The sequence below is a fragment of the Stieleria bergensis genome, assembly GCA_007745635.1.
Lineage (GTDB): Bacteria > Planctomycetota > Planctomycetia > Pirellulales > Pirellulaceae > Stieleria > Stieleria bergensis.
This window is the reverse complement of sequence record CP036272.1, coordinates 2,252,370-2,454,950: the sequence shown is the minus strand read 5'-3', so window position 1 is coordinate 2,454,950 and position 202,581 is coordinate 2,252,370. Positions and strand designations below refer to the sequence as shown.

The 202,581-nt window shown below is 55.1% G+C and carries 148 protein-coding genes, 1 tRNA gene and 1 pseudogene; 86 read left to right on the top strand and 64 right to left on the bottom strand.

All coding sequences use genetic code 11. The features are described from left to right. Window positions 1–374 precede the first annotated feature (374 nt). Both SV7mr_RS08330 and SV7mr_RS08325 read left to right on the top strand, forming a co-directional pair. Window positions 375–758 (top strand): class I SAM-dependent methyltransferase, encoded by a 384-nt coding sequence (locus SV7mr_RS08330; protein ID WP_419188258.1) that lies wholly within the window; start codon window positions 375–377, stop codon window positions 756–758. A gap of 454 nt (window positions 759–1,212) precedes the next feature. After that, window positions 1,213–2,001: a PhzF family phenazine biosynthesis protein gene (locus SV7mr_RS08325; protein ID WP_145270973.1), complete on the top strand. Its 789-nt coding sequence runs from the start codon at window positions 1,213–1,215 to the stop codon at window positions 1,999–2,001. Window positions 2,002–2,089: 88 nt separating this feature from the next. Here SV7mr_RS08325 and SV7mr_RS08320 read toward each other — a convergent pair whose 3' ends face one another. Then, window positions 2,090–2,512, bottom strand: coding sequence for a carboxypeptidase regulatory-like domain-containing protein (locus SV7mr_RS08320; RefSeq protein ID WP_145270971.1), 423 nt, complete (start codon window positions 2,510–2,512; stop codon window positions 2,090–2,092). Beyond that, entirely contained in the window at window positions 2,509–3,528 is a 1,020-nt protein-coding gene (locus SV7mr_RS08315; RefSeq protein ID WP_145270968.1) for a DUF1559 domain-containing protein, read from the bottom strand. The genes SV7mr_RS08320 and SV7mr_RS08315 overlap by 4 nt, the downstream gene beginning before the upstream one ends. A gap of 438 nt (window positions 3,529–3,966) precedes the next feature. Here SV7mr_RS08315 and SV7mr_RS25190 point away from each other — a divergent pair, with 438 nt between their 5' ends. The 20 genes from SV7mr_RS25190 to SV7mr_RS08215 all read left to right on the top strand — a co-directional run bounded on the left by SV7mr_RS25190 (window position 3,967) and on the right by SV7mr_RS08215 (window position 27,302). Then, window positions 3,967–4,392, top strand: coding sequence for a DUF2946 domain-containing protein (locus SV7mr_RS25190; protein ID WP_419188257.1), 426 nt, complete (start codon window positions 3,967–3,969; stop codon window positions 4,390–4,392). Window positions 4,393–4,848: 456 nt separating this feature from the next. After that, complete coding sequence (locus SV7mr_RS08310) at window positions 4,849–5,214, top strand: class III signal peptide-containing protein (RefSeq protein ID WP_419188256.1); 366 nt, start codon at window positions 4,849–4,851, stop codon at window positions 5,212–5,214. A 167-nt stretch (window positions 5,215–5,381) separates the two neighbouring features. Further along, window positions 5,382–7,280 carry a CpaB family protein gene (locus tag SV7mr_RS08305; RefSeq protein ID WP_145270964.1) on the top strand — a complete coding sequence of 633 codons (1,899 nt, stop codon included), beginning with the start codon at window positions 5,382–5,384 and terminating at the stop codon, window positions 7,278–7,280. Continuing rightward, window positions 7,277–8,530, top strand: coding sequence for a CpaE/TadZ family protein (locus SV7mr_RS08300; RefSeq protein WP_145270962.1), 1,254 nt, complete (start codon window positions 7,277–7,279; stop codon window positions 8,528–8,530). The genes SV7mr_RS08305 and SV7mr_RS08300 overlap by 4 nt, the downstream gene beginning before the upstream one ends. Next, the gene (locus SV7mr_RS08295) at window positions 8,527–9,924 is read left to right on the top strand and encodes a TadA family conjugal transfer-associated ATPase (protein WP_145270960.1); all 1,398 of its coding nucleotides are present in this window, start codon (window positions 8,527–8,529) and stop codon (window positions 9,922–9,924) included. The genes SV7mr_RS08300 and SV7mr_RS08295 overlap by 4 nt, the downstream gene beginning before the upstream one ends. Before the next feature lie 5 nt (window positions 9,925–9,929). Beyond that, a complete protein-coding gene (locus SV7mr_RS08290) occupies window positions 9,930–10,787 on the top strand; it encodes a type II secretion system F family protein (RefSeq protein ID WP_145270958.1) in 858 nt (285 codons plus the stop codon). A gap of 12 nt (window positions 10,788–10,799) precedes the next feature. After that, the gene (locus SV7mr_RS08285) at window positions 10,800–11,738 is read left to right on the top strand and encodes a type II secretion system F family protein (RefSeq protein WP_145270956.1); all 939 of its coding nucleotides are present in this window, start codon (window positions 10,800–10,802) and stop codon (window positions 11,736–11,738) included. Window positions 11,739–11,741: 3 nt separating this feature from the next. Then, complete coding sequence (locus SV7mr_RS08280) at window positions 11,742–12,077, top strand: DUF192 domain-containing protein (protein ID WP_145270954.1); 336 nt, start codon at window positions 11,742–11,744, stop codon at window positions 12,075–12,077. Continuing rightward, window positions 12,074–13,099 carry a TadE/TadG family type IV pilus assembly protein gene (locus SV7mr_RS08275; protein ID WP_419188255.1) on the top strand — a complete coding sequence of 342 codons (1,026 nt, stop codon included), beginning with the start codon at window positions 12,074–12,076 and terminating at the stop codon, window positions 13,097–13,099. The genes SV7mr_RS08280 and SV7mr_RS08275 overlap by 4 nt, the downstream gene beginning before the upstream one ends. 37 nt (window positions 13,100–13,136) lie before the next feature. Continuing rightward, on the top strand, window positions 13,137–14,393 hold the full coding sequence (locus SV7mr_RS08270; protein WP_145270950.1) for a TadE/TadG family type IV pilus assembly protein: 1,257 nt from the start codon (window positions 13,137–13,139) through the stop codon (window positions 14,391–14,393). Between the two features lie 484 nt (window positions 14,394–14,877). Next, the gene (locus tag SV7mr_RS08265; protein WP_419188254.1) at window positions 14,878–16,971 is read left to right on the top strand and encodes a type II and III secretion system protein family protein; all 2,094 of its coding nucleotides are present in this window, start codon (window positions 14,878–14,880) and stop codon (window positions 16,969–16,971) included. After that, window positions 16,964–17,503: a hypothetical protein gene (locus tag SV7mr_RS08260; RefSeq protein ID WP_145270948.1), complete on the top strand. Its 540-nt coding sequence runs from the start codon at window positions 16,964–16,966 to the stop codon at window positions 17,501–17,503. Before SV7mr_RS08265 ends, SV7mr_RS08260 begins: the two co-directional genes overlap by 8 nt. An 8-nt stretch (window positions 17,504–17,511) precedes the next feature. Continuing rightward, window positions 17,512–18,252, top strand: coding sequence for a tetratricopeptide repeat protein (locus SV7mr_RS08255; RefSeq protein WP_419188253.1), 741 nt, complete (start codon window positions 17,512–17,514; stop codon window positions 18,250–18,252). 211 nt (window positions 18,253–18,463) lie between these two features. Next, a complete protein-coding gene (locus SV7mr_RS25185; protein ID WP_419188252.1) occupies window positions 18,464–22,027 on the top strand; it encodes a PSD1 and planctomycete cytochrome C domain-containing protein in 3,564 nt (1,187 codons plus the stop codon). 29 nt (window positions 22,028–22,056) lie between these two features. Beyond that, complete coding sequence (locus SV7mr_RS08240; protein WP_419188251.1) at window positions 22,057–23,478, top strand: DUF1501 domain-containing protein; 1,422 nt, start codon at window positions 22,057–22,059, stop codon at window positions 23,476–23,478. 38 nt (window positions 23,479–23,516) lie between these two features. Then, the gene (locus SV7mr_RS08235; RefSeq protein WP_145278213.1) at window positions 23,517–23,708 is read left to right on the top strand and encodes a hypothetical protein; all 192 of its coding nucleotides are present in this window, start codon (window positions 23,517–23,519) and stop codon (window positions 23,706–23,708) included. Continuing rightward, on the top strand, window positions 23,708–24,646 hold the full coding sequence (locus tag SV7mr_RS08230) for an SMP-30/gluconolactonase/LRE family protein (RefSeq protein WP_145270942.1): 939 nt from the start codon (window positions 23,708–23,710) through the stop codon (window positions 24,644–24,646). The genes SV7mr_RS08235 and SV7mr_RS08230 overlap by 1 nt, the downstream gene beginning before the upstream one ends. Before the next feature lie 303 nt (window positions 24,647–24,949). Beyond that, window positions 24,950–26,284 (top strand): enolase C-terminal domain-like protein, encoded by a 1,335-nt coding sequence (locus tag SV7mr_RS08225; protein WP_419188250.1) that lies wholly within the window; start codon window positions 24,950–24,952, stop codon window positions 26,282–26,284. 161 nt (window positions 26,285–26,445) lie between these two features. Next, window positions 26,446–27,018, top strand: coding sequence for a DNA-3-methyladenine glycosylase family protein (locus tag SV7mr_RS08220; RefSeq protein WP_419188249.1), 573 nt, complete (start codon window positions 26,446–26,448; stop codon window positions 27,016–27,018). Next, on the top strand, window positions 27,015–27,302 hold the full coding sequence (locus SV7mr_RS08215; protein WP_419188248.1) for a DUF1294 domain-containing protein: 288 nt from the start codon (window positions 27,015–27,017) through the stop codon (window positions 27,300–27,302). The genes SV7mr_RS08220 and SV7mr_RS08215 overlap by 4 nt, the downstream gene beginning before the upstream one ends. A 307-nt stretch (window positions 27,303–27,609) precedes the next feature. Here the strand turns inward: SV7mr_RS08215 and SV7mr_RS08210 are convergent, their stop codons facing one another. Further along, entirely contained in the window at window positions 27,610–28,440 is an 831-nt protein-coding gene (locus SV7mr_RS08210; RefSeq protein ID WP_145270935.1) for a hypothetical protein, read from the bottom strand. Between the two features lie 286 nt (window positions 28,441–28,726). Continuing rightward, window positions 28,727–29,905, bottom strand: coding sequence for an acetyltransferase domain-containing protein (locus SV7mr_RS08205; protein ID WP_145270933.1), 1,179 nt, complete (start codon window positions 29,903–29,905; stop codon window positions 28,727–28,729). A gap of 13 nt (window positions 29,906–29,918) precedes the next feature. Here SV7mr_RS08205 and SV7mr_RS08200 point away from each other — a divergent pair, with 13 nt between their 5' ends. From SV7mr_RS08200 to trhA, 13 genes are all read left to right on the top strand, one after another. Beyond that, window positions 29,919–30,443: a hypothetical protein gene (locus tag SV7mr_RS08200; RefSeq protein ID WP_145270931.1), complete on the top strand. Its 525-nt coding sequence runs from the start codon at window positions 29,919–29,921 to the stop codon at window positions 30,441–30,443. A gap of 164 nt (window positions 30,444–30,607) precedes the next feature. Continuing rightward, on the top strand, window positions 30,608–31,129 hold the full coding sequence (locus SV7mr_RS08195; RefSeq protein ID WP_145270929.1) for a flagellar basal body-associated FliL family protein: 522 nt from the start codon (window positions 30,608–30,610) through the stop codon (window positions 31,127–31,129). Further along, a complete protein-coding gene (locus SV7mr_RS08190; protein ID WP_145270927.1) occupies window positions 31,126–31,995 on the top strand; it encodes a FliM/FliN family flagellar motor switch protein in 870 nt (289 codons plus the stop codon). Before SV7mr_RS08195 ends, SV7mr_RS08190 begins: the two co-directional genes overlap by 4 nt. After that, window positions 31,992–32,402, top strand: coding sequence for a FliM/FliN family flagellar motor switch protein (locus SV7mr_RS08185; RefSeq protein WP_145270925.1), 411 nt, complete (start codon window positions 31,992–31,994; stop codon window positions 32,400–32,402). The genes SV7mr_RS08190 and SV7mr_RS08185 overlap by 4 nt, the downstream gene beginning before the upstream one ends. Before the next feature lie 148 nt (window positions 32,403–32,550). Further along, entirely contained in the window at window positions 32,551–33,882 is a 1,332-nt protein-coding gene (locus SV7mr_RS08180) for a hypothetical protein (protein ID WP_419188247.1), read from the top strand. 27 nt (window positions 33,883–33,909) lie between these two features. Then, entirely contained in the window at window positions 33,910–34,671 is a 762-nt protein-coding gene (gene fliP, locus SV7mr_RS08175) for a flagellar type III secretion system pore protein FliP (RefSeq protein ID WP_145270921.1), read from the top strand. Between the two features lie 45 nt (window positions 34,672–34,716). Then, complete coding sequence (locus SV7mr_RS08170; protein ID WP_419188246.1) at window positions 34,717–36,879, top strand: flagellar biosynthesis protein FlhA; 2,163 nt, start codon at window positions 34,717–34,719, stop codon at window positions 36,877–36,879. Continuing rightward, window positions 36,876–37,124, top strand: coding sequence for a hypothetical protein (locus SV7mr_RS08165; RefSeq protein ID WP_145270917.1), 249 nt, complete (start codon window positions 36,876–36,878; stop codon window positions 37,122–37,124). The genes SV7mr_RS08170 and SV7mr_RS08165 overlap by 4 nt, the downstream gene beginning before the upstream one ends. Continuing rightward, window positions 37,121–37,831, top strand: a complete 711-nt coding sequence (locus SV7mr_RS08160) for a sigma-70 family RNA polymerase sigma factor (RefSeq protein WP_145270915.1) — start codon at window positions 37,121–37,123, stop codon at window positions 37,829–37,831. The genes SV7mr_RS08165 and SV7mr_RS08160 overlap by 4 nt, the downstream gene beginning before the upstream one ends. Then, window positions 37,816–38,025 (top strand): hypothetical protein, encoded by a 210-nt coding sequence (locus tag SV7mr_RS08155; RefSeq protein ID WP_145270913.1) that lies wholly within the window; start codon window positions 37,816–37,818, stop codon window positions 38,023–38,025. The genes SV7mr_RS08160 and SV7mr_RS08155 overlap by 16 nt, the downstream gene beginning before the upstream one ends. A 173-nt stretch (window positions 38,026–38,198) precedes the next feature. Beyond that, entirely contained in the window at window positions 38,199–39,428 is a 1,230-nt protein-coding gene (locus tag SV7mr_RS08150) for a hypothetical protein (RefSeq protein ID WP_145270911.1), read from the top strand. Between the two features lie 83 nt (window positions 39,429–39,511). Next, a complete protein-coding gene (locus SV7mr_RS08145; protein ID WP_419188245.1) occupies window positions 39,512–40,261 on the top strand; it encodes a hypothetical protein in 750 nt (249 codons plus the stop codon). A 591-nt stretch (window positions 40,262–40,852) separates the two neighbouring features. Next, window positions 40,853–41,557, top strand: coding sequence for a PAQR family membrane homeostasis protein TrhA (trhA, locus tag SV7mr_RS08140; RefSeq protein ID WP_145270907.1), 705 nt, complete (start codon window positions 40,853–40,855; stop codon window positions 41,555–41,557). Window positions 41,558–41,721: 164 nt separating this feature from the next. Here trhA and SV7mr_RS08135 read toward each other — a convergent pair whose 3' ends face one another. Together SV7mr_RS08135 and SV7mr_RS08130 are read right to left on the bottom strand one after the other, a co-directional pair. Further along, on the bottom strand, window positions 41,722–42,411 hold the full coding sequence (locus tag SV7mr_RS08135; RefSeq protein ID WP_145270905.1) for an RNA polymerase sigma factor: 690 nt from the start codon (window positions 42,409–42,411) through the stop codon (window positions 41,722–41,724). 52 nt (window positions 42,412–42,463) lie between these two features. Then, entirely contained in the window at window positions 42,464–44,299 is a 1,836-nt protein-coding gene (locus SV7mr_RS08130; RefSeq protein WP_145270903.1) for a patatin-like phospholipase family protein, read from the bottom strand. A 266-nt stretch (window positions 44,300–44,565) separates the two neighbouring features. Between SV7mr_RS08130 and SV7mr_RS08125 the strand changes: the two genes are divergently transcribed. Both SV7mr_RS08125 and SV7mr_RS08120 read left to right on the top strand, forming a co-directional pair. Beyond that, a complete protein-coding gene (locus SV7mr_RS08125) occupies window positions 44,566–44,937 on the top strand; it encodes a VOC family protein (RefSeq protein WP_145270901.1) in 372 nt (123 codons plus the stop codon). A 128-nt stretch (window positions 44,938–45,065) separates the two neighbouring features. Then, a complete protein-coding gene (locus SV7mr_RS08120) occupies window positions 45,066–46,046 on the top strand; it encodes an aldo/keto reductase (RefSeq protein ID WP_145270899.1) in 981 nt (326 codons plus the stop codon). Window positions 46,047–46,173: 127 nt separating this feature from the next. On the opposite strand, the gene SV7mr_RS08115 is transcribed toward SV7mr_RS08120, so the two are convergent. From SV7mr_RS08115 to efp, 3 genes are all read right to left on the bottom strand, one after another. Next, window positions 46,174–47,598: a class II fumarate hydratase gene (locus SV7mr_RS08115; RefSeq protein ID WP_145270897.1), complete on the bottom strand. Its 1,425-nt coding sequence runs from the start codon at window positions 47,596–47,598 to the stop codon at window positions 46,174–46,176. A gap of 211 nt (window positions 47,599–47,809) precedes the next feature. Beyond that, window positions 47,810–49,156, bottom strand: a complete 1,347-nt coding sequence (mgtE, locus tag SV7mr_RS08110) for a magnesium transporter (RefSeq protein ID WP_145270895.1) — start codon at window positions 49,154–49,156, stop codon at window positions 47,810–47,812. Between the two features lie 26 nt (window positions 49,157–49,182). Further along, the gene (efp, locus tag SV7mr_RS08105) at window positions 49,183–49,752 is read right to left on the bottom strand and encodes an elongation factor P (protein WP_145270893.1); all 570 of its coding nucleotides are present in this window, start codon (window positions 49,750–49,752) and stop codon (window positions 49,183–49,185) included. 206 nt (window positions 49,753–49,958) lie between these two features. Between efp and epmB the strand changes: the two genes are divergently transcribed. After that, window positions 49,959–51,047, top strand: coding sequence for an EF-P beta-lysylation protein EpmB (gene epmB / locus SV7mr_RS08100; RefSeq protein ID WP_419188244.1), 1,089 nt, complete (start codon window positions 49,959–49,961; stop codon window positions 51,045–51,047). Window positions 51,048–51,085: 38 nt separating this feature from the next. Further along, a complete protein-coding gene (locus SV7mr_RS08095; protein WP_145270891.1) occupies window positions 51,086–52,756 on the top strand; it encodes an ABC transporter permease subunit in 1,671 nt (556 codons plus the stop codon). Between the two features lie 202 nt (window positions 52,757–52,958). On the opposite strand, the gene frr is transcribed toward SV7mr_RS08095, so the two are convergent. The 4 genes from frr to rpsB all read right to left on the bottom strand — a co-directional run bounded on the left by frr (window position 52,959) and on the right by rpsB (window position 56,628). Then, a complete protein-coding gene (gene frr / locus SV7mr_RS08090; RefSeq protein ID WP_145270889.1) occupies window positions 52,959–53,519 on the bottom strand; it encodes a ribosome recycling factor in 561 nt (186 codons plus the stop codon). 232 nt (window positions 53,520–53,751) lie between these two features. Next, the gene (gene pyrH, locus SV7mr_RS08085; RefSeq protein WP_419188243.1) at window positions 53,752–54,486 is read right to left on the bottom strand and encodes a UMP kinase; all 735 of its coding nucleotides are present in this window, start codon (window positions 54,484–54,486) and stop codon (window positions 53,752–53,754) included. Window positions 54,487–54,748: 262 nt separating this feature from the next. Further along, window positions 54,749–55,723 (bottom strand): translation elongation factor Ts, encoded by a 975-nt coding sequence (gene tsf / locus SV7mr_RS08080; protein ID WP_145270885.1) that lies wholly within the window; start codon window positions 55,721–55,723, stop codon window positions 54,749–54,751. A gap of 149 nt (window positions 55,724–55,872) precedes the next feature. After that, on the bottom strand, window positions 55,873–56,628 hold the full coding sequence (rpsB, locus tag SV7mr_RS08075; protein ID WP_145278206.1) for a 30S ribosomal protein S2: 756 nt from the start codon (window positions 56,626–56,628) through the stop codon (window positions 55,873–55,875). A 546-nt stretch (window positions 56,629–57,174) separates the two neighbouring features. Between rpsB and SV7mr_RS08070 the strand changes: the two genes are divergently transcribed. From SV7mr_RS08070 to mog, 6 genes are all read left to right on the top strand, one after another. Beyond that, on the top strand, window positions 57,175–57,969 hold the full coding sequence (locus SV7mr_RS08070) for an apolipoprotein acyltransferase (RefSeq protein ID WP_145270883.1): 795 nt from the start codon (window positions 57,175–57,177) through the stop codon (window positions 57,967–57,969). 229 nt (window positions 57,970–58,198) lie between these two features. Next, the gene (locus SV7mr_RS08065; RefSeq protein WP_145270881.1) at window positions 58,199–60,232 is read left to right on the top strand and encodes a hypothetical protein; all 2,034 of its coding nucleotides are present in this window, start codon (window positions 58,199–58,201) and stop codon (window positions 60,230–60,232) included. Between the two features lie 1,300 nt (window positions 60,233–61,532). Beyond that, window positions 61,533–64,055: a hypothetical protein gene (locus tag SV7mr_RS08060; RefSeq protein ID WP_145270879.1), complete on the top strand. Its 2,523-nt coding sequence runs from the start codon at window positions 61,533–61,535 to the stop codon at window positions 64,053–64,055. Window positions 64,056–64,211: 156 nt separating this feature from the next. Further along, window positions 64,212–65,165, top strand: a complete 954-nt coding sequence (locus tag SV7mr_RS08055) for an SRPBCC family protein (RefSeq protein WP_145270877.1) — start codon at window positions 64,212–64,214, stop codon at window positions 65,163–65,165. A gap of 22 nt (window positions 65,166–65,187) precedes the next feature. Next, entirely contained in the window at window positions 65,188–66,333 is a 1,146-nt protein-coding gene (locus SV7mr_RS08050; protein WP_145270875.1) for a M24 family metallopeptidase, read from the top strand. Beyond that, entirely contained in the window at window positions 66,330–66,896 is a 567-nt protein-coding gene (mog, locus tag SV7mr_RS08045) for a molybdopterin adenylyltransferase (RefSeq protein ID WP_145270873.1), read from the top strand. Before SV7mr_RS08050 ends, mog begins: the two co-directional genes overlap by 4 nt. Before the next feature lie 10 nt (window positions 66,897–66,906). Here mog and SV7mr_RS08040 read toward each other — a convergent pair whose 3' ends face one another. The 10 genes from SV7mr_RS08040 to SV7mr_RS07995 form a co-directional block, all read right to left on the bottom strand. Then, on the bottom strand, window positions 66,907–68,832 hold the full coding sequence (locus tag SV7mr_RS08040) for a heparinase II/III family protein (RefSeq protein ID WP_145270871.1): 1,926 nt from the start codon (window positions 68,830–68,832) through the stop codon (window positions 66,907–66,909). Between the two features lie 57 nt (window positions 68,833–68,889). Beyond that, on the bottom strand, window positions 68,890–70,293 hold the full coding sequence (locus tag SV7mr_RS08035) for a glycosyltransferase family 4 protein (protein ID WP_419188242.1): 1,404 nt from the start codon (window positions 70,291–70,293) through the stop codon (window positions 68,890–68,892). A gap of 54 nt (window positions 70,294–70,347) precedes the next feature. Continuing rightward, window positions 70,348–72,498: a bi-domain-containing oxidoreductase gene (locus SV7mr_RS08030; RefSeq protein ID WP_145270867.1), complete on the bottom strand. Its 2,151-nt coding sequence runs from the start codon at window positions 72,496–72,498 to the stop codon at window positions 70,348–70,350. 43 nt (window positions 72,499–72,541) lie between these two features. After that, window positions 72,542–73,606, bottom strand: coding sequence for a glycosyltransferase (locus SV7mr_RS08025; RefSeq protein WP_145270865.1), 1,065 nt, complete (start codon window positions 73,604–73,606; stop codon window positions 72,542–72,544). Window positions 73,607–73,664: 58 nt separating this feature from the next. Next, on the bottom strand, window positions 73,665–74,891 hold the full coding sequence (locus tag SV7mr_RS08020; protein WP_145270863.1) for an O-antigen ligase family protein: 1,227 nt from the start codon (window positions 74,889–74,891) through the stop codon (window positions 73,665–73,667). Window positions 74,892–74,991: 100 nt separating this feature from the next. After that, complete coding sequence (locus SV7mr_RS08015) at window positions 74,992–76,146, bottom strand: glycosyltransferase (protein ID WP_145270860.1); 1,155 nt, start codon at window positions 76,144–76,146, stop codon at window positions 74,992–74,994. Window positions 76,147–76,149: 3 nt separating this feature from the next. Further along, window positions 76,150–77,397: a glycosyltransferase gene (locus tag SV7mr_RS08010; RefSeq protein WP_419188241.1), complete on the bottom strand. Its 1,248-nt coding sequence runs from the start codon at window positions 77,395–77,397 to the stop codon at window positions 76,150–76,152. Window positions 77,398–77,436: 39 nt separating this feature from the next. Further along, window positions 77,437–78,504 (bottom strand): glycosyltransferase, encoded by a 1,068-nt coding sequence (locus SV7mr_RS08005; protein WP_145270856.1) that lies wholly within the window; start codon window positions 78,502–78,504, stop codon window positions 77,437–77,439. A gap of 76 nt (window positions 78,505–78,580) precedes the next feature. Then, entirely contained in the window at window positions 78,581–79,114 is a 534-nt protein-coding gene (locus SV7mr_RS08000) for an acyltransferase (protein ID WP_419188240.1), read from the bottom strand. Between the two features lie 65 nt (window positions 79,115–79,179). Continuing rightward, window positions 79,180–80,610: a lipid II flippase MurJ gene (locus SV7mr_RS07995; protein WP_419188457.1), complete on the bottom strand. Its 1,431-nt coding sequence runs from the start codon at window positions 80,608–80,610 to the stop codon at window positions 79,180–79,182. On the opposite strand from SV7mr_RS07995, the gene SV7mr_RS25180 reads away from it, so the two are divergent. Continuing rightward, a complete protein-coding gene (locus SV7mr_RS25180; RefSeq protein ID WP_419188520.1) occupies window positions 80,515–80,721 on the top strand; it encodes a hypothetical protein in 207 nt (68 codons plus the stop codon). The two genes, SV7mr_RS07995 and SV7mr_RS25180, sit on opposite strands and share 96 nt — an antisense overlap. 99 nt (window positions 80,722–80,820) lie before the next feature. Here SV7mr_RS25180 and SV7mr_RS07990 read toward each other — a convergent pair whose 3' ends face one another. The 13 genes from SV7mr_RS07990 to SV7mr_RS07930 form a co-directional block, all read right to left on the bottom strand. After that, complete coding sequence (locus SV7mr_RS07990) at window positions 80,821–81,897, bottom strand: polysaccharide pyruvyl transferase family protein (protein ID WP_419188239.1); 1,077 nt, start codon at window positions 81,895–81,897, stop codon at window positions 80,821–80,823. Window positions 81,898–82,045: 148 nt separating this feature from the next. Then, window positions 82,046–83,347: a glycosyltransferase gene (locus tag SV7mr_RS07985; RefSeq protein WP_145270850.1), complete on the bottom strand. Its 1,302-nt coding sequence runs from the start codon at window positions 83,345–83,347 to the stop codon at window positions 82,046–82,048. 77 nt (window positions 83,348–83,424) lie between these two features. Further along, entirely contained in the window at window positions 83,425–84,372 is a 948-nt protein-coding gene (locus SV7mr_RS07980; RefSeq protein ID WP_145270848.1) for an NAD(P)-dependent oxidoreductase, read from the bottom strand. A 14-nt stretch (window positions 84,373–84,386) separates the two neighbouring features. After that, entirely contained in the window at window positions 84,387–85,109 is a 723-nt protein-coding gene (locus tag SV7mr_RS07975) for an acylneuraminate cytidylyltransferase family protein (RefSeq protein WP_145270846.1), read from the bottom strand. Beyond that, complete coding sequence (neuC, locus tag SV7mr_RS07970; RefSeq protein WP_145270843.1) at window positions 85,109–86,266, bottom strand: UDP-N-acetylglucosamine 2-epimerase; 1,158 nt, start codon at window positions 86,264–86,266, stop codon at window positions 85,109–85,111. Before neuC ends, SV7mr_RS07975 begins: the two co-directional genes overlap by 1 nt. Window positions 86,267–86,310: 44 nt before the next feature. Beyond that, window positions 86,311–87,327 carry an N-acetylneuraminate synthase family protein gene (locus tag SV7mr_RS07965; RefSeq protein ID WP_145270841.1) on the bottom strand — a complete coding sequence of 339 codons (1,017 nt, stop codon included), beginning with the start codon at window positions 87,325–87,327 and terminating at the stop codon, window positions 86,311–86,313. A gap of 49 nt (window positions 87,328–87,376) precedes the next feature. Beyond that, a complete protein-coding gene (gene rfbA / locus SV7mr_RS07960; protein ID WP_419188238.1) occupies window positions 87,377–88,258 on the bottom strand; it encodes a glucose-1-phosphate thymidylyltransferase RfbA in 882 nt (293 codons plus the stop codon). A gap of 183 nt (window positions 88,259–88,441) precedes the next feature. Beyond that, the gene (locus tag SV7mr_RS07955; RefSeq protein ID WP_145270839.1) at window positions 88,442–91,075 is read right to left on the bottom strand and encodes an O-antigen ligase family protein; all 2,634 of its coding nucleotides are present in this window, start codon (window positions 91,073–91,075) and stop codon (window positions 88,442–88,444) included. 142 nt (window positions 91,076–91,217) lie between these two features. Further along, window positions 91,218–92,249, bottom strand: a complete 1,032-nt coding sequence (gene gmd / locus SV7mr_RS07950; protein ID WP_145270837.1) for a GDP-mannose 4,6-dehydratase — start codon at window positions 92,247–92,249, stop codon at window positions 91,218–91,220. Window positions 92,250–92,359: 110 nt separating this feature from the next. After that, a complete protein-coding gene (locus tag SV7mr_RS07945; RefSeq protein ID WP_145270835.1) occupies window positions 92,360–93,328 on the bottom strand; it encodes a GDP-L-fucose synthase family protein in 969 nt (322 codons plus the stop codon). A gap of 72 nt (window positions 93,329–93,400) precedes the next feature. After that, window positions 93,401–94,819 (bottom strand): UDP-glucose 6-dehydrogenase, encoded by a 1,419-nt coding sequence (locus SV7mr_RS07940; RefSeq protein ID WP_145270833.1) that lies wholly within the window; start codon window positions 94,817–94,819, stop codon window positions 93,401–93,403. A 121-nt stretch (window positions 94,820–94,940) separates the two neighbouring features. After that, the gene (locus tag SV7mr_RS07935) at window positions 94,941–95,513 is read right to left on the bottom strand and encodes a transcription termination/antitermination NusG family protein (RefSeq protein ID WP_145270831.1); all 573 of its coding nucleotides are present in this window, start codon (window positions 95,511–95,513) and stop codon (window positions 94,941–94,943) included. A 968-nt stretch (window positions 95,514–96,481) separates the two neighbouring features. Next, complete coding sequence (locus SV7mr_RS07930) at window positions 96,482–98,128, bottom strand: glycosyltransferase family 4 protein (RefSeq protein WP_145270829.1); 1,647 nt, start codon at window positions 98,126–98,128, stop codon at window positions 96,482–96,484. A gap of 489 nt (window positions 98,129–98,617) precedes the next feature. Here SV7mr_RS07930 and SV7mr_RS07925 point away from each other — a divergent pair, with 489 nt between their 5' ends. Further along, entirely contained in the window at window positions 98,618–99,694 is a 1,077-nt protein-coding gene (locus SV7mr_RS07925; protein WP_145270827.1) for a hypothetical protein, read from the top strand. Window positions 99,695–99,750: 56 nt separating this feature from the next. Next, window positions 99,751–101,142: a polysaccharide biosynthesis/export family protein gene (locus SV7mr_RS07920; RefSeq protein WP_419188237.1), complete on the top strand. Its 1,392-nt coding sequence runs from the start codon at window positions 99,751–99,753 to the stop codon at window positions 101,140–101,142. A gap of 103 nt (window positions 101,143–101,245) precedes the next feature. On the opposite strand, the gene SV7mr_RS07915 is transcribed toward SV7mr_RS07920, so the two are convergent. The 4 genes from SV7mr_RS07915 to trpS all read right to left on the bottom strand — a co-directional run bounded on the left by SV7mr_RS07915 (window position 101,246) and on the right by trpS (window position 107,682). Next, complete coding sequence (locus SV7mr_RS07915; protein ID WP_145270824.1) at window positions 101,246–104,434, bottom strand: efflux RND transporter permease subunit; 3,189 nt, start codon at window positions 104,432–104,434, stop codon at window positions 101,246–101,248. Then, a complete protein-coding gene (locus SV7mr_RS07910; protein WP_419188236.1) occupies window positions 104,431–105,873 on the bottom strand; it encodes an efflux RND transporter periplasmic adaptor subunit in 1,443 nt (480 codons plus the stop codon). Before SV7mr_RS07910 ends, SV7mr_RS07915 begins: the two co-directional genes overlap by 4 nt. A 438-nt stretch (window positions 105,874–106,311) precedes the next feature. Next, window positions 106,312–106,686, bottom strand: a complete 375-nt coding sequence (gene acpS / locus SV7mr_RS07905) for a holo-ACP synthase (RefSeq protein ID WP_145270822.1) — start codon at window positions 106,684–106,686, stop codon at window positions 106,312–106,314. A 12-nt stretch (window positions 106,687–106,698) separates the two neighbouring features. Continuing rightward, window positions 106,699–107,682, bottom strand: a complete 984-nt coding sequence (gene trpS, locus SV7mr_RS07900) for a tryptophan--tRNA ligase (RefSeq protein ID WP_145270820.1) — start codon at window positions 107,680–107,682, stop codon at window positions 106,699–106,701. 756 nt (window positions 107,683–108,438) lie between these two features. Between trpS and SV7mr_RS07895 the strand changes: the two genes are divergently transcribed. Next, entirely contained in the window at window positions 108,439–108,924 is a 486-nt protein-coding gene (locus SV7mr_RS07895; RefSeq protein WP_145270818.1) for an LURP-one-related/scramblase family protein, read from the top strand. A 105-nt stretch (window positions 108,925–109,029) separates the two neighbouring features. Here SV7mr_RS07895 and SV7mr_RS07890 read toward each other — a convergent pair whose 3' ends face one another. Further along, a complete protein-coding gene (locus SV7mr_RS07890; RefSeq protein ID WP_145270815.1) occupies window positions 109,030–109,455 on the bottom strand; it encodes a superinfection immunity protein in 426 nt (141 codons plus the stop codon). 322 nt (window positions 109,456–109,777) lie between these two features. On the opposite strand from SV7mr_RS07890, the gene SV7mr_RS07885 reads away from it, so the two are divergent. The 5 genes from SV7mr_RS07885 to SV7mr_RS07865 all read left to right on the top strand — a co-directional run bounded on the left by SV7mr_RS07885 (window position 109,778) and on the right by SV7mr_RS07865 (window position 120,229). Further along, entirely contained in the window at window positions 109,778–111,148 is a 1,371-nt protein-coding gene (locus tag SV7mr_RS07885; RefSeq protein ID WP_145270813.1) for a transposase, read from the top strand. A 654-nt stretch (window positions 111,149–111,802) separates the two neighbouring features. Beyond that, a complete protein-coding gene (locus SV7mr_RS07880) occupies window positions 111,803–112,891 on the top strand; it encodes a TIGR03000 domain-containing protein (protein WP_145270811.1) in 1,089 nt (362 codons plus the stop codon). A 207-nt stretch (window positions 112,892–113,098) separates the two neighbouring features. Beyond that, window positions 113,099–116,299, top strand: coding sequence for a CRTAC1 family protein (locus SV7mr_RS07875; protein WP_145270809.1), 3,201 nt, complete (start codon window positions 113,099–113,101; stop codon window positions 116,297–116,299). 418 nt (window positions 116,300–116,717) lie between these two features. Continuing rightward, a complete protein-coding gene (locus SV7mr_RS07870) occupies window positions 116,718–116,873 on the top strand; it encodes a hypothetical protein (protein ID WP_419188235.1) in 156 nt (51 codons plus the stop codon). Window positions 116,874–117,130: 257 nt separating this feature from the next. Then, complete coding sequence (locus SV7mr_RS07865; RefSeq protein ID WP_419188234.1) at window positions 117,131–120,229, top strand: CRTAC1 family protein; 3,099 nt, start codon at window positions 117,131–117,133, stop codon at window positions 120,227–120,229. Window positions 120,230–120,392: 163 nt separating this feature from the next. Here SV7mr_RS07865 and SV7mr_RS07860 read toward each other — a convergent pair whose 3' ends face one another. Beyond that, a complete protein-coding gene (locus tag SV7mr_RS07860) occupies window positions 120,393–123,380 on the bottom strand; it encodes a CRTAC1 family protein (RefSeq protein ID WP_419188233.1) in 2,988 nt (995 codons plus the stop codon). A gap of 290 nt (window positions 123,381–123,670) precedes the next feature. Between SV7mr_RS07860 and SV7mr_RS07855 the strand changes: the two genes are divergently transcribed. The 3 genes from SV7mr_RS07855 to SV7mr_RS07845 all read left to right on the top strand — a co-directional run bounded on the left by SV7mr_RS07855 (window position 123,671) and on the right by SV7mr_RS07845 (window position 126,999). Next, window positions 123,671–124,912, top strand: a complete 1,242-nt coding sequence (locus SV7mr_RS07855; RefSeq protein WP_145270801.1) for a DUF1559 domain-containing protein — start codon at window positions 123,671–123,673, stop codon at window positions 124,910–124,912. A gap of 210 nt (window positions 124,913–125,122) precedes the next feature. Next, window positions 125,123–125,944 (top strand): hypothetical protein, encoded by an 822-nt coding sequence (locus tag SV7mr_RS07850; protein ID WP_145270799.1) that lies wholly within the window; start codon window positions 125,123–125,125, stop codon window positions 125,942–125,944. Continuing rightward, window positions 125,941–126,999 carry an HTTM domain-containing protein gene (locus tag SV7mr_RS07845; protein ID WP_145270797.1) on the top strand — a complete coding sequence of 353 codons (1,059 nt, stop codon included), beginning with the start codon at window positions 125,941–125,943 and terminating at the stop codon, window positions 126,997–126,999. The genes SV7mr_RS07850 and SV7mr_RS07845 overlap by 4 nt, the downstream gene beginning before the upstream one ends. A gap of 20 nt (window positions 127,000–127,019) precedes the next feature. Here the strand turns inward: SV7mr_RS07845 and SV7mr_RS07840 are convergent, their stop codons facing one another. The 4 genes from SV7mr_RS07840 to SV7mr_RS07825 all read right to left on the bottom strand — a co-directional run bounded on the left by SV7mr_RS07840 (window position 127,020) and on the right by SV7mr_RS07825 (window position 130,334). Then, a complete protein-coding gene (locus tag SV7mr_RS07840) occupies window positions 127,020–127,679 on the bottom strand; it encodes a glycine zipper domain-containing protein (RefSeq protein WP_145270795.1) in 660 nt (219 codons plus the stop codon). A 337-nt stretch (window positions 127,680–128,016) separates the two neighbouring features. After that, window positions 128,017–128,367 (bottom strand): P-II family nitrogen regulator, encoded by a 351-nt coding sequence (locus tag SV7mr_RS07835; RefSeq protein WP_145270793.1) that lies wholly within the window; start codon window positions 128,365–128,367, stop codon window positions 128,017–128,019. Window positions 128,368–128,377: 10 nt separating this feature from the next. Then, window positions 128,378–129,367: a Gfo/Idh/MocA family protein gene (locus tag SV7mr_RS07830; RefSeq protein WP_145270791.1), complete on the bottom strand. Its 990-nt coding sequence runs from the start codon at window positions 129,365–129,367 to the stop codon at window positions 128,378–128,380. Between the two features lie 70 nt (window positions 129,368–129,437). Next, a complete protein-coding gene (locus SV7mr_RS07825) occupies window positions 129,438–130,334 on the bottom strand; it encodes an AAA family ATPase (protein WP_145278194.1) in 897 nt (298 codons plus the stop codon). A gap of 387 nt (window positions 130,335–130,721) precedes the next feature. On the opposite strand from SV7mr_RS07825, the gene SV7mr_RS07820 reads away from it, so the two are divergent. Both SV7mr_RS07820 and SV7mr_RS07815 read left to right on the top strand, forming a co-directional pair. Continuing rightward, a complete protein-coding gene (locus SV7mr_RS07820; protein ID WP_419188232.1) occupies window positions 130,722–132,581 on the top strand; it encodes an outer membrane protein assembly factor BamB family protein in 1,860 nt (619 codons plus the stop codon). A gap of 108 nt (window positions 132,582–132,689) precedes the next feature. Beyond that, complete coding sequence (locus SV7mr_RS07815) at window positions 132,690–133,961, top strand: hypothetical protein (RefSeq protein WP_419188231.1); 1,272 nt, start codon at window positions 132,690–132,692, stop codon at window positions 133,959–133,961. Window positions 133,962–134,017: 56 nt separating this feature from the next. Here SV7mr_RS07815 and SV7mr_RS07810 read toward each other — a convergent pair whose 3' ends face one another. Next, a complete protein-coding gene (locus tag SV7mr_RS07810) occupies window positions 134,018–135,988 on the bottom strand; it encodes a hypothetical protein (RefSeq protein WP_419188230.1) in 1,971 nt (656 codons plus the stop codon). Between the two features lie 790 nt (window positions 135,989–136,778). Here SV7mr_RS07810 and SV7mr_RS07805 point away from each other — a divergent pair. Both SV7mr_RS07805 and SV7mr_RS07800 read left to right on the top strand, forming a co-directional pair. Next, the gene (locus SV7mr_RS07805) at window positions 136,779–140,183 is read left to right on the top strand and encodes a dockerin type I domain-containing protein (RefSeq protein ID WP_145270785.1); all 3,405 of its coding nucleotides are present in this window, start codon (window positions 136,779–136,781) and stop codon (window positions 140,181–140,183) included. A gap of 126 nt (window positions 140,184–140,309) precedes the next feature. Beyond that, complete coding sequence (locus tag SV7mr_RS07800) at window positions 140,310–141,959, top strand: TlpA family protein disulfide reductase (RefSeq protein ID WP_145270783.1); 1,650 nt, start codon at window positions 140,310–140,312, stop codon at window positions 141,957–141,959. Window positions 141,960–142,000: 41 nt separating this feature from the next. Here the strand turns inward: SV7mr_RS07800 and SV7mr_RS07795 are convergent, their stop codons facing one another. The 3 genes from SV7mr_RS07795 to SV7mr_RS07785 form a co-directional block, all read right to left on the bottom strand. Then, window positions 142,001–143,671: a hypothetical protein gene (locus SV7mr_RS07795; RefSeq protein ID WP_145270781.1), complete on the bottom strand. Its 1,671-nt coding sequence runs from the start codon at window positions 143,669–143,671 to the stop codon at window positions 142,001–142,003. Window positions 143,672–144,034: 363 nt separating this feature from the next. Next, window positions 144,035–144,121 (bottom strand) — tRNA-Ser (locus SV7mr_RS07790). A gap of 422 nt (window positions 144,122–144,543) precedes the next feature. After that, window positions 144,544–145,188: a hypothetical protein gene (locus SV7mr_RS07785; protein ID WP_145270779.1), complete on the bottom strand. Its 645-nt coding sequence runs from the start codon at window positions 145,186–145,188 to the stop codon at window positions 144,544–144,546. 266 nt (window positions 145,189–145,454) lie between these two features. Between SV7mr_RS07785 and hpt the strand changes: the two genes are divergently transcribed. From hpt to SV7mr_RS07740, 9 genes are all read left to right on the top strand, one after another. Next, window positions 145,455–146,036, top strand: a complete 582-nt coding sequence (gene hpt, locus SV7mr_RS07780; protein ID WP_145270777.1) for a hypoxanthine phosphoribosyltransferase — start codon at window positions 145,455–145,457, stop codon at window positions 146,034–146,036. A 114-nt stretch (window positions 146,037–146,150) separates the two neighbouring features. Then, on the top strand, window positions 146,151–147,431 hold the full coding sequence (locus tag SV7mr_RS07775; RefSeq protein WP_419188229.1) for a glycosyltransferase family protein: 1,281 nt from the start codon (window positions 146,151–146,153) through the stop codon (window positions 147,429–147,431). Further along, the gene (locus SV7mr_RS07770; RefSeq protein WP_145270773.1) at window positions 147,428–148,543 is read left to right on the top strand and encodes a glycosyltransferase; all 1,116 of its coding nucleotides are present in this window, start codon (window positions 147,428–147,430) and stop codon (window positions 148,541–148,543) included. The genes SV7mr_RS07775 and SV7mr_RS07770 overlap by 4 nt, the downstream gene beginning before the upstream one ends. Before the next feature lie 696 nt (window positions 148,544–149,239). Beyond that, entirely contained in the window at window positions 149,240–149,794 is a 555-nt protein-coding gene (locus tag SV7mr_RS07765; RefSeq protein WP_145270771.1) for a hypothetical protein, read from the top strand. A gap of 457 nt (window positions 149,795–150,251) precedes the next feature. Beyond that, entirely contained in the window at window positions 150,252–152,882 is a 2,631-nt protein-coding gene (locus SV7mr_RS07760; protein ID WP_145270769.1) for a DUF1592 domain-containing protein, read from the top strand. A 79-nt stretch (window positions 152,883–152,961) separates the two neighbouring features. Beyond that, complete coding sequence (locus tag SV7mr_RS07755; RefSeq protein WP_145270767.1) at window positions 152,962–154,356, top strand: DUF1552 domain-containing protein; 1,395 nt, start codon at window positions 152,962–152,964, stop codon at window positions 154,354–154,356. A gap of 211 nt (window positions 154,357–154,567) precedes the next feature. Further along, entirely contained in the window at window positions 154,568–154,771 is a 204-nt protein-coding gene (locus tag SV7mr_RS07750) for a hypothetical protein (protein ID WP_145270765.1), read from the top strand. 218 nt (window positions 154,772–154,989) lie between these two features. Further along, window positions 154,990–156,054, top strand: coding sequence for a PLP-dependent cysteine synthase family protein (locus SV7mr_RS07745; protein ID WP_145270763.1), 1,065 nt, complete (start codon window positions 154,990–154,992; stop codon window positions 156,052–156,054). A 621-nt stretch (window positions 156,055–156,675) separates the two neighbouring features. Then, window positions 156,676–157,620, top strand: coding sequence for an IS110 family RNA-guided transposase (locus tag SV7mr_RS07740; RefSeq protein ID WP_145270761.1), 945 nt, complete (start codon window positions 156,676–156,678; stop codon window positions 157,618–157,620). Window positions 157,621–157,708: 88 nt separating this feature from the next. Here the strand turns inward: SV7mr_RS07740 and SV7mr_RS07735 are convergent, their stop codons facing one another. Both SV7mr_RS07735 and acnA read right to left on the bottom strand, forming a co-directional pair. Then, window positions 157,709–158,044: a tetratricopeptide repeat protein gene (locus tag SV7mr_RS07735; protein WP_145270759.1), complete on the bottom strand. Its 336-nt coding sequence runs from the start codon at window positions 158,042–158,044 to the stop codon at window positions 157,709–157,711. A gap of 229 nt (window positions 158,045–158,273) precedes the next feature. Next, the gene (acnA, locus tag SV7mr_RS07730) at window positions 158,274–160,979 is read right to left on the bottom strand and encodes an aconitate hydratase AcnA (RefSeq protein ID WP_145270756.1); all 2,706 of its coding nucleotides are present in this window, start codon (window positions 160,977–160,979) and stop codon (window positions 158,274–158,276) included. A gap of 518 nt (window positions 160,980–161,497) precedes the next feature. On the opposite strand from acnA, the gene SV7mr_RS07725 reads away from it, so the two are divergent. Continuing rightward, window positions 161,498–162,982, top strand: coding sequence for a hypothetical protein (locus SV7mr_RS07725; protein ID WP_145270754.1), 1,485 nt, complete (start codon window positions 161,498–161,500; stop codon window positions 162,980–162,982). Window positions 162,983–162,994: 12 nt separating this feature from the next. Here SV7mr_RS07725 and SV7mr_RS07720 read toward each other — a convergent pair whose 3' ends face one another. The 3 genes from SV7mr_RS07720 to SV7mr_RS07710 all read right to left on the bottom strand — a co-directional run bounded on the left by SV7mr_RS07720 (window position 162,995) and on the right by SV7mr_RS07710 (window position 169,543). After that, window positions 162,995–166,519 (bottom strand): hypothetical protein, encoded by a 3,525-nt coding sequence (locus SV7mr_RS07720; RefSeq protein ID WP_145270752.1) that lies wholly within the window; start codon window positions 166,517–166,519, stop codon window positions 162,995–162,997. Between the two features lie 151 nt (window positions 166,520–166,670). Then, window positions 166,671–168,362 carry a hypothetical protein gene (locus SV7mr_RS07715; protein WP_145270750.1) on the bottom strand — a complete coding sequence of 564 codons (1,692 nt, stop codon included), beginning with the start codon at window positions 168,360–168,362 and terminating at the stop codon, window positions 166,671–166,673. Then, the gene (locus SV7mr_RS07710; RefSeq protein WP_145270748.1) at window positions 168,359–169,543 is read right to left on the bottom strand and encodes a glycosyltransferase family 2 protein; all 1,185 of its coding nucleotides are present in this window, start codon (window positions 169,541–169,543) and stop codon (window positions 168,359–168,361) included. The genes SV7mr_RS07715 and SV7mr_RS07710 overlap by 4 nt, the downstream gene beginning before the upstream one ends. 463 nt (window positions 169,544–170,006) lie before the next feature. On the opposite strand from SV7mr_RS07710, the gene SV7mr_RS07705 reads away from it, so the two are divergent. Then, entirely contained in the window at window positions 170,007–170,456 is a 450-nt protein-coding gene (locus SV7mr_RS07705; protein WP_145270746.1) for an NINE protein, read from the top strand. A 647-nt stretch (window positions 170,457–171,103) separates the two neighbouring features. Here SV7mr_RS07705 and SV7mr_RS07700 read toward each other — a convergent pair. Both SV7mr_RS07700 and SV7mr_RS07695 read right to left on the bottom strand, forming a co-directional pair. Next, complete coding sequence (locus SV7mr_RS07700) at window positions 171,104–172,696, bottom strand: sulfatase family protein (RefSeq protein ID WP_419188228.1); 1,593 nt, start codon at window positions 172,694–172,696, stop codon at window positions 171,104–171,106. A gap of 55 nt (window positions 172,697–172,751) precedes the next feature. Then, window positions 172,752–174,026 (bottom strand): BaiN/RdsA family NAD(P)/FAD-dependent oxidoreductase, encoded by a 1,275-nt coding sequence (locus SV7mr_RS07695; RefSeq protein ID WP_145270744.1) that lies wholly within the window; start codon window positions 174,024–174,026, stop codon window positions 172,752–172,754. A gap of 357 nt (window positions 174,027–174,383) precedes the next feature. Here SV7mr_RS07695 and SV7mr_RS07690 point away from each other — a divergent pair, with 357 nt between their 5' ends. The 3 genes from SV7mr_RS07690 (at window position 174,384) to SV7mr_RS07680 (ending at window position 177,327) form a co-directional block, all read left to right on the top strand. After that, window positions 174,384–175,598, top strand: a complete 1,215-nt coding sequence (locus SV7mr_RS07690) for a fatty acid desaturase family protein (protein WP_145270742.1) — start codon at window positions 174,384–174,386, stop codon at window positions 175,596–175,598. A gap of 190 nt (window positions 175,599–175,788) precedes the next feature. Further along, window positions 175,789–176,931 (top strand): hypothetical protein, encoded by a 1,143-nt coding sequence (locus tag SV7mr_RS07685; RefSeq protein ID WP_145270740.1) that lies wholly within the window; start codon window positions 175,789–175,791, stop codon window positions 176,929–176,931. Window positions 176,932–176,934: 3 nt separating this feature from the next. Further along, complete coding sequence (locus SV7mr_RS07680) at window positions 176,935–177,327, top strand: hypothetical protein (protein WP_145270737.1); 393 nt, start codon at window positions 176,935–176,937, stop codon at window positions 177,325–177,327. Window positions 177,328–177,540: 213 nt separating this feature from the next. Here the strand turns inward: SV7mr_RS07680 and SV7mr_RS07675 are convergent, their stop codons facing one another. Next, on the bottom strand, window positions 177,541–178,446 hold the full coding sequence (locus SV7mr_RS07675) for a bifunctional 5,10-methylenetetrahydrofolate dehydrogenase/5,10-methenyltetrahydrofolate cyclohydrolase (RefSeq protein WP_145270736.1): 906 nt from the start codon (window positions 178,444–178,446) through the stop codon (window positions 177,541–177,543). A 626-nt stretch (window positions 178,447–179,072) separates the two neighbouring features. On the opposite strand from SV7mr_RS07675, the gene SV7mr_RS07670 reads away from it, so the two are divergent. Next, a complete protein-coding gene (locus SV7mr_RS07670) occupies window positions 179,073–180,791 on the top strand; it encodes an NADPH-dependent assimilatory sulfite reductase hemoprotein subunit (RefSeq protein ID WP_145270734.1) in 1,719 nt (572 codons plus the stop codon). 304 nt (window positions 180,792–181,095) lie between these two features. On the opposite strand, the gene SV7mr_RS07665 is transcribed toward SV7mr_RS07670, so the two are convergent. Together SV7mr_RS07665 and mutS are read right to left on the bottom strand one after the other, a co-directional pair. Next, a complete protein-coding gene (locus tag SV7mr_RS07665) occupies window positions 181,096–182,913 on the bottom strand; it encodes a sulfatase family protein (protein ID WP_145270732.1) in 1,818 nt (605 codons plus the stop codon). Between the two features lie 88 nt (window positions 182,914–183,001). Beyond that, window positions 183,002–185,629: a DNA mismatch repair protein MutS gene (mutS, locus tag SV7mr_RS07660; RefSeq protein WP_145270730.1), complete on the bottom strand. Its 2,628-nt coding sequence runs from the start codon at window positions 185,627–185,629 to the stop codon at window positions 183,002–183,004. A 594-nt stretch (window positions 185,630–186,223) separates the two neighbouring features. Here mutS and SV7mr_RS07655 point away from each other — a divergent pair. From SV7mr_RS07655 to SV7mr_RS07640, 4 genes are all read left to right on the top strand, one after another. Next, window positions 186,224–186,646 carry an HU family DNA-binding protein gene (locus SV7mr_RS07655; protein WP_473163680.1) on the top strand — a complete coding sequence of 141 codons (423 nt, stop codon included), beginning with the start codon at window positions 186,224–186,226 and terminating at the stop codon, window positions 186,644–186,646. 54 nt (window positions 186,647–186,700) lie between these two features. Next, the gene (locus SV7mr_RS07650) at window positions 186,701–186,919 is read left to right on the top strand and encodes a hypothetical protein (RefSeq protein WP_145270728.1); all 219 of its coding nucleotides are present in this window, start codon (window positions 186,701–186,703) and stop codon (window positions 186,917–186,919) included. A 441-nt stretch (window positions 186,920–187,360) separates the two neighbouring features. Then, the gene (locus SV7mr_RS07645) at window positions 187,361–188,797 is read left to right on the top strand and encodes a DUF58 domain-containing protein (RefSeq protein ID WP_145270725.1); all 1,437 of its coding nucleotides are present in this window, start codon (window positions 187,361–187,363) and stop codon (window positions 188,795–188,797) included. Window positions 188,798–188,985: 188 nt separating this feature from the next. After that, entirely contained in the window at window positions 188,986–190,143 is a 1,158-nt protein-coding gene (locus SV7mr_RS07640) for a pseudouridine synthase (protein WP_145270723.1), read from the top strand. Between the two features lie 207 nt (window positions 190,144–190,350). On the opposite strand, the gene fba is transcribed toward SV7mr_RS07640, so the two are convergent. After that, the gene (gene fba / locus SV7mr_RS07635) at window positions 190,351–191,361 is read right to left on the bottom strand and encodes a class II fructose-bisphosphate aldolase (protein WP_145270721.1); all 1,011 of its coding nucleotides are present in this window, start codon (window positions 191,359–191,361) and stop codon (window positions 190,351–190,353) included. 93 nt (window positions 191,362–191,454) lie between these two features. Between fba and SV7mr_RS07630 the strand changes: the two genes are divergently transcribed. The 3 genes from SV7mr_RS07630 (at window position 191,455) to SV7mr_RS07620 (ending at window position 193,774) form a co-directional block, all read left to right on the top strand. After that, complete coding sequence (locus SV7mr_RS07630; RefSeq protein ID WP_145270719.1) at window positions 191,455–192,027, top strand: anthranilate synthase component II; 573 nt, start codon at window positions 191,455–191,457, stop codon at window positions 192,025–192,027. A gap of 109 nt (window positions 192,028–192,136) precedes the next feature. Beyond that, the gene (locus SV7mr_RS07625; RefSeq protein WP_145270717.1) at window positions 192,137–192,781 is read left to right on the top strand and encodes a DUF447 domain-containing protein; all 645 of its coding nucleotides are present in this window, start codon (window positions 192,137–192,139) and stop codon (window positions 192,779–192,781) included. 18 nt (window positions 192,782–192,799) lie between these two features. Beyond that, entirely contained in the window at window positions 192,800–193,774 is a 975-nt protein-coding gene (locus tag SV7mr_RS07620; protein ID WP_145270715.1) for a GHMP family kinase ATP-binding protein, read from the top strand. A gap of 105 nt (window positions 193,775–193,879) precedes the next feature. On the opposite strand, the gene SV7mr_RS07615 is transcribed toward SV7mr_RS07620, so the two are convergent. After that, the gene (locus SV7mr_RS07615; protein WP_145270713.1) at window positions 193,880–196,048 is read right to left on the bottom strand and encodes a dienelactone hydrolase family protein; all 2,169 of its coding nucleotides are present in this window, start codon (window positions 196,046–196,048) and stop codon (window positions 193,880–193,882) included. 368 nt (window positions 196,049–196,416) lie between these two features. On the opposite strand from SV7mr_RS07615, the gene SV7mr_RS07610 reads away from it, so the two are divergent. Then, window positions 196,417–197,313, top strand: coding sequence for a dihydroorotate dehydrogenase electron transfer subunit (locus SV7mr_RS07610; RefSeq protein ID WP_145270711.1), 897 nt, complete (start codon window positions 196,417–196,419; stop codon window positions 197,311–197,313). Between the two features lie 465 nt (window positions 197,314–197,778). Here SV7mr_RS07610 and SV7mr_RS07605 read toward each other — a convergent pair whose 3' ends face one another. Next, the gene (locus SV7mr_RS07605; RefSeq protein ID WP_419188456.1) at window positions 197,779–198,978 is read right to left on the bottom strand and encodes a protein-L-isoaspartate(D-aspartate) O-methyltransferase; all 1,200 of its coding nucleotides are present in this window, start codon (window positions 198,976–198,978) and stop codon (window positions 197,779–197,781) included. Between the two features lie 104 nt (window positions 198,979–199,082). Then, window positions 199,083–199,871: a class I SAM-dependent methyltransferase gene (locus SV7mr_RS07600; RefSeq protein WP_145270708.1), complete on the bottom strand. Its 789-nt coding sequence runs from the start codon at window positions 199,869–199,871 to the stop codon at window positions 199,083–199,085. A 183-nt stretch (window positions 199,872–200,054) separates the two neighbouring features. On the opposite strand from SV7mr_RS07600, the gene SV7mr_RS07595 reads away from it, so the two are divergent. Next, entirely contained in the window at window positions 200,055–201,431 is a 1,377-nt protein-coding gene (locus SV7mr_RS07595; RefSeq protein ID WP_145270705.1) for a DUF1501 domain-containing protein, read from the top strand. Window positions 201,432–201,533: 102 nt separating this feature from the next. Beyond that, window positions 201,534–202,581, top strand: a pseudogene (locus SV7mr_RS25175) (S-layer protein); the annotation flags it as partial.

The window sequence follows — 202,581 nt, the reverse complement described above, 5'->3', positions numbered from 1 at the left end:
TCTGAACGAGGGTCACGACACATAAACGCAAGGTTCCTAAGGAAAAGCAGCAGGACCAAGCCACGCGTACCTGCCAGTACCATGCGTTTAATCAAAGGGCGGATCTTCACACCCTGAAAAAGATCATAAAACAATTAGGACAGATGAAGTACCGGGCGTCAAGCAAATGCACACTCTCGACAATAAAATTCCCAAAAACTCGAAGAACCAACTCCTGAACCTCACCAAGACGTTCCCGCCATAACCAAACGGATCAGATCCATTGGCTATCACTCAATCCGGTGAACCCAAAGAGACCAATGGTGTCAGGGAAAACTGCGAGAACTCTTAGAAGACCGTGCTCAAACAGATCATCACTCCACTCAAATTGCATCATGCAACAAACACCGTCATCCGATTTGAACCACGGCGATAACTGGAATCCTGACCTAGATGATCAGAAGCACAGTTTTGTCTGGCGCTTAGCCGAGGATCTGATTGAAGTCCTGCAAGCGAAAAACAAAATGCGAGTACTCGACGTCGGCTGCGGAACAGGGCAATTGACTCATCAGATCGCTCTTCGCGGCGCACAGGTGGTGGGCATGGACTCCTCGGCCACCATGATCGACCAAGCCAAACAACAATACCCAAGTCTAGACTTCCGCAAGCAGGACGCACATCGCTTCTACGATGAGCAACCATTTGACGCCGTCTTCTCCAACGCCGCACTGCACTGGATTCAAAGCCCACGTCACTACCTGCCTCAGCAAGGTCCTTAAACCTGGCGACAAACTAGTCGTTGAGTTCGGAGGCTCTGGCAACATTCGCCGCTTGACACAGGCGATCCACAAAGCGTACGCCGACTTACTGGGCCGCACACGAAATCACCCGTGGAACTTCCCATCGATCCCCGAGTTTACAGCAATCCTGGCAGCACACTGACTGGAGACAATTCAAGCCACCATCACAGATCGCCCAACTGAGCTGATTGGCGATGATGGCCTAAGAGACTGGGTCCGAATGTTCGGCTCTCACTGGCTTGACGATCTCAACACTGAACAAGAAAAATAGTTCCTGGACCGGGTCGAAGACCACGCCAAGCCCAACCTGTACAGCGACCGCTTGTGGCATGCCGATTATCGCAGAATCCGCGTCGTTGCGCATAAGCTTCTGTGACTCTGGCAACGCAATGAAACACACCCTATCAACCCTCAAACGCAAACCCAAAATCAGATGAATCGCCTATTTATCGTAGACGCATTTACCGCAGAACCGTTTCAAGGCAACCCGGCTGCTGTCTGCCTTCTAAAGCCCGATGCAAGCGCGCAATGGATGCAGGCTCTAGCAGAAGAAATGAACCTGTCGGAGACAGCGTTCATCCAAACCAGAACTGATGGCTATCACCTGCGTTGGTTTACTCCCCGATACGAGGTCGAGCTCTGTGGCCACGCAACCCTTGCTACGGCACACGTCCTTTGGCAGAACAACATCGCCGCCGCGAAACAGCCCATCCGTTTCCACACTCGAAGCGGCCTACTCACGGCGTCAAAAGAAAAGGAAACCATCAAGCTAGACTTCCCCGCCACGCCCGTTCAAGCTCAGGCACCAATGCCGAAACTTGCCGCCGCCCTGGGCTGTGAAGTCCTGGAATATGGCCAGACACGTTTTGATCTATTTGCCCGAGTCGATTCAGCAAAAACACTACGAGATCTCACCCCGGACTTCCAAGCCCTGATTGAGATCAAGACCCGCGGCTTGATGGTCACCAGCCCATCCGACTTTCCCGAATACGACTTCCTGTCACGTTTCTTTGCACCCTCAGCAGGAATCAATGAAGATCCTGTCACCGGCTCTGCTCACTGCGCCCTGGCCACTTACTGGAGCACTCGACTCGGCAAAAAACATCTGCGTGGTTTCCAGGCATCGCGAAGAGGCGGATGCGTCGACATGAAACTGCATGATGATCGCGTTGAACTAGGCGGTCGAGCGGTAACCGTGATGGCGGGCGAACTACAAATCTAACACGTGAAAAAAACCAATCCAGAGCAACACCCAGCGTCAACCACAGCACGACCAACGTGTCCGCCTCTATCGAGTCTACTGAACGCGTCTATTCAACGGGGACGATCAACTCCAAGGGCTCAGGCTGATTTTCAGAGATCTGCATTGCCAAATCTGTCGTGTAGTAGTCGTTGAAACGCCTGGGGACGGTCTGCCCGTGCGTGTGAGACTCTTTGGCAAGATCCTCCGTCAAGATCACTTGCACCACGACCACTTCATATGCCCCTGGCGGCAAGCCCAAGCGGCCTTCTTTATCAGCAAGCTGAAACGCACCTTCGCTGGTCAATCGACTCGCATAGAGCTGCCTGCTTTTTCGATTACGAAACTCAATGCTCCCAGATGTCACGGGTGTGCCATCATCAAACCGGACCGATCCATTCGCTGGCCCAGCGGGTCCACTGCAGCCAACCACTCCACAAAGCAGACAGAGCAACATGGCCCCGACCAACCGCCAATCAGAACGACCAGTCATCGAATCATCTCCACCACACGGGCATCGCGACGATTCGACAACGCTCCTAAGACCTTGGTGTCCGTATCGGGTGTCATAAACGTGACACTTCCGTCAACCATCGCAAAATACATTCCGCCAGGATGCCAACTGCCAAAGGAAAACATGTCGGCCAATGGATCTGTCGGCCCATGGGCCAAACGCAAACCAGGACCGGCAAGACGGCAGGATGCAGGCAAATGATCGCCATCGTAAGCCGGTGAATCGATCGGAAACTGTCCCAATCCATCCACAGACACAAACTTCTCGCCAAACAAAAACGTGTTCGAAGTCCCGTCATGCACCGATGCCATGCGAATGCGATCAGCGGCGCCAATCGCCTTGCCCTCGCTGCACTCAGGCCGCACACTGATGATCACCCCTGTCTCGTTTCCACCATAGTAAAAGTCCGTCGGATCACCAGTCGCCCCTGGACTAAGGTCACCATGGTTGCCAGCGTAATCACACAACGCGCCGGAAACGTCTAAACTCACATCAGTCGGCCTTGGCGGAATCGGGCATCCACACGGCAATCTCCCGCCTCCTGACATGACGGTGGTGCGCAGATTTCGCGAGCCGGTCGGATTAGTCCCACTGCGCCGCGAGGGACACAGAAAAACATCTGGCACAACCAGACGAACGTCCTCGTCATGTTCATGCCACGCTTTGGAAAAGTCCCAGCGATCACCCAACGACACTTGCTCGATAAATGGCAGCACCCTTGCCAACCAAGTGGGGGACTCTAATCCGCACTTGCTTTCAGGCGGACCATCTGGACGTGCTTCATACCTTGCAGGAGGGAAATACTTGAAGGTGTCATGATGCATCTGAGTTGCCAAAGCCAATTGACGCACCCGGTTCGAGCAATCCGTGCGCCGAGCCGCTTCGCGTGCGGCCTGAGTCGCCGGAAGCAACAGCCCAACGAGAATTCCAATACAGGCGATCACCACCAACAGCTCAATGAGCGTAAATCCATTCGATGATTTCGAACGGGGCATTTCAAGCAGCTTTAAAAGAGAGCAGAGAAAGGGCATTGTGCTGGGCGGACAGACGCCCCAGCCAGAAATTGCACGGGAGCGAATTTAGTATAGATGGAGCAAGCCTAAAGGACCTAATTTCGCTGGTTTATCAGCCAGAAGCACCGAACGAAAAATCCTAGCGGCCTCAAAGAATCGCCCAGCCAGACGGCAGAGCAATTTAGCAGAGTGGCCAACCATCGCCAAACAGTTCCACGCCTGGACATCGATCAACCCAACCGTGACCACCTCACCATCGAATCTGTTACCGCTCGGGGAATCTGACCATCACGCAAAATTAACATGGAATGATTAAGCTGCTATTGACGAACCTAAAGGTAGTAAGCATCGTATAAGTAGCTGAGTTCACAAAAGGTGCCAAATTTTTGGAATCACTCAACTCCTTTGACAATCATTCACATGACCCCGTCTTTGAAATCAACGCTTGCATCGCTGCTGTGTTGCTTGGCCCTTCTCGGCCACGCTCCAGCCTGGCTGCACGTTGCTCAATGCGGTGACAAATGTGGTCATCCGACGGGCCAGTCTCTGGAACAGGATGAGCCACAATTCTCTGCGTGTGCTCACGGTTGCCTGCACCATCAAGCAACAACCAGTAAGCCGGCAGAACAGAACGGGAACGATCCGGATCCGACTGACGAGCCACATGATTCAGAATCGTGTGTGTTGTGCCAGTCGCTGGAAGCACCATTGGGTGCTGGCTGGGAAAAGTTCCATGCCGTCCTTACTGGCAACTGTCTTGTTGAACCTGCGATTGTCAGCCCTAACTTCTACCGCGCCGGCTTTCTGGCGATCCCACAGCCGCGCGGACCACCTGCCAGCGTTTGATGTTCCAACGCTGACGTCTGGCGTTGTCACGTTGCCTAAAAGGCGACCGACAACTTCGGAAATGAACCAACGCGTCCCGCTGCGTGCGGAGCAGTTGGTCACCGGTCCGACCAAACCAGATTAACTGATTCCGCGCGCCGGGACATCTTTTCCTACTCCTTAGCGAAACGACTCGCTTGGGATGCTAGCGGCTAGCAACTGCAATCTGAATGAGTGCTACTTGCTGTCGCAATTCATGAAACATTCGAAAGCACTCGGTCTGCTTGGCTTACGAGCCTAGCTTGACCGTGGGGGTCTGGGCTGGCTGATGCCCCCAGTCGTTTGCGTTGTCGCGCTCTGCTTTCGACATCACGCGGGCTTCGCTGGCCGCTGTCGCGTGGTGCAATGGTCAGGCGGCTAATTCCACAAATTTCGTCTCACTCCCGAGACAAACCGTTTCCAATAAGGAAAGCTATCATGAAAATGCAATTCGCTGCTCAAAAGAATCGTCGTGGTCAAGGCTTGGTCGAATACATCATCATCGTTGCTGCCGTAGCAATGATCTCCTTGGTTGCCGTTTCCATCTTCGGCCACAAGGTCGCTGACCAATACGCGATCGGTGCAGGCATGCTGCCCGGTGCACACGGCGACGACAACAATGCGATTGAAACAGGCTTTTACGCCGGCATTCAAGACAATGGCGCTGGCGCCAACGTGGGCAATGGTGCCGTCTCCTGGGCCTCCATCACTGGCAACGCTGACGCAGACGGTGATCTAGAGAACAACGTGGTCGCAGCAGGCGATATCGGCGCTGCTACAGGCGAAACATTCGTTGCTGAATGACACACTGTTTACCGCACCTCGTGCTGAAAACGTGTAACAAAATGCAAGTCCAAGTGGCCAGATTTGGTCGCTTGGCTTGCTTTATTTTATTGAACTGCTTCGTGATAGATGATCTATGGCCAGCAGTGGCATTCGAAAACTGACAACGGCGTCGCAGCAGTAAAGCTATGGTTAACCGCAGACGAACAAACTCCAACCTCTTGCCTCGCGTCGTCGTGATCGCTGGCGTCCTCTTGGTAGGCGGAGTGCTGACGTATGCGATTGGAGCTCAAGCCGGCTGGTTCACAGCCGCGCAGACTCAACCCCAAAAGCCTTCCCGTGAAGGCATGGTCCCCGTCGTCCGAACGCTTAAGGACTTACGAGCGTTCGACACCATCTCGGTGCGGGATATCTACGATCTAAAATTGCAGGACGACAGTTTCGCCTGGATGCCCAAAAACTACGTTCAACAACACCCCGAACTGTTCACCAATCTGGACAAGATCGTTGGCCGAGTGATGGCCAGGGATTTAGGATCTGACAACCGGATCACCGAACAAGATCTATTACCAACCGGCAGTCGCAGCGGACTCTCCGGCGGCGTGCCCGAAGGCAAACAGGGCTTCTTTATTGACGCCTCACAAGTTGCCGGACTGCGTTTACTGAAAAACGGGGACCGATTCGACTTGCTGGCTAGCTTGCCGAAAGAGACACAGCAAGTTGGTTCAGAATACGGCCTGCTGATGGGTGGCATCAAAGTCCGTGACGGCAAACCAATTCCGCTCAACGGAGTGCGCGTGCTGGCCCAGAATGCTCAAATGATTGCGGTCACCAATCGCAATGACATGACAACTCGCGGAGGCATGAACCTGGGTGCCACCGACGGGCGCGGCCGATCCAACAACACTGCTGAACAAGTAGCCATTGCAATCGACCCAACCGAAGCCGTTCCGCTGACGCAAGCGTTGGGAGACAAACTAGCCATTCACATGGTCGCTCGCAGCGGCCAAGAGACTCAGCACAGTCGCGACGCTGACCTCCTTAACGGACGCATCGCGATGCCAGCCTCGGCGATCGCGATTGAAGCTTTCCAACCAATCACTGCCAGCGACCTTTCCGAGCCAACCACTGGAATCCTGCGACAGTACTACTTTCAGCCCGACGACATTCAGGACAACTGGATCGCCCGCCCCGAAGACTTGATTGGCCGTGTCGTCGGTGGTCCCATTGAGCCGGGCTACATTTTCAGCGAAAGCGATTTACTGCCCAGCGACAGTCTGGTAAATCCCGTCGATGCCTACCAAACCATCACCGCCAGCGATCTGGTCGACGGAAATCGATCGAACTGGGTTGGCCGAGTGACCGCCGTTGCCCTCCAACAAGGCAGCCAGATCGTTGAGGACAACTTACTACCCAGCGGTAGCTTGATCAGCAACATCCCTGCCTACCAAGCGATCGCAGCCAGCGACCTTGTTGATGGGCATCGATCGAACTGGGTCGGCCGAATCGCAGCTGTCGATCTGGAACAAGGCAGCCAGATCGCAGAGTCACAGTTATTGCCCGCTGGCTCGCCGCCCGGTATCGCGGCTGCCATTCCCGACGACCGCATGGCACTGACTCTGGATACCAAGGACTTGCGAGGCGCTTCGCAACTCTCGCGTGGGAATCATTGCGACTTGCTATCGTCCACCAGCGTCGACCTGACCTCTGCTCTTGGTGCCATCGAAGTTTCGCCACAATTGCTCAGTTCCATCGGTTCAAAGTCCGTCAACAAACTTCTGGCGACGGGCGCCATGGTGATTCACGTCGAAAGTCAGCAAGTTGTCTTGGCCGTCGTGCCAGACGAAATCTCACGGATCACCAAAGCATTGGCCGCGAAGGAAGCCGTGTTCTGCATTGCCCGAGCAAGCGAACCAATGAGACCCAAAGATCAACACGCAGGGGCCACGGTTGAACCACAGCTTGCCAGCCAAAAACAGTTTGCAAACGAACTGGCCTCTGATCCGGATCCACTGAGCCAAATCCAAGTGATGGAAACGATGATTGGCGGACAGCGCAAACTACAAGCGTTTCGAGGTGACAAATGAGCAATCCACAAGTCTTAATTCACTGCCTGGGGACTGGCCTTGAAGACGAGGTTCGGGCGGCGGTGAAGTCGCTTTCCGACATGCGTCCTGTACTGCATGTCCGCGAAGACCTGCGAGGCACGATCGCCGATGCACGCGACTACCAGCCCGGCGTGATCCTGCTGGAGATCGGCAACGACTTCGAACTTTTAAAAACGCTGGTCGACGAATCCATTGCGGCAGCCCCTGACGCGATCATTGTTGGCGTTTACAGTGCCGATCGCCTGCCGGATTCACATAACGAGAGTGCAACCATGATGCGCGCGTTGCGACTGGGAGTCGAAGACTTCATCCGTCGCCCCGTCGCGGTAACTGAGTTGCAACAAATTCTGCAGCGTCATCTCGCCCCTCGTCGCCGTCATCGCGCACAAACCGGCCGGACGATCGCGTTTTGTAGCAACAAAGGTGGCGTCGGCAAAAGCACGGCCGCAGTCAATGTGGCAACGGAACTCGCCAGCCGTCACCCTGGTCGAGTCGCATTGATTGATGCTTCGCTGCAAATGGGCGTCTGCGCTGCCCAGCTGAATTTGCGTCCGGAAATCACGCTAACCGATGCCTGGCAGCAACGCGAACGCCTGGACGAGCGACTGCTAGAGGAATTAATGACGCATCATGAATCGGGGCTGCACGTCTTGGCGGCTCCAACCAACGCGATCGAAGCAACCGAGTTTGACGATGCGTTCCTTTCTCGAGTGCTGCTGCTGGCGCGTCGAGCGTACGACTACGTCATTGTCGACACTTTTCCGTTGCTCGATCGCAGCGTCATGGCGATTCTAGACCTGAGTGATCGTGCCATCGTTGTGGTTGAAAACGTCGTGCCAACGCTTCAAACGGTGCGTGGGTACTTTGACCTGTTAGCCGAAGTCGAATTTCCCGAGGCCCAGCAAAAGGTCTTGCTCAATCGATACACCACTCGGTCCGGTGGTCCTGGGGTCAGTGAAGTCGCCCGATATCTAGACCGCGAAATTGATTACGTGCTCCCATTTGACCGAAGCATCCTACTGGCCGCCAACACAGGCAAGCCGTTTGTCTCCAGCGCCTCCCGCTGGAACCGCTCAGCAAAGGCGATTCGAAACATGGCCGACGAGATTGAAACCCTGGCCACGAGCCCTGAAGAAGCTTCGGCGGGCGAACAAGGCACCAATCATTCGCAACTCCGGTCGTCACCTCGTCTTTCGGTTGCCGGGAACCTGGAGGGAGGCTCAGCATGAACGATCGACGGTCGCTCCGTGAGCGACTTCAAAACAAGTCGATCGAAGTCCCGAAGGATCGGTTGCGAGTCGGTCGCGAAACGTCAGGTCCTGCTGAGCCCAATCGCAGCAGTGAACCCAAACGTATTAATCGCAACGTTGAATACCAAGCGATCAAGGGTGAATTGCACGAACGATTGATTGATGAACTCAATCGTCAAGACGCACTGACTCAAAGTGACAATGAACTCAAACCACTGATCGATGAGTTCGTTGGCGAAGTCCTGGAGCAAGAAGACTGGCCACTGAATGCCGACGAACGCACTCGTTTGGCAACGGACCTGCTCGAAGAAACATTGGGAACCGGCCCGCTGGCTCCCTTAATGGCAGACCCTGCGGTGACCGACATTCTTGTCAATCGCTATGACAATGTCTTTGTCGAACGCTTCGGCGTGCTGGAGGAAACAGACATTCGTTTCCGAGACGACGAGCACCTCGTCAGGATCATCTCTCGCATCGCCTCTCGAGTGGGACGACGGATCGACACCTCTTCGCCGATGGTCGACGCTCGTTTGCCAGATGGCAGCCGTGTCAATGCGACCTTACCACCGGTGACCATCGATGGTCCAACACTTTCCATCCGTCGCTTTGGCAGACGCCGATTGACGCGAGACAACTTGATCCGACTGGAAATGCTCTCGCCAACGATGGGCAAGTTCCTGCAAGTCATTGTGCAGCATCGCAAAAGCATCATTGTCACCGGCGGTACCGGCAGTGGTAAGTCAACCTTGCTGGGGGCGATTGCAGAATCCATTCCCGATCGAGAGCGCGTCATTACGATTGAAGATGCAGCGGAATTGATGCTCAATCAACAGCATGTGATTCGCATGGAAACACGAGCACCCAATTCAGAAGGCAAGGGGAAGATTGACCAACGTGATTTGGTCGTCAACGCCCTGCGAATGCGACCCGATCGAATTCTGATGGGCGAAGTTCGCGCCGGCGAGGCACTGGACATGTTGCAGGCGATGAACACCGGCCACGATGGCAGCTTGACCACCATCCACGCTAACAGTCCGCGTGATGCTTTTGCCCGACTGGAAACCATGGTGATGATGGCGGGCATGGACCTGCCATCCCAAGCGATTCGCGAACATGCCGTATCAGCCATTGATTACATCGTCCATGTTCGCAGGTACGAAGACGGTGTGCGGAGAGTCCAGCGCATCGCCGAGGTAGTGGGCATTGAAGGCAAGACACCACAGTTGCAAGATATCTTTGTCTTCAAGCCAACCGGTCGACAGGAGAACCGCATCGTTGGTCAATACGAGCCAACCGGCGTCGTGCCTCGTGTTGTCGACGAGTTAGTCGCTCGAGGTGTTCAGGAAATCGATCGCAGCTGGTTTGCGAGGTAACCTGAATGAACAATGCGCTGCTTCCCGTGAGCTTCCTGTTGATTGCTGTCACTGGTATCGCTGCCTATTGGTATCGGGCACTCCAACGTGATCAGGTACGAAAACGACTCTTCTCTGTTGGCGCGGAGACCGGATCGGCAGACCAACAGCAGGCAGTCGTCCCGTTTGCCGAACGCAGCTTTTTCTTGCCTTGGCTGATTGTCGTGCCCATCGGCAGCCTCGTGTGTTGGTACTGGCAGATTCCCTTGAACATTTCCGCCGGCTTGATCGTTGTGTTTGGATTCATTGGAGCAGAAATTGATGCTTGGCTTTACCAGTGGCGACTGGCGCGGATGGAGACACAACTTGCCGATACCATCGATGTGCTTGTCGCAAGTGTTGGCGCTGGTGCTTCCCTCCAGGCCTCGCTGCAGCAAGCGTCTGAATACACGCCGATGCCATTAAGAGCAGAACTTGCCGAAATGGTCGCACGTCTTCGTCTGGGCGATTCACCTGCCGACGTCTTTCAACTGCTTGGCCAGCGCGTGCCGACGGAGACCTTTCGTCTGATCTCGACCACCTTGACGGTGAACTGGAGAATGGGTGGCGAGCTTGGACACACCTTATCCGCGATTGGAACCACGATCCGAGATCGTCTGGCAATCGCCCGGCAACTTCGCACCTTAAGCACTCAAGGTGCAATGACAACCATCACCGTGCTGACGGTGATTTGGTTTATGGCGGCGATGATGTGGCAGGCTGACCCGCCACGCTTTGTCTCATTTCTGCTAAGCACCGAAGGGTCATGGTTGATCGCGGCATGCCTGGTCATGCAAGGCTTGGGCATCGCAATGATCTCCCGAATCAGCCGACCCAAGATTTAGGTTTCCCTGATCATGTATCCAGCATTATTCGCTCTCTCGATGATCGTCCTCTCGCTCACCGGCGTGACCCTCTGGCACTATGTGTCCATGCGCTGGTCGGTCAGTGAACGCCTACACGACCATGAAGCAGAAGCTGAAGCCGTGCGTGAAGCGTTGGAGCGACAATCACGACTGGATGCCAAACCGATGTTTGGCATCCAGGCTTGGCTCTTTCGTGCTGGCTATCGCGGACGCTGGGCATCGGTCATCTTTTGGTCCGCGACAGCAGGCATGTTTTTACTTGGTAGCAGTGTTTGGTACCAACTTTATCGCACCGGCACCATTGCCCTGGCTGCCGATACCGTTGGCGGGATTCCTGGCGGCGTTGGCAACGTGATGGTTCCGTTCGTCCTGGGAGCGCCGTGGTTCTTTGTCGTTGTCCTGACCTTGGCTCCCACACTCGTAGTGCGTTCAGTCCGGCGCCGAAGAGTTCAACAGATCGAACAGGACCTGCCGCTGTTGCTCGATTTGCTCAACACGCTTTCACAAGCTGGCGTAGGATTCGATTCGGCGCTTGAGCAGGTGTTGATTGCCGGTTCAAAGGATCGCCCACTGACCATCGAAATGCGCACCTTTCAAGCTGACAACCTAGCCGGTCGCTCACGCATCGAGTCACTCCGCCGTTTGATGCGTCGTGTCGAAGTGACGATGTTCTCGACCTTTATCTCTGCCATTGTTCAAGCCGAACAAGTCGGCGCCGGCGTAGGAGAAACCTTGAAAATCCAAGCGGGTGAGATGCGTTCACGACGCCGCGAAAAAGCCAGTGCGGCAGCCATGGCAGTCCCAACACTCTTGGTCGCCCCCATGGTGATCGGCTTTTTGCCAGGTATTTTTGTCGTGCTGATTGGCCCCATGGTGTACGAAGCATTTGGTGCGATGGGACAAACCTTTCGCGGGGCCACAGGACAATGAAACATGCGCATCATCGACCAAGAAACGGGACAGACCCTAGTCGCCGACGCCAACCTGGCCAGCAATCCATGGCAACGATTTGTGGGGCTGATGCTTCGGAAACAATTCCCGCCAGGTTTTGCTCTCTGGATCAAGCCTTGCACGTCCATTCACACCTTGTGGATGCGAGTGACGATCGACGTCTACTTTATCGCCATCGATGGAACCGTTTTGGAGTCGCGCAAGCGAGTCAAACCATGGCGTGTGGCGATCCCGTCACAACGCACTGCCAGCGTGATCGAAATTGTCGACCCGGCGATCGAACTGCCCATCGGTGCCAAGGTCGAACTGCAGCCATGAACATCCCGACTCAGCGACACAGCGGTCCCAGACGAACCGGCCAAGCGATGCTGGAACTGGCTCTGCTGATTCCGATCATTGTCATCATCATCGGCGGCACGATTAGCCTGGGATTGTTTTTCTTTCAAGCCAACGTGCTGCAGCAGGCTGTCGATGTGGGAGCACAGGAGATCGCCCGCATGCCCTTCCCACCAGACCAAGAACTGGGACTGGGACGATTCGATCTGTGTACGGGCGCTGACTATGTCTGCGACAATGAACGGTTTAAAGAACAGATCTACGACGAGAAATTCCTGGTCATTCCCGATTCGCAGTGGGGCAGTGGCACGCCCTACAATGGAGACTTTCAGTCTTTCTGCGCCAGCGAACTCCCTCTTTTAAACCGTCTCATGGTGCCCGCGATGGTTCGCGACTACCGTTTGGGAGTCACAAAATACCCAGGAGCAATTGTTAACATCAGCACTGGGGCTGATCCTAACTTTCCGTTCACCGTCTTGATCCCGCTGGTCCAGTATGGCGCCGCTTCGACGCAGACAGACGACACCAAATTTCCCAGCTCCGTTCGCAGTGCCTCCGAAACCATTGTGCGCTGGGTCAAACCGGTCGAAGAGATCCTTGCTGACCATGACGGCGACGCGAATACACCGAGCGAAGGCCCCTTCAAGCTCTCCTATGATTCGGCTCCCGCTGACGATGGCAATTTCCAGCCGGGAATGGTTGCGCTCCGCATCAACTACCCCGCTCAGTCCACCGGTTTGCTGAATCGTGTTGATGGTGGCATCGTTGTTGTGACCGGCAGTGTCAATGATGCGTCTGGCCAGAATCTTTCGCAGTGCTATTCCATGGTTGATACGACACAGGACAACCCTCTGGGCCTGGGGGACACCGATGAACAGGACGGCTCCGAACCCAACGGCGGAGAATTTGGCCTCGGGGAACTCGAAGTCCTGACTCGCACCGTGCGTCCCTATCGAACCGTGATGAGTTTCCAAGCAATCTATCGACGTGAAGTGTTTGAGTAAGGCAAGCGTTTCGCCAAGATCAGCCCTGTTAACCATCATGCAATCTTACCTATCACACGACAACCATCGCCTCGCTTTGAGTCCACGCCAGCGTGCTTGCGCGCGTCGGGGGCAAAGTTTGATTGTGTTCTTCTTGATGCTGATCGTGATGATCGGCATCATGGCGTTAACAATGGATTTTGGCTTTGTCCTGCTGTCAAGGCGGCAAATGCAAACGGCGGTGAACTCAGCGGCATTAGAGGGCGCGCGACAAGGAGAACAGGCCGATGATCTCGATCAAGATCCTGATCAAGATCTCGGTCGGCGAAACGCACAGCGACTGATCCAGAATGTCTTTGACGACGATTTGGATCCAACAGAAAACCCGACTCGCTTAGGCGCCGGCCCAGATCAGTCGCTGGTCAGGCTGACAGGCACCTCGGACCTGGGCGTGGACACTTATGAATTGGGTGACGGCAGTGGCACCGCCAATCTACTCAACACTCGCCCGCAATACATTTACCGTCCCAGCCCTGAATTGAACTCAGGCAATGAGCCTCATGGTGATTTGGTGCGGGGCACCTACAAACATGATGATGAGGAAACCGGGTTGCCTATTGATCACGGTGAGACGTCCGATTACAGCAGAGATGACTTCCAGGTTAACAACGGACCGGCGTTTTTGGCACGTCTTCGCAAGACACCCCTGCGGTCTGGAATCGCCAACTCGCTAGATCGACAGACGGACATTAGTTCAAGCGGCGCTGGCAGCCCGTTGCTGATCGGTCATTTGGCATGGTTTAGCAAGAGCCCTCCAGGAACCTATGACATTCGCCAAGATGGAGTCACCGTCAGAGCGACTGCCATCGCCGACATGGAGCCCATTGCCCATGTCGGCTCATCAACGGATGACGCGGTGTATCAATCCATCGATTACGCAGTCATAGACGATGCCCAACTCCCCGGCGATCCACCACAGTGGTACCGCATCACCGAGCCACGATTTTCGATCGGGCAAACTGCCACGATCGTTCCCGAAAATCCCGTGGATGAACAAGACGTTCCAGAGGGATACGTCCCGATCCTCTCGGAGATCAACGGTGAATTCTACGTGATCGGCTTTCGGTTGGTGACTGATCCGACCGATGAACCGCGACAGAAGAACGCATCCCCGCGTCTGCAAGATGCTTGGCATGTGCTTCGTGAGCTTGATGCCGACACACGTGATGCAGTTTTGGACGAGTACCGCGAACAACGTACTCGCGATGATCTCTCCGTTGAACGTGGGCCGGTATTGGTGCGCACGATCCAGTAGTCCTTCAACCCCGCAACCGTTTCGTGTTGCGTCTCTTTGGCAACCTGCAGCCCCAATGAAACGCCCCAGTTAGGCCGCTTGGCGAACGCTCCGCTTCGCGTCTTGCGTTTCGTGGTCGAACGCAACGCGCCCGCAAATTCCACCTGACCGGTCTATCTTACCGAGCCACAACATCAATGAGTGCTTGCTGATCGAGAGATGTATTGGTGGTGCAAGCATGGCACCCTACGAACCCAATTCCGATTCGATGAAATCGCGATAAACCATGCACTTTGAAGAGACCAGCGTCCCAACCTAGCGATTGCAAGGTGTTCAACTAAATCAGCTAGCCCCGATTAAAGAACGGTTCGGATAATGACGATTGTTCGAAGTACACCGGTGGTCGGACTTAGTACATCAGCATGCGCTGATGCAATCCCAACGAACACGCACGCTGCTGGTTATGTTTCAGCAGCGAAAAACCAGGGTTTGAGGCCACAAAGTCGTGAAATTTACGTCAGTTCATTGGCGAGCCATCCTTCTGGCTGCGATCCTCTGCGGGGCGCCCTGGCCCGGGGCAAACGGACAGGAACCGATGGTTCCCATTCATCCCATCAACCACTTTCAGATCGCCCAGGTTCCAGCGTCGGTGCCACTTCAGGCGACAACCGAAGTCAAGAACGCCGTCGCGTTTGGGACTGCCGAGCCCACTGAAACGGTCGCCACAGTCCAGGCGGCGATGCCGGTCCAAGTCCCAGAACTGCCACCTGCCTCCGCAGCGGAAAGCAATCCGACGTTGCTCACACCGCAAGCGGAATCACAGTCTCAACCGAGCGAAGCTGGGAATCAGACGCGTTCCAGGATCCAGGGTGGCTTTCCACCGGAACTGGTGCTTCCGCCGCCATCGACCCAAGCTGTTGATCAAGCCAATCGCTTCATTCAGGGAACAATCGATCCCGAGATTCCGTTGAATCTAGTCCTAGGCCGACCCAAGGTATTGCAACTGACACAGGTTCCCACGCGAGTTTACGTCCCGGACAGCGACGTGTTGCGGACAGAGATCGTTGACCGTGTGAGCGGGAAAGAAATCGCTGTGACCGGTCTGCAACAGGGATCAACCACCTTGATTCTGTGGTTCGATGATCCGACCGCACCCTCAGGACAAACCACGGTTAGCTACCTGGTACGCGTTTACGCCGATCCGATCATGGCTCGTCCCGTCGAATCGCTCGCCCAAGAGATCAATGAAAAATTCCCCGACAGCTACATCGAATTGGATCAGATTGAAGACCGCCTGATTGTCCGCGGACAAACTCCCGACACCGTTGAAATGTCGCAGATCCTGCAAGTGCTGACCGGAGCACGCGGCGTTGCGACGGGACTTCGCCGAGCAAATGACTCCGCCATCAGTTCCAGATCGCTGGCGGTTGCCGAAACCTTCAACTTTCAAAACACGATCGACCCCTTAGTCTCCGAAGAAGCCGCTGCGTTTCGTCGCCGAGCCATCGATCCCATCGCCCTGGCTCAAGCTGGAATCATCAACCAACTGAAAGTCGTTGGTGAACAGCAAGTGATGCTAAAAGTGACCGTGGCAGAAGTCAATCGGTCGGCTGCACGGAGCATTGGACTGAACTTCTCAGTCGATAATGATGCCGGGTTCACAGTGTTTGAAACCTTGGCTCAAGGCACATCACAGAATGCAAACATTTTGGCGTCGCTTGACATGGGGCAAGTCGATTTGGCCATCGAAGCCCTTCGCAACATGAACCTTTCCAGAACGCTTGCCGAGCCCAACCTGGTGGCCATGAATGGCCAGTCTGCAGATTTCCAGGCTGGCGGTAGCTTTCCAATTCCGGTGATCTCATCAGGTGGCAACGGACAAAACTTGCAAGGTGTGTCCTTTGTCCCCTTTGGTGTTCAGCTCCAGTTCACACCCTTTATCCAAGACCGCGACGTGATTCGTTTGCAAATCGATGCAAATGTCAGTGCTCGTGATGAATCCGTTGGCACGAACATCGGCGGCGGAGGTGGTGGTGGCGGCGGGACACAGGTCAGTGGACTGAACAGTCGTAATTTTTCCAGCACCGTTGAACTTCGCAGCGGCCAGACGATTGCGGTGGCCGGGCTGTTGCAATCAAACTTTGGTGCCAGCAGCGAACGCATCCCGCTGTGGGGCGACCTGCCAATCATTGGCACGACCGGCGGAACCCGGCGAACCAGTGGCGGCGAGCAAGAATTGGTGATTCTGGTCACACCACAGTTGGTCGCTCCGGTCGATTCCTGTCAATGGCCAGCCATGCCGGGAACGGACGTTCATGAACCAACCGACATCGAGTTCTACATTGCCAACCGCCTTGAAAGTCGGCGGAACAGAGACTACCGAGCTTCGGTGCGAACCGACTTTGGTCGCCAGGTCCATGCCGAACACAACTGTCCGGAAAGATACATGGTCGGCCAAATTGGCCCCACGGATCGCTGCTGCCCCACGGTCGGACGTCGACCGCACGCAGTCATTCCAGTTGATCCCATGAACCAGTCGTCATTACACGGCTATCAAGGTCGCCTCAGCGATTCACAGGAGGGACCTGAAAATGAATAAGTCACTCGCCCCCGTACTACTGATCGCAATGCTGGCAGCTGCAACGGGTTGCCACCAACGCCACGGAAAAAACTGGCTTGACTGTCACTCGGATTACTGTGCCGGTTCGGTGCCAGAACCAGCGGGTGCAAAGCTCTGCCGCTGGGAAGAGGCGCAGGTTGGAAACGCCGCGATTGATCAAACCGTGCTTTACCGCTGCGACTTCGTCGGTGACAGCTTAGAAATCGGACCGCAAGCAAAGGAACGACTGCTTCGCTTATTGCATTCGGGCAGCCTTTCAAACTCGGTCGTTGTGATTGAAAAAACGACCAACCCCAACCTGGATCAACTTCGTCTCGAACACGTTGTGGAACAGTTCTCAGCAATGGGGGCCGCTCCGCTAAATGCAATGATCGGTATCCCGCCGGCTTTGGGCGTTTCCGCTGCCTGGGCAGAACGAGCAACCGCTGCAACGGGACGCGGTGGTGGTCAAAACCGTTCAGGCTCTCGTGGCGCTGGCCAAGTCTTTAACTCCTACCAGGGAGCTTACTGAGCATGCAAATGTTAACGCCCAAAAACGGCCTCGTACTCGCACTGTGCCTGGTGGTTTCCGGTTGCGGTCTGCTGAATCGCGGCGGCCATCGTGAAGACGAACTCTTCAAACCGCTAACCACCAACTCGCGTCTGCTGCCGCAACGACTGCCAGAGCAGTATGAGATGTGTGTGCAAACTGCCGAGACCGTTGCCGCCAAAGGCCATGCCAACGAAGCGATCAAGCTCTATGAGAAAGCGGAACAACTGAAGCCCAAGCGTCCACCGTTTGACCTGCAACTCGCTCCGCTTTATGCGCAAATCAGTGACACACCTGCCTCCATCGCGCGTTACCGATCGGCGATGCAGCGAGGCCATGACTCCGCCGATGTCTACAACAACCTGGCCTGGACGTTGCTGGAGGCAGGCAGGCTGGCTGATGCTCAACAAACCATCCAACTAGGTTCTCAGGCTCACCCTGGTGACCAACGCCTCGCCGCAACGAACGCGGTTCTGCTCTACCATGCCCAGCAACCTGGAGAAGCGTTTGACGCATTCGAGACCCTCTACGGGACTGCCGCAGCACACCACAACTTGGCAATCCTGGATCTTGAATCAGATGACGTTGAAGGCGCTCTGGAACAGCTGGCTCTGGCCACATCCAGCCCCAACTGTCCTGTCCAGGCCATTGAAATGCAAAACGCATTGACGGCTGAGTTCAACCGGCAGCGCGTGTTAACGGCCCGCCGCCAACCTTCTAAAACGCACTGAACGAGATACAAAAGTCAAAGCTTTTATGGCTCTGCACGATAGGATCTCTCCGTTTTCTCAATCCTGATCGCTACGACGACAACTTGATCGGCAGACGCTCGTCTGTTGAGACCGTTTTGTGCTCGACAACATCGTTAACCCAAAGATAATGTAGTACGCTGTCCCACTAAATGAGTTCCTCAGTGGGCAGAGTTCTTGATTGGGAAACGTGATGTCAGTGAGTCAAATCGCCACAGCAGTTCAGTGGTTTGCGGTCGTTTTAATGACAACTCAAGCGTTCATCGTCCATGCCGATGAACGACAGCCCGTCGAGGGATCTGAGGCCACCGCTGAGCAACTGGAATTCTTTGAAAAGAAAGTTCGACCACTGCTGGTTGAGCATTGCTATCAGTGCCATAGCGTGGACGCAGAACGCGTTGAAGGCGACTTGCTACTGGACAGCCGCCAGGCCCATGTCGACGGTGGCGACTCAGGACCAGCGATCGTTCCCGGCGATGCCGAAAGCAGCTTGCTGATCGAAGCACTTCGCTTTGAATCCTATGAGATGCCTCCAAAAGGCAAGCTGCCAGATGAACAGATCGACATCTTCGTCCAATGGATTAACAGCGGTGCTCGGTGGCCCAACGAAGCCGCTCCCCAAGCAGCTACTGATCGCCCCAACTTTGACCTCCAGCAACGCAAGTCCGAGTTCTGGATTTGGCAACCAATCAAGGACTCCGCCGCACCCCAAGTGAACGATCAGTCGTGGCCCAAGAACGCGATCGATCACTTCGTTCTAGCAAAGCTTGAAGCCGCTGGGCTTTCACCGACCACAGATGCGGATCGCTCTGCACTCCTACGACGTGTCTCTTTCGATCTCATTGGTTTGCCGCCCTCTCCGGAGCAAGTGCAAGCGTTCCTTGCCGATGACTCCCCGCAGGCGTTGGCAACCGTCGTCGATGAACTTCTGCAATCGGCCCACTTTGGCGAACGCTGGGGACGCCATTGGCTAGACTTGGTGCGGTATGCAGAATCTCGCGGTCACGAATTTGATAACGACACGCCAAACGCGTATCAGTATCGCGATTATGTGATCCGCGCATTGAACGCCGACCTCCCCTATGACCAATTCGTTCGTGAGCACATTGCCGGAGATCTGATCGATCAGCCTCGCTTGCATCCTGAAAAGCGTTTCAATGAATCGGTGCTGGGCACAGGGTTTTGGTTCTTAGGTGAGTGGGTGCATTCACCGGTGGACATTCGCCAGGACGAAGCGGATCGATTCGACAACATGCTAGACGTGATGTCAAAAACGTTCCTCGGCGTAACGGTTGCTTGTGCGCGCTGCCATGACCACAAGTTCGATGCGATTTCCACAGCTGACTACTACTCGCTGTCAGGCTTTTTACAAAGCAGCGATTATCGCCAAGTCCGCTTTGAGTCCATGCAAGCAAACGGACGTCTTTCCCAGCAACTGGCGTCTGTGAACAGGAAGTACCAAGAACAACTCATCGGTTTGCTCCAATCCCAGGGGCTACAATCGCCAAATCAAACCAGTTACCTAACTGATCCCTCGATCGTTGTCGACTTTGGAAACTTAGCTCAGCGAGAGTTCCGGCAAGACGGCCACGTGTTTGGAGTCGCCCCCCAGCGTGCCGGCGATCTGTCACTCACCCCGGAAGGCAATGTTCAGGTTGCCACGGCCTCCCTGGCGGTAAATGACCTGATCTGGAACGGTCTGGAGTCGGTCACCAGCGGAACCGTTCGCAGCAGTAGCGCCGTGGCGAGACTTCCCAAGAGCGGCCGAACACTCCGATCCCCAACCTTTCAACTCGAACACGGCGACGTTCACTGCCTGGTCGAAGGAACAGGGCACATCGTGGCCTGCGTTGATTCGCATCGTCTCGTCGCTGGCCCTCTACACAAACAGACCGTGGTTCCAGTGAAAGCGGGCCAACGCTGGGTCCGACTGGATTTAGCGCGCTACCTCGACCATCGATTGCACTTGGAATTCATCCCCGCCAAAGATTCACAGCTCTCCGTGCGTCTGATCACGCAAGGTTTAACGGGGCCGGGACTTCAAGAGATCGACCGCAAGCTAGCCGCCATTGACGGCCCCTATCAAGCCTACGCAGAAACCGCTAGCAAACTGCTGAAAACCCAAACCGAACAGCAAGTCGAAGAACGAATCTTTGCTGACTTTGAAAACGGAACCTACCAGGGCTGGAAAGTCACCGGAGAAGCATTCGGAACGATTCCGCAAACACTGGAAACCATTGCACCTTATCAAGGACGAATCAATGGGATCGGCAAGTTCTTTGTCAACTCACACAACATTCGACCGGGAGGAGATGTCGCAAAAGGCGATCACCTAACGGGCACACTGACCTCAGCTGAGTTTAAGATTGACTTTGACCTGATGGAGTTCCTGGTCGGCGGCGGCAATCACAAAGGCAAGACCTGCGTCAACCTTTTGATCGACGGTCAACCGGTACTCTCCGTCACCGGCAAAGCGAACAACCAAATGTCGCTGAACACTTGGGACCTGCGTGCTTTTGCAGGGAAGACCGCACAGATCCAAGTAGTTGACGATCACCGCACCGGTTGGGGCAATATCGGAATTGATCACATCGTGTTCAAGACCTTTGTCACCGAAAACGAGAGCGTGCCAAGTGAACTGAGCGTTGCCGAAATCGAAGCTCAGCGAATCACGCGTGCTTGGAAAGCCGAACGTGACGCGATCGCAGCGCAGATCGTGCGACGTTCGCAGGTTGCTCCGGCGATGTTGGACGGCAGCGGCGAAGACGATCGCATCCTAATTCGCGGCAATGCCTCCAAGCCCGGCGACAAAGAACCGAGGCATTTCCTGACGGCCATCTCCGGAAATGCGCCGCTATCGATTGCCCAGGGCAGTGGAAGGGTCGAACTCGCCGCGGCCATCAACGATCCTGCCAACCCATTGACTGGACGGGTGATCGCAAATCGTGTTTGGCACCACTTGATGGGCCGCGGAATCGTTCCGACAACCGACGACTTTGGCGTCCTAGGCCAACGTCCGACGCATCCAGAACTGCTCGATCACTTGGCCACTGAATTCCGCCAGCAAGGCCAAAGCATCAAGTCATTGATTCGGTACGTTGTTCTTTCAAGAACCTACCAGCTGTCCAGTCATGCGAGCGACGCCGCACTGCAGGCTGATCCGAAAAACCTGCTCTGGCATCACCAACCTCCGCGGCGTCTGCAAGGCGAAGTGATTCGTGACTCGCTGCTGGCGCTTTCCGGTCGCCTGGATTCCACAGCCTTTGGTCCACCCATCCCCGTTCACCTGACTGCGTTCATGGATGGCCGCGGGCGTCCAGGCAAGAGTGGGCCGTTGGATGGAGCAGGGCGGCGATCCATTTATCTGTCCGTCCGCCGCAACTTCCTGTCTCCGTTCATGTTGACGTTCGACACTCCCGTGCCATTTAGTTCCATGGGGCGACGCAATGTTTCCAACGTTCCAGCACAAGCTTTGATCTTGATGAACGATCCGCTTGTGGCAGAACTTTCCAATCAGTGGGGGCACCGGGCAATCCAGCAGATCGGCGGTGATGATCAGGCTGCCCTGGAACAACGCGTCAACTGGATGTACCTCTCCGGCTTCGGGCGTCCTGCGACCGATCAAGAACAACAAGTCGCGGTGAACTACCTTCTGGCTCAAGCCAAGACACGCGGCGTTCCCACCAATGATGAACAACTCTGGAGCAACTTCGCTCACGTGCTTGTTAACACCAAGGAGTTTATCTTTCTACGATGATCCATCAAGAAACTTACCCTTGTCAACGCATGAGTGCTCGGCCCACAACTCGTCGAGAGATGCTCACCCGTTGCGCGAGCGGGTTTGGCGCTCTAGCGTTAGCTGGCCTGCAATCGAAGCCTTCCTTCGGCCTGGATGCAACCGCCACCGAACCAGGCTTTGCCGGTCATGGCCCCCATCACCAGGTCCGTGCAAAGAATGTTATTTTCCTTTACATGGATGGCGGGCCATCGCAGGTCGACACGTTCGATCCCAAGCCGATGCTGGATCGTTTCAATGGCCAGGACCCCAAAAAACTGTTCAACGTTGAACCCACTCAGTTCAACAATAACGGGACAGTCCTAGCCAGCCCTTGGAAATTCAATCAGTACGGCGAATCTGGCATCCCAGTGAGCGACCTGTTTCCACATGTCGCCCAGTGCGTAGACGAATTGGCGGTGGTTCGCTCGATGACATCGGGATTTCCTGAACACACGTTTGCCAACTATTTCCTGCACACCGGCAGCGCCTTGCAAGGCCGACCCAGCATGGGTGCATGGGTCAACTATGGCTTAGGCAGCGAATGTGACAACTTGCCTGGCTTTGTGGTCTTGAACGGTGGACTGATCCCGCCAGGTGGACTCGATTGCTTTGGCAGTGGTTTTCTACCGGCCAGCTATCAGGGCTCGGTGTTCAAACCCTCTGGTACCGGCGTTGCCAACATCAAACCCAACGAACCGACGGCGAAGCTGCAACGAGAGAAACTGGACTTAATCAACCAGCTCGACAGTTTGGCAATAAAACAGTTCGGGAAGCACGACAGCTTGGAATCTGCGATCAAGAACTACGAACTCGCCTATTCCATGCAGATGGCTGTTCCAGAGGTCATGTCGATTGATGACGAACCAGAATACCTGCAAAAACAGTATGGCTTGGAATCCAAGTTTGCTCCCACACGGATCTACGGCGCCCAGTGCTTGATCGCTCGCCGCATGATTGAACAAGGCGTGCGATTCATCGAATTAACGTGTCCGAAGGTTGGCGGTGATCGCTGGGACCAACACGGCAACCTGAAGTCCGGACATGAAAACAACGCCCGAGCCGTCGATCAACCGATCGCCGCATTGCTCAAGGACCTGCGCCAGCGAGGCTTGCTGGACGAAACGCTTGTGGTCTGGGCCGGTGAGTTCGGACGAACTCCATTCGCTCAAGGTAAGAATGGACGAGACCACAATCAATATGGCTTTACGGTTTGGCTTGCCGGCGGTGGGATCAAACCCGGTACAATCTACGGTGCCACCGATGAATTTGGCTACAAAGCCGTCGAGAATCGCTTAGAAATCCATGACTTGCACGCCACGATGCTGCACCTGATGGGAGTCGATCATACTCGTTCCACCTTCCGGTTCAGCGGTCGCGACATGCGTCTAACCGATGTTCACGGACATGTAATTAAGGACATTGTGGCCTAACCCTACACGATGGGCAAAACCGTGCCCCTCGCCTCGAGATCGCTACGCCGAGAAGCCACTACAACACTGGCCACTACAACACTGGCCACTACAACACTGGCCACTACAACACTGGCCACTACAACACTGGCTACTGCAACTGCGTAAACGAGCTGCGTCCCTTTCCCCACTGTGGCTTGTCGATTAACCTCCCACCACATCTTCCCCGCCCTCACCAAGAATCAAACTGATGAAACCATTACTAACCACCGCAGCTCTGGCTGTTGTTGCATTCACCGTGTCCATCTGTTCTGCACAGGAAACGAAGCACAGTTTCCTTGCCTGCGGAAGCCATACTTACATCATGGGTGAAGATGGTAAACCAAGCTGGACCTATCCAGCGAATACCCGCGACGGCTATGTTCTGGAAGACGGGACGCTGATCCTGACGCTGACCAAGTCAGGCAAACACAAAGGTGGAGCCGTGGTTTCGATCGCACCCGATGGCAGCGAAAGCCTGATCTGGAAAGGAACACAAAGCGAAGTCAACAGTGCCCAACCTACCAAGGAAGGCAACTTCGTGATCACTGAAGCCGGCAACAATCCACGTTTGCTGGAAGTCACCCCAGCAGGCAAAGTGCTGGTTGAGTTCCCGCTGGCCTGCCAACAGGGCAACCATCATATGCAAACACGAATGGCGCGAAAGCTAGATGATGGCACTTTCCTGGCACCACACTTGTTGGACTTTGCCGTGTATCACTACGGCGCCGATGGCAAAGTACTTGGCAAACTGGACACAACGGCGGCCGGCGACCCTGATCACAAGATCCATACCTGGCCCTTCACTGCGATTCGCCATGGTGAAGGCCAGACCCTGGTGTGCTGCACACATAGCAATCGCGTCGTCGACTTCGACAGCGAAGGCAAAATCGTCTGGACGCTAACCAACGACGACCTTCCAGGTGATTGGTTGCAAGACCCCTGCGGTGCTCAATTACTGCCCAACGGCAACCTGGTGATCACCAGTTACGCTGGCGGCCGCAAAGATCGTAACGCCCCCAAATTGTTTGAAGTCACTCGAGATAAAAAAGTGGTTTGGCAGTTTGCTGATGGCCAAGGTCACGGCATTCACCACTTCCAAATCATCACTACCAACGGCAAGAAAGTCGCTGGACCTGCTAACAAATAGCTTCGACCAGCTTCCAATTCCTGTGACGAAATAGGTTACTGAGGCAGCGGGTTTTGCATCCTGTCTGTCCAGCGGCCGCGGTGCTTGAGCACGTCGTCTGGCAGCAGCAGCCATTCCTGCAGCCAAAGACATTCTGTTTTTCACCTGGCAATGCAGGCTCGATTCCAGCGTTTCTGTTTTGCCAAACGTCATTCATTGATGAAGCTCCGGCCCCGTGGCGGCCGGAGACGATTTGCCATACAACTAGCAAGCGCCGGTCCGTCGGCAGGGCGCCATTCCAACTGCATTTATCGACCCATTTTCATGTCTGAAATCGTCATCACTTCCGCCAACGTCATTGATCTGCGAGTCCCCACTTCCGACAACATGTTGGGCTCGGACCCGTTTCATAAGGCTCCGGATTATTCGTCTGCGGTTTTGCATTTGGAAACCAACACCGGTCTGCGCGGCGTTTCGGTGGTCTTCACCGTTGGCGCTGGCACGGATTGGATTTGTCATGGCATCGAAGACCTCTGTCAGTTGATCGTTGGCACGAAACTCAGCGACTTCACTGCGGCCCCGCTGAAGCTTTATCAACGCCTGATCGACCACCACCAATTGCGGTGGCTGCACGATGGAGTCTTTCGGATGGCTGCTGGCGCCGTTCTAAACGCCCTTTGGGATCTTTGGGCCAAGTCGTTGAACAAGCCGCTTTGGAAGTTGCTGGTCGATCTGGAACCCGAATTCGTTGCGGATTGCATCGACTACCGTAACATCGGCGACGCGTTAAGCCGTGACGAAGCCGTCCAGTTGCTCCAGTCTCGGCGGCCTCACGTGGCCACACGCGAATCCGAGATGTCACAACTGGGCCCCAAGGCCTACTGCACCGCGGGCTGGCTGGGACTCTCGGACGACGAGATCCTGGGGACGATTCGCAAGTTACAGTGCGAAGGATTTGATTCCTTCAAACTGAAGGTGGGACAAGACTCCGACCGCGATGTTCAACGCATTCAGTTCATGCGAGATTCAATCGGCGATTCGTCGCAGTTGATGGTTGACGCAAATCAGTTCTGGGGCATTGATGAAGCCAAACGCCATATTGAACGCTATCGCCCGTTTGCGCTGAAGTGGGTTGAAGAGCCCATCGCCCGTGATGATGTCTTGGGCTACTTGGAACTCTCCCAAACGTTTGCCGATGCAAGCTTTGACTTCGCCTGTGGCGAGCAAGCTGCCTCGCCGGTGATCTTTAAACAACTGCTGAAGAGTGGCGCGATCAAGTATTGCCAGATCGACGCCGTCCGCGTCGCCGGCGTCAACGATGTCATGGCGATTATCTTGATGGCAGCCAAGTACAATGTCCCTGTTTGCCCACATGGCGGCGGCATCGCGCTTTGCAACATGATCCAGCACTACGGAATGTGGGACCAAATTGCCGTGTCTGGTCATTCGCAGACTCAGTTAGTCGAATACATTGACTTCCTGCAGGATGCTGTGCTGGAACCCGTTGAAGTCAAACAGGGGTGCTACGTCACTCCCACAGCACTCGGTTGGGGACTGGAGTTCAAACCTGAATTCCTGGCCGACCACAGCTATCCTGAAGGGGCCGTGTGGTCAGAACGCTGCGAAACACGAAAAGGCGTCGCATTCGAGGCCACTTAGGCTCCGCCCCCTTTGCAAAGAAGCACAGGGTGATTTGCAAAACGTTGATAGCCTCTACACTCCCAGGTTGACGAACCGCCAGTCTCTCTAATAACATGCCCAAACCGCTGCATTAAGAAGCGATTGCACACCTGAATGCCGCCGATCCGATGATGCGTCAGATGATTCAGCAAGTTGGTCCCTGCACACTGCGTCCAAAACGTGATCGCTTCCGCATGTTAGCCGAGTCGATCATCTCGCAGCAAATCTCAACCAGCGCTGCTCGATCGATCAAAGCCAGACTCGATGAACTGTTGCAACCCGCAGGGGTGACACCGGAATCGCTGGCCGAATTCACGCCGGAACAACTTCGCGTTGCGGGCGTTTCACCTCAGAAGGCGAAGTACTTGCTGGACTTGTCCGACAAAGTCAATTCCGGCACGGTTCAGCTGGGACAAATCGGACGCTACAGTGACGACAAGGTCACCGAGCAACTGACCTGCGTGAAAGGGATTGGCAAATGGACCGCCAAAATGTTCTTAATGTTTGCCTTGGGCCGTCCAGACGTCTTTCCACATGATGATTTGGGGATCCGTCAAGCGATTCGAATGGGCTATGGATTCGATGACTTGCCCGACGAACAAAGAAGCCTTGAAATTGCTGCGGCCTGGCGTCCTCACGCGACAGTTGCCAGCTGGTACTGCTGGCGATGGCTGGACCAACAGAAAGCCAAACAGATGGCGGAGAAACGATGAAGTCTTTTGTATTGCCTTACTTTGCAACCATGCTGATCATGAGCGTGGTCGCTTTCCTGGCCTATGGATTTGACAAACATCGCGCGAAGACCAAGGGTTGGCGAGTCTCAGAAAAGACGCTGCATCTGATGTCGCTGTTAGGCGGCTGGCCAGGAGCGATGTATGGCCAACACGTGTTTCGACACAAGACCCAAAAGACCAGCTTTCGAATGGTGTTTTGGATCACGGTTGCCGCAAACCTAGCATGCTTCGTCCTTGGCATCGCCAAGCTGATGCAGTCTTAAACTGCGTGTCCAAAAATCAGAGTTGGAATCTCGTTCAGCAGACCAGCCCATTGGCACAGCAGCGAAGCCCGGCAGCGAGGCAAACGTTTCAACGATCTCGCCTCATCCAACGACGCTCGCGTCGTCGGGATCATCGGTCGTGCACATAGAATCTGCCAAACAACGTCAGGGTCGTGGCTCACAGCAACAGAGAACAGTCACCTGCTCGACCCTTCGCCTCCCGCTACAAACAAGACGGCAACATTGATTCCGCAACCGGGCCATTGGAAACCAATGGCTTAGCGTGTCAACGGTCAAGCATGACCAATCAGCGACGCGTATTCTGTTCGATAGTCAGTAACACCTTCAGGCCTTCTGCACCAACAAGGATCAGGATGACCCACAAGTTGAATGAAACGAAACTGACCACCAACCACAACAGGGGAAGCAACATTGCGAAGGATGCGCTGATCGCTGATGAAGGAGCGCTGACCACCCCCCAAATGAAAAGTCCGGATCCAATGAGAAAAACGCATCCGAATAAGATCAGCCCCAACACCCAAATCACAATGGCCAATCGGGAGATCAAGCGGATGTAAGCGCTAATAACAGGAAAGCGGCCGTTGTGGTAACAACGCAGTCGACGATTGAAAAACGACACTGGCCAAAGAAAGCTCAGGAATTCCTTCCCCGCGTCAGGAGCTTGTTCCTCTTCTTCCTCCCCAGGAGAAAGACTAGACGATTGCGGACGCTCTTGAATCGCATAGGGATTAGCAGCTTGCTGCGGCATTCCAGCGGCTGGAGTTTCACTCGCAAACACACTGCCCGGCTGCGGCGCAGGCTGATTTGCGGCTGGTTTTGGTTTCGCCGGCCTGTTTTTAGCGTCAGGCGTTTGAATCTGCACCGCTTTGGCACTCACACCCGGTTGAGTCGCAGCAGGACTGGTCCCTGTTTGAATATTCACCTCAGGCTTCTGCTGCTGTTTTTGCATCGCAGCCAATTCAGCAGCCCCAGGCACCACAAAAATCTGTGTGCAGTCCGGGCACTTATCTTGCTTCCCAGCATCAGCCAAGGGACTATTCAAAATGCATTTACAGCGTGGGCACCGGTATTTGACAAAGCTTTTGCCTTGTGGATTGCTTTCAATTTTATATTGCATCGACAAAACTCAAATCTGATAAATGAAAAGATCTGATGCAATTGTAACTCCGCTGCCCGACGTCCGCCAGCAGATGGGGGGCGTGCCTTGTCCAGATGGAGACCATCACCGGCGATCCCGATCATGTCAGCCAGCGCGATTGGCATTGTCTGTGCCAGTATATTTCCCCTCCGGCCCCGAATGCTGTGCTGCGCCGGTCAAGCATGACCAATCAGCAACCAAAAAGGATTCAAGAAACACGACAATCATGCGTTTATTGTCTTACGCAATGACTGACGCTGATCCGTTAAATGTAGGTGGTCCACCACTGATCGCGATGCTGGGACTTGCAGGTTCGATACCAACGGCAGATTGGATACAGCAGGAACAAACAGCCTGCGGTGATCAGATAAATCAGCCACAGTTGCTCGACACAGCCACGCAGGCCCGCATAGGTCGCCAAACCTTCGAGCGTCACACGATGCAGCAAGTAAAAGAACATGGCAGTCTGCCCAAAGACCAGTAGAGGCCCATTTGGCCGCACACCGGTTTTGCGTTCCACCAGCACCAACGCAGCGATCAACCAAGCGGTCAGTCCCAACTCCAACGACGTATAGGAAAGCGAGGGCGGATACTTACTGACATGCAACCATTGCACCAAGTCATTACTCTCGCGATACAACCACACGTTTCCGTAGCCGTTGAAGTACCGCACCGCCACAAACGTCGCGATTCCCAATGCGCCCCACAGCATCAACAAGACAGTGACGTCTAGCCGAGTCTTGCCGGCATTGAACTGAATGATCCAGCGTCCCAGCACCCATCCCAGAATCATGTAGGCCAACCAGGGGATCAGCGGGTAACGGACAATCAGGTCGGGGCTTTGATAATTCCCCACCAACAATCCCCAAACCAAAGCTTGAGGGCCGGTCTCGCCATCTGGCTGCCACACGAAACCGGTTAAGGCCTCGCCAAATCCAAACCAGCCCAATGCCAGAGCTAACAAAATGGAACTTGGCAATCGCCGTAACACAGCCATGCACATCATCGCCGCTCCGATGGCATACAGAACCTGAATCCGCCAACCGCCAGAAAAGAATGACAACACCGTGGGGTCCAGGATCGCGATAAACAGACCGCGTTTGAGCAACCCGCTGTCGATTGACTTAGCGTCGGCCCCTTTTTCGACGCGGCGTTCAATGCTAAGTGCAAGTGCGGTTCCAGCCAACAGCACAAAGATCGGTGCACACACATGGCTAATCCAACGTGTCAGGAACACGCTGGGGACCAGCGTTGTCCCTGAGTTCCAGGCGGCCGCCGAATCCGCCGAGAAATGATTCGCATCGAAGGCCATCGAAACATGGTCCAACATCATGAAAATCATCGCGATGCCGCGAGCCCAATCAAGCGCAGCGATCCGCTTTGACTTGCTGGCGGCCGGAACCGCCGATGCTGAATCAGAGGGCTGAGTCTGTGACGCTTCCATGAGTGTTGGCTTGATGGGTACAGATAGGACGCAACAGTGGAAAACGATCTCGCTAAGCTCATGCTACACAGCGGCCGTTTTTCAGTACGTCATGATCCGCGAAGAACAGTCTGAAATAACGCATCATGACGGCAACCATCCAGACCGTCAGGCTCTGGCCATCAGTCAGGCTCTGGCCATCAGTCAGGCTCTGGCCATCAGTCAGGCTCTGGCCATCAGAATGTTCTCCGCCACTTCGATCCGCGATTGTTCGCCACGCTGCGAGCTACCGAGAGCTGACGGCCGACTGCTGCCGGCCAGCGACTCGAAACAGTACGCAGGGGGGCGTCTCGACAGCATTCTTGATTCCCGCAACGTGATGGCTGGCCCCAACAGGATGGCGGTCCCTGCGAAAACGTTAGTGGTTCGCAAGCTGGGCGACTTGATTTGCCCCAAGCTCCTCGGCGGAATCCCACAATCGCCCAGTAAATACGCACTGGGGGTTCACCCTCATTTGCGTTTCAATGCCCTCGGCGAGCTAGACACGGGCCATGATTGAAAGCGATAAGGTTTATCAATCACACAAATTGTGTGGTTCACACCTGCAGAATTAACGATCGCGGTGACATTCCCGTCGCCGGCACAAGTTGATGCCGTTTGGCCTCGCTAGCAGAGCGTTTTCAGCGGGCTTGTGAACCCCAACAACCCCATTATTTTTCAGCGATGGCCAAAGACCAAGCAGAAACGAATAGCGCGAACGGTGGCTCACCGACGCAGAAGAACTACCTGGTTTGGGGTGTGGTCTTCCTGCTCGGCGCTACCACCGGGGTCGCGTTCCCACTGTTATTTATGCAGGGCAAGAGCAGCTCAGGATATGAAGCAGGCCCCGCGGTTCCAATGATGGACATACCTGCTCCGGATGACGAACGCGCCTATGTCCCATTTGAAGAGGTCGTGGTGAACCTCAACGACAACCGTTACTCGCGCTATTTGACCGTGACATTCGCATTGCAAGTGGCCGGATCTCAGGAACTAGCGATTACGGAGTTGGTTGAGAAAAACCGCGCGGTCCTAAAGAACTGGCTGATTGCACACCTACGCGACAAGAAGCTTGAGGATGTCGGTGGCAAACTGGGACACAATTTATTGCGACGTGAGATTCACGACCGGTTCAATGAGATCCTGTTCCTCGACGGTGTGGAACGGATCCAAGACGTATTGTTCGAAGACTTTAAGGTGCAATGAATCTACGTCCTTTTGATTTTCATGAAATTGCTGCGTTTGATGGCAATGCCAAATCCTTTCGCGACTGGGTCTCGAAGTCCTCGTCGTACTTTTCGGATTATTGGTTTACCGCCACAGGCTATGCGATCACGCTCCGAGCGGGACAGGTCAAGACCAGCACCTACGACTCAACCCTCCGCAACATTCCACGGACGGACATGAGCAGCATGATCACAACCAGCCAAGGAACGAGGGTGATCTGGTTCGCGCCGCTGACTGAATTCCGAGCACTGCTGAGTGAACTGCTGGGCGTCCCTCAGCCCGAGGAACCCGATGACAACGACCTCACTGAGATCGAAGCGGATTTGGCCGAGATGCTGCTGGAGCAACTGACGATTGCCTTTGGTCGCGGTTGGATTGGCCAAGGCGAAATCACGCTTGAAAGCGGCAAACTTGAGCGTGACCCTCGGAAATTCCGCTTGATCCGTAACAAGGACTTGGTTTCACAAATCGAAGTCAAGTTCGAGGCCAAGGGCTGCACTGCATCGATGTTTTGGCTGATCCCAAAACGAAGTCTCTCCGAACTGATGGATCTCATCGGTGAAGATCGCGCAGAACCCTCACCTCAAACACCGCCGAAAGAAATCGTCGGTCGGATCCCCGTCGAACTGGTTACCCAGCTGGGCGAGAAAGACCTGTCCATGGAGGAACTGGTCAACTTAAAACCCGGACAATTGATTCGTCTTGATCAACGCATTGACGAACCAATGACGGGCTACATCGACGGCTTACCGACTCACCGCTGCTGGGCAGGACGCCTGGGCAGACGCCAAGCGATCCAGATTGCTGACACCCTTGAGCAAAACGAAGGAGCATCCTACCAATGACCGATAATCCAGCAGGGACGCCGGAACAAGACACCGCTGCCACCGACCAGGCAGAGGCCCCCGGTGGCGCTTCGGTAGCAACCGAAGAAGCAACACCGCCGAGCAATGATCCGGTGGAAAGCGTCCCCGATTTTGAACCCCTTCAAGCAAGCTCACCTCGGTCCACGCGCAATCCCGAGTTCTCTCGATTCAGTGGCGTCCACGTCAAACTGATCGCCGAACTGGGACGCACCGAGATGACATTGCAGTCCTTGCTGGAACTCAGCGAGGGCGCCGTCGTGGAACTCAACCGCTCCATCACCGCTCCGGTTGAACTGGTCGCACAAGGCGTACCACTGGGCAACGGCGAAGTCGTGGTCATCGATGACCAATTTGCCGTTCGCATCAAAGAGATCTACCCCAATTAGCCTGACCTCGGTTTCCCGCCCCAACGCATCTGATCGATGCCCTGGGACGGCAGCCAATCATCGGGTTCCATCACAACGGCCGCAATTGGCCGACGGCGAACATGGACGTCGCTGTACTCAGCCCCCCTGAAACACAAAACTTTCGATCATGGATGATCCGCTGAATCCGTCTGAACGCCTCTGCATATTCACGGCGCCGAAGACTGCTCTGATCCCTCTGTTGATCAGCTTCTGTTTTGTCGCAGCGTTTCCAGACAACGCGCTGGCACAGGGCCCCAACGAAGGCCATTACAGCGATCAATACGGCCGGATGGCACAGCCAGAATCGTTGCGTCCCCGCGCGTCGCATTCAGCAATCCCAGCGAATCATTATCGGGATGCTGCTCCGCAGCCTTCCTCTGCACAGCAACCGGGACAGTTGCCCTCCGACCGATCCAACTTTCGCGTCAATCGGTCCAGTGACTACACACCTCCGCAGAACGGTCAACAGGAACTCGCGCGACCAATCCAGCGCCACACCGTACAGGTCATGCCGGTCTCCAATCTGGGCGTCACATCGGCAAATCAAGTCCAACCAGCAAGTGTCTCGGAGCCTGTTTCCCAGCAAACACATTCCCTGCGGCCCGTCACGCCGTCGGCCGCAGTCCAATTCCGTCCCACTTCGGTGCCAGCTGACTTGCAGATCAGCCCCGCAACTGCACCCCAAACACAAACACGGCCAAGGGAGTCGTTGCGCAACTGGAACCGTCCACAAGCTGCCCTGAATGCCGAGTTTGATTCAAACCCACAACGATCATCCGCTCGCCAAACCCCCGACGGTTTTTACCAAACCCTTGGAGCGGAGGCGAAGAACGAATCCTTCCTTGATCGTGAAAAAGCTACAGTCAATGGCGATGCCGACAAGAATTTCCAGCTGATCTCGCGACTTGGTTTGAACCTCGCCATCGTGCTGGGACTCGCATTGGCCGCCATTCTGGCAATCAAGCTGTTCATGAAATCAGGTGGCTCACGCACCAGTCGTGACGCAGCACTCAATGGTCTAAAAATTGACCAGGTCTTACAGGTTGCCAAGGGAGCGAGCTTGTACCTCGTCGATGGCGCAGAGAACAAAATGCTCGTGGCTGTAGACAGCGGCGGCATCAAATCCGTCAATGTTCTGCCCAATCATGACAACGAAAGTCTGGAAGAAGACGAGCACGAACGATTCGAAGAAGACGACCAGCACGAATCGCACACACAGGACTTCCACGCTGCACTTAACCAAGAACAGAACCGACATCAGCAGTACAGCGACTTGCGACAGCTCCAGCAGAATCAAGAACGGACGACACCCAATCGCACCGCTGCTGCTAGCGATCCTGTTCGCGAGCAAACACCGCGTGCGCAGCGACGGGCCCAACAGGTCAATCAACAATCGGATTCGCAAATTGATGAAAACCTGATCCGCATGCTGCTAAGCAAATCACGGCAGACGGCTTGATCGCGTCCCTACAAAAGGAAACACCTCATGGCTTTTGTAAACGCCCCCAGCCTGTTGCTGCTCGCGGACGCTGCAAGCAGCACCGTGCAAGAAACCAGTGAAACGCTGCGTCAAGCCAGTGATGTCTTTGACGACCTTGCTGGCCCAATCCAAGTCGCGTTGTTCTTGGGTGCACTGAGTTTCACAACTGCGATTCTGGTCAGCGCCACTGCGTTCACACGAATCGTGATCGTGATGTCATTTGTTCGTCGGGCGTTGTCAACACAAGAGATCCCCCCCAACCAAGTGATGCTTGGCCTGAGTCTGTTTCTAACCTTTTTCATCATGGCACCAACCTTTGACCGGATTCACGATCGCGCCATCAAGCCGTTCTTGGAAGCCAAGGCGACCGAGAGCGAAGAAGAGCCACTGAAGTTCGAATTTGTCAAAGCCGCTGAGATTGCGACATCTGAATTAAAGACATTCATGTTGTACAACACGCGGCGCGCGGACCTGCAGCTGTTCTACGAACTGGCCGACACGCCACCGCCTTCACAACGCGAAGCAACGCCGCTCAAGATCGCCGTCCCAGCCTTCATCATTAGCGAACTCAAGACAGCCTTCATCATGGGCTTTTGCATTTACATTCCCTTCATGCTCATTGACCTGGTGATCTCAACGATCTTGATGGCGTTGGGAATGATGATGATGCCACCGGTGGTGGTCTCAACGCCCTGTAAGCTACTGCTGTTTGTGATGGTCGATGGCTGGCAGTTGATCTCACGCGCCTTAGTGGCCAGTTTTGCATAACGAACGCATCGGACAACTAGTAAATTCATGGAGAATAACGGGGCAATGAAACAGACGGATTCCAACTTCGGCTTCCTGCAACGCAGCGAACTGTGGCTCAGTGCTACGTTCCTGGTGATGCTAGTCGTGTTGATCATTCCGTTGCCTACGGTCTTACTGGACATCCTGCTAGCGGCCAACATGGCATCCGCCATTTGGTTGTTACTGGTGACACTGGGAGCCAAGAAACCGCTCGACATCGCCTCGTTCCCGTCGCTGTTGTTGCTGTTAACGCTACTGCGTTTGTCCTTGAACGTGGCCACCACGCGTTTGATCCTGCTGAACGGGGACGCAGGAAAGATCGTCACGACCTTTGGTGACTTCGTGGTCGGCGGTAACCTGGTTGTCGGTGTGGTCATCTTCCTGATCTTGGTCACGATCCAATTCATCGTGATCACCAAGGGTGCCACACGGATCTCGGAAGTCAACGCACGTTTCACGTTGGATGCGTTGCCAGGTAAACAGATGGCGATCGATGCTGAATTAAACAGCGGTGCCATTGATGAGAAAGAAGCTCGATCCAAGCGTCGCACTTTGACTCAAGAGGCTGAGTTTTACGGTGCCATGGATGGTGCCAGTAAGTACGTTCGGGGTGATGCCATCGCCGGTTTGATCATCATGGTCGTGAACATCATGGGCGGCGTTGTCCTTGGGATCGGCAGCGGGCAAACGATCAACGAAGCGTTGAAGATGTATTCCATTCTGACCATCGGTGACGGATTGGTGTCGCAGATTCCAGCGCTGATCATTGCCACAAGTGCTGGTATTCTGGTCACCAAGAGTGCCTCCGAGTCCAGCCTCGGCGACGAAATCCACCAACAGGTCAGCGGTGCCTACCGATCCCTGTACTTGGGACCTGCCATCCTGGTTCTGATCTCGCTGACGCCGGGCTTTCCCAAACTGCCCTTCATTGGATTGGCAGCAGCGATGGGTGTGTTTGTGTACTACGCACGCCGCAATCATCAGGACGCCGTCAAGCTGGCCGAAGAGGAGAAGGACGCCGAGATCGCACAGGCTGCTCCAGAAGAACAGGGTTTAGAGAAGTTCGTTCAAGGCGAACGAGTGATCATCGAAATCGGTGCTGGCTTGATCCCCTTGGCTGAACCCAAATCGGGCAAGGGCATAGCCGATCGCATCAGTTCGCTTCGCGAAGAGGTCGCGATGGAACATGGCTTCTGGGTTCCCGCGGCGCGGATAAGGGACAACCTTCAGATCGGCGTCAACGATTACCGGTTCTTGATTTGTGGCCGCGAGATCGCACACGGACAGGTGGTCGTGGGCGACTACCTGGCCATCAACCCGGGCAACATCAATGCCGACTTGGAAGGAGAACCGATCCGCGATCCGGCCTTTGATTTACCGGCAAAATGGATCAGCGAGTCACAATGCCGCCGCGCTGAAGTCTTAGGGTTTACCGTCGTTGACGCCCCGACGGTTTTGATCACACACCTGAGCGAATGCTTACGCAAGCATGCACACGAGCTACTCAGTCGCCAGGACCTTCAGTCGATGTTAGAAAAGTTACGCGAGATTGCTCCAACAACGGTCGAAGAAATAAAAAGCGATACTGTCCGTCCAGCGATCTTACATCAGGTGCTCGTGAACTTGCTGCGTGAACGCATCTCCATCACAGCCTTAGAGAAGATCGTGGAACTGGCCGTTCAGTATGGACCACAGACCAAGGAACCGGTGCAGCTCACCGAGCGCATTCGCGGTGGGATCGGCCATTTGATTTGCGATCGTTTTCGAGATAGCAATGGAAACGTCCGCGTGATCATCTTGGAACCCAAACTGGAACATCGCTTGCGTGAAAACCTTAGTGGCGAAGCAATTGTGCTGCGTCCAGACCAGCTTGAACGCTTGATCGCCGAGATCCAGAGCAAATGGGAAGCCGCTCGCCTGAAGGACAGACAGGCTGCGGTCCTGGTGGATTCATCCATTCGTCATTCGCTGCATCGCACCCTGTATCGATCATTGCCCGATGTCAGTGTGATCGCTTACAGCGAGGTTCCGAATGACTTGCGGATCGACTCCGTCGGCATGATTCGCTACGACGATGTGGTTGCGGATCGCGAAGGTCCATCCGCCGAAGAATACGTTTTGGGGCTGCACGGCGACGACGATGCACCCGCAGACTGGGACCCCAAACAGAAGGATCCTAAATCATGACGCAACGCACTGAAACACGACGCGCGTCGCTGCGAAAGAAACGCAACTTTCCCTTTGGCACCATCACCGCCATGCTGACCGCGATCGCAGTCATCTTCACCGGAGTGATTGCCGGGGCAGACTCTCAGACCATCCTTGGCCGCACCGCCGTCTCGTCACTGTTGATGGGATTGCTGGTTGCATTAGGGGTGAGTGTGATTCGTTTTGTCAATCGAGAGGCGAATCGACGGGACGAGGCGACATGAAATCAACCCTTGAACGAACGTACAAGCCCGCTGCCAAATCGGATTGGGACCGCTTGGTCCTCGACAACTTGGATTATGTGGGACGCATCCTTAGCACCATGGTGATCGCCACTCGGGACGCCGACCAACGCGACAACTTGCATTCCGCGGGTGTGCTGGGATTGGTCCAAGCTGCATCCAGCTATGATCCCTCCCAGGGCGTTGCCTTTCGCACCTTTGCCTATCCACGGATTCGCGGTGCGATCGTGGACGAACTGCGAAAACTCTCGCCGCTGTCACCTCGAGTGATGAAACACGTTTCGGTGGTTCGCGAACTGTACGAATCCATGGAACCTCCCGTGACCCCCGAGGGGCTTTCAAAACATTCGGGACTGTCGCTAGACGAAGTGCATGAAGCTCTCGAAGCCATGCGGTTCATCAAACCCGAAAGCTGGAAAGATCTGTCAGAGATCATTTACGACGCCTGGCATCACGACTATCAGTCTCCAAGAGAACTGGTCGAACAGAAGGAAATCACACTGCTGGTGGCGGAACTGATCGAGGACCTACCAGAGAAAGAAAGGCTGGTTCTGACACTGTATTACAAAGAAGAACTTAACTTGGCTGAGGTTGGTGCCGTACTAGGCTTGTCAGAATCTCGCATTTCACGACTCCTCGCTTCGGCACGCTTTCAACTCGGAGAGGCCATACGATGGAAAACAAGATAAACGTTTCGGTGCCCGCCGTCCCACGCGTTTCGTCCAGCAACCGCGTGCGTATTGGCCCGATGGCATCGAAACCCAAAGAACCCTCAGTGCGTTTGATACGCGATGGCCAACGGATCGAATCCATCGTCGTCAGCTGTGCCTGTGGGCAAGAGATCACCCTTCATTGCGAATACCCCAACGTGGAATCATCGTGACAGGAACGAAATCCCCCAACCGATCTGCGTCTGTTCGCAAGCTTTGCAATTGGACTCTGCGTTTGGACCGTCCAGTCCTTCGTTGGTCCCGGGTGGGTTGCGCCTGCATTGCAGTCTCGACAACGCTGCTGGCGTCCCCGATCGCCAATGCTCAGACAACGACTTCACATGCCTTGCCTTCGCCCTCAGCCGTCTATCGCACCACAGGTCTCGGTACGACGACTGACACTGGGGACACGCACACCGTCAACAAGTCGCCTCTACAACGCATGGGCGCATGGCAGCGCAACGTGAACCAAACCGTCAAAGGAGTCTTCCTTGGTCGGCCCAAAGCGACAGCCCCATCCCAGGCGGCGACGTCCGGTGTGGCCACTCCATCAAGCCCTGCCAACCAGTTTCAGAACGTCCCGGGTGCTGCAGGCACGTTGCGATCAGCAACCGATCAACGCATGCTGCAGTTGCGGCACCAAGTTGCCACCGCCGATGGCAATTTGCCGATCACGACGGTCAATAGAAATGAGATCATGCCGACGGGGCAATTCAGTCCAACGGGGACGACTGTCGGCAACGCCCGTCAACTGCCGAAAGCGGTCTCGATTCCGTTCAATCAATCACAACGACCAAACGTTCGAACGGCAGCACAATCCAGTCGAGACATGGAAATGCTGCGAATCCTACAAGCCCAGTCCAGCGGCGGCATCCAAAATTCTCAGCCGCTCCCCCCGCCGCCGTCGACAAACCAAAATTTGCCCCCCCTGCCAAACGCTTCTGTGACAGCCCCCACGAATCCGGGCCAGGGTAGTTTTGGCCAAGGAAATATGGGACAAGAACGTTTCGGGCAAAGCAATCAGCCGTATCTGAATCAAACACCGCCAGCTGGAACGGCGCAGTCTCAGCTGACTCCACCGCAACGCATCAATCAGCCAGCTCCGATTCCGTCGCCGTATCCCAATCACGCTCCCAGCTACGCGACCAATCAGCCTTATCACCCCAGCCAGAATTCGGGCGTCTACGGCCAACCCTCGCGGACGGTCTATCCGCCAGCCATCCATGGCAGTCAACTGCACGAATCCGCTCGCACGGCAACCGAACGAGCCCTGAAGCTACAAGAAGAGAATGGCGACCTAAAGGCAACCATTGCAACGCTACAACATGAACTGAAGAGCAGGGACGAGAAAAATGTCGCCCTGGAACGGTTGAGCGAAAAGACCAACCGAGCATTAACTGACGCGCAAAGGGAAATCGATGCTCTGCTCACTTCCAACACGCAACTGCGCAAGAAAGTCACCGAATGGGAGACAAAGTACACGCGGCAACAGTTGCAGTTCGATCGGGAGATCAAGTTCATCTCCGAGGAACTCGATGACTTGCTGACGCGAGAGATTATCAGCCCCAGCAATTAGTCCTGTTCAGGCAGCATTTCAGGCCGAAGTGTAAACCACCGCGAAACGAATCATTTTAGGAAACAAGCATGCGCCCGTCGTTCATGACTGCTCTCTCATTGACGTTGCTGATCGCATGGATGGGACCATCTGCGTTCGCACAGAGCCCGTTCTATTGCGCGGGCGGGTCAAACTGCCAGCATGGCGGAATGCACCAACAACCGGTCCAGCCTACCTGCGCTGAATTCCGAACCAGCAACTTGGCGCGGCAATTGGTGCCCAATCGAATCGTCCTGGTCGGAACCGTTGACCAAAAAAGTCGCTTGAAAGAACAGTCATCACTGCTGGACCAACTGGCCAGTGACCTCCGCTGCAAGACAGGATTCGAGGTTGTCATCGCTAAACGACGTGGTTGCAAAGACTGCTTCCCCATCCAAATTGGAAAGTTTAACGAACAGAATCTGCTAGAGATCGCCAAACTCCACAATGCAGATACAGTTGTTTACGCGACGTTGGATCGGATTGATGCCTATGCATCGATGCAGATGGAAACACATTTTCTTATGATCAATGTGGACCAAAGTGTTGCCATCGTCTCTGGCGCTCAGCGAATCAATCTTGGCCACGCTGCCACTCGAGCAAACTTTCTTCGGTTCCATGAATCGAGCAATCTCCACACCGAGAGCTCTCTAACACGATCTCCGCATCAGATGATCAAGTTTGCCTCCGATCGACTGGCCAATGACATTGCCAACGTATGGGCTTACGTTCCACCGACTCCTGTCGCTCAGACCAGTGATGAATCAACTCCGCCCAAGCGAGCCAGTCGCGGGCTGTTTCCTCTGTTCCGCTAGACTTGCCAACCTTGCGGGGACCAAAGCAAATTCACCGACGATCAGGGTTGCCAACGTAAAATCAAATCCTTGTCTACCGTTGAGCGGAAGCCAAAGTGATACGGGCGTTGCAGGCTATTCACACGGGACCAGCCATTGGCCCAGCAAAGCGAGTATGGACAGGACGCCCGGTGCAGCGACCATCGTCCCAATCTTGTCACCTGGGCTCATCGATCGATGGAATGACGTGGGGCTGGGAATGTCGTGAACGCCGCTGCAAATCCCGAGCGGACTCATGCTAGACCGATGCCCAACGGTTCCCACAGAAGCAACCGAGACAGATTTCAGTCCCTGGGGTCACAGCCACACTCAGACGAGCGGCGTGTCACTTTCCCCCAACAGGCGACGAAGGTGGCTTGGTCATCAAAAGCTGAATAATTGACCCGGTGATTCCTGCCAGGCCCGGTCGCATCGCTCTGTTTTGCGGGTAAAATCCCCGCTTGCCTGGAACAATCTTCTAGGCTATCCACGGACGCTTGCTGTGAACGATCGATCGTCTCAATAGTAACGTCGGCCCCCGTTTCAGGCATTGATGCAAGTAAGCTTCCTGCGATGAGCGCTCACGAGAACCTGACCGCCAGCCCCCAGTCGATTGCGGACGATGATTCCGCTCGGCCGCTGACTCCCCTTGCTCCGCCAACCAGATCTGGCGAAGAGTGGGCCAATGCGCTCTCACATGGTGTGGCTGCGTTTTTGGCGTTGCCACTGGCGTATTGGCTGATTGCCATGGGGTTGCAACGTGAGACCACCATGGCCGTTGCCTGTGCGGTCTATATGCTGGCAGTGTTCGGCACGTTCTTGTTTTCCACGCTTTCCCATGTGATCTTTACCCAACCGGGACACAACCGCATGCGTGCCTGCGATCAAGCGATGATCTATGCCATGATCAGTGGCACCTACACGCCGATTGTCGTCAAATACTGTCCAGCAAATTTGATGCTCTGGGTGCTAGCTGCCATGTGGAGCTATACGCTTTGGGCAATGATCAACAAAGTGTTCCTGCACGGCCGCGTCAACAACATTTCTCCCGTCGGCTATTTGATGCTCGGCTGGCTACCGTCGCTTCCGCTGTATTCGAACGTGCCCAGCGGCTTGGGATTGGCAATGCTGATCGGCGGACTCATGTACACGATTGGCGTGGTGATTCTGTTCTGCGACAACCGTGCTCGTTACTTGCACGTTGTCTGGCATCTGATGGTGATCGTGGCCGCATTGACTCACTACATGGCGATCATGCAGTGGGTTGTGCTGGCGTGAGTGTTCAGCATCGCTAATCGAGACCATCCGCCGTTTTTGGCGTTAGCCACGGTTTTGTGACTGCGACTGCCGATCTCAAGAATCGGGCCTAACGGCCAGCGCAAAATGGGGACAGACACTCCGTTTTGACGCTAGCATCAAACGGTACGCCTGGCCGCGGTGCCTCATTCATCGTCTTCGTCAAACAACTCCGGAAACACTGCCGTATCCAAATCAGCTCTTTTGACCATGGCTTTTAGACGAATCAGAAAATCGCTCTTATAGTTAGCGACTTGCTGTTCACTGACATCCAACGTTTCGGCGATTCTCTTGTTGCCCCACCCCAGGACGAATGAAAGCTCGATCGCCTGGAGCTTGATCCAATTATCACCCGACTTCCAACGTTGGATCTGTTCAGCAATCGCCTCCTGCACCGCCATCGCCTCCAGTCGCTTCCGTTCACCGCTGCGAGCGATGGAACTGGCAACTCGCTGACTGCCAGGCAGATCAACCGGCCCGGCGGAGCTACTGCGTCCGAGCAACTGCAGGGCAGGCCGCCGACCTTGACGACGCAAATGATCAGTCAGCTTATAGGCGCAGATCGAAAACAGATAGCTTTCCAGTGGTCGACCACCGTCGTAGTTTGGCAGGCTTACCAAAAAACCAACAAACGCATCCTGGACGATGTCCTGGGCCGCAGCCTGATCGGCAATGCGATGCCGTACATAGGCTAACAAACGCCGTTCGTAGCGATCGATCAATCGTTGCCAAGCGTCTTCATCTCCCTGGCGGATCTGCTGCACGACCAGTGCATCTGGAGACAGTTCGTTTGGAGACTGGGCATCCGCAGAGCCGTGATCGGGAGTGGCATTCATGTGAAAGAATTGCAGGTGGATCCAGTAAGTTGATGTGTCATGTGGAAGCCGCCTAAACGTTCATTTGGAGCACGGGTTCGAAGCGAATCGCATCGCGAGCGGCGACCAAGGCAGCTTCACCCGCTCGGCGTCCCGCTTCGACCAATTCGTCAACCGCGTGGAAGTCTTCAATTTTAAACTGACTGGTCTCTGGCACAATGATCAGGTCGCTTTCTTCGCGATGCAAGGCGCTACAATGCCGCCGACTGATATCCATTGTGCGAAGAAGTGTTCCCAAATAGCCTGGTTTTCCCACCCGACCGTTGGCTTGGATCCCAAACTGTTCATCCAAGGACGATCCAACATCCACTGAGATCACGCGATCGCAGCCTTCACCACGCAGCACGGACGCGGGAACGTTCATCAACACCCCGCCATCGACCAGCATCTGGCCGTCTTTAATCACCGGTGCTCCAAAGACAGGATGATTAATGCTTTGCAAAACGGCTTCAACCAAATCGCCCTCACGGCGAATCTGCTGTTGCCCTGTCACCAAATCAAGCGTCGTAATCGAGAGCGGGAAATCAGCTTGCGCAAATGTCAGCCGGCGCAAATACCGCCGCAGTTTGTTCTCAAATCGCCCCCCTCGAAACTGATGCAATAACCAAATGGCTCGCAGCATCGTGTATTTCGAGACCCAACGTGGTGGCACCATGTCTTGGCGGAAAAACCCATGCACCTCGTCGGGGCTATAACCTGCCGCGATCGCCGCGGCAACGATTGCTCCAGCACTTGTTCCAGCAATTGAGTCGAACACTAACCCATTGCCCAACAAGACTTGCAAGACACCAATGTGCGCGATCCCACGCGCACCGCCGCCACCTAAAGCCAATCCAATTCGCCTTCCATAGAGCGTTCGTTTCAAGCGCACAATGGAGTCGGCTTCAAAGCAAATGCGATTACCGGGACGCTGGTATCGACAGCGCACTGCGGCGGCGTGTTCAAGTTCTGGAGTCGGTGCTCGACGCGCATGACCGATAATCGATTCTTCGCCAATCGCATCGCCGCTGGCGGTTTCGTTTTTCATCATCCACGCCAACACCTTTTGCTGACGAACGGGCCCCTCATCAATCAGCCGCTGCACCATTTCCGGTAGGTCGGCGGAACTATCAAGTGTCACAATGATTCGATGGCACTGCTTGGCCGCTTCCTGCATTGCATCGCGGCCCACTGCGACGGTAATCACGGCACTCTTTTGGGTCGCTTCGGCAATCCGAAACCGCAACTCGGACACGGCTACTTCGGCGGGCGCGAATGCATCCCAGGACTGCCCCAGCGGCAGCGGCTGAGACTGCGTCAACAAGACTGCGAGTTGCTGATGATCGCGTGCCAACTCTTCAATCAAAGCACGCGCCAATTCGAGCCCCGCATCGTCATCAACCAGGATACCAATCGAATGGATCTCGCGCTGCTCGTGCTTGACGCCCTGTGGCGACTGATTCATGCTGCTCAAGCGATCAGTCAAACTGCGTGAGAGGTTCTGCAGCAATTGCGGATGCAACTGAACTAAGCGTTTGTAGTCTGCGGCGGACAGTGCCAAGACCTCGACATAAGTCAGCGCCGTGACGGTGGCATTGCGAGGACTGCCAGAGATCACAGCCGCCTCACCAAAATGTTCTCCGGGGCCCAAAATGGTCAAGGTTCGTCCGCGAACTGCGGCACCTTCGCCGGACCAGACTCGGACTTTACCAGACAAGATCAAGAACAGTTCGTCGCCGGGCTCGCCCGCCTGAACAATGCTTTCTCCAGCATCATGCCAACGAGATTGACACGCCGACAAAAAATCAGACAGACCTTCTTCAGGTAGCCCGGCAAGCATCGACCGGCTTACACTTTCCTGTTCTTGCATGTGTCCCGTTGAAGCCCAATTAGAAAGAAGAATTTTTGGCCGAAAAACCAACCCGCAGATGAGCAAAATTGATCGCAGCGTCGACTGTACCAAACAAGCTCAAAAAATGATACGCCAGGATGATGGTCACTTGGTGCCGGACGGGTATGCAGCAGCGTGATCTGGCCAGACATTGAGCACAACCAAAACCCTGTCCGGTAGCCTTGCGACCTGCATGTTGCACATCGGCAGCACACCTTTTTATGCCCCCTTTTCGGAATCGAACCATGCCGGATCATTCTATCCATCACGCCATCGACTACATCGAATTCACAGTCCAGGACCTGGACCAAGCCAAGCAATTCTTCGCAGCGGCTTTTGGCTGGTCCTTTAATGATTACGGTCCAGAGTATGTTGGCATTCGAAGGATGGATGCAGTCGGTGAGTGCGGCGGGATGTACCAGGCTGATAAAATCGTCGCCGGCGGTCCGCTCGTGATCCTGTACTCTAGCGACCTGGAAGCGTCACAGCGTGCCGTGATTCAGGCGGGTGGCACGATCTCAGTTGACATCATGACATTTCCCGGTGGCCTCAGGTTTCAGTTCAAAGATCCCAGCGGAAACCAGTTCGGCGTTTGGTCTGATCAAGCTGGCAACTGATCCACCATCCGCCTGCCAGTCGACGTTTGGATTCCACACCGCGACCATCTAGTCAATCCTTCTAAAATCTGAAATGATGATGCGGTTGCTTCATCCCTCCCTGACCTTGATTGCATTTGAATCCTCCCATGCCAAACGAATTCACTCTTTCCAGCGGTGACACGATCCCTGCTGTCGGACTTGGAATCTGGAAAATCGCCCCCGAAGACACCGCACAGGCTGTCTACGATGCCATCAAGATCGGTTACCGACACATTGATGCTGCCTGTGATTACGGCAATGAAACGGAAGCAGGGCAGGGGATTGCCAAAGCGATCACAGACGGACTGATCAAGCGTGAAGAGCTTTGGGTCACCAGCAAACTTTGGAACACGTTCCACCGACCGGAACACGTTCGCGCGGCCTGCGAGAAAACGCTCGCGGATCTGCAATTGGACTACGTGGATCTGTACCACGTTCACTTTCCAATCTCACTGGCTTATGTTGCACCTGAGAAACGCTATCCGCCGGGCTGGTTCTTTGACCCTGATGCCGCGGAACCAAAGATGGTTGCCGACGCCGTGCCAATCATTGACACATGGAATGCCATGGTCGAATTACAACAGGCGGGGCTATCGCGAAACATTGGCGTTTGCAATTTTGGCGTTTCGCTATTGCGAGATTTAATGGCGTCGTCAGCGGTTGCCCCAAGTGTCATGCAGATCGAATTGCATCCTTATTTGACGCAGGATAAGCTCTTGCGATTCTGTTCTGAAAGCAAGATTCACGTCACCGGATTCTCGCCGCTCGGTGCCCAGTCTTACTACTCGCTGGGCATGGCAACCGAAGGCGAAGGTGTGATCGATCGCGAAGAGATTCATGCAATCGCAGGAGAAGTCAACCGCACGCCGGCGCAGGTTTTGATGCGTTGGGCCGTACAACGCGGGACATCCATTGTCCCCAAATCGAGCCGCGTGGAACGGATGAAAGAAAACCTAAGCTTGTTTGACTTTGAACTGACTGAACAACACATGGCCACCATTTCGGCAATGGATCAACACAAGCGATTCAACGACCCAGGCGACTTCGGCGAACAGGCGTTCAACACCTTTTTCCCGATCTACGAGTGATCGATTGAAATCGAGATGCCCAGCGGCCGGTGGGGTCACGCTGATGAGCCGCTTCGCCGTGCGTCCCGGTTTCCGGGACGCAGCGCCAGTGCAAGAACCGTGACGAACGCATTTTTCGGTGGATTGCCTAACCTTGTGGCTCGGTCATTTTCCAGGGATCCAAGGCTTCGCTCAGCTGATCCTCCGGAAGGATTTGCTTTTCCAAACACAGTTCACGAATGGTTTGCCCGCTGGCGAAGGCTTCCTTGGCTAGCTTGGCTGCCTGTTCGTATCCGATCAGTGGATTCAAACTGGTGCACATGGATAGCGACTGCTCAACGGCGGCGTTGCAGGCCTCTTCATTTGGCTCCATCTCGGCGACACAGAAGTCGACGAAGGCATTGCTTCCGCCAGCGAGCAACATGATGGAGTCTAAGATGGTCTGAGCCATCACCGGCATCATGATGTTCAACTGGAAATTACCGCCAGCGGCACCACTTAATGTGATCGTGCCATCATTGCCAACCACTCGCGCGGTCAATTGCATCATGGATTCGCACATCACAGGATTGACTTTCCCTGGCATGATGGAACTGCCGGGCTGCCGCGATGGCAATTTGACTTCGTAGTATCCACAGCGAGGTCCACTGCCGAGCCAACGAATGTTATTGGCAAGATTAAACAGCGTCTGGGCAATGCACTTCAGTTCGCCGTGTGCTTGCACCAAGCCATCGCGTTGAGCATTCCCTTCGAAGTGATTGACGGCTTCAATGAACTTGATTCCGGTTCGTTGCTGGAGAGCAGCTGCCACGCGACTGCCGAATTCGGGATGCGTATTGATACCGCTGCCGACGGCGGTACCGCCAACGGGCAATTCCAGAACGCTGTCACGAGCGATTTCAGCGCGCGCGATGCTCAGTTCCACCTGCCGCGCAAAGCCGCCGAACTCTTGGCCCAAACGCAGCGGCGTGGCATCCATCAAGTGAGTCCGACCGATTTTGATGATTTTGTCCCAGGCGGCAGCTTTATCGACCAGCGAAGCGTGCAAGCTCTTGAGCGCTGGCAGCAACGCGTTTTGAATCTGCACCGCAGTGGCTACATGAATGGCCGTCGGAAAGGTGTCATTGGTGCTTTGCCCCATGTTCACGTGATCGTTCGGATGGATGGATTTCTCGATCGCCATCCGATCGCCGCCAGCAATTTCGATCGCTCGATTGCTAATCACTTCGTTGATGTTCATGTTGCTGCTGGTCCCACTGCCGGTTTGAAAAACGTCGACGGGGAACTGATCGGCCAACTTGCCGTCGGCAACTTCGTCTGCGGCAGCCAACATTGCAGCGACTTGGTCATCGGACAGGGGATTCTTGCCGGTTCCGGTTAGTTTTCCCAAGTCACGATTAGCGATCCCACAGGCATGTTTGACCATCCCCATGGCTTGAATCATGGTTTCCGGCAAGCGCCATCCGCTGATCGGAAAGTTATCGACCGCGCGTTGTGTTTGTGCTCCGTAGTAGGCGTCTGCAGGTACTTGCACATCACCCATCGAATCATGTTCGTTTCGGTATTCAGACATAGCAAAATGGTCGATCAACAGAGATATTTTTCGGGTCCCAAGACAGACCACAGGGTAACGCGAAAACGCGATCCTGAGAATCGGTCGCGGGCGGGATTTTCCGTCAACCCGAGACGCCCACAATGGGTTCGCACGGCGACGCAACGCCAGCGCATGACGAGCACCGAAAAGAGCAGCACTGGGAAACGAAAGACAGATTGCCGAACGGCCTTCAGAGCAGGGCGCGGGCGATATTGATGTAAATCACGATGCCCATGATGTCGACAATTCCGGCGACAAAGGGATTGCTCATCATGGCCGGATCGAGCCCCAAACGCTGGAAAATTAAGGGCAGACAAGCCCCACAGCAACACCCCACAAAAATCACGGCCAGCAAGGTCAATGGGATCACCAGGGCCGCCACCGCCGTGGGTGCCATGAAATAAGCGGCCCCATAGCCAATCAAGGCCAAGGCCCCACCCAATAAAATGGACACCAAGGCTTCACGGTACAAGACCTTGGGCCAGTCATGTGTCTCGACTTCACCACTGGTCAGCGCGGTGATCACCAACGTTGCCGACTGGCTACCGGAATTCCCTCCAGCACTGATGATCAGCGGAATGAAAGACACCAACCAGATGTACTTCTGCAGCTCGGCATCGTAATGCTCCAAAGCAAACGCGGTGAGCAAGGCGGCAAAAAAGAGGATCACCAGCCAGATGCCACGCTTGCGAGAAAGATCCAGCAAGCCAATCCGCAGGAACTCTTGTTCCAGCGGCGTGACGGCAGCGATCCGCTGGGCGTCTTCGGTCAGTTCTTCACGAACAACATCCAGCACATCATCGTGCGTGATGATGCCCAAGAGTTGACGCCCAGAATCGACGACAGGGATGGCAAGCAAGTCATAATGCTCAACCTTTTCGGCAACCGATTCTTGATCTTCATCAACATCAGCCACCACAACATCGGTTTCCATCATCTCGCCGAGAGTCTTCTCGGGCGTGCGTAATGAAGAAACCAGCTGACGCGTGGAGACGATGCCCCGCAACAAGCTGTCTTCATCAACGACATAGATGTAATAGATCGTTTCCAGCTCGCTGGCCTGCTGGCCAAGCTCATCGAGCGCTTCGCGAATGTTTAGCGTTTCGCTAAGCATCGCAACATCGGTGGTCATCAACGCACCGGCCGTTCCTTCGGGATAGGAACGTAAGCGTTGAATATCCCGGCGTTCATCGACGGGCAACCGATTCAGGACTTCGCCAACACGTCGTGCTGAAAACTCGCGAATCAAGTCCACCCGGTCATCCGGGGGAATCTCTTCGATTAACGAGGCGACTTCGTCAAGATTTTGCTCTTCAAGCAGTTCAACTTGGCGTTGCTCTTCAAAGTAGCCAAAAATCTCCGCGCGCCGATCTGGCTGTGCGTACTGCAACACACTCCATAGCTCATGGTCCTCAAGCCCCTCCATGAACTCAGCCGTTCGGCCAGCATTGAGCGCAGTGCAGAACTCTTCCAGTTCCGCAACGTTCTGCTCAGCCAGCATCTCGCGCAGCTCCGGAATCAAAAGCGGATTCGCCATTTGATTTCGTGAAGCCATCTGATCAGCTAGCTACTGACTCGTTCGCTATACTCGCCAGTGCGGGTGTCAACTTTGATGATGTTGCCGGTCTTAATGAATCCGGGTACAATGAACTCGGCACCGGTCTCGACGGTCGCTGGCTTGGTCACGTTAGTCGCGGTATCGCCTTTGGCACCCGGCGCACACTCGGTGACTTCCAATTCAACCATGGTTGGTGGATCAACGATGATGGGGTTTGAATTGAAGGTTGTCATGGTGCAAATCATGCCATCCTTGAGATACTTCCAGATTTCGCCGGCGACCTTTTCGGGAACTTCATATTGCTCAAAGGTCTCTTGATGCATGAAGACGTATTCATCACCCTGGCGATACAGGAAGGAAACATCGGTGGTTTCAACATCGGCCGATTCCAATGAATCACCGCCCTTGTAGGTTCGATCCAGCGTGGTGCCTCGGACCAAGTTTTTCATTTTACATTTGTAAAATGCATTTCCTTTACCTGGCTTGACGAACTGCATGTCGGTCATCAGGTACGGTTCGCCATCGATTTGGATCTTCAGACCTTTTCGAAAATCGCTGGTGTTGTAAGTTGCCATAAGTTGGTCGACTCCATGATTCATTCAACGAGAGCGTCGCTGGTGGTGCGAATTCGCTCGGAAAGGAGTTCGAAAGTGTACCGAGCCAATTGGGTTTTGTCCTGCCCAGGTAAGCGTTAGTTTCTGTCGTTTTTCCGGAGTCAATCCCGCATGACCGTTGCCCGCGGTTACGCCTCTGAAGCCCGTCCCCCAGCGAGATCCAAATTGTGAGCGACTCACAGCCTCCCCAGCCCAGTCATCGCACCGGATTATCCGATCGACCGTCATCCACAGAGGCGATCGGGGGTGATCGGGGGCCGAATCGCAAGCTGGCGACGCCCCCCCCCATCCCAAGCTGGCAGCAATCCATGCAATCGGCCATTCGCAGCCAGGCTGAACTGCGTCAGCGCCTGAACCTGCCACCGGCTCCGGACGCGGATGCCGCAGAATCGTTCCCAACACTGGTCCCGCTGGAACTGCTCAGCCGCATCCGTCCGGGCGACCCGAATGACCCAATCCTGCGACAAGTCCTGGCGTCTGAGCAGGAACTGCAGCCTGCCGAGGGTTTTGTGCCCGACCCGGTTGGCGACCTGCAAGCCTTAAACGAGGGCGGCCTGCTGCGCAAGTATCACGGCCGCGCCCTGCTGATCACAAACGGCATGTGCGCCGTCCACTGCCGTTATTGCTTCCGGCGCGAGTTCCCGTATACAGAGACCTCAGGAGTCCGCGATCGCTACGCCGCCGCCATCGAACAAATCGCAGCCGATCCATCCATCGACGAAGTGCTACTTAGCGGCGGCGACCCATTGACGCTGTCGGACAACGTGCTGGCACAACTGATTGACCGCATCGAATCCATCGACCATGTCAAGCGTCTTCGGATTCATACCCGACTGCCCATCGTGATCCCTCAGCGCGTCACCCAAGAACTGATCCAGACGCTGTCCAAATCTCGGCTGGCGTGCTGGTTTGTGATCCATTGCAACTGCGCTCAGGAATTGGATCAGCCTGTGCTGGAATCACTGCGGCGAATAACAGCCCACGGCATTCCAGTCTTGAATCAAGCGGTTCTGCTGGCGGGAGTCAACGATCGTGCCGAGGCCTTGTCCCAACTTTGCCTGAAACTCGTCAACGCCAAGGTTCAGCCCTACTACCTTCACCAACTGGATCAGGTGCGAGGAGCGAGCCACTTTCTGGTGCCACAATCACGCGGGGAAGCGATCATGGAGCAGCTGCGCAGCATACTTCCTGGTTACGCAGTGCCAAAATTTGTCAAAGAGGTTCCCGGAGCCCCCTCAAAGACGCCAATCGCTTAGAATAGCAGTCAGGTCTGATTCGCTCGAACAGCCCCTTGATGAACTGCTTCTGCTGCGAGCTTTGCTTTTACAACATGTATATCTTCGAGAACCCTGTTCTGCAGCGCGAACTGCTGGTCAATCTTCGCACCAATCGTGCCATCTTTCTGCTTGCCGCGTACCAGATTTTGCTGGCCATCATAGTGGTTGCAGCCTGGCCATCAGACGAACGACTTGACCTGAGCACCAGCCCGCCATCGGCGACCAATTTGGTCAACTTGTTTTTCCTGGGGCAGTATGTGATCGCATCACTGATGGCGCCCAGTTTCGCCGCCGGAGCGATTGCCGGTGAAAAGGAACGCAAGACCTACGAGATGCTGCTGGCTAGCCCACTGCGTCCCGGCGCGATCATCGCTGGCAAAATGATCGCCTCGCTGACACATATTGGCATGCTGATCATTGGATCGCTGCCCATCATCGTGCTGTGCTTGCCGCTGGGCGGATTTAGCCTTTACGAAGTGCTGGCGGCTTATGCTGGCTTGATCATTTCGGTGATCCTCTTTGGCGCCATCGCTGTGTTCTGCAGCAGTTACTTTCCCAACACCAGCAACGCGTTGGTGGTCAGTTATGTCGCGATCCTGCCGCTGGTGATTGGCGCCTGCTTGGTCTGGGTGTTCCTGGCCGATGAAGGCAACCTGCGTCTCAACTTGGCCACGATTGTATTCCCCGCGTTTGGACTGACGGGCGTGATCTTAATGTGCGCCTTCTCGGCCCAACGCCTGCTGTACCCGCCAGACATGGGCAGCGAAGGCAAAGAGGTCTTTGATCTAGAAGAGGAGTCCAAGAACGCTGTCGGCTTGGTGATTCAACCGGACCAATTCCCCGACCGCCTGTTTGCGCCACCAAAGAAAGAATCACTGATGGCCGACGGCGCTAACCCGGTGTACGACAAAGAACTCCACAGTGAGATCTTTAGCCAAGGCACCTTGATGCTGCGACTTGTGATCCAGATCAGCATCGTGTTGGCGATCCCGATGATGGCGGTGTTCCTGTTCTTCATGCCTGAGCATGCACCCTGGTTCGGCGTTTATGTGATTGTCTTCAATATGCTTGTTGGCCCAACGTTTTTGGCCAGCAGCATCACTAGCGAACGTGAACGACAGACACTGGACCTCTTGCTGACCACCCCGCTATCACCGGTGCAAATCCTATGGGGCAAGTTTCTAGTCCGCTTTCGAATCTCGCTGGTGCTAACCTGCTTCCTGCTATGGCCGTTGCTGCTGGGTGCAGGATTCAATCCTGATCTGTACAGCAACTGGCTCAGCATGCTGCTCATGCTGTTGATCGTGCTGTCAGTGTGCGTCGTTAACTGCGTCATCGGCTTGGTTTGCTCACTGTTCTCACGCAAAACATCTGTCGCCTTGTTGTTGACGTATTCCACGTTGTTGATCCTTTACGTGGTGCCACCGGCCTTGGCGATTCTGACACGGATGCTGAACTTCACCAATCAAACGTATGCAGTGATTGACCTGTGCGGGATCCTCAGTCCGTTCTCGGCACTGTTTGCCTTGCCACTGGACCAAAGCGTGATTGAAGACAACGTGATGAGAAATGCAGGCAACATGGTCATCGTGACGCTGTACTTCGTGGTCAGCGCATTGATCATCCTGATTGCCAGCGGCGCAATGATCTTGAACCTTCGCTCACGTCGCGGCTTATCAGAAGGCTGATCGGCCCACTGACAGTGGGCGGGAATCAGCATCAGACATGGTTTTGAGAATCACAGGGCGAAGCGACAGAGGGCGCGTCCCCTGGACGCACCAATGCCCGAACAAACCATGCACTTACAGTGCCACCTGGATGCTGCACGTGCAAGCACGGCACCCTACGAACATGACGGGCGCCCTGCGGTGGGCTCGATAAACGAACTGCTTAGCTGTCCATGACTTCCGCTTCGCGAGCTTTGGCCAGTTCGTTGACCTGCTCTTCGAACTTCTTGGTCAAGTCCTGGATGTCACTTTTCAGCTTGTCGCGATCGTCTTCGGTGATCTCTTTGTCCTTTTCCAGCTGATCGGCGGTCTTGTTGCCATCCCGACGAATATTGCGAATGGAAATCTTGGAGTCTTCGGCCAATTCCTTGATGCGAATGCCCATCTTCTTCCGCACGTCCGTTGACAAGGCAGGCACATTCAAGCGAATGAATTTGCCATCGTTCTGAGGGCTCATTCCCAAGTCACTGGCAACGATCGCTTTTTCGATGTCTTTGATCGTGCTCGCATCGTAGGGACGAATCAAAATCTGCTGTGGCTCAGGAACACCGATGGAGGCCAACTGCTTCAGCGGGGTGAGTGATCCGTACGCCTCAACCTTCAGCGAATCGACCAATCCGGGCGTGGCGCGACCGGTCCGAATGCCAGAGAGCTGGTTCCCCAGCACGCTGATGGCTTTTTCCATGCGTTCTTCGGTATCCATCAGGGTTTCATCTGCGGACATATCATGCATCCTTGGGTTGAGGAATTGGAGGACTTTGATTTCACTGCTTAATCATACGCTCTGCTGGAGAAATTGCAGCGCTGTGAGAGCAGTCACCTACGACGATTTTATCGACTTCTAAGCCATTGCGGCTCAGCCGTGTCCGTTTTTTTTCCACGGCAAAGATCATCGACACAGCGGGACGCGGTGTCTTGACATTCACATCAATCGGAACGCGGCTTGATCACAGACGCTATTCAGCGCCGATCCAGGTACCGACGGTCTTGCCGCTGATTGCTTGTACGATGCTACCGGCTTTCTTGAAGTTAAACACCAAGATCGGCTTGCTGTGCTCCTGGCACAACGCAATCGCCGTGGCGTCCATGACCTTCAGCTGTTTTTCATTGACTTCACGATAGGTCAACCGGTCATACAACACCGCGTGTGGATTCTTTTCGGGATCGTCACTGTAAACTCCATCCACGCGTGTGGCTTTCAGAACCACATCGGCATCGATTTCCAGGGCGCGCTGAGCGGCCGCGGTGTCCGTTGTGACAAACGGGTTTCCGATTCCCGCAGCCAGGATGATCACGCGTCCCTTTTCCAAGTGCCGAATCGCTCGCCGGCGAATGAAGGTTTCGGCAATCTTGTCCACCGGGACCGCAGACATCACGCGAGTGTCAAGCCCCAACGCTTCGATCGCGTCTTGCATGGCCAATGAGTTGATGACCGTTGCCAGCATTCCCATGTAGTGAGCAGTCGCTTCTTGGACCAAGGCATTGGTTCCAGAAAACTGAGCGCCACGCAGGATGTTTCCGCCCCCGATCACGATCGCGATCTGACAGCCTGACCGATGAGCCTGCTCAATCTGGCCGGCAATTTCGGACATTTCTTTTCCGCTGATGCCACGGCCGCCGGAACCCGCCAGGCTTTCACCGCTGAGCTTTAAAACGACACGTTTGTACTGAAGAGACTGAGATTCTGACATCCGTTTTGGTCCAGCGAATTGGCATGGCTTGGAAGTAAAGCAGACGCACCGATCCATCGTCGCATACGCTGCTGGAACATACAACGCGCGGACACGACGCGCATCGCAAATGCCCTGCAAAAGCATACGAAAAAACCTCGCCTGTCCAACATGGGCAGGCGAGGTTTATGAATTGATCGGGCAAATTAATTCGCTTGATCTCTTCGGCCGCTAAGCCAGTGAGTCAATCCGAAAACTTGCAACCATGGTTGGGCGAACGCAATCAGCCGCCAACCGAAAGGCGTTTGAACGCAATCACTTTGGCTTCTGGATGATAATCCGCCACAGCCGCTTCAACGGTCTTGCTATCGTCAAGTGCGAAGAACTGGCTTAGCAGACACTTCTCTTGATCCAACAACGTGTTGTCGGCGATGAAGCGTTCCATTTTGCCGGGGACGATTTTGTCCCAAATCTTCTCTGGCTTGCCATCGGCTTTCAACTCAGCTTTGATCGCGTCTTCAGCAGCGGCCAAAACGTCTTCGGTCAATTGCTTGCGGCTAGCGAACTGAGGAACGGTTTTCAAAGCTTTACCAAGACGCTGACGGTCTTCGTTTTCGACCTTGATTTGTCCTTGCAGTGCTTCCAATTCCTTGGCAACAAACGCTTCGTCAAATTCGTCTGGTGTCAGGATTTGTGGGCTCATCGCAGCAATGTGCATGGCGATTTTGCGGAAGAAATCTGCCGCGTCGTCTTTGCCGCCACCGTGGTATGCCAGGACCACACCGATCTTGCTGCCGGCGTGAATGTACGACGAGACTGAATCGCCTTCAACGATTTGGAAGTCCGCGACTTCGATCTTTTCACCGATGGTACCGGTTCGTTCAACCAGCTTTTCAGCAACCGTTGAACCGTCGAATTCCATCGCAGCGACTTCTTCCTTGGTGGTCAAACCAGCAGCCAAAGCAGCATCAGCAATTTGCTGTGCCAAGGCACTGAAGTCTTCGTTACGAGCAACGAAGTCAGTTTCGCAGCTGAGCGCCAACAGGGCAGACTTGCCGGCAACAGAGGCTACAACGACGACGCCTTCGTTGGCTTCGCGGTCAGCTCGCTTTGCAGCAACCTTTTGACCTTTCTTACGCAAGTAGTCCAAGGCAGCTTCCATGTCGCCGCCAGACTCTTCCAAGGCCTTTTTGCAATCCATCATTCCAGCGCCAGTGCTTTTACGCAATTCGCTGACGTCTTTGGCTGAAATCGCCATCGTTTCCTCCAGAGCGTCCCGTGGGGGACATCAAGTATCAGTGGGGAATGGTGTTAATCCAATGTTCTGTTTAAAAGGACCGGCCAAAGCGAGCAGCGGTTCACAGCGCGCTGAGCAAGTTAACCGGTCCTTGATCCTCTGGTCGCCGATCAGCCTTCTGTGGCTGAAGCGGTTTCCGCAGGTGCGGCAGGTGCGGCTTCACCAGCAGCAGCAGCCATTTCAGTTTGACCTTTGCCTTCAATCACGGCATCGGAAAGCTGCTTCAAAATCAATTCGATGCTGCGGATACCATCGTCGTTACCGGGAATGGGCAGATCGATTGCGGTTGGATCGCTGTCGGTATCGATCAGGCCAACGGTGGTGATGCCCAAACGCTTGGCTTCACGGACGGCGTTGCGTTCTTTACCGGGGTCAACGATGAACAAGCACTCTGGCAAACGGTTCATCGTGCGCAGACCATTCAGGTTGCGGTACATTTTTCGGTATTCGCGGTTCAGCGATGACTGCATCTTCTTGCTGTAACCGTTGATCGCGTCGCTACCACGGATGGATTCCAATTCTTCCAAACGTCCCAATCGGCTGCGAATGGTACGGAAGTTTGTCAACGTACCACCCAACCAACGCTCGCTGACGAACGGCATGCCACAGCGCGATGCCTGAGCTTCAATCGCCTCACCAGCTTGTCGCTTGGTTCCGACGAACAAGATCAACGAGCCACCAGCAGCCACTTGACTGAGGTACTTGCGGGCACGCAGCATGCCACGCAGTGTTTCGCGAATATCCAGAATGTGAATCTGGTTCTTGCTACCGAAGATGTATGGCTTCATCTTCGGGTTCCACAAACTGGTGCGGTGACCAAAGTGGACACCAGCTTCAATCATGTCTTGAACAATTTGATTTGCCATCGACTCAATGCTCCATTGCATGGCTGTCTGTGCGGGCATCACGAAACCATTGCCAAACTCCTTGGCGGGTTCCCAGGGCATGATGTTTTGAGGCAGTTCACAACAAGAATGCTCCAGCGCGGCAAAACCGCATCCGAAACACTACTTTGTCTGCTCCAAAACACCCCCGAAATCCGGGGCCCTTCATCCCAGAATGCACGGACGAAAGTGTTTAAAAAACAGGGAAACGACATATTTCCCGTTGGGGCTCGAGAGGGTAGCCCATCACCGCGGCATCGACAAGGTCGCCAAGCCCCAGAATTCCCATCCAAACCCAGCATTTCCGCTCCACCACCAGACACGCTGGCGCCACCGCGTGATTTTGCCAAACCGGACTCCGACAGCCTAGTCGCGTGCCCTACAATTCCCCGTTCAAAGACAGTTCTGCTTGCAAGAGTGTTTGATGCGAATCGCCAGCAAACTGAGGTGCGGCTACGACCACACTGCTGAGACCGCACTGCTGAGCGCATTTGACTTCGTCGCGATCCCATCCTGTCGAGAAAAGCCATGAATCCGTCCGATTTCGCTGACCATTGCCACCAAGTTGCCGCTGAACGTGCCCGTCAATGCGGTGGCACCGCTGCTCAGCCGGGCTGCGATGGAGGAAATATCGGCCCCGATGGCAAACCACTGTCGACCGCAGAGATGCTGATCGGCCTGTTCCAGAGCTTTCGCCCCGACGGTGAAAGACTTGGCGACCTGCTGGAACCGCTGCCGCAGGCCCCTCAACTGCTTGATCGGATTCTGCCACTGTATGAAGTTGCCGGATCAGGCCAGCGGCCCGGCGGCGGCAAAGATGCCTTTTTCGTGGTTCGCGACGCCCCTGAACTGGCTCCTGAACTGGCAAAGCAACTTGGCATGCAATGGCTGCAAGGCTTGCAAACCATCGCCAGCCAAACCGGCCAGCACGCCATCAGCGAGCATCTTGGCACTGACATCGAAATTCGCGTGCTGCAAGGGAAAGCCCCCAAACACCCCAAAGAACCCGTCGACCGCAGCAAGTTGTTGACGATCATCGCCGACCAGTTGCCAGAGATCCTGAACGACCTGCATTCTGGAGCCGGTTCCTTAAACGATGCAGACGAACAAACCGCTGAAACACACGCCTCCCTTCTGGCACCGGCTTACTACTTCATTGCCTGCGATGCGATGCTAAGAGACTACCTGATGTGGCCATTCCTGGCGGAAACCTTGACGGCCGCTGATCCGCTGCAGGCATATTTTGAACTCTGGTCCCACGGTGTCAAAGCCCGCAGTTTCCGCGATCAACAGCTGGACCTCTATCTTCCCATGCCTACCTAGAGACAGCCTGTCGCGCCGGCAGAAGCCGAATCTTGCCGCTCGCGTTTAAAATCAATCTTAACTCCAAGCCCCTTCCAACTCGGCCGCCCACAGGAGAACGAAAGACCGCAGCCTGACAACAGACGCAAAGCCGCTGGCAATTCCATCTTGATCTGCGCCGCGGTTTTCAGCTATTGCACAAGTTGAAACAGCTGTTCATGCACACTACTACCTACCCATTGAACCAGACATGGATGTCACGGTACAAGCCTCGCTCTTTGACCGCTACCGCTGCGTTACGAGCAAACTCGGATCGATGCTACTGACCTGCTTCGCGTTGGCAGCGTTGACAACCGCAACCAGTAACGCTCAGGAATCTGGCCTACAGGAATCCGGCATACAGGCACCTGATTCAGCCACCAATACCGCTGATCGCGAGGTTCCGTACAACGTCTTCGTCAAGCAGAACGACGGATTCGCTCGATGTGGCCCTTCGGAAAAACTCTATCGTACCGATTCACTTCGCCTTGGACAACAACTTGAGGTCTATCTTGAAACGAAAGATGGCTGGCTGGGAATTCGCCCGGTAAAGTCGAGTTTCTGCTGGCTTCCAGCGGACCAAGTCGAGCTCACTGATGACGGAACCATCGGCATGATCATCGAAGATCAAGTGACTTGCTGGATTGGCACCAACCTCGGACAAGCCAAACGCTATCGCTGGCAAGTCCAGCTCGATGCAGGCGAAGAAGTTGCCATCCTAGGAAGCAACGAACAGCAGGCCGACGACTCCAAGGAGCAACGCACCTGGCTGCGCATCGTCCCACCGCCAGGCGAATTTCGCTGGGTGCATCGCGACCAGATCGTGCCAACGGCCGAAGCTTTGGCCAAAATCCTGACCAATCCCAACGCGGCATCGCCCGACGCTGCGATCATGCAGGTCAACAACGAAACCGAAGTCGCGCAGCCAACCAAGCCAAACCAAAGCCCAGTTCCCTCCACTGATGAGACTGGCAACCTATCAAAACTGGACCCAAAGTCAATCCTCAACGCCAGCCCGATCGACAATGGCCAAGCGGTGTTGTCTCCGCTACCACCGCTGCAAAACACACCAGCGGATGGCACTGTCCCCCATTCCACATCCGAGGGCCCTGTCAAGTTCCACCTCGGCAAATCCAATGATCAGTTCCCAGACCAAGGCGCCGTGATCGGCAGCGGCCTGAAAGATGCCTGGCGTTCGCTGAACCCCATCGCTGGCAACTCGAGCCAACAACCGACGCTCGCTGTGACCGACGGACAATCGGTTCTGGAAACCAACGATACGATGGCCCCGGCAACGCAAGCAATTGCCCCGGGAACGGCACAATCAGAACTGGGCAAGCCAGCTTCGACCCTGGACCAAGTCTCCAAGATTGTGGCCAACTTTGTGGGCACACCGCGCTTAGTGGAAATGAATCAAGCCGACCCGTTGGCTGAAAACGCCACCACACTCTCGGACCAACGATGGGCAGTCGGCAACGTGACTCGCAACACGACACCGAACGGAACCTCCGGCAGCACGAGCCGCCTGGCAATGCCCGTCATTCCCCAAAAAGCCATTCGCGCGATTCCTGTCACCGATATCACGCGCGTCCAAGATGCGTTAGTAAACGCCAATGCGGACACACTTGACACGATTCTTGCCAAACTGGTTGCCGAGAGCGCATCGGCAGACGAAACCGATTTGGTCGTGAAGTACACCGAACAACTGCTTCGCTCGGGAAACATCGTTGACACCACTCGACTCCGAGACACGTATCGCCGCGCGGCAGGCTATCGTGACTTGGCCAAGCAACGCGACGGAGCCACTCAAATCACGACCACAATGACTGGCCACACCAAACCGCCCTTAGTTGGCGGAATTCGCATGGCCTCCAACGTCGCGCCAGGGATGGTCAACCAGGCGTCGGCATCCAGCGACACCAACGCCTTGCCAGCCAACCAGTTGAAGATCCTGCCTACTTCGGGCAACCTTTCAACGCTTCCACCGGCACTGGCAACTCCCTCCACCGGCCCAGAGACGCACTCGGCATCGGGATTCCTGGTGCAGGTCTACTCGGCTCGCCAAAACAGCCCTCCCTATGCCCTAACCGATGACGCTGGCTTAACGGTGGCCTATGTGACCCCTTATCCAGGCGTCAATCTGCGCAGCCACTTGAACAACCGAGTGACGATCAGCGGCCTGCAGAAGTTTGTTCAAGGCATGAACACACCGCACTTGCTGGCCGACAAAGTGACCCGCAACTGATCGATTTAGCTTGGTCGCATTCGCTCCCAAAACGCCCGAACGACCAAACCCAAACACGGCCACCGCTGAATCCGATGGCTGATCAGATCCGATGAGTCCTGCGGGCGCCTTTGCCGTCGACCGCAGGATCGTGGAAGCCCTTAGCGCGTTCATTGAGACACGCTGCGAGTGTCGGTTTGCATTCTTATTCGATCGCCCCAGCAACCTGGCGGAACGCCCGCTTCCGGCATCTTCTCCCCAGCGACATGTCCCACTGCGTCATGCCCCTTGCTTTACGCGGTTGATTAACCAACGGTCAGCCAACGTCACCGCTGACGTTCTGCAGTCATTCCTGGCTTGGCAGGCGGGGAGTTCCCTAAATCGATACCGTCTCAGGTTTCAATAGCGGAAAATGTGAAACGCTTGTGCTGGAGGGCGGGGTTCGGCGTGCTGCGATTCTAGCGAGCGATGAGACAGTCACCGCACACTGGTTTGGTAGCGCACGCTACAACAACTTGGCCGCAGAACAACGTCCCCTGCCTTGGTCAACTTGCCGCACAACACCGCAAACACCCGCCTGTTGTGGGACCATCGCCCGGTACCGCGAGGGCTGTTTCCTCGTGCATTCAGGGGGAAACGTCGTTACCAGCAAGGCTTTTTAAGCACTGCTGAAACGGGCTCACAAGATCGGACAACAATTGCACTTCAATCGCCACCCCGTAGTGTTCGCGGCCTGCCTTTAGATTAAACTTTGGTGTGCATGAAGCTTTACGAATGGAAAACTATGCGATCTGCATCCTGTTCGATTTGTCATGAATTAGTGCGACTACCAGTTGCAGAGATTCCCCAGGGAGGATCACTTCGCTGTCCATGGTGTGGGCAAGTGCAGCCGATTCAGCAATGGCGGATGACGGAGCCACCCGCGGCGACCGTTTTGGATTCGACAGGTCTACCAATTGAATGCGAAGCGACAACAGCAACCAACACGAAGGCCGCCACCGATTCGGACAATGAATCATTGCACCAGGCATTGCAATCGGCTTCCGCAACAACCCCCGCATCAACGTTCGAGCCACTACTTCCACCCCCACACGTTCTCGCAAAGGCATCAGAGCCGAAGCAACCTGCCGCAACGCAGGTGCCCCCTCAAGAACACACTACACGCCGATCCATACCGGCCTCGGCGAATCCGTCCCATACCATCCAGGCTGAATTTGATTCTCAACCGCCACCTCTAGAAAACCCGGACCGCTTCCCGGTAGCATCCCCACAACCTTATCAACGTTCAAACAAAAAACAGCGGCCAGTCTCGGGCGTAGCAATGAATCAATCCCGTTGCCAAGCCGGCGACAGCGTCCAGATCTTGGATCAAGATCAAGATGATCCTTCGTTTGCTGACCAACAAAGACTCCGCCAGGATGCCGCTCATCCTGAAAACATCAACCGACCTGCAACCCTTACGACTGCGAAACCGCAACTGGCACGACAAACCGCGACCAACGAACCACCATTAACGGTTCCGTCCACGACCGCAACACACTACACTGTCCCCAATTCCACCTCGACCAGACGTTTCGATCAGGGCGCCACGCCCCCTGTCGCTGACAACGATCCCGGCTCGATTCAAACGGTGCCAAAGCGAGACGGTGGCGTGGGGCCAGCGGGACAACTTGGTCACGTCAGCGATCAACTCGCACCGACGCGACGCACTGCATCAGGCAACGCCAGCCCAAAGGAATTCGGGCCAATGGATTCCCTCACAACGGATTGCGACATTGAGTCCCAAGATAGCGTCATGACCACTCCAACGCCTGATCAACCGCGCAGAGAACAGCCCCTTGCTGAGCAAGTAATGGCTGAGCAAGTAATGGCTGAGCACCAGGCAACATCCAGCCATTCCCAACGACACTCTCGCCGGCCAGTGGAGACACAGCAGTCCACCGTCAATCCAGAAGATTGGCCACAGCCACCAAACTACGCTGCCAAGACGGAACAGAAATCACCGTCCGCACCCGCGCTCGCTGCTGACAGCCTAGACGCCGCACCTCAGCAACATGCACCCAACGACACATGGCCGGTGACTCCTGAATCGTATCTGCAACAGCAACCGGTTCGCCCGTCACATGTCGAACTGACACCCGAGCGTTCGCTCGAAGAGTCTTTGCTGGGAGAATCAGCAGACAGCGTGCGACGGCGAGTGCCATTGGCGATGGAAGCTCCGGCCACCAACACCAGCACCTGGAAGACTCCCAGGGAGCGAAACAGCCGCAACAATCTTTTGCGCTTCGTGAAACCACTGGTCCCGACCGCTATCGCGACTTGCCTGGTCATCGGCATTTTGTTGGCCGCAGGAGTCAATCTGCGGGACCCGCTAGGGATCCCTGACGGCAAATCCCCTGCGATGGCTTCCAATCCTGACGGCATCCAGTCGGGTCTGCTAGGTGAACCGGGCCTGCTAGGTGAACCGGGCCTGCTAGGTGATAGCGAGCCATCCGCTAGCGATGCTGAAGCGGGCGCAGAGAACCAGCCGCCGTCGGGTGATCCAACGAACACCTCATCGGCGAGCCAATTCCCAGCCAATGGCACCGAGCCCAATGCCGAGCAGCCAGCCGACAGCATGCTGGGCAACGTCTACGCGGCCATCCAGGAAGCCAAGAAGACCGTCGATGATGGCCCACGCAATAAAACGGGCCAGGAAACAGGTTCGCAAACAAACCAGCAAGCAGTGCAGGGGACCGCGCGCCAGCGAGCCCAGCAACGGCTGGACAAAATGCGAAACCAGCCCAAGCTGATCGACACCAAGGTTGCCACAACCAACGCGGCCAGCGATGAAGCAGAAGCGACAACCAGCAAGCCTGCCATCCCCAGGAAAGACGTGCTGACTGGCAATGAGCCTGCTGCTGGAAATCCACTGGCTGCTGGAAATCCACTGGCATCCAAGACGGATGACATCTCAACGGCACCACCAAGCGTGGACATCAATGCCACCACCAGCTCGCCGACTGCCGAACTGACACCGGAACCCCCAATGGCTTCCACGCCAGGCCACTCCAGCCCATTGGATCCAGAACCGTCGCCCGTTGATCAAACCGCTTATCAGGTTGCCGACCAAACGACTGACCAAGCTGGCAACCGGGAAACTGTCCCATTATCTCCTGCGCCCGCCGCGGCTCCTCAGGTTGCCGCCGACCTGCTACAGCCAATGCGCCAGGATTCCGCCGTCGCTGCCATTTCTCCGGCCCCGGCGACTGAAACCAACATGCTACGACTTGAGCAGCCAATGCCGGCGATCGAACGCATTGCCAGCGTTGCGAACGAAACGACTGACGCAGCAACCGATGTCGCTCAACCGCTGATTTTGCCTCAGACCTATCGTCCCAACGATGCCTTCCTGAATCAGCTGAAAATCACTCAGGACTCCTTGGAACAACTCGCAACCGGAGCGACTGACGGACAGGACAGCCTGCATCAAAACCTTTCAGTGTTTCGAGAGGTGGCGCGGACCAGCGGATTGGCGTCGCAACAAGACGAACCCGCTCTGCTGCCAGTCCTTGCGACCATCAAAGACGATCCATCCCTGCTGAATGCTTTCCAGCCCCTGTGTTGGCAATGGATCATCTGGCAACGTCGCGACACCGAGGGCGTCCTGCTCACTGGAGCGTTGATTCGCCACCATGATCATCACGCAGTGCTGCTGGCAGATGGACATGCGGTCGAAGTCCAACTGGACCAGGAACAACGCCGACTGGTGGGTCAACAAGTGATTGCGTTTGCTAAACTACAGTCGCATGATGACTCTTCTGCCACCGCCGATCTCATCAGTGTCGTCCAACTGCAGCAGTGAATCCTGGCCTCTCCGTAGCACTTGGGGCGGAATTCACGACTTGGCTCTGGCCTCAACTCTGGGGGCGCCCCGTTCTGCGTTCAGCATTCTTGGCGGCACGCTCAGATCGGGTAAGATGGTGACAACAGACGAGTCATCTTCTTCAGGACGATCGCAATGCCCAAGCTTCATCTGTCGCGCTCGATCGAGATCAAGAGTGATCTGGATACGCTTTATCAAGTGGTCGCCGATTACAACACGTGGCCAACATGGTCGCCTTGGTTGCTCGCCGACCCGAACGCCATTCTGGAGCAGTTTGGCGCCCCCGGGACCCCAGACAGCGGCTATCGTTGGGACAGCAATGTGGTTGGCAAAGGGCAGATGCAGCACCGCCAGCTTCAACCGCCGAGCTCCGGCAATTCAGAGCCCTCCATTGACGCCAAACTCGTTTTCATTAGCCCCTGGAAAAGCGAAGGCGACGTGAGATTTCGTTTTAAACGAGTCGCCGCAGACACCGTTGAAGTCAGCTGGCAGATGGACTCCTCGCTGCCCTGGTTCATGTTTCCCTTTAAAGGCATGATGAAGTCCCTGGTCTCGATGGACTACGACCGCGGCTTGGCGATGTTAAAAGACCTTGTTGAAACCGGCAGCATTCCGTCGTCTTGTCAATTTGTTGGCGAAACCGAACACGGACCGTATCAAGTCGTTGGCCTGTCAGGCACCTGCACGCTGCAGGAAATTGGCGAGCGGATGGCAAACACGATCGAACGTGTCAAGCAACACTTACCGCCTTCACTTGCCCCATCCGATCAGCAGTGGGTCGCGTTGTACCACAAGTTTAAACTTCGCAAGCAAATCTTTGATTACTCCTGCGGCATCATTTTGCCACCCGAGCAAGCCACACCAGCAGGCTTGCAGACTTACTCCATTCCTCACACCAAAGCTTATCAGATCACGCACCATGGCAACTATGCTCATTTGGGCAACGCTTGGTCAGCTGGCATGCAACAAATGCGTAGCAATCAACTGAAAGCGAATTCTAAGATTGCAGCGATGGAAATCTATCGCAACAATCCAGAGGACACCGATCCCAATGAAATGTTGACCGATATCATGATCTCCATGAAGTAGCCACCTTCCAACTTGTACTTAGATGAACGACAACAGCTCACTCCCTTGTGTATTGGCCGGAATTGCCGGCAAGAACCCCAGCCTCTTTCGACGCATCCAAGTCGGCCTGGGTGACCCCGCGGCATGGATCGAAAGTCCCGACCGAAAGGTCGCATTGGTGCGGGATCTAGAAATGGATCGCGTCCGTCAAAACAGTCACGCCGACCTTGTCACCTGCCCGGCTGAACACGCCCCCCAGCAGGGCTTGGATGCTGACCGAGAAACGGCAACGGCTCAAGCTGTTGCTGAATTCTGCCGTCAACAAGGATGGCCTACCGTCCGCGTTGATCGAACACTGCCCTTTGTGTTTGCATGGCACTTGGAACAAGCGGGTGTTGGCCTGCAATATGACGCGAACCTGGGTGTTCTTGACCGACGGCAAAAAAGCGAACAAGAGCTCGATTTCCTGCGGCAAGCTCAAGCGGTCACCGGTGAAGTGATGCAACTGCTCTGTCATCGTATCGCTACCAGCACGGCGAACGCCAATGGAGAATTGGTCCACGACGGCCAAGTGTTAACCAGTCAACGGGTGCGATCGATGGCTGCGTCGGAATTTCTCAAGCGTGACTACTCGATGTCTCACGGTGCCATCGTTGCAACGGCCCCAGAAGTCGCTGACTGTCACCATAGCGGTGACGGCACGCTCCGCACAGGCGTTCCCGTCATCGTTGATCTGTTCCCCATGAACAACCAAACACGGTACTGGGGCGATTGCACTCGGACCGTTGTGCATGGACAACCCAGCGACACGGTCGCCAAAATGCATCAAGCCGTCGCCGCGGCCAAGGTTGCCTCGACAGCTAAATTACGTCTGGGTGAAACGGCTGATGCAGTCCACAAGGCTTCCGACCAAGCCTTACTGGATGCTGGTTTCCCCATGTCGCGAGGAACCATCACCGACGAACCTTCGATTCAGCACGGAACAGGTCACGGCATTGGACTGGACGTGCACGAGCCAATTCTACTGGACCATGGCGGCGGCCCGGTACTGCTGGGCGAAGTCTTTACCATCGAGCCTGGCCTGTATGGCCGCAACGACGGCGGTGTTCGCATTGAAGACATGCTGGCGGTCACCGAGGGTGAGGCCGAAAACCTAAACGTCCTGCACGAAGGATTGGATTGGACATGAGCCAAGCATCGCTATCAAACCCAGACACACCCGGCATCGCTCACATTGGCATTGTCACCGTTTCGGATCGCGCGAGCCGTGGCGAGTACGAGGATCTCGGTGGGCCGGCGATCAAGGACTATTTAGATGAAGTCCTTACATCGCCGTTCCAACCGCATGCACGCGTGATCTCGGATGATCAACCGCTGATTGAACGCACGCTGCAAGAACTTTGCGAACAAGAGAACTGCTGCCTGGTCGTCACCACCGGCGGAACGGGGCCTTCGGCCAGAGACGTCACACCGGAAGCCACCGAAGCCGTTTGCGATCGAATGATGCCCGGTTTTGGCGAACTGATGCGCCAAGTTTCGCTCCAAAAGGTCGCGACGGCGATTCTGTCGCGGCAGACCGCTGGCCTGCTGGGTGACAGTTTGATTGTCAATCTGCCGGGGAAACCAAAAGCGATTGCCGAATGCATGGATGCTGTGTTCCCAGCAATCCCCTACTGCATTGACTTAATGGACGGACCAAGACTAGAGACCAATCCTGATCGATTGGTGGCATTCCGGCCCAAAAAGAAGTGACTCGCTGGCCTTAGTCTAACTGCGTCCCCGTTTTTTCACAGAGTTCCAAGGCAGGCCCCTCCGCGATTTGCAAACAGATGCGTCCCTGGCTGGCTGAAACCGCCGGCGAATGTGATGCATCAGCCGATTGCAAATTCAGATGCACCGCAATCCAATGCTGTGCTGATAGCGGAGTCCGGCCGACCAACGTTTGATTCTGATAAGCCTGACCAAATCCGGGACAGTAGACCGAAGGCATGATCTCGGCTTGCGTCTGAGCTCCCAGCCAATGAATGAAGACATTGCCATGCTGGTGTTCGGCATTGAATCGATTGGGCTCTGTGTTCTGCAACTCCCAGTCAGGATGCCAGTGCAGTCGTGAAGTGGCGAACTTGGCTTCGTCAATCTTGCCACACCAGTCTGCAATCAACCAACCTTGATCGGTCTCCAGCACGCAGCGTCCCACTGGAGCACCAAACCCGTCATGAATCGCACTCACCCAGCGGTAACTGCGACGCTGATCATGACATGTCACGGTTCCCTTGTTGCGTGACAGAACTCGCCCACGTCGCCCCATGCGAAAACTGCCGAAGACATCGGCTTGTTCGCGCTGGTCGATCTGCAACACGTTATGGGCTGCAGTTGATCGACAGTAGCGTCGTTTGGCTGTTGATTCGTATTCAAAATTCCCCGTGTCAACCAGCGCTGTGGCCCCGTGCAGACAGGCAGTCACATTCAATAGGTCTGCATGGCCATGAGCTGGTAAGTGGTCACAGGCCACGGCTCCAAAATCAAACAAGAGCTGGTGATCCGAGCCCCGGCGAAACACACCGTAATCGACTGTGAGGGCCCGATACCGCGTGACAGAATCCTTTGCGTCCTGATCGTCGACTGGCAATACCGCCCTGGCCCAGTTCAGTAGCCGATCCAAATCAGGTAGCTCATCCGTTCCGGAATCTCCCAGCAACGCCAGTTCCCCGTTAGGCTGCTGGACATCCTTTAAAAAGCCAACCATTCTCGCTGCAACTTTGGCAAGCGGAAAAGATGCCGCTCGGCCAGCATCTTTGGCAGCTTGCACACATTGCAATAACGACACCGTCATCAAGGCATGATAGGTTGGCGCCCGTTCAACGTGCTCGCCGGATTCGAGCACTTGCAATTCACATTGCTGCATCAACCAACGTTCGATCTGGGGCAAGTCACTTGGTCTGTCAAACCGCAGATAGACTTCGCCCAGGTAGAGCGCCGTCAGATTTTCTAGCAAATGGTTTCCCCCCAAGTCCCATTCCAAATGACGACGCAGGGAATGTAACTGCCTCGCCAAGGCGACGGAAAACGCACTGGCGATCTGCTGGGGGATACCGTGTTGTGCCGCCAAACCAAGCCAGACAGGCAATCGGCGTGAAAGACAGAATGGATGCCAAGCATCTGGATCCATTCCTGGCTGTCGATGCTTGGGAAAGGACAACCAGCTTTCAATCCAACGGAATGCTGCTGCGGGGTTGGTTTCGTCGGCCAACTGCAACAGGGCTTCCTGACTTTGCAAATGGAACCGCCACAGCCGTGATTCAGTGGGATCCCAGTTGATGCCGCCGCGTTGATCGGAGAGATCCACGCATCGATTCAGAGCGCAAAACACACCTTCGGTCATCTCAGCGACGGCTTGATGTCGGTGCGGCCACAGCTTGCAGCGCTGATCGGCAATCGAGACCAAACCGGAGATGCGATCCGTATTAAGCTGTGCCGAAAGCGTCTCGGGCACGGTGAAGAGGTTCGGCAGGGTGCGCTGCGTGCGTTGCTGAACCAGTCGCATCAACCGCCAAGCAAACTGAGCCGGGCGGTGATAGCGCAGCAGTTGCGTTGTGCGTGCCCAAGAGAGTCCGTTGCGGGACTGATTTGTCATGCGCAGCAGCACTTCCGTCCAGTATGCTTCGTCAGCTTCGATCAAGACACTCACGACGAATCAGAAAGGCAGTGCAGGGAAGCGAAGTGTGCCAAGGAGACCTGCACCCTACTAGGAAACCGACTGGTCCTGACCAACGGACTGGTCGGGCACTTGCACAGCGTCGGCATCAGGCGTCTGCTGGCCGGAAATTGACTCCCGCAAGCTGCCTGCACCACTGGACACGTCCCATGAATCTTGCGGCTCCCAGCGTCGATCCGGATGACAGAACACATCCCCACGACCGACGCGTTCTAGAATCTGCAAGAGATCAGCAGCCAGGAGATCGCGATCAAAGTACTTCATCACAAAGCCTCGTCCCCGTTTCCCCATCTCCACGAGAGTCTCTGGTTGATCGAAGCGTTGATCAAGGAATCTGGCCAGTTCCTCGTCGCTTTCCGGCTCCAGTGGCACGCCAGCCCCGGCCTGCAGCACGATGTCTCGAGCGCGACCTTTGACGCCCATGATAATGGGCTTCTCCATCGCCATCGTCTCGAAGATCTTCGATGGGATCACATGTTCAAACAGATCGACCTTGCTTAGATGGACCAAGCAGACATCCGACGCCGCCAGAACGGCGGGCATCTGGCTCTTGTCCAGTCGGCCGGTCAACACCACTCGATCTTGAACACCAGCGTCTTCAACCGCCTGCCGCAGGTGATCCAGGTTTGCGCCACCACCGACAACCAGAAACGCGATCTGTTCTGATTGTGTCTCCTGCAGTCGCTGGGCCGCACGAATCACAATTTCCAATCCATGCGCTCGTCCGATGGTCCCGATATAGGAACAGACCAAGCGGTCACCCAGGTCATAACGTTTTCTCAGCTGGCCATCATCGGCGACAGGGGTAAACCGAGCGGGATCAACGCCGTTGGTGACCATCGAGAGACGGTCGCGCACGTCGACTTTCTCAAGAATATTGTCGCGATAACCGGGGCCGACGGTGACTAAATGATCGGCGCTACGGTACATCCAACGCTCCAGTTTCTCTAAAGTGCGAATGACCCAACCACGCTTCATTGCACCAACGGTGACAATGGATTCTGGCCAGATGTCACGGACTTCCAAGACTGTGGGGACACGTCGCAACTTACCGGCCAAGACGCCAGCGATTCCACAGAAGAATTGTGGTGTTGTAGCGAGAATCACATCCGGTCGCCGCACGACCAAAAAGAACGTCAGCAGCGCGGTGATCAAATAGGACAGATAGTTCAGCATCAGCGACAGCTTTCCACCGCCGGGACGAATCCAGGTCCAAACGCGAATCACTTCGACGCCGTCGATCATTTCTCGCGTCGGCCGAAAGCGATTTCGATACCCCGGATAGACCTTGCCATCGGGCACATTCGGCGCACAAGTGATCACGGTCACACGGTGCTCATCACACTGAGCCCACCGCTGACAATGCTCCGCCGTCCGCGACGCCGGCGCATTGCCTTCGGGCGCATAGTAATGAGAAAAGAAAACAATCTGCACGTCAGAATCGTGGGTGTGTTGTAGTGCCGGCCTTCGCCAGGCAGTCAATCGTTACTAAGAGTCGGCCTGCGAAGACGCTGGAAAGGACGCCAAGGCACGACGGATCTGCTGATCCGCTTGCAACGTCACTGCGCTGACTTCCAGGATTTCCGACACGGGGATCGGAGAGGCGGCATCAGGCACGCCCAACGCTTCAATCAACGCTGCAAGCTCAGCGCGATGCCCCTTATCCTGGCGACGCGTTGAGTGACTGCCTTTGCCACCGATGAGCTTTGATTTCCTAAAGTTGTCGATCTGCATGACTTTGCCCGCAGCAAAGACCTCGACACGTTCCTTCGGGTACTGTGCACTGCCATTGGCAAAGTAGTGGATGGTCGCGATCGAGCCGTCGGCGAAACCAAGTTGAATAGACGCAGTGTCACCGAGCGACCCTGCGTGACCGGTCATTGGGATCGCGTCAACGGACTGAATTTCACAACCGATCAAAAAGCGAGCGAGATCGATGAAGTGACAGGCCTCTCCAATGATCCGTCCTCCGCCCACCGCCATTTGCTGAGTCCAATGCTCTGCAGGGATGGCTCCCGCGTTGACGGTGACAACCACTGACTTGCTACCGGGAGTCGCAGCAAGCCATTTGACAACCTGCTGAGTGTGAGGTGAAAAACGTCGATTGAACCCCAACATCAAACGTTGATTTGAGTATTGGGAAAGCGCATCGCGAACGGACTGCAACTGGTCTTCGTTTATCGCCAACGGCTTCTCGACAAAGACATGTTTGCCAGCTTGCAAGGCCTGGCAAACCATTGCCGCATGAGTGTGATGTGGCGTGGTGATGCAAACAAGATCGATGGTGGGATCATCGAGCACAGCCTGAAAATCACTCCCGCTTGTTTCAAAGTTGAATTTCTGCGCTGCTTGAGCTGCACTGACACCGGACCCGCTGATGATGGCTTTTCGAGCGATGCCTGCGGGTAAGTTGGGCAAAAGCATCCTTGTTGTGAAGGCTCCGGCACCAACAAAGGCGACACCGACTCGTTCACTGACGTTGATTGGCAGACGGGAAGCCACGGGGAACGACTGACGCATCAGTTCCGCCAATGCTTGCTCTGGATAGTTCAGCAAGATTCCCATCGCGTTAGATTGTTCGATTGCCGCATAGCCATCAAGCGCTTGATCGAACTCAAACCGATGAGTGGTCAACGGTTCCGTTTGCAGTTTCCCTTGCTCAATCAAGCTGAGCACGGCTTCAAAGTTGCGTTGTTCGGTCCAACGCACAAATCCGATCGGGTAGTCCAGTCCGCGTTGTTCATAGTTGCTGTCATAACGTCCCGGCCCATAGGAACAGGAGACTTGAAAGCTCAGTTCCTTTTCGTAAAAGTCCGCACGACTGAGGTTCAGCCCGACGACGCCGACCAAGACGATGCGACCTCGCTTGCGACACATGGTGGCTGCTTGGTGCATCAATTGGTCGCTCTTGGTGGATGCGGTAATCAAGACACCGTCGACGCCCACGCCAGCGGAAAACGCTTCAGCGGCTTGCACTGGATCCTGACCAGCGGATAGATCGACGGTTTTCGCGCCGAAGGATCGAGCCAGCTCAAGCTTCTTGGCATCGTAATCAATGCCCAGCACTTCACAGCCGTTGGCACGTAGCATCTGCACGCAGAGCAATCCAATCAGACCGAGGCCACTGACGACGACGCGTTCACCGAGTGTTGGATTCAGCAAGCGAATCCCTTGCAAACCAATCGCCCCAACGACGGTGTAGGCTGCGGCTTCGTCACTGACTGAATCGGGGATCCGCGCACAGAGGTTTTCAGGGACACAGACCATTTCCGCGTGAGGTCCGTTACTGACCACGCGAGTACCCTGAGCGAAGCGAGAGTGCACGTCGGTATCAACAACGCGTCCAACATTGCAGTAGCCCAGGGGGATGGGCGTATCAAGTTTTGCCTTGACGGCATCCACGGTGCTCCACAGTCCATCGGTTTTGATTTTAGCCAAGACCTGCTTCACTTTTTCGGGTTGTGAGCGAGCCTTTGCAAGCCAGCCACCTTTACCAAAATCGATCAGCATTTTTTCGGTTCCCAAGGAAACCAACGACCGCGTCGACTGGATCCGCACCGCCCCCTGACCACGCACAGGACAAGGCACCTCCACCAGCAACGTCTCCCCATTGCCAAGATGCTGTAAGATTTGTTTCATGAATAATCTGGTGTATGGCAACGGCGAACGCAATAATCCCAGCTCAACTGCACAGTAGTTGGACCATTTCTTGGATCTGATTCGAAACACGCACATCAGAACGAGCCAGTTTTGTGTTCATCGCGTCTCGAACGACGTTTACGATGGCTAAAGGATTCGTTGCATCGAATGTAGCGGATGCCTGAATGACATCATTTACGAAGGTGAAGTCGCTAGCTAAGACATCACAACCTAATGCTGCCCCCTCAATCATCCCCAGGCCCAAAGTCTCCAGCATGGAGGGATACACTACAAATTTGCAAGCCGCTACCAAATCAAGAGTCTTTTGATAACCGAGTTCACCATGGTTAATTACCCTCACTCCAGCACGCGTTGCCCGCTCGATCGATCCAAGAAGAGATCGGTTGTCAGCTTCGACAGTTAAGTGCAATTCGGGATGCAAATCGTATCGTTCCGCGAGAATTCTCCAGGCCTGAATGAGTCGACTATGATTCTTATGGGGTCGTCCATTGCTTACGTAGGTGAACGCTTGTTGTTTCACCACCTGACGGTTCCTCGAACAGGCAGCGTTCAACTCTTTGTCATCGTAAAAAGGAATGACTCGGGTTTGTTTTGGCAGAATGGAGTGTTCAGAAATCGCTGCATTACAGATTGCCTTCGTTTGAAAAACCCAATAATCAGACTGATTTCCACGGCGACGAATCGCCGCCCGTAAAATCTGGTAACGAATCCGATCTTTTAGCGAATAGCTTGTCCCTCGGTCGACGCTTGCAAGCAAGTGTGCATTGTGAAAGTAAGTGATCACCTGCGCGTTTGCAACGCGTTGACGTGGAGGGACATTGCCAAAGCACAATAGGGTTCTAGGCTGGAAACTCCGACATTGCTCTTGAAGTAATCGCTGGCGTTTGGAACCTAGCGGGTTGAGTGATTCAACATGGAGAGATGGGCAAGCGTCAAATTCAGAAGCAGCCTTTTCAGAAATCAGAACGCGGACTGACTCACGGTCGAGATGCTTTAGCAAATACTTCAGCAGAACCGTTCCTCCTCCACGCCCTAGATTCGTAGCGTCAACCAGAATTTGGGTACGCTGCTTCTTTTGATTGCCCATACAGTTCACAACAGCCTTAAAACTCGATACAACCGCGCAACATTTCAGGTCAGAGGGCTCACTCAGCTAAAGTCCGATAACTTGGTTCGGTTACAGTCGACACGTGGACTTCTGCCGTTCGGGTTCGAAAGATCACAACTGCAGAAACTGCAATCCAATTGCCTGGAGTGGAAATTGAGACAATCCCGCTCGACTCCATCATTCCAGCGAGCACAAGGTACGCGAATGAAACGAGCACGAGAAATAGCAAAGGATCATTCGGGCGACTTTGCACCCAACCTAGTGCTTGTATCACGACACCAATGTACAACCCACTCCAGATCAACATCGCTGGAAGCCCACACTGGTAGCCAATTTCCAGGTAAGCATTGTGTGCTCTTAAGTCTCCCCTTTCTGAGAGTGGCTCGCCATATCCAACACCAAGAACGGGGTTATCCAACATCTTCTCATAGGCGTATTTCCACAAACGTTCACGATCGAAAAAATCGCCCTTTACCTTCTGCCTTGTTTTGTCGCTCAATAAAAATTGTGCGATCGGATTTCGGGAGTTTAGATTGTTCTCAGCAACATCACGCAACCCATTCGAAACATCAGTTGCGAACAGTGGAATCGAGATTGAGGCAACAAGCATTAGAACCAAGAATACGCCTCGATCCAGAAGCCCCCTCTTGGACAGCTGATACGTCAATAAGCTCAGCAACAAACCAATGAACGCTGTTCGAGCATGAAAATAAAGTGTCGCCAACGAGCCAAGCGAGAAAGAACAAAATGCAACAGCGTTAGCTTTTGGCGGCGGCAATAAAGCGGAGCATGTCATACCGCAAATTGCAACGAAGACAAAATGGCCACACAGTGCGTTGGGATTCCACTCGTTTCGCGTTACGACCAAGAACACCGTGTTGAGTGCTGCGAAAGTCCCCACCGCAGAAAGCAATTCATTTGATGTGAGCGATGAGGCGCGAGAAGCCACCACGAAGAATAACGCTCCCAACAATCCTGCTTTAATGACCGCGACCGGTTCCCCAGACATTACCGCTGAGGCGACCACCAGCACCAAACCAACGAATGCGAGTGTGATCTCGATGCTCCCACGACAGACCCGAAAATACTGGCCGGCGGGGACAAGCAGAAACAAAGCGGCAATTCCGATCGTTACCACGACGCCAGAATAAACATTGGACCCCGTCATCTTACCGACTTGAACACTAAGGGTCTGCAGAAACAAGAATGCTGCGAATGCGATAACATTCTTGAACGACGTCCTGGGATGAGGCTGGTTTTGCACGTTAGATAATTTGGTTCTGCAACAAATCAGGTTCACTGATCAGACGCAACAATCGCAGCGTTCCCAGGCGAAGATGCACCACTCAAATTCGAACATTTGTTCAGGAAGGATCATTCTGCATCCAAGGCGCGTTAGGCCGATCTGCCCCCATGAACCTGTGTCGCATGACATTAGCAAGGTAGCATCCGACGACCCTGGGGGAGATTGACTGGCGATAGACCATGGCATTACGACGCATGCTAGCGAGGGAACTTGAGTCGGCGAGCAGAATGGCTAACTTAGAGGCTAAGTCGGCCACGCTGCCGGAGCGAAAAACCACACCACATTGCCCAAAGTCAACTAAGTCTTTCGACGTCGTTTTGTCACTGCAAATAACGGGTAGTCCCGCCGAAATCGCTTCGTTCACAACAACACCCCAACCCTCGAATCGACTGGGAACGATGCACAGATCCGATTCCAAGAGGATTTCACCGATGACAGCATGCGGCTGTGCCCCAAGCCAACGAATCTGTTCGCCAATCCCGAGCGATTGGGCCAAGTTTTTCAAAGAGCCCAATTCAGCACCATCGCCAATTACGGTAAGCACGAATGGATGATCTTGGACTCTCCCCAATGCTTTTACCAGCACATCGATCCCCTTGCGACGGCCGAATTTCCCTACATAAACCAACTTGACAGCATCGCCGTTTTCTCGTGATGAAGCGTGATGATCTAGTGGCAACCCCTCGCCGGAACTCCACGTCTCAGGTGCCTGGTACATATAGGGGAAGATCAAAGCAGGATCGAAACCCGCTTTCGAATAGTATGCGACGCCCGTCTTGCCCATTGCTAGAATCAATTGAATCGACGAGAGATAACGTCGGGCTAACCAACGCGAACGAAGAGGGCGAAAGAATCCCTTAATCCCCAAGCGAATGCCAGGCTCAACCATTAGCCCCAACCTTGGCATGGAGAGAGACTTCGCACGTTCAAACGCAGAAGAGATCTTGGGATAGGCTTCCAATCCACTGAAGATGTGAATTGCCTGGCTGTTCTCGTCAATCAGAGTCTGAATCTTTTCAAGTGCGTTCTTGCCATCGAGAAACTGCTGGGTGCAATGAAACAAGTTGGGCGTCTTCCATTGAAGCGCTTGACGATCGGTCGAGATGGAGTCGGCCCAAATACAATTCACGGATCCATCCCAAACTTTGGCGAATTCATCGAGCCCACAGGATTGAATATGAGAGGGCATATTCTGCCAAAAAAACACATCCATGACTTAGTCAACCAATATCGAATCTAAAACCGCTGCCAACTGCCCAGCTTGGAACTGACGTGAAAACCTTTCAACCGGGTAACGCTCTTGCTGAAGGAAACGATAGTGTTCAATGCCTAAGGACTCCACAAATTGGAAAAGCTGCTCCTTCCCAGCATTAACGTTCCCAGGTACAGCTGTCCGTCCCAGATTGAAAGAACGCAAAATACGATCTGCTTCACCATTGGATTGCCCCAGAAAAAAGATCGGTTTCTCCATCGCCAAGTAGTCATAAAGCTTGCCGGGAACCGTGCCACGATACTGAGGCTTGTTAGACTGCCATGCAACACAACCATCCGCCTGCTCAAGAACCGCGCGCATCCGATTGGCGGGAACCGCCTGATGGAGTTTCACTGCCCCGCGCTTCACGAGTGTTGTACAAAGCTCTGTTCGCTTTCCAGCGTCACCAAAGACATGGACGAGGATTCGGTTAAAGCGAGAGAATTTCATGTCCCCTATTGACTCTAACACGCTGAAAAAGCTGTCATCGATTCGCCCTCCTCGCAAACCACCTAGATAAACAAGGTTACAGTCACTCGGAGAAAACTGATCGTCAGCCTTAAGGCCAGTCCCAGCCTCCGCCAGATCATTGCGATCAAAACCATTGTGGATCGTATGTAGCTTTGTGTGGTAGTGAAGCCCAAAACGGCGAATCATCTCACGGCGATTAATCCGCGTATTGCAGATAATAGCCTTCGACGCATCAAGGATACTTCGTTCAAATCGTTGATCGGACTTTCGGTGCAGTGCGGATGATGGCCGGTATTCAGGATTCAGCGTAAAATGATCACGAAAGTCTGCCACCCACGGCAAACGATATTTTTTGCTGATGCGTTGCCCGATCAGGTGCACCGAATGCGGTGGGCCACTGCTCATGATCGCGTCGTAATCACCCTTGAGGAAGTTCGGCAATTCTTGACAGACCTGCCGTGACCAAAAGTAATCGGAGTCGATCGGGGCTAAGCGTCCAACAACCCGCCTAATAAAGCTAGTGTGCCGAACGAATTCTCCGATCCTGATAACAGACTCTTGCGGCAGCAACCCCAATTGGCTGTCATCGTGCCAGCGCATCTTCTCTCCAAAATTCCGCGTAACAACCGTTGTCTCCCATTCGTGTTGGCGGAGATAAGCTGCAAACTTCAGAATCCGTTGGACTCCCCCGCCACCCTTTGGCGGAAAGACAGGCGTGATAAGTAATAGTTTACGTGACAAGAGCGACTCTCTTTGGATGCATCCCGATCAAGCGGCTAACTAACAAAAAGGACTGTCACCCAAAACAGTCTGATACAGATTGAGCGTTCGTTTCCCAATCAATTCCCAAGCGAGGGTTTCCTTTACATATTGACGAGAGTCCGCGCCACTCTGGTCAAGTTGCTTGCGATCCATTGATGCCACTGAAACCAAAGCATCAGTCAATCGCCTCAGGTCATTCACGGGGTACACAGTGTACGTGCCTGACTGCAATGACGCCGTCAAACTGTCTAGATCGGGCAGTACGCTATGCTTACCCAATGAAGCCGCCAGGATGGTAGAACCTGAATTCAAAATACTGCGAAATGGCAGTACCACAGCGTCACAGGCACCAAAGTAAGTCGGCACCGCATGTTCCGGAATTCCATCATCACGCACGTGAATTGAAGGAGGTTGATGACGAAGCGAATCCGTAACACGATCCGTTGGATTACCTCCCGCGACAACCAAGTGAGCACCACATCTCTGATGCACAGCTGGAAACACACGGACCAAATCAGTGATGCCCTTGTTTTCCCGCAATGCACCAAAAAACATGAACAGGAAGACATCCGCAGGAATTCCAAGCTCAGCACGACAGGCAAGCTTGTCTGATCGCATCGTGTAAGAATCGATATAGTTCCCATGCGGTATCGTCGAACAGATTTGATCATTTCGCAGACGATAGTTCTTATGCAGTGCGTCACATGAAACGTCATTAAAAACAGTAAACGCATTGATTCGGCTGATCAGCGTCTGAACCAATCGTGTTTCTAGTGCCCTTGGCAAACTGCTATCATGGCTCACAACATTGTGGAACGTGTGCACAATCTTTGCTTGCCTGCCAATCTGCGATAACGCCCAATTTGCATAAAGAGATTTTGCCAAAGTCGCGACCAACCCACGTCGGGTTTTGTACAGGGCATGGAGCCAATCAAGATGAAGAATATCGAAGTCATCGTTCCATTGCTGGTAAAACTTCGGTGTTAGTCGAAGCGGTGTCACATCGACGCCCGCATTTGCAACACTTGAAAAAAACTGCTCCTGGTATGGATTTGAACTGGGGCTGTCAAAATACGCGACCTTCACCGATTTAACTCCCCTCCGGGACAGAGTCTCAAAACAAAGTCAACACGATCGGTTCCTGGGAACACGACTTCAAATCTCAGCGAAATCGACGTGAATATTGAAGCTTATAAGTCAGTGCATTGTCTCGCTTGCCGATCTCTCTGGCGGGAGTCCCTGCAACAATCGACCGTTCGGCAACATCCTTCGTAACAACGGATCCCGCAGCAACAACCGCACCGCGTCCAATCGAGACTCCGGGCAAAACAGTGACTCGAGAGGCAATCCAAACATGATCGGCGATAAGCACATCCCCACCGACTGGCGCGTGCGTCTCGGAATTGGGATCATGCTGCAGCGTCCAAAGGTGTGTATAGGGTCCGATATCAGTATCCTCGCCAATGATTAGCGAACCACCGCGTCCATCCAAATGACAGTCTGGATTCACAACGACACGATCCCCCAACTGAATCGACCATGGCGCCATGACTTGAGTGCGAATCCCAACAAATGCATCCCGGCCCACCGCTCCAAAAATCGCCTGCCAGCAGAGGCGTCTCGGTAGCTGGAATGGTAGCCTTCCAACCAAGACATTGAACATGCCTGTGACGATTCCTTTACCGCGTTTTAGCATTCAAACTCTCGTCCCATTCCTATTGAAATCGCAAGCAACTCTGAACAGTTCGCGAATCGCCTGTATCACGTAAATCGCCCAGCAATGCCGTTTCTTATCAAACGCCAAACCGCCAAGGGCTCCGCCATTCTCAACCGAACTGACACTACGAAAGCCATGCAAATCGCCCCAACGCCAATTGAACTAGCGATCACAAAATTCATCCACCGTGCTTCTGTATCGGGGATGATCATGAGTATTCCGGCAGCCGGAACGCCAATGCCAACCAAGATCAAGCCACAGTTCAATAAATCATCTCGCTGATACCAGGCGAAATGATTCGAATCACGCCGAAAAGTAATCAGCGCGGCCATCGCAGCGTTTAAACACGGATTGAGAAAAACGATCACAACAGCCGACAACAATCCGAATGCTGGAATCATGAAATACGCGGCAAGCCCGCAAGCCACCTGGACGAACGAAAGTAGATTGTATTGCCCAATAACCTGACCATGTGAGACGTTCATCTTCCGGTAAATCATGCCTGGTCCAGCGAAGAACGTGCCGAAGCTCAACAACATAAGTACTAAGTACGTTTCCCAAACATGAACGACCGAAAACCGCTCACTCAGCCAAAGAAACTTTAGTCCCGGATACCCTGCGGCAAGCCATGCTAACAGCATGAAGCAAGCAGCAACCAGGAAGACTCGGAGAGCTTCTCGAGTTAGTTGCAACGTCCGCTGACTATCCTTGGCTACTGCTGCGGAATAGTGATTGAAGAACACCACTGAAACCGGTCGCGAGATAAGCGAATTCAATCGAGAGAAAATCCGACGTGCGTAAGTGAAAATAGCCAGACTGCCCTGAGGCAATGTAGACAAACCAGACGTCAACGCAATGGAATAGAGCTGGGTTACAATCACATAGCTAGAAATTGACGGCAGTGACCGAAGCAATTGACGGAAACTAATGGTACTGTCCCAAAACACGAAGGAATGCCGATAGCCCGCTTGATGAGCCAAATACACCATCGCGCAAACCATGATGATGCTCCCTGTCCACAGGCCAAGTACCATTGACCAAGCATTTAGCCAGTACGCGCCGGCCACAATTAGCGTTAGGCTCGTCGCAACGCTCGCTAACCGAATCACCTCCTGCCGCACAAATCGTTTTTTTGCCGTCAAGTAGCAAGTCAACAGAGACTGTAAAATCTGCAACGCGGTCAATGGAATGATTGCTCGAAACATTGCGATAGCAAGTTGCTGAGCGGAAGAGTCAAACCCCGGGACCAGCAGTGGAATCAACCAGTCAGCAAACAAAAAACCGACCAAGGAAACGCAGGCTGCCAAGCTGACCATCCAATTCATTAAAACGGTGAATAATCGAGCGCCTACCAACTCTCCTCGATCACGCACTAAGCGATGAAACAACGGCGTCACAACCTCCGTCACCTGCCCCGTTTGCATCAAGAGAACAAGACTCTGATAAAAGGTGGACGCAGCAAAGTAGACCTCAATGCCGATGCTAGTTCCAAACAATCGGCCAACGACAAAAGCCTGGCCAACGCTCAATACAAGCACCAGCGTGTTGACGAGGCCCAACTGGCCGACAGACCGACCGGCAGATGAAATGACTCAGGCTCCCCTAACAAGCATACGGCAAGTCAATCGTCGCAATTCAATCCGCATAACGCGCCAAAGTTCGATCGCAACTTAAAGTGCCCAACATCATGATGACAACCAATCTGATAGCTGCCGACGCAAACGCGTTTCCTGCTCGGCAATCCGTTTCAAATCGATCCGTGACGCTTTACCATTCAGGTCAAAACATGCGTTTGCGATTCGCTCGCCAGAGGAGGATGCAGGAAGTACAGAAGTGTTAGAAAACTCTTCTGCCGCGAACCTAATTTTGGGATGCAATTCAATCCCGATCGTTGGCACTCCCAGCATTCCCCCAATGTACGTGCCATGCATTCGTGCGGTCACCAACGTATTGAAACATGCAAATTTTCGATATACATCGTCAAAATTCATTGTCTCCGGGTCCCAACGCCAAATCTGACTCCCTGCGGGAAGCATTTCAAGTGCGGCATGATCATACTGAGGCTGAAACGACAGCCAATGCACGTCAACTCCTCGATTCTCCAATATCTGAGCAGCATGCCTCATCGCTTCTAAATATCGGTTCCCAACATCACCAAACCTAAAACTGCGAACAAGCATTCCCACAGCATTTGGCTTCCTGTCAATCTCCTTTGCTAACTCACGAAGACGACTTGCTTCTAGTAGCGACAAATCAATCGATAAAGAATTCTGGCCTTTACAAACCTGAGCGGCATGCTTGAACGACTCATGATCTCTGACAGAAAGCCAGTCGTGATATTTCAAGCGATGCAGCGCCACGCGTTTCCCTTCGGTCGTAGCAAACGGTCCAATACCGATACCGATTGATGCGTACCGAGTGCCAATCATTCGTGGAAAACCGAACCGAACGGTATCCGAGATACGTTTTCGCAATCGATACGCGGGGCTCATTGACGTTCGATAATCAAACACAGTCCCCCCTCCCGCAAAAAGGACTTTGTCATAGCGTCCCCAAATCAAGCGATGTGCACTGCGGGTCATCGGTACGATGTTGTCAAAACCAGTAACAAGACGTGGCAAATAGCCTACACCTTGTGCATCACTGGCCAGATCAATCTTACCTTGGTAACCTAAGTCTCGACACAGGCGGCACGCCAGCGAGACCAAGAGGTCATCGCCGAAATTACGATGCCCAAAGTATCCGTAAAGTAGTAGACTCAAAACGCTGGTCTCATCACTGCAGAAACGCAGGCACGATATCGGAACGCAAGAAACACTCTATTGAACATCCAGTCTCAAGGAACATTCTTCCAAACAGGCAGGAATTGATCCCCAGCCTTCCAAAGACACCAGAGACACGACATAAGGACTATCGCTGCGCTCCAACAATGACTTCCTCAATCTCGCAACAGCATTGCTCTTCCCAGTTTTCATGATCTACGCCAGAGATAATCCAATGGTAAAGCATGCTGGAAAAGTCAAACGCACGCTCATCAAAAAGGTTTTGGACGGAAGCCTTCGTAGCAAGACTTTTAAAAGAGTCGACGTTTGTCACCTTTAAGGTCAACTCTGGACGAGCCAGAAAAGTTGATTTCAGGTGATCATAGGAGGAAATCTTAGTAAGGGCTGGAAATTCATCTCTGTATTGCAACTCTAGCTGCAGCACCGGCAAACCGTATGCAGCTGAATCAAGTGCAAATGTCGTCCCCAAATTAATCACACCATCAGCCTGGCGTAGCTCTTGGAGACGCACTTCGTTATAAAGTTCTGTTAGTTGATACGTATTTGAGCAGGGCCGATTGTACGCGCCTATCGATACATTAGAACAATGCATCTTTAGCCTAGAAAGCTCACCTTCAACAGAATTGGGTTTGGGTTTAACGTTCAACTTCAATCCTGCCTGCTGCAGCGAGCGAGCAAGCATTTCAACGAACCGAATTTCCTCCTCGAATTGCCCTCGTCCCGAAGTGGAGCAGAAGGTCATCGGATACAAAAGCTGTTTGATTCCTGGACGATCAGACAAGGAGTTACGGCAAGCTTCCAATGCATAGGCTAGCTTCGTTGGATAACCTATCTGCACATTTTGATCGCCCTGATATTCCTGCCATGCATTTGCCGTTTCAGAATTCCAGGTAATTACCAGATCGGAAGTAAATCCCAGCGGGTCCTTTGAGGGATGATCCCAGCTTTCCATCACTGAAATTACTTTTGTTCGTCGATTGGTGAAAATGAGGCGTTCAGTTGGTCTCGTGACAACGATGACCGCATCTTCGGCGAAACGTTTTGAGACGAAACAGCTGACTAGACGTTCCAACCTTCGGTTATAGAATCGCGGTTCGCATCCTGCAAATAGGAGTCGAAGGAAGCGATTAGACATCCACTTAATTGCTGATGGCTTTCCGGCTCTTGAAACCGCTGTTTCGCTAATCCATGAAGCCGTCGCTGCAGATCGAAGTCGACGCTGGAGCGCGCGTGCAAATCGCTGCCCCTGCAGCACCACAGCACTATCCCTAATGGCAACCTCAGAAGGGAGCAACGCCGCAACAGAGTCGTGAATTTCAAGCGGAAGATAACATGTCACATCATGGCCACGGGCGACGAGTCGGCGAATAAGGTCACTCACCGCATGTAGCTTGACATTTGTATCAACGTAGCAAGCAATTGAAGACATTTATTCAACAACCAGCAATTTTAAGATCTCTCCCAAACCAACGAATCTCCCGATGAGAACTGGAACCTCATCGCTATCTACCGGACCAATGCGATCAATTTTTCGGCGAGAAATACTTCAGTGCGATCCAGTGACTCGTAAGTGTTCCCACCGACATGCGGGGTCATGACAACTTGTTGTGGAGACAGATTTAACAAGCGAGGTTCTATCCCACGCATTTCCTGCTCGTTGGCGATAACGTCTAACGCAGCGCCAGCAATCCAACCGGCTTCCAGTGCATGGCATAGTGCCTGCTGATCAACCAATTCACCTCGAGCCGTGTTTATGAAAAGACAATTCGGTTTTGCAATTCGAAACTGCCTTTCACCGATCATGCCGTGATTTTCGGGAGCACCGTTGACATGCAAGGACACAATATCCGATCGCTCAAACACTTGGTCCAGGGTAACCACAGGAAAACCATCCATAACATCTCCCTCGGACAGACCTGCCGAATGAACGATAACGTTAGCTCCTAGAGCCTGAAAGTAGCTTGCCGTAATCGCGCCTAAACGACCGTATCCAATGATGCCAACGGTGCTTTGATATATCTCATGACCTCGGAATTGATTGCGATCCCAGTGACCATTCATACAATGTCGATGAGCGTCAGGAATACCTCGCAACTGGGCAAGACACAGACCGATGGTGTGCTCTGCTGTCGCTCGAATTTCACGCAAGAAGTCGACTTCGCCGCGCAACGATAACACGGCAATGCCCCGATCAGCGGCGGCGTCCAGATCAAGATGATTCAGGCCCGTCGTATTGGTCGCTACAGCTTTTAGGCGTGTGGCAACCGAAAGAACTTCTGCATCAATCATGTTCCTCAATCGGACCCACAGATAATCATACAGAGCAACGTTTTTCAACAACTCCTTTCGGCACAAGTCTTGAGCATCGACGTCGAACATTGTCTCTAGCAAGGCAAACGCTTTCTCGCTAAACCCCTCGCTTTCGGCAATCAGTAGTTTTGGCTTATCAGACACGGACACTTTCTTATCTACCCCGCTGCTCGACCGGGAAAACGTTGCGGGCCAAGCTTGAGTAACTGCTCGACAAGAAACAGATCAAAAGGCGAATCGACGTTCAACGCACGTTCGATCGGAATCAACCACCCCCGACAGTCGTTTCCTTTAAGCGAATCCTGCTGCATCAACACCTCGCTACGAGTCACGTAAACCGACCCGTCGCGCAAGTAGTAGGGAGGCAAATCCTGACGACGCTGCCCTTCGAAAGCCTCGGCAAATTCAGGATCAACAACCCGCCCCATTGCATCAATCCTTTTCATTCGAGCTGGATGACGCTCACCTACGTCGCTGAATCCGATCACGGAGTCCGCCCCCGTTTCTTGCAACAAACCAATCGCCCCATCAATATCAGATGCCAAGCGAAGTGGGTTGGTTGGCTGCAGAGTAAAGACCGCGTCGTAGCTCTGGCCTTGCTGGGCAAGCGTTTCAACGACATGTTTGAGGACCGGAATCGTTGGCGTGTCGTCTTTTGCGAGATGCGCTGGTCGGACAAATGGAAACTCGAGCCCCAGTTCCTGACCTGCAATGGCAATCTCGTTCGAATCGGTTGACAAGATCGTACGCGTGAGCAATTGACTCGCCGAAACCGCCTCCGCGGTATATCGCAACAATGACTTGCCTGCCACTTCGACGAGGTTTTTGTTGGGGATTCCCTTGGAGCCCCCACGAGCGGTGATGATTCCCAGAACACGCATTAGTAGGTCAATCGCTTGATAACAGAGAGCGAGCAACGAAGTAGTCTGCTGGCAATTTCGATTCCAGCCTGACCCGTCCCATAAATTGGTGCAGATTCATAGTGCCCATGCACCAGCTGACGATCGATCGCATGACTGACTTGCGCACAATCATATCCGCAGTCGATGACGTTGGGGCCGCGTTGGCGTCCGGATTGTCTGGAGCCGATATTGACGACGGGGACTCCTAAGTATGCACACTCGCGAATGCCTACACTTGAGTTCCCAATCAAACACCGACTGTTGATTAGTAGTCGCAAGAAATCATGCGGCGCCATGTTCTTGAAGAAGTGAAATCTGTCAGCATCATTTCGCTCCCGAAAACTGCGAATCCCCGAACTCGTCCCATCGGCACCCGCATCCACATTGGGCCAGAACCAAAGTACGGGTAGATCCAATTTGGCGACAGCCTGAAGCGTTTGTTCTACATGATCGCGCGATGACTGGTATTCCGTGGTCACTGGATGTTGCATGACGACCACGTAACCAGCCGACAAGTCCTGCACGCGCCCGACGCCACCATACTTCTTAAATGGATCAAAGTCTAAGGCAGGAGCAGCAGCGACCTCAGCGGCCAAATCAATCGAAGGGCAGCCCGTGTTGAAGACGGCTTCGGGCCTCTCGCCCAGACGAACGACACGTTCTTTGGCACTTTCACAGGCCACCAAGTGAATATCGGCGAGCTTTGTGATCGCATGACGCACCTTTTCGTCAATCGATCCCGTCACCTCGCCCCCTTGAATATGAGCCAAGGGGATGTTCATGTACGAAGCAGCGATCGCCGTTGCCATGGTCTCGTAACGGTCAGCAATCGTGACCACAACGTCCGGAGCGAGATTCAAAAACGCGGTCGACAACTCGATCACTCCCATCCCCGTCGTCTTGGCCATCGAAGTGGGATTCTCTCCCTCCAACACCATAAAGACGCGTTCAGCAATCTGAAAACCATCGCTCTCAACCTGTTTCACAACGCTTCCATAACGATCAAGTAAAGCGGATGCAGCGATCACTAACTGTAGCGTCAATTCGGGGTGATCATCGATCGCACGAAGAGCAGTCTTGATTCGACTGTAACTTGGTCGCGCAGTGACAACGACGCAGATTTTTCGGGGTTCCATAGTTTTCCGAAGGCTAGTTCCTAAACCGGGCACGCCAGCGAGCGTTACTCGAAATCCTGATCACTGAAGTAATGATCCTGATCAACATCAGTCATCAATCGCTTGCCGATGATCGACTGAAAACGCTCTGCAGGAATTCCATCTCCTGGCTTCTTGTATTCCAAATCCGTCGCCTGCAAGACCTGTCCGGCTTTGAGGCGGCGTGCTGAAACGATGCTCTTGCTAAACAAAACTCGAGTGTCCTTGAACTCATCGGCCAACTGATCTTTATCGATCGACACTTGACTCGCCCGCCAAAGATCATCGGTGGCCTGCACCAGTTGCTTGGTCTGGGGGAATGTCAGACTCGCTTTGGAATCAGGTCCAAACTGTTGCTTGGAGTACACCACATGAAACTCAAGGAACGTGGCTCCCAAAGCCACTGCTGCAATGCTTGCAGTCACCTCGCCACTATGGTCGCTCAGGCCAACAGGACATCCATATCGAGATTGCAATTCACCGATCACATTCAGTCCCCATTTTTCCGGGGGACAGGGGTATGCTGTCGTGCATTGAAACACGACCAACGGATTGCCATGCTTGGTGATGATCTCCACTGCTTGGTCAAGGTCGCGCCAGGAGCTCATTCCGCTGGAAAGGAGAATCGGCTTGCCAGTCTCACACATCATCGTCAGCATGGGAAGATTGGTGATTTCTCCAGAAGCTACTTTCCAGGCAGCAACCTCACTATCTTCCAACCACTCAACGGCGCGGTTGCTAAAAGGCGAACTTAAAAATTGCAAACCAACCTGCTGACAGTGCGAGGCAAGATCACGCCACTGTTCCAACGTGAATGATGTCCGCTGCCAGTAGTCGTAGCGAGTTTCATCTTGAGGAAACACCTTGACACGAAACTGCTCTCGAGCACTGCTTTCCTGGTCTGCTAGGTGTGTCTGAAACTTTACCGCAGTCACTCCGCAATCAGCCGCCGCATCGATATAGGAGTGAGCCATGCCCAAACTTCCCTCGTGCGCCAAGCCAACCTCAGCAATGGTTGTGATCGATTCGAATAGCTTTTGCATAAGTCAGATCCGCCAATGAGTACCAATCAGGCTTGCATCCATGATGCGATCAAGTTCCGCGATCAGCCAGCTGGTGGAGGTAGGTGGCGTAGGGGGTGGCGGCGTAGGGGATGGCGGATTGGAGCAGTTGCTGGTGGGTGATCCAGCGGTTGCGGTAAGCGATCTCTTCTAAGCATGCTACTTTGAAGCCTTGGTTGTGCTCAATCGCTTGCACAAACTGAGTGGCTTCGACCAGTGCATCGGCGGTCCCGGTGTCCATCCATGTGTAGCCACGTCCTAATACTTCGACCGACAACTGATCCCGCTGCAAGTATTGCCGATTGACGGACGTGATTTCTAACTCGCCACGTTGCGACGGTGTGACCGTCTTGGCAATCTCGATCACGTCGTTGTCATAAAAGTACAGTCCAGTGAGCGCTAGGGCGGAGCGGGGGTCCGACGGCTTTTCTTCAATCGAGATCGCCTTCCCATCAGCATCTACCTCCACCACCCCAAACTGCTCTGGAGAGCTAACTTCATAACCAAACACTTTGGCTCCCCGGTGCGTCTGTGCCGCGCTAATCAGTTTCGGTGACAGCCCCTGGCCGTAAAACAGATTGTCACCCAATATCAAGGTCACACTGCAATCATCGAGAAACGGCTCCGCGATCAAAAAGCTCTCGGCAATGCCCCGAGGTGAAGCTTGGGCCGCATACTGCAAGTTGACCCCAAAGCGGCTGCCATCACCAAGTAGCCGCTGAAACGCCGGGAGATCCTGCGGCGTTGAGATCAGCATGATGTCCTGAATCTGTGCCAGCATCAGGACCGAAAGCGGATAATACACCATCGGTTTATCGTAAACAGGTAGCAGATGCTTATTGACTCCCAGCGTCAACGGAAACAGTCGCGACCCAAGACCACCGGCAAGTAAAATCCCTTTGCGTTTCATCATTGCGTTCAAGTCAATACAGGTTGGCGTTCGCACCTTCTTCAGTCTAGCCGCTGCCCACAAAAGGATCCTGCAACAATCCGTATGCACACGTTTTCAGGTGCAGTGTCACACAACGGGGCGTTCCATGACTTTGCAAATTCGCTTGGTTGCTGTGGCCCATCGGATGTGCACCCCAGCGGTGCGTCACCGCTGGGCATCCAAGAGATAAAGTGTCTTGAGCTGTTCCCGTAACCGTTTACTGGCTGGAGCAGACTTCAGAACCAGTTCGGCATGCGCGATCGCCTCTGGAATCCGCTCCGCCTGTTGCATCATCTTCAAAAATGAAACATGTGTGTTCACATCCGCGCCACCTTCTTCAGCCAACTGATTCGCACTGGCAATGGCCAACTCTGGCTCTTCCAAGAAGAAGCCCAGCTGAACCCGGCTCTTCAAGCATTCAATCCTTTCCTCCAGCCCGTCGGCCTGATCGACTTGCAAGGCCTGGAGGCTGGCCGCTAAGAACGATTGATATTGCCCCCGCAGGGTCGGCGTTTTTGCAATCAGGCCAAGAATCTGCTGCACTGCCTGACGACGACATTCAAGTTCCAGAGGGATGATCGCATCAAGCTCAAGCGTTGGATGAGCCACACTTTGCTCAATCGCCTCCCGCACGTACCTTGGCTCGATGATCAGCGCTCGCCCCATTGCCTGCTGCGCCAAGTCAAATCGTTTGGATCCAAGTGCAAGGTCGGCAAGGTCCATCAACGGCCGAGCCGTCCCTTGCTGAAGCGATAACAGTTGCATTAACGCCAACTCGGAAAGCTCGGCGTCCCGATGGTAAAAGTCCAAGCACACCAGTGTCACGCGAGCTTGCAAGTCCAGCGGCCTGACTCGCAGCGTTTGACACGCCCATTGAACGGATTCGCGATACCCGCCGCTGGCGAGCGCAAAGTCAGCTCCGACGTCCACAGTTTCCGGCCACTGATCACTTTGCAGCCGACGCGTTTCCAGGCTGGACTGCCGATACAGAGGGATCATCTCTGGGAGCGAGACATCCAGCGTCGAAAGTTCCGCGAACCGCGTTTTCTGGAACGCCATCACGCTAAGCAAATTTGCCAGCTCCGGTTCGTGTCGCCAAAGCGAATCGTTACTTGCCAGAATCGTTGCCTGATCATAGAGCTCCGAAAGCTCAGGCGGGGACAACTTGGCGGTCTCGTACTTCAACACTTGATCTCGATACTGAAACTCAGCCCAGGCGTCACGACGCATGCCGACCAGCACCAATGCCACCACCAACGAAGCAAGCACCATCGGCGTTAATGTGACACTTCGTTGGCGCCATGTCGTTGCTGGCTTTGTTTCCCGTATCGAATCTGACCTCCCAGCACTACGTTCATCTTGCTGGCCAAACGCCCAAGCTCTGGAATAGCATGCAGCGACTAGCAGACAGAGCAAAACCAAATTCGCTGGAATGATGGCACCAAAGTCAAAGCACTGGGAAACAAGCGTGGCTCCAAACGCATACGCGGTCATCGCACACAAGCCTTTATCAAGTGCCTGTTCGGACCTTCCTAAACGGAAAATCGCTCCCGCAACCAAGGCGATCATCATCAGAATGACGAGGACACCCACCACACCGAGTTCCACCACCAGCTCGATGTACATGTTGTCAGCGTGCTGAAACCATAATCCGCTGCTCTCTGTTTGATAGGGCAGGTTGGCATCAGCGTAACTGCCCATCCCAGCCCCGGTCGGGGCGTAGGCCCAAGCCGCCACCAGAGCATCCTGCCAATGCGGCCAACGAGAATCTTCTGTCAAAATGCTAGCATGCTTGAGGTCGCCGGTTTCAAAACGGTCCAAGGTCGTTGGACGACTCCAGCCCGATGACACCATGGAGACCAGCACCACCAACAAGATGCAAGCGCCCGTCAACACCCAGCCAATGCCACCAATGCGAATCATCGCTAACATGCAAGCGAGTCCAGCAAGGGCGGCTAACAATCCCGAACGCGACCCACAATAGACCAAACCGCAGGCGCAGGCGACGACGGCAATGGCCCCAAGAATCAATCGCCAACGTGTGATGACTGCCAACAGATCAATGCCTTGCCACGGCACTCCGCTGCGCCGCATCTGAGCGATGCGCTGCAACTCGACGACAACCAATCCGAACCCCGCGGCCAAGCCTAGATTTATGTGCAAGGCAACGTGGTTACGATTCACAAAGGCCCCAAAGCCTGTGTCTCCAGCGGCCCCCGTTGCCGAACGGATTCCGAACTCGGGCGACCACACCGTCAAGCCTGCGTAAGCCAGGTGTGCACCAACCACGGACACCACTCCGACCAGCATCCAGTCCAATCGACGCCGATCGATAAAGAAGTGGCTGGCCAGGATTGCCAACGGAATCAGAATGGCAATCCAACGCGCCCAGTGAGCGCTGGCCCAAGGCATCACACTGAGATAACTGACGGGTTGCGAATCTCCGTGCGTCCCCTTATCGGCAGCCAGCAGCAAGGGCTCAGACCAATCCTGGTAACAACTGGCCACTCCAGGTGACAGCCAGCGAAGCACATCGATGGACACGGGCAAGCATTGCAGTCCGGCATACGCCGCCCAAATCACCAGCGGCAAAATCCCTAGCAACAGACGTCCCAAGGGCAGACTACGCTGAAATGCGGCGGGAAGGGCCAAGACGGAAGCGACAACAATCACGATCCCGGCCAGATACTGCGACCATCGCAGGACACCCCCGAAATCAATGGCCAAATACAGTGCCATGCCGAAGGCCAGTGCAATTGCCAATGCAGATGCACGATTGATCCAAGCCTGCCTAGCCATGACGAACTGAATCGCAAGAGCAAGGAGTGATCAATCTGACAGGTTCAGTAAGAGCGTGAATTTGCACAGCACAATCGACACCGAACAACCGACACACTCCGGCATCGCTGCAACGTCTTTGATGAGGCAAGTGAACCAAGCGTTAGGCGCCGGCCAGTTTAACGGCTTCGCTCTTGGCAAGTTCCAGGTCGTGATCGACCATCAGCTGTGCCAATTCCTGGCAACTGGTTTTAGGCTCCCAGCCCAAAGCATTTTTGGCTTTGCTGCAGTCGCCTAACAACAGATCGACTTCGGTCGGGCGGAAGTATCGTGGATCCGTTTCCACGTATTCGTTCCAGTCCAAATCCAAATAGCTGAACGTGTAATCCAGGAACTGGCGAATGGTGTACGTTTCGCCTGTTGCCAGCACGTAATCATCGGGCGTGTCATGTTGCAGCATCAGCCACATGCCGTAGACGTAGTCCTTGGCATAACCCCAGTCACGTTTTGCATCCAGGTTCCCCAGAAACAGTTTCTCCTGGAGCCCCAATTTGATCCTTGTCGCGGCGCGTGTGATTTTGCGAGTGACGAAGGTTTCGCCACGACGAGGCGACTCGTGATTGAAGAGAATGCCATTGCAGGCGAACAGACCATAAGCGTCTCGGTAGTTGACCGTCTGGTGAAACGCATAGACTTTGGCACAGGCATAAGGTGACTGAGGCCGAAACGGGGTATTTTCCGTTTGTGGTGTCTCAAGCACATCACCAAACATCTCACTACTGGAGGCTTGGTAAACGCGAACCTGCTTTTGACGATTCAGTTGACGAGCCGCTTCCAAGATATTCAGAGCGCCAACCGCGGTGGTCTGCACTGTGTAGACGGGCACATCAAAGGAGACCCGCACATGACTTTGTGCACCCAGGTTATAAATTTCGTCTGGCTGGATGTCCAAAACCAAGTTGGTGATATTTTGCCCATCGGTCAAATCACCGTGATGCAAGAAAAGCTTGGCATCACGATCGTGTGGGTCAACATAAATGTGATCGATGCGATCGGTGTTGAACGAACTACTTCGTCGCACGATGCCATGCACTTCATAGCCTTGTTCGAGCAACAATTCGGCCAAGTAAGAACCATCCTGACCAGTGATGCCAGTAATCAGAGCTTTCTTGGTCTCGGTTGAAGATGCTTCCATGGTATTCGCCAATCCTGAAATGACTGCTAAACGAGGCGTGCGTCGTGCCGCCACCGACGGTTCATTCTGCCCATCTTACCCGATCGAACCGAGGGCCAAAATACGAGATGCTAGACCGATCGCAAGATTCCAGAACTTTGCGATTTGCAATAGTCTTGATAGGTCGCCTTGATTCCTTCCAGTAATCCTATCGTGGGTTGCCACCCGGTGGACGTTAAGACCGCAGTGTCGGTCCGCTTGACGGGCGTCCCATCGGGTTTGCTCAGATCGTTCTCAACGCGACCTTCAAATCCCGTGACTTGGGCAACCAAGTGGGCGAGTTCTCCGATCGAGATATCCTTTCCAGTGCCAACGTTGACTAGGTTGGGCGGATCGGGCAAAGTCACCAAATGCAAAAGAGCCGAAGCCAAATCGTCAACGTGCAGGAACTCGCGCCGCGGCGTACCGGTTCCCCAAATGGTAACCGCTTCATCACCGCGTCGAGCAGCCTGATCAAATCGCCGAATCAGTGCCGGCATGACATGTGAGTTTTCGGGATGATAATTGTCACCCGGACCATACAAGTTGGTTGGCATTGCCGAATGAAACAGCACGCCATATTGCTGGCGATAGAACTGGCACAGCTTTAATCCAGCGATTTTTGCCAGTGCATACGCTTCATTGGTGGGTTCTAAAGGTCCCGTCAGCAAGCAATCCTCAGGCATTGGCTGTGGGGCATGCTTGGGATAGATGCACGTGCTACCGAGAAACAAGAACCGTCCGACGCCCACTTGATGGGCGGCTTGGATCGCATTGCCTGCCATCGCAAGGTTCTGATAGATGAACTCAGCAGGATAAGTGTCATTGGCCTGAATGCCACCCACCTTGGCGGCAGCAAAGATCACGACGTCGGGCCGTTGCTGTCGAAAAAAGTCTTCGACGTCTTGCTGACGCGTCAAGTCAAGTTCACTGCGGTCAGCAGTGATCAAATCGGCATCAGACAATCCTCGCTGCTTTAACAAGCGAACGAGCGCTGCGCCAACCATGCCACGATGGCCGGCAACATAGATCCGTCCCGTTGGAAGTTGTCGTTGGTTCATCACGTCTAAGTCATTGCCATCCTTGGCAGGCCCAAAAAGAGTTGGCGTACCAAGTTGCCAACAACTCGTTGCCTAAAACCCAATCCCGTAATAGTCGAACCCAAGTTGCCGAAGGTCCATGTCTTTCAGGACATTGCGTCCGTCAAAGACAAAGGCAGGCTTTTTCATCACTTGGTGCACGGCTTGAAAGTCAACATCAGCGAACTCGTCCCACTCCGTCAAGACCGCGATGGCGTGAGCATCGGTTGCTGAAGGTAAACAGCCATCGGCAAAGCGAACGTTCTCTTCGATCGCTGCCTGGGCTTGCTCGCTGCTCATCGCACCCTGATCGGTCAAAGCCCACATCAAGTCGCGTTTGATCTGATCTTGCGGGACTTTAGGATCGTAAATGTCCAGTCGTGCTTTTTCCAATAGCAGATCTCGGCAGACATAGATCGCAGCTGACTCACGCGTGTCGTTGGTATCTTTCTTGAAGGCGAACCCCCAAATACCGATCTTTTTGTCCGAGACCGTGTTGAACATGGTGCGAAGGATTCGCGTGACGAACCGACGTTTCTGATAGTCGTTCATCGCAACCACTTGTTCCCAGTAATTGGCAACTTCCGGAAGCCCGAAGTACTCGCACAAATACACCAGGTTCAAAATGTCTTTCTGGAAGCAGCTGCCTCCAAAGCCAACACTGGACTTCAAGAACTTGGGACCAATCCGCGAGTCCGTTCCGATGGCGCGAGCGACTTCATCGACATCGGCTTCGGTCGCTTCGCATAATGCACTGATAGCATTGATGGATGACACACGCTGCGCGAGGAAGGCGTTGGCAGTCAACTTTGAGAGCTCGCTGCTCCACAGGTTGGTGGTCAGCAGTCGTTCGCGAGGCACCCAATTGGCGTAAATGTTCACGAGGGATTCGATGGCATTGGCACATTCACCGCCGATCAGGACTCGGTCCGGAGCCAGCAGGTCATCGATCGCCGTGCCTTCGGCCAAAAATTCGGGATTGGAAAGGACTTGGAAGGATGCCTTTGTTTCACCACTGGATAGGATTCGCTTCACTGCCTCGGCGGTTCGCACGGGCAACGTTGACTTTTCAACCACAATCTTGTGGCCCGTGGAAACACGAGCAATCTGTCGTGCACACTTCTCGACATATTCCAAGTTAGCCGCGCGCCCCGCTCCGACGCCGAAGGTTTTTGTGGGAGTGTTGACGGAAATGAAGACCATTTCGGCCTGATCAATTCCCTGATCCACATTGGTCGAAAAGCTCAGATTGCGCCCGCGAGCCTCTTTGACGATTTCGTCCAAGCCGGGCTCATAGATGGGCAACTCATCTGAATTCCACTGGGCAATTCTCTGTGGATTGATGTCAACAACGGTGACGTCAATCTGAGGGCATTTGTGAGCAATCATGGCCATCGTGGGGCCGCCAACATAACCGGCACCAATGCAGCAAATGCGCTTAATCTCGGTCGGAATCGCCTGTGTGTCAGACATAACTAACGAAAAGCCTTCTAAGGAACGATCTGTGGGGATCAGAATGACAGGAAATTGCCACCATCACGCAACTATAGAATAGTTTCAAAATGGTGGGCGCAAACCCCCACAGAAAGCCACTCTACTCGGCAACCGTTTCCGAACCGATGGGCTCCAACTGACAATCATCCAGTTTGACGCTGACGCCATGGTCCATGAAGTGCACCGACACAATCAGTCGCGTTTCCTGATCACGGCGAAGGACTTCGCCTTCATAACCTGCAAAGCTACCGTTCTTCACTCGCACGCGCTGGCCGGGCTCCAAACGCTCTTCGACCGATAAAGGAGCACCAAACTGAATCAGGTCACGAATCTGTCGCAGATCGGCAACCAATCGCTCAACCTGAATGACCTCTTCGTGCTTGATCACATAGCCTGTGCAAACCGCTTCATAGCGAGCTTCATTGTCGCCACACACAAACACATAGTTGCCAAACAAAGGCACGTAGCTTGTGCGAACACGTCCCGACGGCGATCGGTAACGTTGAGTAATCTGAGGCGCGTAGTGAGAGACTCCGACGGCACGCAGAATTCGCATCAATTGCTTTTCCTGACGTGACTTCGTCCGCATCAACCACCATGACTGGGATTCCACTTCTGGATCATCCAGCATGCCTTCGGGAAACTGATCAGGTTCTTGAGCGAGAATGGGCAAAGCAGAACTCTTCGATCGGGAACGGCGAGAAGTGGATTCAGCAACGGGATCGAATCCAACCGCCGATGCGAGGTCGAACCGTTTGAAAGCACCGAGACGCAGGCTCCAGCCAAGCAATCACAGGCTCGATGGCAGTCGATTTCTACCGTACCGTTATCGGCTACTCCCAGCTACCGATACAGCGAGACTGGCAACTTCGATAGCTAGACTGCCCTCACGGTCCCAGCCATGACTTGGCTCGGCGCGGACTTCGTCCACTTGGGTGACACGGTGTTTCAAAAACACCCTGACAACTCTTGCGAAGAAACCCACTGGTTCCCCTGCCGATCACAGCCCTAAAACCCACCCGATGGGTCAGCAGAGCAAGCAGAAGAACACGTGCACTTAGCCAGCATAATCCACTTAATGAATCCAACAGGTCTAACCCTGAGGGTTTTCCCATCGGCAATATTTGGAACTCGATTGAACCCAATTGATGACAGTCAGTGAAGCAATGGCAATTGGTTAAGATGCACCGAAACAAGCGATTGTTCCAAGCGAACGCCGTAAGCTGTCCATGACGATCTGCTTCAGCAATAACGCCCTTGGAGGTAACCGAGTCCCCTCCTCAGACAATGTCTGATATGAGAGCCCCCGAATGGCTGGGTCGCGACGCGGGATGCTAACCAATCGCATGCATGAGCATGGCTTGAAGACGCTGTCACGCGTTCGGCCGAGCACCAGTGGCTAGGAGCATCAACCAGGAAGCCACTGCAGGGCTTTCGCCTGGGAACAACCGCACGACGTTGCAACTTGCTTTCGAAGACAAGACAACGCAAGGCACACGTTAAGCAACACACGTTTGCCCTAACCGCCGCGACACCTCATCGGCATCCATCAAAGAATCGATGGTTCGTGGCCTTGCGGCACAAGACTAGTGCAGCGTTCAAGGACTTTGCTTGACACCGCTGGCGAGGAGAAGCGTCACGTCAAGGCGTCAATGCGGGGTCTGTTGCAATGCTCGCTGGAACAGCACTTTCTGACTCTTGCGTTTCACGTCCCAGAGAAGCGGGCTTTGGAACCACTTGTTGTGGGCTCGCCTGAAGACTGATGATTTCGCGGTCCAACTTGGCGATCACCGAATGGATCTGAGCTTCCATCTGGCCCAGCATGGAACACACATTCGAGAAACGTTCGGACAGATCCGTGCGATCGGCATCCGCCACCATCGTCAACGTTCCCACGTTCAGCGACACATGACTGTCAGGCAAACGAATGACGATAGGCCATCGCATCGAAGCTTGACTGTCACGGTCGGGCTGTCTGCTATCGCTCCAATTGGCATGGAATCCTTCATGCAAGCTGGAGAGGTTTAAATCGATGCTGACTCGCGATAATTCATTGATGCGGGCCATCTGCACCAACGGTTCCCAAACCATTTGCCAATCACCGCTGCCCTGCAGTGGCAACCAACGTGAATCGGAAGAGGGTTGCATTCCCGAGGGCCTGGAAAACATCGAATGAGTCAGATTGGACAGCTTCATAGCCACCAACTGACACTCTGCGTAGCCGAATGAACGGGTCACTAACAGCAAGCAAATCACGCCAGCGAAACCGCCCACAGCCAGCATGGGTGCGTTGAAGATTGCCGAGGCAATGGCCAACCCAGTGGCCAGGGAACAAAGACCAGCCACGATCAGCAACATCTTTTTATGGCCGTATTTTCGCTGCAAAAGATGATGCAGGTGGGCGCGGTCCGCTGCGTAAATGCTGCGTCCGGTGAGCCAACGGCGTGTGATCGCAGCAGCAGAATCAATCAACGGCACCGCCAAAATTGCGATCGGAGCGGAGGCCAATAACGTCGACTCTTTGACGCTACTCCAAACCGAAATCACTCCCACAAGCAATCCGATGACCATGCTGCCAGCATCACCCAAGAAGATCGTTGCCGGCGGTTTGTTAAACCACAAAAATCCAACCAAACTGCCAGCCAAGGCAAATGCAAACAGACTGCCTAGCGTCGATCCATAGTGCAAGCTAATGACGGCAAGCCCTAAGCTGATGAAAAAGCCAGTGGTGGTCGCGACTCCATCAGCTCCATCAATCAAATTCAGAGCGTTCACACAAACCAACAACCACAACACCGTGCCTGGAAAAGCCAGTGACCCGAGTTGCAGTTCCATGCCGAACAACCCGACTCGGTCCACAACCGTCCCGGTGCCAACCAAAGCAGAGATGATCAGGATCTGACACAGTAACTTCTGGCGACCACGCAACACAAAAATATCGTCAACCAACCCTACACAAAGCATCGCAAGCGCGGCCAAGATCAACCCCAACCACTGCTCGTTAAACCGATCGAGCTGATCAGGACTGAACTCAATGCCAAACCACTCGTTGACCACGCTGGCAAACAACGTCGAATGAGCAACCGACACTGCAACCGCGACACCGATCAGAAGACCAGCAAGCACGGCGATCCCGCCACCGAGTGCAATCGAAGACGAATGCAGCTTGCGCTCTTTATCAGGTTTGTCCACCATTCCGATCGCAGGTGCGATGCGGCGGACGAGCGGTACGATCAGCAGCGCAGCGATCATCGAAATGACCAGTGCGACACCGGCGATAAGAACCATAAATTCAACAACTCGATGGAGAGCTGGATCAGTGTGCCGCTCGCAAAATGAAAACCGCGAGCAGTACTGAGCAGCTCAGTCGTGTGAAAGGAGGGGCAATAGAAAAGAATAGATGATGGTTTAGATTTAGAGGCAGTCTAATCAGCGAGGAGATCCGACACGGCACAATTTACCAAGCTTGCGGGCATCATCATAACGATCTGGCAGCTAATAGGTTGCTGAGGATTTTCCCTAAGGTTGCCACCACCCCCTCCCCAGAGAGGCTTCTCTACAGCATGTAATCAGCACAACTGGACTTTCCCATAGTTTTGGCTAAATCCTCAGGACCCAACCGGCGATAAACTCGAATGGACGGGTTGCCAGCACAAACATGCGGGCCCGTTTCCTACTGAAAACACTCAGTCCTACTGAAAACACTCAGCCAATCGCCGCCAAGGTGCCAGGCATCCCGCAGTCGGGGGCCTCACCTAGCGTCCAGAGAATGCAGTTATGGCACCATCGAGACCCCTGCGAAAACAACCTCAGCGCTATCAACCCATCATCGCCAAACGGTCGATGGATAGCGTTCCCCCACCGAGCACGGTTCCCAGTTCGCCTGCGAAAGCCCATCGTTCCACGCTTGGGACGCTGCGTTGGACAATCGCCTTGTTCAGCCTGGTGATGATTCTCACCAGCAGCGGTTGTTCGATGATGAACAACGCCGTGAAACAGTTCCGGCGCTGTGAACCGCTGGAAGATTTCATGATCGGACACCGCAACATGGTGTTTGGCAAGCGTGCTTGGTTCCGAATTCGAGATCGTTACCACGGATGTGCAAACGTCAATGAGTTCCGCAGTGGCTTCTTGGCCGGTTACGCTGACGTAGCCAACGGCGGATCAGGTTGCACTCCCAGCATTGCTCCCACCGAATTCTGGGGTTGGCGCTATCAATCCGCTGGTGGACAAGCTGCCATCCAATCTTGGTTCGCTGGCTATCCTTTGGGTGCCAAGGCAGCTGAAGAAGACGGCATCGCTTACTGGGGCCGCGTCCCTGTTTCACTGCGTTCTCCGGCAAACATCGGCGAAGAGCTGATGCGTGAACAAACCCTCGAAGTTGGACCGTCCGGGGAACTGATTCCCGTTGGACCAGAAGCCAGCATCTTGCAGCCCGAAGCGATCGGCGAGCCATTGCAGTTGCAACCGGACTTCGCACCGCCAGTGGAAATCGTGCCTGAAATCACTGAACCCATGCCCGCCCCAGCGGCTGCAGAGATTGACAACGCCATCCCAGCACCGGCTCAATTACCACCGGCAGAAGCACAGCCTTCACCGCTGAACGATTCGACCAGCCTGCCATTGGGATCAGGCGTTCCGGCGAAATCAGCTGAAGCATTCGTTGTCCCAGCCGAACAAGTTGGCTCGCAGGTCGTGACTCCGACTGAAAACCCAATTGACCTCTCCAGTGCTGAACTTCCGCCAGTGTCTGAACCAGCAACGGAGATTGAGTTTAGCTTTGACGACAATCCAGCGAGTGATGGCGAACAGACCGATCGAAACGTCGGCGGCATTCCCTTCAATCTCGAATAGACCTCCTCCTCCAATCACGGCGATACACGCGCAACTTTTAGCGACGAGTTTCAGGGATGAACGAAAACACTTTGCCTCTCCAAATTGCGGCTGCACCGGCCGACAACGAATCAACCGCCTCAGCCAGTAAACGCCTGTGCGGTTGGCTGGCGCGTGGCGTCGCCGGTGGCCTTCTGATGCTTGGCCTGACCGGCTGTTCCGCGTTGACTCAGCCCATCGAAGGGATTCCAGCGCACCGCTTGCCAACGGAATTCTTCGCCGAGCCAAAGAATGACTTGGTTCGAGTCGATCTCTCGGAGCTCACGCTGGAGCCGCCTCGGGAGTATCTTGTTGGCCCAGGCGATATCCTTGGTGTGTACATTGAAGATGTGCTGCCATACAGCGGCCCGAACGCCGCGCCGTCTCCGCCACCGGTGAACTTCCCCGACGCAACCAGCACGCTACCACCGTCGATTGGATACCCGATCGCCGTTCAAGAAGATGGTTCGCTCTCATTGCCGCTGATCGAACCGATCAATGTCGCGGGACTGACCTTGGATCAAGTTCGCGATGCCATTCGCGACGCCTATCTTGATAACCAGATTTTGCAGCCGCACAAAGCACGTCCGATCGTGACGATCATCAAGGAACGCACCGTTGATGTCATTGTTGTGCGTGAAGACAACGCCGCTGGCGGTGGTGGCTCATCGGCGACGCTCCGTGGCGGCACCGATCGCAGCGCGACCGGCGGATTGATCAAATTGCGTGCCTATCAGAATGATATCTTGCACGCTCTGGTTGAGACCGGCGGCCTGCCAGGACTGAACGCGAAAAATGAAGTTCGAATCCTGCGTGCGAGCAACGAAAACCGAGCGGTTCGTGAAGCATTCATGGCCAAGTATCGTCAGATGCGTGACATTGCCATGCAAGATCCCTGCGCCTGCTTGCCTGAACTTCCAGACGATCCCACCGTGCTGCGGATTCCACTGCGAGTGCGTCCCGGTGAAAGTGCTAATCTGACTCAAGAACAAATCACCCTGCAGTCTGGTGACATCGTTTATATCGAATCTCGTGAAACCGAAGTGTTCTACACCGGTGGCCTGTTGCCTGGTGGCGAATTCCCACTGCCACGTGACTATGACCTGGACGTCCTGGGTGCCATGGCCATGGTTGGCAGCGGCGTCTACAGCCCTAGCGGTCGCGGTGGAGGCGGTATGGGCGGCGGCCTAGCAGGTGGCTTTAGCAGCATTCCTCCCGGCCGCCTCTTTGTCCTACGCCAAACTCCTTGTGATGGCCAGATCGCCATCGAAGTGGACTTGACCAAGGCGATCAACGATCCTCGCTCAAGACCCTTGATTCAGCCAGGCGACATTCTGGTTCTCCAGCACAAGCCCGAAGAAGAGTTGCTGAACTTTGGTATCGCGACCTTCTTTACCTTCGGGATTCGCGAACTGTTCCAAGGGAACTAACGCAACCTCCATTGCGATCCAACACGGAATGCAACGAAGCGTCCGGCCGGAAGGCTGGACGCTTTTTTCGTTTCATCACCAAGCTCATACGAAACAAACACCGTTATCGATCGCGTCCATCGATCCCCAACGGCTCGGCCGCCCCAGCAACAACCTGCGACGCCTTGTGTGCTGAGAACCGTCGAATGACCACATAAAACACCGGCGTCAGGAACAGCCCAAACAAGGTCACTCCCAACATGCCTGCAAACACCGTGGTTCCCAGTACGCGTCGCATCTCATACCCCGCTCCCGTCGCCAGCAACAATGGCAACACACCCAAGATGAACGAGAACGCCGTCATCAGGATCGGTCGCAAACGCATTCGGCAAGCATCCACCGCCGCCTGAACGCTCGTCTTCCCTTGATCTTCTTCCGCTTTGGCAAACTCGACAATCAGAATCGCGTTCTTGCACGCCAAACCAATCAAAACGATGAAACCAATCTGAGTCAGAATGTTGTTGTCCATGCCACGGAACCAAATCCCAGCGAGCGCAGAGAGCAGACACAACGGCACAATCAAAATGATCGCCAACGGCAGGGACCAACTCTCATACTGTGCCGCAAGTGTCAGGAAGACGAATAAAACGGCTAGCGGAAACAGATACACGATCGTGTTTCCCGCCTGCTTTTCTTGGTACGACAAGTCCGTCCACTGATAGCCAAATCCAGCCGGCAAATTCTCCGCAGCCAGCTGCTCCATCGTTGCCAGAGACTCTCCCGTGCTGGTCCCCGGCACCGTCGCTCCGTTGATGTCTGCGGCAGGAAACAGGTTGAAACGAACGATGCGATCCGGTCCGACCTGCGGCTTCACATTGGCAACGGTTCCCAGACGAACGCTGGCACCATCGGCACTGGAGGTGCGCAGTTGCAAGATATCCTCTGCGTGGTCACGAAACTCGGGCTCGGCCTGAGCCGTCACGCGGTACGTGCGTCCCAAGAAGTTAAAGTCGTTGATGTACAGCGACCCCAAACAAACCTGCAATGCATCAAAGACATTCGAAACGGGGACGTTTAACATTTCAGCTTTGGTGCGATCGACATCGGCGTAAATCTGCGGAACTCCGATGCGAAAATTGGAAAACACTTGGACCAAGTTCGGCTGTTCATTGGCTGCCACGAGCATGTTTTTGGTGACTCGGTCCAATGATTCAATTCCAGCGCCGCTGCGATCTTGAACATACATTTTGAAACCACCACCACGACCAATCCCGCGGATCGGCGGAGGAGGAATCACGAAGACCTGAGCTTCGTTCAGCACTGCCATCTTCTGTCGCAGTTCAGCCGTCAAAACGTCGGCAGTTCGGCCTCGAGCGGCACGAGCGCGAGCATTTTCCAGCGTCAAAAACATCACCGCCGCATTGGGACTGATCGTGAACGTCGATCCTGACAAGCCCGCAATGCCAATGCAATGCGAGACTCCATCGACATCGCCGCCGATCTTGCTGGCTTGTTTGACCAACTCATTGGTTCGAGACAATGACGCTCCGTCAGGCAAGCGAATGCTGACAATCAACACTCCTTGATCTTGCTGGGGAATGAATCCTGAGGGCACCCAAGAAAAACTGTTCCAGGTACAAACCAACAACCCAAGGTAGACAGCCAACGCGATCGCCGAACCACGAATCACTCGTGTGACGATGTTTGCGTACAGCGTTCCAGTGTAGTCAAAGAACCGATTGAAACCGCGAAAGAACCAACCAAACAGACGCTGGCCAAGCTTTTGCAGACCCGTCTGGGGACCGTCCTTGGGCCGCAACAACAACGCACACATGGCGGGGCTAAGCGTCAAGGAGACAAACGTGGAGATCGCGGTAGCGATGGAAATCGTCAACGCGAATTGACGATAAAACCTGCCGCTGATACTGGGAAGAAAGATCGTCGGCAGAAACACCGCAATCAAGACTAACGTGGTCGCGATCAGCGCTGACCCGACCTCATTCATCGCTCGATGGGTGGCTTCTTTCGGGGACAGTCCTTCGGCAATCAGACGTTCAACGTTCTCCACCACCACGATGGCATCGTCGACCACAATTCCAATCGCCAGCACGAGACCAAACAGCGACAGCGTATTGAGGCTCAATCCCATGGCCTGCATCACGGCAAAGGTTCCGATCAAGGAAATCGGGATGGCAATCACCGGCACCAAAGTTGGCCGCCATCCATGCAGAAACACGAACACAGTCGCCGCCACAATCAAGGCCGCCAAAAACAGAGTGCTGAAAACCTCGTCAATCGATTCCTCCACATACTTGGTGGTGTTGTATGCGATTTCATAGTCCAAGCCAGCGGGAAAGTCTTGGCTAAGCCTTTCGATCGTTGACTGGACAGCCTGAGCCGCTTCAACCGCGTTGGTACCGGGGCGTTGGTAGACCAAAATCGCAACGGCGTTGTTGCCGTCGAGGTAACTGATCCGAGAGTAGTCTGCTGCGCCCAGTTCCACTCTGGCGACATCTTTCAAACGTGTCACGCGACCATCTGCACCGAGTTTAATGATGATGTCTTCAAACTGCTCGGGACGCTCCAAACGCCCTTGCGTGGTGACGCTTAATTGGAACGCATTCTTCGTGTCAATCGGTGGTTGGCCGATCACGCCGGCTGCGACCTGCGCATTTTGGCTGCGAATGGCTCCCACAATGTCTTGCGAGGTCACGTCGACGTGGTTCATTTTTTCCACATCCAACCAGATCCGCATCGAATACTCGTTGCCACCGGCGATCCGCACGGTGCCAACACCCTCCAGACGCAACAGTTCATCACGCACCCGCAAGTACGCGTAATTGCTAATGTATAGCTGATCTCGAGTCTGATCCTGGGAATACAAGTGAGCCACCAGCAGCATGTCCGGCGACGTCTTCTCCGTGGTCACACCGATTCGCCGCACATCCTCGGGCAGTCTCGCTTCAGCGACGCTGACACGATTCTGCACCAACACCTGAGCTGCGTCAGGATCGGTCCCCAGCTTGAATGTAATGGTCAACTGCATGGTTCCGTCAGCGCTCGAAGACGATTCCATGTACAGCATGTTTTCGACACCGTTCATCTCCTGTTCGATCGGAGTCGCAACGGTTTCAGCAATCGTTTCCGGAGTCGCCCCAGGGTAGCTCGCTCGGACAACAATCGTTGGCGGGACGACGCTGGGATACTGAGACACAGGCAACGAGAAATAAGTGATTCCGCCGACCAAGACGATCATCAATGCCAGCACCGATGCAAAGATCGGTCGGTTTATGAAAAAGTGTGGCAACTTCACTGGACGGCCTCCTGTTTGGCAACCTGTGCTTGGCGGTTGTCTTCAGTGCTAACGGAGATCAGCCAGTCTTCTTTGGGGACGGGGATGTACTGATTGGGAAGCCCATCGTTGGTCGCCTCGATGGTGCTGGCAACCTGCTGGACTTTGGAACCCGATCGCACATTCAGCATGCCCTTAATGATCAGGCTCTCGCTGCCATCAAGCCCAGCTCGAACAACACGCAAGCCATGGACCAATGGGCCAATTTGTATCGGCTGAACTTCAACCACTCCATCACGGACCAGCATCACATAGTGGTTCGACTGATCGATGGAAATCGCTGACTCAGGGATCAAGACGGCATCGTAGGGAGCACTGCCGGGGATCCGCAGCTTGGCAAACATGCCCGGGACCAGCAACTGATCAGCATTGTCAAACACGGCCCGAGCACGCATCGTCGCGGTGGCGCTATCAAACCGATTGTCAACAAAGTCAATGTATCCTTTGTGAGGCAATCCGGATTCATCTGATAAGCCAAGGAACACAGGATTCTTGGCGTCTCGGGAGCTTTGACGTTTACCAGAATGATCCAAACGCATGTACTTCAGCACTTCTTGCTCACTGGCGTCGAAGGCACAAAAGATGGGATCCATCGCCGCAATCGTGGTGAGCATCGTCGACGTGGCCGCTCCGCCACTAATCAGGTTGCCCTCAGTCACAAACTTCTGGCTGACGCGGCCCGTGATCGGAGCAGTCACTGAAGTGTATTCAAGATTCAACTGGGCAGTTTCCACTTCAGAACGCGCGGTCTCAATCGCAGCTTCTGCCGAAGCGATCGCGGCCTCGGCCGATCGAACACTGGCCACACCGGCTTCCACGTCGGCTTGCGAGCGTAAGAATTCGGCTTCACCTTGGTCCACCTCGTCTTGTGACGTAGCACTACTCTTGAAGAGCGCCTGGGTCCGTTCGTAACGGGTCTCGGCTAAGTGCTGCTGCACGCGGTACTGCTGCAAGTGAGCCTTCGCTTCTGCCAGTCGCGATTGGGATTCGTTACGTTTGGACAGAGCCTGTTCAACGCGTGCTTCGGCCTCTCGCAATTGTGCTTGGTAAGGCCGTTGATCGATGACAAACAGCAATTGGCCTTTCTGGATGACTTGGCCTTCGACAAAGTGAACAGACTTTAAGTGACTACCGATCCGTGCGCGGACTTCAACAAAGTCCACCGGTTCAATGCGCCCGGTGTAGGCGTCCCATTCCACAATTTGCTGCTGCAGTGGCTTGGCGACGGTTACCAGCGGCAATGGCTTTTCCGGGATCGGCGGGGCAGTGCTGCAACCTGTCAGAAGCATTGCCATCGCAGCAACCACCGGCAAACTGGCACAGGCTGCCGAAATCATCAGAAAATGCGACGCTGGTCGTCGATGCCACTTGCGAAGGCCAGATTGGTGCGGGTCGGTCATCAAGGTTTTCTGGTTTCCAAGGGTTAGAAAGACAGGGTGAGTCGGCGGCTAAGCTTCAGAATCTTGCAGGGGGGCATCCGTACACGCCCTTATCAGTGGACGCGAGATACCGTCAAAAATCCGCAGCCAAGACGAACGGTGACGCAAGTCCCAAAGGCCTAGTAGAGAAGCCCTGAAATGACCGATCGCTCGTTGGCCCCGCCAAAGCAAACGTGATCGGTGCTATGCGTGATCAGTGGTAGACACTTAGGGGCAAACAATCAACCAATCGGTTCACCGAAACCGGAACACGCTAAACCGTCCCTGTTTAACCCGATTTCGCGTGCCATCGCCCAGTTGAGAACGCGCAGCGGGTCCCGAAACATCGACACCAAGGGGTAGCGTCTGGGAATGGGCTCGCCTGGCGGCCCGGCGACAAGAGAGGCGACTAAAGAATCGCTATGATTCAGCGATCACATAGGCGACCGCGTGAGTGCGACAGGCCGAGAGGCTGAGGTGCAGCTGTTCAATGCTCTGTTCAAGGGCACATCGTCGCGCGTTGCCGGTCAACCGAACCTCGTAAGTTGCTGCACCGATCACGATTTCAATGTCAACCCAACGCACACCGTGCTGTCGACAGCGGAGCGCTTTCATAACAGCTTCTTTCGCTGCCCAGCGCATGGCAAACTGAGTCGGCGTGTCGGCACTTTGCACGCAATGCTCGATCTCGTTGGCGGTGTAGACGCGTTCAAGAAACTGTTCACCGTGCGTTTCAATCATCTTGGCGATGCGCACGGTTTCAATGATGTCGGTGCCGGTTGCGACGATGCTCATTGTTGCACTCGATTACCTCAGGCCGCAAGCTTTCTGAGCGCGTGATAAGACACCAGCAGCAACTTCGCGTGCCCGGGTTGCCCCGTCGGCTAGCACTTGATGGACGTAATCCAAGTTTTGCTCCAGCTCTAGTCGTTTCTCGCGCGCCTTGGCAAAGTGCTCCTCACTGGCTTCGGCGACCGCTTTCTTGACTTCGCCATATCCGAATCCACCACCACGGTACTTGGCGGCCATTTCTTGCTTCTGGTCTTCACTGGCGAATAGCGAGAACAGCTGATACAGGTGATCGCCCTCCGGCTCCTTGGGATCCTCCATGGGACGACTGTCGGTGGTGATGCGCATGATCTGCTTGCGAATTTTTTTGGTTGTCCCAAACAACGGCAAGGTGTTGTCGTAACTCTTGCTCATCTTTTCGCCGTCCGTGCCGGGAACTTTGGCACTATCGTCCAGCACACTGGCGTTGGGCAGGACGAAGGTGTCACCGAACTGATGGTTGAATCGCTGAGCGATGTCGCGGCAAACCTCGATGTGCTGCACTTGATCAGCCCCCACGGGAACCAACTGACTGTCGTAGGCCAGAATGTCCGCCGCCTGCAACACGGGATACGAGAACAAGCCCGCATCGGCAGGCAGCCCCTTGTCCATCTTTTCCTTGTAAGCAACACAGCGTTGGAGCAGGCCCATCGGAGTCCCGCTCAGCAGAATCCAACACAGCTCACTGACCTCGGGCACCTGTGATTGCACAAACAACGTGGCTTTTTTCGGATCAAGCCCCAGTGCCAGTAAGTCCAGTGAGGTGTCAATCACATGCTGTCGCAAAGCCTCTGCATCGCGAACCGTGGTCAAGGCGTGCAAATCAGCAATGAAATAGAAGCCCTGGTTGTTTTCCTGTAAGTCAATGTACTGACGGATCGCACCAAAGTAATTGCCCCAGTGAGGACGACCTGTTGGCTGAATTCCAGAAAGCACTCGACAAGGTTTAGCGGTTTCAGACATGGGAGTTTGTGTCAAATCCGGGAAAGACGACTCGGTAAATAGCTCAGCAAATTTCGCAGCAATTCTCGCAGTGAATCACTCCGCAAACAGGCAACCAGCCGCCCCAACCGACGGGACCAACGAAACGACATCGCCTCGCAATGGCCAGCAGGCCTGCATCGCGAATCACTCAAGCTGCGAATGATCCACTGCCAAAAGCTTACCGACTGATCGGCAATTTGTGCAGATTCAATTGCGGCCGCCAGACCAACAAAACCACCGACTCGAACGAGCGCTGTAGGTTCCAACGCAGTATTTTGTGCAGTGTGATAAAATCGCCTGCCAACGCTTTTCAGCACCAACGCGACATCTGTTCCTGTGCCAGACCTTCCTGTGCCAGACCTTCCTGTGCCAGACCTTCCTGTGCCAGACCTTCCCTGGTCAGAGCGTTGGTGATCGGCGTTCCAGACTCGCCCCCTTCCGCGGTGGCACTGGTAAGGTGAGACTGGGGCGGTCGATTTGGCTCCCGTTGCTTTGCTCATCGCTGGCATTTCAGGCTGCGCAACGGAGTGTCAACGCAGTGAAATCGGCCCGGCGATGAACCCGGCAATGGAAAACGATTCCCTCGGCGCCCCCATCGAGTGTCTTCGCAGCCTTACTTAACAGGCCTCGAAGAGTCGGTTTCGCAACCGATCCAGCAGGCTTGCATGGATCACTTGTAATGAATCATTTACTGCGTGAAACAATCAAAGATGCTAAACGAAGGAGGAATCAGCTTTGCTCTACAAAATTAAAGAGAAGTTCTGGTCTTGGGGAAACGATTTCGACATCACCGACAGATCCGGTCAGCCATGCTTCCACGTCGATGGCAAAGCATTTTCCTGGGGAGACAAACTCTCCTTCCAAGACCTGCAAGGCAATGAATTGGCCTTCATCAGTCAAAAGATGATGTCGCTGATGCCTCGCTATCGGATCATGGTCAATGGCGAGGTCTTTGCGGAAGTGCTGAAAGAGTTCAGTTGGTTCAAGCAAAAGTTCACACTGGATGTGCCTGGCCCGAACGACTATTCGATCACGGGCTCATTTTGGCAACACGAGTTTGAATTCGAACGATCCGGTCGCACCGTTGCACGCGTCAGCAAGAACTACTGGGGCTGGACCGATAGCTATGGGGTCGACATCATCGAAAACGAAGACGACGTTTCGATTCTGTGCTCCTGTATCGTCATCGACCAAGTCCTTCACGATGACAATCGCAACTAACGGTGACGCGGTTGCCATCAGCTGTTTTGGCGTTAGCCATGGTTTTGTCGCGACACGGCAAAACCAGAAAACCGAGCCGAACGGCCAGCGGCTAATGGGGGCAGATCAGCCACGGTTCCCATCGGATATTGCTTGCGCACTTTGTTGGGTGTCGCTGAACACAGCCCACACGAGCGACAGAATCCAGCCCAGCAAAAACCAACCGCCCAGCACATTCAACATCCCAACTGCAACCGTGCTTGGGTGGTGACGGGCGTAGGCGACCACTGTCGGCATCATGTACGCGACCAACGAAACGGAAACGGCTAAGCTCAGAAATGGAGGGATCAAGACAGCGCCAAACACAAACCCTAGCGGCCCAACTTGCATGTCTCCTGTGCCAACCCCAAGGACCTTGACCAGGACGATCCATGCCAGAGACAAGGCCCAAAAAACGATCGCGGCAACGACCAGCCACTTTGCCAGTTGACGAAGCCTCTGAACGTCAAAGTCGTAACCGCCCAACGTCGCCCATTGCCATTTGACATTCATTCATTCACTCCTCGAAACGATACAGAGCTGCTCGCCAACTTCCTTTCCGTCGACTTCCTCCGCCGACCCTCAGCGACAGCCAGGTCAAGTTTAGCGAATTGGGTGCCATGATTTGTGCACTGCTTTGACAATATTATCGTTCTGGTTGATGTTGCGTTTCCCCGGGTTTTCTCTGCCCAATCGCAATTTCATCGAACCGGAGCTTGCTTCGATAGGGTGCCGTGCTTGCACCACTGCTTTGAACATGTTGTGATTCGGATTGACCTTGCTTTTTCCTTGGTTTTTTGGCCCAATTAGGATTTCCTCGTACCGGGATCGGGTCATGGACGACTTTGCCAATAAGGTTCAAGCAGCGGCTTCGCTTGCAGATGCTCTCTTTGTTTGCTGGCGATACATCGCAGATGAGAAGTGTCTCAACCAGGTCTTTGAAAGATCGCGGGGGCGTTGCTATTCGCGTGAGGTCTCGTTTCCGCTCATCGTGCAACTCGTCCATGATGCTCTTACCCAGCACGCTGGAAGTGGAAACCAGAGCTTTGAGCACGCTTCTCAGCAAGGAACATTGACCGCGTCGAAGAGAGCGGTTTATGGCAAGCTGGGACGCATGCCTGTGGAGGTGACCGTTGATTTATTCTCCACCATGGCGGATCGACTGCTCGCCCTCTTTCCTCAGGAAAACCGAAAGTCGTTACCCGCCTGTTTCACCTCCTTCAAAGTCCGAACCGTCGATGGCAAGACAATTAAAGGCATTGCCAAACGCCTCAAGCCTCTACGTAACAGTCAAGAGGGGTTGATTGGCGGCAAGGCGTTGGTTGCCACCGATTATCAGACAGGAACTGCGGTCGGCTTAGCGGTGGACACTGACGGTGACGCCAATGATGTTCGTCTTCTGCCACGCTTGCTTGAGGACGTTCGAAAACGCACACAGGGGAAGCAACTTTGGGTAGGAGACCGGCAGTTTTGCGATCTCATTCAGCTTGGGCGTTTCAGCGAAAACGGTGATCACTATGTCGTCCGCTACAACGCAAAAAACAGCTTTTTCCGGGATGAAAATGAAACTGTCCGCGAAGGCCTCGATGTCAATGGGCGAGCTTATACCGATGAGTGTGGGTGGCTGGGAGCTGACTCCAACAAGCATCAATGCTACGTCAGACGGATCACGCTCGAGCTTGATGATGGTGCGGAGTTATCGATCGTAACGGAGCTTTTTGGCGTTCGCAAATATCCAGCTGCCGATCTTTTGTATCTCTATGGAGAGCGTTGGGAGATTGAGCGTGTCTTCCAAAAGGTCACCGAGGTGTTTAGTCTCGAGAACTTGATCGGAAGTACACCTCAGGCAGGTTTGTTTCAGTTTGCAATTTGCCTTTTGCTTTACAACCAACTGCAACTTCTACGCAGCTACATTGCTGGGCATCAAGACCGAGAAACGGAGATGGTTTCGATTGAGAAACTGTTCATAGATGTCCAGCGCGAACTAGTCACCTGGCAAGTTCTGTTGTCAGGGTTTGATATCGAGACACTCGTTCCGATACGAAACGCAGGGGCTTCTCAGCAGCATCTGCATGAGTTGCTACGAATACGGTGGAACGACTTCTGGATCAAATCGACGAATTCCAAGAAACGTAAGCCGCAGAAGCGGAAAACCAAAAAGCGTCCAAAATCCGTGCACAAGATTCTGAACGCGAAAACAGACTAACCAAAGATGTTCAAAGCAGTGCGTGCTTGCACGCACCAATGAAATCGCAGCGCACCGCTGGGCCACAATCCTGGGCCACAATCCCGTGGATTTTCCGCATCCGCACCACCGGACTCGAAGCTCTTCAAAGCAGTGCATGATTTGTGGCATGGTGTTGAGGGCTTGTGTTTTACAGAGCCAGGACAAAGCCTCTGCGTTTGCCTCTGCGTTTGCCTCTGCGTTTGCCTCTGCGTTTGCCTCTGCGTTTGCCTCTGCGGCGTTCCTCGATCGCATCGGTCGCTCACTGTGCGTAAACGCCTTGCGGGCCAGTCGCGAGGGCTGCCTGAGGGTTCTCTGCTCGTTCACCCCTGAGACACTCGCGATTCTGCCTGCTGCCAGTGTGAGGCTCGCTTGGGGACAAACTAGCTCAATCAGACCGCTCATTTGGGGCTGCGGTGGGTTCATGACACGTCTGTGGGCAAGAATTGGCGAATAATTCCCGCCGATAGACAATTTTTCTCAAGCTCCTAACCCACCTAGACACTAAATTCTTGTCAATCTACTTGAATGCCCCATCTGGCGCATAGTATTCTACCGGATGAGGCGAGTTGTAAGATTCGGCTCGAGTGCCGCGGATTGGGTCCAAAAATTGAATCATCTAGGAGAAGAAGAATTATGCCCCGAGTACGTCTATCGGTTTGCTGTGCAGTCTTAGCTGCCGCTGCAGGCTTTGGTCAGTTGGCTTACGCTGGTGGGTCATCGGGCGGATCGTCCGGTGGATCATCGGGCGGATACGGAAGCAGTGGTGGCTACATCAGCTGGTACTCCTCGGGTGGATCCTTTGGTGGTTCCTCTGGTGGTTCCTCCGGTGGTTCATGGGGCTCACACGGCTCTTCAGGCGGATCATCTGGCGGCTATGTGGGTCCAGTTCGCCGTTTGTTCCAACACATTCACGCGAAACATGCAGCACGCCGAGCAGCCTTCCATGGCAGCAGTGGCGGATCATGGGGCGGCAGCAGTGGCGGTTCTTCCGGTGGCAGCAGTGGCGGTTCTTCTGGCGGCACCGTCGCACCTACAGTGGCACCAGGTCCAGCTCCGGCACCAGCGATCACCGACGGCGCAGCGAGCAGCTACTTCCGTGCACCTCGCAGCACACGCTTCGCTGACCTGGGTGGCTACGAAGCAACCAGTGCCCCGGCCGAAGAAGCAGTCGAAAACGATTCGGCTCTGCTAATGGTTTCTCTGCCTGACGCCAACGCTGAATTGAAAGTCAACGGCAACGCGACCACCAGCACCGGTGCCTCTCGCCGCTTCCTTTCGCGTGGCCTGAAAGATGGCTTGGTGTACAACTACAACGTTGAAGTCACCTGCGAAGTGAATGGCGAAATGAAGACCTTCCGTCGCAACATCCAGCTGCGTGGTGGCGACATCCAAGAGATCAGTTTCTCAGACACAGCGACCGTAGAAGTTGCTGAAGAAGCCCCTGAAGCAACGGACCTACCCTTGGTCACCGAAGTCAAAGTGCACGTCCCTGCGGACGCCGTTGTGACATTGGCTGGCAGCAAAGCTGCTGGCGATGGCATGGTACGCACCTTCCGCACCACGTCACTGCAAGAAGGCCAATCGTGGGACGAATACACCATTCGCGTCACCACGGTAATCAACGGCAACGAAATCAGCCGCGAACAAACCATTGACGTGCTCGCAGGCACCAACAATGAATTGACCTTCGATTTTGATTCGCTTGAGCTCGCTCAGAACTAGTTCAGCGCCGTCAATCGAGACCAACAACGCTCCCTGGGTTAAACGCTCATGGGAGCGTTTTTTTTTGCTCCACTGCCAACGTATTGAACAGGCGTTCACGCATTTTTTGATGACCGCACCGATTCGGCGGTCGTTCCCCCCACTGACAGCGGAGGACAGATGTTAAACTAAGCGTTGCCCCTTCATTGCCCCAGTCAGTAGCACACCGTGACAACCGCACGTTCATTTCTTGTCGATTCCTCCCTTGTCGCTGCTCGCCTGTTGCAGCCATTTGCCTGGAGCGTGTTGGTGTGGGCGTTTTGCTGTGGATGTGGAGATCGCAGCGCGGTCCGTGTCACGCCCGATCCGTCGAAGCCTGCGGTCGCCGATGAGCAGGCCAGTTCAAGCATCGCCAAGCAGACAAACCTTGATTCCCCCGAGGTCTCCCTGCGTGAGCGAATCGATCAACTGGAAAACGATGACCAGTCCCCAGCAGCCAAGCAACTGCTGACCCAACAGCTGATCGTTGATCCCAACGACATGCAAGCCAACTACTTGATGGCCAGGCTGCAATTCAATCGGGGGAACGCCGAGCAAGCGTTGGCGATCACGGAACGATTTTCCGCCTCGGATTCAGCAGCGACAACTGAGTTTTTAGAACTGCGGATCATGATCTTGAAACGTCTTGATCGGTACAGCGACGCAGCGGACGCGATCCAACAGATCATCGCACAGCACACTGAACAGAATGCAACTCTGCGCGAGCGACTACTGCACGAACTCTGGGCGACGCTGTGTCGTTGTGGTCGTCGCCAAGAGGCCAGTGAAATTGCGATTCGCATGGCCAGGGCTGGCCGCGCCACTCGCGAGGAGCTGATCTCGCTGATCCGGCGTGACGAGTCCTTTCCCTCGCCACGACTGCTAACACGCAACGATGGATCACGCGACGAACGCAGCCATCCCAACCTTTTTTCGCCCGGACTGGGCTTGGCCCGTTGGTACTTTGATGACGGCCAGTATCAGGCAGCGCTCAAGCAGCTTCGCTTGCCAAACGGGCAGGGCAATCAGACGCCTGATGCACGAGCATTTGAAGGAAGAATCCTGGCCAAATTGCAAGCGACCGATCGTTTGGCGACGTGGCTGATCAACCATCGCGAAGCGTTACACACCCGCGAGGACTTTTGGATTGCGTTGACGGAGTATTGGAAACAGAAACGCAAATTCGAGTCTGCGGCACATGCCGCCTTGCAAGGCCTGCAAATCAATCCGACCAATCGTGAAATGGTCCAGCACGCATCGGGGCTGATGTATACACTGCAGCGTCGTGAGGATGGAGACTACTTCAAATCGTTTGGCATTGATCTTGCCAACACTGAAACGGCTGCGACGATCGTCTTTCTGGGTGAAAGCAACCTCCAGCAGTCGCTTCAAACCCTTCTGCAGCGTTTGGTAGAACTTGGCCGTCCGTTTGAAACGCTGAACTGGAAAAAGCTGACGATCCCGCCAAGCCAGCCAGGGCTCCTGCAGCATCTCGAAGCACAGCGTGTCTCGCTGTTAAAGAACCCGAACGCCTTGGCCATGTCCGCTGAATACGCACGCCAAGACATCCCCATTGACACCTTTTCTGACCAAGCGGACTGGCAGCAGTTGGTCACATCGACGGGCCCAACAACTCCGGCAGTCAACGACCAAGCTGTCAACAAGCAAGCCAATGTAGCGTTTGTGCCCCACTTAGTGGATCGCGCGAAACAAGTTGGACTCACTCACGAGTACCTTTTTAGCGATCGCCGGGACTTCGAACAAATCGCACTCTACGAAGCGATGGGAGGCGGAGTGGGTGTGCTGGACTTTGACCGCGATGGTTGGGCAGATGTCTATTTGGCTCAAGGCGCCACCGATCCGCCCGATCAACTTGCCTCGGTCTCCAGCCAACTGTTTCGCAATCTGTCAGGCAAATTTGCCCCCGTCACTGAAAACTCGCTGGCAGGCGATTTCCAGTTTTCAACGGGTATCGCCTGTGGTGATGTGAACCAGGACGGATTTCCTGATCTTTATCTTGCAGCTCTGGGCAAGAACCGGATGCTGATCAATAACGGTGACGGCACCTTTCGCGATGCCACCGATCAATTTGAACCATCAGCGGACCAGTTTTCGACCTCGCTAGCGATCGCAGACCTTAACGGCGACGCGCTACCCGACCTGTTTGAAGGCAATTACTTTGAAATTGAAGGTGCCTTTCAGCGGCCCAAGAAAAACGCCCAAGGACAATTCACCCCTCCCTCTCCGCTGACACACTTTGCAGGCAACGATCGCTGGTTCGCCAATCTCGGTGATGGCTCCTGGAAAACTCACACGATCTCATCCGATGTCGCTCGACCGGGCACTTCTTTAGGCGTCGTGATCACTGATTTCGATGGTAGCGGCAGCAATGAAGTCTTTGTGGGCAACGACATGCGTGCGAACCACTTCCTAAAAGTGGCCCCCAGCGATCCACACACCGAAACGCTGCAGTCCAGCGACAGCAAAGGCGTCACTTTTGTCAACCAGGCGGACTTCCTCGGCCTCGCCATGGGCACACTCGGAGTTCCCAATGGATGCATGGGGATCGCAACAGGCGACTTCAACCGCGACGGGCGATTTGATCTCCAGATCGCCAACTATTCCCAGGAACCTTGCAACCTGTTCCTGCAAAATGCCGAAGGGAGTTTTTCGGACTTGGCGATGCGACGTGGCATGCATCAACCCACGAACCCCATGGTTGGATTCGGCACTAAATCGGTCGACCTCGATCGCAATGGCTTTCTGGATTTCGTCGTCACCAACGGACACATCTTCGACATGCGTTACTCCGGCGAACCCTTCAAAATGCCGCCACAGATGTTTATGGGGACGGGAATAGATTATCAATCGCTATTCCCCACCGATTCAGAAAACGATTCTTCCGACCAGCCTAAACAAGCTGAGCACGCGTACTGGCAGCACGACTATCTGGGACGTGCGATGGCTACGCTGGATTACGACCATGACGGCGCGCTGGATTTTTTGGTCACTCACCTCGATCATCCCACCGCGTTGCTACACAACGAATCCTTCACCGGAGAACCAGAACGAATCGCAGCCGGCAAACGCTGGCTGCAAATTGAACTCACGGGGATTCAATCCGAGCGTGATGCGATCGGAGCAAAGGTCTCAGTCTCGTATGCGGGACAGGTTTTCACCAACTGGGTCACAGCTGGCGATGGCTATTTCTGCACGGATGAACCGGTGTTGAGTTTTGCGTTTCCCGCAATAAAGTCGAAACAACTTCCGTCGGTCAACGTGACGATTCATTGGCCATCAGGCAGCAAACAGCGATTAAAAACCATGGAACTGGGGCATCGCTACCTTGTGCTCGAAGGCCAGCCAGACACGTTCAAGTTGCAGCCGTAACGGAACACACCATCCCGCGGTCGATGCATCATTGGTTGGCGTCGCATGCGCTGAATCGGGCCATTGAAACGCCCCGCCTCAGGCGAATGCATTTCGCGTGGGCTGCAGGCCGCAAAGCAGTGACACCGCTCGGTTTGTCATCACGCCCCATGGCAAACATTTCGGCAAGGCTAAGTGACGCACCAGCCGCCAAGTGGTAAAAAACATTGGCCATTGGGAGCTGTTTTGCGTTGCGGCCAACATTTGTGCTGACAGGACAGATACACTATTGGCGTTGGATACACCAATCCAAACGGATTTTGATTCGTCTTACGAACTACCCCGGTCCGCACTCACGAGGTTTGCGTCGCTGGATGTATTTTCTTTAATTCCCCGAGTTAGAATGATGAATAAGGCTATTTTCTCCCTCGCGATTCTCATGATCTCCTGCTTCGCCATCGGCTGTGGCAAGGCTGAAAACACCATCGCGACACCACCTGCGGACAATTCACCAACCATCCCAGCCGATCAGATGTCTGAATACGAGCAGCAGATGAATAGCGGTGGCTCCATGTCTAAACCGCCAGCTAAATAGCAAACGCTGGCCAGAAAGATAACGAAGTGAACGCGGCCAGTTTTCATTGGCCGCGTTCACTGGCGATGCTTTGTGTTTCCAAACATCGACTTGCCTGCGATGTCGGCACCAGCACACGCTGGCACGAGAGCTTCCTGCCGACCATTCCGCCCACTCACCTGCCAACTCATCCGAGATTCCATCTTGTCGCGATGGACCAGGTCTTGCCCCCATTGAGAATTGCGTTGAAGGCGTCAAAGTTTTTTCACAGCCTATTGATGGCGCTGTTGATAACGCTGGCCGGTGGCTGCAACTCACAACCACAGCCAAGTGGTGATCGCCAGCCGAACGCTGCTGATCCATCCAATTCTGCAGCCAGCAATCAGCCCCTGCCAGAGCAGCCAGCTAAGCCGCAACCAGCCAAGCCGCAGCCAGCTAAGCCGCAGCCAGCCTCGTCCGAATCGGCAGACAATCCGGGGCCTTCAGAAACGTTCACCACTCGTCTGGCGTCAGCAACGCAGTTGATTCGAGATGGCAAGCCGGATGCTGCCGCAGCCATCCTCCAGCAACTACTGATCGCCCAGCCGAATAACCCAGCGGTGATTTTTCAGTTGGCAAGCGGTTATGCACAACAGGACCAGTTGTCAGCCGCGGTTGAACTGCTCGACCGGATTGACACTTCGCAAGCGGAAGCCTACTTAGCCGCACAAGGCCAATCGGCAGACTGGTGCCTATCGCTCAAACGGTACACGGACGCTGAACGCCGCTACCGAACGGTCTTAAAGTTTGCGCCAACCGCAACGCCAGCGCTGCGAAATCTAGCCTACTTGTACAACCGCCAAGGCAGACGCTTCGAGGCGGTGCAGTTGATACACGAACTCTGTCGCGCCGGTGACGTACGGCAAGACGAACTGCATGCGATGATCTCTGTGCCGTCGGCCATGTACGATGATCCACAGCAAACGCCCAAGATCAATCAGCGTCCCTATTGGCCGATCGGACCGGGTGCCAACGCCCGCAGACTGTACAATCAACAACGCTATGCTGAAGCCCTCGAAATGTTGGACGAAGGATTCGCGGAGCAAACCATCGACCTTGCCACCGCAACGCTTTACGGTCGCATTGCGGCCTCGGCACTCGATGACCAGCGAATCAGCTTGTGGGCCAGTAAGCACTCCGAAGCTTGGACAGCCTCTCCAGACTACTGGGTCGCGATGGGAATCCAGTGTTTAAACCAACAGCGATTTCGGGAAGCCGTGCGATGCTTTGCCGAAACCATCAAACGAGACCCAACGGACCTGCAAGCCATCAGCCTGATCCGGCAAGCCTTGATTGCGTTGGGGGAAGACGATCTTGCCCACCGCTGGAACCAGCACTGGCGCGCCAATCGAGAAGTCCTTCGAGTCAGCAATCAGATTTCTGCTGCCGATCAACCAAATGCTGACCTCGCGGGTGATCTTGCCGACCGATTGCTGGCTCTGAATCGTCCGCTGGAAGCCGTTTTATGGAAGACCATCGAAGCGAGCCAACGCAAACTGGGACAGCAAGTCTTTCAGCAACTCAATCATCAACACCAACAGATCGTTTCCAGCAAGACCTGCTTTCCCAGTTTAAAGCAGCGTCTCTGCGGCATGCCAATCGACAGCTACCCACTGCCGGACTTAGACGCGTTGTTTCCAGAGCGTGAATCAACCCTTCATGGTCGCCAGCCGGAGGCTCAACCCACCGAACCTGATTCAATCGCGTCTCCGCAAAACGCACCGGCCATTGTGTTTGCTGACGTTGCCCAATCGCGTGGGCTGAACCAGGCGTACACCTTCGCTGATACACAGCGTTCGGATGGATTTGCAATCTACGAAATCATGGGCTCTGCAATTGCCTGCATCGACGTTGACCTCGATGGCTGGTGCGATGTGTACTTTGGCCAAGGCGGAACAGAACCACCGATCGTCTCTGGCGGCGGCCACAATCAACTCTTTCGCCAAGTCGATCACGCATTCGTCGAGACCTCACATCAATCGGACTCTGCCTGCAACGACTTCACAACAGGATTGACGGTAGGTGACTGGAACCAAGACGGGTTCCCTGATCTTGCCTTAGCAGTCCTAGGAAACGAACAGTTGTTGATCAATCAAGGCGATGGCACCTTTCGGACGATGGCATTGAACCACGACGATGATCCCTGGCACCTGCCAGCATCAATGGCCATGGGAGACATCAACGGTGACCAGCTGCCAGACCTATTTCAAGTCGGCTATGTGGAAGACAAGCAACTGGCACGCCGCCCAGAGCGGGATTCCAATGGACAGATCACCGAAGCCTTGTCACCGCACCAGTATCGCGCCGCTGAAGATCGCGTCTGGATCAATCGGGGTGACGGATCTTTCCAGCAACAAGCGTTACCGGCAAACAACGGAAGCCATAAAACTGGATTAGGTGTCCTGCTGGGCCCCCTGGCTGGCACCGGAACCAATCAAGTGTTTGTCGGCAACGATCAACACCAAAACCAACTTTGGCAGTGGAAGCCAGCAGCAAACGCCGATGCCGTGGACCAGTGGATCGAATCAGCGACGCTGCTGGGTTGCGGTTTCAGCTCCACCGGTGCGGGAACAGCTTCGATGGGTGTGGCAGCTGCGGACTACGATCGCAATGGCTTGCTTGACATTCATATCGCAAACTATCAAGACGAAGCCTCCAGCCTGTTCATGCAACAGTCAGGCAGCTTCCGTGACCGAATTGTTGCCGCAGGCATGGATCTGGACAGCCGGCTCGTGCTAGGATTTGGTTGCCAGCCGATCGATGCAGACAACGATGGCTGGATCGATCTCGCAGTGACCAATGGACATGTCGAAAACCTTCACCAAGCAGGGCAGCCGTTTGAGCAACCGCCCCAGCTATTTAGAAACCTTTCTGGACAGTTCCGTTTGAGCGCCGTGGAGCCAGCCGCCGGTTATTGGAATGGCAAGTACGTGGGACGTGCAATGGCAACCGCCGATGTCGATCGCAACGGCAAACTGGATCTGCTGATTAGCCACTTGGACGTGCCTGTTGCTCTGTTGGAAAACCAAACCCAATCAACGAACCACTGGGTCCAGTTCAGTCTGATTGGCACCACGGACGAACGCAGTGCAGTGGGCACACGGATCCAGATCAAACTGGGGGCGGAGCAACAGACTCATGCCTTGCTCGGTGGCAGTGGTTTTCTAAGCAGCAACCAAGGCCTGATTCACGCCGGCCTGGGAAGGCATGAATCAGTCGACCAGCTGGAAGTGTTTTGGCCATCAGGCCAGCGAGAAGTGCTGACAGACTTGGCGAGCGATCGACACTATCAGATCATTCAAGGGCAAGGCCTGCAAGCGCTTCCCACCGCACGGTGATCTAGCAAGTCACATGCGCGGCGAACAAGACGCCATCGCCGTCACGAAGGGACGTCGATTTCGGTGGAAACGACCGTGCCCCCGGCATTGAAGAAGTCGTAGGGTGCGTGCTTATTGGTGCGTGGCGAACGTGCAAACAGGTTCAAAGCAGTGCACCGGGCACTCATTTGAAATCATCCAGTTTGCTGGCGTCTGTCTGGCCTTGGATCAAGAGATGTGTTTGCTGGGCTGGTAGTGTTCCGAACGCGTCCTCGGTTCCATCGGGCCAAGCGACCACGACATCATCCACACGGTCAGCGTCACCCAGTCCGGCGAGCAACAAGCGTTGGTTGCTGCATTCGAATCCGTCACCGGCCAACATCCACAAGGTTCTCGGACTGCCATTGACACTGAACCGCACCACCGCGCCGGTCGCATCACGGTTGCACTTGCGTCCCACTAACTGAAACCCGATTGCTTGGTGCCCCAATTGCTGTAATCGACTGTCCGTCGTATTCACCAACAGCACACAGGGTTCTTCGACATGTGAGATCATCACGTCTTTGCGACCATCTCGGTTAACGTCAAGAGACCACAGGGCGCGGCCGACATGTGGCTTGGCAAAATAGTCATCCCAATGATTATCCTGCACGACGCTGAATTGGCCTTGCTGGTTTCTTCGGAAAACTTGAGCTTCGAAGGCGTAGGGCAGGGCGTTCTTGAATTCGCCGATGTGCCCATTGCTGACGATCAATTCGTCCACGCCGTCGTTGTCCAAGTCAATGGCATCAGTGCCCCAGCCAACGTAGTTCAGCGTAGGATCGACCAACCCTAGTCGATGCGTTGTGTCTTGCCAGATTCCGGGGGACACCTGCTCGTAAACGATGTTGTATTCGCGACCAAATCCGGTCACATACAAATCCAAATCTCCATCCAGGTCGAGGTCACTGGCGGCAATCCCCATCGATGCCTGTGGCGAGGAAAGCCGATCCAGAGCGACGCCGGCAGAAAAGCTGACGTCCGCTAATGCCGCGTTCTGCTGGCTCCGGGGACTTTGGCTGTCAGCCGGGCTGCGATAGATCGCGTTGGCCGTCATGTCATTGGCAACGAACAACTCCATCGAGTCCGCCGAGAGCATGCCGGCCAACACACCCAAACTGCGTCCCGGCACTGCCATTTCGATTTCCTGCTCACCGGCAACGCGGAAAGCACCCTCGGGCTGCCCCATCAATAATTGGTTCCCCATCGCGGGAAACGTGATCGGGTGACAAGGTCCATCGGTCCCTTGATCGGTCAGACAGGGCTTGCCCAGCTCTTGCTCTCCACGACAGTAACGGGCAAGAAACAAGTCCGTCAGGCCATCCTGATTGGCATCAAAAAAGCAAGCCGATGTGCACCATGCAGGAGTCTGTGCGTTGGGAAGCAGATCGTCCATTGGAGTAAACGTGCCATCACCATTGTTACAAAAGAGGTGATTACGGCCCAAGTTGGTGTACAGCACATCTTGAAAACCATCTTGGTTAAAGTCACCTACCGCCAAGCCCTGGCCATAACCGGTGTCGTTAAGGTTGGCGAGTGAATCGACGCGCGTGAAACGTGTCCCCAAATTACGATAAACAAGATTCGGTCGCGAGTCGTTTTCCAGCATCCGACCACCAGCGTTAACGACCAGCACATCGACCAAACCATCCCGATCGTAGTCCATGCAGCCACCACCGGAACCGGTTGACTGAATCAAGGGCGCGATCGCAGCGGACAGTCGGTGCGTCCCACCGCCGGCATTCTGCAGCCCCCACTGAGCGGTCTGGTCCTGCAAACGTAAATGATCTTCGCCAGCAACGACCGATCGCAGCGCCCGACTGATCGCAGGACGCGACGTAGCCAGATTGACATCAGAGAAATCCGGCAGCGGAAACTCCGCCAAATCCATCTCTGACCCCGGCCCCGTTTTTGCGATCCATTGCCGGTCGCTTCGCAACTGATCAAGGACCGCCTGCCGAAGTGCGGGCAATCGCCCGTCGGGGGCTTGTTTGAGCGTGGTTGCGATCGCGGTCCAGGCCTCGGCCTCCCACAGACGCCCCAGGCCGAACAGTTCACTGGCAACATCAACGGCCCCACGCTGGCTGGTCTGCCCCGTGCCAGCAAAGTCATTGAACCGATCGCGCAGCGTATTCAATCGCTCGCGCCGATCCTTGGCGACTTGATACTGTTGCTCCCACCATGATGCGTCGCGCGGGGCGAGCGATGGATGCTTCGAATCAATCATCGCGCGCAGCGTCCCAGTTAAACTGGCCCACGCGACCAGCTGGTTCATGTCGCGTCGCGTCGCCTCCCAATAACATCGCAGCGCCTCCGCAGGCTGCTCCAACGAAATCGCGAAGTGCCCCAGACCCAACCAATAACGGGCATGCTGGCGACAGCCCTGCGGCGCGTTGGGCAACCAGTGCACAAATGTCTGCCAGTCCTCCAGCTCCGCTAACACTTGTCCATAGAACGCGTGCGCCGGTGCAAAATCAGGGTGCTTGTCCAAAACCTGCTGCAAGACCTGCTTTGCCTGAGTGTGGTCGCGCCGGTAGTGCAGCAAGTACACATCCGCAAGCTTGACTCGCAAGTCGCTCGGAGACAGCTTCAACAGCCGCCCAGCGGTGGCTTCACTCATCCGCCGCGAAGAGGTCTCGGTAGCCGAAAGCAGAATCCGTAAATCAAAAGCGCGTTGCTCGATCAAAGCTTGCAAGTGCTCTGGCACACGGTCGCGGCGCTGAAGTTCCAACCAGGCGCCGAGCACGACACGGCGCCATGTCGTCTGCTGAGGGTGTTTGACCAACGCTTGTTCCAGCAACTCGACAGCAGCGTACGCTTGGCCGGTGGAAAGCAAAGTCTTGTAAGCAAGGTCGACGCGTTCAGGCGACTGACACTCATCGACGATCGCGGCGCGGGCAAAGAGCTCCGCAGCCTCCTGTCGCCGATTGACCATCGCCGCCGCGGTCGCGGCGCTGGCAATCGCGTCGGAGTCTTCCGGATGGCCGATCAAGACTGCGCGAACCAATGAATACGCCTGCGCCCCCTGCTGCATCTTGATGGCCACGCGCATCCTGTGCAGCGGCTCATCGGCGGCCTGTTCGGCGGCCTGGTCGGCGGCAGGGCTCTCAAGATCGCGACCGGCTGCCTGCATGGCGTTCTTCCGGTCACTCGAAGCACTGCCTGCATCGTCGTGGCCATCCTTGGCAGAACACCCCCCTACAAGAAGTAAAGCAAGCACCAGAAAGGCAGTGTCAGCCGCAAAACAAGCCACTCGTTTGGGCATCAACACGCAGTACCTCGACGTTTTCAATGTGGCATGACGCATTCTTATCAATTTAGTAGGTCCATCAGTCGTCCCTTAATGTTTTTTAGTGTGTAATTACATACAATTATTGTCCACTATCTTTGACTGTCGACCGGTCTTCTTTGGAGATTCAATTGATGACTCACAATTCTCGGCGTCCAGCTGGTTTCACCTTAGTGGAACTGTTGGTTGTCATTGCCATTATTGGCATCTTGGTTGGCTTGCTTTTGCCAGCCGTTCAAGCAGCTCGCGAAGCCGCGCGGCGAATGAGTTGCAGCAACAACATGAAACAGCTTGGTATCGCGTTACATAATTATGATACCGCGTACAAGCAGTACCCGACACAGTGGGGCGGAACAGGACTTGGTGTCTTGGAAGGACGCGGCGGCTGGTGGGAAGGATCGATCACAACGAACCACGAGGAGCTGAGCGCATTTGTTGGCTTGACTCCTTTCTTGGAGCAGCAACCGCTCTGGGAGCAGATTCGTAGCGGTGGAACGCGAACCGTCAGCGGTAACGCTGTCCCTGGTCCTCTGGGCTTCTGGACTCCAATGGGCCCTAATCCGCGTGCTGACCGAGGTGACGGATCCTGGGACTTCATTCCCTGGGCCACGGAAATTCCTGCACTGCGTTGCCCAAGTGATCCCGGGCGCAATGCAGCACGCTCTGAAACAAACTACGCCGTCAGCCTTGGGGATTCGTACTCACAGATTTGGGACCACGGTCCAGTCGAACCCAATCTTGACCGACGTGCTGGCGGGAACGCATGGCGTTCGGATCACTTTGATCCGTCCGATCGAGGCTTCTTTTCCAAGCGTCGTCCTCGTCGAAACCAGGACATTCAAGACGGTCTCTCAAACACCATCGCAATGGGTGAAATCGTGACTGACTTGGGCGTGATGGATCCACGAGCTGTCCCATCGCTGCTAAACGGTGCCTGGGTAGTGGAGAACAATCCACAATTCTGCATGCCGCAGATCGATCCAAACGATCCAACTCGCTGGCTGGATGTCGGCGCCGGTGGTCCACCACGGGTTGCCTCCCGTCGAGATAACCGCGGGATGAACTGGGCGTGGGCGGCCTTCCCAATGACCTGCGGGAACACCATTCGTCCGCCCAACCGTGAAGCGTGCTTGAACGGTTGGTACGACAATGTGGGTTCAGTGCCCTTCAGTAGCAATCACAACGGTGGTGCACACGTTCTAATGGGCGATGGCGGCGTGGCCTTTGTGACCGATTCGATTGAATCAGGTGACCAACTGGCAGCGGCAATCAAGCATGACAACCGACCTGGTGCTCCCAGCCCCTATGGGCTTTGGGGTGGACTGGGCAGCCGCAGCGGCGGCGAGACCGTGTCGATTGCCACCGATCCGCTCTAAGCCAAAGCCGTTTATTCAACGTTTCTCTTAACGCTGGGTGGCCACTGCCACTCAGCGTTTTTTCATTGTGTCGATCGCTCCGGTTGTAATGGTGATTCCGTTGACGATTTTTGCGAATCGCCCGCAATTCTAACCTAACGTTGTGTGTGATCTGCCTTGCGGAATTGGGGCGATCAATGCACTGGGGGTTAGTAACAAGGTCCACGATTTATGGGCAAGCGACGCCAGCGGCGTCAGGGCGAGGTTGGCCCAGGCCGCACATCTGATGATTCGACCACTGCTGGCGATGATTCTGCGACTACGGACATCGCGCCGCAAAACAGCGCGCTCGACGCCGAACCGGTCGGATCGATGTCGACCGCCAAACGCGTGGCTTCACTGGTGATCCTTTTTCACCTGTGCGCATTGGTGCTGCCTCCATTGGCGTTCCAAACCTCCAGTCCTGGCCAGCCATCCACGCTGTTTGCGTCACTCTTCAAGCCGTTCCAGGGCTACGCACAGTTTCTGTATACCGATCGAGGCTATGCCTTTTTTGCCCCCAACCCCGGGCCCAGCAATCTGATCGGCGTGGCCATGGAAACGCCCGATGGTTCGGTGCAAGAGGTGCTTTACCCTGATCTGAATCAACAATGGCCTCGCCTCCTGTACCACCGCCACTTCATGATGACGGAGTACCTGAACGAGCTCTATTGGCCACCGGGTCCACCGGCCGAACTGGCGACCCAGGATCCCGAGGCTGCCCGACTTTGGAAACAGGGACGCGGACGATACGAAGCGGTCAGAGACTCCATTGTTCGACATCTCAAGCAGGTCAACGAGGGACGCGACGTCAAAATTCGCCGGCTACGCCATCATCAACCCGACATGCTTGATTACCGCGCCGACCCAATCGCGTTGAACGACGAGCGCTTGTACGAAATCCTACGGGATCAAGCACCAACCGAAGAACGCATCGAGCCACTGCCAAGTAAGGACGCCGCTGCCGGCAAGACACCTGCCGGCGATGCCGCCAGCACGGAGGCCCAACCATGAGCACAACCGTCTCATCAAGCCCCGCCGAAGCCAGCAACTCCATCGTGTCACGACTGTCAGACTGGGCCCAGCAATGGTCAGGCAGCTGGCAACGATTCTGGTTCACCCCTGCGCGTCCCGACTGGCTGTGCGTGCTGCGCATCCTGGTTGGAGCCATGCTGGTCTACAGCCACTTGGTTTGGGCGGGCAGTTTGTCTGCGTTCATGGGCGCCGACGCCTGGATTGACAACGAAGTGGCTCGGCAACTTCACGATGGAACCTTCAGCGATTCAACGGCCGCGCGCAGCTACCTGTGGAAGATTGATTCCCCCGGATTGCTTGCCGCGCACCACGCGTTCACGATCGCCGTGATGGTTTTGGTGACGATCGGATTGGGGACACGACTGGTATTGCCTTTAGCGGTGCTGTTACAGTTAATGTACCTGCATCGACTGACGGGGATGCTATTTGGCCTGGACCAGATTGTGACGTACATGGCGATGTACTTGGCATTGTCGCCCTGTGGATCGCGATTTTCGATCGACGCGATGCTACGCGAGCGTTGGAAAGAACGCCTGCAACGGTCGCCACTGCTCAGGTGGCTACTCCCGGCTTGCCAGCCAACGGTCATGGCCAATGTGGCAACACGACTCTGGCAGATTCACGTCTGCGTGATTTATCTGTTTGGCGGATTGGCCAAAGCACGTGGTGAAACCTGGTGGGATGGCACCGCAATGTGGTACGCGATCACCAACTACGAATACCAATCGCTGGACATGACCTGGCTGAATCGATTCCCTGCGATCCTGGCGCTGCTCTCTACGCTGACGCTGTTTTGGGAGATCTTCTACGTCGCGTTGATATGGCCGCGTTTGACTCGGCCCCTGGTGCTGGCCCTGGCAGTGGCGGTGCACGCCGGAATCGCGACAACGCTGGGCATGATGACCTTTGGCAGCATGATGATTGTTGCCAACGCAATCTTTGTTTCGCCGAACGTGATTTTCAAGCCCAGCGCTGGTCTTTCGCAAGCAAGCCAGCCATCAGAACAGACCGGCGGCTCGCATCAGAGTCGCTAGCGAGACATGCAAGTCGTCGGCTAGAACCGAAAGTGAATCGTTTGTCGGCGGGCGGGATGATATCGCGGGTAGCTGCGATAAACGGGCACAGGACGCTCGATGATCACGGGAGCCGGCTGATGAATGTGACGCTCAATGATCGTGGGCTGAGCCGGTGGTGCCAGGTTCACCTGCGGCTCGGGTGCGGACTGCAGCGCGGTGATCACGTTTTCACTGACACCTTGGTTGTGCAGGGCAATGATATCGCTGACGGTCACGGTCCCCACATAACCACGCTGCCGAATCTGGTTGGTGATGACGTGATCGCTGAGACCACTGCGAGTCATCGAAACGACATCGCCCAAGGTCACGGCGGATTGCTCAACCACATACTGTTGCTGCATCGTCGCTTGCTGTTGCTGATGATAGCGATACGCAGATTGCTGGCGCGCGTAGGCTTGTTCCCGATCAGCTGCGTCGCCCAAAATGCCGCCAGCAACGGCGCCGACCACACCACCAATGGCGGCCCCGGCACCCGCCTTGTCGCTGTTATCGCCAATGATCCCACCGGCGATTGCCCCGGCCAATCCCCCCATCACCGCGCCGCGTTGTTTTTGAACTTGCGCCACGGCTGTCGAAGAATGTGCCAGCAATGATGTTGCAATCACTGCGACCACCAACAAGTTTGTTTTGTAATTCATCGGATTCACTGGGTCAAAAACGGCGAAGGAACATTCAAATCGAGCTGTAGCAAATGTTTGCTCTTGCAGTCAATCGGCGTTTCAAAATCGGTGCATGAGAGGATCAATCTCGATTCGAGCAGTCACACGAGCAATCTCGAATGACCCTCAAACCCCCTACAACCGATGCAGTTTCACAACCGATGCGGTTTCACAGGGCAATCATCACCTGGATGCGTGCATGTGATGGTCTGCGCCGAGCTGCGATGAACGCTGATCAACTGGGAGATCAACTGGGCTCAACGACAGAGAGCCCGCTTGGGCGGGTGCAGAGCGCAAGAAATGGCGTTCCAGAAAATTAATTCACCGGGAGCTCGCTCACCTGTGCAGTCCCAATATCAATCACATCGGCCACTGGCAGCACAAAGATTTTTCCATCACCAATCTGGCCGGTCGATCCAGTCAGAGCATGCTTGGAGAGCGTCTGGATCACCGGTTCGAGTTCATCTTCGTGAACTAAGATTTCCAACACGATTTTCCGTAACAGGTCAACTTTGTATTCGTTGCCTCGGAATAAGGCGTTCTGCCCCCGCTGTCGACCATAACCCATCGCATCGCTGACGGTGAAATCCTGCACGTTCATTTCGTGCAGCGCATCACGAACATTCGACAACTTGGTCGGCTGAATAATGGCTACGACAACTCGCATGTTTCATCAACTAAGGAGACGCGGTAAGGGATGGAACCACAACGTCGATCGCTTGCCGCTCGCGAGCCGATTGAATCAAGGCATCGAGCACGGCCTGCGTCTGAATCGCAAACTGATTGAATTCGGCAAGAGATTGGTCACCAATCAAGGTCTCAATCATACGCTGCTCTTGCCGATCTGCACACTCATGAGCCTGGACTTCTCCGGCGGAATTGTGAACCCAATAACGTGTCGTTCGATCCGCCCATGGGCGTGTGAAGTCATCACAAATCACAGACGCTTCACTGCCGGCGGCTTCAAACCATTTCCGAGTCGCGGTGTCGTACCCCACACTTAGCGAAGCGGTGACGTCTTGGTCAAACCACAGCATGGCGTTGGCCCGAAGCGGAACCTGTTGTTCCATCACACAGTCGGCGAAGACCCGTTGCGGCATCACACCGGCCATCCGGCAAGCAATTCCCACGGCATACCAGCCGAGATCCAACAAGGCCCCGCCCCCAAGATCAGCCCTCAGGCGATGCTCTCCTGACTGAAACGGTCGATAAAACGAGACCGCGGCTGACACATGGCCTAGCTTGCCGATGCCACCGCCATGAACGAAGTCCAGCATTTGCTTGCTGCGAGCATGATGCAACCAGGCGGTGGCATCCAACCAGCGGACTTGAGCCTTCTGACAGGCTGCATGAATGGCAATGGCCTGCTGAGCGTCAACGGCTAACGGTTTTTCGCACAGGACATGCTTGCCGGCTTCAGCGGCCGCGACGGCCCATTGCCTGTGCAAGGCAGGCGGCAACGCAAGATAAACGGCGTCAACCTCGTCGCAATCCAGCAACGCCTGATAGCCTTCAACGGCGTTTTCAATTCCGTACTGGCTGGCGAACCAGTTCGCTCTCTCGGCACTGCGACTGGCAATCGCCGTGACAGCGACTCCATCGGTGGACTGCAAATCAGCCACCAAACGTCGTGTGATTCGACCGGTACCCATGATCCCAAAACGCATCACATCAACCTTCTTTGAACTGAAAAACTGTCAACGCTGTTTCCTCGTACGCCAGTAGGATAAAACACCGTCAAACGGGAACCGCGATCGAAGCGACCACGTCCGCCAACGTTGCCTCGGCAGCGCGACGGCGATCCTTGCCCAGATAGTCATCCAACAAAACACGGTGGGCAAGCACGGGAATTGCCAACGTTTTGATATCGTCAGGCGTCACGTAATCACGATTCTCAGTCACCGCGCGGGCTTGACAGCCGCGATAAAAACTGATGGCCGCTCGTGTACTGACCCCCACCGCAAACGCGCTGTCTGTACGAGTTCGCTGCACGATCTGAAGCAAATAATCCTCTAAGCTGACATCAAACTTAACCGTTCGCACACTGGCCTGAGCCTGCAGTACATCCGCGATCTCAACCACACTTTGGATCGAATCGACGGGCTCGCCCTGGCGATGGGAATGCAAGACTTCACGCTCCATCTCCGCCGCCGGATAACCGACGCTGGTTCGCATCAAGAATCGATCCATTTGGCTTTCAGGCAATTCATAAGTACCGTGATGCTCAAAGGGGTTTTGCGTTGCAATGACGATGAACGGAGACGGCAGCGGGTAGGTCTTGCCATCGACGGAAACCTGCTGATCACTCATCGCTTCCAGCAAAGCCGACTGAGTGCGAGGCGGAGCGCGGTTGATTTCGTCAGCTAAGACAACGTTGGCAAACACGGGGCCCGGCACGAATTCGAACTCGGCGGTGTCATTGCGAAAGATCGAACTACCGGTGATGTCACTCGGCAGCAAGTCCGGAGTGAACTGCACACGGTGAAAGGAAGACTTCAAACTTCCCGCCAGCGCTTTGGCCGCCAGCGTCTTGCCTACACCAGGCACGTCTTCAAGCAGTAAGTGCTCCCCCGCTAGAAGAGTCAAAACGATGTTTCGAATCGACTCCGACTTGCCTAACATCACCGATTCCATGTTCTGCTGCAATCGTTGCGCAATTTCAAAGGCGTGCTGCATCACTTGTAAAACTTCCTGCCAGCGAGACAATGGAACGAGAGGGAACGCCGACCAAGTGTCGCTGAATCAGGAAGACCGATCAGAAAACTCCAAACTGAGCGCTGGCAGCCACCAAGGGCTGAAAACAGTTGGAATCGACAGCGGAACGCGGTTACCAACAGTCATCTTAGTCCAATCGCCGCCAGCAGCGAACCCGTGGAGTGATTCAACCTCTACTGACACGCTATCCTGGAAGCGTCCGTTTGCCAAGATTGCAACCACCTGCGATTCTTCGTCCTCGCTCTGGTGCCCTTGATGCCATCAAATCAGCGCCGAACCCAAGTTGCACGGAAACCAAGCAGCCCAATGTCCGATCAAATCGCCAACAAACACGAAGACTCAGAACACGCCCTCGGAGCGGCAAGTGCCAAGACGAACGTTGCGGCCAAAGCGAAGCCCAAGGCCAAAGCGAAGCCCCGGGCCAAAGCGAAGCCCCGAAAGGCACCCGCAATCGCGGCCTGCGTGATCGCAACCCTGGTCGTTGCCGCCTCTCAATGGCGCGCTTCAGATGGCGACTACCAAATGGCCAACTTGGCCAGTTACGCTGCGGTGCTCATCGCTGGCATTTTCGTCGCGGTGCTGCTCTACCGCCTGCTTCGCCGAGTTGGTTACGGCTACATCGTTCCGGTCACCATCATCACGTCGATCGCCGGCTTCGCGCTCTTGTTTCAGTATGATGGAGTGACTGGCGAGATGGTGCCGATCTTTCGGTATCGGTTTGCCAAAGCTGACGGCCAAGCACTGCAAACGATCCCTCAGCCCTCGTCAGAGAAAAGCTCTGCTGAGAATCATTCTGCCGAGCAAAGCACTGCCGAGCAAAGCACTGCTGACACGAACACTGCTGACACGAACACTGCTGACACGAACAATCAACAGCCCTCCCACCCCGACGCACTGGCTCCGTCAAACACGGCAACCGCTCCGCCCCGCCCAAGCACTGGCGGGCTGGTCGCGAACAGCGATTCGTGGCAACAGTTCTTAGGCCCCAATCGCAACGGAGTGCTGGCCAGCCGCGAGTTCCAGATCCCTCAGGCAGTCGATCAAGTCACCGAACGGTGGAAGATCAACATTGGGGCCGGTTGGGCCTCGTTCGCCGTTGCCGATGGCAAAGCCATCACGCTCGAACAACGTGATGACCAAGAAGCGCTCACCGCATACGACTTGAACACCGGGACACTGCAGTGGATCCAGACGGTCCCCGGTTTCCACCATGATACATTGGGTGGCACCGGCCCTCGATCCACCCCCGCCATCCATCAAGGAAAAGTCTATGCCACGACCGCACGAGGCAAATTGCTGTGCGTCAATGTCAGTGATGGCAAACCTGTTTGGTCTCAGGACCTGATCAAACTGGGACGCTGGACGCAGGAACAGTTTGATGCAGCGGTCACCTGGGGATATGCTCCGTCCCCGTTAATTGTCGATGACCTGTGTATCGTCTGCGTAGGCGGCCCCAACGAATCAAAACGCTCCACCATTGCCGCCCTAGACATCAACACCGGTGATGTGATTTGGACCGGAGGCGAAGATCAAATCAGCTATGCTTCGCCGCAATTGATGACACTGGCCGGTCAACGTCAGATCGTTTGCGTCAATGAGAAAACCGTCTCGGGCCATTCTCTGGTCGACGGCGACATGCTGTGGTCGTTTTCATGGCCGGGCCAGAGCAATGCGGCGGCCAACTGCGCCGCAGCGATTCCAGTCGGCGACGACCAAGTTCTGGTCGGCAAGCACTACGGCGGCGGCAGCACGCTGGTTAAGATCATTGACCAGGGCGACAAGTGGCAGGCCAAGCAACTGTGGCACAAGCCATCGATGCTAAAAACGAAATTCAATCACACCTGTGTCCAAGGCAACATCGGATTCGGACTCAGCAATGGGATTCTGGAAGCGGTTGACCTTAACGAAGCACGTATTCTCTGGCGTGAACCACGTCGCACAAGAGCCCAGGCCGGCCAGGTGCTGCTAGTCGAGGACACGCTGGTGATCCAGGCCGAATACGGCGACCTAGTCCTGGCCAAGGCAAGTGAAGAAGACTATCAAGAACTGCTGCGCATCGAGGCTCTCGACAGCAAGACCTGGAACATTCCCACCGTGGTCGGTAACCTGATCCTGGTTCGTAACGATCGGCAAGCGATTTGTTATCAGTTGCCCAGCCGGCAGTGACGCTTGCGTTGATCATCCCATCCCATGACGTCACTGGCACGACGCCCCATCGGCTCCCCTGGCAACCGACTGTGCTAAACACGGTCAATCGAATTGGCGACGACTCCCATGGCTCACACGGCATTGGCTGATTCAGACGCTGAACCGACCAACCCTCTGCACAGTGACTTGCATCAACAGAGCACACGATTGCCCTGGTTGTTTTCAGCACCTGTGGACCTGGCAGCCTTTGCCGGCAGCGCTTTGCTGTCGGTCGCTTTGTTGGTGTTGGGCGCGGCAATGGGGTGGCTGGATCGATCGGTGCCGCAGTGGACGTGGGTGACGACCATCTTGATGATTGATGTCGCGCACGTCTATGCAACGGGCTTTCGGGTTTACTTTGATCGCCAGGAATTAAAGCGGCGGCCCGGCCTGTACTTGCTGACGCCCGTCTTTGCCTTCGTCATTGGCTGGGCACTGTACTCGGAAAGCCCCCAGTGGTTCTGGCGCTGCCTTGCCTACATGGCCGTGTTTCATTTTGTGAGGCAGCAATACGGCTGGGTGGCCTTGTATCGGGCCAAAGCCAATGATCGCCAGCGCGTGGGCAAGTGGATTGATCTGAGCGCAATTTACTTGGCAACCCTTTATCCGCTGGTGTACTGGCACTGCCATCAACCGGAACAATTCGCATGGTTTGTCGAAGGCGATTTCGTTTTCCTGTCCCTTCCCCTGGATCGCTGGCTGGCGCCCGTTTACTGGTTCGCAATGATTGCCTATGTCTGCCGTGCCAGTTATCGAGGGCTGATCGGTGGACTGTGGAACCCGGGCAAAGACCTTGTGGTCGCGACCACCGCGCTGTGCTGGTACTTGGGCATCATTACATTTGATTCAGACTATGCCTTCACGGTGACCAATGTCATCATTCATGGCGTACCCTACATGGTCTTGATTTACTGGTACCAAGTCCTGGGCAAATCGAATGAGACACCACAGAATTCGGGGGCAGGCAGCGAAGAAGGCAGCGAGCAATCGGGGCCGGGACCAACACGGCAAGACGACCAGGACAACGCACCAGCATCAACCTCCGCATCACCAAGAAGCAGCGGAACCGCTTGGCAGATCTTGATCCGATTTGTCGCCGTAGTTTGGGTGCTGGCGTATTTCGAAGAACTGCTGTGGGATCGCAGCTTGTGGCACGAGCGAGCTTGGCTGTTTGGTTCGGCATGGCAGAGCAATGCTGGCATGCAGGCGGTGCTCGTCGCCTTGTTAGCCGTCCCGCAAGTCACCCACTATGTGCTGGACGGTTTCATTTGGAAACGCCGCTCGTCGCGTCAGCTAAGACAACTGACGCGACATTCAGAAGAGCCATCGCCACGATCAACAGGGCGACCTGCGTCATGATCAACAGCCAGTGTGATCAACAGCCAGTGTGATCAATCCCCTGGTTGCCTTGCCGATTAACGCGAGGCCTCAGACAACCAGCGATAGACCACGGCATTGCGGTCTTCGGCGCTGCCTTCCAGCAACGTCAAACCGTCTTGGCCGCCGACCAGATAGAACGCATCGGCGACTTCATCGTCCGTCAACAGGCCCTGCGATTGGAACAATCGCACTTCTGCCAACGTTCGGAAACTGCGACGACTGGAAGCACCAAGCAACGAACCGACACGACTGCGTGCGTTGTCGTCGGTCAGCGCAGGCATCTCAGTCACCTGCAGGTTACGATCCATGGCCACCAAGAAATTGGCCATGGCGTCTTCAACGAATTCCGTCGCACTGACCGCGTTAGGCGACTGTGCTTGCTGCTTAAATTTGAAGGTGTCGATGGCTTTGGTGATCCCCAGCGACTTGCCGGTCGAAACATTGACCAGTCGGCCGCGACTGATGTTCTGTGTCAGTCCGCTGGTATGACCTTTGAGCACGACATCGAAGTGCAGGAGCAAGTCCACGCCATTGTCCTTGGCCGCCTGCACCATGTCTTTTTCGGTACCGCTGCCAACGAATTCAAGATTGTGTCGCCAGACCGCTGGGCCTCGACTGGCCGAGTAAGCGTTGACGAAGGCGTCGCTGATTGCAACGGTGTCAACGACACCAGGGCTGACGGATTGAAACGCCAGTCCAAATCGACCTTGGGCAAGGCGTTTTTGAATCTGTGCGGAAATCAGTTCGCCAACCAAGCCCAGATTGTCATTCAGTTCGGCTGCTGGACCGCTGTGAAGACCGGCGGGGTTGAGGGAAGCTAAGCGCTGTGAGTTGCTAGCGACAGCTGGCCCTTTGCCGCGACCGTTACCACGTCCAGCGGGGCCACCGGGAAAGCCGGATCCTGAACCGTAGCCAGCCATCTCGCCACCAGCCATCTCGCCACCATCCATCTCGCCACCATCCATCTCACCGCCATCCATCTCACCGCCAAATCCTCCGTCCCCGTAATCGCTACCCGGACCACCAGCGTAGCCGCCAGGACCACCGGGAGCACCAGGACCACCTGCAGCGATTCCGCCTTCACCACCAGAGCCACCGTAGCCGGCCCCATAGTCGCCGCCACCGCCGCCCTGACCACCGGCTCCGCCATTGCCTCCACCGTAGCCACCTTCACCGCCCGAACCGCCGTAACCTCCGCCAGCCCCACCAGGACCGCCGCGGCCGGTGGAACTTGCGCTCAGCGGTTGTGGGCTGGCTCCATCGGAGCGAACCGACACGGAAACACCGCAGCGAATGTTCCAGGCAGGACGACGCAGCAACGGGCTGTAACGCACCATGGATAACGCATCGCCAGCCTCTTCGTATTCCGCTGTGATGTGGGCGAAGAACAAGTCTTTCGCCAGGGCAATTTTGCCGCTGGAGTAAGCCGCTTTGGCCTCATCAAACAAAACGGGGCCAGTCGGTTTCACCGGACCGCCCATCTGCCCCATGAACGGGGCGAAGGACATCATGGTTTGGCCCAGCTGCTGTGACAAAAGTTGCCCCACGAAGTCACCACCGCCACCGGCCGGCGCCCCTGGCCGTGATGCTCGATTGCCCCCGTAACTGTCTTCTTGACCGGCACCATAGCCGCCGCCACCTTCACCCGGTTCAGCCCCTCCATAGTCACCGCCGTAGCCACCACCGCTCCCGGGGCCGCCTTCCATTTCGGTGTCTTCACCCGATCCGTAGTCACTGCCATAGTCGCCGCCATCGGATCCGTAGCCGCCGCCCTGGGGCTGTGGCTGAGGTCCGCTACCGCCTCCTGGGCCGTAGTCGCCGCCCTCGGATCCGTAATCAGAACCGCTGGCTGGCGGTTGGCTGTTGGCTTCCAAGCCGTTGATCAGCAACAGGCCGGTGCATAACGCACCTGACAAAAGGCTTTTCAAAACGTTTCGTTGCCCACTGAACGGACCAGCGAGTTGGCAATAACCGGGCGCACGGCGAAGGGTTTGGAGTAGATCCATGAGCGTAGTCTTGTTTTATACGGACAACGGATTGAAAAGAGGTTGGAGTGATCTCCAACCGTTATTGTAACTGGCTTTCAGCTCATGGGCTGCGTCACATCGGTGGGCATTTGAAGCCTTTTTTGTTTATTTCAATCGTTGCCAGAGCAGCCTGTGTCTCGCTTGGGCGAACCGCATGCCTGGTTCACCGGTGCCGCAAAAAGCATGATCCGATGCGTCGGAGGCGTGAATGCTCGGCTTCCAACGGCAGGGCACCGCTCCTTCAAAACACACCAACTCACCCAAACACCCTGTCTCGCCGCCAGCGGCTTTGTGGAACGTCGCAAACCGAGCCTTGAAAACCACCATCAGCCCGGATGTAGCCGGGGGCTTGGTTTCGGTTACCTGCCGTTTGGCCGGCAAAGTGGTTTGAAATGATGAAAATTATTCCAGATGCACCATTGTAAGCTGACTTTTCAGAGTGCATGATGCGTAGTTAAGTGGTTCACATTAGGCAATGAATCCTGATTGCTAAGTGCCAGCCCCTCCCCACCGGCCCCAGACGTGATGCGATGGCATCTATGTCCAGGCGAATCCAGCTTATTTCGCCGATCAGACAACTCTGCACCGGAAAGGGGGGAACTCTCATCCCCATCTCGCGTCTAAGCCGTCACACGCTTAACAACAGTGCAACCAATTTCCCGCGGCGATTGGTTGACGCGAAACGATCCTGGGCGAGAGCGAACGGGTTTGGCACAGCAAATCAAGGCGTGAACTTGGGTTTGGCTAACCACCCAATGGGCAGAAGCAAATGGACTTAGGCAGGCAAGACTTTTCTGATCAGCAGGAATGCTCCCGGCGGAAAGTGCTGCGCGCCGAGCTTGCCCAACAAGCAGAACTTTCTTTAGCCTCCGCCTCGCAAGGTGGCCCAGGTTCGGATTCCTTCAAAGCGGATCGGACGGTCATCGGCGGCTGCCGCCAGCTCGCGTCCCGACTGAGTTCGAAACTACGCTCGGTCACCCACTCGGACCTCTTGGCTGCCGCCTCGCGTTTGGTTGAATCCAGCAAATCCGCCGTGACCCAACGCATCGCACAGGAACGCGTCGGACAGGAACACCTCGCACCACGCCGCCGCGTGCTGGTGTTTGAATCATTGGGCCAGCGTCGAGTCCTGGCGGTGATCTCCGGAACCATCGTCGACACGACCCCCGACGATCCGCCTGCGAACGCCTTTGAATCACCGTTGGCCAACAAGCTGGTCTACATCGACTACAACGAAAACGACTTTCCCGACGGAGACGATCCACATCAGTTGGTTGGCAGTTCGGGGCAGTTTGAATTCCGTGATCTGGACACCGGTCTTCACCCGGTCAAGATTTTTGGCGACTCCAGTGTTGACCATTACGAATTGACGTCGCACTTGGTCAGTGGACAGTGGGAACTTCCCGATCAGATTGATGCGGTGCACCCGAGCCCAACGGGTTTCGCCCTGATGTCACAAGATCAGGTGATGCATGTCTCGCACGAGATGGACCTGTCTGCCTCGCTCCAGTTGCCAAGCGGTGCCGAAATCGTGGCGTCATTGCGGTTTGATGGCGAAGTTGCCACGCTTTACCAAGGTCCGCTCGCGGAATCTTCCCAGGCTTTGGGGCTGTGGGTTGCAACCTTTGACAGTGAATCCGTCGAAACACAATTACTGAGCGGCGAGCACCACTTTGATTCGATCGCCTTTGGGGCCGATGGGCATGGGGTGGCAGTGGACCAAGCCGGCGGCATTGTTTACTCGTTACACCTGACGTCGACCGCGCTGCCGGGCGCTGCAAGCGAACTGGAACTTGAAATCCAGGAAACCGCCCAACCACCGGTTCCTGGCATGCAATTGGTCGCCAGCCCCAAGGTTGATCTGGACATTCCTAGCCGTTCGCCCAGTCGCACCGTGATCGCCTGGCCAGCGGCGGATGCTTCGCCACTATCGCCCGCAATGCACCTCAAGTTATGGAGCAATGCGAGTGGGCAAGCGATTCAAGGGAGCAGCACGCTGGTTGACGATGTCATTGAGGCCTTGGCATTCAATGATCGCACGGGGCTCCTCACGGCCCAGCTTGGTGACGGCATCTCGATGCTGGATGCCGACGCTGCATTCGCGGACCTTCATCAAGTCACTTCCGCGCCGCGAGTCACGACGTTGTCTGATGCTCACAACGGTCTGCTGAGCGTGACCGGCCAGGGGATTGGGGGGCGTGTTGAGCTGACTGATCTGGGAAGCGGCAAATCCACCTTGGATCAACTGGTCGACTTCACCGCAATCGGCCTACCACAATTTGCTTTCGCCACCGGACCGGCAACCGCTTTGGGTGCGACCTTTTACGTCGTCGGCAAACTGGGCCTGATGCGGCTAAATCTACGCCGGACCAACGAAACCCAGGTTTCCATTGAGACAGCAGACCAATCGGTATCGGTTGACTTTGCCATCAACGCCTCGACCACAGATTCATTGGACCTGTTGCAACCGGGGGTTCTCTTTCACACGCTGGAAGACACGCCATTGACGTTGGATCACAGCCACTGGAGCCAGTCGGCCTTCGGTCACGATGTTCATGGCGTGGTCCCGGTGATCGTCCAAGACACAGAGCATGGTGAGATCCAGCGGATCTCCGAAGATGGCCTGCGTTACACTCCTGACCGAGACTTCTTTGGTCAAGATCGATTCAAGGTTCGCTTTCACAATGGACAGGCGGTCTCGCTTCCGCTGGAAGTCATCATCAATGTCTCGCCAGTCATTGACAAACCCGAAGGCATTCTGTTCCAGCAATACGACGTCCCCGAACACTCGGGATACAACCACGCGGTCGGCAACATCACCGTCGTGGGGGACGATCCCTATGGAACCCTGACCCTGTCAGTCAACGACAATCGGTTCCGAATCGACGGCCGAACACTGATCCTGAAAGATGGCGGCTTGAACCACGAAGCCAAAGAGATCATCACGCTGACCGTTTCGGGGACAGAGGCATTCACAGACACCCACATCGAAGGCTTCGTCGAAGTCAAAGTGCTTGATGAAAACGATCCAGTCGTGGCGGTGACTCCTGACGAAGCTTCTGTCACCGAAAACGTCCCCGGCCTGCTTGTCGCGGCTCTCCAAGCGATCGACGAAGATGCCGACGAACTTCATTCCTTCACCGTCGATGACCAGCGCTTCGCAGTCGTCGATGATCGCTTGCAGCTCAAGAAAGGAATCTTTCTAGACTACGAAGTCGAAGAAAAAGTCATTGTCAAAGTCACCGCCAGTGACCGCGCCGGCAGCTCCGTGACCAACGAGCTGGTGATTTCTGTTTTGGACGTCGAAGAGCAACCCGAACAGATGAAACTGACCAACAAGTCAGTCATGGAGCTACAAAAGGGCAAAGCCGTCGGATCGATCTTGGTCAATGGCATCCCGCCTCAAGATCACTTCAGCTTCCTTGTCAACGATCGTCGCTTTGAAGTCGTCGAAGGCACTTTGAAACTTCGCGACAATCAGCACTTGCTGCACCTTGACGCTGAGCAACTGGAACTGAACGTCACGATTCGCGACGACCAAGGCACCTATGATCCACTGATGGAAACGTTTGTGATCGATGTTCTGGAGAACCACGAACCGTTCCACAACAGCCAAGTCCCCGAAGATGTCAACAATAATGGCGACATCTCTCCGCTGGACGCTATCCTGATCATCAACTATCTGCAACGGTTCGGACCGGGGCCGATCAATTACGATGCTCCGCTGCGTTATTACGACGTCAACAAAGACGGAATGATCACACCGCTGGACGCGTTCTTGGTGATCAATCAGGTGAACCGACAAATCCAAACGTCCACCGTTTCCACTGAAGGCGAAGACCCGAACGAAAACCCCTTGTCGACGCCAGCCTCCAACGCAGCACAGACTTCCTCCGGCGGCGAGCCAACGCTGGCACTGCATAGCAATGGCGAAGGTGAACAGCTTGCCGCCGCTCCGCTGGCGACCGGTCTGCTAGCGACTGATCATTCCGCAGCAATCGTCACGCCAGAGGTTTGCCTGCCGTTCCCAATCCCCGCGACAACCCAGGGTCCTGCTGAAGCGCCAACGCCCGTTGCCGCCCCACAGCCACTGGTGACCGTCACCAACCGGCCAAGCGTTCCTGTGACCAATCACGCAGCGATCGATCAGGCGATCCGTTTGCTGGACGAGTGAACGCGGCAGCGGAAACCTTTCTTTTACTGTGACGGCAGATTCGATATAGTGAGCCATTGAATCGCTGACTGAGACCGATGAATTGTTCGGTGATGTCGCTCGCCTCCGTCTGCCCCAAACACTTCTATGCCTTGGCTTTCTCTGTTTTCTCGCAGCGCAATTGTTGCTGTGACTGGATTTTCACTGTTGCTTTTGCAGGGCTGTTCGCCGTCCAAAGAGCAGGCAGCATCCGATCCGGATCAGCAGGCGAAACTTGCCCAGAAAGACTCAGAGGCTAATCCCCCACCGGTTAGTGGAGGGCCGGATTCCGCTGAAGTGATCGCTGCTCCGTCCGGCATGGCCGCTGAATCCACTGGGTCCAACCAGCCATCGGGCGTCAAACCGCTTCCTGAAAAGTCAGCAACGAACGACGAGCAAGCCGACAGCAATCGCCTTCGGCAAAAGCGTCTTCCCGAAGATCTGACGCCGCAGCAACTGCTACAGTACATCGAGGGCGCCGATCGCGATCTACAGGTTCTTAATAACGCTCGCGCACCGGTCGACGGAGTCATTCAGCGGCGTCAAGCGGCAATGGAGATCATCGGGGTCAAGCTTCAGGCGTCTCGGCGCGTCCAGGCTCATCAAGAAGCGACCCCCGAACAACAGAATTCAGGCATTCGCGGCGAACTTCAGTCTCTGTCCCACTTAACCGGCATGGGAGATGTTAGCGCCGCTCAGGAGCTTCGCGAACTTGCCAAGAAGCACCTTCATTCTGATCAGCCGCTGGTCGCTGCAGACTCACGCATCACCACGATTGGGTTTGCGATCAACGATCTTTACGCTGGCGTGCCTCAGGCGGCCGACCAAATTGTCGAACTGGTCAATGGAATCGTCAGCCGCCCCGGGACCGACGTACCGGCGATCCTGATCATGGCTCGAGCACGCGAACTGCTGACCGATTATGGTCATTTGGATCAAGCGATTCTGGTTCGCGCAAAGATCTTGGAACTTTTTGGTGACGCAACCGACCCGATGATTGCTCGCATTGCTGACGAAGCTGCGGGGACGGTCAAGTTCGACGCCGTGGAACGCATGATCTTGGATCACCAAGGTGGCGCACCGGTCAAAATCGACGACTGGAATGCTGCGGTTGAGGAACTCTTGTCCGACTCGTCCGATCAGATCACCGTCGGCTATCTCATCGGCGCCGCGTTGGGATTTGAATTCGCTGGTGACAACACACTCGTGGACGCGACCTTTGCGCAGCTCAATTCGTCTGTCCCCGAAACCCTTGCACAAGTTCGCCAGCAAATCGCCGCCGCCCAGGCCGCCTCTCAAGCACGCCAAGATGTGATCGGCAGTGAGATGGGATTTGCTGACTTGCCCAGCGCTCCGGGAACCAGCGTGAACCGAGAAGAACTAAAGAACAAGGTTGTGTTGATGCCGTTTTGGTCAGTCGCCTTCGGCGCCAACGCACTAAGTATTCTGCCAGAACTCTTGGAATTAAAGAAACAGTACCCGCAGCAGGTCACCATCGTAGGCATGAATCTGGACACCGCGGAAGCGAGACTCGAAGAGTTTTATCTGCAAAGCAGATTAGACTTCCCAAGCTTTCACAGCGTGTCATCCTCTGACATGCAGCAGCCCAATCCCGTCGCGGTTCGGTTTGGAGTGGTCAACATGCCGTTCATGGCGGTCTTTGACAAAGATGGCAAAACGGATTCGCTGCACTTGAATTCAACCAGCTTGACGCAGCGCGTGGACGCTCTGCTGAATCAGCCCACGACAGCACCGTAGACGATTCAAAGGTCTTTCGTTCAAGCGACAGCGCTGATGCATCACAGCGCTGAATTCGCCGGTGTTGACATCGGTGCGCCGGGGGCGACCGGGGCAACAACTGGCGTGTTGATCGGTTGTGGCGGATAGTCAAATCGTCCATAAGACTTTGCGCTAACTCGCACGGGCTTTCCGCCGCTGGTGCCTCGTACCCCGGCCATGATGCGATGAGAGAGGTGCGCGACGTTACGAATCTCTTGCAAATTGAACTCAACCGTCGTCGCGTTTTGCTGCTCAGCTTCGCTGACCACGCGCTCTAAGTGCTTGGTCAGCATGGCAGCGGAATCTTGTGCGGGAATCTGCTGAATCAACGCCTCATCTGAGTTTCCAGTGCAGGGCTCACGAAAGTTATCTGACAGCGAGATGATGGTCTTGCCGGAGCTAAGCACACTGATCAATTGCCAAGACACTTGATCGTTTGCACTGTCGTACTCCATCTCGGACACCACGACGTTTTGGCAGCCCAATTGAATGGATGCGGACGCCAAGTATTCCTCGCGCTGCCATTGGAGTGAACCGGCTTCACTAAAACCGATCTCAGAGAGTTTCCAGGCCTGCTCTTTAAGTTTGCCTGTCAATGGAATCGAGGCCACCGCCATCAGCGGATCATCTCGATACTCGCGTGCCTTGGGCTCTGTGCCTTTCTCTGGCACTGCGGAACGATCCCACCGTGGAATATCGTCTATCGAGGAGTACTCGGGAGTGTAGGCAAGCTCGACTGCAGCCAATGGGTTGTGTGCGAACTTCTGCGCAATGGCGCCGATCGAGGCCGCAAGACCTGCAAAGATCATCGTGAAGCCCAGCAACTGGAAACTCCAAACGCCACTCGCTTTGCCAAAGTTCCCCAGCACCAGTAAGGCCCCGACACCTCCGACACAGAGCAGGGCCGAGGCGCCGATGTAAGCCAGTCGAGTCAGTTGAGTACCGCGTCCGTAACGCAATGGGTATCCAACGAGACTTAACAAGGCAAACGGTGCGGTAAGAATCCAGGCGAACAAATTGGGACCACCGCTGGCACAGATCGCAGTTCCAGCGGCAAGCAGCAAGCCACCGAGAAGGAACATCACCAGCCCGATCTCAGCGCGGGATTCACTGGACACCGGAACGAATGTCCATGCGGGCACCTCTTGCACCTGCTTGGGACCAAATTCAAGGCGGCCGGCACGCTGATAGGTCACCACATCTCCAAAAAACTCATCTGGTCCATAACGGCGAATCACTCCAGTTAGCGCGCCATTAGCGGCCAATTGATCATTGGCAAGCTTGACGTGGACAGGATTCGCAGAAAGCCTCAATAGCGTTCCGTAGGGATTCTCTTTCCCATCAACGGGGGACAGATCGACTTGAGTGATCCCCTCTTCCCAGAATCGGCGCAATTGCAGCCATTGATTTTTACGAAGCTCTGCGATGTGATCGTCATCCTTGTTGAATTCTCTATCAATCACCCTTTGGACCGGATCCAGATACGAAACGCCATGCAGAACCATCGGCTGCTTAGTGAGCGACTGGATCGCGTCGTCATCTTGCGATCCGAGTTGTTGCACTAAGTCGACATAGCGGATCGGCTCGGGCTGCAGTGACGACACAACGGATTGATGAACCAAATCGACACCGAAAAAGCCACCGATCATCAAACCGGCGGTTGCCATCAGACCGCCGAACAGAATTCGCATCGGTCGCGGCTGCAAAAATACCTCTTGGACCCTTTTGTTCATTTGTCGCTACTTTGCCGCTCGGGGCTCGTTCAAGGAAGGTGTGCAGAAAGCCTTAAAGGCTAGCTTGCCATTGAGGGCAAGGCCTCTTAATTTGCCACCAAGGTAGAATTCGGTGTCCGCCTATTGCGAACGACAGGCATAACCGGCACCTGAAATGCCCTCTCAGAGTGGCGGGCCGAGCCCATTTTGTTGCCTGAGACCTCAAGCAAAAGAATGCCCAGCAAAAGAATGCCCAGTGATGTGGCAATCACGAAACGCGAACAACATCCCAGGCAGGCAAACAAAAAACGCCTTGGCAGAACCAAGGCGTTTTCTAAAGAGCGGATGGGGTGGGATTCGAACCCACGGTAGAGTCTCCCCTACGCTAGTTTTCAAGACTAGAGCCTTCGTCCACTCGGCCACCCATCCTGTTGGTTTGTTTGCGTTGAATGACAGAAACGCGAACCTTGTATGCCATCATCATCGGTCACACGCTTGGACAACGTCGTATGCGACCCAATCTTGGCCGGTCGCTGCAAGCTTCAACGAAAGCCATTCTGCAGCAACAGGGTTTCTATCTAGTCAGAGAGTCTAATAAGAAATTCAGTCACTGCAAAGTGACCTAACCCAAAGAGAACGGTCGGTTTTTTGTATCCGCTCTGCGGCATCACGCTGGCGGGCGTGAAACAGACCTTTCGGCCCGTTTCCAGCTGAACAGAAACCGCGCCGATCGCCCATCATCCTAGCCATTGGATTGCCAAAGATCCTGGCCACTGAACCTTTGTAACCCAATGCAGCGGCCTGCTGGTAACCTGAGGCGAGCAGCAAACCGGATGAATTCGCACACCTGGCTAAGCTGCTTTCGTCGACGAGGAATCATCGTCACGGTCAGCCTGCGATTCGTCGCTGTCGGGGCGGTGCAGCGGTAGCGTTGCCGCGGTGCCAACGTCCTGTTGTTCGGCGTCCTGTTCTTGGTCCCATGGACCTTGGAAACTAGCCAAAATTTGTCCCGTTGCGTCGCTGACGACCAACTCATCTGGAGCCATTAACCAGGTTGCCTGCATTGAGCCCTGGGGCGTTTGCAACTGGAAAGTTCGACCGGCGTAGAAACCTTCGCGAATCAGGATCGACTCCGACAGAATCTTGGCTTCAAGTTCTGCTTCCTGCTCTGCGGAGGGGGCTGGATCGTCTTCAAGCTGCTGGTCGTCGCTGACTGGGGCTTCGTCGCTGACTGGGGCTTCGTCGCTGACGGTGTCGAGCGTTTGTGCGACGGGCTCAGGCTCGCCTTCCCGATCAGCTTGCATTTGGCCAACCGCTTCGCCATCTTGCCCGGCTTCGCACTCTAGACCGGCTTCACCATCCGCTGCCGCCTCGCACTCGGGAGGCGCACAGATTTGTAATCTGGATGGTGCCGCCACGGTTTCGTGTGCGTACGCTTCCGCGAGCCAGCGACGCAACTGATGTCGAACGGCTTGTAAGCGGTGTGAATTGGACATTCCAGCAACTTTCACAGATGTTTTGGGTAGGAAACCTCTGGATGTCGGGATCCTCGCAAACCGCTTTATCGGTACGATGCATCACATCCAGGATGTATCGTTCATCGGCCGAGGGCAGTTCTTAGTCGATGAATCACCGATTGACGTCGCAAAGTCAACGCAAATTCCCTATTGTGAATTCGTTGTCGTCAGCGACTTAGAAATCCAACCAAGAGTCCGCCAGCAGCCAATCGGGCGGAGTCGGAAACGAAAACAGTGAGCTGGGAATGCGAGTTTTGTTAAACGAGGAACAGCTGCACGCGGGCGTGGAGCGGCTGGCAGTAGAAATCGATCGTTATTACGGCAAAGAGCGGCCGTTAACGCTGGTGGCGGTGATGACTGGCAGCATAGTCTTATTCGCTGACTTGATTCGCCGGCTGTCCATGCCTCAGCGAGTCGGCGTGATCGGAGCGTCCAGTTACCGAGGCGGGACGAAGCCTGGTGAATTGACGGTCGATGCAAACATGCTGTTTGATGTCAAAGGTCGCGAGGTTCTGTTAGTCGACGACATTTTTGATACGGGGCAAACCCTCAGCCGTTTGGTCGCTGAACTTCAGCAGCAGGGCGCCGTTTCGGTGAAGACAGCGGTGTTGCTTCACAAGCATCGCCAGCACGAGGTTTCCTTAAGACCGGACTTTGTGGGCTTTGAAATCCCGGACGACTTTGTGGTTGGCTACGGTTTGGATTATCGTGACCTGTATCGAAACCTTCCTTACTTGGCTGTTCTCACCGACCAGGAAATTGCGGCCACCGATCGCGGCGAAGTGGCCACAATCGTTTCCCGAGATTCGCATGAGCAGCAAACCTAACGGTTCACGGAACGGTCTCGACCTGAACGGCCAGGGCAGGCAACCACAGAGTGGCATGCCTGTCGGATCACAACAGCTGAAGAGAAAATGGCGTCTCCGTTAAGAGTTCTATTGGTGGGAAGATACTTCTGGCCGTACGGCTCGGTTGATTCCGCTGGATTCTTGATGACCCTGGCTACCGCGTTCAAAGCGCGTGGCATTGACGTTCAGGTTTTGGCTTCGCGTCCCAGCACGGCGATGCCAACGTTCTATCTGTACCGAGACATCCCAGTCCACTGTCCGATCAAGCTCTTTCAGAAAGGCTGGGCGGTGCGTGGGGATCGCACGGCATCACGCTACGTCAAGCGACTTGGGCAGTGGATCGAAGACAACATGGCCGCGCGACAGGTGATGCTGGTCAATGGTGCCCAGGAAGAAGCATTGGCAGGTTTGCCTGCGTGTGAAGCGTTAAACATTCCCACGGCTGTTCGACTGAGCGGAGCAGGGCAGTGCAGCGATTTCGAGTTCTTCCGACAGTCGCGCGTCGGCAAGCGTTGCCGTCAAACCATGTTGAACGCTGACGCGGTGATCGTGCAGCATGCCGACGATCATCGGCAATGGATTGTGCAAGGCGGTGATGACCAAAAAACTCATCGCATCGGTCCAGCGATTGGCACGTCAACAGTGACACCAGAACAACGACAGGCGATGCGCCAAAGCCTTGGTGCGATCAATGGTGACTTGCACGTTCCGGAGGACCATGCGGTCTTGCTATCGATTCAGCAAATGCGTTCCGAATCCGGGCTCGCCGCATTGGTTGATTCAACGTATTCGCTCTCGCAATCGATTGGGCGTTTACAGTACTGGTTGATCGGCGATGGACCACGCCGAGAAAGCATCTTTGGTGCAATTCGTGCCGATGGACTGAGACAGAACCTAGCCATGCCGGGCTCCTTTGCAGACATGACGGATGTCTTTCACGCGGCGGACTTCCTGGTGCACAACGGTGACTGGGGCTGGGAACATCTTGTCCCCACCGCGATTCAGATGGGACTGCCCCTGTTGGTCGCAAATTCACTTGTCGCTCGACGGTTCTTTTCTGCTTCAACCAAACTGGTCAAACAACGAATTGCCGAAATTGCTGATTCACCTGAAATGGCCGCACCAACGGGTGCAGAACCAGGCCAATCCGTGTACTGGTTTGAAGCCGGCCACCCCCAGACTCTGCAACAGGCCGTCGCTGCCGTCGTGAATCGCTTGGACATTGCGCGTGAACGTGCCAACCAGTTACGGCGTACGCTACAGCATGACCAATCGTTTGATCGCGTGGTCGATCAATACGTTCATTTACTCCAACGCTTAGCGGCCAAAGCGGCACCACAAAATGTGTCAGGCGTTTCAGGTCAGACATCATGAGCAAGCTTAGAATCGCGTTCGTCATCCCAACCATGGACCAGGGAGGTGCTGAAAAGCAACTGGCATTGTTGGCGATTGGATTACCGAAGGACCAATTTGATGTCCATGTTTTCCTGCTCACACGCGATGGGCCACGCAGCGAAATGCTGCGATCCAATGACGTGCCCGTCACCGTTATCGGCAAACGATTCAAGCTTGATCCAAGTGCCTTGTTTCGCCTCAAACGCTGCTTGCAATCCTTTCAGCCAGACATTGTTCACACCTGGCTGTTCGCGGCAAACAGCTTCGGCCGAACAGCTGCATGGCTATCAAAGACGCCCACCATCATTGGCAGCGAGCGTTGTGTTGATCCGTGGAAACGCTGGTATCAATTCGCCATTGATCGCTGGCTAGCCAAACGCTCACAAGCGATCACCACCAACAGCCAAGGCATCGTCGAGTTCTATGCCCAGCACGGCATGGATCGTGATTTGTTTCGCGTCATTCCCAATGGCATTGCCTCACGTCAATCAGAATCGATTGATCGTCAACAAGCCTGCCAGCGACTGGGCATTGCCGAAGACCGGCGCATTGTGCTGGCTGTCGGCAGGCTGTGGCCTCAAAAACGCTATCGCGATCTCGTCTGGGCCGCAGAAATGATTTCGGCGGTCGATCCACTGATGACTTTAGTGATCATTGGAGATGGTCCGCAGAAGTATGAATTGCTTCGCTTTCGCGATGACGTGACCTCCCGTCAAGCCGTCACGTTCGTCGGCCATCGCGAGGACGTTGAACAGCTGCTCCCGCACGCCGAAGTTTTCTGGAATGGAAGCGAATACGAAGGGCAAAGCAATTCGATCATCGAAGCCATGCAAGCAGGTCTACCGGTGATCGCGAGCGACATTGCAGGCAATCGCGATTTAATCAAAGACCAAGTCACCGGCAAACTGGTCCCGTTGGGAGACCGCGCTGCACTCGCACAGGCAACTCTTGAACTGCTCCGATCTCCCGACCAAGCAGCCCTGCTGGGCAAACAAGCGAGCCGGTTCATTGAAGATCACTTCACCATCGAACAATTGATTCAGCGGCATGCCACTCTCTACCAAGAGCTCTGCACCGACGCTGGTTCATGATCGCAGCGACATGCACTGAGTTTTCGCGGACGATCCGGCCCATCTAGCGTCAACAGTGATCCCTCACAGCCCAGCGACACGGGGCAGGTCAGGAATTCAACCGCGTCCGCTCTGATGCTGGATGACCACGGAAACGCCGCGATTGGCGGTTCTTAGCCGTGTTGTGGGCTCCGGAACCGCAGTGTGACCAGAGTGCTGATTTGGATTTCAGCCGCGCCGGTTAGGCAAGCTTTTTCCGATCAATCAACTTGTATCGATCAGCGCCTGGTAACGGATTCCAGTCGTAACGGTCACGCCAACGCCCAACGCTTGAAAATGCGTTGAAACAATGTTTTTGGTTAAGTTGAAAGTTGAGACCGACGCGCCGACGGATACCATCAAGGCGTCGAAGCGAAATCCGGCAGGGCACCGTTTTTTAACCTCGACAGAATCGTTTGCTGGCACCGTTGCAACGCTTCGGTATGTCGGCGCACCGAACCTTGGACCACGACTCGGTGTTCGGCGTCCGCTGAATCTGTGACAAGACTCGCAGAGCAGCGACCACCCACACGGCGCAGCACACAACCCACTCTAAGTACAAGTCTGCTTTGCAGGCCGATTACTGAACCACCAAGGACGATGCTCCGAACCTGTGTTTAAGGACTCATTTGATCCACCACAGGTGACCATTCCCTCCTACTTGGCCGCTCGAACAAAATGGACATTCGAAATCCCCACCTACGAACGCTTGATGAAGTCGAGCTTCTCTTGGCCAATGCACGTCTACGTGACGAACTTGAACCGTATCGTGACGAGTCAATTGATTCGTCCACCGGAGAGATGTCGCTGCAGGTTGAGAACGAGTACCTCGCATCGATGTTAGCTTGGGAACGGGCTCCTGCACTGCCGATCAGTGACTGGTTTTCACCGCCTTTGCAGATGCTTCCCCCCGAGGCACTGGGCGACGAGCAATTGCCGAGTGCACTGCGGCAGGTGATTGGCAAACTGTTCGCTAAGAACATTGTGCTTCGCTGCACGGACCATTTAAGTGATCGCGAGCTGTACACCGTGATCTACCGTGACATCATGACGTGCTGCGAGAAAATGGTAGACGTCCCAGGCAAGGCATTGGAATGGATGTGTGTTGAAGACACGGACACTTGGTTGCGCTATTACGCCTCGCCTGTGGAGCGACGTCGCTACCAGGAAGAGCATCAAGTCGACTTGCCGCCATCGGCTGAACCGCCTCACCGCCGCCATCTTCCCCAGTAAAACACTCCGCAGGCCACCGAGAGAGCTCGTTCATCGCTGGCGGTCGCTCTGTGCCGACTAACAACCGCCAAACAGCGTGATTGGTGCTATCAACGAACCCGGTCAGAGGGTGGCAAACTGCCACCTCGGACGGTGAAGGTTCTCATTCGGCGAGGATTCAACTCGCTTTTCATAGCCAGATTTGCTATCATTTGAAGACAGACGTTTGCTGATCGCACGGCGAGCACTGATCGGAAGACGATCGGGTTGCCCTGATTCAGCACCGCCTGCCCACCTTCGGGACATGTCACTCCCCTACCTTGTCCCACTAACTGCAAATCAGTCGTTTGCCGGCGCAATGCATTTGTGTCTGCTGGAACAACGTCTCCATGCTTTGGCAATGCGATGATCGGTGTTAACGATCGACGTGTTGACTGGAAGCACACGTTTCCAAACGATATTCCTAACGATAGACGCTATGAAGTTGCTTTATTTCTGCTTGTTGGCAATCTGCTGCGCGAGTGTTGCCCCATCTGCATTGGCTGATGAACCCGCCATCACACTGCAAGCAGCACGCGCATTAGGACGTGCCAATTCGAACCTTTTGAATCCGCCTGCCAAACAGCAGACCGAAGCGACGGCGCGCCCCGATCAAGCGGAGCTTTATCAGGCCAATGTCACGTTTTACCATCAGTCATTGAAGCAAGTCCTGATCAAGAGCTGCCTTTCCTGTCATGGGCCCGACGAAGCGGAAGGACGACTCCGGATTGACCAACTGGACCCTGATTTGATCTCTGGCAAAAACGTTTCGCAGTGGCGTGAGATCTATCACGTGCTTAGCAATTCAGAAATGCCGCCAGAGGATGAACCGGAGGTTGCGTTAGCAGATCAAGACCGAGCAAAGATCATCGATTGGCTCAGCGAAGAAATGCGAAAAGCATCTGTCGTTCGCCGCAGCCAACAGACCCGCTCATCCTTTCGTCGGCTGACGAAATACGAATACAACTACGCGATCCAGGACCTGCTTGGCCTGTCTTATGAGATTGCTGAACCGCTGCCGCCAGAAACGGTTTCCGAGGAGGGCTTCAAAAACAACTCGGATCTGTTGCAGATGTCCACGATGCAGTTTGAAAGCTATCGCGCGATCGGCTTGAAAGCATTGCGGCGAGCGACCGTGATGGGTCCGCGTCCGGAACCTGTTCAGTACCGGATTGTCATGCAGGATGAATTAACACGTTTAACCTCTGGGAAAGAAGACCAATCGTTTCAATACGATGATGAATCAGCGAAGGGCAAGAAATCTCGCCAGCACCTTTACAATCGTCAGACCGGCCAGGCCATTCAATTTTCTAATGCCAAAGCGAATCCGCTGAAAGAGCCCATGACCAAGGACCAAGACGAGTCCGATCCCGTCGTTCTGGTCATGCCTCGTAATAATGAATTGAAGTTAAACCTGGATCGTTTTCTGCCCGACGAAGGCATCATGCGTGTCAGCATGCGGACGGGGCGTTCCACAAACCATCCCGACGAGTTCGCAGCGTTGCGTTTTGTCTTTAGTGCTCACACCAGCAACAACGCTAACTTTTCCCAGACCATTAGCAGGCAAGATCTGCCGATCACGGCAACCATCGATTCGCCTGAAACCGTCCACTTCGATATTGAACTCGGTGAAATCCAGCGCAACCCGTTTCGCAAGCTAACCACCACGTTCCCACGCCGCGACGAGTTCTTGCACATTCGCAACGTCTCCAATGCACACCGTCGTGATCAACCACTTCAGGTGTGGATGGAAAGCATTGAGATCACCGCTCCTTTCTACGAGCAATGGCCGCCAAAATCACACCAAGACATCTTCATCGCTAGCAAGCATCAAGACAACGAGGATCATTACGCGGTCGAAGTCTTGACTCACTTTTTGACTCGGCTCTGGCAGCGTCCTGTTCACGAGAGCGATGTGACACCTTACGTGAAGCTCTTTAAGACTTTCCGAACCGACTTCGAAAGCTTTGAAGGAGCCATGGTGGAAGTTTTGGCGACCGCGATGGCCAGCCCTGAGTTCCTGTACGTGATCCAAAAGCAGGAAAGCCCACGCGCAGCCGATGACGCAGAACGTCGCATCAACGACTTCGAACTTGCCAAACGTCTGTCACTGTTTCTGTGGTCCAGCTTGCCGGATGAACAGTTGTATGATCTTGCGAACCGTGGGACGCTCAGCGACCCCGAAGTTTTAGGCAAACAAGTTGATCGCATGCTGGCTGACCCTCGTGCCAAACGGTTTGCCACACACTTTGTCACTCAGTGGCTGGGACTTGATGGCCTTGATAGCATCACGCACATCAAGGATGCAGACCTTGCCGAAGCGATACGTCGCGAACCGATTGAACTGTTTCGCGAAGTCCTGAACCAGAATCATAGTGTCATGGATTTTTTGCATGCCGACTATGCTGTTGTCAATGAACGCTTGGCGGCCCACTATCGCATTCCAAATGTTCGCGGCCCTGACTTCCGCCCGGTGGCAATTGACCAGCGTGTTCAGCGCGGTGGCGTGATGACCTGTGCTGCCGTGTTGGCGATGAATTCAGATGGCAAGGATTCGCATCCACTGAAACGCGGTGTTTGGATGCTGGAGCGAATTCTCCATGATCCGCCTCCTCCGCCACCGCCGAATGTTCCTGAAGTCGATCTGACCGATCCTCGCATTTTGCAAATGACCTTGAAGGAACGGATTGCCGACCACCGTAACAAGCCGGCCTGTTTCTCGTGCCATGCAAGAATCGACCCCTGGGGAATTGCCTTCGAAAACTATGATGCGATGGGCTCTTTTCGCACGAAGATCAAAAATGCCCCAGTCGACGCCAGCGCGCAACTGTTCAACAAGCAAACGCTGGACGGAGTTGATGGCCTGAAGCGGTACCTGTTAACCGAGCGGCAAGACCAATTTGCTCGGGCAATGGTGCATAAAATGGCAACCTACGCGCTCGGACGGCCGATGTCCTTTGGTGATCATGCCGATCTTGAAACACTGACTCAGAAACTACGTCAAAACGACGACCAACTTCGCGATTTGGTACACTTGATCACGGAAAGTGATTTATTCCATTCGCCCTAACGCTTCCCTGCCTGCTGTTGAACTTAACCTTACTCGTCACGAAGACACATTGTCGGAACCTCACTTCAGGAATCGAACCATGAGCGATCAGTCCCAAGCATTCAGTCGGCGTGCCTTCCTGCGTGGAACCGGGGTTGCCCTGGCCCTGCCATGGATGGAAACCTTTGCCGATCAAACCCAAGCAGATCAAACGCCGCGTCGCTTTGTCAGTGTCTATCATCCCGATGGCGTTGGCCTGCCGCTAAAGACTGACCCGGCGTGGAAAGACTGGAGCTGGTTTCCCAGAGGTGGCGAACGCGACTTCGTGCTCACCAAGGTTCTTGATACGCTGGAACCCCTGCGCAACGACATCACGATTTACTCTGGACTGTCACACCCAGCCGCTCGGCAAGTTCACGGACACTCCAACGCAGACCAATATCTAACCGGTGCCGCCACTGGAGGCCATGGTCCCTACAAGAATTCCATTTCACTGGATCAAGTCTACGCAGAATACGCTGGCAAATTCACTCGCCATTCATCGTTGGTGATGTCAACCAACGGTGGCGTCGGTGGCCCTCGTGGTGCGCAGACACAATCCTTCAACCGCGAAGGGCGTCCGATCCCCGCGATGAACAAGCCCAAGCAGATCTTTGACACGCTGTTTGTTGCCAGCAGCAAAGATGCCGCTGCCAAGCTTGCGCGCAGCAAGAGCTCGCTGGACATGCTGATTGAAAACTCGCGTGCTCTGGGACGCAAGCTCTCCAAACATGATCAAGCGACACTGAAGCAATACCTCGATGCCGTTCGAGACACTGAAGTCAAACTTGCCAAAGCTCAACAGTGGATCGATACCCCCGTCCCGCAAGTTGACACACAGTTTTTACATCTGGACGCTGAACCCAAGGAAGCGCGACTGTACTTCCAGACCATGTACGAACTGATTTACTTGGCGTTCATGAGTGACTCCACGCGTGCGGCAACGTTCCAACTTGGACGCGAAAACGGTGAAGGCCCGCACGACTTGCTCGCCCGAGCAGTCGGCCTTGGCGGCGCTCATGGATTGACTCACGCGGTCAAGCAACCCAAAGGCTGGGAAAACCTGGGAACCTACAACCGCTACCAAGCCGAGGAGTTTGGTCGCTTCATCAAGCGGCTCAAGGATACCGATGAACCCGATGGCAATGGCAACATGCTTGACAATACTTTTGCCATGCATGGTTCGGCGTCCAGTAGTTTCCACCTGTCTCGCAACTATCCGATCATCTCTGCGGGCGGCAAAAATCTGGGCTTTGAGAACGGTCGCTACCTGAAGTTCGGTGTCGGCAACGAAGACAATCAAGCCGGTGCAGGCATCACCAGCGACGCCGGTTGGCGTGGCAAGGTCGAAATCGAAGAATTGCCACTGGCGAACTTATTTGTCACCATTTTGCAGCGTCTAGGTGTCGAAACCGACAGCTTCGCCGGCTACACCGGTACCCTCAAACGGGTCTAAACGTCGTGCCAGGGCGAACGCCAGTCCACAGGACGGGTGCGTTCTGGCAAACGAAAAAGAGCAGATGCAAAACGTCTTCCTGGAGAGGATTTCCATCCAGGAGCCTGCGTCATGGCCGCCGAAACTTGATCGATTTCCTCGAAGACCACTCAATGGCCCTCGCCCATTTCATGGACGATCCTAGGGGAAGCAAAGAGCATTGGCCGCTTCAATGCCAGATCTTCCAGCCAGCCGTTGCCAAGACTTGGATCAATGGCAAGCGGACACGGAAGCCCCGATTCCATCGACTCCTCATCCTGAATGCGTCTTGAAGTCACCAGTGCTTCAGCGATTCTTCGCGCCCGCCACCTTGGCACTGCGGATGATTCAGTGCATCATTTTCGCTGCTGACTTGAAATCGTCTGACATCGCTTGACAGACATCACTGGCCGACGCGTCCAAGTTGGCCAGCAAGCAGTTGACGACAACGCTCTTTATCACACCTCATCATGCTTGCGAAGCATGGCACTTTTCGCTTGCGAAGCATGGCAACTTGGTGTGTGGTATCGAACGAGTGCATGGAGCTTGTTTCCAGCAGTGCACCGGCGCGGTCGTTTGGATACTGTAAGGTTGAATCCCTCAAGGAATGATTCCATGAATCCCTGGCTCAGTCGTGCTCTGTATTTGATTCAATCCGATGTGAAACGGTCCTCTGACACGCACTTGATCAAGGTCGAGCTCCCGGCGCTGAAAAAGATTTCGCTGTACTTAAAAGATGAAAGCACTCATCCAACGGGCAGTCTCAAGCATCGACTGGCTCGGTCGCTGTTCCTGTATGGCCTGTGCAATGGCCAGATCAAAGAAGGGACAACGATTGTGGAATCTTCATCTGGCAACACGGCCGTTTCGGAAGCCTACTTCGCTCAGCTGCTAGGCCTGCCATTCATCGCTGTCATTCCTGAGGGGACATCGCAAGAAAAGATTGATCACATTAGCTTTTACAACGGCGAATGTCGCTGCGTTGACTCCTCAGCAATCTACTCCGAAGCGGCGCGAATCGCCGAAGAATTGGACGGCCACTACATGGACCAGTTCACCTACGCAGAACGGGCCACGGATTGGCGGGGCAACAATAACATTGCTGAGTCCATCTATGAACAAATGAGCTTTGAATCTCCGGCGATCCCCAATTGGATTGTTTGCAGTGCTGGCACCGGCGGGACGTCGGCAACCATTGGTCGCTACATTCGATACAGATCTCATGCCACACAGTTATGCGTAGCCGATCCCGCCGGGTCTGTGTTCTACGATTACTTCATGACCGGCGACAAAACCCTGGTCTCTGATCGCAGTTGCCGAGTGGAAGGCATCGGGCGACCACGCGTCGAACCGTCCTTCAATCGCTCGATCGTTGATCGCATGATCCAAGTTCCCGATGAAGCCACCTTTGGGACGCTGCGATTCTTAACCAAACTGCTTAACCGTCGCTGCGGTGGATCGACGGGCACGAACCTGTATGCCGCTTTCCAGATCATTGCCGAGTTAGCCAAACGCGAGGAACCCGCAACAGTGGTCTCGATGATCTGCGATGGTGGGGAACGGTACCTGGACACCTATCACAACGAGCAGTGGCTGACAGACCACCACTTCAACGTTCAACCGTACGTTGACCAACTAGAACATTTTTTCCAGACAGGGCAATGGCCTGAACTAGCCTGACACATTCCGTCCCCGTTTTAGGGCAACCCCATCACCGAACCGTCGCGAACGCCAAAGCGGCTGATGTGTTTTGTTGAAGGGGCGTGGTGAACCACAGAACTGCTGACCGCAAAACCGTAGGGTGCCGAGCTTGCACGCACCAAAAAACGTGGCAACGCCAACTGCAACCCGCCACAACGAAACCGTTGACCGTTCGTTGACTGAACTCTCCCGCTGGCGGGAGAGTCGAGCCTAAGCGAGGTGAGGGTGACGTGGTTGGCAACGCCAACCGCAATGCCGCCTCAACGAAACCCTCCCCGGCCGGCCAGTGAGACAACCATTGCTCCGCCTTGTAAACCTGCAAACTCACCAGCGCGCCACCACCGCAAACCGGCCGACCCTTGTATGTTACATTCTAGTGGTGTTTCGTTGGACACTACAGATGCAGTTGCTTTAGCCTCTGAGCGTAGCGAAGAGGCTAAAGCAACTGCGGCCGACGGCAGATCGTTGACCCTCGAGTGCTGCAACGCAGACACTGTGCGGGAGCCGGATCGTCGTCGGCCTTTGGTAAATAGCCCGTACAGCCGCCTGAGCCGAGACAAGCTCTCGAGCTCGCATTTGCAAGGAAGGGATACATCCAAGATGAGTTTTCAACACTTTATCGGAATCGATGTCTCAAAAGCCAAGCTTGATCTCGCGTTTGATGAACAAGCCACGACAACTGTCGTTCCCAATGATCCAAAGGGAATTGATGAGCTAGTGGATTTGTTGCCAGAAGCGAAGTCTTGCCTGATCGTAATTGAGGCCACTGGCAACTACGAACGTCCACTCGCTGTGCGACTTGTTGAAGCCGGCCATGTTGTCTCTGTGGTCAATCCAAGACAAGTGAGAGACTTTGCCAAAGCGATTGGACAATTGGCAAAGACTGACAAGATCGACGCACGCATCATCGCACTGTTTGGGAAATTGACGAGGCCCCGAGCCGTCGCCAAAACCAAGCAATTGCAGGGTGAATTGGATCAGCTTGTGACTCGAAGAAGACAGTTGATCGGCACCAGAACTGCCGAGAAGAACCGACAGGGACAAGCCGTGTCCGGAGCGGTTCGCAAGAGCATTCAGCGCGTTCTCGATGCAATCAACAAGGACATCAAAATGATTGATCGTGAGATCCAAAAGCTTGTGCAGTCTGATGATGACTGGAAGCATCGCGCCGAATTACTTGGGACGATGCCTGGTATCGGCGATGTGACATCAGCAACGATCATTGCAGAGTTACCAGAGCTTGGCGACCTGAACCGACGGGAAATCGCCTCGCTCGTTGGACTAGCACCGTTCAACCGGGACAGCGGGCAGATGCGAGGCAAGCGTTCGATTTTTGGAGGCCGTGGATCAGTGCGATCGGCGCTCTACATGGCCGCACTGAGTGCTCGCCGATACAACCCAGCGATCGCAGCCTTCTCCAAGAGACTGACCGAACAAGGCAAGCCTCCAAAGGTCGTTATTGCCGCATGCATGCGCAAAATCCTCATCACACTCAACACAATGGTCAAAACAAATACAACATGGGAAAATCCACAAAACGCTTGACATCTAACACAGCCGCTCCCGCAAGCGGGAGGGGGTTGCTGATAGAAACCGTATCAAACGCTCATGCGGTTGATGGGTGCCGCGTTGCTTAGCGACCTTCAATCGTTTTGGCTTTCGCCATCGCGTCTTCGGCTTTGGTGATGTAGGCCTGATCTTGCGTGCCAGCCCAGGCACGTTGATACGTCACGCTTAGTGCAGTGAAATTAAAGGAATCGTTTGGCTCAATTTCACAGGCTTTCTCACCATGCTGAACGGCCAGTTCGTGCTGTCCAGTTTTAGTGTAAACACGTGACAAAGCGAGATGAGCCATGACAAAGTTCTCGTCCTCTTCGGTCAGTGCAACCAAAGCTGGAATCGCTTCGTCATAGTTCTCGGCGTCAACTTGCTTTTCGATTTCGTTGTATCGCTTAAAAAGATCGCTCATGAATTCACTTTCGTGGTGGTGTTTGGTGTTTTAGTTGTTGCCGACAAGCACATTCGGGGCTCCGACAACAGGCTTGACAGGAACATGATGAGATCTAGTCAAGCCGATGATTGGTTCACATCGCCGGGGAAGGCCGAGCGAGGAGGTGTCGGTTTCGATCAACGAATCGGCACAGCTTGACTGGAGCGACGCACGATGCGGCTCCAGCCGAGCTTCGATTCGCTGATTGCTATTCCGCGAGATTACGAAGGACGGTCGGCAGAATGCCGCCGTTGCGGTAGTACTGCAATTCAACAGGCGTATCAATTCGCACCAAGCAGTCAAATTCAGTCACTTTGCCGTCGGCAGCAGTGGCTGTGACTTTGATGGAACTACGCGGCTGCAGGTCTTCGGACAGATCAGGAATGTCGAAGGTTTCTTCACCGGTCAGTCCTAGTGACTGCCAGGTGCTGTCGCCAGCGAATTCCAGTGGCAGGACTCCCATCCCGACCAAGTTACTACGGTGGATTCGCTCGTAGCTGGCTGCGATCACGGCTTTGACGCCCAACAGCATCGTGCCTTTGGCGGCCCAGTCACGGCTACTACCGGTTCCATATTCAGCGCCAGCCAAGACGATCAGCGAAGTGCCGTCTTGCTGATAACGCATGGACGCATCGTAGATGCTGGTGACTTCGTCGGTTGGCAGGTAACGTGTGACGCCACCCTCGGTTCCCGGAGCCAGTTGGTTACGAATGCGAATGTTGGCAAAGGTGCCACGCACCATGACCAAGTCATTCCCTCGTCGCGAGCCAAAGCTATTGAATTCCTTGATCGGAACACCGCTCTCTTGCAGGAAATGGCCCGCAGGCCCATCGGTTGCAATCGCACCGGCGGGAGAAATATGGTCAGTGGTCACCGAGTCTCCTAGCAAGACCAAGCAACGAGCACCGGTGATCGGACCAATCTCAGGGACTGCTTCGCCGGTCACATGATCCAGGAACGGTGGATGGTGAATGTAGGTGCTCTCTTCGCTCCATGGATAGATCGCGCCTTCGGCCGCATCAATCGCATTCCACAATTCATTGCCGTTAACCGCCGCTCCGTATTGCTCGGTGAACATTTCCGGGTCGATCGAATCCTGAACGGTTTGGCGAACGTCCTCGTTGGTCGGCCAAATGTCTTTCAAGAAGACGTCGTTGCCGTCTTGATCTTGTCCAAGTGGCTCCGAATCCAAATCGACATCAACCGTCCCAGCCAATGCGTAGGCAACCACCAAAGGCGGGCTGGCCAAGTAGTTTGCTTTGGTCAGTGGATTGACGCGACCTTCGAAGTTTCGGTTGCCAGACAGCACCGCCGAAGCAACCAAATCACCTGATTCAATCGCATCGGCAACGGGTTTCGGCAAGGGGCCGCTATTGCCAATGCAGGTCGTGCAGCCATAGCCAACGGTGTTGAAGCCCAATGTATTCAAGGCATCGGTCAAACCGGCTTTGTCCAAGTATTCAGTGACGACGCGGGACCCTGGTGCCAAGCTGGTCTTGACGTGATGCGCCACCTGCAGCCCGCGCTGGACAGCATTTTTGGCTAGCAAGCCCGCTCCGATCATGACCGAAGGGTTACTGGTATTGGTGCAAGAGGTGATCGCGGCGATCACGACGGCACCATGTTTGATGGTCGAACTGTGCCCGTTGTCAGCAACGGTGCCAGTCCGTCCTAAATCACCTTCGCCAAGCCCAAAGCCAGTCTTGCCAACCGGCGCGGTCAACGAGTTCTGGAACGAAGACTGCATGTCAGTCAATGAGATTCGGTCTTGCGGACGCTTCGGTCCGGCCAAGCTTGGTTGCACCGTCGAAAGGTCAAGCGACAAGGTCTTGGTGTACTGCAGTTCTGGTCCGCCAGCGGTGTGGAACAGGCCTTGTTCTTTGCAATAACGTTCAACCAATTCAACTTGATCATCGCTACGACCGGTTTGGCGCAGGTAATCCAACGTCAGCTGATCGACGGGGAAAAAGCCCATGGTGGCACCGTATTCAGGTGCCATGTTAGCGATCGTTGCTCGGTCAGCAACGCTCATCGCTGCCATGCCGCTGCCAAAGAATTCAACGAACTTGCCAACCACGCCTTCTTCACGCAGCAACTCGACCACTCGCAAGACCATGTCGGTCGCCGTGGCACCGGCTGGTAACTGCCCGATCAGCTCGAATCCAATCACCTCCGGCATCAGCATGTACAGCGGTTGGCCCAACATGTTGGCTTCCGCTTCAATGCCGCCAACGCCCCAGCCCAAAACGCCAAGGCCATTGATCATCGTTGTATGGCTATCGGTTCCCACCAACGTGTCTGGCATGGCGACCAAGCCGTCCCCGGTATCACGCAGGGCAACAACACGCGCCAAATATTCCAGGTTCACCTGGTGAACAATCCCAACGTTGGGCGGCACGACACCGAAGTTATCGAAGGCCTGCTGGCCCCAACGCAGAAACTCGTAACGCTCTTGGTTGCGTTCAAATTCACGCTGCACGTTCCGCCCAAGAGCGTCTCCGTTGCCGAAGAAATCAACCTGCACACTGTGATCGACCACCAAGTCGACAGGAATCAGCGGGTTAATTTTGTTGGGATCACCACCGATTCGCTGCATCGCCGATCGCATCGCTGCCAAGTCGACGACTGCTGGGACACCGGTGAAGTCCTGAAGCACCACGCGATAGGGCTTAAAAGGAACTTCCTGCTTCGCCGGAGCCGCTGCGTTCCAGGCCGCCAAATTCTTCACGTCCTCTTCGCTAACCGAAAAGCCATCGCAATTGCGAAGCACTGACTCCAGCAACACGCGAATTGAGAAGGGCATGCGGTCGATTTGCCCCAGCCCAGCATCCTGCAGCTTGCTCAGTCGGTAAATCGTTGCCGAACCATTGCCGGTGTCAAATTGATCTCGTACTTCAAATGGATCAAAACTCACTGCGTTTATCTCTGTTAACGGGGCAAGTAGAAACTGTTTCTGGGAGCCACAGTCTAGCGACAAATGTCGGAAAATTCGCCTGGGGGTCAGCCGGTTGATGCTGAAAATCTTCCGGCTTTTGGTGACAAAGATGCCGTGACTTATCAGGCAGAGCCAAACCGTGGCGGCTAACAGCCGATTTCCTACCCGCAGAGCAAAACACTGGCGAAGAGGGAATGCTTCAGCCTCAGAAGGAGGAGGCCAGTCCGCCCCCTGGCCGATGCGGCAGGTTCCATACAGTGGCAAGAGGGTTAGCCCGGTTAACTTGGGCAATCTAAGCCCTGTTTTCCAGACGTATGGATTCTTTTGATCGTAGCAATTCTGAGGTGACGATAGACCGGACTAGAGCAAGTTTACCGCCTTGCTGCACTGGCTGGATCGTCCCTCTTCACGATCCCGAAATCACGTTTGCCAGTCAGCGGCACCGGCGGTGATCCATCTCCTCCCCCAGTCCCCGCGTGGACGAAATGAGCCAACGAATGAATAGCCATCCGACCGAGTCCCAGCACACCATCGTCAACACCAACACGGCAGTCGAGACGGCTTCCCTGGGCGCACAAGCGAATCAAAACCGATCCCAATTGACCTTCACACGAAACGAATCAAAGCCAAGCAGGCGTCGTCTGTGGATCAAAATCGCCTCCCTGGCGTTTGCGACTTCCCTGCCAACTCTGGCCAGCGCCTACGAACCACCCGCTCCCATTGGCCGACCGTCACTGGGCAGAGTGTCATTAGGGCAGTCCCTGCGCGCACAACCGGTCCGCAACCCTAGCAGGCATGGCGCTGCTCCCGTGACTCCAGCGACCTATCACGGGTATCCTGCCGGAGACGCTGCTCAGCCCTATCACCTCCAGACGTATCCAGCGTCGCATCAACATTCAGTCTATCCGCTTCCGATCCCCCAGCATCGCACTTGCTGTGGTTCAGGAATCTGCACTTGCAATGCGACTCCGTCACCGGCCGAAGTCGCTGCCCGTCACATGGCCAGCGGTCTCGGTAAACTGCTTGGCATTCATCAAGGCCTTCATGGCACCCACTGCGACCAAAACGGCCAGCCGCCCTGTGATTCTGCACCATGGCTAGAGAACAGCGTCATCATCGAACAGGGTGAAATGACACGCCAGCCCACCGCGCCAGCAATCGAGCAGGAAACGCCGCAATTCCACCCACCGCTCAAGCCAGCCCCCAAGCAAGCAACTCCGGAACCGAAGCTAGAGAGCCCAACCACGCCGGTCCCTTCCACCACGCCAATGCCTCCATCGCTGGGCGATGACCGTGCCTTGCCGGCGCCGATTCGATTGGACCAGAACGGCTCTCCCACCGCTTCGCCACCAATGCAGGAATCGCCAGACCCTGCGTCCCCGAAAAATAGTTCGGCGGACAAACCAGCCAAGCCAACCCAGCCCTTCGATGCCTTGCCAAGTTCCATGCCCACGGGACGAGGCGAGAGTCAACCAACACCAAGCGACAAAACCGAGACGCCGTTGCCAGAGATCGAAGCGCCCAAACAAGATGACACCCCCAGCAGCATCTTTGATGCGTTGCCAACGTCGACCCCCGACCCGATCTCACCGGAGGAAATGGAGCTTCCGGAGCCGGACTTTGATTCGATCTTTGGCAAACCGCAGAATCTGGATGACGCTTCATCAGACAGCAACAAGACAAAGCGGTTACAAGTAAAACCGATCAGCAACCCGCTGCCGAGCTTGAACGCCCCTACCGGCCGGCAAGTGTCTCAGGTCCGCCTGAAGAGCTATCGAGCCACAGCAGAGCCAGAGACGATTAACCTGGCGCGACACCACGTTCAACCAGTCAACCAGCAAGCCGTCCAATCAGCCAACTACTTGACAACGCCCAAAGGGCGTACTGGAAAGGTTCGCCAAGCGTCGCAACTCCAGCACCCTGGCAGACAGCCAGCTGTTCGAACCAGCCATCAAACGGTCCTGGCACCGTATCGCAGGTAGACGGCGTAGAGATCACTGTGGGACCGGTGACTTAACACCACGGTTGCCCGGGCCGGTAATCGTTCCGTTGACGCGACCGATGATCTGCTGGAACGTGTTACCGACACCTTCCAGCGTTCGGCCTTTGACTTTCGGATTATTCAGTGGACCATTCACGTCAATGGTCCACAGTGTGTAGGGCTGATCCCCCAGCGGGCTCAGCACTCGGGTGAAGACATTGCGTGGGCTGACCCGCGTGTCAAAACGCAGATTCAAGTCCTGCCGCCCATCAAGCATGCCTGAACCATGCAGGGCAATTAAGCTGCCCCACAGTTTTAAGTCTTCAAAAACGATCAAGTCTTCGTTCAAATTAAAGACGGCTTCGCCATTGGTGAACGCGGCTTCTTCGGTGGGTGTAATCGAGACCACGTTCAGCAGTTGAACCAACAGTGGCAACTCATACATTTTGGCACCACTGAGGACTGCCTTGCCATTGCCGCGCAACAGTTCCTTGGTCCCGAGGATGCCTTCTAAATACATTTGAGCCGAAAGGTTTCCAACGGTGTCGGTTTGCAACTCGCCCTTGGCTTGTTGAAGTTCAGAGAGCACGGAGGCTAGTTTGGCGTTCTGCAGTGACATGTTCACAGCAAACGCGGCATCAGACAAATTCATGCCACCTCGAATTGCGACACTGCCACCAAACAGACGGCCCTCGATCGGTGCCGGATTGACGGCCGCTTGACCTTGCCGCGGCGCATTGGGAACTCCACCGAGCGTCAAACTGGTATCGTTGATCCGATAGGGACCGCGGATGCCGGTGAGCTGCAGGTCTTCGATATGCATCGAATCAATCCTGACTTCACCATCGGCATAGAAACCTTGTGCGTTCTTGCGTCCGTTAATCGTTAACTCGCCACGCAGACTATGCACAGGCCCGACGTCCCCGATCCGATTGCCTTCCAATTGCAACAGGACACCCCAACCAAATTCTGGATCGGGGAATTCATCGCTGGAAAGCAGCGTTTGAGTCTGCCCGCTAAGACCGAAGGGGCCGCGCAAATTCAGACTGCGAATCGTGCTTCGCATACTCTCCGGGAGCGCGTTGATGAGTTCCGCATCAGGGATCAACCGACTGCCGCTGTGGAGATCAAGTGACAACAGCCAACGCCCGTTGGTTAACTGACGGCAACTGCCAGCCGTACTGACCATGGATTGACCATGTGCGGCACGCATCGAATCGATAATCACTTCGCCATTTTCATACCGCACCGAACCATCGAGAATGTCCAATCGATACGGCAGAGAAACGGGCTGCAAACGCAACATGTCCGCTTGGCTTTGTCGCGATTCTAACTGCTTTCCTTGGATCGATAATTCAATTGGCGCCGCCAAATGGGGTTGAATCAAGGTCACATCCAACTGATCGACCACGCCACTGGGTGAGAGCTGGCTCCAAGTCTGTTGCGAATAATCAGGCAACGAACTGCGAAGCGATTCATCCAGCGCAATTCGCGATGCCTGAAACCGCAACTCCAGTCCATGATTGGGCAACGGTCCCTGGTACAGTCCATTGACGTGCGAAGCACGGACCATCGTCGGTGCAACTTTCTTTCCGATCACATAATGGCCGTTACAAGTGATCGAGCCACCATTGACATTCGCGCCGTGAAAGTTCTGCAACTGGACCAAACGATCCTTGACCAGCACCTTGCCGGCAACGTTGTAAAGCGGATACGGGAAACGCTCGAAACGCATGTTCCCATCACTGACTTCGACTTCAAACTCTTGATGCTTGGTGCCGTCGGCTTCCGTCCGGAGAGTGCCTCTCACCAGCCTGATCGCTCCGCCGGGTTGCAGCGAACGCACGAAGCCTTCGAGCGGACTTTGTGTCAGTCCCCGTGGCGTCAACGCCTCGAGCAGTTCAGCATCGATCGCAATCGGCGCGTTGGTCGCCAGATGCACTAAACCGCTGGGATCTAATTGTGGCTTCTGTGGCAAATCAAAGAGGCAGTGCAAGGTCTGCCCACCGATCTGCCCCAGAATGCTCTGACTGCGAATCCGCCCCTCGCGTAATTCGATCGTTCCGGTAATGTGTCGCACAGGGTAGGGGAACTTGTCAAATTCGACATCGACGCCTTTACAGACCACCGTCCCCGTTGCGTTGACTTTGCCGTCCGCCAGCGTGATCCGACTGCTGGGAACATCAACAATGCCTTGTGGAAGGAACTTGAGCCACTGCTCATGAAGCTTCGGCGTCAGCAACGAGGCAATCGAGTTGTCCAGCAAGAGGTTTTCAGCTGAAACCGCCAATTCGCCACTGGCCGCCCATTTGCTACTGGCCGCCCATTTGCTACTGGCCGCCAATTCGCTACTGGCCACTTGGGAGCTGGCCACAGCCCGTGAGCCAACCGCCAGCTCTCCCGACACATTTAATCGAGCTTTTCCCCAATAGCCCTGGCCGGATTCGATCACGACCTTGCCGGGAGAACAGGTGACCACTCCTCGTAGATCCTTCAGCGCCATCACGGTGCGGGGATGGCGATAGGCGCCATCATGGACACGCATCTTAACCGCATAGTTTAGCGGCTGGTTCTTGCCCAACGTGACCGCCGCTGACAGGTCTCCAGTGACAGTGACTCCCTGGGCGTTGCTGGTTTTTAACTGAGCCAACAGCGGAGCGACTTGTGGGTGCTGGACAATCGAACGCGGCAACCGGTCCAGCCAGCGACTGCTGTAACTCAGATCCTTGAGCTCCGCCGTGACCAGGGATTGCTTGTTTTCAGTCTTCACGCTCAGGATGAACTTATCCGCCAGCACGCAATTGCCTGTTGCCGTGATCTTAGTGGACCGTCCACCCTTGGTGGAGAGCGCATTGGTGACCAGAACGTTGTCGACGTTGACGTTGAACGAATTGTCCGCCTCGTTGGCATACCCCAGGTGAATCGTTAGGTCATGGATTTCGATTCGCGGACAGGGCGCTTTGCCAAACTTTGGCATCGGCAACAGGCTCTGTAAGCCCAGCCGAATCTGTTGCTCCGAAGACATGGACCCCAACGGGGTGGCCTCGTCGATCCAGGCGTACGCGTTAACACCACGCAGGACAATTCGATCGCTGGAGATAGGGTTCTCTTGCTCCAGTAAACGCGACAGGTCGGTGCGCGTGACCACGACCATTTGGTCGATCTGCAACAGCGGTTCCTGAACTCGTTTTCCCTGGCCTGCAGACTGCATGCGGCGGACCTCTCCACTGCCGGCAATCACTGGGGCGCGAACAATGGGCTTGGCGATGCGAATGTCTTCGTAGATCAGCCCGGTGTTGGGCTCCATGCGGCCCGAGCCGATGGAGACGTCATAGCCAACGTAATGCGACTGAAATTGTGACTGAAGATGCCGCCTGGTTTGCTCGCCAACCGTCTGCGGCGCGATGAAACGCAATAAGAACAGCGTCGTGACCAAGATCAACAACACCACCATCCAGCGCGAACCACCATGCCGATCTTGTCGGGCGTGCGGCTGCACTGTTGCGGTCGAGTCGACACTGGCATCCTTGCCATTCAATGCACAACTTCTCCTGAAGTCAGCGAGTGGGTGGTGGTCCGTGCTGCAGCAAAATTCCGTTCAAAACCACCAACCGATAGACGGTCAGCGTCTTACCAATCCGATCGCGCCTGGATCAGCCTCAGCAGCATTGCCGATGGTAGTGCTTGGGTCATCCATTGATCCAGCCCAAAAGGTCCCAGAAACGGTACAACCACGGACTCTGCCAGGGATTGGAGAGCGCCGTTGACATTGAAAAGGCACTTGCTGCTAGCAAAATCCCGCCTGCCAGAATGCTCCAGGTGTGCTTGGCCAAGTGTTCTGAGGCCAAAGCGAGCGAATAAAGCCAAAACGGGGCAAGCCAGAGAAGCCAGCGAAAACAGGCACTTACCCCACCGTAGTTCCGATCGATCTCCGGTCGGGCCACGAAAAATGCAATGCAGACAGCCGAAGTGGCCAGGATCGCCAAGCTCAGTAACTGGTAACTGGTGGCCCCGCCGCCGAGCATGAAGGCCTCGGGCGACGCCTTGTGCAGAACACTGGAATCAAGCTGCTGGCGGACTTGAACGGCTCGCGAATGGCTGCCCTTGGATGCTCCGCCGGGCAACTTCGACGCCCGCGAACGCGACAGCCCGACAACGATCCCGATCGGCACCAGCAACCAGATCGGCGTGAGCGAGAAGATTCCATGGTGACCGACCAGCATGTGAATGGCATAGATCATGCGTGACGGCTCACCCACGTCCACCCCGCGGCGGCGGCCATCCACCCAATAGCTGCCGGGGTAGTCATACCAATCGTCCCAGCGACGAACTTCGACCGCTTCATCGAATACACTGACCAAGGCGATGAATTCGTGCTGGTTGATGGTCACGCGCTCACGCGCTGGATCTCGAGTCCAAGAGCGATCGATGGAAGAGCCCGGTCCGACGAGGCTTAATCTCGTCAATTCCTCGCGCAGAGTTTCATCGTCGGGCGACTCCGGCAACGTCGCCAGCAACTCACCATTGCCTCGGTGAAAATATGGAGGCAAATGGTCCTGGTGGGCGAGGTAACTGGTGCCAAAGTAAGCCGCGGCAACCAGCGACGCTCCCAGCAAGTATCCGGGAACCGCTCTCCAATTGGTGACCACCAAAATCCCAACCAGGGCGGTGGTCATCGCTAACGCTGGCAACTCATTCGCCGCTCCAAACGCCGCGCAGAGGCCACAGAAAAACCACATCGGCCACTTCGTCGGCTGCTGAATGCCCGTGACAAACAGATACAGTGCAACCGCCATGGCGGCGGCCGCCGGGACATGATTGTTCAACGAGATCGAAAACGGCAGCAACATGGTGCCAAAGCACACACAAGCGGCGACAAAGCACTGCACAATGGGTTCGGTGGTGACACGATCAATCGTCCAGATCGTGGCCAACAAGAAGATTGCCAGGATAGGAATGTTGATCAACCACAGCAGCAAACGCCCCATGTAGAGGGGCTGCTCGCTAAGTGTTGTTCCCATCGAATGCCGAAGCACATAATAAACGCCGGCATAAAGCGTGGGCAGCAACGGTGGCTTGCTGCTGTAATAGTGCTGCTCTTCGTCGGCTCCTTGATGACGCACCAAGTCGATCGTGCCCCAGGGCCGACGATTCGCTTTGGCACCTTGGCGTTCCAGGAAAGGATCAATCTGATAGGTGCCATTTTCAACCAGGGACGCGATCGTGCACCAACGTGATCGATCATTCGCACTCAAAAACGGAGTGTCTCCCTCTTTGCTGGTCACGCTGGCGATCCGTCCGGAAACAACGCTCAGCGCAACAATGATCAGCAATCCATACACACAGCGAACTAATCTTCCTTGTGCAAGATCGTCGCTCATTCGCTAACCCCAGAACTGGATAACATGGAAAGTGATTCTAAATTGATGTCCTCAGGTTCATCATCCGCCGAGACGTCTTGATGCGTTTCCCAACCTGACTGTGCGGCTTGCGGTGAACCATCCTGGCCGACTGGGGCCGACGGAGCTTGACCGTTCTGATCATCACGATCGTCGTTATCACTGGACGACGGATCATCGTGCTGGTCACCAGCCATTGTCCCGGCAAACTCTAGGATACTGTAAGGTGTCCGCGATTGCTCACTTAAAGAAACAATGAGCTCCGCGATCAGTCCGGCCAGGAACATCTGAGCCCCCAGCAGGATGGCCGTGATGCAGTAATAAAATTGAGCCGACTCGTGCAGGATCAGCGGAGACACGGACTCGAAAACCGCTCCGGCAATTTTCCGTAGCGTCAGCCAGCCCATCAGCAGACCACCACTGAAAAAGAACAACATTCCCATGGCACCGACAAAGTGCAGCGGTCGCTTGCCAAAGGTGGTTAGAAAGAAAATCGAAATCAGGTCCAAGAATCCTTTGGCCAATCGCGAGACACCATATTTAGACTGTCCGAATTGACGTGCATGATGCACCACGGGGACCTCGCCGACACGCCAGCCTCTGGCGGCAGCAAGGACGGGTACAAAGCGATGCCGCTCGCCGTACAGCACAACGTCCTTGACCACGCCTTGTCGGTACGCTTTAAAACCACAGTTGTGATCATTCAGTTTGACCCCCGTCATTTTGCTGACCATCCAGTTAAACACTTTACTGGGCAGCGTCTTGTCGAGGGCATCTTTGCGTTTCTGTTTCCAACCACTGACGACGTCGTGGCCTTCGTTTAACTTCTCAATGAACTTGGGAATCTCAACCGGATCATCCTGAAGATCCGCATCCATTGTGAAGACAACATCACCGCCAGCGCGAGCAAAGCCAGCCGACAACGCTGCTGCCTTGCCAAAGTTTCGGCGGAAACGAATGCCTTGCACGTGATCGTGCCGCTGACAAAGCTCCGAAATTCGCTGCCAGGTTTCATCCGTCGATCCATCATCAACAAAGAGGATCTCATGACGCAGATGCATCGCCTGACACGTCTGATCAATTTGCTCGACCAACGTCGCGACGGTATCCTGTTCATCCATCGTGGGAATCACGAAGGTCGCGGTTTCAAAAGGTCCGTTCATGGTCATTCCAGTTCGTCGAACGAAGTGATCAGAGTAAATGCTGCGTCTGCTTTCGGCAAAACACATCTTCACAGGCGATTAACAAGAAGTCCCATGGTATCAGAAATCGCAGCCCTCCCCCAAGTCGATTGTGTTCACTGCACACAAGAATTTTGGCGTGGCGATTTTGGCAACCATCAACGGGTGGAAGAGATCCCGTTCTTCTGGGGTCGCCTGCGTTGACGCCCCGGCGGGCCGATCCATCGCTCGTCCCGGGCCGGCTTCGATTGCCAGCGCCGCCTCATTTCCCCCCGTCATTGCCAAGGAATCCCGGCCACCAACGAATTCTGTCCTGAAACGAGCTTCACCAGCGGGCCAGCAGACGCTGCTGAACGCCGTTCCTGTTGACAGCATCGCCAATGTGAACCAAGTTGACGGCGATCATTGGCTCCCCTGTTCCCCCTCCGACAACCCACTCCAAATCATGGCCGAATCTTTCCAATCCAGCTCCAACGATCGCCCCACTGCCTTCAATGACGAGGATGTGCCATCACACCTGACCGTCGCTGCATACGCCTACTGGATCTTGGGAATGTTTGGTGCTCATCGCTTTTACTTGGGCAAGCCCGTTTCAGGAGTGATCTGGCTGTTCACCTGCGGCTGCCTGTTCGTCGGCTGGATCGTCGACTTCTTCCTGATCCCGGCGATGACAGAAGAGGCCCAACAGCGCTATCCAACGGGCAGAATCGACTACACCATCTGCTGGGTATTATTGACCTTCTTGGGCGTCTTTGGAGTCCATCGTTTCTATTTGGGCAAGATTATCACGGGAGTGATTTACCTGTGCACCGGTGGCCTCCTGGGCATTGGCGTGATCTACGATTACCTCACTTTGAACGAACAGATCAGCGAAGTGAATCTTGAGAACCAATAGCCTGACTTGCCATTGGAGCCCGTGAACTGCACTCGATTGCCGGCTCGCAAGCCGCTCCAGAGATCCGAGGGAATGTCGCAACTGTTGTTAAAACTCTTGATGGCCTCTCTGGTGATGACTTTGTTGAGCTTACTGGGGCGAAGACGATCAGGTGGCGACTTCCCTGGGACGTGTCAGTGCCTTGATAATAGCCCGTAGTGACTGGTGACCAACTAGTTTACGTAAGCTCCATTTTAGCGTCGGGCAATGGGGACGGTGGGATGTCTCGTTTTGATCAGTGGCTCACGCTGCCCCATGCTTCACGCTGGTCGTCCAAGAGACGGAATGTTCGACGTCTCGAAGCGGGAACACTAATAGGCACTCATTTTCACTAATTGATTAGTGTTGATAAGTGCTGATTAGCGTTCTGCATTTCCTGCGATTGCCTCCATTCCCGCTCGAGGCTGTCCAACCAGCACGCAGCACCAACGAGTGCTACATTTCGTTTTTGGAGGACAGTGGTTCTACCGAATGCGGAGATTTTCAAAGCAGTGTTGCGTGCAAGCACGACACCCTACCAAGCAAACCCAGCAACGACCAAATCCTCACTCGCTCACCGAGAGCCCCTCATCGTGGGCGTCAAAGCCCGACGAACGGCTGGCGACAGGTTACCGCCCCCGACTGCGTCCCGTTTGCTTGGTCTGCTCTAACAGCCGACTTAACTTGCCCGCCATTTCAGCGTGCGAGACGGCCAGATTCTCGGTTTCACCCGGATCATTTTTCAAGTTGTACAACTGTCCCGGTGCGTCCGGCTGGGTGTCTTCGAGAAAGTACTCTTTCAGCAAACGATGCCCGGGGTAGCGATTGCCGCCCGAACCTTTGTGTGCCAGATACTTCCAATCACCTTGGCGAATCGCCAGATAACGATCGCCGCCAAAACCTTGCATCAGCAAATAGGGCCGAATGGGTTCGGTCGCTGTTTGTTGAAAGATTGGCAGCCAGCTAAAACTGTCTTCTGCCGACTGCTCGGGCAGCTGATGGTCGACAATGTCAGCCAGTGTCGCCATCACGTCGGTCAATGAAACCAACTGATCACTAGTGCTGCCAGCTGGAATCATTCCCGGCCAACGCACCAACAGCGGCACACGATGGCCGCCTTCCCAGTTGTCTCGCTTGATTCCTCGCCAAGGTCGCGCACCGTCATGCTGATAGTCGTGCCGCATGTAATAGATCGAGTCGACCTCGGGACCATTGTCACTGGAGAAAATGACCAAGGTCTCGTCATCGATCTCGTGAGCCTTCAGATGGTTCAACAGGTCGCCCACGGTCTGATCCATTTGAGCAATGAAGTCGCCGTGCGGCCCCGCTTTTGTGGTGCCTCGAAAACGTTTGCCAGGAAAACTGGGCAGATGCACCGCCTGAGTGCAGTGCACAAGAAAGAACGGCTGCTCGGGTGAATCCTTCATGTGCCCATCGATCCAAGACTTGGACGCCTGTAAAAACCGCTCATCGACTTCCTGGACATCAAAGTCATCAGCCACCATCCCCGGACGATTGTCGTTGGCATAAGGATGCTTGGGCAGATTTGTTCGATCCAGTTGCTGAGTCGGTGGATTGGGAATGCGATCACCGTCGATGTACGCGTACAGCCAGTCCGTGGTGGGACAGCAAACGGTCCCAAAGAAATGATCAAAGCCATGGTCAAGCGGACCACCGACAATGCGTCGCGAATAATCAATCCGCTTGACAGGCTCCAAGCCGCCTCGATGAAGGGGTTTGCCATCGGAGTCAAAGAAACTCATCCCAATGTGCCACTTGCCGATACAACTGGTGGCATAGCCATGATCACGCATCATTTCCGCCACCGTCAATCGCGAATCAGCGATCAGCGAGGGGCCACCGGCGCCAGTGAAGACCGTGCCACCACGAGGCACACGAAACGCCATCTGTCCGGTCATCAAACTGTATCGCGTCGGTGTGCAAACTGTGCAGGGGCTGTGCGCATCGATGAACCGCATGCCTTCGCGGGCCATGCGGTCCAGGTTGGGAGTCTTGACCTTGCTCTGATCGTTATAGCAAGCCACATCGCCATGCCCTAAATCGTCTGCCAAGATCATCAACACGTTTGGCTTGGCAATGTTTGACGGGGCAATGCTTGACGGGGCAATGTTCTCTGCGGACCCGACATCAGCGGCAAGTATCGCCAGCACAACCCATGCGACAGCGAACCTTGGAACAGTCCAGACGTTAGAAAAGCTCATAGAAAGAGCATCCGTGTTGAAAAGGGGCAGGAACAAGTTTAAGCACGCTCACCAGTCACTCCGCGGCAGCATGCAGCCCTGCGGCGCGCCCGGTACTGAAGGCGGCTTGGAAATTATAACCGCCGATGGGGCCGTCGACATCAAGAACTTCACCTGCGATGTAAAGGCCTGGATGCCGTTTGCTTTGCATCGTCTTGGGGTCAACCTCCTTCAACTGGACGCCACCGGCTGTGACCTCGGCTTTTTCAAAGCCTCGCGTCCCGCGAATCGGCACCACACAGCTCTTGATCGCGGCGACAAGCTCTTGCAACGCTTGCCGTTTCAACTGGGAGAGCGGGCAGTCTTGCCCCGCGTGCAAGGTCAGCGCTGATGCCAAACGCGTCGGCATGACTTTGCCCAGCTGATTGCTCACGGTGCTGCGTCCCTGCTGGCTACGATTGGAAAGCAACGACTCGAGCTCGCTAGAATCCATGTACGGCAAAAAATCCACGGTCATCACGGTGTCTTCAAAGCTGGCTTGCCCCGTGATCGCGCCGCTAACGTCCATGGCTGCTGGACCGCTAAACCCCTGGTGCGTGAACAGCCAGCCACCACGGCGTTCAATCAAGGGTTTGCGACGCTTGGCGGGCCGGTTCAGCCATTGCTCCTTCGGATACACTGCGGCCTGACAATCCGCGAGCGTTAATCCGGAGAGCTGATGAGCCCATGCCTGTCCGCCAACCAGCGGCACCAAGGCAGGATGTGTTTTTCGAATGGTGTGTCCCAGTTGATGCAACCAAGCATAGGCATCTCCGGTCGTACCACACCCCGGCCAACTTTTACCGCCACTGGTCACAATGACCTTGTCACAGTTAATGGTTTCATTTTCAGTAGCCACTTGCCATTGTCCCTGATTAAAACACAGGCCAGTGACTCCGCAACGGCGACGAATCAGCGCACCGCTTTCAACGGCATAGTGTTCCAGTGCGTCGCGAACATGCAGCGCACGATTGGACATTGGAAACACTTTGCCGGTTTCTTCCGTTTTCGTTTCCACTCCAAGCTGGTTAAAGAGCTGCACCACCTCCGAAGGCGGAAACGCACCGATGGTTTTCTGCAGAAACCGTCCGCCATTGGCAAACGCAGACGTGATGCCGCGGGCGTCGGTGTCTTGCGTGATGTTGCAACGCGTGCCGCCGGACATCAAGATTTTGGCACCGGTCTTTGAATTTTTCTCCAGCACCAACACTTCCACCCCGTTTGGACGGGCCAGCTGGGCGGCATGAGCCGCTGCCATCAGACCCGCCGCGCCCGCGCCAATGATCACGATCCGTCGTTGTTCAGCAGGCATCTTTTACAAGCTCTTGCGTGCAGGAATTCGGTCATCTGGGGGGCCGCGGCGATCCCAACTCCGGGATTGCCGTCGAATAGAAAGGTGAATCGCTTTCCATTCTGTGCGGAAATGTAACAGGCAGCGCGTCGCCAACGAATGTGTTCAATTGACCCGCTCGGCAATATTGGAACATTCCCCCAGGCTTGACCAGAGGGTTTAGGCTAGTTGATCAGAACCTTTGCATTTTTGCCTCTCAAATGACGATTCGGAAGAAGCGGCAGTCTGCACACGCCCAAGTTTTGATCGATGGCGGCCCAGCACAGACCGACGCACCACCTGAGATTCCTCTCTGAAGCGAACCCGAGTGCATTCATCATGGACCAAACACCATCCAACCAGATCGCGACTGAGCCATCGGAAACTAGCCAGCAACCATCAGCACAGCCATGCTCGGTCGATCAATCCACCCACCCTGCCGATCAAGTCAATCGCCAAGAGAGAAGCCAACGACTGGCGTCTGGGGGATCAACTGGCGCTGCAACGAACTTTTCATTCACACAAGCTCGTTCGTTGATCGGAGACCTCACCAAGCCAGATCCGAAGATCTACTTCAGAGACTTCCTGCTGACGATCGTCAGCGGTTACCTGTGCTTGATTGCCTTGGTGCACCTGCTGCCTCCCTATTGGCCACAACCCTGGATGATGCTGGCTTACGCAGTGACTTACTGCGCGACGGTGGCGTTGTTTATGCGCGCGGTGATGTTCATTCATGAACTCGTGCACTTGCCCAAAGAAGGCTTTGGCGCGTTCCGGTTCACTTGGAACCTGCTCTGTGGCATTCCTTTCCTGGCGCCATCGTTCCTGTACTACCCACACGTCGACCATCATCGCCGCAAACACTACGGAACGGACCACGATGGTGAATACCTGCCACTTAGCCACCGCAATCCGCTGTGGCTGGTTGGCTTCGTCGTGCAAGCACTTGTGATCCCTGTGCTGGCGCTGATTCGATTTGGGTTGCTCAGTCCCATCTGCTGGCTCATCCCGGGAGCCCGCAAGTTTGTCCATCGCCATGCATCAACGATGCTCGTGGACCCATTTTACGAGCGTCAAGACGGCTCAGCAAAGGTGATGCGGATCGTGGTGCTGCAGGAGTTTTTCTGTTTCCTGGTCACCATGCGTCTGATCTTTGGACACAAGATTATCTTTGGAACCTGGTACGATCCGTTGCAACCGACTGCCTTTGCAGTTGCCGTGGGACTGCTGATTTTGAATGAATTGCGAACGCTGGGCGCTCATCGCTGGACCAACGATGGGGACGAGATGAGTTTTGAAGCTCAAATGCTGGACTCGGTCAACTACCCGGAAAACAGTTGGATCACAGAGCTTTGGGGGCCGGTCGGCACTCGCTTCCATGCCTTGCACCACCTGTTCCCCCGCTTGCCATACCACAGCATGCCGGAGGCACATCGGCGACTGATGGAAGGCCTGCCAGAGGATTCGCCGTATCGCAAAACCAACGCCAAGAGCCTGACCAAAGAGATCTGGGCGCTGTGGAAACGAGCGTGCACCCGCGCTGCGGCGGAGTAAACAACGCGCCGCGGCAGATTAAACAACGCGCTGCGGCAGATTAAACAACGCGCTGCGGCAGAGTAAACAACGCGCCGCGGCAGAGTAAACAACGCGCCGCCACGTCAACACTCTCCTGCCGGCACTAGACTTGTGCGATTCGGGTGCCATAGATGATACTATCAGGCACTTGATTCATTCAGCGGGAGCAGTGGTTTTGACTGAGGAGCATCTTGACGAAGAGCAGGTCTACAAGGGGCCCAACTATGAGGCCGGCATGCTCCAGCGTGCGCGTTGCTGGAGTGATTTGGCGCCCTGGCTGAAATTGTTTTCAGTCCTTCGTCTGGCAGCCTCTCCGGTGTACGTGGCGACCGCGATGGTCGGACTGATTGGCTCACTGCTGATTTTCTCCTTTGCGGGCGATTTCAGTCACCCCCCAATGACTCAGGCTCCACCGAGCCCAACGGCGATCACTCATCCGTTGGCAACCGCTGCCGCGTCATGGCCGCAACCGATGGCTACTCTCCTGGGCTCCCAGCCTTTCCTGCCACGCATCGGGATGCAGAACGCGACATTCAGTCGTTGGTTGGTTGTGATCCTTTGCCTGCTGATTGTCTGGGTCCCGCAGTTACTGATTCTCATGCGTGCCGGTGCCGTCCAAACTGCGTCGGGACAATTGCCAGAGCCGAGTCGCTGCGTGGCCATCATGAAGCACCGTTTGCTCGGTGCTTACACGGTGTTCGTCGTGCCGTTGCTGATCTTGATCCCATTAGCTGCAGCTGGCTGGCTGCTGGCCACGATCGGTGGCTGGTGTGGTGTCGCTTGGATCAGCACGTTGACCGGCTGGGCCGCAGGGGCCCTGGCAATGATTCTAGGCGTGATCGGATTTGGTGCGTTGGTTGCCATTCCAATCTCGCTGGCGGCAATGGTCTGTGAAGCGAACATCGATGCCTTTGATGGCTGCAGCCGAGGATTTGAATACGTTTTCCGGCGTCCGATCCATCTGATCCTGTATAGTGCTCTGTGTGCCGCGATCTTGTACCTGATTGGTTTTCTGCTGGGCGGAATCCAGCTTGTCGCCTCCCACTGGGTGATCTGGTCGATCGGTTCCACCGGAAGCGACGGTAAGCTGTTGGCAGCGGCAATGGATGTGATCAAACTGGTGATGGCTGCCTGGTATGTGACCCTGGCCGCTGGGCTGACCGGCGGCGTCTACTTGCTGCTGCGTCGCGACACCAGCGAACAGCATCTTGAAGAGATCTGGGACGGCCCGGAACGAACCAACACCAGTGATGATGCCGGTGCGGCCAGTGATCCCGCACTCCCAGAACTTCCCCCCGAAGCCTACGAGTAAGTGATGCCAAGCAACCCGCCCAGCTCGTCACAGCAGCCTTCTCCAGAAGACTCAAACGCCGCCATCGGGAATGCCGGACAACGTTCCGACCAAGTGCGCCGCGTCAGCCAAATCGACCAATCCTCTGATCGGCTGCAAGTGAGCTTCACAATGATGTTCGCCGTCGTGGGCGTGTTCGCTTTGCTTTCGGCAGCTCTGGTCTATGCTGCCAAGGTTCCGATCATTCAGGAAGAGCTTTCAACACTGCTGGGACGCGACTTCAAAACCGAGAGCGTCGACGGTGAAGGCAACAAGGCCTGGGCATCGTTCATCGTCTTTATCGTCATGATGCCATTGTTAACCGCTTGCACGATCTCCATCATGGTCAATGTGCTGCGTTACTTCGATCGCCGTTAATCGCTTGCCAAGCACCTGCCCCACTTCCAGAGCGTCGCAAACGGCGGGGCAACGGTGACGCGTCCCACCGCCGGTCTCCCTCACCATCGGTCGCAAACACCATCAGAGGCGTGGCGATCGCCAAGCGGTTCCACTAACGAAACATCGCCAACGAGGCGCCACGCAGGACAAATCACCACGCAGCACAAGCAGTGGGGGACAATTCGGCTGCGACTACCGGCCGCTTTGCAGCTTGGCCGCCATCACGGTGTTGTGCAGCAGCATGGCAATCGTCAATGGACCAACGCCACCAGGCACCGGGGTGATTGCGGCGGCGACCTCCGCAACGGCATCGAAATCGACATCGCCCACCAAGCGATCATCGACGCGGTTGATCCCAACATCGATGACAACAGCGCCGGGACGCACCATGTCGGCGGTGATCATCTTGGGCCTGCCAACGGCCGCAATCAGGATCTCTGCGCTGCGGCAAACGGCGGCCAAGTCAGCGGTTCGACTATGTGCCAGGGTGACCGTCGCGTTGGCGACTTCAGGACCACAGGAACCATTCTTTTGCGCCAACATCATGGCCATTGGTTTGCCAACGATGTCACTGCGCCCAACGACGCAAACGTTTTTCCCAGAACAAAGGTGCCCGGTTCGCAACAACAGCTGCACAATCCCGTGCGGCGTACAAGGCAAGAAACGCGGTCGCCCCTGCATCAGCAAGCCGACGTTCACTGGCGAAAAAGCATCCACATCCTTCAGCGGATCGACCGCATCGAGCACTTCACGCTCGTCGTACATCGCTTGCCCCGCTTCGTCTTTTAGACTTGGCAATGGAAGCTGAACCAAGATTCCGTTCACGTTCGGATCGGCGTTCAGTTCAGCGACCAATCCGAGCAAGGCATCTTGGCCGGCATCAGCTGGCAAGCGATGGGTTCGACCTTCGATCCCAGCTTTCTCGCAGGCTCGCGATTTGTTGCGTACATAGACCTGGCTGGCGGGATCTTCCCCCACCAGCACGGCGGCCAAGCAGGGTGCCGGTGCACCGCTAGCAGTAAACGCCTGCACATCAGCAGCCACTTCTTGGCGAATTTCGCCTGCAATTGCTTTGCCGTCTAAGATCTCTGCCGCCATGGTGCTAAACCTGTCGTCCGAAGGTGCGTTTGTAGTCAACCCATCCGTGCGAGGAATCGGGGCTGCGGTTGCCCCGCGCCGGCCGATAGCCGGAAATCATTTGACGCAAGCAACGATCCACACTGGAGGAGGCGATAGTTTGTCGAATCTGACCAAATCGTCTACCCCATCCAGGGTCGACCGTCGGTTCTGCCACCAACATCACCAGGCTGACAGACCGTCGCAGCGGTGAACCCACGTGAACCAAAGGCGGTCTAAACAAGCGTGCATCGGTGTGACAGTGCGTCGCCAGGCTGCGTACAGAGCATGTTTTGAGCCGTACTGAGCATGTTTTGAGCCGAACAGAGCGAGTTTTGAGCCATGCGAACACCGCTGCGCCGCTGAAAAACACCCTCGGCGTCGACCATTCCCCGGGCTTGGCGATCGAGCCAGTGCGTCAATTTGTCGGCCAGTCGCCTCGCCGAGCAGTTCATGCGGGCAGAAAATGGGCATCTGTCGCATGGCTGGCTGGCCGCTCGGCATGGTCTCAATCGGCTCTGGTCGCTATAGTTTGCGAAAGTCGACCAAGGGATGTCGACCAGTCCCCAACTGACAACGATTGTCCAATCCATAGGACCCATTGCGCGATGTCCACAGACACCCCCAAACCCGAAAAAAAGCTCAGCGCTGTCGAAAAAATCAAGACAGAGAGCGAATTCTTGCGAGGCACCATTGGCGAAGAACTCGCCAACGACACGTCGCACTTCGGAAGCTCGGACATTCAGCTGCTTAAGTTCCATGGATCTTATCAGCAAGACGATCGTGACAAGCGCGTTGAGATGAAAAAAGCTGGCAAGGAGAAAGCCTTTGCCATGATGGTGCGCTGCCGAATCCCGGGCGGCCGCATCACCAGCGATCAAATGCTGGCCCAGCTTGACCTGTGTGATGAACTTGGTGATTCGACCATGAAAATCACCACGCGTCAGACGCTGCAACTGCACGGGATCCTGAAAAAGGATCTGCGCGAGACGATTCATCGAATCAACAAGATGCAATTGTCAACCTTGGCTGCCTGTGGTGACGTGAACCGAAACATCATGTGCTGCCCAGCCAAACGCGCCGACGGAGTGCATCAGCAGTTGAACCAATTGACGGACCAACTGACGGAAGACCTGGCTCCCAAGACTCCGGCCTATCACGAACTGTGGGTCATTGATCAAGAGACAGGCGAAAAGACATTGGAAGGCGGCGGCCCCGTCGAAGAACCGCTTTACGGCCCCACTTACCTGCCGCGTAAGTTCAAGATGGGCATCGCATTACCGGAAGACAATTGCATTGACATCTACACCCAGGACCTGGGCTTCCTGGCTGTCGTTCGCGATGACAAAATCATTGGCTACAACGTCTTGGTTGGCGGCGGCATGGGCACTACGCCCGCGCTCAAACGCACCTATCCAGCACTCGCCAAACGCCTGGGATTCTGCACTCCCGAGCAGACCACCGAAGTCAGCAAGGCGATCATCATGGTGCAGCGTGATCATGGCAATCGAGCAGACCGCAAAGTGGCTCGAATGAAGTACTTGGTCGATGAAATGGGTGTCGATGCCTTTCGCGCCAAAGTCCAAGAGTACCTCGGATACGCACTCGAGGATTGCACCGAAGATGATGTGACCGGTGTCGACGATCACATGGGCTGGCAAGACCAAGGCGACGGCAAATGGTCCTATGGCCTGAATATCGAAAACGGTCGCTTGCTCGACAACGACACCATCCAGCTGAAGGCCATGATGCGAGAAATCTGCAAGACCTTCGGCACTGAGCTGCGTATGACCGGCCATCAAAGCATCATTGTCACCGATGTTGAACCCGAGCAAAAAGATCAGCTGATCGAAATCATTCAGCGACACAACGTGCCGACGACCGAAGACACCAGCACCGTGCGTCGCTGGTCCATGGCCTGCGTGGCGTTGCCCACCTGTGGCTTGGCGATCACTGAAAGCGAACGACGCTTGCCAAGCCTGATGGACGATCTCGAACAACCGCTGGCAAAGCTGGGCTTGGACAAGGAACGGTTTACGATCCGCATGACCGGCTGCCCCAATGGATGTGCTCGCCCGTACAACGCTGACATTGCCCTGGTTGGCAAAGCGAAGGACAAGTACACACTGTTCGCTGGCGGCGGCTGGTTGGGCAATCGCCTGGCTTACATCTACAAAGACCTCGTGCCCTCAGATGAACTGGCCAGCGAAATCATCGCCATTGCCGGCGCCTTCAAAGCCAACGCGAACGAAGGCGAGTCGCTGGGTGAGTTCTGCACGCGAGTGGGCAAAGATGATCTGGCCGTCATGGCCGATGCAGCTCGCTAACATCAGCCGGACGAGCTCGCACCATCGAACCGAGGCTGGGTTCGCATGGTGCTGTGCTTGCACGCACCAATGAAATCGCAGCGCACCGTTGGGCCGCAATCACGTGGGTTTTACGCATCCGCACCACCGGATTCGAAGATCTTCAAAGCAGTGGTGCAAGCACGCCTAGATGCCCAACAAACTCGCAATTGCACGCCAACAAGGTCGGGTGCGAAGCATGTGGTGCGTGCAACCACGGCTCCCGACGAAGCAAATGGTGCGTGCAAGCACAGCACCCGACAAAGCACGCTCCCGACGAAGTTACTTACTTCTTGGGCTGCAGGTTCATGTACTCCTGCATCCGTCCCACATAGCCGCCGTGGCTGAACTTGCAGCTGCGAATGGCCTCCGCGTAGGGCTCGGTCCCGTCACCGATCCAGTCGATGACATTAAGGATCTTGAGCGAGGCATAGGAGTCGTTGGAAAGCAAGTCGTTCCAGCACTCTGCCGCACTGTCCTTGTCCCCGGCACGATACAGGATCCAAGCAGCCATCACGCGAACATGGTGTGACGCGTCTTTCAACTGCTTGCGAATCAAGTCCATGTCGAGATCCGCTTCACCCTGAAGATAGAAACAGCCTACGGTTGCCCAGTATCGCACGCCAGCGTCGTCGTGCGTTAAATCCTTGTACAGAGCGGGCAACTGGCCAGGATCTTGCTGCATCGCGCGACGTGATGCCGCGAGCAACAATTCAACGTCGTAGAGTGCTGGATCTCGAACGACATCGAAGATCGTTTTCCCCGCCTGCTCACTCATGCGAACAATCTCACTTTCGGGCAGTAAGCCGGCGTCATAGTGGCGAATCTGCCACTGATCAAGTTCAGTGCGCAGCCGCTTGATGTCGGCAGCGTACTGCGGATCATCAATCAGATTGTTGACATTGTCAGGATCGACCGTGGCGTCATACAGTTCTTCCATGGGCTTGGTGCCAAAGAAGCGTCCGGTGACGGCATCGGTTTTCCCTTCGTCGTGGTACCGCTGCCATGCCTTGGTGGCTTCCATTTTCCAGAGGTAATTAAGATGCTGGCCCCAAGGCGCGTAGGGCATGTAGTTGCGGATGTACAGAAATCGCTTGTCACGAATGGCACGCACGTTATCACAGCGTTCGTCCATCCGGGAGCGAAAGGAGACGTGATACTGACGAGATTCCTTGTGGGGACCGAGAAACACGCGGCCTTGTAAGTAGTCAGGTGTTTCCGCACCGCAGAGGTCCAACCAGGTTTTGGTCATGTCAATGAAGCTGACCATGTCTTCGATTTTGCTTCCCGGTTCAGCAGGACGCAGGTGTTTGTACTTTGCAGGAATGCGCACAATCAGAGGGCAGTGAGTTCCGCTATTGAACAAAAAGCGTTTGCTCCGCGCGATCACTCCGCCATGATCGGAGTTGTGAACCACGATGGTGTTTTCAGCCAAGCCAGCGTCTTCCAACTTTTTCAGGGCGTCGCCGATGTCGGCGTCCATTTTCTTGACTTGATCATGGTAATGAGCATAGTTATTGCGAATCCCGGGAATGTCGGGATGATACTTGGCTAGGCGAACGTTCTTGGGATCGTGCTGTGAGCGATTGACGTCGCCGAATGCTTTTGATTCATGCGACTTGGTGCTGTTGATCACCATGAAGAAGGGTTGCTTTTGCTTTAACTTCCCAAAGTCAACTTTGTTGGTATCCCAAGCTTCACCATCGCCACGGCCGCCGATGTTGTAATCGGTCTTGCGCGCGTTACCGACATAGTAACCGGCATCTTTCAGAAGGTCGGGGTAATAACGAATCCGATCATGAGGAATCGGATATCGGCTGCGCATCGGATGAGTGCCCATCGACAACGCATGCACGCCGGTGATCCAAGTGCTTCGCGAAGGAGCGCAAACGGGTGCATTGGCGTAGCAGTTCATGTACTGGAAGCCTTCACCGGCCAACGCATCAATGTTGGGCGTGTCTGCGTGAGGATTGCCATAACATCCCACCCAGTTGACGTTGTTGTCTTCACAAGTCAACCAAAGAATGTTGGGGCGATCCTGAGCGAACAGACAGTTCGAAAACACAACGCACATCCAGAGTGCGATCAAAGAACGTATTTGCATCGAAGCAACCACATCAAAAGAGCAGGGAAGGGAAGCGGAGAAGCAGACAGTATACACCGATTCCAATCGCTCGCTGGCGCAGCGCCAGCTACTCGACGGCGGGGTTTTCGCGCAGTTGCTTCTGAGCTTGCAACAAGAATTGCACGGCATCCAGGGGAGTGATGCTGTCGAGATCAACTTCCTGGATCTGGCTGAGTACCGGATGATCTGAAAAGCCAAACAGGGTCAGCTGATAGTTGCCAGCCGCCTGAGCTGGCACAGTGGACTGAGCAGCATCAATCCGCGTGAGTCCCGGCCCACTAAATGGATCGGATTCCAACTGCGCCAGCACCTGCTTGGCGCGCTCGTTGACGGCAGCTGGGACGCCCGCAAGACGCGCGACATGAATGCCGTAACTCTTGTCTGCGCCGCCTGGCACAATCCGGTGCAAGAACACGACTTCATCCATCCACTCCTTGACCGCCACACTCAAGTTGGCGACCTGTGGCAGCGAGTCTTCCAGCTGAGTCAATTCGTGATAGTGCGTGGCAAACATCGTGCGGCAACCAATCTGCTCGTGCAGATGCTCAGTGATCGCCCAGGCCAAGGACAAACCATCGTACGTACTGGTGCCCCGACCAATCTCGTCGAGAATCACCAACGAACGCGGCGTTGCCGTATTGAGAATGCGAGCCGTTTCGACCATCTCCACCATGAACGTGCTCTGCCCCCGATTCAGTTCATCGCTGGCACCGACTCGCGCGAACACCCGATCAGCAATCCCAATCACCGCTTCACTGGCAGGAACAAAGGCACCGGCCTGAGCCAGAATGGTGATCAATGCAACTTGGCGAATGTAAGTGCTTTTACCAGACATGTTGGGACCGGTGATCAGCAAAATCATGCCGGCTTCTGGATTGTGTGTGCAATCGTTGGGAACAAACTCTCCCTGCGGCATGGTGATATCGAGCACCGGGTGCCGGCCGGCCTGGATCGTTAACACCGAATCATCGGTCATCTGAGGACGCACCCAACTCCGCTGCGCGGCAAGTTCTGCCAGCGCGCACAGCACATCCAGCTCCGCCATCGCTTCAGCAATTTCCTGTAGCGTCTTTAAATACGATCGCGCCAGTTCACGCAACTGAACAAAAATCTCTTGCTCACGTTGATCGGCCTTGTCGTCCGCGGCCAGCACTTTCTCTTCGTACTCTTTCAAGTCCGCAGTGATATAGCGTTCACAGTTCTTGAGTGTTTGCTTGCGAATGAAGCCCTCTGGCACTTTTTCTTTGTGCGCATTGGTGACTTCCAGATAGTAGCCAAAGACCTTATTGAATCCGACTTTTAAGTTCGGGATTCCGGTCTGCTCCATCTGCTGTTGCTGGTAGTTCAGAATCCACTGCTTCCCACCGGCAGCAAGCTCACGTAACGCGTCCAGATCACTGTCGTAGCCTTGCCGCACGAAATGACCATCGGAGGCATTCAGCGGACATTCGTCAGCGAGCGCAGCATGCAGCCGCTCAGCCAGTTCGGGGCAGAGGTGCAAATGAGATTCCAAGTGTCGCAAGCGTTTAGGCGCACGCTCGGCCAGCATCTGCTTGATCTCAGGAAGCCCCTTCAAGGTGCGTTCGATCTGCTGCAGATCTCGCGGTCCGGTCCTGCCCGTGGCAACGCGGGCCAACAGACGGGTGACATCAAATGTCTTTTTCAGCAGGGTGCGCAAATTGTGACGCAGCATGTTGTCGTTGACAAATTCAGTGACAACATCGTGCCGCGCTTCAATGCGTGGGATCTCAATCAACGGGGCTGCGATCCAATCGGCCAACAGGCGCGATCCCGCTGCGGTGCACGTCATATCAATGACATCGACCAGGGATCCCTCGCGTGAAGCGGTGCGCAAGGTTTGCGTGATTTCCAGACTGCGCCGCGTGCTGGCATCAATCTCCATCACGCCACTGCGATGATGCGCTGAGATGGCACGAAAGTGCTCCAGTCCACCGGGCTGTGTTTCCTGAAGATAACTCAGCACGCCGGCCGCAGCTCGCACGGCTGCCACATCATCATCACGAAATCCAAAGCCTTCCAGCGATCCGACTGCAAACTGCTTGCAGAGTGTCTCGTGACCGGCGTCTTTGGCGAAACTCCACGTCGGCCGAGCGGTCCAGGACCAGGGAGCAGTGGTATCCGGGGAAAACGACGCATCGTCATCGCGGTAAAGCACCTCCGCAGGTCCAATGCGAGCCAGTTCGTCCTCGATGCGAGCCACTGGAAAGGTGCCGGCGCAAAATCGGCCGCTGGAAAGCTCCGCCCAGGCGATGCCCGCGACCGCATCCTCGTTTTTGCCGCCGGGCTGGACCAGCACCGCGGCGACGTAGTTTGCTTCGCGAGGATCCAACAAGCCTTCATCGGTCAACGTGCCGGCGCTGACGACGCGCGTGATTTCGCGTTTGACCAGCCCCTTGGCTTGCTTGGGATCTTCGACCTGCTCGCAAACCGCGGCGCGAAAGCCAGCCTGGATTAACTTACACAGGTAGTTATCCAGTTGGTGGTACGGAAACCCAGCCATGGCGGTTGGATTGTCACTATCCTTGTCGCGACTGGTCAGCGTCAGACCGAGAACGCGCGCAGCGTTCTTGGCGTCGTCTAAAAACAGTTCGTAAAAATCGCCCATGCGAAACAACAGCAGTGCGTCACCACAGGCTGCTTTTGCTTCATGGTATTGCTTCATCATCGGAGTCATGGCGGCAATTTAACGCTTGCTCGGTCGCTTTAACAGACAGCCCAAGAAAATTCTCACTCAGAAGCTGGCAACGGCGAAGGGGGAGCCAAATAGCCAGCGCAATTGCCGCTTCTTGAGCCAGTGTGACTGCCGGCTGGCGCGTCTGTGCCACCCTCCTCGGGCGAGTCCACTGGGCCCCACCGCTTGAAGTTGCACTGGCATCGCATCGTCGCTGGATGTGGCGCTACCTGGATGAGGCGCTAGATGCGGCGCTGACTGGCCCGGCCAGCTGGAACGGAGCGGCGACTTCGGTTGCTCATTGGCTGTTGATGAGGCCGCGTCGATAACGCCTTTTGCGGGCGTTTAGCAGGGGTCCACGTGGCGCAGTCGCAAAAACTTTTCTGGTTTTTTGGAATATCTCAAGTGTAGGACCTGTAAACGCCGAAGATTTCCACGTGTAAGTTCCATTTGATCGACAGATCACTGGTTCACTCAGCCTGGTTGGCCGCTTGACGACCAACCTTCACGACTCTATGTTGCCACCGTTAAGTACAGCGAAGTCAAGGGTTTACAGCGGAATGTTCCGCCACAACCTCCCTCTGATTTGCAGGAAAAATGGTGAGCAAACGAGAGCCTGGAGTGACCAAGAAGGACATTGTCCGAACGATTTCCGACGAATTGGATCTGACACAACAACAGACCAAGGAAATCGTTCAGCGGACGCTTGACTTGATCATTGAAGCCTTGGCTCGTGATGGTCGAATCGAACTACGCAACTTTGGGATTTTTGAAGTCAAACGCCGGGCGGCCCGCCGGGCTAGAAACCCGCTTACCAATGAAGTCGTGCCCGTCCCTGCCAAACAGGTGGTCACCTTCAAACCAGGTAAGCTGATGGAAGAAAAGGTTCAGGATCTGGACTTTGACGGACATCAAGACCACGGCGAAAACGAAGGAACCTCCACGGAGCCCAACGTTGACGCGAACCCAAACTCGATCCAATCCACCATTCAAAACCTTTCCGGGAACTGGGACGACTGACCTGTGTCCTGCTCGGCAAGGCTGCAATTAGATACGTTCACGGAGGAACGTCTTATGCGTCGTCTGCTTCAGATCGCATTCCTGACTGCCTGCATCTCCAGCACCGTTGGCTGCTTCGTTCCACTTTACTCACCCAAGCCGGAACGCCGAATCCAGCAATTGCTGTATACATCGGAAGACTTGCGAGCGTTTGTCGATGAGTGGGAACGATTCTGGTTGATGGATCAACCCAGTCACTTGACACCCATCCGAACTCACGGCGGCATTCTGTAGGCCACCACGGCCTGCTGCTTGTCCTAGGGTCGCACTGCTTTACTGCCTGCACTGCTTGTTGCTCGCCTGCGCCACACGCTGGTCCGAATCGGATTGGCGTTCAAGCGCAGAGCGTTCCCATCAGTGCGGCCGTTCCCATGCGCCCGCTGAGTTCATCGCATCACTTCCTGGCTGGTGGATCATGCGTCACCGGTTCAAACGCTAGGAAGTGGCTGGAACGGTGCACTGCCGGTTTCCGAACAGTCGGTTCTGAACCGCCAGCTCAGGTGTGATCCCTGTGCTGGCTTGTCTTGCGCGCTTCTAGCACTGTGTTGCGCAGCCCTCTGCACTGCAATGCAGCCATTGTGAATCCGCTGCTGACTGCCAGATTCTTGCTGCATTGACGGCCAGATCACTGGCTCACAGGCGACATTGGGTTGGGTTCACGTTACCATGGAGTGCATGAATGACTCCGTGCAAAACCTCGCCGAAAACCAATTCGAGCTGATCACACTGCTCCCCTGGCTATTGCTCGGGCTGTTCTTTTTGCCGCTGATCGTTGCGGCTCGTTTCTTCAGAACGTTCCCCAGCGTTTTCTGGGTGATTTCGTTTGGCGTTGCCCTGGTGCTGTCCGTCATGGCGATTTTGCTTGCTCCCGCTTGGGCGGGTGCCGTTCTGGTGCTGGACTGGCTGTTCTTGATCTTTGCCAACTTAGACTTCTTAGCCGTCTACCTGTCGACCAACCGTGGAATTGAAGTTCATCGTGAAATCTCCAAGACGTCCTCACAAGGCGTCCCGATGGACAGCACGCTGATGGTCGAAAACCGCAGCTCGATTCGGCTGGTGGGAGAAGTGCGCGACGATGTCCCCGAGAGCTTTGAGAGCCAACCGAACGAACACCGAATGGATTTACCGGTGGGTGCGCGAGCGACGTACCAGCGGCGTCTGAAGCCGACTCAGCGGGGCGCGTTCCAGCTGGAAACGGTGTCGATGCGATTCGCCAGCCCGCTGCGGATGTGGGTCCGCTTTCGCGACTTCCCCCAGCCGGCACCGATCAACGTTTACCCGAACATGAAACAGTTGTCCGACTACGCTCTGTTGGCTCGCACGAACCGACTTAGCTTGATCGGCGTGCGTAGAACTCGACGAATCGGCCAGGACAGCGACTTTGAACGGCTCCGTGATTACAGCCGGGATGATCAGTTCAAACACATCGATTGGCGTAGCACAGCGCGTCGAAACAAGCTGACAGTCCGTCAGTTTCAAAGCGACCAGAGCCAGCGTGTGATCTTCATGTTGGACTGCGGACGCATGATGACCAACAAACGCGATGGCTACACGCTGCTCGATCACGCGTTGAATTCAGCGTTGATGATGGCCTATGTGGCATTGCACCAAGGCGACTCGGTCGGCATGGTTTGTTTTTCCGATCGCGTGCACGCGTTCATTCCACCTCGCGGTGGTCGCAGCCAGATGAATCGCTTGATCCACGCCAGCTTTGACCAGTTTCCTCGGATGGTGGAATCTCGCTACGATCAAGCTTTCTTGCATCTGCGCAACCGCTGCAAACGTCGCTCACTGGTTGTGCTGGCGACGAATGTGATTGACGAAGTCAATGCGTTAGCGGTGTCGGATTACTTGCGAAACATCAATGGACAGCATTTACCGATGGGCGTGTTGATGCGTGATCGGTCGATTTTCGAAGCCGCTGACAACCCGCAGGGCGACCCGATGAACATGTATCGCGCCGCGGTAGCGTCGGACATTCTGTTGTGGCGCAACCAGTTGCTCAACGATCTGCACCACAACGGCGTCCTGCTGGTTGATACCTTTCCAGATGAATTGACCGCGCCGCTGGTGAATCAGTATTTGCAGGTCAAAGCCAAGCATTTGCTGTAAACCACCTGTCACTTTGGTGGCGACTTGCTAGGCTGATCGGTGGCGAAAATCCGCTCCAGGGCAGCGATGTTTGTTCTCCAAACGACTCCTCTGTCGTTTCGATTGCGTCTCCTGCCCAGAATTCTCGCGTTGGCTTGTTACAGTCCAGCGAACCGGAACGCCGAACCACCTTTATCCAGCGAATCACCATGTCGCCTAAACGACAGTCCAAATCGTCTCGATCTGCAGGCCCCCGAAATTCAGGCCCCCGATCGGCAAAGAAGTCCACCGGACGCGTCGCATCGGAAGGCAGCCCAGCGGTAAAGAAGAAAGCGACGAAAAAGAAAGCTGCCAAGAAAAAGGCCAACATCAAGAAAAGTGACCGTGACGGCCCACAGCGATTGCAACGCCTGCTGGCCGCCGCAGGATTCGGCAGCCGGCGACAATGCGAGGACTTGATCGAAGAAGGACGCGTCGACGTCAACGGTGAAATCGTGTCGACGCTGGGAACTGTTGTCGATCCAACCAAAGACAAAATCATTGTCGATGGTGTGCCGCTGAAACAGCAAAAATTGGTCTATTACGCCGTCAATAAACCGACCGGCGTTCTGAGCACCAATTCGGATCCTCGTGGTCGTGATCGAGTCATTGACTTCGTCCCCAAAAGCGAACGCGTCTATCCCGTCGGACGCCTGGATCAAAGCAGCCAAGGGCTGATGCTCTTGACCAATGATGGCGAACTGGCACAGCAATTATCGCACCCTAAGTACGGCGTCCGAAAAGTCTATCGCGTGACCGTCGCCGGTAAGATCGACGGCGAAACAATGCGTAGCATGCGCAAAGGGATTTACATTGCCGAAGGCTTTGTCAAAGTCGAAGGCGCTCGCATTTTGAAGGCTCGAGGCAAAGCGACCGAACTCGAGATCACGCTGCGAGAAGGCAAGAACCGTGAGATCCGCCGCATCCTGGCCAGGCTAGGGCACAAAGTTCAAGTGCTACGTCGGATCGCGATTGGCCCGCTGCGACTAGGCGATCTGCCAACGGGCGCCTACCGGGCTCTGACCAAGCAGGAAGTCCAACGGTTGCGCAAAGCCGTCGAGTTCAGTCAACAAGAGGTCGAGGACGACGCGCCACCGCGTCGCTACAAAGGCACCAAGAAAAAGACCAGCAAGGTCACCGGAAAACGCGCTGGGCACAGCGGTGGCAAACCATCCAAAGGCAAAGGGCCAGCTAGAGGCCCAGCCAAAGGCAAAGGCTCTGGCAAAGGCGCTTCAGCCGCAAAACGCACCGACCGCAAGACACCGACCAGCAAGTTCACTTTCTTGCCCAAAGAGAAAGAGGGCGGCTCTATCATCGGTGGCGATTGAGCCCGCCGCTTTTAATGGGACGCAGCACTGGCTGCACCAGCCAGTGCTTACGCCGCAGTCATTCCCGCTGCTGATGATCGGTTACGGCTGAAAAAAACGCAGCTTGCCCGCCGGACGTGTCTCCGCACCGCGGACGTGCCCTTCGCTTTAGACATTAAAAAAGCCGCCCTGAGGGCGGCTTTTTCACTTTCACCGGCTAAGAATGCCTTAGAGCTTGGCTGCCAATTTAGAACCGTTTCCGGCTTGTCCAAAGGCAGTCATGCGAGCGATGCAAACTTCTTTCATCGCAGTACGTGCTGGCTTCAAGTAAGCACGCGGGTCGAAGGCAGAGGGGTCTTCGGTCAAGACCTTACGGATCGCACCGGTGATCGCCATGCGGCAGTCGGTGTCGACGTTGATCTTACGAACACCGCTCTTGATACCGCGTTGGATTTCTTCGACGGGCACGCCGTAAGTCTGCTTCATTTCACCACCAAACTGATTGATGATGTCTTGCAGTTCTTGCGGAACGCTGCTGCTGCCGTGCATGACCAAGTGAGTGTTTGGCAGTTTGGCGTGAATTTCTTCGATGCGAGACATCGCCAGGACTTCGCCGGTTGGCTTGCTGGTGAACTTGTAAGCACCGTGGCTGGTACCGATGGCGACGGCCAGAGCGTCGACGCCGGTTTTCTCGACGAATTCAGCGGCTTCATCGGGATCGGTCAGCAACTGGTCACGGCTGAGTTCGCCGACGGCACCGTGGCCATCTTCTTGTTCTCCGCCACCGCTTTCCAGCGATCCAAGGCATCCCAATTCGCCTTCAACGCCAACGTTTCGGGCGTGAGCCAGATCGACCACTTCTTTGGTCACGCGGACGTTGTACTCAAAGTCAGCCGGCGTTTTGCCGTCTTCTTCCAGCGAACCGTCCATCATGACGCTGGTGAAACCGTTATCGATTGCAGATTTGCAGGTTTCAGGGCTATTGCCGTGATCCTGGTGCATCACGATCGGAATGTGCGGATACAGCTCAGTCGCAGCGATCATCAGGTGACGCAAGAAATTGTCTTGCGTGTACGCCCGAGCCCCTCGAGAGGCCTGAATGATGACCGGCGAATCGGTCTCTTGGGCGGCCTCCATGATGGCCTGGATTTGTTCCATATTATTGACGTTAAATGCCGCAACGCCGTAGTCGTTTTCAGCAGCGTGGTCGAGCACAACGCGAAGAGGAACCAATGCCATGATCAGGTACCTTGGGGTAAGATGTAATTCGGGAATCAACGCTTGCTGGCGAATTATCCCCACGCCCCATCAATCCGCAAGGGTACAGACCCTATGATTCTTGTCTTAGACAATCAAGATTCCTTTGTTCATAACTTAGCTCGGTATTTCCGCCGCTCTGGCAGCCAAACACGGGTGATCCGAAGCGACAAAATTGGTGCCAAGGAGGCTTTGGAGCTCAATCCGACTGCGGTTGTGCTGTCTCCAGGCCCCTACGGCCCGGATCGAGCCGGTTGTTGTGTGGATCTGATTCAGCAGGCGCCAAGCGACCTACCAATCCTTGGGGTATGCCTTGGCCACCAAGCCATCGCCGCAGCCTTCCAGGCTCGGATTGTCGCCGGCACGCCTCACCACGGCCTCAGCAGCGAAATCGAGCACGATGGGCAAGACTTGTTTAACAATTGCCCCAACCCGATGCCGGTCGCTCGCTACCATTCACTGGTCGTCACCCCAGACTCGCTGCCCGATGACCTGGTCGTCACCGCGCGCTGCCAATCCGATCAAACCGTGATGGCCCTGCGCCATACCTCGCGGCCGCTCTTTGGCCTACAGTTTCACCCTGAATCAGTCCTGACCGCCGCTGGACAGCAGATCATTGACAACTTTGTTTCCCTTGTGCAAAAGTGAATCCCAACCGGCGGCCCAAGCTTTTGACCGCTGAAACAACCACCATGTCACGCAGCCGACCTCGCTCGGCCGCCCGTCACTCCCATCCCTCCTTGGCCCCACCGCTGCTGTGATTCTTGAATCCATTGTTACGACCGTCTCGCCAAGCGGCGACGTCAACATTGCCCCGATGGGTCCCTGGGTCAACCAGCCCGAAGTGCTGTCAACGGGCTCTGGTGAGGGTGCACTGACTGAAGGTTTACCGCGCGACCCAGGCTTTGTGCTGCGTCCCTTCGCAGGCTCGCGAACCTGCGATAACTTACTGCAATCACGTCGAGCAACCATCCATGTCACCGACGACGTTCAGTTGTTTGCCGATGCGGTGCTCGATCAAATCGAACATCCCGAGCACATGGTCCGACAGATTCAACACGATGGCTTCCGACCGCTCAAACATTGCCACCAGTGGTTTGCCGTTGAGATCCAATCGATCACTCCCGAGGGTCCCAAATACCAAATGCCCTGCCAAGTCCTTGCGTCGGGAATCGAGCTGCCGATGTTTGGCCTCAATCGAGCCAAGCATGCAGTGATTGAAGCCGCGATTTTGGCAACACGCACGCACCTGATTGCTCCGGCACACCTTCGCGCTCAAGTCGCCGCACTCATGCCATTGATTGAAAAGACGGCTGGCGAGTCTGAGCGCGCGGCCTTTGATCAAATCCGATTAGAGATCGAACGACGCCTAGAACAGCAACCTGAATTGCCAAACTCCTAATCGGCTGCATTGACTTCGATGATCGATTCCATCCAAATTGAAACCGGCTCGCGCGTTCATTTTGGACTGCTGCGCACCGAGGCCCCCTTTGGTGGGCTGGGCATGATGGTCCAATCGCCGACCACGCGAGTCAGCGTGAGCCCCTCGCGTGATTTCGAAATCGAACAGGCCTTCACCAAGCGTCTACAAGCGATTGGCAAACGGATGACCGATCACTTTGCCCTGGGGGCCAGTCAACTTGATAAGAAGGGGCTGCCCAAGGCTAGGTTGCGCGTGCTTCAGTCGGCACCCGCCCATCATGGCTTGGGCAGTGGCACACAATTAAGCCTGGCTGCGGCCGATGCTCTGACCCGTTTTTATGACATCGAATGTGATCAAAGCACGCTAGCCTATCAAATCGCCGGCCGCGGGCGACGCAGCGCCATCGGTGCTCACGGATACTTCACCGGAGGCATGATTTACGAGGCCTGTGCCCAGGACAACCAAACCGGACGAGCGGAGAATCAAACACTGAACCAAGTCCGCTGGCAGATCGATGTCCCCACCCCATGGCGGATTGTGCTGGTCCGCCCCCACCAGCAAGCACCAGTGATTCACGGAAAACAGGAAACCCAACACTTCCAAAACATCACGCAGCAACAGGCTGCTCAAGAGCTACAACACATAGCGGAAAAACGCATTCTGCCCGCCTTGCAAACCAAGGATTTCGCTTCCTTTGCCGAAGCCATCGAGGCGTTCAATCACACCAGTGGAATGATGTACCAGTCCGTTCAAGGTGGCCCCTACAACGGCCAAGCGGTCACGGCTTTGGTTCAAGATGTCAAAGCGATCGTGGGCTCCGGGGTTGGCCAAAGCAGCTGGGGCCCGACGGTGTTTGCTTGGTGCGAAAACGAAACGCAAGCCAAGCGTTTGGCCGAGCAATTGACCCGCCAGGGGCGACAACCGCAAATCACCGCAGCGCTCAACAGAGGACGAGTGATCGCGGACGAGTGATCGCGGACGAGTGATCGCGTAATCGATGCAGCCAAAGCGACGACCAGTCCCGGCAAACTGGCGCCTGCAATGTGGCGTCTGCAATCACGACACCTTCTCTCCCCGTCACTTTTTAATCGTCAACGCCTTTTCGGCCCCCACACTGCCATAGGCATCGACGGTGATCTGAAGCTTTTCTTGAGTCTCACCAAGCACAGTGGTCGCAGCCGGTGCTCGCAAAGCCAACAAACCCGGCAAGTCAAAGTACTTGACCGCTCCCGGCACAAAATTCACATCGCTGTAGTGCTTGACGTTACCCAGTCGCACACCGTCGGTCCTGACGATCAGCTGGTCAACCGCACGGCTTGCCAGCGATGCCGCGGCGATCGCGGCAGGGGCTGCAGCCTGATCGGCAACGAGACACACTTTCGCCTTAGGATAAACCGCTTTCAGCTGGCCAATCGCAGTCAGCACGTGATTGCAACGCCTAGCGGTTTCGGTACGATTGTACGTAAACGTAAACCCTGAATACGTGCGTGAATCATCAATCAGCGGCTGTGACTTCATGTCCAAGGCAATCGACAGTTGAGCGATCACGGCTTGGTCTAACAACGTTGAATCCGTCGCTGTCACATCGGCAAGACAAGCATCTAGGTTCTTGCCGACGGCTAAAACAATTTGCTTTGGCTGGCCCTTCGATCGATTGAAAACATCGACATCCGTCTGCGTACTCCAGCCTTTGTGTTTGATTTGCCAGCGTTCAACTGGCTCACCAACATCCGGTTCAAAGGGCGCCACAATCTCTAATTCCATGTCATCCGCTGCTGGCAGCGAGCGATCGAAAATCACACGCCAAGCCTTGCCCACGACGTCATCGTATTGTCTCATTCGTTGGCGTCGTGCTGCTGCATCGCCTTCAGCGAGTGGTAACACTTTGGAGAGTTGTGCTGTGTTCTGCTGAGTCCACCAGCTCAAAACTTGTTGTTCGTGCTGAGGCCCGGTCTCGGTCGGCTGCGGATGTTCTTTGGTCCAGACCTGCATCTCGGCTTCTGTGATCGGCTCATAGTTGCCTTCTTCGGCAGGAGTCGGCAGCCCGAGATGCTTGGAGATCACGGGATACATCATTGATCGAGTGACATAGTTGTAGTTGTGAGGAAAATGCAACACATCCCCGCACATCACTCGTTCGGGATAGCCCAGCATGGTGTACAGTTTTTTGAGCTCTGGAAACCCATCGGTCAGCATGTCTTTGGTCCAGTCATTGGCCGCCGTCATGCCCTGTGGATTCGGGGACACCAGTGCCGCCAGCTCAACATTGCCTGTATCGACTCTCAAGTAGTTGCAGTTCTCGCAGTAGCATCCACCTTGCATGGAAGTGGAAACCATGCCGTTGGGAAAGGAGACTTTGACGACGCCACCGAGCACGTCCTGATTCATTGCACCAAGCAGAATGGTTTGCGTCCCGCCGCCGCTACTGCCGGTGACTCCGATGCGATTGCGATCCACATCAGGCAAGTCAGCGAGAAAATCGAGGCAGCGGATCGCGTTCCAAACTTGCAACCCCATGATGGATTGCAGCTTAAGATCGGCGTCCATGCTGTAGAAGCAAGGCGTTTGATCGGCGGCTTCTTCGGCACGTGGATCAGCATGTCGATGAGCCGTTTTGTAATCAATCTGCTGCGAATCGGCATAACCCAGCATGTCAAACATGAAGGTAACACATCCCAGTCGTGCCAAATGCGCACAGCGCGCAATCTTGGGGTAACGCCCCGACTCCTCATACTTTTCAGCTCCCGTCTTGAGCATTTGCTCCAGCGCCTGATCACTCAAACGCTGAGTCCGACCGCCGTGTCCATGCGGGCAGAGCACAGCGGGTCGCTTGCCATCGACTAAACCCGCTTTGTTGTCCGCACTTGGGCGGAACAGCATGCCGGTTACAAAGTGCCCTGGCAAACTTTCAAAGTACACTCGCTCGGCGATAAAACCATCCCGTTCAATCCGGCCATGAATCACCGGTGAAATCGTGGTTCGCTCCGGCGTCGGCCACAACCCCGTGGCAACCTGAACACGACAACGCAACTCGTCAGCTCGCCCACGCCACTGATCAACGGTCTCGGGAACCGCAAAGGGAAAATGATCGTTCAAGGTCTTCAGCTTCGGCGCGTCGACAGTGGCCGCAGTTGCCGGCTGAGCAGACGCGTTCGTATCCAGCCCAACGAAGGGGATCGCCAACGCGAAGACCAGGATGAACGAACGCCACAAAGGCAGATGCGGAGTAATTCTGGTTTGGCGCATCAAACAGGCCTCGATCAGAAGGAAAAGCAGGGGGGCAAGGGAGGGGATGACCACAGGTCGTGGAACACAACCGTCATGGAAGCTCGGGACAGCCGAACACTCAATGCCTGGAAATTCGATTCACGAAAGCATTTCCGTGGCACGTCCATGGCGAGAAACTGCGGTCACCTGCTGAGTATAAACAATTCTCCCCCATGATGGTGCGTCACAAACCAGGAAGTTGTTCCGAACAGGGAGTTGGCGAATCGACGATGTTCTCGTAACTTTATCCATCAGCCTTGTGACGTCGTGGCAATGCAGCCCCCGCTGCGCTAGACTCACCAGTCAAGCTCCACCGTCCTCTCGAAACCAATTGCACCGAGCGACTGATGTCCGATCCAAACACCGCCGATTGTGATTCTAATCTTCACGCTTCGTATTACGCCGACGGCATGCAGCAAGTGGAAACGGAGTTAGTGGAAAATGAACAGATCGCTCAATCGACCTATCGTTTGCGAGTCGCCGCACCGACCATCGCAGCCCGAGCCGTTCCCGGCCAGTTTGTGATGATCCGTTTGGCTGGCGTCAATGCACCACTGATTGGCCGTGCGTTGGCGATCTATGACATTGTCAACAACGATCAGGGCGACCCCACTTGGGTTGACTTGGTCTACCTTCAAAAAGGCGCCTTCACCACACCCTGTTCGCAAAGCCCAGTCGGAACACCGGTATCTCTCTGGGGGCCACTTGGCAACGGCTTTGATCCGCGCCCCTGCGACCGGCTGATCATGGCTGTTGGCGGCATTGGGCAAACGCCCATGCTGTTACTGGGCCGTGAAGCAAACGGCGCTCAGGCCTTTGGTCGTCCCAACGGTTGGGCCAAGGACGTCGAATTGATTTATGGAGCTCGCAACGAAGGCCTATTGGCTGGCGTCGATGACTTTCGACAGGCAGGCTTTGACGTCCAGTTATGCACCGATGATGGTTCCGCCGGACAACAAGCACTTGTCCCCGCAATCCTGGAACAACGTCTCCAAGAGATCGGCGACACCGCGTCGGTCCGCGTGGTGACCTGTGGACCAGAGATCATGATGGAAAAGGTTGCCGAGTGCTGCCAAAAGCACCATGTCGATTGCCAAGTGTCGATGGAAACTCCGATGGCTTGCGGCATCGGCATTTGCTTTTCCTGTGTCGCCAAAGTCAAACAAGCCGATGGCAATTGGGATTACAAACGCACCTGTGTCGAAGGCCCAATCTTTGATGCTGGCAAAATCGACTGGTCGTAATTGTGGGACGTGTCCCTGCGACGCAGTTTGCATGCGTCTGCGAAACGCCGCCGCGCTGACGCATCACCGTCGCCATTATCCGCTTTGGCATTAGCCACGGTTAGGCCACAACACGGCCGCACCCAGAAACCCGGGCCCAACGCCCAGCGGCTCATCTAGGCAGATCCCCCACCGTGTCGTCTCCATCGGCGTGGACATAAAAATAGCCGACCTGGATGATCGAACATCAAGGCCGGCTAAATGGTGCCAGCGTCATTTGCATCTGCTGAGCAATTACCTCAGGCCAGAGTTCACCGCACTCTGCGCCGTGATTCCAATTTTTGCCTCCGCGGCAAACTGCTGATCGTCTACTGGTTCGCCTAAATCGCGGGATTTCAATCAGTCTTAGGGGCAACCGACTCGCTGGTCGTCGAGCTGGCCGAACCGTTGCTACAACCGTTAAACCCGACTGATTGAGCAGCCAGCTTATCGCTCAACTTTCTCTAACACGACCGCATCGAAATCCGCGGTCCCCGTTGCCCCAAATAGCCCGACCCGCAAAATAGCTTCGCTGGTGGTAATGGGGACGCGCAACAATTTACTTTGCTCTCGCCAGCCACGTGTGCCGCGAAAGGGGCCCAAAAAATAAGTCCCCAGATCACGTCGCTTGCTGTCGTAGAACGTGACGGCAATGGACGGCATCGCATCGGATGTCGGGCCTTTACGAATCTCCGAGGTCCGCACCGAGCCACTCAAACGCAACTGCGAGACCTCCGTGCCATTGATCGCAATGCCTTGCAAGAGGTGCGAGTTGCGACCGGGGGTTTCATTCTGAAAGCGTGCAAACTGTTTTCCAGACGGTGCATCGGAGGCTTCAATCTGGGTCACCTGTCGCCCGTAATACCAACCGGGAACGAACTCCAATAACTTTGCCTCGTCACCTTCCGGCATGACTTCAAAGTCTCCGTTGACAGCCACAGGATTCGACGGATCGGGCAAGACCTTGCGTTTATCCTCTGCCGCCCCCGTCATCGGCACAAACAAAGTGGGACGCAGTGCTTCGCGAATCAGCTGCCCGTCCTTTTTGACAAGCTTGAACAGCGTCTGCTGATAACGTTGTCCGACGGGAATGATCATGGTTCCGCCTTCGGCCAACTGATCGACCAGCGGTTGGGGAACAGATTCTGGGCTGCAGGTCACAATGATTTTGTCAAACGGCGCAGCATCCCGCCATCCCAGGAAACCATCCCCAATTCGCGTTGACACGTTGCCGTAGTCCAACCGGGCCAAAGTGGCTGCTGCTTTTTCGCCAAGCTCGCGAACAATTTCAATCGAGTAAACATCCTTGACCAGGGGGCTGAGCACCGCGGCCTGATACCCACTGCCGGTACCGATCTCCAAAACCTTGTCGGTGGGCTGTGGATCCAACGCTTCGGTCATTGAAGCGACAATAAAGGGGCTGCTAATGGTCTGCGCTTCGCCGATCGGCAATGCCATGTCATAGTAAGCGCGTGGCCACAGGCTACGCGGCATGAACTCGTGTCGCGGGGTGCGTCGCATGGAGTCCAAGACTTTAATGTTGGTGACGCCGGCGGTTTTGATACGGGTCTCGACCAACCGATCGCGTGCCGGCTGATAGGGATCAGCAGCATTGCTGGCACGGCTGAGCAACAGCACCATCATCATGGTCAACAAGAGACAAGACGTCCCGCAAAGCGATGTGCGATCGTAGCAGTGTTTGAGGTTCATCAGGCAACCGGTGCAAAAGAGAAACAGGAGCAGCTATCCACTCACGATGATAACTTGACGGCGCGAGTGACCAAGAACGTGGCGATGTGTTCGCTTAGCACATCGCCGCCGCCCCATTGATCTTCCATTATATCCGTCAAAACCAAACCAGCGTCCAATTGACCGCCAACTAAGTCCGTCAATGAGTGACCAAAGTCAATTGGGCGTTCCGGGCCCAGGGTGTCCTGAAGCTCGTCTGGTGGCAGGTCTAAGTCACTGTAGGGTATTTTAAAGCGGACTTTCAACTTGCCACGATCTCGTTTGACAGCATCGAACAAAAAATTGACCGGTTGCATCACTCCTGCGATTAATCCGCCGCCGGGCTTGAGCACTCTGGCTGCATGACGCCAAACGGGGCGCACGTCAGCCACAAAATTGACCGAGCAGGGGTTGATCACCCAATCAAAGCTCTCTGATTCCAGCTGCCCCAGATCGGTCATATCGGCTTGCAATGTGGTGACGGACAATCCATGACGCGCGCCCATCTGACGATCAATTTCTAGCTGTTGGTCACTCAGGTCGACCACGGTCACATCGGCTCCGACAGCTGCCAAGATTGGACCTTGATGACCGCCGCCCCCCCCAAGTGCAAGCACTTTCTTCCCAGTCACCCCATCCATCCAGTGGGTGGGAATGTCCTTGGTCGCGGTCAGCCGTATCGCAAACTGGCCCGCTCGCGCCTGTTCAATCTGCTGATCCGTCGCAGGCGTGAACCAGCGCTGCTCGCTGGTGGCAATGCGGTCCCACGCCTCACGGTTAAATTCATGCGCGTTGAAATTCTTTGCAGACAACGTGAACACTCCGTTTTGATGATGGATCAAAGCAGTGAAAAAACGGAGCAATGCTGGATTCCACGCCGGTCAGTTTGCCGACTAACATTACAATAGAACCCCCTGCTGAGCGGAAGCATCTTGGCTTTCCCAGCCACTCCCCCCTCCTATTGTCCTTCGACAAGCTAATCCTGCAACATTGCCATGTTGAATTTGACCGGACGCGGCGAAACTCACACTTGCGGTGGCACTCGGCGCCGAGACTTTTTGCAAATCGGAACCCTGGGTGCCCTGGGCATGGGGTTGCCGCAGTATCTCTCGGCGGCTGAACGCGGACTGGTTGATCCGCATAAAGACCAACGTTCGTGCATCATGATCTTTAACTTGGGTGCCCCCAGTCATCTGGACACCTTCGACATGAAACCGAACGCCCCTGCCGAGGTGCGTGGTCCGTTTCAACCGATTTCCACCAAAGGCGATTTTCAGCTTTCGGAAATATTGCCCAAGAGCGCCGAGGTCGCGGATAAGTTCTCGATCATTCGCTCCTGCTTTCACACCGCTGCGGCCGTGCATGACGCAGGCTGGCAAATGCTGCAAACCGGGCGTCAGTTCACCGGCGGCGTCAACTATCCACACGCCGGTGCAGTGCTTCAGTACATGCGTGGCCGCCGCAGCGACTTGCCAGCTCACGTTGTTTTGCCTGAAACCATGGGCCGCGGCGGCGGAAACCTTCCCAACGGCCAAGCAGGTGGATTCCTTGGCAAAGCCTATGACCCGTTTGCATTGATGGCTGATCCTAGCAAGCCGAACTTCAAGGTCCCTGACTTGCTGCCACCGCAAACGCTGGGTGATGTTCGCATCGATCGTCGTCGCCGCATGCGTCAAGCGATCGAAGGGCGGATGCAGGAATTGGAAACAACCGAAAGCGCGAAGATGCTGGACCAGAATTTCCAGGCTGCCTACCGCTTGATGAACAGCGAACAAGCCCGGCAAGCATTCGACCTAAGCAAAGAACCGACAGCTGTCCGCGAACGTTACGGCATGAACCGCTTCGGGCAATGTTGTCTGCTGTCACGACGCCTGATCGAAGCCGGAGTAAGGTTCGTCACCGTGAACACCTTCTTGACGGTCTTCAATGAAGTCACCTGGGACATCCACGGCAGCAAGCCGTTCACGACCATCGAAGGCATGAAGAACATCGTGGCGCCGATGTATGACCAAGGCTATTCAGCGTTGATCTCTGACCTGGATCAGCGCGGCATGCTGGATGACACGCTGGTTTGTACCTTGGCCGAATTCGGCCGCACACCGAAAGTCAATCCAGCCGGTGGACGTGATCACTGGCCGCAATGTTTCAGCACCACCTTTGCCGGCGGAGGAGTGCAGGGCGGTCGGGCCATCGGCGCCAGCGATACCATCGGCGCCGTGCCTGCTGATCGGCCCACCGAACCTGGTGAATTGATCGCAACAATCTTCCACTCGTTGGGCTTGGATCTGCATGCGGAAATCCCTGGTCCAGGCGGCCGTCCATTCCCACTGGTCGACTTTGGCTTACGCGAAGTCAAAGAGTTGTTCACCTAAACGCCATGTTGCCTCGCCGAGTTGCATCAACGGATGCAAGATTGGCGCTCCAGCCCCGTTGACCCTGCGCCCCTTCTTTTGCTTTTACCCCACCGATCGATCATGGCATTGCCTTGCTACCCGCCTAAACGTAATGACTTTCGAAGCTTTGTGACCACCATCCCAGTGATGATGTTTTTGCTGGTAACCTCCGCGAGCGCGCAAGATCCCTCGCTGGCCATCCTGCCCGAGACCATCAAGCTGGACCGACAAGGCGGCATTCAACAAGTCACCGCCGTTAAACGAACCCAGGGCATGGCCGGAGCCAGCGTTGACTCGAAGGATTGTGTTTACAAAGTGGCCGACCCGACGATCGCATCGGTCAGCGGTACCGTGGTCACGGCACTGAAAAATGGATCAACGGAATTGATTTGCACGATCAACAACAACAGGCTGACCATTCCAATTGAGGTCAATTTTGATCAGACGGCTCAGCGTTGGAGCTTCAGCCATGACGTGCAGAGCGTGATGTCCAAAGCGGGCTGCAACATGGGCGCTTGCCACGGTGCCTTGGCGGGCAAAGGAGGCTTCCGGCTTTCACTGCGAGGTTACGATAACCAACATGACTTCATGTCCATCACGCGCGCAGCGCGAGGGCGGCGGATTGAAATGGCCGACCCAGGCCGCAGCCTGCTATTGGCCAAACCCACCGGCGCAATCGCTCACAAGGGCGGTGTGCGACTGGGTGTCGACTCGCGCGACTATGAAATCCTTAGTCAATGGATCGCTAATGGTGCCTCCGGCCCCGACCCCGCTGATGCACAACTCGAACGCATCTCCGTCACGCCCGATCAATCCATGCTTGCAGTGGGCGACAACTCGCAAATCCTGGTCCGCGCCCATTATGACGATGGCCGTTCCATCGACGTCACTCACTGGGCCAAGTTTTCTGCCACCGATGAAGCGATTGCAACCGTCGATGAGCACGGACACGTAACGGTGCAGGGAAGTGGCGAGTCCGCCATCTTGGTCTGGTTCGGCAGCAGAGTTGCCCTGGCGCGGCTGACCGTGCCATACACCTACGAAATCCCGAACAGCGTTTACAAACAGGCCGCCAAGCGGAATTTCATCGACGAAATCAATCTGCAACAACTGCAAACCTTGCGTTTGC

What these genes read in the sequence shown, in the direction of transcription:
- rfbA (WP_419188238.1), bottom strand. Translation starts at nt 88,258, where the DNA reads ATGATGAAACGCAAAGGGATTTTACTTGCCGGTGGTCTTGGGTCGCGA.
- fba (WP_145270721.1), bottom strand. Translation starts at nt 191,361, where the DNA reads ATGGCATTGGTTCCTCTTCGCGTTGTGCTCGACCACGCTGCTGAAAAC.
- SV7mr_RS08115 (WP_145270897.1), bottom strand. Translation starts at nt 47,598, where the DNA reads ATGTCTGAATACCGAAACGAACATGATTCGATGGGTGATGTGCAAGTA.
- SV7mr_RS07765 (WP_145270771.1), top strand. Translation starts at nt 149,240, where the DNA reads ATGGACATTCGAAATCCCCACCTACGAACGCTTGATGAAGTCGAGCTT.
- SV7mr_RS08280 (WP_145270954.1), top strand. Translation starts at nt 11,742, where the DNA reads ATGCGCATCATCGACCAAGAAACGGGACAGACCCTAGTCGCCGACGCC.
- SV7mr_RS08285 (WP_145270956.1), top strand. Translation starts at nt 10,800, where the DNA reads ATGTATCCAGCATTATTCGCTCTCTCGATGATCGTCCTCTCGCTCACC.
- SV7mr_RS08220 (WP_419188249.1), top strand. Translation starts at nt 26,446, where the DNA reads ATGATTCAGCAAGTTGGTCCCTGCACACTGCGTCCAAAACGTGATCGC.
- SV7mr_RS08190 (WP_145270927.1), top strand. Translation starts at nt 31,126, where the DNA reads ATGAATCTACGTCCTTTTGATTTTCATGAAATTGCTGCGTTTGATGGC.
- SV7mr_RS08230 (WP_145270942.1), top strand. Translation starts at nt 23,708, where the DNA reads ATGAAACCATTACTAACCACCGCAGCTCTGGCTGTTGTTGCATTCACC.
- SV7mr_RS07855 (WP_145270801.1), top strand. Translation starts at nt 123,671, where the DNA reads ATGACTCACAATTCTCGGCGTCCAGCTGGTTTCACCTTAGTGGAACTG.
- SV7mr_RS08300 (WP_145270962.1), top strand. Translation starts at nt 7,277, where the DNA reads ATGAGCAATCCACAAGTCTTAATTCACTGCCTGGGGACTGGCCTTGAA.
- SV7mr_RS07880 (WP_145270811.1), top strand. Translation starts at nt 111,803, where the DNA reads ATGCCCCGAGTACGTCTATCGGTTTGCTGTGCAGTCTTAGCTGCCGCT.
- SV7mr_RS08135 (WP_145270905.1), bottom strand. Translation starts at nt 42,411, where the DNA reads ATGAATGCCACTCCCGATCACGGCTCTGCGGATGCCCAGTCTCCAAAC.
- SV7mr_RS07910 (WP_419188236.1), bottom strand. Translation starts at nt 105,873, where the DNA reads ATGACCGACCCGCACCAATCTGGCCTTCGCAAGTGGCATCGACGACCA.
- SV7mr_RS07815 (WP_419188231.1), top strand. Translation starts at nt 132,690, where the DNA reads ATGGCTCACACGGCATTGGCTGATTCAGACGCTGAACCGACCAACCCT.
- SV7mr_RS07925 (WP_145270827.1), top strand. Translation starts at nt 98,618, where the DNA reads ATGGCACCATCGAGACCCCTGCGAAAACAACCTCAGCGCTATCAACCC.
- SV7mr_RS08260 (WP_145270948.1), top strand. Translation starts at nt 16,964, where the DNA reads ATGAATAAGTCACTCGCCCCCGTACTACTGATCGCAATGCTGGCAGCT.
- SV7mr_RS07770 (WP_145270773.1), top strand. Translation starts at nt 147,428, where the DNA reads ATGAGCAAGCTTAGAATCGCGTTCGTCATCCCAACCATGGACCAGGGA.
- SV7mr_RS08030 (WP_145270867.1), bottom strand. Translation starts at nt 72,498, where the DNA reads ATGAAACAAATCTTACAGCATCTTGGCAATGGGGAGACGTTGCTGGTG.
- pyrH (WP_419188243.1), bottom strand. Translation starts at nt 54,486, where the DNA reads ATGTCAGAATCTCAGTCTCTTCAGTACAAACGTGTCGTTTTAAAGCTC.
- hpt (WP_145270777.1), top strand. Translation starts at nt 145,455, where the DNA reads ATGCGAGTTTTGTTAAACGAGGAACAGCTGCACGCGGGCGTGGAGCGG.
- SV7mr_RS07795 (WP_145270781.1), bottom strand. Translation starts at nt 143,671, where the DNA reads ATGCGAATTCTGTTCGGCGGTCTGATGGCAACCGCCGGTTTGATGATC.
- SV7mr_RS07800 (WP_145270783.1), top strand. Translation starts at nt 140,310, where the DNA reads ATGCCTTGGCTTTCTCTGTTTTCTCGCAGCGCAATTGTTGCTGTGACT.
- SV7mr_RS07845 (WP_145270797.1), top strand. Translation starts at nt 125,941, where the DNA reads ATGAGCACAACCGTCTCATCAAGCCCCGCCGAAGCCAGCAACTCCATC.
- frr (WP_145270889.1), bottom strand. Translation starts at nt 53,519, where the DNA reads ATGTCCGCAGATGAAACCCTGATGGATACCGAAGAACGCATGGAAAAA.
- SV7mr_RS08055 (WP_145270877.1), top strand. Translation starts at nt 64,212, where the DNA reads ATGCCCAAGCTTCATCTGTCGCGCTCGATCGAGATCAAGAGTGATCTG.
- SV7mr_RS07820 (WP_419188232.1), top strand. Translation starts at nt 130,722, where the DNA reads ATGTCCGATCAAATCGCCAACAAACACGAAGACTCAGAACACGCCCTC.
- SV7mr_RS07975 (WP_145270846.1), bottom strand. Translation starts at nt 85,109, where the DNA reads ATGCGTGTTCTGGGAATCATCACCGCTCGTGGGGGCTCCAAGGGAATC.
- SV7mr_RS07740 (WP_145270761.1), top strand. Translation starts at nt 156,676, where the DNA reads ATGAGTTTTCAACACTTTATCGGAATCGATGTCTCAAAAGCCAAGCTT.
- SV7mr_RS08315 (WP_145270968.1), bottom strand. Translation starts at nt 3,528, where the DNA reads ATGCCCCGTTCGAAATCATCGAATGGATTTACGCTCATTGAGCTGTTG.
- SV7mr_RS08130 (WP_145270903.1), bottom strand. Translation starts at nt 44,299, where the DNA reads ATGCAAGAACAGGAAAGTGTAAGCCGGTCGATGCTTGCCGGGCTACCT.
- SV7mr_RS08000 (WP_419188240.1), bottom strand. Translation starts at nt 79,114, where the DNA reads ATGCTAAAACGCGGTAAAGGAATCGTCACAGGCATGTTCAATGTCTTG.
- SV7mr_RS07870 (WP_419188235.1), top strand. Translation starts at nt 116,718, where the DNA reads ATGATCTCCTGCTTCGCCATCGGCTGTGGCAAGGCTGAAAACACCATC.
- SV7mr_RS07705 (WP_145270746.1), top strand. Translation starts at nt 170,007, where the DNA reads ATGGCCGAATCTTTCCAATCCAGCTCCAACGATCGCCCCACTGCCTTC.
- SV7mr_RS07605 (WP_419188456.1), bottom strand. Translation starts at nt 198,978, where the DNA reads ATGATGATGGTGCTGTTGCTCAGCCGTGCCAGCAATGCTGCTGATCCC.
- SV7mr_RS08330 (WP_419188258.1), top strand. Translation starts at nt 375, where the DNA reads ATGCAACAAACACCGTCATCCGATTTGAACCACGGCGATAACTGGAAT.
- SV7mr_RS08215 (WP_419188248.1), top strand. Translation starts at nt 27,015, where the DNA reads ATGAAGTCTTTTGTATTGCCTTACTTTGCAACCATGCTGATCATGAGC.
- SV7mr_RS08170 (WP_419188246.1), top strand. Translation starts at nt 34,717, where the DNA reads ATGAAACAGACGGATTCCAACTTCGGCTTCCTGCAACGCAGCGAACTG.
- tsf (WP_145270885.1), bottom strand. Translation starts at nt 55,723, where the DNA reads ATGGCGATTTCAGCCAAAGACGTCAGCGAATTGCGTAAAAGCACTGGC.
- SV7mr_RS08185 (WP_145270925.1), top strand. Translation starts at nt 31,992, where the DNA reads ATGACCGATAATCCAGCAGGGACGCCGGAACAAGACACCGCTGCCACC.
- SV7mr_RS07810 (WP_419188230.1), bottom strand. Translation starts at nt 135,988, where the DNA reads ATGGATCTACTCCAAACCCTTCGCCGTGCGCCCGGTTATTGCCAACTC.
- SV7mr_RS08205 (WP_145270933.1), bottom strand. Translation starts at nt 29,905, where the DNA reads ATGGAAGCGTCACAGACTCAGCCCTCTGATTCAGCATCGGCGGTTCCG.
- SV7mr_RS25185 (WP_419188252.1), top strand. Translation starts at nt 18,464, where the DNA reads ATGTCAGTGAGTCAAATCGCCACAGCAGTTCAGTGGTTTGCGGTCGTT.
- SV7mr_RS07850 (WP_145270799.1), top strand. Translation starts at nt 125,123, where the DNA reads ATGGGCAAGCGACGCCAGCGGCGTCAGGGCGAGGTTGGCCCAGGCCGC.
- SV7mr_RS07985 (WP_145270850.1), bottom strand. Translation starts at nt 83,347, where the DNA reads ATGTCTTCAATTGCTTGCTACGTTGATACAAATGTCAAGCTACATGCG.
- trpS (WP_145270820.1), bottom strand. Translation starts at nt 107,682, where the DNA reads ATGTCTGAAACCGCTAAACCTTGTCGAGTGCTTTCTGGAATTCAGCCA.
- SV7mr_RS08165 (WP_145270917.1), top strand. Translation starts at nt 36,876, where the DNA reads ATGACGCAACGCACTGAAACACGACGCGCGTCGCTGCGAAAGAAACGC.
- SV7mr_RS07690 (WP_145270742.1), top strand. Translation starts at nt 174,384, where the DNA reads ATGGACCAAACACCATCCAACCAGATCGCGACTGAGCCATCGGAAACT.
- SV7mr_RS08225 (WP_419188250.1), top strand. Translation starts at nt 24,950, where the DNA reads ATGTCTGAAATCGTCATCACTTCCGCCAACGTCATTGATCTGCGAGTC.
- SV7mr_RS07700 (WP_419188228.1), bottom strand. Translation starts at nt 172,696, where the DNA reads ATGAGCTTTTCTAACGTCTGGACTGTTCCAAGGTTCGCTGTCGCATGG.
- SV7mr_RS07630 (WP_145270719.1), top strand. Translation starts at nt 191,455, where the DNA reads ATGATTCTTGTCTTAGACAATCAAGATTCCTTTGTTCATAACTTAGCT.
- SV7mr_RS07840 (WP_145270795.1), bottom strand. Translation starts at nt 127,679, where the DNA reads ATGAATTACAAAACAAACTTGTTGGTGGTCGCAGTGATTGCAACATCA.
- SV7mr_RS08025 (WP_145270865.1), bottom strand. Translation starts at nt 73,606, where the DNA reads ATGGGCAATCAAAAGAAGCAGCGTACCCAAATTCTGGTTGACGCTACG.
- SV7mr_RS07750 (WP_145270765.1), top strand. Translation starts at nt 154,568, where the DNA reads ATGCCAGATCTTCCAGCCAGCCGTTGCCAAGACTTGGATCAATGGCAA.
- SV7mr_RS07830 (WP_145270791.1), bottom strand. Translation starts at nt 129,367, where the DNA reads ATGCGTTTTGGGATCATGGGTACCGGTCGAATCACACGACGTTTGGTG.
- SV7mr_RS07785 (WP_145270779.1), bottom strand. Translation starts at nt 145,188, where the DNA reads ATGTCCAATTCACACCGCTTACAAGCCGTTCGACATCAGTTGCGTCGC.
- SV7mr_RS08070 (WP_145270883.1), top strand. Translation starts at nt 57,175, where the DNA reads ATGAATCCGTCCGATTTCGCTGACCATTGCCACCAAGTTGCCGCTGAA.
- SV7mr_RS07680 (WP_145270737.1), top strand. Translation starts at nt 176,935, where the DNA reads ATGCCAAGCAACCCGCCCAGCTCGTCACAGCAGCCTTCTCCAGAAGAC.
- SV7mr_RS25180 (WP_419188520.1), top strand. Translation starts at nt 80,515, where the DNA reads ATGAAACAACGGCGTCACAACCTCCGTCACCTGCCCCGTTTGCATCAA.
- SV7mr_RS07595 (WP_145270705.1), top strand. Translation starts at nt 200,055, where the DNA reads ATGTTGAATTTGACCGGACGCGGCGAAACTCACACTTGCGGTGGCACT.
- SV7mr_RS08305 (WP_145270964.1), top strand. Translation starts at nt 5,382, where the DNA reads ATGGTTAACCGCAGACGAACAAACTCCAACCTCTTGCCTCGCGTCGTC.
- SV7mr_RS08240 (WP_419188251.1), top strand. Translation starts at nt 22,057, where the DNA reads ATGAGTGCTCGGCCCACAACTCGTCGAGAGATGCTCACCCGTTGCGCG.
- SV7mr_RS07940 (WP_145270833.1), bottom strand. Translation starts at nt 94,819, where the DNA reads ATGTCTGACACACAGGCGATTCCGACCGAGATTAAGCGCATTTGCTGC.
- SV7mr_RS07655 (WP_473163680.1), top strand. Translation starts at nt 186,224, where the DNA reads ATGGTGAGCAAACGAGAGCCTGGAGTGACCAAGAAGGACATTGTCCGA.
- SV7mr_RS07670 (WP_145270734.1), top strand. Translation starts at nt 179,073, where the DNA reads ATGTCCACAGACACCCCCAAACCCGAAAAAAAGCTCAGCGCTGTCGAA.
- SV7mr_RS07650 (WP_145270728.1), top strand. Translation starts at nt 186,701, where the DNA reads ATGCGTCGTCTGCTTCAGATCGCATTCCTGACTGCCTGCATCTCCAGC.
- SV7mr_RS08320 (WP_145270971.1), bottom strand. Translation starts at nt 2,512, where the DNA reads ATGACTGGTCGTTCTGATTGGCGGTTGGTCGGGGCCATGTTGCTCTGT.
- mutS (WP_145270730.1), bottom strand. Translation starts at nt 185,629, where the DNA reads ATGACTCCGATGATGAAGCAATACCATGAAGCAAAAGCAGCCTGTGGT.
- SV7mr_RS07610 (WP_145270711.1), top strand. Translation starts at nt 196,417, where the DNA reads ATGTCCGATCCAAACACCGCCGATTGTGATTCTAATCTTCACGCTTCG.
- SV7mr_RS08060 (WP_145270879.1), top strand. Translation starts at nt 61,533, where the DNA reads ATGAATCAATCCCGTTGCCAAGCCGGCGACAGCGTCCAGATCTTGGAT.
- SV7mr_RS08125 (WP_145270901.1), top strand. Translation starts at nt 44,566, where the DNA reads ATGCCGGATCATTCTATCCATCACGCCATCGACTACATCGAATTCACA.
- efp (WP_145270893.1), bottom strand. Translation starts at nt 49,752, where the DNA reads ATGGCAACTTACAACACCAGCGATTTTCGAAAAGGTCTGAAGATCCAA.
- SV7mr_RS08325 (WP_145270973.1), top strand. Translation starts at nt 1,213, where the DNA reads ATGAATCGCCTATTTATCGTAGACGCATTTACCGCAGAACCGTTTCAA.
- fliP (WP_145270921.1), top strand. Translation starts at nt 33,910, where the DNA reads ATGGCTTTTGTAAACGCCCCCAGCCTGTTGCTGCTCGCGGACGCTGCA.
- SV7mr_RS07665 (WP_145270732.1), bottom strand. Translation starts at nt 182,913, where the DNA reads ATGCAAATACGTTCTTTGATCGCACTCTGGATGTGCGTTGTGTTTTCG.
- SV7mr_RS08210 (WP_145270935.1), bottom strand. Translation starts at nt 28,440, where the DNA reads ATGCAATATAAAATTGAAAGCAATCCACAAGGCAAAAGCTTTGTCAAA.
- SV7mr_RS07640 (WP_145270723.1), top strand. Translation starts at nt 188,986, where the DNA reads ATGTCGCCTAAACGACAGTCCAAATCGTCTCGATCTGCAGGCCCCCGA.
- mog (WP_145270873.1), top strand. Translation starts at nt 66,330, where the DNA reads ATGAGCCAAGCATCGCTATCAAACCCAGACACACCCGGCATCGCTCAC.
- SV7mr_RS08290 (WP_145270958.1), top strand. Translation starts at nt 9,930, where the DNA reads ATGAACAATGCGCTGCTTCCCGTGAGCTTCCTGTTGATTGCTGTCACT.
- SV7mr_RS08050 (WP_145270875.1), top strand. Translation starts at nt 65,188, where the DNA reads ATGAACGACAACAGCTCACTCCCTTGTGTATTGGCCGGAATTGCCGGC.
- SV7mr_RS08015 (WP_145270860.1), bottom strand. Translation starts at nt 76,146, where the DNA reads ATGGATGTGTTTTTTTGGCAGAATATGCCCTCTCATATTCAATCCTGT.
- SV7mr_RS07715 (WP_145270750.1), bottom strand. Translation starts at nt 168,362, where the DNA reads ATGAGCGACGATCTTGCACAAGGAAGATTAGTTCGCTGTGTGTATGGA.
- SV7mr_RS08160 (WP_145270915.1), top strand. Translation starts at nt 37,121, where the DNA reads ATGAAATCAACCCTTGAACGAACGTACAAGCCCGCTGCCAAATCGGAT.
- SV7mr_RS08155 (WP_145270913.1), top strand. Translation starts at nt 37,816, where the DNA reads ATGGAAAACAAGATAAACGTTTCGGTGCCCGCCGTCCCACGCGTTTCG.
- rpsB (WP_145278206.1), bottom strand. Translation starts at nt 56,628, where the DNA reads ATGGCAAATCAAATTGTTCAAGACATGATTGAAGCTGGTGTCCACTTT.
- SV7mr_RS07710 (WP_145270748.1), bottom strand. Translation starts at nt 169,543, where the DNA reads ATGAACGGACCTTTTGAAACCGCGACCTTCGTGATTCCCACGATGGAT.
- mgtE (WP_145270895.1), bottom strand. Translation starts at nt 49,156, where the DNA reads ATGGCGAATCCGCTTTTGATTCCGGAGCTGCGCGAGATGCTGGCTGAG.
- SV7mr_RS07745 (WP_145270763.1), top strand. Translation starts at nt 154,990, where the DNA reads ATGAATCCCTGGCTCAGTCGTGCTCTGTATTTGATTCAATCCGATGTG.
- SV7mr_RS07835 (WP_145270793.1), bottom strand. Translation starts at nt 128,367, where the DNA reads ATGCGAGTTGTCGTAGCCATTATTCAGCCGACCAAGTTGTCGAATGTT.
- SV7mr_RS07955 (WP_145270839.1), bottom strand. Translation starts at nt 91,075, where the DNA reads ATGGCTAGGCAGGCTTGGATCAATCGTGCATCTGCATTGGCAATTGCA.
- SV7mr_RS08295 (WP_145270960.1), top strand. Translation starts at nt 8,527, where the DNA reads ATGAACGATCGACGGTCGCTCCGTGAGCGACTTCAAAACAAGTCGATC.
- SV7mr_RS07885 (WP_145270813.1), top strand. Translation starts at nt 109,778, where the DNA reads ATGGACGACTTTGCCAATAAGGTTCAAGCAGCGGCTTCGCTTGCAGAT.
- SV7mr_RS25190 (WP_419188257.1), top strand. Translation starts at nt 3,967, where the DNA reads ATGACCCCGTCTTTGAAATCAACGCTTGCATCGCTGCTGTGTTGCTTG.
- trhA (WP_145270907.1), top strand. Translation starts at nt 40,853, where the DNA reads ATGAGCGCTCACGAGAACCTGACCGCCAGCCCCCAGTCGATTGCGGAC.
- neuC (WP_145270843.1), bottom strand. Translation starts at nt 86,266, where the DNA reads ATGGAACCCCGAAAAATCTGCGTCGTTGTCACTGCGCGACCAAGTTAC.
- SV7mr_RS08310 (WP_419188256.1), top strand. Translation starts at nt 4,849, where the DNA reads ATGAAAATGCAATTCGCTGCTCAAAAGAATCGTCGTGGTCAAGGCTTG.
- gmd (WP_145270837.1), bottom strand. Translation starts at nt 92,249, where the DNA reads ATGGAAGCATCTTCAACCGAGACCAAGAAAGCTCTGATTACTGGCATC.
- SV7mr_RS08255 (WP_419188253.1), top strand. Translation starts at nt 17,512, where the DNA reads ATGTTAACGCCCAAAAACGGCCTCGTACTCGCACTGTGCCTGGTGGTT.
- SV7mr_RS07805 (WP_145270785.1), top strand. Translation starts at nt 136,779, where the DNA reads ATGGACTTAGGCAGGCAAGACTTTTCTGATCAGCAGGAATGCTCCCGG.
- SV7mr_RS08195 (WP_145270929.1), top strand. Translation starts at nt 30,608, where the DNA reads ATGGCCAAAGACCAAGCAGAAACGAATAGCGCGAACGGTGGCTCACCG.
- SV7mr_RS07620 (WP_145270715.1), top strand. Translation starts at nt 192,800, where the DNA reads ATGATCGATTCCATCCAAATTGAAACCGGCTCGCGCGTTCATTTTGGA.
- SV7mr_RS07615 (WP_145270713.1), bottom strand. Translation starts at nt 196,048, where the DNA reads ATGCGCCAAACCAGAATTACTCCGCATCTGCCTTTGTGGCGTTCGTTC.
- SV7mr_RS07920 (WP_419188237.1), top strand. Translation starts at nt 99,751, where the DNA reads ATGAACGAAAACACTTTGCCTCTCCAAATTGCGGCTGCACCGGCCGAC.
- SV7mr_RS08270 (WP_145270950.1), top strand. Translation starts at nt 13,137, where the DNA reads ATGCAATCTTACCTATCACACGACAACCATCGCCTCGCTTTGAGTCCA.
- SV7mr_RS08120 (WP_145270899.1), top strand. Translation starts at nt 45,066, where the DNA reads ATGCCAAACGAATTCACTCTTTCCAGCGGTGACACGATCCCTGCTGTC.
- SV7mr_RS08200 (WP_145270931.1), top strand. Translation starts at nt 29,919, where the DNA reads ATGGGTACAGATAGGACGCAACAGTGGAAAACGATCTCGCTAAGCTCA.
- SV7mr_RS07860 (WP_419188233.1), bottom strand. Translation starts at nt 123,380, where the DNA reads ATGCAGGCAGCCGGTCGCGATCTTGAGAGCCCTGCCGCCGACCAGGCC.
- SV7mr_RS07675 (WP_145270736.1), bottom strand. Translation starts at nt 178,446, where the DNA reads ATGGCGGCAGAGATCTTAGACGGCAAAGCAATTGCAGGCGAAATTCGC.
- SV7mr_RS08095 (WP_145270891.1), top strand. Translation starts at nt 51,086, where the DNA reads ATGAACTGCTTCTGCTGCGAGCTTTGCTTTTACAACATGTATATCTTC.
- SV7mr_RS07965 (WP_145270841.1), bottom strand. Translation starts at nt 87,327, where the DNA reads ATGCAAAAGCTATTCGAATCGATCACAACCATTGCTGAGGTTGGCTTG.
- SV7mr_RS08180 (WP_419188247.1), top strand. Translation starts at nt 32,551, where the DNA reads ATGGATGATCCGCTGAATCCGTCTGAACGCCTCTGCATATTCACGGCG.
- SV7mr_RS07825 (WP_145278194.1), bottom strand. Translation starts at nt 130,334, where the DNA reads ATGGAATCGGTGATGTTAGGCAAGTCGGAGTCGATTCGAAACATCGTT.
- SV7mr_RS07645 (WP_145270725.1), top strand. Translation starts at nt 187,361, where the DNA reads ATGAATGACTCCGTGCAAAACCTCGCCGAAAACCAATTCGAGCTGATC.
- SV7mr_RS07865 (WP_419188234.1), top strand. Translation starts at nt 117,131, where the DNA reads ATGGCGCTGTTGATAACGCTGGCCGGTGGCTGCAACTCACAACCACAG.
- acpS (WP_145270822.1), bottom strand. Translation starts at nt 106,686, where the DNA reads ATGAGCATCGTCGCAACCGGCACCGACATCATTGAAACCGTGCGCATC.
- SV7mr_RS07760 (WP_145270769.1), top strand. Translation starts at nt 150,252, where the DNA reads ATGAAGTTGCTTTATTTCTGCTTGTTGGCAATCTGCTGCGCGAGTGTT.
- SV7mr_RS07725 (WP_145270754.1), top strand. Translation starts at nt 161,498, where the DNA reads ATGAATAGCCATCCGACCGAGTCCCAGCACACCATCGTCAACACCAAC.
- SV7mr_RS08145 (WP_419188245.1), top strand. Translation starts at nt 39,512, where the DNA reads ATGACTGCTCTCTCATTGACGTTGCTGATCGCATGGATGGGACCATCT.
- SV7mr_RS07930 (WP_145270829.1), bottom strand. Translation starts at nt 98,128, where the DNA reads ATGGTTCTTATCGCCGGTGTCGCACTGGTCATTTCGATGATCGCTGCG.
- SV7mr_RS07945 (WP_145270835.1), bottom strand. Translation starts at nt 93,328, where the DNA reads ATGAACCAACGACAACTTCCAACGGGACGGATCTATGTTGCCGGCCAT.
- SV7mr_RS08065 (WP_145270881.1), top strand. Translation starts at nt 58,199, where the DNA reads ATGGATGTCACGGTACAAGCCTCGCTCTTTGACCGCTACCGCTGCGTT.
- SV7mr_RS07735 (WP_145270759.1), bottom strand. Translation starts at nt 158,044, where the DNA reads ATGAGCGATCTTTTTAAGCGATACAACGAAATCGAAAAGCAAGTTGAC.
- SV7mr_RS07890 (WP_145270815.1), bottom strand. Translation starts at nt 109,455, where the DNA reads ATGAATGTCAAATGGCAATGGGCGACGTTGGGCGGTTACGACTTTGAC.
- SV7mr_RS07695 (WP_145270744.1), bottom strand. Translation starts at nt 174,026, where the DNA reads ATGCCTGCTGAACAACGACGGATCGTGATCATTGGCGCGGGCGCGGCG.
- SV7mr_RS08275 (WP_419188255.1), top strand. Translation starts at nt 12,074, where the DNA reads ATGAACATCCCGACTCAGCGACACAGCGGTCCCAGACGAACCGGCCAA.
- SV7mr_RS07755 (WP_145270767.1), top strand. Translation starts at nt 152,962, where the DNA reads ATGAGCGATCAGTCCCAAGCATTCAGTCGGCGTGCCTTCCTGCGTGGA.